General features: G+C 48.3%; 184 protein-coding genes, 6 tRNA genes, 3 rRNA genes, 1 pseudogene and 1 riboswitch (2 of these 195 running past the window's edge). Of the genes and pseudogenes, 81 read left to right on the plus strand and 113 right to left on the minus strand.

Annotation, left to right across the window (positions count from 1 at the left end; translation table 11 throughout):
• Positions 1 to 571, plus strand: partial view of a phosphoglycerate dehydrogenase gene (gene serA, locus NFHSH190041_RS16720; RefSeq protein WP_261922854.1) — the end only. 659 nt of this gene lie to the left of the window's left edge; the window shows 571 of its 1,230 coding nt (coding positions 660-1,230); its start codon lies off the left edge, out of view; its stop codon occupies positions 569 to 571.
• Between the two features lie 47 nt (positions 572 to 618).
• Here the strand turns inward: serA and NFHSH190041_RS16725 are convergent, their stop codons facing one another.
• On the minus strand, positions 619 to 828 hold the full coding sequence (locus NFHSH190041_RS16725) for a hypothetical protein (protein ID WP_261922855.1): 210 nt from the start codon (positions 826 to 828) through the stop codon (positions 619 to 621).
• On the opposite strand from NFHSH190041_RS16725, the gene ygfZ reads away from it, so the two are divergent.
• Positions 815 to 1,777 (plus strand): tRNA-modifying protein YgfZ, encoded by a 963-nt coding sequence (ygfZ, locus tag NFHSH190041_RS16730; protein ID WP_261922856.1) that lies wholly within the window; start codon positions 815 to 817, stop codon positions 1,775 to 1,777. The two genes, NFHSH190041_RS16725 and ygfZ, sit on opposite strands and share 14 nt — an antisense overlap.
• 74 nt (positions 1,778 to 1,851) lie before the next feature.
• Here ygfZ and NFHSH190041_RS16735 read toward each other — a convergent pair whose 3' ends face one another.
• The gene (locus NFHSH190041_RS16735; RefSeq protein WP_261922857.1) at positions 1,852 to 3,201 is read right to left on the minus strand and encodes an alanine/glycine:cation symporter family protein; all 1,350 of its coding nucleotides are present in this window, start codon (positions 3,199 to 3,201) and stop codon (positions 1,852 to 1,854) included.
• A gap of 111 nt (positions 3,202 to 3,312) precedes the next feature.
• A riboswitch (glycine riboswitch) is annotated at positions 3,313 to 3,433 on the minus strand.
• Positions 3,434 to 3,920: 487 nt separating this feature from the next.
• Between NFHSH190041_RS16735 and NFHSH190041_RS16740 the strand changes: the two genes are divergently transcribed.
• From NFHSH190041_RS16740 to NFHSH190041_RS16765, 6 genes are all read left to right on the plus strand, one after another.
• The gene (locus tag NFHSH190041_RS16740) at positions 3,921 to 4,628 is read left to right on the plus strand and encodes an ABC transporter ATP-binding protein (RefSeq protein WP_261922858.1); all 708 of its coding nucleotides are present in this window, start codon (positions 3,921 to 3,923) and stop codon (positions 4,626 to 4,628) included.
• A gap of 11 nt (positions 4,629 to 4,639) precedes the next feature.
• Entirely contained in the window at positions 4,640 to 7,267 is a 2,628-nt protein-coding gene (locus NFHSH190041_RS16745; protein ID WP_261922859.1) for an ABC transporter permease, read from the plus strand.
• Complete coding sequence (locus NFHSH190041_RS16750) at positions 7,267 to 8,376, plus strand: lipocalin-like domain-containing protein (RefSeq protein WP_261922860.1); 1,110 nt, start codon at positions 7,267 to 7,269, stop codon at positions 8,374 to 8,376. The genes NFHSH190041_RS16745 and NFHSH190041_RS16750 overlap by 1 nt, the downstream gene beginning before the upstream one ends.
• 303 nt (positions 8,377 to 8,679) lie before the next feature.
• A complete protein-coding gene (locus tag NFHSH190041_RS16755; RefSeq protein ID WP_261922861.1) occupies positions 8,680 to 9,192 on the plus strand; it encodes a prepilin-type N-terminal cleavage/methylation domain-containing protein in 513 nt (170 codons plus the stop codon).
• A gap of 386 nt (positions 9,193 to 9,578) precedes the next feature.
• Positions 9,579 to 10,091, plus strand: a complete 513-nt coding sequence (locus tag NFHSH190041_RS19700) for a prepilin-type N-terminal cleavage/methylation domain-containing protein (RefSeq protein WP_315972953.1) — start codon at positions 9,579 to 9,581, stop codon at positions 10,089 to 10,091.
• A 589-nt stretch (positions 10,092 to 10,680) separates the two neighbouring features.
• On the plus strand, positions 10,681 to 13,230 hold the full coding sequence (locus tag NFHSH190041_RS16765) for a hypothetical protein (RefSeq protein ID WP_261922862.1): 2,550 nt from the start codon (positions 10,681 to 10,683) through the stop codon (positions 13,228 to 13,230).
• A gap of 85 nt (positions 13,231 to 13,315) precedes the next feature.
• Here NFHSH190041_RS16765 and NFHSH190041_RS19705 read toward each other — a convergent pair whose 3' ends face one another.
• Positions 13,316 to 13,906: a type II secretion system protein gene (locus NFHSH190041_RS19705; RefSeq protein WP_315972954.1), complete on the minus strand. Its 591-nt coding sequence runs from the start codon at positions 13,904 to 13,906 to the stop codon at positions 13,316 to 13,318.
• Positions 13,907 to 14,358: 452 nt separating this feature from the next.
• Between NFHSH190041_RS19705 and NFHSH190041_RS16775 the strand changes: the two genes are divergently transcribed.
• Genes NFHSH190041_RS16775 through NFHSH190041_RS16795 form a run of 5 tightly spaced genes read left to right on the plus strand, consistent with a single transcriptional unit; the run spans position 14,359 to position 19,193 of the window.
• A complete protein-coding gene (locus NFHSH190041_RS16775; RefSeq protein ID WP_261922863.1) occupies positions 14,359 to 14,613 on the plus strand; it encodes a chaperone NapD in 255 nt (84 codons plus the stop codon).
• Between the two features lie 7 nt (positions 14,614 to 14,620).
• The gene (gene napA / locus NFHSH190041_RS16780; RefSeq protein ID WP_261922864.1) at positions 14,621 to 17,116 is read left to right on the plus strand and encodes a nitrate reductase catalytic subunit NapA; all 2,496 of its coding nucleotides are present in this window, start codon (positions 14,621 to 14,623) and stop codon (positions 17,114 to 17,116) included.
• 15 nt (positions 17,117 to 17,131) lie between these two features.
• Positions 17,132 to 17,869, plus strand: a complete 738-nt coding sequence (napG, locus tag NFHSH190041_RS16785) for a ferredoxin-type protein NapG (RefSeq protein WP_261922865.1) — start codon at positions 17,132 to 17,134, stop codon at positions 17,867 to 17,869.
• On the plus strand, positions 17,866 to 18,777 hold the full coding sequence (gene napH / locus NFHSH190041_RS16790; protein WP_261922866.1) for a quinol dehydrogenase ferredoxin subunit NapH: 912 nt from the start codon (positions 17,866 to 17,868) through the stop codon (positions 18,775 to 18,777). The genes napG and napH overlap by 4 nt, the downstream gene beginning before the upstream one ends.
• Complete coding sequence (locus NFHSH190041_RS16795) at positions 18,774 to 19,193, plus strand: nitrate reductase cytochrome c-type subunit (RefSeq protein WP_261922867.1); 420 nt, start codon at positions 18,774 to 18,776, stop codon at positions 19,191 to 19,193. The genes napH and NFHSH190041_RS16795 overlap by 4 nt, the downstream gene beginning before the upstream one ends.
• Before the next feature lie 203 nt (positions 19,194 to 19,396).
• Here NFHSH190041_RS16795 and NFHSH190041_RS16800 read toward each other — a convergent pair whose 3' ends face one another.
• Positions 19,397 to 19,564 (minus strand): hypothetical protein, encoded by a 168-nt coding sequence (locus tag NFHSH190041_RS16800; RefSeq protein WP_261922868.1) that lies wholly within the window; start codon positions 19,562 to 19,564, stop codon positions 19,397 to 19,399.
• 91 nt (positions 19,565 to 19,655) lie between these two features.
• Between NFHSH190041_RS16800 and NFHSH190041_RS16805 the strand changes: the two genes are divergently transcribed.
• Positions 19,656 to 20,558 (plus strand): LysR family transcriptional regulator, encoded by a 903-nt coding sequence (locus NFHSH190041_RS16805; RefSeq protein WP_261922869.1) that lies wholly within the window; start codon positions 19,656 to 19,658, stop codon positions 20,556 to 20,558.
• A gap of 321 nt (positions 20,559 to 20,879) precedes the next feature.
• Here the strand turns inward: NFHSH190041_RS16805 and fusA are convergent, their stop codons facing one another.
• From fusA to NFHSH190041_RS16830, 3 genes are all read right to left on the minus strand, one after another.
• Positions 20,880 to 22,964 carry an elongation factor G gene (gene fusA, locus NFHSH190041_RS16810; protein WP_261922870.1) on the minus strand — a complete coding sequence of 695 codons (2,085 nt, stop codon included), beginning with the start codon at positions 22,962 to 22,964 and terminating at the stop codon, positions 20,880 to 20,882.
• A gap of 379 nt (positions 22,965 to 23,343) precedes the next feature.
• The gene (locus NFHSH190041_RS16815; RefSeq protein WP_261922871.1) at positions 23,344 to 24,219 is read right to left on the minus strand and encodes a universal stress protein; all 876 of its coding nucleotides are present in this window, start codon (positions 24,217 to 24,219) and stop codon (positions 23,344 to 23,346) included.
• Between the two features lie 696 nt (positions 24,220 to 24,915).
• On the minus strand, positions 24,916 to 29,469 hold the full coding sequence (locus NFHSH190041_RS16830; protein ID WP_261922873.1) for a biotin carboxylase N-terminal domain-containing protein: 4,554 nt from the start codon (positions 29,467 to 29,469) through the stop codon (positions 24,916 to 24,918).
• A gap of 121 nt (positions 29,470 to 29,590) precedes the next feature.
• Here NFHSH190041_RS16830 and NFHSH190041_RS16835 point away from each other — a divergent pair, with 121 nt between their 5' ends.
• The 7 genes from NFHSH190041_RS16835 to NFHSH190041_RS16865 all read left to right on the plus strand — a co-directional run bounded on the left by NFHSH190041_RS16835 (position 29,591) and on the right by NFHSH190041_RS16865 (position 36,784).
• Positions 29,591 to 30,502 carry a LysR family transcriptional regulator gene (locus NFHSH190041_RS16835; RefSeq protein WP_261922874.1) on the plus strand — a complete coding sequence of 304 codons (912 nt, stop codon included), beginning with the start codon at positions 29,591 to 29,593 and terminating at the stop codon, positions 30,500 to 30,502.
• Positions 30,503 to 30,965: 463 nt separating this feature from the next.
• A complete protein-coding gene (locus NFHSH190041_RS16840; RefSeq protein WP_261922875.1) occupies positions 30,966 to 32,138 on the plus strand; it encodes a hypothetical protein in 1,173 nt (390 codons plus the stop codon).
• Positions 32,139 to 32,286: 148 nt separating this feature from the next.
• On the plus strand, positions 32,287 to 32,871 hold the full coding sequence (locus NFHSH190041_RS16845; protein WP_261922876.1) for a SprT family zinc-dependent metalloprotease: 585 nt from the start codon (positions 32,287 to 32,289) through the stop codon (positions 32,869 to 32,871).
• Positions 32,872 to 32,967: 96 nt separating this feature from the next.
• On the plus strand, positions 32,968 to 33,699 hold the full coding sequence (locus tag NFHSH190041_RS16850; protein ID WP_315972991.1) for an endonuclease: 732 nt from the start codon (positions 32,968 to 32,970) through the stop codon (positions 33,697 to 33,699).
• Positions 33,700 to 33,710: 11 nt separating this feature from the next.
• Positions 33,711 to 34,442 carry a 16S rRNA (uracil(1498)-N(3))-methyltransferase gene (rsmE, locus tag NFHSH190041_RS16855; protein WP_261922877.1) on the plus strand — a complete coding sequence of 244 codons (732 nt, stop codon included), beginning with the start codon at positions 33,711 to 33,713 and terminating at the stop codon, positions 34,440 to 34,442.
• A 50-nt stretch (positions 34,443 to 34,492) separates the two neighbouring features.
• On the plus strand, positions 34,493 to 35,443 hold the full coding sequence (gene gshB / locus NFHSH190041_RS16860; RefSeq protein ID WP_261922878.1) for a glutathione synthase: 951 nt from the start codon (positions 34,493 to 34,495) through the stop codon (positions 35,441 to 35,443).
• A 27-nt stretch (positions 35,444 to 35,470) separates the two neighbouring features.
• Entirely contained in the window at positions 35,471 to 36,784 is a 1,314-nt protein-coding gene (locus tag NFHSH190041_RS16865; RefSeq protein ID WP_261922879.1) for an alkaline phosphatase, read from the plus strand.
• 89 nt (positions 36,785 to 36,873) lie between these two features.
• Here NFHSH190041_RS16865 and NFHSH190041_RS16870 read toward each other — a convergent pair whose 3' ends face one another.
• From NFHSH190041_RS16870 to NFHSH190041_RS16880, 3 genes are read right to left on the minus strand one after another with little or no spacing between them, the layout of a single operon-like run.
• Positions 36,874 to 39,372, minus strand: a complete 2,499-nt coding sequence (locus NFHSH190041_RS16870; RefSeq protein ID WP_261922880.1) for a putative bifunctional diguanylate cyclase/phosphodiesterase — start codon at positions 39,370 to 39,372, stop codon at positions 36,874 to 36,876.
• A gap of 4 nt (positions 39,373 to 39,376) precedes the next feature.
• On the minus strand, positions 39,377 to 40,549 hold the full coding sequence (locus tag NFHSH190041_RS16875) for a hypothetical protein (protein ID WP_261922881.1): 1,173 nt from the start codon (positions 40,547 to 40,549) through the stop codon (positions 39,377 to 39,379).
• Positions 40,539 to 40,928, minus strand: a complete 390-nt coding sequence (locus NFHSH190041_RS16880) for a hypothetical protein (RefSeq protein ID WP_261922882.1) — start codon at positions 40,926 to 40,928, stop codon at positions 40,539 to 40,541. Before NFHSH190041_RS16880 ends, NFHSH190041_RS16875 begins: the two co-directional genes overlap by 11 nt.
• Before the next feature lie 183 nt (positions 40,929 to 41,111).
• Here NFHSH190041_RS16880 and NFHSH190041_RS16885 point away from each other — a divergent pair, with 183 nt between their 5' ends.
• Positions 41,112 to 42,137 (plus strand): class I SAM-dependent methyltransferase, encoded by a 1,026-nt coding sequence (locus NFHSH190041_RS16885; RefSeq protein WP_261922883.1) that lies wholly within the window; start codon positions 41,112 to 41,114, stop codon positions 42,135 to 42,137.
• Between the two features lie 136 nt (positions 42,138 to 42,273).
• Entirely contained in the window at positions 42,274 to 43,371 is a 1,098-nt protein-coding gene (locus tag NFHSH190041_RS16890) for a site-2 protease family protein (RefSeq protein WP_410010840.1), read from the plus strand.
• 222 nt (positions 43,372 to 43,593) lie between these two features.
• Here the strand turns inward: NFHSH190041_RS16890 and NFHSH190041_RS16895 are convergent, their stop codons facing one another.
• The 22 genes from NFHSH190041_RS16895 to orn all read right to left on the minus strand — a co-directional run bounded on the left by NFHSH190041_RS16895 (position 43,594) and on the right by orn (position 59,609).
• Complete coding sequence (locus NFHSH190041_RS16895) at positions 43,594 to 44,040, minus strand: ClpXP protease specificity-enhancing factor (protein WP_261922884.1); 447 nt, start codon at positions 44,038 to 44,040, stop codon at positions 43,594 to 43,596.
• A complete protein-coding gene (gene sspA, locus NFHSH190041_RS16900; protein ID WP_261922885.1) occupies positions 44,040 to 44,669 on the minus strand; it encodes a stringent starvation protein SspA in 630 nt (209 codons plus the stop codon). Before sspA ends, NFHSH190041_RS16895 begins: the two co-directional genes overlap by 1 nt.
• Before the next feature lie 90 nt (positions 44,670 to 44,759).
• Positions 44,760 to 45,455, minus strand: a complete 696-nt coding sequence (locus NFHSH190041_RS16905; RefSeq protein ID WP_261922886.1) for a cytochrome c1 — start codon at positions 45,453 to 45,455, stop codon at positions 44,760 to 44,762.
• Positions 45,455 to 46,669, minus strand: a complete 1,215-nt coding sequence (locus tag NFHSH190041_RS16910; protein ID WP_261922887.1) for a cytochrome b — start codon at positions 46,667 to 46,669, stop codon at positions 45,455 to 45,457. The genes NFHSH190041_RS16905 and NFHSH190041_RS16910 overlap by 1 nt, the downstream gene beginning before the upstream one ends.
• Positions 46,669 to 47,259 (minus strand): ubiquinol-cytochrome c reductase iron-sulfur subunit, encoded by a 591-nt coding sequence (petA, locus tag NFHSH190041_RS16915; protein WP_261922888.1) that lies wholly within the window; start codon positions 47,257 to 47,259, stop codon positions 46,669 to 46,671. Before petA ends, NFHSH190041_RS16910 begins: the two co-directional genes overlap by 1 nt.
• A 357-nt stretch (positions 47,260 to 47,616) precedes the next feature.
• Entirely contained in the window at positions 47,617 to 48,495 is an 879-nt protein-coding gene (gene hflC, locus NFHSH190041_RS16920; RefSeq protein WP_261922889.1) for a protease modulator HflC, read from the minus strand.
• 2 nt (positions 48,496 to 48,497) lie between these two features.
• Positions 48,498 to 49,658 carry an FtsH protease activity modulator HflK gene (gene hflK, locus NFHSH190041_RS16925; protein WP_261922890.1) on the minus strand — a complete coding sequence of 387 codons (1,161 nt, stop codon included), beginning with the start codon at positions 49,656 to 49,658 and terminating at the stop codon, positions 48,498 to 48,500.
• 61 nt (positions 49,659 to 49,719) lie between these two features.
• Positions 49,720 to 51,003, minus strand: a complete 1,284-nt coding sequence (gene hflX, locus NFHSH190041_RS16930) for a ribosome rescue GTPase HflX (protein WP_261922891.1) — start codon at positions 51,001 to 51,003, stop codon at positions 49,720 to 49,722.
• A 21-nt stretch (positions 51,004 to 51,024) separates the two neighbouring features.
• Complete coding sequence (hfq, locus tag NFHSH190041_RS16935) at positions 51,025 to 51,303, minus strand: RNA chaperone Hfq (RefSeq protein WP_261922892.1); 279 nt, start codon at positions 51,301 to 51,303, stop codon at positions 51,025 to 51,027.
• Between the two features lie 92 nt (positions 51,304 to 51,395).
• Positions 51,396 to 52,286, minus strand: a complete 891-nt coding sequence (gene miaA, locus NFHSH190041_RS16940) for a tRNA (adenosine(37)-N6)-dimethylallyltransferase MiaA (RefSeq protein WP_410010884.1) — start codon at positions 52,284 to 52,286, stop codon at positions 51,396 to 51,398.
• Positions 52,287 to 52,299: 13 nt separating this feature from the next.
• Complete coding sequence (gene mutL / locus NFHSH190041_RS16945) at positions 52,300 to 54,159, minus strand: DNA mismatch repair endonuclease MutL (protein WP_261922894.1); 1,860 nt, start codon at positions 54,157 to 54,159, stop codon at positions 52,300 to 52,302.
• A gap of 12 nt (positions 54,160 to 54,171) precedes the next feature.
• A complete protein-coding gene (locus NFHSH190041_RS16950; RefSeq protein WP_261925167.1) occupies positions 54,172 to 55,506 on the minus strand; it encodes an N-acetylmuramoyl-L-alanine amidase in 1,335 nt (444 codons plus the stop codon).
• A 3-nt stretch (positions 55,507 to 55,509) separates the two neighbouring features.
• Positions 55,510 to 55,968 carry a tRNA (adenosine(37)-N6)-threonylcarbamoyltransferase complex ATPase subunit type 1 TsaE gene (gene tsaE, locus NFHSH190041_RS16955; protein ID WP_261922895.1) on the minus strand — a complete coding sequence of 153 codons (459 nt, stop codon included), beginning with the start codon at positions 55,966 to 55,968 and terminating at the stop codon, positions 55,510 to 55,512.
• A gap of 13 nt (positions 55,969 to 55,981) precedes the next feature.
• A complete protein-coding gene (locus NFHSH190041_RS16960; RefSeq protein WP_261922896.1) occupies positions 55,982 to 57,487 on the minus strand; it encodes an NAD(P)H-hydrate dehydratase in 1,506 nt (501 codons plus the stop codon).
• A 171-nt stretch (positions 57,488 to 57,658) separates the two neighbouring features.
• On the minus strand, positions 57,659 to 58,087 hold the full coding sequence (locus NFHSH190041_RS16965) for a hypothetical protein (RefSeq protein WP_261922897.1): 429 nt from the start codon (positions 58,085 to 58,087) through the stop codon (positions 57,659 to 57,661).
• Between the two features lie 175 nt (positions 58,088 to 58,262).
• Positions 58,263 to 58,338, minus strand: a tRNA-Gly gene (locus NFHSH190041_RS16970).
• A gap of 110 nt (positions 58,339 to 58,448) precedes the next feature.
• Positions 58,449 to 58,524: transfer RNA gene (locus NFHSH190041_RS16975), tRNA-Gly, on the minus strand.
• A gap of 31 nt (positions 58,525 to 58,555) precedes the next feature.
• Positions 58,556 to 58,631 (minus strand) — tRNA-Gly (locus tag NFHSH190041_RS16980).
• A 31-nt stretch (positions 58,632 to 58,662) separates the two neighbouring features.
• A tRNA-Gly gene (locus NFHSH190041_RS16985) sits at positions 58,663 to 58,738 on the minus strand.
• 31 nt (positions 58,739 to 58,769) lie between these two features.
• Positions 58,770 to 58,845 (minus strand) — tRNA-Gly (locus NFHSH190041_RS16990).
• Positions 58,846 to 58,876: 31 nt separating this feature from the next.
• A tRNA-Gly gene (locus NFHSH190041_RS16995) sits at positions 58,877 to 58,952 on the minus strand.
• 111 nt (positions 58,953 to 59,063) lie between these two features.
• Positions 59,064 to 59,609, minus strand: coding sequence for an oligoribonuclease (gene orn, locus NFHSH190041_RS17000; RefSeq protein WP_261922898.1), 546 nt, complete (start codon positions 59,607 to 59,609; stop codon positions 59,064 to 59,066).
• A gap of 115 nt (positions 59,610 to 59,724) precedes the next feature.
• Here orn and rsgA point away from each other — a divergent pair, with 115 nt between their 5' ends.
• From rsgA to NFHSH190041_RS17025, 5 genes are all read left to right on the plus strand, one after another.
• The gene (gene rsgA / locus NFHSH190041_RS17005; protein WP_261922899.1) at positions 59,725 to 60,783 is read left to right on the plus strand and encodes a small ribosomal subunit biogenesis GTPase RsgA; all 1,059 of its coding nucleotides are present in this window, start codon (positions 59,725 to 59,727) and stop codon (positions 60,781 to 60,783) included.
• 38 nt (positions 60,784 to 60,821) lie between these two features.
• Entirely contained in the window at positions 60,822 to 61,691 is an 870-nt protein-coding gene (asd, locus tag NFHSH190041_RS17010) for an archaetidylserine decarboxylase (RefSeq protein ID WP_261922900.1), read from the plus strand.
• Between the two features lie 200 nt (positions 61,692 to 61,891).
• Positions 61,892 to 65,089, plus strand: a complete 3,198-nt coding sequence (locus NFHSH190041_RS17015; RefSeq protein WP_261925168.1) for a mechanosensitive ion channel domain-containing protein — start codon at positions 61,892 to 61,894, stop codon at positions 65,087 to 65,089.
• Positions 65,090 to 65,101: 12 nt separating this feature from the next.
• On the plus strand, positions 65,102 to 65,788 hold the full coding sequence (locus NFHSH190041_RS17020) for a glycerophosphodiester phosphodiesterase (protein WP_261922901.1): 687 nt from the start codon (positions 65,102 to 65,104) through the stop codon (positions 65,786 to 65,788).
• Between the two features lie 143 nt (positions 65,789 to 65,931).
• On the plus strand, positions 65,932 to 66,858 hold the full coding sequence (locus tag NFHSH190041_RS17025) for a D-2-hydroxyacid dehydrogenase (RefSeq protein WP_261922902.1): 927 nt from the start codon (positions 65,932 to 65,934) through the stop codon (positions 66,856 to 66,858).
• Between the two features lie 447 nt (positions 66,859 to 67,305).
• Here the strand turns inward: NFHSH190041_RS17025 and NFHSH190041_RS17035 are convergent, their stop codons facing one another.
• Positions 67,306 to 68,886: a PAS domain-containing methyl-accepting chemotaxis protein gene (locus NFHSH190041_RS17035; protein WP_261922904.1), complete on the minus strand. Its 1,581-nt coding sequence runs from the start codon at positions 68,884 to 68,886 to the stop codon at positions 67,306 to 67,308.
• Between the two features lie 538 nt (positions 68,887 to 69,424).
• Here NFHSH190041_RS17035 and NFHSH190041_RS17045 point away from each other — a divergent pair.
• Positions 69,425 to 69,616, plus strand: a complete 192-nt coding sequence (locus NFHSH190041_RS17045) for a bacterioferritin-associated ferredoxin (RefSeq protein ID WP_261922905.1) — start codon at positions 69,425 to 69,427, stop codon at positions 69,614 to 69,616.
• 233 nt (positions 69,617 to 69,849) lie between these two features.
• On the opposite strand, the gene parC is transcribed toward NFHSH190041_RS17045, so the two are convergent.
• The 7 genes from parC to nudF are packed head-to-tail and all read right to left on the minus strand — an operon-like array spanning position 69,850 to position 77,728.
• Complete coding sequence (gene parC, locus NFHSH190041_RS17050; RefSeq protein WP_261922906.1) at positions 69,850 to 72,120, minus strand: DNA topoisomerase IV subunit A; 2,271 nt, start codon at positions 72,118 to 72,120, stop codon at positions 69,850 to 69,852.
• On the minus strand, positions 72,120 to 73,247 hold the full coding sequence (locus NFHSH190041_RS17055; RefSeq protein ID WP_261922907.1) for a PQQ-dependent sugar dehydrogenase: 1,128 nt from the start codon (positions 73,245 to 73,247) through the stop codon (positions 72,120 to 72,122). Before NFHSH190041_RS17055 ends, parC begins: the two co-directional genes overlap by 1 nt.
• A gap of 33 nt (positions 73,248 to 73,280) precedes the next feature.
• The gene (gene parE / locus NFHSH190041_RS17060; protein WP_261922908.1) at positions 73,281 to 75,167 is read right to left on the minus strand and encodes a DNA topoisomerase IV subunit B; all 1,887 of its coding nucleotides are present in this window, start codon (positions 75,165 to 75,167) and stop codon (positions 73,281 to 73,283) included.
• Between the two features lie 53 nt (positions 75,168 to 75,220).
• Positions 75,221 to 75,799 carry a YqiA/YcfP family alpha/beta fold hydrolase gene (locus tag NFHSH190041_RS17065; RefSeq protein ID WP_261922909.1) on the minus strand — a complete coding sequence of 193 codons (579 nt, stop codon included), beginning with the start codon at positions 75,797 to 75,799 and terminating at the stop codon, positions 75,221 to 75,223.
• 28 nt (positions 75,800 to 75,827) lie between these two features.
• Positions 75,828 to 76,667 (minus strand): 3',5'-cyclic-AMP phosphodiesterase, encoded by an 840-nt coding sequence (gene cpdA / locus NFHSH190041_RS17070; RefSeq protein ID WP_261922910.1) that lies wholly within the window; start codon positions 76,665 to 76,667, stop codon positions 75,828 to 75,830.
• Positions 76,668 to 76,683: 16 nt separating this feature from the next.
• The gene (locus NFHSH190041_RS17075) at positions 76,684 to 77,118 is read right to left on the minus strand and encodes a DUF1249 domain-containing protein (RefSeq protein WP_261922911.1); all 435 of its coding nucleotides are present in this window, start codon (positions 77,116 to 77,118) and stop codon (positions 76,684 to 76,686) included.
• Complete coding sequence (gene nudF, locus NFHSH190041_RS17080; protein WP_261922912.1) at positions 77,102 to 77,728, minus strand: ADP-ribose diphosphatase; 627 nt, start codon at positions 77,726 to 77,728, stop codon at positions 77,102 to 77,104. The genes NFHSH190041_RS17075 and nudF overlap by 17 nt, the downstream gene beginning before the upstream one ends.
• A gap of 244 nt (positions 77,729 to 77,972) precedes the next feature.
• On the opposite strand from nudF, the gene tolC reads away from it, so the two are divergent.
• Complete coding sequence (gene tolC, locus NFHSH190041_RS17085) at positions 77,973 to 79,298, plus strand: outer membrane channel protein TolC (protein WP_261922913.1); 1,326 nt, start codon at positions 77,973 to 77,975, stop codon at positions 79,296 to 79,298.
• A gap of 72 nt (positions 79,299 to 79,370) precedes the next feature.
• Here the strand turns inward: tolC and NFHSH190041_RS17090 are convergent, their stop codons facing one another.
• The 3 genes from NFHSH190041_RS17090 to NFHSH190041_RS17100 are packed head-to-tail and all read right to left on the minus strand — an operon-like array spanning position 79,371 to position 81,558.
• Positions 79,371 to 80,108: a TIGR04219 family outer membrane beta-barrel protein gene (locus NFHSH190041_RS17090; protein WP_261922914.1), complete on the minus strand. Its 738-nt coding sequence runs from the start codon at positions 80,106 to 80,108 to the stop codon at positions 79,371 to 79,373.
• Between the two features lie 2 nt (positions 80,109 to 80,110).
• Positions 80,111 to 81,082, minus strand: a complete 972-nt coding sequence (locus tag NFHSH190041_RS17095; protein WP_261922915.1) for a DUF2333 family protein — start codon at positions 81,080 to 81,082, stop codon at positions 80,111 to 80,113.
• 11 nt (positions 81,083 to 81,093) lie between these two features.
• Positions 81,094 to 81,558, minus strand: a complete 465-nt coding sequence (locus tag NFHSH190041_RS17100) for a copper chaperone PCu(A)C (protein WP_261922916.1) — start codon at positions 81,556 to 81,558, stop codon at positions 81,094 to 81,096.
• A 32-nt stretch (positions 81,559 to 81,590) separates the two neighbouring features.
• Here NFHSH190041_RS17100 and NFHSH190041_RS17105 point away from each other — a divergent pair, with 32 nt between their 5' ends.
• The gene (locus tag NFHSH190041_RS17105) at positions 81,591 to 82,331 is read left to right on the plus strand and encodes an enoyl-CoA hydratase-related protein (RefSeq protein WP_261922917.1); all 741 of its coding nucleotides are present in this window, start codon (positions 81,591 to 81,593) and stop codon (positions 82,329 to 82,331) included.
• Positions 82,332 to 82,356: 25 nt separating this feature from the next.
• Here the strand turns inward: NFHSH190041_RS17105 and NFHSH190041_RS17110 are convergent, their stop codons facing one another.
• From NFHSH190041_RS17110 to dusA, 3 genes are all read right to left on the minus strand, one after another.
• Positions 82,357 to 82,692, minus strand: a complete 336-nt coding sequence (locus NFHSH190041_RS17110; protein WP_261922918.1) for a hypothetical protein — start codon at positions 82,690 to 82,692, stop codon at positions 82,357 to 82,359.
• Positions 82,693 to 82,749: 57 nt separating this feature from the next.
• The gene (locus NFHSH190041_RS17115) at positions 82,750 to 83,019 is read right to left on the minus strand and encodes a hypothetical protein (protein ID WP_261922919.1); all 270 of its coding nucleotides are present in this window, start codon (positions 83,017 to 83,019) and stop codon (positions 82,750 to 82,752) included.
• 260 nt (positions 83,020 to 83,279) lie between these two features.
• A complete protein-coding gene (gene dusA, locus NFHSH190041_RS17120) occupies positions 83,280 to 84,302 on the minus strand; it encodes a tRNA dihydrouridine(20/20a) synthase DusA (protein ID WP_261922920.1) in 1,023 nt (340 codons plus the stop codon).
• Positions 84,303 to 84,527: 225 nt separating this feature from the next.
• Here dusA and NFHSH190041_RS17125 point away from each other — a divergent pair, with 225 nt between their 5' ends.
• Positions 84,528 to 84,992 carry a chemotaxis protein CheX gene (locus NFHSH190041_RS17125; RefSeq protein WP_261922921.1) on the plus strand — a complete coding sequence of 155 codons (465 nt, stop codon included), beginning with the start codon at positions 84,528 to 84,530 and terminating at the stop codon, positions 84,990 to 84,992.
• Between the two features lie 109 nt (positions 84,993 to 85,101).
• On the opposite strand, the gene NFHSH190041_RS17130 is transcribed toward NFHSH190041_RS17125, so the two are convergent.
• The 3 genes from NFHSH190041_RS17130 to dnaB all read right to left on the minus strand — a co-directional run bounded on the left by NFHSH190041_RS17130 (position 85,102) and on the right by dnaB (position 88,934).
• A complete protein-coding gene (locus NFHSH190041_RS17130; protein ID WP_261922922.1) occupies positions 85,102 to 86,307 on the minus strand; it encodes a BamA/TamA family outer membrane protein in 1,206 nt (401 codons plus the stop codon).
• A 92-nt stretch (positions 86,308 to 86,399) separates the two neighbouring features.
• Entirely contained in the window at positions 86,400 to 87,479 is a 1,080-nt protein-coding gene (gene alr, locus NFHSH190041_RS17135) for an alanine racemase (protein ID WP_261922923.1), read from the minus strand.
• Between the two features lie 45 nt (positions 87,480 to 87,524).
• Positions 87,525 to 88,934: a replicative DNA helicase gene (gene dnaB, locus NFHSH190041_RS17140; protein ID WP_261922924.1), complete on the minus strand. Its 1,410-nt coding sequence runs from the start codon at positions 88,932 to 88,934 to the stop codon at positions 87,525 to 87,527.
• Positions 88,935 to 89,059: 125 nt separating this feature from the next.
• On the opposite strand from dnaB, the gene NFHSH190041_RS17145 reads away from it, so the two are divergent.
• Entirely contained in the window at positions 89,060 to 91,255 is a 2,196-nt protein-coding gene (locus NFHSH190041_RS17145) for a S46 family peptidase (protein WP_261922925.1), read from the plus strand.
• Between the two features lie 73 nt (positions 91,256 to 91,328).
• Here NFHSH190041_RS17145 and rplI read toward each other — a convergent pair whose 3' ends face one another.
• From rplI to rpsF, 4 genes are read right to left on the minus strand one after another with little or no spacing between them, the layout of a single operon-like run.
• Positions 91,329 to 91,781 (minus strand): 50S ribosomal protein L9, encoded by a 453-nt coding sequence (gene rplI, locus NFHSH190041_RS17150; protein WP_261922926.1) that lies wholly within the window; start codon positions 91,779 to 91,781, stop codon positions 91,329 to 91,331.
• A gap of 32 nt (positions 91,782 to 91,813) precedes the next feature.
• Entirely contained in the window at positions 91,814 to 92,041 is a 228-nt protein-coding gene (gene rpsR / locus NFHSH190041_RS17155; protein WP_025009344.1) for a 30S ribosomal protein S18, read from the minus strand.
• Between the two features lie 12 nt (positions 92,042 to 92,053).
• Positions 92,054 to 92,359 (minus strand): primosomal replication protein N, encoded by a 306-nt coding sequence (priB, locus tag NFHSH190041_RS17160; protein WP_261922927.1) that lies wholly within the window; start codon positions 92,357 to 92,359, stop codon positions 92,054 to 92,056.
• Positions 92,360 to 92,367: 8 nt separating this feature from the next.
• Complete coding sequence (gene rpsF, locus NFHSH190041_RS17165; RefSeq protein WP_261922928.1) at positions 92,368 to 92,769, minus strand: 30S ribosomal protein S6; 402 nt, start codon at positions 92,767 to 92,769, stop codon at positions 92,368 to 92,370.
• Positions 92,770 to 93,134: 365 nt separating this feature from the next.
• Here rpsF and NFHSH190041_RS17170 point away from each other — a divergent pair, with 365 nt between their 5' ends.
• Entirely contained in the window at positions 93,135 to 93,878 is a 744-nt protein-coding gene (locus NFHSH190041_RS17170; protein ID WP_410010885.1) for a YdiY family protein, read from the plus strand.
• Between the two features lie 69 nt (positions 93,879 to 93,947).
• On the opposite strand, the gene NFHSH190041_RS17175 is transcribed toward NFHSH190041_RS17170, so the two are convergent.
• The 9 genes from NFHSH190041_RS17175 to zapE all read right to left on the minus strand — a co-directional run bounded on the left by NFHSH190041_RS17175 (position 93,948) and on the right by zapE (position 102,632).
• Positions 93,948 to 94,514, minus strand: coding sequence for a hypothetical protein (locus NFHSH190041_RS17175; RefSeq protein ID WP_261922930.1), 567 nt, complete (start codon positions 94,512 to 94,514; stop codon positions 93,948 to 93,950).
• 6 nt (positions 94,515 to 94,520) lie between these two features.
• The gene (gene rlmB, locus NFHSH190041_RS17180) at positions 94,521 to 95,261 is read right to left on the minus strand and encodes a 23S rRNA (guanosine(2251)-2'-O)-methyltransferase RlmB (RefSeq protein ID WP_261922931.1); all 741 of its coding nucleotides are present in this window, start codon (positions 95,259 to 95,261) and stop codon (positions 94,521 to 94,523) included.
• A complete protein-coding gene (rnr, locus tag NFHSH190041_RS17185; protein ID WP_261922932.1) occupies positions 95,262 to 97,715 on the minus strand; it encodes a ribonuclease R in 2,454 nt (817 codons plus the stop codon).
• Between the two features lie 38 nt (positions 97,716 to 97,753).
• Positions 97,754 to 98,374: a tetratricopeptide repeat protein gene (locus NFHSH190041_RS17190; protein WP_261922933.1), complete on the minus strand. Its 621-nt coding sequence runs from the start codon at positions 98,372 to 98,374 to the stop codon at positions 97,754 to 97,756.
• A 119-nt stretch (positions 98,375 to 98,493) separates the two neighbouring features.
• Entirely contained in the window at positions 98,494 to 99,789 is a 1,296-nt protein-coding gene (locus tag NFHSH190041_RS17195; RefSeq protein ID WP_261922934.1) for an adenylosuccinate synthase, read from the minus strand.
• A gap of 66 nt (positions 99,790 to 99,855) precedes the next feature.
• Positions 99,856 to 100,044, minus strand: a complete 189-nt coding sequence (locus NFHSH190041_RS17200; RefSeq protein WP_261922935.1) for a DUF2065 domain-containing protein — start codon at positions 100,042 to 100,044, stop codon at positions 99,856 to 99,858.
• Positions 100,045 to 100,305: 261 nt separating this feature from the next.
• Complete coding sequence (gene rpsI, locus NFHSH190041_RS17205) at positions 100,306 to 100,698, minus strand: 30S ribosomal protein S9 (protein WP_261922936.1); 393 nt, start codon at positions 100,696 to 100,698, stop codon at positions 100,306 to 100,308.
• Between the two features lie 15 nt (positions 100,699 to 100,713).
• Positions 100,714 to 101,145, minus strand: a complete 432-nt coding sequence (gene rplM / locus NFHSH190041_RS17210) for a 50S ribosomal protein L13 (RefSeq protein ID WP_261922937.1) — start codon at positions 101,143 to 101,145, stop codon at positions 100,714 to 100,716.
• 323 nt (positions 101,146 to 101,468) lie between these two features.
• A complete protein-coding gene (gene zapE, locus NFHSH190041_RS17215; protein ID WP_261922938.1) occupies positions 101,469 to 102,632 on the minus strand; it encodes a cell division protein ZapE in 1,164 nt (387 codons plus the stop codon).
• A gap of 96 nt (positions 102,633 to 102,728) precedes the next feature.
• Here zapE and NFHSH190041_RS17220 point away from each other — a divergent pair, with 96 nt between their 5' ends.
• The 4 genes from NFHSH190041_RS17220 to NFHSH190041_RS17235 all read left to right on the plus strand — a co-directional run bounded on the left by NFHSH190041_RS17220 (position 102,729) and on the right by NFHSH190041_RS17235 (position 106,938).
• Positions 102,729 to 103,073, plus strand: a complete 345-nt coding sequence (locus tag NFHSH190041_RS17220) for a YhcB family protein (RefSeq protein WP_261922939.1) — start codon at positions 102,729 to 102,731, stop codon at positions 103,071 to 103,073.
• Positions 103,074 to 103,249: 176 nt separating this feature from the next.
• The gene (locus NFHSH190041_RS17225; RefSeq protein ID WP_261922940.1) at positions 103,250 to 104,605 is read left to right on the plus strand and encodes a Do family serine endopeptidase; all 1,356 of its coding nucleotides are present in this window, start codon (positions 103,250 to 103,252) and stop codon (positions 104,603 to 104,605) included.
• A 107-nt stretch (positions 104,606 to 104,712) separates the two neighbouring features.
• Positions 104,713 to 105,795, plus strand: coding sequence for an outer membrane-stress sensor serine endopeptidase DegS (gene degS / locus NFHSH190041_RS17230; RefSeq protein WP_261922941.1), 1,083 nt, complete (start codon positions 104,713 to 104,715; stop codon positions 105,793 to 105,795).
• A gap of 441 nt (positions 105,796 to 106,236) precedes the next feature.
• Positions 106,237 to 106,938 carry a TorF family putative porin gene (locus NFHSH190041_RS17235; protein WP_261922942.1) on the plus strand — a complete coding sequence of 234 codons (702 nt, stop codon included), beginning with the start codon at positions 106,237 to 106,239 and terminating at the stop codon, positions 106,936 to 106,938.
• 84 nt (positions 106,939 to 107,022) lie between these two features.
• Here the strand turns inward: NFHSH190041_RS17235 and rimK are convergent, their stop codons facing one another.
• Positions 107,023 to 107,928 (minus strand): 30S ribosomal protein S6--L-glutamate ligase, encoded by a 906-nt coding sequence (gene rimK, locus NFHSH190041_RS17240; protein WP_261925170.1) that lies wholly within the window; start codon positions 107,926 to 107,928, stop codon positions 107,023 to 107,025.
• Positions 107,929 to 108,353: 425 nt separating this feature from the next.
• On the opposite strand from rimK, the gene NFHSH190041_RS17245 reads away from it, so the two are divergent.
• The 5 genes from NFHSH190041_RS17245 (at position 108,354) to NFHSH190041_RS17265 (ending at position 113,263) form a co-directional block, all read left to right on the plus strand.
• The gene (locus tag NFHSH190041_RS17245; protein ID WP_261922943.1) at positions 108,354 to 108,524 is read left to right on the plus strand and encodes a PA3496 family putative envelope integrity protein; all 171 of its coding nucleotides are present in this window, start codon (positions 108,354 to 108,356) and stop codon (positions 108,522 to 108,524) included.
• Between the two features lie 150 nt (positions 108,525 to 108,674).
• A complete protein-coding gene (locus NFHSH190041_RS17250) occupies positions 108,675 to 110,030 on the plus strand; it encodes a flavohemoglobin expression-modulating QEGLA motif protein (RefSeq protein ID WP_261922944.1) in 1,356 nt (451 codons plus the stop codon).
• 113 nt (positions 110,031 to 110,143) lie between these two features.
• Positions 110,144 to 111,118: an HlyD family secretion protein gene (locus NFHSH190041_RS17255; RefSeq protein WP_261922945.1), complete on the plus strand. Its 975-nt coding sequence runs from the start codon at positions 110,144 to 110,146 to the stop codon at positions 111,116 to 111,118.
• Positions 111,111 to 112,076 (plus strand): ABC transporter ATP-binding protein, encoded by a 966-nt coding sequence (locus tag NFHSH190041_RS17260; protein ID WP_261922946.1) that lies wholly within the window; start codon positions 111,111 to 111,113, stop codon positions 112,074 to 112,076. The genes NFHSH190041_RS17255 and NFHSH190041_RS17260 overlap by 8 nt, the downstream gene beginning before the upstream one ends.
• A gap of 41 nt (positions 112,077 to 112,117) precedes the next feature.
• Complete coding sequence (locus NFHSH190041_RS17265; RefSeq protein WP_261922947.1) at positions 112,118 to 113,263, plus strand: ABC transporter permease; 1,146 nt, start codon at positions 112,118 to 112,120, stop codon at positions 113,261 to 113,263.
• On the opposite strand, the gene NFHSH190041_RS17270 is transcribed toward NFHSH190041_RS17265, so the two are convergent.
• Positions 113,260 to 114,627 carry an alanine/glycine:cation symporter family protein gene (locus NFHSH190041_RS17270; protein WP_261922948.1) on the minus strand — a complete coding sequence of 456 codons (1,368 nt, stop codon included), beginning with the start codon at positions 114,625 to 114,627 and terminating at the stop codon, positions 113,260 to 113,262. The genes NFHSH190041_RS17265 and NFHSH190041_RS17270 overlap by 4 nt on opposite strands.
• Positions 114,628 to 114,902: 275 nt before the next feature.
• Here NFHSH190041_RS17270 and NFHSH190041_RS17275 point away from each other — a divergent pair, with 275 nt between their 5' ends.
• The 3 genes from NFHSH190041_RS17275 to NFHSH190041_RS17285 all read left to right on the plus strand — a co-directional run bounded on the left by NFHSH190041_RS17275 (position 114,903) and on the right by NFHSH190041_RS17285 (position 117,868).
• On the plus strand, positions 114,903 to 115,238 hold the full coding sequence (locus tag NFHSH190041_RS17275; protein WP_261922949.1) for a TM2 domain-containing protein: 336 nt from the start codon (positions 114,903 to 114,905) through the stop codon (positions 115,236 to 115,238).
• A gap of 126 nt (positions 115,239 to 115,364) precedes the next feature.
• Complete coding sequence (locus NFHSH190041_RS17280; RefSeq protein ID WP_261922950.1) at positions 115,365 to 117,290, plus strand: FUSC family protein; 1,926 nt, start codon at positions 115,365 to 115,367, stop codon at positions 117,288 to 117,290.
• Between the two features lie 326 nt (positions 117,291 to 117,616).
• Entirely contained in the window at positions 117,617 to 117,868 is a 252-nt protein-coding gene (locus NFHSH190041_RS17285) for a hypothetical protein (protein ID WP_261922951.1), read from the plus strand.
• An 85-nt stretch (positions 117,869 to 117,953) separates the two neighbouring features.
• On the opposite strand, the gene NFHSH190041_RS17290 is transcribed toward NFHSH190041_RS17285, so the two are convergent.
• The 3 genes from NFHSH190041_RS17290 to ansB form a co-directional block, all read right to left on the minus strand.
• Positions 117,954 to 119,822, minus strand: a complete 1,869-nt coding sequence (locus tag NFHSH190041_RS17290) for a methyl-accepting chemotaxis protein (RefSeq protein WP_261922952.1) — start codon at positions 119,820 to 119,822, stop codon at positions 117,954 to 117,956.
• A gap of 590 nt (positions 119,823 to 120,412) precedes the next feature.
• Positions 120,413 to 122,284, minus strand: a complete 1,872-nt coding sequence (locus NFHSH190041_RS17300) for a methyl-accepting chemotaxis protein (protein WP_261922954.1) — start codon at positions 122,282 to 122,284, stop codon at positions 120,413 to 120,415.
• Between the two features lie 383 nt (positions 122,285 to 122,667).
• Positions 122,668 to 123,729, minus strand: coding sequence for an L-asparaginase 2 (gene ansB, locus NFHSH190041_RS17305; RefSeq protein WP_261922955.1), 1,062 nt, complete (start codon positions 123,727 to 123,729; stop codon positions 122,668 to 122,670).
• Positions 123,730 to 124,671: 942 nt separating this feature from the next.
• Between ansB and NFHSH190041_RS17310 the strand changes: the two genes are divergently transcribed.
• The 5 genes from NFHSH190041_RS17310 to NFHSH190041_RS17330 all read left to right on the plus strand — a co-directional run bounded on the left by NFHSH190041_RS17310 (position 124,672) and on the right by NFHSH190041_RS17330 (position 130,642).
• Positions 124,672 to 126,096, plus strand: a complete 1,425-nt coding sequence (locus tag NFHSH190041_RS17310; protein ID WP_261922956.1) for an APC family permease — start codon at positions 124,672 to 124,674, stop codon at positions 126,094 to 126,096.
• Between the two features lie 538 nt (positions 126,097 to 126,634).
• Positions 126,635 to 127,051, plus strand: a complete 417-nt coding sequence (locus NFHSH190041_RS17315) for a hypothetical protein (RefSeq protein WP_261922957.1) — start codon at positions 126,635 to 126,637, stop codon at positions 127,049 to 127,051.
• An 882-nt stretch (positions 127,052 to 127,933) separates the two neighbouring features.
• Positions 127,934 to 128,350, plus strand: coding sequence for a hypothetical protein (locus NFHSH190041_RS17320; protein WP_261922958.1), 417 nt, complete (start codon positions 127,934 to 127,936; stop codon positions 128,348 to 128,350).
• 10 nt (positions 128,351 to 128,360) lie between these two features.
• Positions 128,361 to 129,404: a TauD/TfdA family dioxygenase gene (locus tag NFHSH190041_RS17325; RefSeq protein ID WP_261922959.1), complete on the plus strand. Its 1,044-nt coding sequence runs from the start codon at positions 128,361 to 128,363 to the stop codon at positions 129,402 to 129,404.
• Positions 129,401 to 130,642, plus strand: coding sequence for a flavin-containing monooxygenase (locus NFHSH190041_RS17330; protein WP_261922960.1), 1,242 nt, complete (start codon positions 129,401 to 129,403; stop codon positions 130,640 to 130,642). Before NFHSH190041_RS17325 ends, NFHSH190041_RS17330 begins: the two co-directional genes overlap by 4 nt.
• Before the next feature lie 218 nt (positions 130,643 to 130,860).
• On the opposite strand, the gene NFHSH190041_RS17335 is transcribed toward NFHSH190041_RS17330, so the two are convergent.
• The 5 genes from NFHSH190041_RS17335 to NFHSH190041_RS17355 all read right to left on the minus strand — a co-directional run bounded on the left by NFHSH190041_RS17335 (position 130,861) and on the right by NFHSH190041_RS17355 (position 137,773).
• On the minus strand, positions 130,861 to 132,417 hold the full coding sequence (locus tag NFHSH190041_RS17335) for a DUF2235 domain-containing protein (protein WP_261922961.1): 1,557 nt from the start codon (positions 132,415 to 132,417) through the stop codon (positions 130,861 to 130,863).
• Between the two features lie 75 nt (positions 132,418 to 132,492).
• A complete protein-coding gene (locus NFHSH190041_RS17340; RefSeq protein ID WP_261922962.1) occupies positions 132,493 to 133,521 on the minus strand; it encodes an AAA family ATPase in 1,029 nt (342 codons plus the stop codon).
• Complete coding sequence (locus NFHSH190041_RS17345; protein WP_261922963.1) at positions 133,506 to 135,071, minus strand: ATP-dependent nuclease; 1,566 nt, start codon at positions 135,069 to 135,071, stop codon at positions 133,506 to 133,508. Before NFHSH190041_RS17345 ends, NFHSH190041_RS17340 begins: the two co-directional genes overlap by 16 nt.
• A 706-nt stretch (positions 135,072 to 135,777) precedes the next feature.
• A complete protein-coding gene (gene groL, locus NFHSH190041_RS17350; protein WP_261922964.1) occupies positions 135,778 to 137,427 on the minus strand; it encodes a chaperonin GroEL in 1,650 nt (549 codons plus the stop codon).
• A gap of 55 nt (positions 137,428 to 137,482) precedes the next feature.
• Positions 137,483 to 137,773, minus strand: coding sequence for a co-chaperone GroES (locus NFHSH190041_RS17355; protein ID WP_261922965.1), 291 nt, complete (start codon positions 137,771 to 137,773; stop codon positions 137,483 to 137,485).
• Positions 137,774 to 138,001: 228 nt separating this feature from the next.
• On the opposite strand from NFHSH190041_RS17355, the gene NFHSH190041_RS17360 reads away from it, so the two are divergent.
• Positions 138,002 to 139,348 (plus strand): MATE family efflux transporter, encoded by a 1,347-nt coding sequence (locus NFHSH190041_RS17360; RefSeq protein ID WP_261922966.1) that lies wholly within the window; start codon positions 138,002 to 138,004, stop codon positions 139,346 to 139,348.
• 183 nt (positions 139,349 to 139,531) lie between these two features.
• Here NFHSH190041_RS17360 and NFHSH190041_RS17365 read toward each other — a convergent pair whose 3' ends face one another.
• The 6 genes from NFHSH190041_RS17365 to NFHSH190041_RS17390 form a co-directional block, all read right to left on the minus strand.
• Positions 139,532 to 143,263, minus strand: coding sequence for a response regulator (locus NFHSH190041_RS17365; RefSeq protein WP_261922967.1), 3,732 nt, complete (start codon positions 143,261 to 143,263; stop codon positions 139,532 to 139,534).
• A 126-nt stretch (positions 143,264 to 143,389) separates the two neighbouring features.
• Entirely contained in the window at positions 143,390 to 144,274 is an 885-nt protein-coding gene (locus NFHSH190041_RS17370; protein ID WP_261925010.1) for an IS1595 family transposase, read from the minus strand.
• Positions 144,275 to 144,462: 188 nt separating this feature from the next.
• Positions 144,463 to 145,911 carry a tetratricopeptide repeat protein gene (locus NFHSH190041_RS17375; protein WP_261922968.1) on the minus strand — a complete coding sequence of 483 codons (1,449 nt, stop codon included), beginning with the start codon at positions 145,909 to 145,911 and terminating at the stop codon, positions 144,463 to 144,465.
• Positions 145,912 to 146,048: 137 nt separating this feature from the next.
• The gene (locus tag NFHSH190041_RS17380) at positions 146,049 to 146,459 is read right to left on the minus strand and encodes a lysozyme inhibitor LprI family protein (protein WP_261922969.1); all 411 of its coding nucleotides are present in this window, start codon (positions 146,457 to 146,459) and stop codon (positions 146,049 to 146,051) included.
• Between the two features lie 92 nt (positions 146,460 to 146,551).
• A complete protein-coding gene (locus tag NFHSH190041_RS17385) occupies positions 146,552 to 147,823 on the minus strand; it encodes a glutathionylspermidine synthase family protein (RefSeq protein WP_261922970.1) in 1,272 nt (423 codons plus the stop codon).
• A 3-nt stretch (positions 147,824 to 147,826) separates the two neighbouring features.
• Entirely contained in the window at positions 147,827 to 148,297 is a 471-nt protein-coding gene (locus NFHSH190041_RS17390) for a hypothetical protein (RefSeq protein WP_261922971.1), read from the minus strand.
• A 569-nt stretch (positions 148,298 to 148,866) separates the two neighbouring features.
• Here NFHSH190041_RS17390 and NFHSH190041_RS17395 point away from each other — a divergent pair.
• Positions 148,867 to 150,519, plus strand: a complete 1,653-nt coding sequence (locus tag NFHSH190041_RS17395) for a methyl-accepting chemotaxis protein (protein ID WP_261922972.1) — start codon at positions 148,867 to 148,869, stop codon at positions 150,517 to 150,519.
• A gap of 44 nt (positions 150,520 to 150,563) precedes the next feature.
• Here the strand turns inward: NFHSH190041_RS17395 and NFHSH190041_RS17400 are convergent, their stop codons facing one another.
• The 5 genes from NFHSH190041_RS17400 to NFHSH190041_RS17420 form a co-directional block, all read right to left on the minus strand.
• Positions 150,564 to 151,046, minus strand: a complete 483-nt coding sequence (locus NFHSH190041_RS17400; protein WP_261922973.1) for a DUF5991 domain-containing protein — start codon at positions 151,044 to 151,046, stop codon at positions 150,564 to 150,566.
• Between the two features lie 29 nt (positions 151,047 to 151,075).
• Entirely contained in the window at positions 151,076 to 152,107 is a 1,032-nt protein-coding gene (locus NFHSH190041_RS17405; RefSeq protein WP_261922974.1) for an ABC transporter substrate-binding protein, read from the minus strand.
• A 14-nt stretch (positions 152,108 to 152,121) separates the two neighbouring features.
• Positions 152,122 to 152,886 carry an ABC transporter ATP-binding protein gene (locus tag NFHSH190041_RS17410; protein WP_261922975.1) on the minus strand — a complete coding sequence of 255 codons (765 nt, stop codon included), beginning with the start codon at positions 152,884 to 152,886 and terminating at the stop codon, positions 152,122 to 152,124.
• Positions 152,879 to 153,931 carry a FecCD family ABC transporter permease gene (locus NFHSH190041_RS17415; protein ID WP_261922976.1) on the minus strand — a complete coding sequence of 351 codons (1,053 nt, stop codon included), beginning with the start codon at positions 153,929 to 153,931 and terminating at the stop codon, positions 152,879 to 152,881. Before NFHSH190041_RS17415 ends, NFHSH190041_RS17410 begins: the two co-directional genes overlap by 8 nt.
• Before the next feature lie 418 nt (positions 153,932 to 154,349).
• Positions 154,350 to 155,744, minus strand: coding sequence for a PhoH family protein (locus NFHSH190041_RS17420; protein ID WP_261922977.1), 1,395 nt, complete (start codon positions 155,742 to 155,744; stop codon positions 154,350 to 154,352).
• A 400-nt stretch (positions 155,745 to 156,144) separates the two neighbouring features.
• Between NFHSH190041_RS17420 and rapA the strand changes: the two genes are divergently transcribed.
• Complete coding sequence (gene rapA / locus NFHSH190041_RS17425; RefSeq protein ID WP_261922978.1) at positions 156,145 to 159,051, plus strand: RNA polymerase-associated protein RapA; 2,907 nt, start codon at positions 156,145 to 156,147, stop codon at positions 159,049 to 159,051.
• A 272-nt stretch (positions 159,052 to 159,323) separates the two neighbouring features.
• Positions 159,324 to 160,154, plus strand: coding sequence for an alpha/beta hydrolase family protein (locus tag NFHSH190041_RS17430; protein ID WP_261922979.1), 831 nt, complete (start codon positions 159,324 to 159,326; stop codon positions 160,152 to 160,154).
• A 169-nt stretch (positions 160,155 to 160,323) separates the two neighbouring features.
• On the opposite strand, the gene NFHSH190041_RS17435 is transcribed toward NFHSH190041_RS17430, so the two are convergent.
• Positions 160,324 to 161,139: a crotonase/enoyl-CoA hydratase family protein gene (locus NFHSH190041_RS17435; RefSeq protein WP_261922980.1), complete on the minus strand. Its 816-nt coding sequence runs from the start codon at positions 161,137 to 161,139 to the stop codon at positions 160,324 to 160,326.
• A gap of 281 nt (positions 161,140 to 161,420) precedes the next feature.
• Between NFHSH190041_RS17435 and NFHSH190041_RS17440 the strand changes: the two genes are divergently transcribed.
• Together NFHSH190041_RS17440 and NFHSH190041_RS17445 are read left to right on the plus strand one after the other, a co-directional pair.
• Positions 161,421 to 162,425: a response regulator gene (locus NFHSH190041_RS17440; protein WP_261922981.1), complete on the plus strand. Its 1,005-nt coding sequence runs from the start codon at positions 161,421 to 161,423 to the stop codon at positions 162,423 to 162,425.
• Positions 162,426 to 162,444: 19 nt separating this feature from the next.
• Entirely contained in the window at positions 162,445 to 163,413 is a 969-nt protein-coding gene (locus tag NFHSH190041_RS17445; RefSeq protein WP_261922982.1) for a diguanylate cyclase, read from the plus strand.
• Positions 163,414 to 163,861: 448 nt separating this feature from the next.
• On the opposite strand, the gene ssb is transcribed toward NFHSH190041_RS17445, so the two are convergent.
• Both ssb and NFHSH190041_RS17455 read right to left on the minus strand, forming a co-directional pair.
• Complete coding sequence (gene ssb, locus NFHSH190041_RS17450) at positions 163,862 to 164,512, minus strand: single-stranded DNA-binding protein (RefSeq protein WP_261922983.1); 651 nt, start codon at positions 164,510 to 164,512, stop codon at positions 163,862 to 163,864.
• Between the two features lie 35 nt (positions 164,513 to 164,547).
• Complete coding sequence (locus NFHSH190041_RS17455; RefSeq protein ID WP_261922984.1) at positions 164,548 to 165,915, minus strand: MFS transporter; 1,368 nt, start codon at positions 165,913 to 165,915, stop codon at positions 164,548 to 164,550.
• Between the two features lie 272 nt (positions 165,916 to 166,187).
• Between NFHSH190041_RS17455 and uvrA the strand changes: the two genes are divergently transcribed.
• The 3 genes from uvrA (at position 166,188) to NFHSH190041_RS17470 (ending at position 171,343) form a co-directional block, all read left to right on the plus strand.
• The gene (gene uvrA / locus NFHSH190041_RS17460) at positions 166,188 to 169,046 is read left to right on the plus strand and encodes an excinuclease ABC subunit UvrA (protein WP_261922985.1); all 2,859 of its coding nucleotides are present in this window, start codon (positions 166,188 to 166,190) and stop codon (positions 169,044 to 169,046) included.
• A gap of 213 nt (positions 169,047 to 169,259) precedes the next feature.
• Positions 169,260 to 170,864: a S41 family peptidase gene (locus NFHSH190041_RS17465; protein ID WP_261922986.1), complete on the plus strand. Its 1,605-nt coding sequence runs from the start codon at positions 169,260 to 169,262 to the stop codon at positions 170,862 to 170,864.
• Entirely contained in the window at positions 170,861 to 171,343 is a 483-nt protein-coding gene (locus NFHSH190041_RS17470; protein ID WP_261922987.1) for a hypothetical protein, read from the plus strand. The genes NFHSH190041_RS17465 and NFHSH190041_RS17470 overlap by 4 nt, the downstream gene beginning before the upstream one ends.
• 65 nt (positions 171,344 to 171,408) lie before the next feature.
• On the opposite strand, the gene dbpA is transcribed toward NFHSH190041_RS17470, so the two are convergent.
• The 3 genes from dbpA to NFHSH190041_RS17485 form a co-directional block, all read right to left on the minus strand.
• Entirely contained in the window at positions 171,409 to 172,815 is a 1,407-nt protein-coding gene (gene dbpA / locus NFHSH190041_RS17475) for an ATP-dependent RNA helicase DbpA (protein WP_261922988.1), read from the minus strand.
• Between the two features lie 109 nt (positions 172,816 to 172,924).
• Positions 172,925 to 173,857 carry an LpxL/LpxP family Kdo(2)-lipid IV(A) lauroyl/palmitoleoyl acyltransferase gene (gene lpxL, locus NFHSH190041_RS17480; RefSeq protein ID WP_261922989.1) on the minus strand — a complete coding sequence of 311 codons (933 nt, stop codon included), beginning with the start codon at positions 173,855 to 173,857 and terminating at the stop codon, positions 172,925 to 172,927.
• A 114-nt stretch (positions 173,858 to 173,971) separates the two neighbouring features.
• Entirely contained in the window at positions 173,972 to 175,960 is a 1,989-nt protein-coding gene (locus NFHSH190041_RS17485) for a peptidase U32 family protein (protein ID WP_261922990.1), read from the minus strand.
• Between the two features lie 390 nt (positions 175,961 to 176,350).
• Between NFHSH190041_RS17485 and NFHSH190041_RS17490 the strand changes: the two genes are divergently transcribed.
• The 6 genes from NFHSH190041_RS17490 to NFHSH190041_RS17515 all read left to right on the plus strand — a co-directional run bounded on the left by NFHSH190041_RS17490 (position 176,351) and on the right by NFHSH190041_RS17515 (position 182,306).
• Positions 176,351 to 177,988, plus strand: a complete 1,638-nt coding sequence (locus NFHSH190041_RS17490) for a methyl-accepting chemotaxis protein (protein WP_261922991.1) — start codon at positions 176,351 to 176,353, stop codon at positions 177,986 to 177,988.
• 107 nt (positions 177,989 to 178,095) lie between these two features.
• On the plus strand, positions 178,096 to 178,320 hold the full coding sequence (locus NFHSH190041_RS17495; RefSeq protein WP_261922992.1) for a hypothetical protein: 225 nt from the start codon (positions 178,096 to 178,098) through the stop codon (positions 178,318 to 178,320).
• Between the two features lie 252 nt (positions 178,321 to 178,572).
• Entirely contained in the window at positions 178,573 to 179,274 is a 702-nt protein-coding gene (locus NFHSH190041_RS17500; protein WP_261922993.1) for a spondin domain-containing protein, read from the plus strand.
• Positions 179,275 to 179,284: 10 nt separating this feature from the next.
• A complete protein-coding gene (locus NFHSH190041_RS17505; protein WP_261922994.1) occupies positions 179,285 to 180,001 on the plus strand; it encodes a spondin domain-containing protein in 717 nt (238 codons plus the stop codon).
• A gap of 83 nt (positions 180,002 to 180,084) precedes the next feature.
• Positions 180,085 to 180,816, plus strand: coding sequence for a response regulator transcription factor (locus tag NFHSH190041_RS17510; RefSeq protein ID WP_261922995.1), 732 nt, complete (start codon positions 180,085 to 180,087; stop codon positions 180,814 to 180,816).
• Positions 180,817 to 180,821: 5 nt separating this feature from the next.
• A complete protein-coding gene (locus NFHSH190041_RS17515) occupies positions 180,822 to 182,306 on the plus strand; it encodes a sensor histidine kinase (protein WP_261925171.1) in 1,485 nt (494 codons plus the stop codon).
• A gap of 28 nt (positions 182,307 to 182,334) precedes the next feature.
• Here NFHSH190041_RS17515 and hemE read toward each other — a convergent pair whose 3' ends face one another.
• Positions 182,335 to 183,399, minus strand: a complete 1,065-nt coding sequence (gene hemE / locus NFHSH190041_RS17520; protein WP_261922996.1) for a uroporphyrinogen decarboxylase — start codon at positions 183,397 to 183,399, stop codon at positions 182,335 to 182,337.
• Positions 183,400 to 184,004: 605 nt separating this feature from the next.
• Between hemE and rsd the strand changes: the two genes are divergently transcribed.
• On the plus strand, positions 184,005 to 184,493 hold the full coding sequence (rsd, locus tag NFHSH190041_RS17525; protein ID WP_261922997.1) for a sigma D regulator: 489 nt from the start codon (positions 184,005 to 184,007) through the stop codon (positions 184,491 to 184,493).
• 195 nt (positions 184,494 to 184,688) lie between these two features.
• On the opposite strand, the gene acnB is transcribed toward rsd, so the two are convergent.
• Complete coding sequence (acnB, locus tag NFHSH190041_RS17530) at positions 184,689 to 187,286, minus strand: bifunctional aconitate hydratase 2/2-methylisocitrate dehydratase (RefSeq protein WP_261922998.1); 2,598 nt, start codon at positions 187,284 to 187,286, stop codon at positions 184,689 to 184,691.
• 485 nt (positions 187,287 to 187,771) lie between these two features.
• Here acnB and hxpB point away from each other — a divergent pair, with 485 nt between their 5' ends.
• Positions 187,772 to 188,494: a hexitol phosphatase HxpB gene (gene hxpB, locus NFHSH190041_RS17535; protein WP_261922999.1), complete on the plus strand. Its 723-nt coding sequence runs from the start codon at positions 187,772 to 187,774 to the stop codon at positions 188,492 to 188,494.
• A gap of 84 nt (positions 188,495 to 188,578) precedes the next feature.
• On the opposite strand, the gene NFHSH190041_RS17540 is transcribed toward hxpB, so the two are convergent.
• The 9 genes and pseudogenes from NFHSH190041_RS17540 to ampD form a co-directional block, all read right to left on the minus strand.
• Entirely contained in the window at positions 188,579 to 190,645 is a 2,067-nt protein-coding gene (locus tag NFHSH190041_RS17540; protein WP_261923000.1) for a M13 family metallopeptidase, read from the minus strand.
• A 275-nt stretch (positions 190,646 to 190,920) separates the two neighbouring features.
• Positions 190,921 to 193,131: a patatin-like phospholipase family protein gene (locus NFHSH190041_RS17545; protein ID WP_261923001.1), complete on the minus strand. Its 2,211-nt coding sequence runs from the start codon at positions 193,129 to 193,131 to the stop codon at positions 190,921 to 190,923.
• A 151-nt stretch (positions 193,132 to 193,282) separates the two neighbouring features.
• Positions 193,283 to 195,469 (minus strand): annotated as a pseudogene (locus tag NFHSH190041_RS17550) (putative bifunctional diguanylate cyclase/phosphodiesterase); the annotation flags it as partial.
• A 342-nt stretch (positions 195,470 to 195,811) separates the two neighbouring features.
• Complete coding sequence (gene lpdA, locus NFHSH190041_RS17555; RefSeq protein WP_261923002.1) at positions 195,812 to 197,242, minus strand: dihydrolipoyl dehydrogenase; 1,431 nt, start codon at positions 197,240 to 197,242, stop codon at positions 195,812 to 195,814.
• Between the two features lie 173 nt (positions 197,243 to 197,415).
• On the minus strand, positions 197,416 to 199,008 hold the full coding sequence (gene aceF / locus NFHSH190041_RS17560) for a pyruvate dehydrogenase complex dihydrolipoyllysine-residue acetyltransferase (protein ID WP_261923003.1): 1,593 nt from the start codon (positions 199,006 to 199,008) through the stop codon (positions 197,416 to 197,418).
• Positions 199,009 to 199,020: 12 nt separating this feature from the next.
• Positions 199,021 to 201,684, minus strand: a complete 2,664-nt coding sequence (gene aceE, locus NFHSH190041_RS17565; protein WP_261923004.1) for a pyruvate dehydrogenase (acetyl-transferring), homodimeric type — start codon at positions 201,682 to 201,684, stop codon at positions 199,021 to 199,023.
• Positions 201,685 to 201,758: 74 nt separating this feature from the next.
• Entirely contained in the window at positions 201,759 to 202,511 is a 753-nt protein-coding gene (gene pdhR, locus NFHSH190041_RS17570) for a pyruvate dehydrogenase complex transcriptional repressor PdhR (protein WP_261923005.1), read from the minus strand.
• A gap of 521 nt (positions 202,512 to 203,032) precedes the next feature.
• Positions 203,033 to 203,884: a beta-lactamase regulator AmpE gene (gene ampE, locus NFHSH190041_RS17575; protein ID WP_261923006.1), complete on the minus strand. Its 852-nt coding sequence runs from the start codon at positions 203,882 to 203,884 to the stop codon at positions 203,033 to 203,035.
• A gap of 72 nt (positions 203,885 to 203,956) precedes the next feature.
• A complete protein-coding gene (ampD, locus tag NFHSH190041_RS17580) occupies positions 203,957 to 204,523 on the minus strand; it encodes a 1,6-anhydro-N-acetylmuramyl-L-alanine amidase AmpD (protein WP_261923007.1) in 567 nt (188 codons plus the stop codon).
• Between the two features lie 211 nt (positions 204,524 to 204,734).
• Here ampD and nadC point away from each other — a divergent pair, with 211 nt between their 5' ends.
• From nadC to mutT, 11 genes are all read left to right on the plus strand, one after another.
• Positions 204,735 to 205,595 carry a carboxylating nicotinate-nucleotide diphosphorylase gene (gene nadC / locus NFHSH190041_RS17585; RefSeq protein WP_261923008.1) on the plus strand — a complete coding sequence of 287 codons (861 nt, stop codon included), beginning with the start codon at positions 204,735 to 204,737 and terminating at the stop codon, positions 205,593 to 205,595.
• Positions 205,596 to 205,718: 123 nt separating this feature from the next.
• On the plus strand, positions 205,719 to 205,871 hold the full coding sequence (locus NFHSH190041_RS17590; RefSeq protein ID WP_261923009.1) for a hypothetical protein: 153 nt from the start codon (positions 205,719 to 205,721) through the stop codon (positions 205,869 to 205,871).
• A gap of 163 nt (positions 205,872 to 206,034) precedes the next feature.
• Positions 206,035 to 206,220, plus strand: a complete 186-nt coding sequence (locus NFHSH190041_RS17595) for a hypothetical protein (RefSeq protein WP_261923010.1) — start codon at positions 206,035 to 206,037, stop codon at positions 206,218 to 206,220.
• Positions 206,221 to 207,008: 788 nt separating this feature from the next.
• Entirely contained in the window at positions 207,009 to 207,443 is a 435-nt protein-coding gene (locus NFHSH190041_RS17600) for a prepilin-type N-terminal cleavage/methylation domain-containing protein (RefSeq protein ID WP_261923011.1), read from the plus strand.
• On the plus strand, positions 207,443 to 209,152 hold the full coding sequence (pilB, locus tag NFHSH190041_RS17605; RefSeq protein ID WP_261923012.1) for a type IV-A pilus assembly ATPase PilB: 1,710 nt from the start codon (positions 207,443 to 207,445) through the stop codon (positions 209,150 to 209,152). The genes NFHSH190041_RS17600 and pilB overlap by 1 nt, the downstream gene beginning before the upstream one ends.
• Positions 209,153 to 209,198: 46 nt before the next feature.
• Positions 209,199 to 210,461 carry a type II secretion system F family protein gene (locus tag NFHSH190041_RS17610; protein WP_261923013.1) on the plus strand — a complete coding sequence of 421 codons (1,263 nt, stop codon included), beginning with the start codon at positions 209,199 to 209,201 and terminating at the stop codon, positions 210,459 to 210,461.
• 75 nt (positions 210,462 to 210,536) lie between these two features.
• The gene (locus NFHSH190041_RS17615) at positions 210,537 to 211,454 is read left to right on the plus strand and encodes a prepilin peptidase (protein WP_261923014.1); all 918 of its coding nucleotides are present in this window, start codon (positions 210,537 to 210,539) and stop codon (positions 211,452 to 211,454) included.
• A gap of 60 nt (positions 211,455 to 211,514) precedes the next feature.
• Positions 211,515 to 212,135: a dephospho-CoA kinase gene (gene coaE, locus NFHSH190041_RS17620; protein ID WP_261923015.1), complete on the plus strand. Its 621-nt coding sequence runs from the start codon at positions 211,515 to 211,517 to the stop codon at positions 212,133 to 212,135.
• Complete coding sequence (gene zapD, locus NFHSH190041_RS17625; protein WP_261923016.1) at positions 212,132 to 212,863, plus strand: cell division protein ZapD; 732 nt, start codon at positions 212,132 to 212,134, stop codon at positions 212,861 to 212,863. The genes coaE and zapD overlap by 4 nt, the downstream gene beginning before the upstream one ends.
• A 54-nt stretch (positions 212,864 to 212,917) precedes the next feature.
• Positions 212,918 to 213,136, plus strand: coding sequence for a DNA gyrase inhibitor YacG (yacG, locus tag NFHSH190041_RS17630; RefSeq protein WP_261923017.1), 219 nt, complete (start codon positions 212,918 to 212,920; stop codon positions 213,134 to 213,136).
• Positions 213,133 to 213,531, plus strand: coding sequence for an 8-oxo-dGTP diphosphatase MutT (gene mutT / locus NFHSH190041_RS17635; protein WP_261923018.1), 399 nt, complete (start codon positions 213,133 to 213,135; stop codon positions 213,529 to 213,531). The genes yacG and mutT overlap by 4 nt, the downstream gene beginning before the upstream one ends.
• Before the next feature lie 771 nt (positions 213,532 to 214,302).
• Here the strand turns inward: mutT and rrf are convergent.
• The 6 genes from rrf to rpe form a co-directional block, all read right to left on the minus strand.
• Positions 214,303 to 214,418: ribosomal RNA gene (rrf, locus tag NFHSH190041_RS17640) — 5S ribosomal RNA — on the minus strand.
• Between the two features lie 104 nt (positions 214,419 to 214,522).
• Positions 214,523 to 217,415 (minus strand): 23S ribosomal RNA (locus tag NFHSH190041_RS17645).
• Between the two features lie 281 nt (positions 217,416 to 217,696).
• Positions 217,697 to 219,239 (minus strand): 16S ribosomal RNA (locus NFHSH190041_RS17650).
• The 16S, 23S and 5S rRNA genes sit together here, the layout of an rRNA operon.
• A gap of 779 nt (positions 219,240 to 220,018) precedes the next feature.
• The gene (gene trpS, locus NFHSH190041_RS17655) at positions 220,019 to 221,020 is read right to left on the minus strand and encodes a tryptophan--tRNA ligase (protein ID WP_261923019.1); all 1,002 of its coding nucleotides are present in this window, start codon (positions 221,018 to 221,020) and stop codon (positions 220,019 to 220,021) included.
• A 4-nt stretch (positions 221,021 to 221,024) separates the two neighbouring features.
• Positions 221,025 to 221,738, minus strand: a complete 714-nt coding sequence (locus NFHSH190041_RS17660) for a phosphoglycolate phosphatase (RefSeq protein ID WP_261923020.1) — start codon at positions 221,736 to 221,738, stop codon at positions 221,025 to 221,027.
• Entirely contained in the window at positions 221,738 to 222,412 is a 675-nt protein-coding gene (gene rpe, locus NFHSH190041_RS17665) for a ribulose-phosphate 3-epimerase (protein WP_261923021.1), read from the minus strand. Before rpe ends, NFHSH190041_RS17660 begins: the two co-directional genes overlap by 1 nt.
• Before the next feature lie 323 nt (positions 222,413 to 222,735).
• Here rpe and NFHSH190041_RS17670 point away from each other — a divergent pair, with 323 nt between their 5' ends.
• Positions 222,736 to 222,999 carry a hypothetical protein gene (locus NFHSH190041_RS17670; protein ID WP_261923022.1) on the plus strand — a complete coding sequence of 88 codons (264 nt, stop codon included), beginning with the start codon at positions 222,736 to 222,738 and terminating at the stop codon, positions 222,997 to 222,999.
• 1 nt (position 223,000) lies between these two features.
• Positions 223,001 to 223,189 carry a DUF2970 domain-containing protein gene (locus NFHSH190041_RS17675; RefSeq protein WP_261923023.1) on the plus strand — a complete coding sequence of 63 codons (189 nt, stop codon included), beginning with the start codon at positions 223,001 to 223,003 and terminating at the stop codon, positions 223,187 to 223,189.
• A 10-nt stretch (positions 223,190 to 223,199) separates the two neighbouring features.
• Here NFHSH190041_RS17675 and NFHSH190041_RS17680 read toward each other — a convergent pair whose 3' ends face one another.
• The 7 genes from NFHSH190041_RS17680 to NFHSH190041_RS17710 form a co-directional block, all read right to left on the minus strand.
• Entirely contained in the window at positions 223,200 to 224,039 is an 840-nt protein-coding gene (locus NFHSH190041_RS17680; RefSeq protein ID WP_261923024.1) for a Dam family site-specific DNA-(adenine-N6)-methyltransferase, read from the minus strand.
• Positions 224,040 to 224,109: 70 nt separating this feature from the next.
• A complete protein-coding gene (locus tag NFHSH190041_RS17685) occupies positions 224,110 to 225,981 on the minus strand; it encodes an AAA family ATPase (protein WP_261923025.1) in 1,872 nt (623 codons plus the stop codon).
• Positions 225,982 to 225,995: 14 nt separating this feature from the next.
• Positions 225,996 to 227,075: a 3-dehydroquinate synthase gene (gene aroB, locus NFHSH190041_RS17690; protein WP_261923026.1), complete on the minus strand. Its 1,080-nt coding sequence runs from the start codon at positions 227,073 to 227,075 to the stop codon at positions 225,996 to 225,998.
• Between the two features lie 9 nt (positions 227,076 to 227,084).
• Entirely contained in the window at positions 227,085 to 227,600 is a 516-nt protein-coding gene (gene aroK / locus NFHSH190041_RS17695) for a shikimate kinase AroK (RefSeq protein WP_261923027.1), read from the minus strand.
• Positions 227,601 to 227,844: 244 nt separating this feature from the next.
• Positions 227,845 to 229,890, minus strand: coding sequence for a type IV pilus secretin PilQ (locus tag NFHSH190041_RS17700; protein WP_261923028.1), 2,046 nt, complete (start codon positions 229,888 to 229,890; stop codon positions 227,845 to 227,847).
• A gap of 21 nt (positions 229,891 to 229,911) precedes the next feature.
• Positions 229,912 to 230,430 (minus strand): pilus assembly protein PilP, encoded by a 519-nt coding sequence (locus tag NFHSH190041_RS17705; protein ID WP_410010886.1) that lies wholly within the window; start codon positions 230,428 to 230,430, stop codon positions 229,912 to 229,914.
• Positions 230,427 to 230,686, minus strand: partial view of a type 4a pilus biogenesis protein PilO gene (locus tag NFHSH190041_RS17710; RefSeq protein ID WP_261923030.1) — the 3' end only. It continues 352 nt past the right edge of the window; only the last 260 of its 612 coding nucleotides appear in the window; its start codon lies beyond the right edge, outside the window; it ends in the stop codon at positions 230,427 to 230,429. Before NFHSH190041_RS17710 ends, NFHSH190041_RS17705 begins: the two co-directional genes overlap by 4 nt.

Consider the following 230,686-nt stretch of genomic DNA (forward strand, 5'->3'; position numbering starts at 1 on the left):
GATTGCCAGTGCCGAACTGGCCTGTATGAAGGCTGGCAGCATATTGATCAACGCCTCCCGTGGCACAGTAGTCGATATTGATGCATTAAGTGATGCTTTAGGCACAAATCATTTGGCTGGCGCGGCGATTGATGTGTTCCCCACCGAGCCAAAATCCAATGATGATGAATTTATCTCACCGCTGCGGGGACGAGATAACGTACTGCTGACTCCCCATGTCGGTGGCTCGACCCAGGAAGCGCAAGAAAACATCGGCATTGAAGTGGCCGGTAAGCTAGCAAAATATTCAGATAACGGCTCAACGGTTTCTGCGGTCAATTTCCCCGAGGTTTCCCTGCCACAGCATCAGGACACATCCAGACTGCTGCATATCCACCATAACCGGCCTGGGGTGTTAATCCAGATTAACCAAGCATTTTCGGCCAAAGGCATCAACATTGCGGCGCAGTACCTGCAAACGACCGCTCAAATTGGTTATGTGGTGATGGAAGTGGATACTACCCGGGCTGAAGAAGCTCTGGTGGAACTGAATGCCATTGAAGGAACCATTCGCACTCGGTTGCTGTTTTAATCTGCCGGGCAAGTGTCAATCATCACGGTGCTTAAGTACCGTGATGATTACTGATCACAGAGATAAATCCCTCTTTCCGCTACAGGAATATTTCCTCGCAAGAGTACCTGAGATAAACGGAATCCGTTACACTGCCAAGATACTGATCCGGGTGTGGTTGTCTGCATCTTTGTACCGGGAAACGCCCCGGACAGCCCCTCAGCGGCCTCACCTGATTGCCAGCAATTACTGCAGGAATTCATTATGACTGTTTCCATTCAAACTCCGGATTGGGTACCGGGCACCGGCACCCCTGAACTTTTGCTCTCTCCTCTGACCCATCTGGGACTTATCCGCATCAGCGGCGAGCAAACCCGCCAATTTATGCAAGGTCAGGTCACCTCAGATATCAATGGCCAACAGGCTGATGAATGGTGCTGGGGGGCGCATTGCGATCCCAAAGGGAAAATGCTGGCCAGTTTCCGCAGCCTGTTCTGGGGGGATGATCTGCTGCTGATGATGCCGGTATCCAGTGTTGCCCTTGACCTGCCACAATTACAAAAATACGCCGTCTTCAACCGAGTTGAACTCAGTGATGCTACAGAAAACTTAGCCATGGTAGGTATTGCCGGTGAGCAAGCGGCGCAGTTTGTCCGTGAGCATATTGGCACCGTGAGCGCTCAGGTCACCCAGCTGGATGACAAACTGCTGCTGCAAGATGGTGAGCGCTTTATTGTACTGCTGCCACGTGATCAGCGTGATGCCTTGCTGGCACAAGCGCCGCAAGCTGTTTATGACCACAGTGCTTGGCAACAGCTGGAAATTCTTGCCGGTTATGCCAATATCGGCGCGCACCATGCCGGTCAATATGTGCCGCAAATGTGTAACCTGCAGGCACTGGATGGCATCAGTTTTAATAAAGGCTGTTATATGGGGCAGGAAACCGTAGCGCGAATGAAATATCGCGGCGGTAATAAACGCGCGCTGTATATTGTCAAAGGGGAAATCAACGTCTTGGTCAATGATGAGAGCCAAGTGGAAATTCGCCTGGATGATGGCAGTTTCCGACGCGGCGGCAATGTCATCGAAGCGGCTCAAACCGGTAACCATGTGGTACTGACCGCAGTACTGCCCAATGACACAGATGACACGGCTGTGCTTCGCCTGGCAAGGGATGACACGAGTGAATTGTCCCTGCTGCCCCGGCCTTATAATTTAGAAGATTAATGGCACTCAAGCTGTCTTTAACAACAATAAAAAAAGCGGCTTAAAGCCGCTTTTTTTATTGTTATGATGCCAATTTACGCTGGCACACCGGCTAGTCGCAACCGGGCAAAATAACCTTGAGTTTCAGACACGATCACCTGACGCAAACCGATAATCGCAATCAGGTTTGGAATGGCCATTAAGCCATTAACACAGTCTGCCAACATCCAAATCAGGTCCAGCTTAATAAAGGCACCCATAGCGATCAAAGACAGGAAAATCAACTGATAAACCCGGCTACCGCGATCGGCCGTCAGATAAGTCCAGCAGCGCTCACCATAGTAGTTCCAGCCCAAAATAGTGGTAAAGGCAAAGCAAACCAGTGCAATCGTCACCAGATACTGACCAATCAATGCATTACCGCCAGTGGCAAAAGCTGCGCTGGTCATCGCCGCACCCGCCGCATCTCCATTCCAAACACCGGTAATAATCAGCACTAAGCCGGTCATGGTGCAGACAATAATGGTGTCAAAGAAGGTACCAGTCATGCTGACCAATCCCTGCTCTGCTGGTTCATTGGTTTTAGCGGCAGCCGCTGCAATAGGCGCACTGCCCAGACCTGACTCATTGGAAAATACCCCACGGGCAATACCAATTTGCAGCGCCATCGCAACCGTTGCCCCTAAGAAGCCACCCGCAGCTGCGGTAGGGTTAAAGGCGCTGTGCAGTACCAATTCAATTGCAGGCAAAATATTGCTGTGATTCAACCCCAAGATCCACAGGCACGCCAGCAGGTAACCAATGGCCATGGCAGGCACCAGTTTCTGTGCAACCGCCGCAATACGGCTAACGCCACCCAGAACCACAGCTGCCACCAGCACAGTCAGTGCTATCGCAGTTACCCAAGTTGGAATATGAAAGGCAATATGCATGGCATCGGTAATCGCATTTACCTGAGCAAATGTACCAATACCGAAAAAAGCGACCCCCACCCCGAACATAGCAAATAGCTTTGCCAGCCAGCCCAGACCCAACCCTTTTTCAATGTAATACATTGGGCCACCAGCAATGCGGCCATGTTTGTCGGTAGTACGGAATTTTACTGCTAACAGGCATTCGGCATATTTAGTCGCCATACCGAAAAACGCCGCCAGCCACATCCAGAACAGGGCGCCCGGGCCCCCGATTTTGATGGCGGTTGCCACCCCGACAATATTCCCTGTGCCAATGGTGGCGGACAGTGCTGTACACAATGCCGCAAAGGGTGACAGATCACCTTTCCCCTGAGCCGGCTTAAACAGCAGCCCCAGCGCCATCGGCAGGCGCAGCAATTGGATAAGCTGCAGGCGCCAGGTCAAATACACACCAGTGCCCACCAGCAGAACCAAGGTAGCCGGTCCCCAGATGATACTGTTAAGTTCAGCGATAAACTGATGAAGAGTCATGATATTCCTCGAATTTAAAACAACAAAATAAGAGGAGGAAAAGAAATGGCTGAAAGCGCCTAATAGCTGAAAGCGGCAAGAATACCGGGCAGGCAACAGGGCAAAGCAGTCATCCTCTCCTCTGTCCTTTTGCCTGAGCGTTTCACCGGTATTGCCCTCGGGGCGGTATACCGATTTTCGCCTTCGGCGCCGACTTTTCCTTTTGGCTGTCGGTCTCTCCAGAGGCTCGTCCAGTAACAGTCCACGCCTGACACTTTCGTGTTTTGGCACCTGAAAGAGTGCTTTCCCGGCAGCATCGCGGCTGCGCATTGAGGGGAAAGTTGCCTCGTCGGTGTGGGGGCGATTCCCCACTCTCCTGCTACCTTCATCCGAACGGATTATTGTGTCAGTCATAAGTGACACAATGGTGCGTGAATTTTGCATCATAAAATGCAACACAACAAGTGATGCAGATCACAGTTAATTATTTTTTTCCGACTTGCAACAATATATCTCAACAGTATGCCAAGACAGGATTTTTCGATATGCTGTGCCAGGGTCTGTTGACTTTTCATGGTTAAATTTTGTTCGAGACAAAAGCGAGTTAATCGCGGCGAGTGGTTTGCCGCATAGTTATTCTAAGCAAGAACTACTCAACACCCCCTCAGAAATGGTTCAATGACGAACAGATGTGGTGTGTCGGCAGGATGGCCGCTCAGCCACATAGCGGAGCGCATACAATGGCAGTAACAGCTCAGTTTCTTAATGTCAGTAAAGGATTCACCGACGGCAATGATTACCACAGGGTATTGGATGATGTCAGTCTGACCATCGCGGCTGGCGACACTATCGCCCTCACCGGTCCCAGCGGCAGTGGCAAAAGCACATTGCTTAATCTGATGGCGGGTTTTGAACATCCAGCCACTGGCGATATCCTGCTTGGAGGACAGTCCTGTCGTGACTGGCAGGATCGGCAGTGGAGCGCTTTTCGCCGCCGTCACCTTGGCGTTATCTTCCAGCAGTTCAATCTACTCACACCGCTAAATGTCCGCGACAATATCGCCTTTCCCCTGCACCTACTCGGCCAAACTTGGTCCCCTTGGTGTGATCATTTACTGGCAACCTTGGGGCTGACTGAACTTGCCCAGCGCAGTGTTGAGCAACTCTCCGGGGGGCAACAACAGCGGGTGGCTATTGCCCGAGCATTAGCTCACAAACCGGCACTGTTACTGGCGGACGAGCCCACGGGTAATTTGGATCAGCATGCCGGTGAATTGGTGATGGCATTGCTGACCGAACTGACCGCAGAAGCTGGCGCCAGCATTTTAATGGTCACTCATTCGCGAGAATGTGCCGGTTTTATGCAACGGCAATGGCAATTGCGGCAAGGCAAGGTGTTAGATGTCACCTCTGCGACGGCTCACCATCCCCTGTCTGCCCAAGGCTGAGGAGTTGCACCATGACAGATGCCATCCGTGCCACCCGTGCCAGCTTATGGCTATTTGCGGCCCACTATCGTCATAAGCCATTGCAGGCCGGGGCGATTTTACTGGGCATTATTCTGGCGGTAACCCTGCTTACCGGGGTCAAAGCCACCAACGAAAACGCCATTAACAGCTACAGCCAGGCCAGTGAATTGCTCAGCCGTCAGGCCAGTGGCTATATTCTGCCGCCATCGGGTTTTGCCACCATGGATGAACACCAGTATTTTCGACTGCGTCAGGCGGGTATCCCGGCACTGGCGGTACTGGAAGGGGTGGTGATGAACAGCCATAAGCAGCGTCTGGCCGTCACCGGCAGTGATCTGGTCGCCGCCAGCGCATGGGGACGCGACCATCCGGGAGGTGACAGCCCCCTGGTTGATTTGCCACTGGCGGCCCTGCTTGTCGGTGAACCCATAGTGTTAATGAGCCGTACCCAGGCTGCTCAGCTGGCACCAGATGGTCAAATGCAACTGGGGCGCTATCAGGTTCAAGTCGTGACGCTGCCGGACAGTCGCCAACTGGGCAATCAAATTCTCACCGATATCAGTTTTGCCCAACAACTGTTAAATAAACCCGGCCGCATCAGCTATGTTGCACTGATGCGGGAAAGTGATGTGGAGAATCCCCAACTTAGTCAATTGCTCCAAGACAATAACAACCTACGACGGGAAGACGGTGGCAGTAGCCTGACTAAACTGACGGCCAGTTTTCATCTGAATTTACAGGCCATGGCCATGCTGGCCTTTCTAGTGGGGTTATTTATTGCCTATAACGGCATTCGCTATAGCCTGATGAAACGCCAACGACTGATGCTCAAAGTACTGCAACTGGGAGTCAGTCGTAAGGCGCTGATGGCAGCCCTGATTATTGAACTGGTCCTTCTGGTGCATCTGGGGTCGGCTATCGGCTTTGTGCTGGGGTTACAATTAAGCCAGTGGCTGCAGCCTATGGTAGCCATGACGTTAGAGCAACTTTATGGCGCGAGGTTATTACCGGGGCAGTGGCAATTAAGTTGGCTAATGGAGGCGATTGCGCTGACACTGGCTACCGCCCTTGGCGCTTGCATTCCACTGTATCGCTCCCTCACCCGGCAAAGTCTGGCACAAAGCGGGCAATTGCTGACTCAAAATCTACTGCATTACCGCAGCCACCAGCTGCAATTTACCCTAGCGCTCATCCTATTCTTTATCAGTACTCTTGGCTTTAGTCTGTCTCAGGATTATCGCATTAGCCTTGCCCTGTTGGCCCTGCTGACACTGGCGATTCCCCTGTTGCTGCCGCAGTTAATGCGCTGGAGCCTAAACCTACTCACGAAACTTACCCCACCGGGGCTAGGCCGCTATATGGTAGCAGAAACCAAGGAGCTAACAGCGCCATTGGCACTGGCTATGATGGCAATATTACTGGCTTTAAGCGCCACTATCGCCATGAATACCTTGGTTGGCAGTTTTGAACATACCCTAAAAAACTGGCTGGATAACCGCCTGCACGGAGACCTGTATATCCGCCCTCGCCCGGTGGATGTTAGCCATGTGGCAGAGTTACTGGCTGATGACGTCGACATCACCGCCATCCATTATCAGTGGGAAGCATTCAGCGATTTTGCCCCTCCCAGCCAAATGGTAAAAACGCCCACAGCCGACAATCACAGCGGTGATGCCATCGACGAGCAAGCAATCGTTAATACCGATATAAAGCCAGAAACACAGCCCCCAATGACGCAGACCATCGCTACGCCCGCTGTGAATAGCAGCGCTATCACAGAGCAGGTCTTATTGCTGTCCAGGGACACCCAGGCCGTATATGACACGCTCGCGATAAAACAGGCCACCTCTGGCGCTATGACTGATTTTCTTGCTGGCAATAGCGCCTTTATCAGTGAACCGCTGGCAATGCGCCACCAATTGCAGCTGGGCGATCGTATTTGGGTGCGGGCACTGGCATCCGTGTTTCCCCATGGCATCCGTATCCTTGGTATTTATCATGACTATGGTAAACCTATGGGCGAAGTCCTGATTGCCCACAACCTGTGGCTGCAGGCCGGGTTATCCGATGACAGCCGTAATTTTGCGGTAAATTACCGCAAAGATATTGCAGTGCTAGAACAGCGGTTACAACAGGCAGGGCTGTCACCCGCCATCATGTACCGCCAGCAAAAAATCAAGCAGCAAGCATTTATCATGTTTAACCGCACCTTTGCGATTACCGGGGTACTCAGTAGCCTGACGTTAACCGTCGCGGCCATCGGCCTATTCTCGGCCTGCATTATGCTGATGCAAACCCGCCAGGCTCCGCTGGCTCGTCTGTACGCCTTAGGGGTATCCCGGCCACGCCTGATGACCTTGGTCAGCAGCCAAATGCTGTTATTGGTGCTGCTCACAACCTTGCTAGCACTACCCGCTGGCGCACTACTCGGGTGGCTGTTAATACATAAAGTTACCCTACAAGCCTTTGGCTGGAGTCTGCAATTAGTGTGGGACTGGCAGGTATTTTTCCATGCGATGCTGTTGGCATTGACGGCCTGCGCTTTAGCCGTTGCCATTCCACTCTACCGCCAGATCCGGCGGCCGCTGATCAGCAGTCTGCAACAGGAGACACTGTAATGAAACTCGGTTATCTACTGCCATTGCTCTTAGCTCTGCTAATCACAGGTTGTGACAGTCCATCTACAGCAAAACCCAGAGCCATGGGCGACCTGCTCGCTGATAAAACGCAAGATGACAGTTATGCCAAAGTATTACCCGACACTCAACTGAGCTTCCCGGCTGATCACCTTGCTCATCCAGCTTTTCGTCAGGAGTGGTGGTATCTCACTGCTAATCTGCGCACTGCTGACGACACCCCGCTGGGGCTGCAGTGGACGCAATTTCGTGTCGCCCAGCGAGCACAACAAAGCGCAGTGCCAACAACCGCATTGACCAACAATTGGCAGACCCAGCAGTTGTATCTGGCACACAGTGCGGTGACGACAGAAAAAATTCATTATGCCGCTGAACGTTGGTCTCGTAGCCATCCGGCATTAGCTGGCGTAAATGCCAATCCACTCCGGGTCTTTCTCGATCAGTGGCATTGGCAATCACAGGGGGAGGATCTATTTCCTGCCACACTCAGCGCCACAACAGACAAATTCAGTTATCAGCTCACCTTGGATAGCCAAGCGCCTTATCAATTACAGGGACAACAAGGTTATAGCCGTAAAAATGCCGCTGGCACAGTGGCATCCCATTACTACAGTCAGCCTTTTATCCATATTCATGGTGAGGTCACCATTGATGGCAATACACAACAGGTCAGTGGCGAAGGATGGCTGGATCGGGAGTGGAGCTCAAAATTTCTTACCGGTCAGCAGCAGGGATGGGATTGGTTTGCCTTACGACTTGACCAACTACGAACATTGATGATTTTTCAGCTCCGTGGTCGCAGTGAGCAAGCTAAACCTTTTTATACTGCCAGACTGATGTACAGAGATGGCCGGGGTGAGGCCGTCAGTAGCGCAGATATCACTATGACGCCCCTTACCATTAGCACCATCAAGCACAAACAGATCCCCACCCGCTGGCAGATTAATGTCCCTTCGCTAGGGGTAGATGTCACTGTGACTGCATTAAACCCCCAAGCACTGATGCCTCTGTCTATCCAATATTGGGAGGGTCCGGTCACAATTACAGGCTCCCACCAAGGGGATGGCTATATGGAGCTGACGGGGTATTAGCGATATGGTCATCGCAACATGCTAACGAGCAAGATAGAACGTGGCATAACTGTCATACTCTATCTTGGATGAGCATATTTTTAGCTCTACTGATGCAAAATAACACATAGTCAATATCACCAGGAAAACAAACAAAAGCAGTCATATTAACCAGCCGCAATTTACTGTTTATCACTTACTACTATCACGCTATTACATCGCAACGTGCTGATTTAGCATCTGTTCACATCTGCTATACAAGTCAGTACTACAAGCATCTGATTAATATTAATATTGGCTATATATCCCCTACAAATAATAACAATGAAAGATTTAGGATTTACACTGATAGAATTGGTTATCACGCTGATCATCTTAGCCATTATTGCAGTAATCGCTGCGCCACATTTTATCAATCTCAGACACGATGCCATTAAAGCTGATATTGAAAGTGTTGCCGGGCAACTGAAATCTGCAAATGAGATTATCTATGCCAAAGCCGCACTGAACGGCATAGAGCAGCTAGAGTTCAACAATTCCAATAATGACAACAATGCTAGCCTGATTATCGACGGTAAACGAATCGATCTGCATTATGGTCGTATTCGCCCGACCAAGCACAATGCAACCGGCATTATGAACATCAATGAGGCAGACTGGAAAATTTTCGGTACTTCAAACATGTTCGGGCAATTATTAATCACAGTGAAAGATGCACCAGGCTTTAACGCAACCACGCCTGATGAACTGATTAGTTCAGAGTGTTATATGAGCTATTACTTTAGCCCCCAACACTATCAAATGCCGGCTTATGACCTCCATACCAATGGCTGTTAAGACAATTTAGCCACATTGGATCCTGAAAAAAGCGTAACTGTTGATATTGATATTGTTACGCTTATCCCAGTCATGATTAATGCCGAATCAAGGTTTACGAGGCAGTGATTCACGGCTAGTCACCCAAGTTGTAATCTAAAACCCTACCGCTTCCCCAGTGGCACAATAGCAATAGCAATAGCAATAACATTAAAATCAATGAGATAAACTTATTTAATATGCTGTACAACACACTCACTAAATTACCTCACTAGACAAGCGATTTAATCAACACAAAGCAAGTTAACCTGCATGGAAACCCAACCATTTTAATTAACAAAAGATCACGAAAGTATCGACTTAATATCCGCTAAAATCGCGGCATTTTTTAACGTCGGTAACACAAGATGAAGCAACGGGGATTCACCTTATTAGAATTGGTTGTCGTGATTGTTGTGCTTGGTATTTTAGCTGCGGTAGCTATTCCACACTTTATCAATATTAAGCAAGACGCACTGAAAGCCGATCTGTATGCCCTGCAAGGGGAATTAAAATCAGCCAATAAGCTGGTGTATTCAAAGGCAGCCCTAAAGGGAATAGAGTCATTAGAGTACAACAACTACAACACCCCATCAGAGACTAACATCATGATGGAGGGGAAAAGAGTCGATTTACATTATGGTCAAATTCAAGCCAGCAAATGGAATGCAGAAACTATTTTACATCTCAACAAAGATGATTGGCATATGATTAGCACTCCCGGTGTATTCGGGCAAATTTACTTCACGCCGAAAGGAGCCCCCGCTTTTAACAATAACAATATTATTGATATTGAAAAATCCCTATGTTACCTCCAATACGGATTTGACAAGCAACACTATCGACAACCAGTCTATACACTAAAGACGGCCGGATGCTAATAGTGTATTAACAAATGGTGATGATGCAGAATGGCTATAATCAATATTGTTTTTGCCATTCTGCAATCGTAAGAAATTTTATTTGTATTTATATAATCACTGTTATTTTTAATAGCCACACCAATTTCAATCTTTCTATTCTTTATTTATTCCATAAATGACAAATAACAGCTATTACTAATTTAACATTGAAAACATTATTAGAAATATCTTATATTTATAACATCATCCTAAAAATAAACAATTAAGCCTTCCCCTAACACTCTGCATTAAAGTAATCTTTCGGTGATCAATTAACCATATAGTATAAATTTACAGCAATCGATTCTATATCTAAAATAAATATTATTTTTTCTTGCTTCTAATATTTCATTCTTTAAATAAATCATATATTTTCCTCGACTTTATAAATTTTAAATATTAATTCAGCTGAATTACATTCAGTTTAAACACTTATATTTAAATAAAATTAAACCTATAGATAAAAATATTAAGGAAATATATATAAGTTCATATTCTGCAAATTAACCAGTAATTAACCAATTTTAATCTAAAGAGAAGTACAACCCGACCCGATAAAAGAGAATATATGAAGCGGTTCAAAAAAACTTATAACAAATACAGCAGAGCATTGAAAAATACCCTTTTAATCTGCAGCTTAGCCATTACCCTACCTGTAATGGCAACACCTCCACAGCCACTTACGCATCAGCATATTGCTAATCATCAACCTTTCCCGGCTGAAGGTAGCGGTTGTTTAAGCTGTCATAATGGAATTGAGCCTATCCGTGATCCTCAGTCCAAAATGATGCAACAAATTTTCGCGAAAGGTCAGCAAGTCGGAGATCCTAATGGCTGTGTAGTTTGTCATGGCGGTAATCCAATCGAAACAACGGATAAATCAAAAGCGCATAACGGTGCTCCTGAAGGTAATGCTCAGCGCTTTTTTACTCCCGTTCCTGGAGCGTTATCAGTAAATGACAATACCTGTGGTCTGTGTCATGAAGATCATACCTATAACGTACACAGATCAATAATGAATACCGATGCGGGTAAAATCAAAGCCATCACTTGGAGTTGGGGAATTGATACCGATACCCATCAACATAAATACGGTAATCACGAAACGGATGATCCGGATGGCCCTACCCCAAGATTCGGAACCGATATTTACAAAAACTATATGAAAGCATTGGCGGAAAAATTCCCCGATCAGTTCCCAACTCATTTAGATAAAATACCTGAAATTTCAGCTGCACAAGCCAAAGCTCAACCTCAATTAGCAGCATTTAATAAATTGCGTAACTGCAATAAATGTCATCTGGCAAATAAAGGAGCTCAAGACCGAGGTCATTTCAGGGGAGAAGGCTGCGCGGCTTGCCATATGCTCTATAGCAATGAAGGGTTCTATGAAGGTGATGATCAGGCAATAGATAAAAATAAGCCTGGTAAACCTATGGTTCATACCATGCAGGGTACTCGTAAAAGTAAATTAACCGTAAATGGCCAAACAGTATCCGGTATCCAAGTATCCACCTGCGCCTCTTGTCATGCCGCAGGGCGACGAATTGGTTTTGCTTATCAGGGAATGATGGCGTTAGGCCATTCAGATGATCGAGGACCATTTGATGGTGAAGGGAAAGGTCAACAAACGAATGCTGGCTATACCTATAAATATATTCGTGACGACGCCCACCATAGAGTAACGCAGGATGGTAAAGAAATCGGTGGCCTGTTATGCCAAGATTGCCACACGACCAATTCAATGCATGGCAATGGTAATATCGGTGCCACAACTCTAGCCACTATTGAGATTGAGTGCTCAGATTGTCACGGTACTCCCCAACAATATCCTTGGGAGCTCCCATTTGGATTCGGTGATGAATTTGGTCAACAACTGGATATGACCGCTGAAAGAGGATTAGCGGATAAACCAATGAAGGTCACCTCAGATTTTGCCACTGTTTACCCTAAACAGGATGGATATCTGTATTCAACCCGAGGGAATCCATTAGGCAATGTAGTAAAAGCAGGTAACGACGTTATCTTACATTCTGCTACAGGCAAAGATTTTACTGTACCTGTATTGAAACAGTTAGAGTTAGAAAATCGTTGGACCCATCCAGAAAAAGCCCGAGTCGCTATGGTTGGCGTAAGCAAACATATGGAAAGCCTAGAATGTTATGCCTGCCATGCTACTTGGGCAGCACAATATTATGGTGCTAAAGATGTCATTGATTTCCGTAAAAAAGGAATTGATTGGATTAAGTCCGCAGAAATTATCAATGCCGATGGTACAAGCGCAGACCATAACAGCAACCCGCCACAAGTTACTGGCGTAACCAGCAAATTCGATTACAGCCATATTCGTTGGGAACAACCCCCTCTTGGTATTAATGGGGAAGGTAGGGTATCCCCTTTAACCGGAGTCATTCAAACCATAGGCACTGTGATTGGTGCAGATGGTAAGCCACTCATGGTCAACAACCTAGCTAAAACACCATCTGGTACTGATGCTATGGAAATGGCGCCATTAAACCCACATACAGCCACCAAAGAGGCTCGACCCTGCATCGACTGCCATGGCAATACTAATGCTGCGGGTTATGGTATGGAAAAAGGCTTATTTGGCCAACAAGCAGATAAACCAATGTATGCTGATGCTGTGACTGCTGATGGTGCATTATTAAGCCGCCATAGTACGCCACAAATCCAAGCTATTCCGGCGTTGAAACATGATTTTTCACAGATCCTGGATGCTAATGGCAAACAGTTGATGACTGTGGATTCTCACTGGCCAGATTCCCAGCCGTTGACAGCAGCACAACGTGGCAAACTTGATCGTCAAGACACTTGTATAGCTTGCCATAAAGGCATGCCTAATATGCCAGATGGCTCACCTGCAATGACGATGCTGGGACATGTCGCGAAAGTATTGCACCTAAGCTTTGCTAATGGGGATGCACATGCTCACCTATTGGCAGAAAATAATATTATCGTTGCCTGGTTCAAGTTTGTTGGTATTGCTTCGCTATTACTGCTGCCAATTCCAATCATCATTTATCTGATTTGGCGCCGCCGCATTAATACCTATGTGAAAAAGATGCTGTTAGCAATTGCCGCTAAAATCAAATCCTAATCGGTACGTATAAACCAAGCTAAATAAAATAATAAAAAAGGCGATGGATTTTTCCATCGCCTTTTTGTATTCAAAGCAGCATCAATCAGCAACCAGACACTACCGCCCCTCCTTGCAAAGCAGTACTTCTGGTATAACCAGTTACAGGCTGCCCATCACTTCCAGTAGCTTGAAAATAATAAGCAAAACAGTTATCAGCGACTTTTTTCCCTTGTGGCAAATACACCACAAAGTGAGCTGGCGTTGGCGTCACCCCCGCCTGAGTGACACTCCCAATATAGGCCGCACAAAACTCTTGTCCTGCAGGATCACAGACAGAATTGGCATTCATCTGCCCATTAGCAAACCATTTGGCATCAATATCAACTAATTGATATATCCCATCGCCTTGCGCTCTAGGCTTACCAAAAACTAATTGATCAACAACACCATTATCATCTATATCTATATTAAACCCACCTGAAAATAATGATTCAGGTGCTTTCAATTTAGCCTTAGCTAAAGTCATTTGTGTAACGGACTTGATTGATGCTTCAACGCCTCTCAGTGTTGCTGCATAGGCATCAGATTTAATATCAACAAATCTGGGAACTGCAACCACAGCTAAGATCCCCAAAATAATGATAACGACAACTAATTCTATTAATGTAAAACCTTTGCTGGGTGAAGGGCGCATTGTTAATCCTTTTACTGAGGCTGTGGCACTCACCACCGGAAAGCAGCACAAATCACTTTACTAGCCAACCCGGTGACATTTGTAACTTAAGTGTTAATTATTTTTAGCACATAACCTCTGTAGCAACAAGAATCTGATCCGATATCGCCTTCTCGCGAAAATGATTATTCATACATATATGACTAATAACGAGTAGCTCACTAACGAACACCCACCCAAATAAAGAGGCGATTCCCCAATATTTACTGAATACACAATATTCAAAATCGCTAATAAATTGTTGATTTTTTAAAGTTTGATGGTTGTCACGGTGAAAAATATGATCCCTATCAACAAAGCCAATAATTACCACCACTGAGGTATACCCTCACATTCCACTCACCCTTAATACTCGTGGCTAATTTCTTTACCCATGGCAAAACATGGGATCACCGTGCACAACAGGATGCCTTATGCCAGTCGAGTACCACATCACTAGCTTAGTACTGCATATTCGCCCAGCTCATACCATTGCGGTCACGCAGCAACTCAGCCAAATTCCTGGCGCTGAAATTCATCATCAAAGCCAAGATGGAAAACTGATCGTCACCTTAGAAGCCGACAAGCAAAGTGCACTGCTGCAGAGCATAGAACAAATACAGGCGATGCCAGAGGTTCTCAGTAGCAGCCTGGTATTCCATCAAGTTGAAGCAATAACAGAAGAGTGAGAACAGTATGAGCATCAGTCGTCGTGAATTTATCAAGGCCAATGCTGCTGTGGCAGCCGCTACCGCCGCAGGATTAGTGTTACCAGTAAAAATAGTGGCCGCGGCAGAGCAAGGTGAACAGGGGATTCATTGGGATAAAGCGCCATGTCGCTTTTGTGGAGTTGGTTGCTCGGTATTAGTTGGCACGCGAGATGGCAAAGTGGTGGCGACAAAGGGCGATCCTGACAGCCCGGTGAACCGAGGACTGAACTGTATCAAAGGCTATTTTCTGTCCAAGATCATGTACGGCAAAGACAGATTAGATACACCGCTACTGCGAATGAAAAATGGCCAATATGACAAAGAGGGGGAATTCACCCCCATTAGTTGGCATGCCGCCTTTGATATTATGGCTGACAAATGGAAGCAAACACTACGCAGTAAGGGACCAACGGCCATTGGTATGTTCGGCTCAGGCCAATGGACTATTTGGGAAGGTTATGCTGCTGCCAAACTCTTTAAGGCAGGATTTCGCAGCAACAATATCGATCCCAACGCTCGCCACTGCATGGCATCAGCTGTGGTCGGTTTTATGCGGACCTTTGGCATGGATGAGCCGATGGGCTGCTATGACGATATTGAAGCCACTGACAATTTTGTCCTCTGGGGTGCCAATATGGCAGAAATGCATCCTATTCTCTGGGCACGATTAACAGACCGGCGACTAAATCATCCAGGCTGTAAAGTGCATGTTTTATCGACCTTTGAAAACCGCAGTTTTGAACTGGCCGATAATCCGATTATCTTCCGCCCGCAATCCGACTTGGTGATTCTGAATTATATTGCAAACCACATTATTACCAGCGGGGCGATCAACAAAGATTTTGTTAATCAACACACCAAATTTGCCCTCGGGGTCGATGATATCGGCTATGGTCTGCGACCAGAACACCCGTTAGAGCAAAAAGCCAAAAACCCGGGAAATGGTAAATTCAGTGAAATCAGCTTAGCGGAATATGCTGAGTTTCTAAAACCTTACACCTTGGATTACGCCGTCAAAATGAGCGGTGTCCCGGCAGACAAACTGGAAACGCTAGCCAAAATCTATGCCGATCCGCAAGCGAAAGTCATGAGTCTATGGACCATGGGTATCAATCAGCATACCCGTGGAGTGTGGGCCAATAATATGCTGTATAACCTGCATCTGTTAACCGGCAAAATCGCCACGCCAGGTAACAGCCCCTTCTCCCTCACCGGTCAGCCATCCGCTTGTGGCACCGCACGTGAAGTGGGTACGTTTGCCCATCGCCTACCGGCAGATATGGTGGTCGCTAACCCGAAACACCGTGAGTTTGCAGAGCAAGTGTGGCAATTACCATCCGGCACCATTCCAGCTAAACCCGGCTATCACGCGGTACTCCAAAGTCGCATGCTGAAAGATGGCAAACTAAATTGTTACTGGACCATGTGTACCAACAATATGCAGGCCGGCCCCAATATCAATGATGAAATCTACCCAGGATTTCGCCACCCAGATAACTTTATCGTGGTATCCGATCCTTATCCTACGGTTACAGCCGTATCAGCTGATCTAATCTTGCCAACCGCCATGTGGGTTGAAAAAGAAGGCGCCTATGGTAATGCCGAGCGCCGTACCCATATGTGGCACCAACAGGTCAGCGCACCAGGAGGCGCTAAGTCGGATCTCTGGCAGCTAATGGAGTTCTCTAAACGTTTCAAAGTCAATGAAGTTTGGCCCGCAGAGCTTATCGCCAAGCAGCCACAATACGCAGATAAAACTTTATATGATGTGCTATTTGCCAATGGGGTGATAGACCGTTTTCCGGCTTCTGAATGTCAGAGCGCGCTGAATGATGAAGCGCAGCATTTTGGTTACTACGTACAAAAGGGACTATTTGAAGAGTACGCCCGCTTTGGCCGGGGTAAAGGGCATGATTTAGCTGACTTTGATCGTTACCACCTCACCCGGGGACTACGCTGGCCGGTTGTCAATGGAAAAGAAACCCTGCGCCGTTATGCTGAAGGAGCTGATCCCTATGTTAAGCCCGGCCAAGGGTTCCACTTCTACGGTAAACCCGATGGCAAAGCCATTATTTTTGCCCTGCCTTATGAGCCGGCAGCTGAAGAGCCTAATGCTGAATACGATTTATGGATGAGTACCGGTCGCGTACTGGAACACTGGCATACTGGCACCATGACCGCCCGGGTGCCTGAGCTACACAGAGCCTACCCTGATGCCCAAATCTTTATGCATCCTGCGGATGCTGCCAGCCGCGGCTTAAAACGCGGGGATGAAGTCATTGTTGCCTCACCGCGAGGAGAAGTCCGTACCCGGGTAGAAACCCATGGCCGAAATAAGCCCCCTCAAGGGGTGGTATTTATGCCATTTTTTGATGCCAGACAACTGGTCAATAAACTGATATTAGATGCCACTGATCCCTTATCGAAAGAGACCGATTTCAAAAAATGTCCGGTCAAAGTGACAAAAGCGGTCAAGGTGTAATAAAGGCATCGCACAGTGGAAAAACAAGCAACTTCTCCCAAACTCACGCCAAACCAAATCAACCGCCGTCGCTTTCTGGCAACGGCGGCATCGGCTGGCGGGGTGATGACACTGACAGGGCTAGGATTAACGACGCTAGCCCAGACAAATGCCCAAACTGAACCACAAGCACTGCGCCCACCGGGCGCGGTGCCTGAAAGCGAATTTTTATCAGCCTGCGTTCGCTGTGGGTTATGTGTTAATGCCTGTCGCTGGGGCACCTTATCGTTAGCAAGATGGTTTGATGGCGTCGCGACCGGTACCCCTTTTTTTACCGCCCGGCAGATACCCTGCGAAATGTGCGAGGACATTCCTTGTGTTCGCACCTGTCCGTCTGGCGCACTGGATTGTTTAATGTTGGATATTGCCGACGCCCAAATGGGAACGGCGGTATTGGTTGACCCGCAACATTGTCTTAATTTTCGGGGATTGCGGTGCGATGTCTGCTATCGCGTTTGCCCGCTAATTGATGACGCCATTACCTTGGAGCGACAACATAACAGTCGCAGCGGTCATCATGCTGAATTTATCCCCAGAATTAATCCTGACGCCTGTACCGGATGCGGTAAATGTGAACATGCCTGTGTCTTGGAACAACCGGCAATTAAAGTGCTACCGGTCGCTTTAGCCGCCGGCAAAGCAGCCAGCCATGACACCTACCAAGATACAGAGTCAACCACGTTGGAGATGCTTAACGGAAGGTTCAAGCCATGATGTCATCAGCCAATCCACAGCCATCAATATGGCGCAAACACCGTTTTTTACTGCTACGCCGACTCAGTCAACTTTTGGTGCTACTGACCTTTGTTGCCGGTCCAATAACAGGGTATCAGATCCTGAATGGTAATCTCTCCGCCAGCCAACTGTTTGACAGTATACCGCTGTCCGATCCGCTACTGACTCTACAGGTGTTACTTAGCGGTCATCTGCCGGAATTCAGTTTGCTATTGGGGGCGCTCATTATTGGGGGCTTTTATACCCTGTTTGGCGGACGCAGTTTTTGTAGTTGGGTGTGTCCGGTTAGTCTGATTACCGATGCGGCCGCCTGGCTGCGCCGCAAACTACATCTACCTCGGCTACCTGTATTACCTAGATACCTGAAATATGCCCTGCTGGCCCTGGTATTACTGCTCCCCCCATTAACGGGCCTCTTAGTGTGGGAGTGGGTCAATCCCGTGCCACTCGTCTATCGGGAGCTGTTATTCGGTACGGGCAGCAGTTTATGGCTCCTGGTTGCCATTTTTTTATTAGATACTTTTATCAGTGAACGGGCATGGTGTGGGCACCTTTGCCCAACGGGTGCGTTATACCGTTTGTTAGGCAAAGCCAGTCCGCTTCGTCTAGCCGCTAAACAGCCACAAAGCTGCGATTTATGTATGGCTTGTTTTACTGTCTGCCCAGAACCTCAGGTGCTTAAGCCGGTATTAAGAGGTCATGAAATGAAACTCACCGCCACAGATTGCACTCTCTGTGGCCGCTGCATCGATGTTTGCAATCAAAATGTATTCAGTTTCCACAGTCGGCTGCAGTTAAGCCCAGCAACCACCTACAGTATCAACAGCCAACCGCAGACTGATACATCCCCCGACCGCGATCCCTCCCGGATGGAGAAACACCTATGAAAAAAGTCATCACGTTGACGCTTGTAACCCTAGCGTTAACCGCCTGTACAGGGCAATCAAGCCCTAATAACCACCAAGCGGTAAATATTCAGTCTTTAGCAGGTAATCAGCAGATCCCGGAAACCTCGCCGGCAGCCGCTATGGCTGAGTATCCCGCCAAAGGCCAAGCCATTGCGCCGACATTTATTGGCCAACCCCCATTAATTCCCCATCGGGATTACAGTATTACCTTAAAACGTAATAGCTGCCTTAACTGCCATAACCCAACCCGGGCCAAACGCAGGCACACAACTGCCGTGCCATCATCCCATCTACTGGCTGACGGTATCACACTCAAGGGCCAGAAATACTTCTGTAGTCAATGTCATGTGCCGCAGGCAAGCAATAAACAGGCACTGATCCCATTACAAAATTGAGGGTAAATGCTTTGATAGCATTTCTGCTGTGGGACAAATAACACGTTAACTGCAGCAGAGATTGCTCTCGACGAGTTCGAATAAGCTAACAGCGGGGGAAAATGAACAATAACAGCGCGGAGAATAGATAAAAAAAACCCCGGTCAACGAATCCGGGGTAAATGAGGCTATAAAAAGCTTCGCAATGTAACCAAATAGCGTGATTAAGCCTTCTTTGCATCCGGCTCGACAGAACTCATCACCTCTGCCTGACTCAACTCAGTCTCTTTACTGTTTTGTGTCGTGAAATCAATCTTGCTACGGGAACCAACTGCATCAGTTGACAGGGTGTCCCAGAAAGAGCTGACCCACAACCCTGAAAATGCTTTCATACAAATCCCCCGTTTTTCGATGCGGGCAGATTAATCCTTCTCCGTTTATTGGTAAAATGAATTAATTCCATAACGTCGATTCCTGTTTGGCATGAACATACCGATAAAAACCCTACATTGCTTTATTACTTTGGTTGAAACAGGTAATTACACCCGAGCGGCCGAAAAGCTCTATCTGACCCAACCAACCCTGAGCAAAATGATCCAGCGGTTAGAAGAACAGCTCGGACAACAATTACTGTTGCGCAATAACCAGAAAATCACACTGACCCAAGCCGGTACCCTATTTGAAACCAGTGCCAGACAGATGTTGGGACAATGGCACCGACTAGAGCAGGACATGCATGATCTTAGTGGGGTGAAGTCTGGGGTATTGCGTTTAGGCGTCTGCCCCATGATGAGCAGCTTATTTATCGGCTTATTGATGGAATACCGCCGCCGTTATCCGGGTATTACACTGGAAATGCATGAGTATGGTGGATTTGGCTGTGAGCGAGCGCTGATCCATGACACTTTAGACATTGCTTTTACCGCCTTACCAACAGTGCATGATGATGAACTGGCCCATGAGCCATTAAGCCGTTATCCCCTGATGGCTTGCTTACCTAACCAGCATCAGCTAATCAGTAAACCTGAGTTGTGTTGGGCCGATTTTGCCGACCATCCCTTTATCCTTTACAACGAGGATTTCTCGCTCGCCAAAATCATCAGCCGCTTGAGTAATGATGCCGGGGTAAAACTGAATATTGCCTTTCGCAGTGGTCAGTGGGACTTTCTCGCCTCCATGGTGGAAGCAGAAATGGGGCTGGCATTACTGCCAGAGCCCATCTGCCGCAAACTAGATTCCAGTGAATTAACCTTCCGACCAATGAACCCGCCACTGACTTGGGATTTGGGCCTAATTTGGCGCCGAAACCTGCCACTAACGCCTGCAGCTAAAGCGCTATTGGAACTGACCCAAGAGCTTAACGCCAGCCATGAATCCAACACCTAGGGTCTATTGACCTTTCGAGTTTGTTTTTGTAGCGATTTTTGGGGTTATTTATACAAAACGAAGGCTTTGATAGGTTGCTGCGCCACCTGACAAGCCGATAACGTGGTAGAAGGCCCCAAACGCTGCCAGAAGCGTTCGGTTAAACGTATTTTTCGCTTTGTTGAGCGGTTCTTGCTTAGCATGATTAGGCTACAAACCGCTCGCCGAGATTAAAACGCTTTTATCTCGAACGAAAGTTAACCACGAAAGATCAACAGCCCCTTAGTTTAAGACATAAAAAAACCCGCCTGATGGCGGGTTTTTCAGAAAGCAGCTTAAGAATTACTTCTTAGCATTTCTTTCTTTAACGTCAGCGATTACTTTTTCAGCAACACTGTTTGGACATGGTGAGTAGTGTGAGAACTCCATAGAGAACTGACCACGACCAGAGGTCATAGTACGCAGGTGACCAATGTAACCAAACATTTCTGACAGTGGTACATCAGCCTTGATGCGAACACCGGTTACACCAGCAATTTGGTCTTTGATCATACCGCGACGACGGTTCAAATCACCAATCACATCACCAACGTTATCTTCAGGGCTGAATACGTCAACCTTCATGATAGGCTCAAGCAGCTGTGCACCGGCCTTAGGCATAGATTGACGGAAAGCACCTTTAGCAGCGATTTCGAACGCAATAGCAGAGGAGTCAACTGCGTGGAATGCACCATCAGTCAGTTCCAGCTCTACGTCCAGCACTGGGAAGCCTGCTACAGTACCAGTCTTCATCATGCTAGCGAAACCTTTCTCAACTGCTGGCCAGTATTCCTTAGGAACGTTACCACCAACAACTGAAGACTTGAAGGTAAAGCCAGAGTTTTGCTCACCTGGGCGAACAATATAGTCAATCTTACCAAACTGACCTGAACCACCAGATTGTTTCTTGTGGGTGTAACTATCTTCGATTTCACGAGTGATAGTTTCACGGTAAGCTACTTGAGGCTCACCAACAATCAGGTCAACACCGTAAGTACGCTTCAGGATGTCTACCTTGATGTCCAGGTGCAATTCACCCATACCTTTCAGGATGGTTTCGCCTGAGTCTTCATCAGTCTCAACGCGGAAAGATGGATCTTCTGCGATCATCTTACCAATAGCGATACCCATCTTCTCGCTGCCGCCCTTATCTTTAGGAGCAACGGCGATAGAAATTACTGGCTCAGGGAATACCATGGCTTCCAGGGTGCATGGATGCTTAACATCACACAGAGTGTGACCAGTTTGCACGTTCTTCATGCCCACGATAGCGATGATGTCACCAGCTTGTGCGTAGTCCAGCTCGTTACGCTGATCAGCCTGCATTTCACACATACGGCCGATACGCTCAGTCTTACCAGTAGCAGAGTTCAGGATGGTGTCACCCTTGTGCAGCTTACCAGAGTAGATACGTACGAAGGTCAGGGCACCGAAACGGTCATCCATGATCTTGAACGCCAATGCTTTCAGCGGCTCATCAATTGAAACCAGAGCGTGTTCGCCAGTTTCGTTACCTTCTTCATCAGTCAGAGGCTGAGGATCAACTTCAGTTGGCGATGGCAGGTAATCAACAACAGCGTCAAGCAGCAGCTGCATACCTTTGTTCTTGAACGCAGAACCACAGTATGTAGGGAAGAATGACATATCACGGGTACCCTTACGGATACAACGCTTCAGATCTTCCATAGAAGGCTCTTCACCTTCCATGTAAGCTTCCATCAGATCATCATCCTGCTCAACAGCAGTTTCGATCAGCATTTCACGGTATTCTTCAACCATGTCAACCATATCCGCAGGGATATCGGTGATTTCATAGTTTTCAGCTTGGCCAGATTCATCCCACACGTAAGCTTTACGAGTCAGCAGATCAACCACACCGGTGAATTCATCTTCAATACCGATAGGCAGAACCATTACCAGCGGATTTGCAGCCAGTACGTCTTTAGTCTGCTTAACAACGCGCAAGAAGTCTGCACCCATACGGTCCAGCTTGTTTACGAAGATCAGACGAGCAACTTCAGATTCGTTTGCATAGCGCCAGTTGGTTTCTGATTGTGGCTCAACACCACCAGAACCACAGAATACGCCAATACCACCATCCAGAACTTTCAGAGAACGGTAAACTTCAACGGTGAAGTCAACGTGTCCGGGCGTGTCAATCACGTTAAAACGGTGATCTTTCCAAAAACAACTAACAGCCGCAGACTGAATGGTAATACCACGCTCAGCTTCCTGTTCCATGAAGTCGGTTGTAGATTCGCCATCATGAACTTCACCGATTTTATGGATCTTACCGGTAAGCTTGAGGATACGCTCGGTGGTCGTGGTTTTACCCGCGTCAACGTGAGCGAAAATACCAATATTTCTGTATTTTGATAAGTCGGTCATGATTCAACTTTTTTGTTAGTTTAGAAAGTAGACGGAGTATGCCACAAATCAGGGCAAACCACACATCAGATTTTAAGGCGCATATTGTAAATGCGAAACCCAGTTCTGCGCAAACAACTGACGGCATTTTTTCATGCTGGGATTGAGAAATCACCATCATTTCCTACAAAAAAATGCCGTGCTTATACCCGTTAGAATATTTTTCACTATTTACACCAAGCAGATAACGCTGTAATGACTCAGCGCACCGGCGCTATTTTCAATAAAAAAACATCTAACAATGGACAAGAAATAAGAGTAATTGATGTTTTTGAAGCATTTACGCTTTAAATTCCGTTAATGCTTCAGTTTATGTAACCCCGCTGGATTAATTAAGTATTTATGCCTGACGCTCATCAAAAGCCGGCACCACCAGCACATCACAACGCATACGGCTTAAAATAGCCTCCGCGGTATTGCCGATGACATGGCCTAAAATCCCTTTTCGCTGCCGCGCACCAATGACGAAGTAGCGGCTTTTCAAACGGCATGACAATTCATAAAGGCACATTTCCGGATCGCCGGCCAAAACATGAATTTGTTCTGGCGGCAAATCTAACTGCGCTAACTCATCAGCCAATCTTTCTCTGGCATTAGCAGCGACCGTCCGATTATCCACTAAATCCAAATCGTTAAGCACCACATGCATGCGACACACATAAGCTACATGTAAATCTCCGCCACAAGCACCAGCCAATGCCCGCCCCTTTGCTAATGCCGCTTTGTTTAGCTGCTGCTTTATCGGGCTTTTACTGCCTAAATCCAGCGCCACCAGTACGGTTTGCTCAGCTGTGGACTGCGGCTTTAAAAATAGCAGTGGCATCTGGGTATGACGGATCAAATGCCAATCCGTAGGCATAAAGCGATCACTGTCATGTACGGCTTTAATCATCAAGGAAAATTCCTGCTCAGCCGCATGCTCACAGGCATGTTCATAAAGGTGTTTATGCCACAAACTGTGCACAGGTATCTCTTGGCCGTCGACGTCAGCTAAACGTTCAGCCACTGCCTGATGTGCCTGTTTGACGATGGCAGCCTTAGTAACCGGTGTCACCGCAGGCACAAAATGCTCAAAATCCGGCAAATAGGCATAACTATATGCAAAAATTTCAGGGCTCATTGCCAATTGCCGAGCCAGGGTAACCCCTTGCACCACGGCATCGGCCTGTTGTGCCTTATCGTCAAACTTCTGGGCAATAATAAACACCTTTTCCATTTCACTCCTCCTGAGCTGTACTCCGTGACCTTGACCTAGGGTCTGTTGACGTTTCGTGATTAAATTTTGTTCGAGATAAAAGCGTTTTAATCGCGGCGAGTGGTTTGTCGCCTAGTTATGCTAAGCAAGAACCGCTCAACAAAGCGTAAAACGCTTTTAGCCGAACCCTGCGGGCAGCGTTTGAGGCGCCTTTCTACTGCGTTATTGGCTTATCAGGTAGCATAACTACCTATCAAAGCCTCTGCCTTGTATAAAGCATCCTCAAATCGCTGCAAAAACAAACTTGAAAGGTCAACAGACCCTAGGGTCTGTTGACGTTTCGTGATTAAATTTTGTTCGAGATAAAAGCGTTTTAATCGCGGCGAGTGGTTTGTCGCCTAGTTATTCTAAGCAAGAACCGCTCAACAAAGAGTAAAACGCTTTTAGCCGAACCCTGCGGGCAGCGTTTGAGGCTCCTTTCTACTGCGTTATCAGCTTATCAGGTAGCGCAACTACCTATCAAAGCATCTGCCTTGTATAAAGAATCCTCAAATCGCTGCAAAAACAAACTTGAAACGTCAACAGACCCTAGTGTGTAAAACTAAGATTAAAACCCTATTAAATTACGGGTATTTATACGGCATAACATTTGATGCACATCAAAAAAAGCCCCGCTAAATAGCGGGGCTTTTTATCAAATTAACAGGTGGTACGGCATTACGCCTCTACAGGTGACACCACAAATAACAAGTCACCCTGTGAGATCTGTTGGCCGTTAGAGTTCAAAATCCGTTCAATACGGTACTGCTTATCTTCCGGATACAACTCAGCCCCTTTACGGTTGAAGCTGGCCAGATTGACCTGAGAGAACATCTTCATCGCTTCTGTCAGCGCCAGCGTCTGAGCGGCAGAAACAATGTCACCTTCCTTCACAAAATCAGCCTCACCTGGTGCTGGAGAGCTATAGAAGATACCGGCGCCCTGGGCCAAGACTTTCAGCTCATTACTGCCACCAACCCGCAGCGCTTCAGTATCCACAGGCTTGGTTTCTGCTGCTGCTTCCATTTCAGCAATCAGATCTGCCACATCCAACTCTGCCATCAAACGCGGCAGATAGTTGGTGTCATATACCCCTTCATTGAAGGTGGCATCCTTCAGGATACGCTTCAGCAATGGAATGTTAGTAGCAATGCCTTTGATAGACACGGTTTCCAAATACGCCAACATCTTGTTGACCGTATCTTCACGGTCTTCGCCAGTCATAATGATCTGAGCAATCAGGCTGTCATAGTATGGGGAAACCTCTTTGTTATCCGCCGCAATAGAGATAATTTCCACATCTGGGTGCTTAGGCATAATGCATTCGGTGATAAGCCCTGGATTTGGCATCAACTGCAGTACATCATGGGAGTCCATCACTGCTTTTTCTGCAGTAACACGGACTTCCAGTGCATAGCCCTTATTCTGTGGCTCCAGCGCTTCAATTGAGCGGCCGGCAGCAATATCAAACTGGGCTCTAACAATATCAACGCAAGAGGTTGCCTCAGTCACAGGGTGTTCTACCTGCAGACGGGTGTTCATCTCCATAAAGTAGACTTCATTGGCATCCAGGTTGTAGATAAACTCCACAGTACCGGCACCCATGTAATCCACGGCATTACCCAAAGCACGCGTATATTCCAGTACCTGCTGCTTTAACTCAGGGGGCAGCATGGTAGAGCCGGATTCTTCAATCATTTTCTGGTTATTACGCTGCACAGAGCAGTCACGCAGACCCAGCACTTTAGTATTACCAAACTTATCCCGCAGCAACTGCACTTCAATATGACGCAGTGATGTCACATATTTTTCTAAGTACAGATCGCCATTACCGAATGCTGCAGCAGCTTCAGTGGCCGTTTTCATAAACAGTGGGATCATGTCTTCAGCGCGTTCTACCACCTGAATCCCTTTACCGCCACCGCCTTGAACAGCCTTCAGCAAGACTGGATAGCCAATTTCGTTAGCTACATTTACGGCCTGCTCTGCATTGGACAAAATGCCGTGAGAACCTGGTACCACAGGTACATTTTGTGACTGAGAGGTCTTAATCGCGTTGGACTTGTTGCCCATGGTGGTCATTGAATGAACACTTGGTCCAACAAAGTTCACCCCATTATTCACACATAGGGCTGCAAATTGTGGACTTTCAGACAAGAAGCCAATCCCAGGGTGCAGTGCGTCTACCTGTTCATACTCAGCCACTTTCATGACTGAGTAGGCGTTCAAGTAAGACTCATCAGAGGTATTCCCCCCCAGACAAACCAGCTTATCATTGCCTGTGAGCATTTCTGCTGGCACTGAAGTCATATCTGGATCAGATGCCACTAGGACAACATTGATATTGTTATCATGGGCCTTGCGGATCAATTTCACCGCAGTACAGCCACGGGCATGCACTAGCACTTTGTCGATAGGTTTCATCAATGCACGGGGATCATTTTGGATGATCTCATCGCTTTCCAGCTGCATTTCTGGCACCAGCGTCGACAGCGCACTGTCAATCACATCCTGAATATCCTGCCCAGGCATTGGCATCAGCGGATCAATGCTGGCCAGCTGGCTGTTTAGGGTGTCACTAAATGGGTTGTTCACCAAACCATTCATCGCACCCGGTACCTTAGACAGATAGTTAGACAGGGTACAGGTAGATGGCAGATAGGCAGGTACCACCATTTGACCGGCAAACGGCATATTGGTACCAGAGAAATAGTAAGTCTGTACCAATGGGTGGGTAACAAAAGAGGCTTGGGCACCACCGGTACAATCACCAAAACCGAACATCAGCACAGGCAATTCGTTATCACGAATAAAACGGGTAATACGGTCGTTAACCACAGCCATGGAGAACAGTGCCGCGGCCCCTTCTTTCGTTTGCATACCACCAGAGCTGATAAAGCAGATCACTGGCAACTTACGCTTAGCACACTCAATCAGCAGTGAGGAGAATTTCTCCGCACTGGCCATATCAAATGCACCAGCTTGGAAGCTAATATTAGAAATTGCCACACCAACGCGGATTTTCTGCCCTTTACGATCAAAGTCCGCCATACCAGTAATCAAACCGCATGGACGGATACCCTTATCTAACGCATCTTCAATGGATAGACGGAAACCAGGGAAGTTCAGGGAGTTAGCCGACATCTTATCCGCATCAATTTCTTCAAACTGAGTAAAGAATTGATCCACAATATTTTGCCAGGTCATCTTACCGGCCTGCTTTTCATCCCGCAGTACTTTCTGGATCAGCAGATCCTGATAGCCCATGGTCAGGCGGTTCCAGAAGTCCTTACGGCGGCCAATACGTACTGGGTTGATCGCCCCGGTGTAGTGGCTTGAATCCTCTTCACTGTCGAAGTATTCCGGCAGCAAACGCTCGAAGAAATAGGTCAGAATCACAAACAAAGAGTTGTTAAGCTGAGGGAAGCCAACACTCTTCCATTGTTCTACCCGCACCAAAAGCTCGGCACGGTTGGACTGATCCATAAAGTATTTCAGCCACTTGTAGAACTTACTCTTATCATTGGCCACATCTTGAGTCGAGATAGCCTTATCAATAGAGGTATGTAGCAAACTGTCGACTGAACTGCGAGCCAAACTCTTGGTCATCATGGCTTCTTTGGCAATCGAGGCCAAGTTCACCACCACATTGTCATACAGTGCGTTGAAAATCAGAATGTTGTAGCACTGCCAGATAAAGTCTTCGCGCAGCTCTTCATTGACGACAACATCCAGCACAGTCAGATCATTTAAAGCTGGCCAAGGTTTTTGCGTCACTTCTTCAGGCAGGTTTTCCAAATAATGGATCAGCCCTTTAAAGTTATTCGCCGCATTGTTTTTCCAGCGGTGATACAAAGACCAACTGATATTGAACATCAGCGCTTTGCGGGCTTTTTTGTAATTCTCTTTTGGCTCACCCAAAATCAGACGGGTCAGCATATTACGCTCAGTGCTGACATCTTCACGCTTAGCGGTAAAGTTACCCCACAGCTTGTTCAGCTCTTCGTCGTAAACCAACTTATCTGGATTTGACAGCCAAGTGTGGAACACTCTGTCCTGCTCTTGCTGTACCCGGGCTTTCAAATCACCATGGGGCACACTGACTTTAGACAAACGGCCATATTGATCCTGACTGATAGAGTGGATACGGCTACGCAGCGTCAGGTAACGCAAGTAACGATAAGCACTGCCAAACAGGTTAAGGTGCATGGTCGGGCTGTTGGCAACCGCCAGTTCAGAATTATGCTCCAGCGACTGCAGGCTAGATGATGGATTAAGGAAACGGTCCAAAGAGCGCTTGTAGTGTTCGCGCAGATCATCAGACTCTTTCACAAATTCCACTGCGGCACGTTCAACCGCTTCAATACTGGAAATAATCGCGCGGCGCAGGTTGTGCTGACGCTCATCACGGTCTGATGGAGAGAAATCAATAATGCCATCGATACAACCAGAGGCGTACAGCTCTTCCGGTGCCACACCCACGCATTTGGCACATTCCTGCCAAGAAAGATTGTACTTACGGGCGATGCTCTGCAATCCCTGAGGTTGAATGGTATTAAAAATACCATCACGCAGCGACAACAGAATATTGGCAGCAGCCAGTGGAATCGCCCCGCCAGAGTAACCAGCACCAATCACAATACCAACTGTCGGTACATCCACATTGGCACTTTCAGCAATGGCCTTAGAAATAGAGTGGGCCTGATTATGGCTGTTAGCTACTTCACCGGCATCGGCTCCGGGTGTGTCGATCAAGAAAATGATCGGCATGGATAATTCAGCAAACAGACGAACCGCTTTACAGCAAGCAATGTGGTGCTCAGGCATCCAAGCGCCATTGGCAGTGGTCCGCTCCTGGGCGATAAAGCCGATTCGACGACTGCGGGCACCGAAGTTCATTTCCACTTCAGCACTGTAAAAAGGTCCGTTATGGGTTTCACGGATTAACTTGCCTTTCAAGTCAGCAATAATCCGTTTTGCACCTGGACGGGTTTTATCCAGAGTTGGCTGGATGACCTTGGCGACATAGCCGTCTACATCCAAATTTGCCAAATCTTTCAGGTTAGTCTGGATAGCCTCGTCATCCAGTAACCCATGAATTTCATCCGATAAGCTCTGCTTGCTGTGCTCAGGAAACAGAGAAAAATCTTTTGCCAGATGCTCAGCTTCTAAAAAAAGCGGATCGGCTGCTACTGCTTGAGTCTTATTTGCGGGCTGATTATTGCTGGTCATCAAAAGATCCTCTGCTTAGCCTCTGAAAATTTTTAGCCAATAAATATAACTTTGTTAATAAGTCAAATACCATTAAACTGCCTTAGACGCTTTGTTCCATTTTTGAGACAGTGAGATAAACATGCCAGATTTGAACGGTATGATGCTGTTTGCCGCAGTGGTCAGGGCCAAAGGTTTCTCCCGCGCAGCCCGGGAAACCGGCCTGCCAAAATCCACCATAAGTCGTAAAGTTGCCCAACTGGAAGAACAGCTGGGAGTCCGTCTGTTACAACGCAACACCCGCCACTTGAGCCTGACTCAAGTCGGGGCACTGTTTTTTCAGCACTGCGAAACGATCAGCAACGAGGTAGAGGCCGCCAAAGCGACGGTGGAGAACACCCATAATGATGTTTCCGGCTCCCTGCGTATTGCCATTCCCGTTTCATTCAGCCAGGAAACCATCGCCAGCCTGTGTAGTGGCTTTATGCGTTTGTACCCTAACATTCAACTGGATGTTCAATTTACCGACAATGATGTCGGTTTGGTGGGGGAAGGATACGACATTGCGATCAAATATGGACCCCTTCAGTCCTCCGACCTCGTCGCCAGACTGCTATTTGAACGTCAGCCAATTCTGGTAGCAAGCCCGGGATACCTGAAAAGTAAAGGTACTCCGGCAACCCCTAAAGAACTGGCCGGACATCAGGGAATTCTGCTTGGCACCTCCCGCAGTGCGCCAATTTGGCCGCTGGGGAAGGGTAGCCGCAAGAGCATGGTGAACTTTCAGAAAAAGGTCCGGGTCAATAGTGCCGTTATGGTAAAACAGTTGGCGCTGGATGATTTCGGTATCGCCATGCTATCCAATGCCAGCTGTAAAAATGAAATAGCCAGTGGCTCACTGGTACCGATTTTACAGGAATGGCCCATTGAACCCTTTAAAGTGTACGGGGTTTACTCCAGTCGACGTCAACTGGCCACCAATATCAGTGTCTTTCTCGATTTCTTTACCAAACGCTTCAGTACCCAAGAAAGTATGCAATCGCTGATGCTCTAACCCAGCTAGCAATAGCTAATAACTACACTTGAACGCTGACCATTCAGTACCACCCAAGGGATATCACTGTCTCGTTCGCATCGGCGCAGTATACCAAAATAACGCGGCGTATACCGACCTCTGGGTCACATTGCGCCGGGCTAATAATACCCGGCATGGTCGTTACCCTTCTATTGCCAGTCAATATTCAGTCCATAGCAACAGCTGAAGAGACTGATTTCTGCTAAGCGCAGCAGACAAAGCGAGTTCATCAGACGGTTTAGTCGTTCTCCGCGATGATGTTATTTAGAACCATGACATCTGTAAGTTTGATAACGCTATAACACCACGAAAACCACAGACCACAACATTGCTAACTTTTCAACCGCCAACGGCTATTGCATACTTAGCCTTAACTTCTGCTTTTGCACCTTCTACACCAATGGATTGCACCGGCGCTGACCGGTACAGATAAGGACATATCATGCTGCGCAATGTCTCCCGGCTTCTGCTTAGCCTGTCTCTACTGACAACACCTGTTTACGCTAACGCATCAACTGACAATGCCTATATTGATGTTGAACAACAGCGACTACCCAAGGCTCGAGAAACGATGCCTCAGATCACTGATCGCTATCAAAGCCTGACGAATAACTTTATTCCCCAATTTCAACGCACCGATAATGAACTGACATTGACGCAACTGGTTGCCCGTCAAGGGCAGCGACTGTGGCAACAAGCGGTCAGGGATGTCCAATCAGGCTCGCCTGATGACCGACCTCTGTACTGGGGGCGACTGGCGTTAAAACAGATGCTGCAGCATCAAACTCCCGGATTTACACCCGCGCAGTGGCAACGCAATATTTTGCTGAGCGCTGCCGAGAAAAATTCCCGTGGCATTACCGATATCCGTTTTGATGCCGACAGCGACATTAAAATCCTGTTGACCGGGTTTGACCCTTTTCGACTCGATAAGCAAATTGATCAGAGTAATCCATCAGGGCTGATAGCATTAGCCTTGGACGGCTATACCTTTATGTCCGATAAACGCAAAGTGCAAATTGAAACGGTATTGATCCCGGTACGCTTTACCGATTTTGATAACGGGCTGATTGAATCCTTACTGACTCCCTTTTATGTGCAGCAACAGGTAGATGCCATCATTACTGTTAGTATGGGACGGGACCATTTTCAGTTAGAACGTTTTGCGGGCAAAAACCGCAGTGCCAATGCCCCGGATAACAACAAACGCTATTCTGGTGCCACCCCCAGCCACCCGACCGTACCACTCTTAGCCAATACCCCGCTGAGTGGTCCCGAATATTTGGAATTTTCCCTGCCCGCCAAAGCGATACTGTTTGCCCAAGGCCAGTGGCAAATCAGTGATAACCGTCAGGTGACAACTCTGGAGCGGGGCGATTTTTCCGCCCCATCACTGTCGGCATTGCAAAATGTTACGGCCGTAACTGGCAGTGGCGGGGGGTATTTGTCCAACGAAATAACCTATCGGGCACTACGACTGCGCGCACTATTAGATAGCCAAATTGCCACCGGGCACATACATACTCCAGCAATCAGTGGCTATGACCGCAACAAGCAAAACGCGATGTTGGAACAGATGCGGGCAATACTGCAAGCCACAGCCGCCATGCTCTGATCTGTACTCTCTAACAGACTAGCACTCACTGTATATTGGCTGAGTGCATCCGGGTGTTGTCGTTTAAAACAAGGTAAAGCCTGCTATCTCCGCTCAGGGCAAAAACAGGTATGATAGCGGGCTTAATTCAGTCATTAGAGATGGGGATATGGGCGGGGAAACAATAAGCAGTGGCGACGCAAAACCATGTCACGATAGACAAGCCCAGGAACACCCCTGCAGTAATGCAAGCCAGATAGTCCCAGATAATCAACTGCAAGCCCAATTATTATCCCGGGTTGAGCAGTGCTATAACCTGGCAGAGCATAAGCTGGCTCGGGCATTTCCACGGCCTGTTATCAGCTTCAAACTGCGGGGGAAAAGTGCTGGCACAGCCCATCTGCAGTTGAACAAACTCAGATTTAACCCTGTGTTACTTCGGGAAAACCCTTACGCATTTTTGAGCGATGTCGTCCCCCATGAGATCTGCCATTTACTCTGTTTCCAGCTATACGGACACCGGAATATCAAGCCCCATGGGCCACAATGGCAAGCCTTGATGCAACAAATTTATGCTGTCACCCCTAAAGCGACGCATCAATTTAATACAGCATCGGTGCAAGGCCGCACCTTTCCCTATCAATGTGGCTGCGGCCGCGTTGAGCTGAGTGTTAGGCGACACAATAAAATTATCCGCCAACAAGCCAGTTATCATTGCCGGATCTGTCATCAGCCCTTAAAAGCGTACAGTTAGCCAATGGTTGCAAGGCTGAAAAGCAATCCTTAAACTCCTGCGCAACTCCGTTAGAGAGTAACGTCACTCGTTTAGGGAAACATTTTGAAATCATCTATCTCAGGTGCTGCGATCCTGCTCGCTGCACTGCTGTTGAGTCCAATCGTGCAGGCATCACCCTCTCACCCAACCAGTTTTAGTCAAGCCAAACGCATTGCTCGGCAACTGTATACCCATGAACTGCCAGCCGTGAGTTTTTATTGCGGCTGTGATATTGATACCCACAATAAGAAATGGCGCCCGGAGCTAGGCAGCTGTGGTTACCATGTACGTAAACAGGAAAAACGAGCCAACCGGGTCGAATGGGAACATATTGTGCCGGCTTGGGAATTTGGCCACCAGCTGCAATGCTGGCAACACGGCGGGCGCAAAAATTGTGGTAAAAACGATGCCGACTTCAGAAAAATGGAATCGGATTTACACAACTTAGTACCAGCCATCGGCGAAGTGAATGGTGACCGTAATAACTTCCGCTTTAGCCAGTGGAATGCCCGCTCGGGACAATATGGTCAGTGCACCATGGTGGTAGACTTTAAAGACAGAAAAGCCGAGCCGCCAGTGCGAGCCCGAGGTGCGATTGCCCGCACCTATATGTACATGCAAAAAACTTATGGGCTGAAAATTGCGTCCAGCCAGTTAAAATTGTTCCGCGCTTGGGATAAAACCTATCCGGTAACGGCACAGGAATGTCGTCGTGATAACGCTGTGGCAAAAGCCCAGGGGAATCACAATCCTTTTGTACAATCCCAGTGCCAGGCGCATCATATTAAAGGTCAACTGGCAGATTAAGGTGACAAAACATGAGAGTTCCACGTATTTATCAACCCTCACCACTGGCTACACAGCAAACGCTGGCGCTGGATGACGATGGTGCGGCCCATATCGGCCGAGTACTTCGTATGGGGGAAGGTGAACAAATCTGCCTGTTTAATGGCGATGGCAATGACTATCTTGCCGAAATCACCAGTGCCGGTAAAAAATCGGTGACGGTGACGTTACTGTCTTGCCAAGCCAATCCCAGCGAATCACCGCTCAACCTGCACCTAGGTCAAGTGATTAGCCGTGGCGATCGGATGGATTTTACCATCCAAAAATCCGTTGAGCTGGGAGTGAACACCATTACCCCGCTGTTCTCTGAACGCTGTGGCGTCAAACTCAATGGTGAGCGACTGGAGAAAAAAATCCAGCAATGGCAGAAAATTGCTATTAGCGCCTGTGAGCAGTGTGGCCGCAGTGTTGTGCCACAAATCCGCCCAGCAATGGACCTGCAAGACTGGTGCGCTGAGCCCTCCGCTGCGCTGAAATTAAATTTACATCCTAGAGCAGCCTTTGGCATTAACGGACTAGGGCAAGAACATAAGCGAATCCGCCTGTTAATCGGCCCTGAAGGTGGTTTATCTGCCAATGAAATTGCCATGACAGAAAATTATCATTTCACCGATGTACTGTTAGGCCCCCGCGTGTTAAGAACAGAAACAGCCTCCCTGACTGCCATCACGGCGCTACAACTGCACCTTGGCGATCTGGGCTAACCGGACAAACCGGTCGGCATTCCGCCGGCCGGTCAGTAAAGGACAGAAAAATGATCAAACTCGGTATCGTGATGGATCCCATCGCGGACATTAATATCAAAAAAGATTCCAGCTTTGCCATGCTGCTGGCCGCCCAATCCCGTGGTTATCAGCTGTTTTATATGGAAATGAAAGATCTGGCACTGATTGATGGCACCGCCATGGCGAGTATGCGGCCATTAACTGTGCAGCAAGATGCCAGTAACTGGTTCACCTTGGAAGATGCGCAGGATAAGCCTCTGGCCGATCTTGATGTCATCTTAATGCGCAAAGACCCGCCATTTGATACCGAATATATTTATGCCACCTACATGTTAGAGCGGGCTGAAGAGCAAGGCACTCTCATCGTTAATAAGCCCCAGAGCTTACGCGATGCCAACGAAAAACTCTTTACCGCTTGGTTTGCCCAATTTACCCCTAAGACACTAGTGACTCGGGATGCCCAGCGGATCAAAGATTTTCACCAAGCCGAACACGACATAATCTTAAAACCCCTCGATGGTATGGGCGGTAGCTCTATTTTCCGCGTGCAGCAACAGGACCCGAACCTAGGGGTAATTATTGAAACCCTCACGCAACACGGCACCCAATACGCTATGGTGCAGAAATTTATTCCACAGATCACCGATGGCGACAAACGGATTCTGGTGATTGATGGTGAGCCTGTGCCATACTGCCTTGCCCGTATTCCCGCCAAGGGTGAAACCCGGGGCAATTTGGCTGCAGGCGGCAGTGGCGTAGCAAGACCGCTGTCAGAGTCAGACTGGCACATTGCCAATGCCATCGGGCCTGAGTTAAAAAAACGCGGGCTGATCTTTGTTGGCCTGGATGTGATCGGTGACAAGCTCACTGAAATCAATGTGACCAGCCCGACCTGTATCAAAGAAATTGAAGCTGCGTTTGACGTGGATATTACCGGCAGGCTGATGGATGCCATTGAACGCCGAATAACAACAAAATAATAAACACTGCAACACAGGGAAAGTAATATGCTGTACGCTACCACGCTAAAGCTGATGGCCTGCGCCATTGGTTTTAGCGCGTTTACACTCACTGCCCAAGCACAAGGGCTACCAGAGGTTCCTGCCAAACCGAAAAACATCATTATTATGATTGGGGATGGTATGGGACCAGCCTATACCTCTGCATACCGGCTTTATAAAGATGATCCGGATACTGAAGAAGTTGAAGAAACAGTCTTTAACCGCCTGTTAGTCGGCAGTGCCAGTACCTTCCCAGCTCGAGAAAGTGGCTATATTACCGACAGTGCCGCGGCGGCTACGGCACTATCATCGGGTATTAAAACCTATAATGGCGCTATTGGCGTCGATCTTAAACATCAACCCGTTCCGACTTTGTTAGAACGCGCCCATCGCGCCGGATTAGCTACCGGCGTAACCGTGACGTCTCAGGTAAATCATGCTACTCCTGCGGCGTTTCTCAGCCACAATATCAGCCGTAAACATTATGATGAATTAGCCCAAAGTTATCTTGATACCGGAGCCAGTGTCATTCTCGGCGGCGGACAACGTTATTTCCCCCCTGGCTTGCGTGAACAATTTGCCAAGCAGAATTATCAAGTCGTCACCGACATGGCGGCACTTAATAATATCAACCAAGGCAAAGTACTGGGGCTATTTGCTGATGTGCAACTGCCGTGGGCAATTGATGAACCTGAAGAAAACCGACTTAGTCAACTAACCACTAAGGCGCTGACATTACTCTCCCAATCCAAGCAAGGATTTGTACTGTTAGTGGAAGGCAGCTTGATTGATTGGGCCGGTCATAGCAATGATATTGCCGTTGCCATGGGTGAGATGGATGAATTTGCCAATACCATTGAAGTGGCTGAGCAATTTGTCCGCCAACATCCGGATACTCTGATGGTGGTCACCGCTGATCATAATACCGGTGGACTGAGCATTGGTCGGGATGGTCACTATGGCTGGCACCCCAGCGTATTACACCAGATGACCGCATCACCCGATACCATTGCCGCTAAGGCCATTGCTACCGATGACTGGCAAGCCATTGTTGCTAAGGGACTAGGGTTTACCCCGACCGCACCTCAGTATCAACGGCTGACGACAGCCCGGATGCAGGGGCAAGACACGCTAGCTGATGCACTAAAGCATTTGATTGATAAAAAAAGCAATACCGGCTGGACCACCTCCGGGCATACAGGTATTGATGTGCAGGTGTTTGCAGCAGGTCCTGCGGCGGAATTATTTAACGGCCATCAGGATAATACTGATATTGCCAACAAGCTTATCAGCCTGCTGCCAGCAGAAAAAAAGTCATAAGCAATTTAGTCCCATGACATTAGCAAAACAGGCAGCCTTATGACTGCCTGGTTTGCTATCAATATTGCTGCAGCAAGGAAAATCCGCTATCAGCCCAATTTGCCCATCTGTTGATAATTTTCAGCTTTAGGCCAAATTCGGGAAAAATGCGGGCTAGTCAAGGTGCGCATGACCTGCTCTTCACTGATCGGGCGGGAATACAAATATCCCTGCCCTAACTCACAGCCAGCCTCTCGCATAAAGTCCTCCTGAGCATCGGTTTCAATCCCCTCCGCTACCACTTCACGTTCAAGGTTATGGGCTAGCTCAATCACAGTTGTCACAATATGGGTATCGACACCGTTATCCAATACGCCTTGGGTAAAGCAGCGGTCGATTTTCAGTACATCAAAAGGCAACTGTTTTAAATAGCTAAGGGATGAGTAACCGGTACCAAAATCATCAATGGCGATCCGCACGCCCAGTTGCTTCAGCTCTGCCATCACTGTCATCGCCATATCTACCTGCTCAATCACGCTTTCTTCCGTGACCTCCAGCAGTAGGCTTTCTGGTCTAACCGGATATTTATCCAACAACTCAACAATATAGGCTTTCAGCCCCGGCGCCAGATAATGTTTGGCCGACAAATTCACGGCCAGATACAAATCATTGCCACCCGCCTGCTGTAACCGGGTCAGTAACTCCATCCCCTGTTTCAACACATAATTGCCTACGGCAATTATGGCATCAGAATGCTCAATATCCGGGATAAAGTCTCCCGGCATAATCAAGCCTCGCTGAGGGTGAAACCAGCGGATCAGGGCTTCAAAGCCGCGTAGTTCGCCCTTAGTCATATCAATAATCGGCTGCAGATACAGGGATAATTGATTATCCGTGATGGCCTCGCCAATATCTTGCTCAATCATCATCCGGTTATGGGCTTGGTGTAGCATCTCATAGCTGAACACCCGGTAATTACTGCGACCGGCACTCTTGGCTTGATACATGGCTAACTCGGCATGTTTAACCAATTCATCCGCGTCCATCGCTGGGTCACGGCAAAAGGCAATGCCAATACTGGTCGTGATTATGAGTTTGTGGCTTTTGAGCATAATAGGCTGCTGCAACGCGGCAAAAATCTTATGGATCACCCGGGGGATCTCCTGCTCCTGCTCAATCCCCCGTAGTAAAATTAAAAATTCATCCCCACCCTGACGAAATACCGTATCCATAGAACGGACGCTATCGCCCAGTCGCGTGGCTACAATTTTCAGCAGTTCATCCCCTTCATTATGCCCAAGGGTATCGTTAATGCGGCGAAACTCATCCAGATCAAGGAACATCAATGCGACCTGTTCATGTAAGCGGCCAACGCAGGCAATCGCTTTATTTAATTCATGGGTGAGCATGGGCTTATTCGGCAGGCCAGTAAGCATATCCAGCATCGCCAGCCGCTCTAGCTCCTGGGTGTGACTGACGACCTCTTGTTGCAGATGCTCGAGCTTATCGGTCACATCCAGCGTTGCCATATCAACATTATCGACCTCATCAACAATACTGCCTTTAACTCTAGGCGTCGCTCGCTTAACACCGTTGAAGTCTGCCTGAGCGAGTAAGGGTAATATTCTGGCATGGCGCTCCAAACGCATAATCGGGGACCAGGCCAGCAATACTACCGCAGCCCCCACCAACAGCAGGGCGCTGAGCAATATTCCCAGCATATTGCGCTGAAAAGCAGACAGCGCTTGATACCAAAGTGATACGTCACTCATCACCACCAATACTGGCCCTGAGGGATTGGCAATATCCAATGGATAAGCCCATAGCGCCCATGCCTTATCATCGAGATTAAAGACCTGATTACCACTTTGTAATTCAGACCACTGCCACCGCACAGCAGCCAACTGCAACACAGACAATGTCAATTGGCGGTCACTGATACTGAATAACTCACGTCCCCAAAAAAATGGTTGCTGGCTACTCTGCTGTTTTCGCCCCAGTACAACGAATTCCAACTCTTCATTACTGCGCACCCCCGCGAGAATATCGGTCAGGCCCGTTTCCACTAACATCTGATACATCTGTCCGCCAATTAGCGTCGGGATCAATACCTGCAACCGGCATACTTCCCGGCAAACAAATTGCCATTTTGGCCCGCTGTCGCCATCTATCCGGCTCAATGCCGGTACATCACCGCTATCTGGACGAGAGCCAACCGAAACCAAAGGCTCATCCCCCTGCACAACTGGCTGTGCCGTATAAACACCGATAGCAGAGACATCCCAGTAGAGTTGAATATCATGCCAACGGCGCTGGAGCAGAGTTGCCAGCGCAGACAGCTGAAATTGCCCATCATCACCAGTGGGTGCCAACATACCTATCTGATGGGAAACACGTACCGCCTTATCCACGGCGCTGTGAATAGAGTCTTGCAGCGCGCCAGACAGTGCCCGTTGTTGCTGTTGAAGTTGCTGTTGCTGCTGCTGGGTCAACTCCCTATTGGCAAAGGAGCCTAATACACCACCGACACAAATCATCATCAACATCACGCCGATAAGCAGCTTCCATTTGAGACTGAGAAATAAACAGACCTTCCTGTTCTGCGTCATAACATCACCACTGGAACCGGTAAGATAACTGCAAGGCCAACATCGACCAATGGGATGGCTGTAAAGCCGGGTTTCGGGTCAACACCGGCGCCACCCAAGCTGCACCATGCACCCGGTGATACTCCATGGCTAATTGCCAGTTCTCATTAATTTGCCAACGCCCCCCGAAGGTCCAATCTCGAGCAAAGGCAAAGTAATCCGGCTTACCGGTTGTTAGGGCGTAACGTTTACCGTCTGGGTCCCTGTCATTGTCCGCATAATCGTCATAACGCAGGTAGAGTTCTGTTCTGTGCGGCAGTAACCATCGCCCCTCTAGATAATATCCTCGGTTTTTTTCATCACTTTCACCCGCTTCAGGAGCCAGGTAAACCCCCTGAGTATGACGCTCGCCAACCAGGTATTCAGCCGTCAACTCAAACCAACGCCAACGGTATTGAGCAGATAAAACCCAAGCATGAAGAAATATTTCACCATCCACAAACGGGCCGCCGGCATGATAATCCAGCCCGGCATGGTAATAAGTTGCCCCAAGACGCAGCGCATCATCCTGATACTCTATATCTGCAGCATAAAAGTCTTTGGCATCAAAATGCCCCAACTGAAAACCGCCAAAAATATTACGGGTGAGATTATCGGTTTTAGTGGTTGCCCCCCCCATCAAATGCCAAGTAAGCACACCATTGCCAACTTGTGCCACCCCAAATAAATCTGCGCCATCAATATGCAACTGAGCATCACGGAAATAATCGGCATAAATGGACTGTGGCAGCAAAATTCCCGGCCGGGTAAAGCTCATATCTCGGCTACTAGAATAAAAACCCACTTCATTTTTCATCCGACCAGCCCGTAACCCCATATGCCCGACCGGTAATTGCCAATGATATTCCGCAAACAGATAATCGAGCCCTACTGCGGGCTCTGCCAGATTTCCCCACTGACGGAATGTCAAACTCCCCGCCATACGCCAAGAGGCTGAAGGACGCCAAAATGCAGTTGCCGTCGCCTCTGTTAACTCCGAGCTACTACGGTTATTTCCAACGATAAAATGGCTATCATCAACATAGGCCCACCCTTGATTAAGGTATGCATTGAACTGCCAATTAGAATCATCTGCCTGCAGCGGCCCGACCATAAATAAAAAACTCACCAATCCCCAACAAACCCATTTATTGTTCATCGCCAACACCTCCCTGTGTCTGCGCGGTAGAAGACAGATAACCGATTGATCCCGGCGTCATCTGTACCGCCCGACGCATCGCTCGCTCGTCAGCGACTATCCGAGGCCGATCACCAGTACCTGAGTACACCAATCGATCCCAGCGTCGCTGTAGCACGTAAGGCAGAATGTCTAGTTGCTCAATGCAAAACTCCTGATGCAGCTTGGAATCAGGAGAGAGAATAAAAACCGTGATAGCCTGTCCATCAGGCCAATAGAGTTTTTGACGGGAAAAAATTAGTCGTAATTCGGCCAGAGATGGGGCATACCCATCAACCGATTCGTGGGTGATCGTATGCGTAGCCAGACAGGGGCCTGTAAACAGGCAAGCAAGCAGCATCCATATTGCCCTGGGGTACATTCCGTCGCTCCGTCATCCATTACAGCTGCCATTACCGGGCAGAAAAAATAGCAGGGCTTTAATATTAGGCAAAGAAACTGACTCCTGCTGTGTAAATCCACTAAAACCACCCCCAGCCTTACTATATAATATGGCGCTTAGTCTCAGCGCCAGGGGTATTCAGTGCTTACCAACCCATCTCAAGTTATCATCCGCAACAGCCATTTATTGGAAAATCAATCTGTTCTGCTACTCAATCATGAAAGGGATCATCTGGCCCTGGAGCTGTTGCAGAATGGCGCCAAGGTCACTAGTCTGGCATTGGATTATCACCATTACCTTGCTGTTGCCCCGTTGCAAAACCGGGGATTGAATTGTTACTTCGGCCATCAACTGCCTGAAGCGATGACTTTTGATACCGTGGTAATCTATTTCCCTAAGGCCAAGTCTCTCGCCCCTTATCTATTCGATTTAGCCGCTAACAGCCTTAAGCCGGGCGGACAATTGTTGGTTGCTGGGGAGAATAAAGGCGGTATTAAATCTCTACCCAAATTACTGCCGGACTATTTCAGTTACTGTAATAAAGTGGATAACGCCAGACATTGCCTGCTGTATGCCGCGCAATACGAAGGTGGGGCACCAAAGCTGGATATACAGCAATGGCTGAAACAATATACGCTGACCACACCACAAGGAGCATTAACCATTTGCAACTTGGTCGGTGTATTCAGTGAAAAACAGTTGGATCAAGGCACTGCGCTACTGCTCGAACATCTACCACAACTGCAGGGGCGGGTATTGGATTTTGGTTGCGGCGCTGGCGTGATTGCCGCAGCCCTACTTAAAGCCCAGCCGGAGTTAATACTCGATTGTGTGGATATCAATGCCATGGCCTTGGCATCCTGCCAATTAACTTTGGCCGCAAATGGTATGCAAGCTAACGTCTACCCTTCTGATGGGCTGGCTCAAACCAAAGGTGAGTTTCAGGCCATTATCTCCAACCCCCCTTTTCATGATGGGCTGGATGCCACTACAGATATCGCGCTAAGTTTTGTACGCGACAGTGCCATCAAATTAAGCTCAGGAGGCATATGGCAAATCGTTGCTAACCGTCATCTGCCCTATGCCGATACTATTGCAACCCATTTTGGTCAGGTGAATGTCACCGCTGAGAATAATAAATACAAGGTGTATCAACAGCACAAATAGCTCTCTATCTAGGGGAGTTGGTCCCCTAACAGCCTGTAACATAATGACAGCAGTCCTTGGCCTATATCATGCTCTTTTGCGTGATAATATGGCCGCGGCTTACCCTATTTCATTAACCTGTTACAGGCATATTCCCTTGGAACTACTAAACATTAGCTGTCTTGATCAGCCGCTGCGATTGGAAGGCTCTATGGCCGGCTGGCAGCAACTGTACTGGAATAACACTCTGGTTTCCCAACTGTCAGCACACAGTGATGCCCCCTCGCACCAGAGTCATGAATTTACCCTGCAGGCAACCGATGCTCAACAGCAGCAACAGACACTGCTAGTCAACTTATCCACTACGCTCAGCTGGCAACCATTCAAACTCCAATATCAACTGCGCATTAATGAGCAATTGATTAGCAGCGGGGAACGCACTGAACGGGATATTGAAAGGCAAGTCCCAGAAAATCCTGTGCCCACACAGCAAAAATTTAGCCTAATTGGCCTATTGTCTCTGGGCTTTAAGCTACTAAAAAGCGCCAAGGTGATAAAAATGGTTCTGGCCGGAGCAAGCGTAGCGGCTTACTCCTGGCTGTTTTCTTTTCAGTTTGCTTTAGCATTAATCGCCTGTTTAGTATTCCACGAATATGGCCATATCCGTGCCATGCGTTATTTTGGTATGAAAACTAAAGGTATTTATCTCATTCCATTTATGGGTGGGCTAGCGCTATCAGATGAGAAAATTAATACTCGCTGGCAAGATGTGGTGATATCCATCATGGGACCGACTTTCGGTTTATTGATGTCACTGCTTAGCCTGTTGCTTTACAGCCTAACTGGCGAAATTTTCTTTGCCGGACTGGCTTGTTTTAATGCCCTACTCAATCTGTTTAATCTGTTACCTATTTTGCCGCTGGATGGTGGGCATATTCTCAAAAGTATCAGCTTTTCCATGAACAGTATCACCGGGTTATTAGCCTGCGTTGCTGGGGCGGGTATAGGTATTGCTATCAGTTACCATTTTGGACTAGCACTATTGGGATTTTTACTACTGATTGGCAGTCTAGAAATCGTATTTGAATGGAAAAGCCGTCATCAATCACACCTATTGCCACTTGATCGCTACGGACAAATGTTCAGTACTATTTGGTATTTACTGACGGTTGCCGCATTAGTGGCAATTATCTGGTACTTCGCCGGACAGGGTGATGCTCTACTGGGATTACCGCTAAAAATACTGCAGAGTTAATCCACTCATCAGAAAAAAGGAGCCAGCGCTCCTTTTTTTGTATTAACAAAACTGAAAACAATACGATTCAGCTGGGGTCACAGTTTAACAGCGCTCGCTTGCATAGCATCGATGCACCAATTCTCTGTCCCTTTGTTATATAAAAAATTGCCGCTTTAGAGCGGAACATGGCCTGAAAAGACAAAGGCTCAGTTATCCCAAACAGGAAAGCTGAGCCTTTGATTATTTGACCAACGTCAAATGAGCACGGCGCTTCGCTGGTGAAGCTGGCTCTGAGGTTTCCACGGTACTGTCAGCCGGCACAGTTTCCAGTTCAGCGTCCACAGCCGTTTCATCCTGAGGTAGGTAAGCCTCTTCCATCTCAAATACGACACCGGCCCCGTTTTCACGGGCATAGATCGCAATAATGGATGCCAAAGGCAGTACTATCTGTTGCGGTACACCGCCAAACCGGGCACTAAACTCAATAAAGTCATTACCCAACTGCAAGTCCACCACAGCAGATGCGGTGATATTCAGTACAATTTGCCCATCTTGAACATACTGCTGTGGCACCTGGGTTCCGGGAACAAACGCATCAACTACCACGTGGGGAGTCAGTTCGTTATCCATCAACCAGTCGTAGTATGCACGCAACAAATAAGGGCGGTTAGGACCCATAGGTTTCATTACATACCCATGCGCATTTCGCGCTCAGCTTCAGTTAGGGAAGCCTTGAATGATTCACGCTCAAAAATACGTGTCATATAAGCTTTAATGTCTTTTGCTACACGGCTATCCAACTCGATACCCAGCGCCGGCAGACGCCACAACAATGGGCCTAAGTAGCAGTCAGCCAATCCAAACTCTTCGCTCATAAAGTAAGGCATTTCGGCAAAAATAGGCGCTACAGCAGTCAGACTTTCAGCCAACTCTTTACGGGCAGCATCAGCACGGTCACCTTTTTTGATGCGATCGACCAGAGTGTACCAGTCACTGTCAATGCGATGCATCATCAGACGAGTTTTCCCTCGAGATACAGGATAAACCGGCATCAGTGGTGGATGGGGAAAACGCTCATCCAGATATTCCATAATGATGCGAGATTCGTACAACACCAGCTCACGGTCAACCAGTGTCGGTACTGTGTTATATGGATTTACCTCGAGCAGATCCTCGGGCATGTCGTTTGGGTCAACCTGCAATACATCTACAGTAACCCCTTTCTCGGCCAGTACTATGCGTACTTGATGGCTATACAGATCATCGGCACCTGAAAACAGGGTCATGACAGAGCGTTTATTGGCAGCTAGAGCCATTGATACCCTCCAGAATCAGAAACAAAGAAACGAGGAGCCAAGCCCCCCGTTTACACTATGCGGATACTATATTCTACCCGTTAACCCTGCCTAGTGTACATCCTTCCAATACTCTTTCTTGAGGAGGAAGGCCACAATAAAGAAGATTAACAAAAAGCCTAATACCCACATTCCTAAGCGTTCCCGCTCTACCCTTACGGGCTCAGCAGAATACGCCAAATATGCCGTGATATCCCTGACAGCGTCATCGTACTGCTGCGCTGTCATGGTTCCACCACTGGCAACCAAACTGCCATCAGCCTGTTTCACTGCAATTCCCTGCAGCTCTTCCAGTGCATGTGGCATCCCCACCATGGGAAATACGGTATTATTCACGCCAAACGGCCGAGATGAGTCCTGATAAAAGCTTTTCAAATAGGTATATACCCAATCTTCTCCTCGAACTCGAGATACTAGCGTCAGATCCGGTGGTGTCGCACCAAACCATTTTGCCGCATCCTCATCCGGAATAGCGTTTTCCATCAACTCACCAATTTTGGCGTCAGTAAACATGTAATTGGCGCGCATATCATCAACAGAAATGCCTAAGTCATCGGCAACCCGACCATAACGCTGGTACTGGGTACTATGGCAACCCGCACAGTACTGCTGAAAATAACCCAAGCCCCGCTGTAACGATGCTTTATCGTGTAAATCAATATTGGCGCTTTCAAGCGGTATACTCGGGCCGGCGGCAAACGTCAGGCTCGGCAGTAAAGTTACCAATGCAATCAGTATATTTTTCATCAGCTCGTCACCCTCTCTGGTACAGGTTTAGTTTTCTCATTTTTACTGTACAGCCACAGAGCCAGGAAGAACCCGAAGTAGGTAATGGTAAAAATCCGGGCCGCGATGGTTAATACCGGAGTCGCCGGTACCGCACCAAGGTATCCAAGCACAATAAAGGACACGGTGAACTGGGCAATATTGAGCTTATGTAACGCACTGCGATAGCGGATGGATTTCACCTTACAGCGATCCAGCCAAGGCAGTACAAACAGCACCAGAATAGACAGTCCCATCATCAATACCCCACCGAGTTTATCGGGCACGGCACGTAAGATGGCGTAGAAAGGGGTGAAATACCATACCGGCGCAATATGTTCCGGCGTCTTCATGGGATTAGCGGCCTCAAAATTAGGTTTTTCAAGGAAATACCCACCGCCTTCCGGCATAAAGAACAACACATAACAAAACACAATCAGGAAGCCTGCAACACCTACAATATCCTTTACTGTGTAATAAGGATGAAAAGGAATGCCATCAACCGGCCAGCCATTCTCATCTTTGTTCTTTTTAATTTCGATACCATCAGGGTTATTGGAGCCAACTTCATGTAGCGCAATCAAATGCAGGAATACCAATACGACTAATACCAGTGGTAGTGCTATTACATGCAGGGCAAAGAAGCGGTTTAGGGTGGCACCGGAGACCACATAGTCACCCCGGATCCACAAGGTTAAATCATCCCCGATCACAGGAATGGCACCAAACAGGGAAATAATCACCTGAGCCCCCCAGTAGGACATTTGCCCCCAAGGCAACAGGTAGCCCATAAAAGCTTCTGCCATCAGGATCAGGAAGATCAGCATACCAAACAGCCACAATAGTTCCCGTGGCTTTTGGTAAGAGCCATAAATCACCCCGCGGAACATGTGCAAATAAATCACCACAAAAAAGGCCGAGGCGCCGGTGGAGTGCATATAACGCAGCAACCAACCATACTCGACATCCCGCATAATGTATTCAATCGACGCAAATGCCCCTTCATCAGTCGGAACATAATTCATCGTCAGCCAGATCCCGGTCAATAACTGATTAACCAAAACCAACAGCGCCAGTGAGCCAAAGAAATACCAAAAGTTAAAATTCTTCGGTGTCGCATACTGTCCCACATGACGGTTATAGGTCGCTGTCATCGGGATCCTGGCATCAATCCAATCCACTAATTTATTTGCCATTACGCAGCCCCCTCACTCACACCGACCAGTACCGTGGTGTCATCCAAATATTGATGCGGTGGCACCACCAAGTTCAAGGGTGCCGGCACACCTTGAAATACCCGGCCAGCCATATCGAACTTGGAGCCATGACAAGGACAGAAAAAACCAGCCGTAACCCCTTCAACCTGCTCACCAAATGAATCTGGCATATAAGTAGGAGAGCAGCCTAAATGGGTACATAAGCCCACGGCAATAAAGAATTCCGGTTTGATTGCCCGAGTGGGATTCTGGGCATAAACCGGCTGTTGGGGTTCATCAGAATTGGGATCGCGTAACTGACTATCCAAGCCAGGTAGAGCGGAAAGAACTGCTTCGGTACGGCGGACAACCCATACAGGTTTACCCCGCCATTCTACCCGGATCAATTGACCCGGTTCGAGTTTACTAATATTGACTTCAACCGGCGCACCCGCAGCTTTTGCCTTAGCACTTGGATTCCATGACTTAATAAAGGGAACCGCTACAGCGACGGCACCAGTACCGCCAATTACAGCGGTTGCAGCTGTCAGGAACCTGCGACGTCCGGTATCGACTGGCGCATTGCTCATCCACTTATCTCCAAGAGGGGTTGGAACATTTATTTTTAATACTTGTTATCTCACCCCAACGCTCTCACAAAGCCTTCTGCGAAGTTTGAGGCGCTGCCCATTATATCTAAAAATCAGAAGCAGATCATAGTGAAAACGCACAACAATCAAACAAAGATAGCAAGTTTAAGTCAATTTATGATAACTAAAACGCAATATAAAATATAAAAAACCGACATTCTTTTACCAGATTTTGCCCTTACCCAAAGCATTTCTGATAACAATATGTGATTTCCTGCTGAAATACAGAACGGATGTAAATAATTCAAGGCACAAAAAAGCCCGGTATCACAACCGGGCTTTATCTCTGCAATTAGCTTATTTGCCAGTTTCACTCTTCATATAACGGAAGAATTCACTATCCGGCTCAAGCACCATGACATCTGAATTGTTGTTAAAGCTTTCACGATAAGCTTCAAGGCTGCGCAAAAAAGCATAAAACTCAGGATCCTTTGAGTATGCCTTGGCATAAATCTCAGCTGCTTTTGCATCACCAGAGCCACGAACTGTCAGTGCTTTACGTTGAGCTTCAGCAATCTGAACTTCAACATTCGCATCAGTCGTCGCGCGGATAATTTCTGCTTTTTCTTTACCCTGAGCACGATGTTCTTTTGCTACCGCCTGACGCTCAGCACGCATACGCTGATAGATACTGTTACTGACGTTAGCGGGCAGGTTAATTTGTTTAACCCGAACATCCACCACTTCGATACCCAGATCCTTGGCGCTTTCAGCCGCATTTTTCAATGCATCCATCTGCATTTCATCACGGCTACCAGAAACAATTTCCTTAATGGTGCGGCGACCAAATTCAGTACGCAAATCGTTGTTGATTTTACGCTGCAGCAAGGTCTCAGCATTTGCCTTGATACCACCATTGGTGGACAGGTAATACTTGGCAAAATCTTTGATACGCCACTTCACATAAGAATCAACCATCAAATCTTTTTTCTCGGATGTCACAAAACGGTCAGCAGCGCCATCCAGCGTCTGAATCCGAGCATCCAGCATACGGATTTTGTCGATAACAGGGATCTTAAAGTGCAGACCCGGCTCGAACACCTCGGTCTTCCCATCCACTTTCAGAACCTTACCAAAGCGAGATACGATGGCTCGATCCCCTTCATTTACCACGAAGACAGAAGAAAACGCCACGACCACCAAAATGGCAGCAATAATCAATCCAATACGACCCATTATTATTCCCTCCCCAGACGAATACGCTCTTCACGAGACAGGCGACCATTTGCAGGAATATTGCTATGGCTAGCTGCGCTGTTCATGGATGTTGAATCAACATGCTCTTGAGGCATCACAGGCGAGCTGTTATGACTGGTGGCTGCTGGCTTACGATCCATCATCTTATCCAGAGGGAGATACATCATATTGCCGCTGTTTTTAGCGTCAATAATGACTTTATTATTACCTGACATCACTTTCTGCATAGTATCCAGATACAAACGCTGACGAGTCACTTCTGGCGCAGCTTTATATTCTGGCAGCAGCTTTTCAAAGCTTGCCACTTTACCTTGAGCTTCTAGTGTTACACGCTGACCATAAGCATCAGCTTGCTGCGCCATACGCTCAACAATACCACGAGCTTTAGGCTCAACTTCACGGGAGTAAGCTTCTGCTTCACGAATAAAGCGCTGCTCATCTTCCTGTGCGGCTATCGCATCATCAAAGGCATTTTTCACTTCTTCTGGCGGACGGGCCGGTAGGAAGTTCACATCTACGATGGTCAATCCCAGATTGTATGGCTTGATAATACGCTCAAGCTCTTTCCAAGTGTCATTACGGATAGCTTCACGACCGGTCGTCAGGATGTCGTCCATCTTATTGTGACCAATCACGTAACGTAGCGCACTGTCTGTGGCTTCCCGCAAACTGGCATTGGCATCCACCGCACTGAACAGATATTTGTATGGATCGGTTACCCGATACTGGACATCCATCTCAACCTGTACCACGTTTTCATCCGCTGTCAGCATGCTGCCAGACGCAGGAATCGAACGTACGGTTTCCACGTCAACTGGGTAGACATCTTCGATAAATGTTGGTTTCCACTGCAGACCTGGATCAACCAGCCCGACATATTCGCCAAATCTCAACGCCACGCCACGCTGCGCTTCTTTGACGGAATAAAAACCGGACAGAGCCCACACACCGACAGCGATGCCCAATACAATGACCACACCGTAAGTACTGAAACCTGACCCACCATTACCGGAACCTTTCTTACCAAAGCGCTTCGAAAAATTACGGAACACTTCATCTAAATCCGGCGGCCCTTTGTCATTGCTACTTTTGTTGTTTCCCCAAGGGTCCTTCCCCTTGTTTCCGGGCTCATTCCAAGCCATTTAGCACTCCATAAGCGGATAAAATAAAAGAGATTACTATCAAAATTACCTTATTTGTTCCTTAAAGAACAACTAAGGATTCCAATTCACCCTGACTTTGTTTCACTAACCGGTTCCAATCAGCATCGGCCAAACGCACCGACAGAATACAATTTCCTAGTTCGTCATACTCCTGCTGCTGAATCGCTTCAAGGCGATAAAATTGCCCTAAATAATGTCCGGCATCGGCAGGAATCTTTAATGTCAGCTCACAGATACTGTCACCCACTAACTGGGCGATGGCCTGTTGAATTAACTCCAGCCCCAAATTCTGCTGAGCAGAAACCCATACCCGAGATGGTTTACCATCAGCATCCAAATCGATCCGAGGAACAACATCTTCAAGCAAATCAATTTTATTGCATACTACCAATTGCGGAATGTCACCGGCATCAATTTCTTTGAGCACTTCTTGTACCTGCTCAAAGTTATCACCCATATTCTCATCAGCGCAATCAACTACATGCAACAATAAATCCGCTTGGCGAGTTTCCTGGAGCGTGGCTTTAAAAGCAGCAACTAAATCATGGGGAAGATGACGGATAAAGCCCACGGTATCAGCCAGAATGACCGCGCCATCCTGTAACTCTAATTTACGTAAGGTTGGATCCAAGGTAGCAAACAGCTGATCAGCAGCATAAACCTCAGAGCTGGTCAGTGCATTAAACAGCGTAGATTTCCCAGCGTTGGTATACCCCACCAAAGAGACGGTTGGCATATCGCTTCGCTGACGCGCCCGGCGACTTTGTTCACGTTGTTTATCAACTTTATCGAGCCGGCGGTTGATGGTTTTAATTCGTCCCCGAAGCAGACGACGGTCCGTTTCCAGCTGGGTTTCCCCCGGCCCGCGCAGACCAATACCACCTTTTTGTCGCTCCAAGTGAGTCCAGCCCCGCACCAAGCGCGTTGACATGTGGCGCAATTGCGCTAGCTCCACCTGCAACTTACCTTCGTGAGTTCTAGCTCGCTGAGCAAAAATATCTAAAATCAGTGTGGTTCTATCCAACACCCGACACTGGCAGAGCATTTCCAGGTTTCTTTCCTGGGCAGGGCTCAGTGCATGGTTGAATATCACCACATTTGCTTCAGTTGCGGCCACCATAGCAGCCAGCTCTTCAGCTTTGCCCGAGCCGACAAAGAATTTGCGGTCCGGGCTGCGGCGACTTCCTGTTATCACGCCAACAGATCGAGCACCTGCCGATTCTACTAATAGCTGAAGTTCGACAAGATCTTCCCGACTGTTTTCGTCAGAAAAATCGATATGGACAAGTACAGCTGTCTCTCCCGCCTCATAACGATCAAACAAGAAGCAAACCCCTTTTATTAATTATTCACCGTGAACGGTATCATCCTGCTGGTTGTTATAACCACCCTGATTATTTTGTTGATGAGCACCAACATTAAATGGGCGAGATGGTACAACAGTAGAAATTGCGTGCTTATAAACCATTTGGCTTACAGTATTCTTCAGTAAGATCACGAATTGATCAAAAGACTCTACCTGGCCCTGAAGTTTAATGCCGTTTACCAGGTAAATAGATACAGGAACGCGCTCGCGACGCAGTGCGTTCAAGAATGGGTCTTGTAAAGATTGCCCCTTAGCCATTTCGAATTTCCTTTTTAATTTATATTCAAAATTAATTATAAGTGTGACGATTTGTATTCTTAGTTCAGTATTATACAGCGCAGTCCAATAATCTAGCGACTGCGTTCCATAATGGTCATTAAATTTCCGTCATCACTGCTTTCAAGCCACTCCAAGCCCGGCCATCCCCGCAACCAAGTTAATTGACGTTTTGCCAATTGTCGGGTTGCAGCAACAGCTTTTTCAACCATCTCATCATGGCTGAATTCCCCTGCCAGATATTGCCAACATTGCCGGTAACCAACACACCGCATTGAAGGTAAATCCAGATGCAGGTCGCCACGCTGCCGTAGGGTTTGAACTTCATCAATGAAGCCCTGGCGCAACATGATATTAAAGCGCTGTGCAATAAGATCATGTAAAACTTTCCGCTCTTTTGGCGCAATCGCAAATTGACTAATCCGATAAGGCAAAGCTGCAGACTTAGTCTGCGTCAGCTCAGTCATAGATTTGCCACTTATCCGATATACCTCCAACGCTCGGGATAAACGCTGAGGATCATTAGGATGAATGCGAGCAGCTGACACAGGGTCAATTTGAGCTAACTCATCATGTAGCACCTGCCATCCCACCTGATCAGCCTGCGCCATAATTTCCGCCCTAATGCTCTCATCGGCACTGGGCAAAGGCGACAGCCCTTCAAGCAGAGCTTTAAAATACATCATAGTCCCTCCGACCAACAGAGGGGTTTTACCTTTTGAAACGATTTCGTTAATCGCTTTGAGCGCATCCGCGCGAAAATCAGCAGCAGAATAACTTTCTGCCGGATCTCGAATATCCACTAATCGATGTGGCGCCAATAATTGCTCTTGTAGCGAAGGCTTGGCAGTACCAATATCCATCCCCCGATAAATCAGGGCGGAATCAACGGAAATAATCTCGCAGTTATGCTGCTGAGCTAAATCAATCGCCAGCTGGGTTTTTCCCGAGGCCGTAGGCCCCATCAGACAAATAATTTCAGGCAGGTGTTGTTGTATCACTCAGTTGCTCTTCTAACCATGTTTGCCAGGGCAGAATCATGCCACCGGTCATAATTTGTTGTTGGATCTCATCGGGCAGCTGAGACAATTGTTGCCAGCACTGTGCCGGTGCCAAATAACGTTTATTTGCTTTATCTGCAATCCAAGCAGCCAGTGCCATATCAGCTGGCACTTCCGCAGTTAACCACTGCAACAGTTCAGGAATAATTACAGCTAACTGACAATCTCTCAAATATGGGGGCACTTTCTTAATAATCAACTGTTCAAAACGGATTGTCAGCTCAATCCCCAGTTTACGCAGCAATTGCTCCCGCTGCGCAATCACATCCAGCCATTGACTGTCCGCCGCAACAGACACCGGCATCAATAGTGGTTGGCTTACCAAGCCTGTTGCCAATTTTCCCAATAACTCCTGCTTACAACAGGCTGTAGCGGTATGGGTAATACTGATCAGCCGAAGCTCATTATCTTTGGCTATAACCCAATACTCGCCGTCTAATACCGGAGGCATATCTGTAACAAGGGTCATTGCGGCAGGGCTTTCTACCCCTGGAGTCTGCATTAAATCCCGATAAGCTGACACCGCCCGAGCATCAGGCTCTACATTGGTGCCGCGTGGTGAAGATTGGCCGTGATAACTGTCGCGCTGGCCACGAAACAGACCACTATTGCGTTCATAGCTACTATGAGACGTGGCCTCTCGAACACCAGCCATCGAACGGGTATTGCCCGTATATGCTTGCTCCACAGCCTTACTCTCAGGAACAAAGCTATGCGCATTTGACAGCGTTGATACTGGAGGGGCGGCGGCCGTTTTTGCTGTCGGTTGAGACAGAGCAAGCTCTCCAGCTTGGCGGAGTGCTGACTGCAGTGCCTGTAAAATAAAATCATGCACATAGCGGCTTTGATGGAAGCGTACTTCATGTTTAGCTGGATGCACATTGACATCCACCTGATGGGGATCCAGAGTCAACATCAGTACATACCCAGCCTGCTCTGTAGCCCCTTGCTCAGAAAATGCCTGCCTCACGGCATGGTTGACTAATCTGTCCCGTACCAAACGGCCATTAACATAAAAGTAATGCACATCCGTATCGACTGCCGCGCCTGGGTGCTGCAGGTACCCTTGCAATGACATATCGTCATGCTCACACGTCACTTGCAATGCCTGCTCAGCAAAGCCCTTTGAGCTCACCTGAGCCAACCGCTGTAAAAACTGAGCCTCAGTTGCCGCGGGACGGTAATTGCGCACTGTTTTCCCATTATGGGACAAGGTGAAATGCACATCCTGTCGCACTAAAGCTATTCGCTTAAGCCATTCGTCAATGTGACTAAACTCGGTTTTGTCACTTTTCAGAAAACGCCGCCGTGCAGGAGTATTAAAAAACAGATCAACAACATCAATTGTGGTGCCGACAGGGTGAGCAGCCGGAACAACCTTAACCGCCATTTCCGCCCCTTCAGCATAAGCAGCCCAAGCTTCTGACTGCGCTTCGGTACGTGATGTCAGCGTCAGGCGGGAAACGGAACTTATCGATGCCAAAGCTTCGCCTCTAAAGCCAAAGCTGATAATAGCTTCCAAATCATCAAGGCAATGCACCTTAGACGTAGCATGGCGAGACAGCGCAAGAGCGAGTTCATCCCGGCAAATTCCACCACCATTATCCCGGATGCGGATCAGTTTGGCGCCACCTTTTTCAATATCAATATCAATCCGTGTCGCACCAGCATCAATGCTGTTTTCGACCAGCTCCTTAACCACAGAAGCTGGCCGCTCAACCACTTCTCCGGCTGCGATCTGGTTCGCCAATTGGGGCGGTAAAATCTCAATAGCCATGATGCTTCCTGTTTATCTGGGAATGGTCAACTGCTGGCCAACCCGTAAAACATCGCTTTTCAGCTTGTTAGCCTGCTTAATCCGGGCGACACTCACCCCATATCTGTGGGCAATGACAGATAATGACTCACCACTACGCACCTTATGCTTGATATGCGCTCGGGCTGCCAGCAGTGTATTCTCTGGCGGAAATGCCTCAAAATAACGCATCACCCCACGGTAAATTGCTGTGGCCAGTTTATCCTGATGTTGGCTACTTTTCAGTAACCTTTCTTCCGCTGGATTTGAGATAAAGCCAGTTTCGACCAGAATCGAAGGGATATCCGGGGATTTCAGTACCGCAAAACTGGCAGACTCAGGCTTATGTTTATGTAGCCGGGTCACCTTACCTAAATCTGACAGCACATCATCAGCAATGGTATGACTGACGGCCATGGAGCGATCCATAGACATATCCAGCAATGTCATCGCCAAATACTGCTCATTATCGGTATTTTGAATGATCTCCCCAGCTCCGCCGAGTAAATCAGAATGCTGCTCTTTTTTCTCTAACCAACGGCCAATTTCACTGTTGGCGCGTCGACGGGATAATACCCACACAGAAGCGCCACGAGGTCTTGGTGATGTAAAGGCATCAGCATGAATAGAGATCAGCAAATCCGCTTTGGATTTACGGGCAAGTTCTGAACGACGATTCAGGTTAACAAAATAATCGCCACTGCGGGTCATCACCGCTTTCATACCGGACGTTGCATTTATTTTCGCCGCGACACGTTTAGCTATCTGCAAAGTGACCTTTTTTTCAAACATGCCACTGGGGCCGATAGAGCCAGGATCGTCACCACCATGACCCGCATCAATGGCCACGATAATATCTCTCTTAACCTGTTTCGGTGCAGTCACGACCTGATTCTTCGCCTCTGCTTGAGAGTCCTCAAGATCCACCACTAGCCGGTTACCGTAAGGTTCCGTCGGAGCCAGTGCAAACAGATTAGCTTTCGCCGGCCGTTGTAAATCAATCACCAGCCGTAAGGTCCCCTTACGAGGGGGTTTACTAGTACGAACCCGTTTTACCAGCTTACTGTTATTAGTAATTTTTCCCAAGTTAACGCGATTGCCGGTATGGGCTAAATCCACCACCAAACGATTTGGCGACTTTAAGGTGAAATAGCTGTAATCGGGCGATTTTTTCAGGTCAAACACCACCCGTGTTGAGTCTGGTGCGGCCCAGATCCGCACACCGTCCAGATGGTTACTTGCAGCCAAAACCTGGGCACTACACAGTAGTGTGCCCACCAAAGAAAGAAACAGCGCAAAACGTTTCAAAAAAGGATTAATACTCGCCATCATTTATTTTAATTGTTGCAGCAGAGCTTCACCTTTCTCTGACAGGGCCTTGATGTGAAGTGCTCTGGAGTGATCCTGATACTGTAAATGCAGATGAAGATCCGCGGCAGGCAGTAGCCCTTCGCCCCGATCAGGCCATTCAACAATACAGATGCTTCTATCATTAAAGTAATCACGGATCCCCATAAACTCTAACTCTTCCGGATCCGCCAATCGATAAAGATCGAAATGATAAACTTCGACATCATCCAACTCATAGGGTTCCACCAAGGTGTAGGTTGGGCTTTTTACTGCCCCCTGATGCCCCAGATGCTGGATCAAACCACGGCTCATCGTGGTTTTCCCAGCCCCGAGATCACCTGTCAGGTAAATCACCATAGGGGCAGCAACCAAGCCCGCTAATTGCTGACCAAAATTTACTGTATCGTTTTCATCTTGCAGAAAAAAATTTGCTTCGCTCATACTGTCTCTTTCATCAAGTCATATCTGGGTTAACCAAGCGGCGAATAAAAGGAAATAAATCTGACGCTAACATTCCCCGCTCGCCATCCCGGGCAGCTAAATCTGCAGCTTCACCATGGATAACAACCCCGGCAACAGCGGCCTCAGCTGGCGACAGCCCCTGTGCCAGCAAGGCGCCAATGATACCTGAAAGCACATCCCCACAACCACCTCCAGCCAAACCAGGATTGCCAACAGGTGCAAGCCAAGTCTGCTCACCATCACAGATAAGGGTACCCGCCCCCTTTAACACCACAACGCCACCAAAAGTTGCCTGCAGTAATGCCACAGCAGCAAAACGATCCGCTTCAACCTTAGCCACACTCTGCCCTAATAACCGGGCAGCCTCACCTGGATGGGGCGTTAATACACAGTGATCACAGCGTTGTCCATCCGCCGCTAAAATGTTCAGCCCATCGGCATCAATGACCATAGGCACAGCGCGAGAAAGCGCTAAAGCAAACAGCCTTCTTCCCCATTCAGCCGTTCCCAGTCCCGGCCCCAGTACTATGGTCGACGCCCAATTAAGCCGCGCAATTGCAGTAGCCATATCAGCTTCAACACCACAGAACATTAGTTCTGGCCGTTCGGTATTAATCATGGCTTGATGGGAGGGATGACTCAGAACACACACCAATCCTGCGCCACTTCGCAAACACCCCTCTGCAGCGAGCCGGGCAGCCCCAGGCATCCCTTGTTCTCCGCCAATCACAGCCACTTTGCCAAAACTCCCCTTATGGCTATTGCGATGCCGTGGTGATAGTACCTGCGGTAAAAAATGCCTATCTCTTAATCGTGCTGCCGGAGCAGGCAACACAGGTGAAAATCCCAAATCCGCCCATAATACTCGGCCTGCATATTGCCGAGCATCAGAGGTAAACAGCCCTTGTTTCAAGGCACCAAAACATACGGTGACATCTGCCTGCAATCCATGTGGCTCATCGCCATACACCTTGCCGGTATCGGCATTCACCCCAGAAGGAATATCTAAACTCAACACCTTGGTAGCAGATTGATTAATCAACTCAATCCATTGCGCCATATCAGCTCTGACACAACCTTGGATGCCGGTTCCCAATAGCCCATCTATAATCCAATCAGCTTCTTGAAGCGCCTCGCTGAGAGTCGCGGCAGTCAGAATACGGTATTCTCCACCTTGCTGGTCCAGCTTCTCTAAAGCCAATTGACGTTCTTGCGGCCCATGAGCCGTTTCAGTGAGCAGCAACGAAAAAGGTATTCTCTGCTCCAACAACAAACGTGCTAGCACGAGGGCATCGCTACCGTTATTACCACTTCCAGCTAAAACAAGACAATGCTTGATCTCACCCTGTAACATCAATGCGGAATAGGCCGCCGCCCCTGCTCGCTCAACCAATGTGTACAGCCCTTTAGGCAACGTGGTTGCAAGAGCAAGTTCAGCCGTACGGACTTGCTCACAGGTAAAAAGCGCTTCGGGCAGAATATCGTCAAACTGAGCCATCAAAAAAACCTCCACGGACAATCAGTAAACAGACATAGCTATGCTGTATGCTACTGCCATAAGAGGTTTTACCAAACACAGGGCTGCGCCGCCATGAGGCATAAGCATGATCAAGCCCACATTATCGGCCAATACTTATCGCCACTTTTCACGACGGCGTATCAATCTAGTTTAGATATCTGACATTCGTAGGGTGGAATGTACCAGACGCTGCTGCTGATTTTTACCACTTTGCAGCAATCCAGCCAAAGCCTGCCGAATATTATCTGTTGGCGCAGCGCATACCGCAGAATCTAAATAGGCGAGCAGCTGATTATCTAACGCTAGATGCAGCGCCATCAATTGATCCATATCCAGATCTGCACTGGCAATAATCTGCTCACAATGAGCTGGAAAGCTATCCTCAGCAATATTTTCATACCAGGTGTCTAGCACCCGCTCAGGAGCATCATCCAGATAATGATAAATCGCATCAGCGGCGTGTTGCTGATGTTGCTGCAGATAAGCCAATACCAATTGAGTTCTGGTAGAGTCAGCATGATGGTGCAAACGTTTATATAGCCGCTTCATCGCTAAATGATCGTCTGCTAGGTGTGTCAATATTTCCCTTAATTGCTGCATCCGCATAATCATCCCTCTTATTTAGCAAAATCAGCATGATTATTACTGGCATAAGCAATAGATTAATTGCGCCGAATCATAAAGGCAGAAAAACAATATATTCAGAATAAAAAATGATATTGAAGAAGAATAATCTGAGGAAAGGGAAAGGAATTGGAGCGACATATCGGGTTCGAACCGATGACCTATACCTTGGCAAGGTATCGCTCTACCAACTGAGCTAATGTCGCATCGCATTTTTAACGACTTCGATAATCTGCTATCAGAAAGGTATCGTCCTTTCATACCGCCAACTGAATCTAATGTCGCATTCACGTTTTATGACCGTGAAGTCAAAATTTGGAGCGACATATCGGGTTCGAACCGATGACCTATACCTTGGCAAGGTATCGCTCTACCAACTGAGCTAATGTCGCATTCACGTTTTATGACCGTGAAGTCAGAATTTGGAGCGACATATCGGGTTCGAACCGATGACCTATACCTTGGCAAGGTATCGCTCTACCAACTGAGCTAATGTCGCATTCACGTTTTATGACCGTGAAGTCAGAATTTGGAGCGACATATCGGGTTCGAACCGATGACCTATACCTTGGCAAGGTATCGCTCTACCAACTGAGCTAATGTCGCATTCACGTTTTATGACCGTGAAGTCAGAATTTGGAGCGACATATCGGGTTCGAACCGATGACCTATACCTTGGCAAGGTATCGCTCTACCAACTGAGCTAATGTCGCATTCACATTTTATGACTGTGAAGTCAGAATTTGGAGCGACATATCGGGTTCGAACCGATGACCTATACCTTGGCAAGGTATCGCTCTACCAACTGAGCTAATGTCGCATCATCATCCAGCCACACCATGTTTGGTAAAGTGCGCCGAAGAAGTGAGGCCGCATTATATGAAAATTTCTTACGACTGCAACCCCTTCTTACAAATTCGCGTTCAATCGCTCAAATTTTAAATACTTTCTCGCGGTAGTACTGCAATTCGCCGATAGACTCTTTGATATCTTGCAACGCCTGATGGGTATTCAGCTTTTTAAAACCGTCTTTCAGTTCAGGCTGCCAACGGCTAACCAATTCTTTAATGGTGCTAACATCGATATTGCGATAGTGAAAGTGATCTTCCAGCTCGCGCATATAACGGTTTAAGAAGCGACGATCCTGCCCCACACTGTTACCACACATAGGTGACGCGCCCTTCGGAACATACTGGTTCAGAAAGGTCAATGTTTCCGCTACCGCATCAGCTTCGTTGTAATGGCTTGCCCGCACTCTTTCGATTAATCCTGACGCCCCATGATGTTGCTGATTCCAGTCATCCATTGCCGCCAAAACGTCATCAGATTGATGCACAGCAATCACTGGGCCCTGAGCAAGCACATTCAGATTTTCATCCGTTACCACTGTGGCAATTTCCAGAATACGATCAGTGTCAGGTTCCAGCCCGCTCATTTCCAAATCAATCCAGATAAGGTTCTTCACATCTGCAGCCATAGATTCTGCCTATATTTCCCGTTTTGTCCTGAACTCAGGCTTTTTTCTTAAAGACCGTGTATCATACTGCTTTTTTAACCGACAAAAAATCACCTTTGTTAGTGAAGACACCCCTGTGAGTAAAAAGAAACCCCTCAGCCGCGGACAGTTGCGCCGTATGCGCGCTAACCATCAAAAACGGTTGCACCGGAGCAGTCAGGACACGCCAACGCCTGATATACAGGATAGTTCACTTGAACCGGAACAAGCCGGTACTGTGATTTCTCGCTTTGGTCAACACGCCGACGTGGAAACCCTCGACGGGAAAATCACCCGCTGCAATATCCGCCGCACCATTACCAGCTTGGTTTGTGGGGATGATGTCGTCGTACGTCTCAGCAAAGACGCTCAAGCTGCTATTGCTGGCGTGGTTGAAGCTGTTCATCCGCGAAAATCATCACTGAGCCGACCAGACCTTTATGATGGCGTCAAAACCATTGCTGCCAATATCGATCAGATCTTAATTGTCTCTTCCGTATTGCCCTGCTTTACCACCCAGATTATTGATCGCTATCTCGTCGCTGCTGAAGATACAGAAATTCCTCCAGTTATTGTACTGAACAAAATTGATCTGCTGGATGATGAGCAGCGCCCCGCCATTGAAGCGGCGTTAGCTCGCTACCAGGCAATCGGTTATCCGGTTTATCGGGTCAGCTCCAAAACCGGGGAAGGTATTGATGCTCTGACAGCATTATTAAAAGACAAAGTCAGTGTTTTCGCTGGCCAGTCCGGTGTTGGCAAATCTTCGCTGATCAATGCCCTCATGCCAGATGCTGAATTGCTGACGGGTGATGTTTCCGGAGGTTCAGGTTTAGGTCAACACACCACCACCACAGCCCGATTGCTGCACTTTGCCTCTGGCGGCAAGCTGATCGACTCTCCCGGAGTACGTGAATTCGCCCTATGGCATTTGCCGGCAGATCGGGTCAGTTGGTGTTTTGTTGAATTCCGTGATTTTCTTGGCACTTGCAAATTCAGGGACTGTAAACATGGTGATGACCCCGGCTGCGCGTTACAAGAAGCGTTGCAACAACAACACATCACAGCCGATCGTTTTAGCAATTATCACCGCATTATTGCCAGCTTAGATGAGCAGCGACACGCCCGGCAATTTCGCGCTAATACCGATGAATAACAAAGAAATAAAGTTAACCTTTGCTGAGGAAGCCTAACTTGGACAAATTGAAAATTGCCCTGCAGTATTTACTGCCAAAGCACCTTGTATCCCGCTTGGTGGGCAAATTGGCCGCGGCTCAAGCCGGTAAAATCACCACAGCCACCATTAAGTGGTTTATTAAACAATACAATATTGATATGAGCGAGGCCGAACAATCGGCTCCTGAAGCTTACAACACCTTTAATGCCTTTTTTACTCGGGCACTTAAACCGGGAATGCGCCCAATTTTGGCCGATCCAATGATGATCACCCAGCCAGTTGATGGTGCAGTAAGTCAGTGCGGTCCAATTGAGGATGGCCGAATTTTTCAGGCAAAAGGCCACCACTTCACCTCACAAGCACTGCTAGGTGGCAATGCTGATGAGGCACGTCGTTTCCAAGGTGGTGACTTTGCTACCATTTATCTGGCTCCTAAGGATTATCATCGTATCCATATGCCAATAAAGGGCACCTTGTCCAAGATGACTTATATTCCTGGCGATCTGTTTTCAGTCAACCCACTCACAGCCCGTCACGTTCCAGGTCTGTTTGCCCGCAATGAACGTGTTGTGGCAACCTTTGAAACGGAAATTGGTCCTCTGGCCATGGTATTAGTGGGAGCAACCATTGTTGCCAGCATTGAAACCGTCTGGGCAGGGACCGTAACACCACCTTGCGGCAAAAAAGTGGTTAGCTGGGATTACCCAACTGAAGGCCCAGATGCCATTACGCTGGATAAAGGCGAAGAAATGGGCCGCTTCAAACTGGGCAGCACGGTAGTCATGTTATTTGCTCAAGATGCTCTGGCAAACTTTGCCGATGGGGTTGTGCCGGGCGCTGTTACCCGCATGGGACAGGCATTTGCCCACATCGCACCAAACGCATAAATCTGCCATTCGGTGCGTCGGCTATCGGCGCACCACCATCTTCACAATCCCATTCGTCGTTTTTAAGCTACAAGGCCAAGCCTGATCAATCTTTGCTACCGGGTTAAAAAACCGCAATAGTGCCACTCATCAACATATCATTCCGCTAATATCTTGGTTAAGATTCAGCAGGTTCAGTGCTGACTTTTTTACACACCATGATGTTACGACTGTTATTCCTGCTACTGTGCCTAGTAGGCACCAGCATCTCGGCCAATGCTTCTGTTGGGCTAGATAAACGCCTTGGGCTGAGTAATGCCACCAGCCAAAATGAACTCAGTTTTGACCAAAAACTGAGTCAGCTTAATACGGATATCGCGGCGCTGGCTCAATCTCAGGCAGCGTTTAACCAGACCCAACGGGAATTTGAGCTACAACGCCAAAGCCTGAACAATCAGCTGCAGGATGCCATACTTACTCTGCAGCCTCAGAAAAATATTGCACTGGCACAACAAGCCTCAATGGCTTATCTACGCCTGTCGGAGCTAAAAGAAAGTGAAGCGGACATAGGCCGTGCAATTACCACCTTGATGCAACGGCAAAAAAACCTGCCAGATTTAATTCGTGATGCCAGAGCCTCGCTCAATACCCACCTAAAAACTGAATTGCCACCGGCGGAGACGCCAGCAGGGGCCTTGCAGGCAGCTCAACGTAAACTGTATCAACAAAACCTCGCAACCCTAGAAACGGAACTCAGCACCAGTCCAACCCGCATTGAACTGGCACAACTACAACTAGAACTGGTCCGGGCGCAGTTACTGCAACAAGAAAAATTAATTGAACAGCTCAACAGCCAAATCAGTGATCAACGCAGGCAAACTACGGCGGCGACATTAGCGGATAATTTAATCGCACCGCACCATGTCACAGATCCGGTAACAAAACAGATTAGTGATGCAAACCAAGGCTATGGCGACCAGTTACAACAGCTAACCCAAAGCATCAATAAAACACTGCGACAGCAAGAACAGTCTGAAACTCAGTATCAACAACAAGCAAAACAGCTGAGTAATATTCAAGAACAGATTTCTTGGGTAAAACTCAATCCTGCCTTTGGCGACAGATTCTTGCAGATGCTGCAGGCGCTCCCTAAGCCACCCAGTTCGGAGAAACTACAAGGAGAGATCGCCGATGCCAGATTGGCTCGTTACCATGTCGAGCAGCAACAAAGTCTGAACCTACAACGGGAAGCCGAACCGGCATTTAATGAGTTGCAGCATAAGCTAATCGCATCTCAGCAGGTCTTACTGGGCAAACTGCTAGAAGCCTTTGATATGTATCTGAATGAACTGGGTAAACTGAAACTCAGTTATGAGCAATTAACGCAACAGTACAGTACGTTGAGCAATACCCTTAACGAACATCTCTTCTGGGTTCCCAATGCTGCGGCCATTAGTAAACTCTGGCTAACGGATCTACACAGTTCACTGTTGTGGCTCGTTCAACAAGCACCATGGCAACAGGTCTCAGGCGCACTGGAGCAGCAACGGGATCTATGGTTCTGGTGGATTATTCTGTTGGTGTTATCCCTGATGGTGCAAGACTTGGTCGCGCCCAAATTCAACGCCAGAATGACAGATTATGCTGCCCATGTCGGTAACGTTACTTTGGACAACTTCGCTTGTACATTCAAAGCCTTGTTGACGTCCTTGGCCTACGCACTGATCTGGCCGTTGCCAATCATGACCGCGGGATTGATTTTTTACCATTCAGGGCAGAATTTTGTGCAGGCGGTGGGTATGGCAATTATCGCCATGGGAGCATTGCAGTTGCTATATCGCTTCTATTACCTGTTGTCGCTGGAAAATGGGGTACTGACAGCCCACTTTGGCCGGGCACATGATGCCATCAAAGACGTGCAACTACGCCTGCGCCACTTTGTATTACTCGCCACGCCGTTACTGGGCATCATGGGCTTTACTGAAGTATTGGATACATCCCTTATCCGCAACAGCATTGGCCGTGGAGCCTTTATCATTTTCTGTATCCAGCTATTTATGCTGTATAAAGACGGACTTTCCATCGCTAGACGGTTCCGAGACCACCCGGATGATGATGGTAAAAATAAAAAACTGTTGCATAAAATACTCTGGCTAGTGCTGCTGTCAGTTCCCTTGCTCAGCGCAGTATTAGCTATACAAGGTTATTATTTCACTGCCTTCCAGATGTTATTACAGTTACAACTTTCTTTGGTTTTAGGGCTCAGCTTCTTATTAGCTTATCAATTGATCCGCCGCTGGATGCTGATTGAACGACGCCGAATAGCCTTTGACCGAGCCAAGGCCCGCCGGGCTGATATGCTCGCTCTGCGGGAAAAAGGTGAAACCCATGTCAGTGAAACCCTCGACACCTATGAAGAACCCGTAGTGGATCTGGAGACGATTTCCAGTCAATCCCTTGGTTTGGTGCGTTCTTTGCTGCTTCTGGCTTTTTTTGCCAGCTTGATTGGCCTGTGGAGCCAAACCCATACCGCACTGTTTTCTTTTCTTGATAGCATCACTCTGTGGACCAGTTCCACCAGCATCAATGGCCTTGAGCAACAAGTGCCTATCACGCTCAAATCCGTGCTCTTCGGGCTGATTATTGTCGGCTTTTCTCTGATGATTGCCACCAATCTTCCCGGCCTGCTGGAACTGATGCTATTGCAACGATTGGACCTAACCCCAGGCACGGGATTTGCGATTACCACTGTCAGCCGTTATCTGGTGGTGTTTTTCGGCACCCTGATAGGCTTTTCGACTCTGGGGATGGAATGGTCAAAACTGCAATGGTTGATTGCCGCCTTGTCCGTGGGTCTCGGCTTTGGACTGCAGGAAATTTTCGCTAATTTTATTTCTGGTCTGATTATTCTATTTGAAAAACCAGTGCGTATCGGTGATACCGTCACTATCCGGGATCTCACCGGCACAGTGAGTAAAATCCAAATTCGCGCCACCACCATCATTGACTGGGATCGCAAAGAAATTATCGTTCCCAACAAAGCCTTTATTACCGAACAGCTGATCAACTGGTCACTGTCAGACCCTATCACTCGGGTCATTATCAATGTGGCTGTAGCCCGAGACTCAGATCCCGCTAAAGTTGAGGCTGCGCTGTATCAGGCCGTAAAAGAGTGTAATGAAGCACTGGACGTCCCAGAACCGGAGGTCTGGTTTGCCGGATTTGGTCAACACACACAAGATTATGAGGTTAGGGCTTATGCTCGGGATATGAATGCTCGTTGGCCACTGCGTCACGCACTCCACAAGCTGATCAGCAGTAAACTAAGAGAAAACAATTTGGAGCTGGCGTATCCGCAACTGGAAATCCATCTCCCATCACAACAGACTAAAGATAACCCTCACGGATTATTCCGTTAACGGGAGGACACTGTGTTAATTTTCGCACATCGGGGTGCCAGTGGGTACGCACCGGAAAACACCATCAAAGCAATGCAACAAGCTTTGAAACTGGGCGCCACTGCAGTAGAGCTGGATGTTTATCTGGTTGAAGGCGAACTGATGGTATTTCACGATCGAAAGCTCGATGGTATCAGTGACAATGGTCAGGGGTTAATCAGCCACAAAACCCTGTCGCAATTAAGCCAAGTTACCGTAGGTGGCGAACCTATCCCATCTTTATGGCAATTGATGTCAACCCTCAGCCCCAGACCACTGGTCAATATTGAGCTCAAAGGTGAAGGCACGGTTGAAGCCTTGATAACCCTTTACCCCAAGCTGATCAATGAACTGGGATACAGCACTGACACCCTATTAATATCCTCATTCAATCACAGATATCTACAACAGTTTAAACAAGCAATTCCAAGTGCCCGAATCGCCCCATTAATTGAAGGGATCCCGATGGATCTGGCCGCATGTGCCGAGCGTCTGTCAGCCTATTCTCTGCATCTGGATATAGGCTTTATCACCGCAGAAATTATTGCTGATGCTCACCGGCGAGGCATCAAGGTGTACGTCTATACGGTAGATAGTGCTGATGACATTCGCTATCTACAACAAATCGGTGCTGACGGCGTCTTTAGTAACTATCCGGACAAAACTGCCGCCATGCTCTAACTGCAACCACATCTAGCATGGTAGACACAAAGAGGAGTTTTTGTTTATCTCACGGCAAAAAATGGATTTTTTGCCATTATTACTACAATAAATACACCGCTGCCCTACGCGGCGAGATCTCTTAACCCCTTTTGGGAGATGGCATGGACCATAAATTATTACTGCTAACCCGGGATAATGAGCAGTACCGTCACCTGATCCTCAACAGTGCTTTGCCGGGATTAACCCTGCTTGGCGATGAGCCCCACAACATCAAGCAAGCCGATATCTGGTTAGCTGAACCCGGATTAGCTGCACCACTTTTAGGGCATGCTACCGAATTACAATGGCTGCAATCAACCTTTGCTGGCGTTGAAAGCCTGATGCGCCCAAGACTCCGCCAAGATTATTTGTTAACCAATATCAAGGGGATTTTCGGCCCACTGATGAGCGAATATTTATTTGGTTATCTGTTGGCTCACCAACGACAACATGCCAAATACCGACAACAGCAACAGGATAGAGTGTGGCAACCCGGTAACTTTAAAACCCTGCAAGGAAGGCATTTGCTCCTATTAGGCACAGGTTCTATTGCCCGCCATATCGCGATCACTGCCAAGCATTTTGGTATGCAAGTCAGAGGTATCAATCGAACCGGACAAGCTGTTGATGGTTTTGATCGGGTGATGACATTAACGGCATTACCGGAGCTGCTTGCTCAAACCGATGCTATTGCTAATGTGCTCCCGAGTACCCCCCAGACCCGACATATTCTTGATGAAACCCTGCTTAGTTTGATGAAGCCAGATGCCATGCTATTTAATTTAGGCCGGGGGGATGTCCTGGATTTAACTGCGCTCACCACACAGTTACAGCGTCATCCTCAACAGCTGGCAGTGCTGGATGTTTTCAACCAAGAGCCATTACCAACTGACCACGCCATCTGGCAACAGAGTAACGCTATTATTACGCCACATATTGCTGCGCCCAGCTTTCCGGAGCAAGTCATGGAGATTTTCTGCCATAACTACAAACGCTTTTTGGAAGGACAATCACTGGCGCACCAAGTCTGTTTTCAGCAGGGATATTAAACGCTGCAGTTACAACAAGGTTTTGCTACTCGGCAACAATATCAAGGCAGTCAATTTATGACTGCCTTTTTAAAGCCTGCCACAACTATCGCTATGGTTTTATCTTCAACACGACATCCTAACCCTAGGGTCTGTTGACGTTTCATGATTAAATTTTGTTCGAGATAAAAGCGTTTTAATCGCGGCGAGTGGTTTGTCGTCTAGTTATGCTAAGCAAGAACCGCTCAACAAAGCGTAAAACGCTTTTAGCCGAACCCTGCGGGCAGCGTTTGAGGCTCCTTTCTACTGCGTTATCGGCTTATCAGGTAGCGCAACTACCAATCAAAGCCTCTGCCTTGTATAAAGCATCCTCAAATCGCTGCAAAAACAAACTTGAAACGTCAACAGACCCTAGGAATCAAAAAGGAGGCTCAAAGCCTCCTTTACGCAATATTAACCATCTTAATCTCAATGACTTTGCTTGATACTGCGTGCAAGAAACTGTTCCACCAGCACTTTTTGAGAGTTGATTTTATCCTGCACTTCACGGTTTAACACCAGCATTTCTTCACCCAATTGGTTACTGGCGCAGGTGAGCTCAGACACTTTCACCACACTGCGATTCACCTCATTCGATACACTGGATTGCTCTTCCACGGCACTGGCTATATGGTGGGTCATATCAGTAATGTGAGCTACCGAGTCTTTAATATTGCGCAGGGCATCCCCCGCCTGATTGGCTAACTCCACACAAGATCCTGCTGAATCCACGCCCTGATGCATACTGTGTACCGCTTTACTGGTACCCTGTTGCAACAGGTTAATAATACTTTGTATCTCCGTGGTGGACTCATGGGTCCGCTGGGCTAACGCTCTTACCTCATCAGCAACCACAGCAAAACCTCTTCCCTGCTCACCGGCCCGAGCCGCTTCAATCGCTGCATTCAATGCCAATAGATTGGTTTGCTCGGCAATACTTTGGATCACATCCAACACAGTACCAATGCCCTTACTGTGTTCCTCTAATTCAGTTACCACGGCTGACGTTTCACTTAGCTGACTGGACATCCCTTTAATTGCCCCGACTGTCTTAGTGACAATTTGATCGCCACTGACTGATTCCTCTGAGGCTTTCACTGAAGCATTAGCCGCTTCAGCACAATTGGAGGCCATATCTCCCAGCGTTGCCGTCATTTCCTGCATAGCTGTTGCCACTTGATCCATCTCGCCCAGCTGGTGATGACTATTACCTTGTACATCTTCCGATTTAGCAGATGAACTGGCAGCATTGTCACCGGATTGTTCACAGGAATCCAATGCTCGCCCTAGCAATGCTTTCAACTCTGATTGCTGCATCTGCATAGCTAATTCTACTTCAGCGATATCATCTCGGCGGCCGACATACAGATAGGTCATCAAAGGACTGTTATAGATATTGCGCGCTTTTTGTACCAATGCCCGAAATGGACTGGAGGCCCAATAACTGCCTCCCAGCAATAATGCGATACTGACAGCAAACAGCCCCCATCCCAATGGCCCGTTCTGGCTAGCTAACAACAACATTGGTAGTAATCCGAGCACAATGGCAATCAACTGCCGCCCCTGTAGCCCAACCCCGCGTTTTAATGCCTTATGCTGCTGTTTTTTATTCAGGCTGGCATAAACCTTTTCTGCCCGCTCTACCTGCTCCCGCTTTGGCTTGACCCTGACGGATTGATACTCGACCACCTGGCCATTTTCCGCTATCGGAGTGACAAAAGCATCAACCCAATAATGATCCCCGTTGGCACAGCGGTTTTTCACCAATCCTTTCCAAGGCTGTCCTTTCTGGATAGTCTGCCACATATCAGCAAAAGCAGCCGACGGCATATCTGGATGTCGCACCATATTGTGGGGCTGCCCCTGCAGATCTGACAGCTGATATCCAGCTACCTGACAAAAGGACTCATTGGCATACTTAACAATACTTTTGGTATCTGTGGTAGAAAGCAGGATCCAGTCGGAAGGGTAATCATTTTCTTTCTGGGTCACAGGTAGGTTCTTTCTCATAGCAGCTCCGGCCTTCAACTCAATATCCCGAAACCCTGACTATTTGGATCAGGGGCAACACAAAATTATGGTTGGTTTCAGACAGATATTTTCTCCACTGAGCCAACGCCCCATAAAGTGTAGTCAAGAAAGGTGAAATACGCTGACAACGCTAGGGTCTGTTGACTTTTCGAGTTTGTTTTTGCAGCGATTTGAGGATTCTTTATACAAGACAGAGGCTTTGATAAGTAGTTGCGCTACCTGATAAGCCGATAACGCAGTAGAAAGGAACCTCAAACGCTGCCCGATGGGTTCGGCTAAAAGCGTTTTACTCTTTGTTGAGAGGTTCTTGCTTAGAATAACTAGGCAGCAAACCTCTCGCCGTGATTAAAACGCTTTTATCTCGAACAAAATTTAACCATGAAACGTCAACAGACCCTAGTTAAAGACAGATTTCCTACCCGTTCGATAAAAATTCCCAAATGACAAATCCCTTACTGGATTTGTAAATAGTTATCAATTACACTCTTGTTACCATTTATTCCATTCATTAATACTTATGTTTGTCTGCGTTTGCCATGCCATTACTGATAGCCAAATTCGCCAAGCTGTTGCCGCCGGAGCCCACTCTCTGGCAGAGGTAAAACAGCAATTGGGTGTTGCCAGTCAGTGCGGCAAATGTGCCAAACTGGCCGGACAAATCATCAAACAACAGGCCAATACCTCAGCTAATTATTATCAGGTTGCATAAATCGCCCAGCATCATCTGCTGCGAGCTTGTATCAACCTTTGACCATAATTGCCCGCCAGAAAAGACAAAAGCCGGTATCACTACCGGCTTTTTGATTAGGGTCTGTTGACCTTTCAAGTTTGTTTTTGCAGCGAGTTGAGGGGTGCTTTATACAAAGCAGAGGCTTTGATAGGTAGTTGCGCTACCTATCAAAGCCGATAACGCAGTATATTTTCAGCGCCCGATTTGTCGCATTACAGCACTGAACTAGAGGCGTCACCTAACTCGACCGCATCAACCCGCTGCAAGCCTCGCGGCAATTTCGCCCCGCGACGACCACGCTCACCGCGGTAATTTTCCAGATCAGCGGCCTTCAATGTCAGCTTACGTTTACCGGCCCACAGTGTCACCGCGCCACCTTCTGGTACCAATAACAGGTGTGTCAGTAGCTCTTCCCGCGCTTTCGCCCGCTCTGTTGGAATACTGATAATCTTATTACCTTTCCCTTTACTCAGCTGTGGCAAAGCATCAAGCCCAAAGATCAACATGCGCCCTTCATTGGTGATCGCCAAAATCGATGGGGCCCCTGACATATCCAATTTACAAGGTGGCAGGGCTTTGGCGTTAGCCGGTAATGTCAACAATGCCTTACCCGCTTTATTGCGCGATACCATATCGCTAAAACTACAGATAAAGCCGTACCCAGCATCACTGGCCAACAGATAACGCTGCTGTTCATCCGCCAACACCACATGCTCCATCTGTACCCCGGGGGCCAAATTAAAGCGAGTGGTAATCGGTTCACCCTGACTTCGAGCCGATGGCAACGTATGGGTATCAGTCGCAAAAGCTCGGCCAGAAGAATCAATAAAGACACTAGGCTGATTACTGCGTCCTGGCGCGCTGCACAGATACTTATCTCCGGCTTTGTAGGATAAGCTTTCAGCATCAATATCATGCCCCTTGGCACAACGCACCCAGCCTTTATCAGACAGCACCACGGTCACAGATTCTGCCGGGATCAGCTCTTGTTCGGTCAAAGCCTTCGCTTCCAATCGCTCTACCAATGGTGAACGACGCTCATCGCCAAACTGCTCGGCATCTTTGCTTAGCTCTTTTTTGATCAGCGTTTTTAAGCGACGCTCAGAACCTAATAGCTGCTCCAACTTTTCCCGTTCAGCTTCCAGTTCATTCTGCTCAGCCTTAATTTTCATCTCTTCCAGCTTGGCTAGATGACGCAATTTCAGCTCTAAAATAGCCTCGGCCTGTTTTTCTGACAGATTGAACCGAGCGATTAACTCTGCCTTTGGCTCGTCATTAAAACGAATGATCTCAATTACTTCATCAATATTGAGGAAGGCAACCATCAATGCTTCAAGGATATGCAGTCGAGCGAGCACCTTATCCAAACGAAATGCCAAACGGCGTTTCACAGTATTGGTTCTAAACTCTAACCACTCTGTCAGGATCTCTTTCAGTCCTCGCACTTTAGGACGACCGTCCAGCCCCAACAGATTAAGGTTAACCCGATAGCTTTTTTCCAGATCCGTAGTGGCAAACAGGTGCACCATTAACTGTTCGCAATCCACCCGGTTAGAACGGGGAACCACCACCAAACGCACCGGATTTTCATGGTCCGACTCATCCCGCAGATCAGACACCATAGGTAGCTTCTTGGCCTGCATCTGCGCAGCGATTTGCTCAAGGATTTTCCCCGCGCCAGCCTGATGTGGCAACGCAGTGATGACTATCTCGCCGTTATCAACACTGTATACCGCGCGCATTTTGATGCTGCCCCGGCCAGTTTGATAAATTTTGGCAATATCTGCCGCTGGAGTAATAATTTCTGCGGCTGTCGGATAGTCAGGGCCGGGAACCAATTCCATAAGTCTTGGTAAATCTGCCTTGGGGTTATCCAATAGCTCATGACAGGCTGCCACCAGTTCCCGCACATTGTGGGGTGGAATATCCGTTGCCATCCCCACCGCAATGCCGGTAATGCCGTTTAGCAAAATATGCGGTAGCCGGGCCGGCAAAACCAGTGGCTCTTTCATGGTGCCATCAAAGTTAACGCCCCAATCAACCGTGCCTTGTCCTAGCTCACCCAGTAATACATCCGCAAATTTGGAGAGTTTCGCTTCGGTATAACGCATGGCCGCGAAGGATTTAGGATCGTCCGGTGCCCCCCAGTTCCCCTGACCGTCTACCAACGGGTAGCGATAAGAAAACGGCTGCGCCATCAGTACCATCGCTTCATAACAGGCGCTATCACCATGGGGATGGTACTTACCCAGTACATCCCCGACGGTACGGGCTGACTTTTTATATTTAGCCTGGGCATGTAAGCCCAGTTCGCTCATGGCGTACACAATACGACGCTGTACCGGTTTTAAACCATCACCAATATGTGGCAAAGCCCGGTCCATAATGACGTACATGGAATAATTCAGATATGCGTCTTCGGTAAAGCGGCGCAGCGGCATCCGCTCCACCCCATCCAGACTCAGATCTATCGAATCACTCATTATTTTGATTCCTGTTGTTCATTTTCCGCCGCACGGTAAAACAGGCGGTAAATATTGCCTTTCATATCGTCGGAAATATACATGGCGCCATCTGGCGCCGTTATGATGGCGAAGGGTCGTGCGACCGGAAAGCCACCATCGAGAAAACTGACTATAGTGCTGCGTTTAACCACTTGGTTTTGTGCCAGTGTCAGCATCACTAGCTGATAACCCACCTTACTAGAGCGGTTATCCGAACCATGCTCGGCCACAAACAGCTGTTGCTGATAGGCTGGCGGAAATGCCTGCCCCCGATAAAAATGCACTCCGGCTGGCGACACATGGGCTGGTAACTCATACACAGGAGCACTGACATTCAATGCCGCCGGGCGGTTAAACATCGGCTCCAACGTGCTGCGACCATGGATAAACGGAAAACCAAAATGACTTCCAGCAATGTCCAAACGGTTAATTTCATCGGCGGGCAAATTGTCCCCCATCCACTCTCGGCTATCATCGGCAAACCAGAGTAGATTATCTTGTGGAGACCAATCCATCCCCAGCACTTGGCGTACCCCGGTGGCAACCTGACGGATCTCACTCTGCTGTAAATCCAGCGCCAGAATACTGCCTAGCGGGGCCTGCGGCAGACAGACATTGCAACCAGCGCCCACAGCCAGATACAACTGGCCATCGGGAGAAAATGCCATCGACATCGCCACTTGGGCAGATGATAACGGCAAATCACGAAACACCACCTGAGGGCGGGGCGGACGACGCAGACGTTGTTCAATCTTGCGATACGCCAGAATATTGCGCCCCTGGGCCACATAAAGATTGCCGTCGGCAAATGCCATCGCCTGAGGCCAGTCCAGATTACGATCAATCACATAACGGCGATCTACTCGACCATCATGATTATCATCACTGAGGGCAATAATGCGGCCTGAGCTGCCAGAACTGACAAATAGCGTACCTTCGGGTCCCAGCGCCAACTGTTTGGCATCGTCCAATCCGCTAGCATACAGACTGACGCCAAATCCTTTGGCGACAGTCAAAATTACCGGTCTAGCCTGTGACGAAACAGTGAAAAACAGCGGTAACAGCATCACAGCTATGATGCAGAAAATCCTTTTCCATCCTCGCATGGGTCACATCCAGTGGTTATTTGCACCCGCAGTTTAGATAACGGCCAAATCCCCTTTGGTTTCCAGCCAAGTTTTACGATCGCCAGAGCGTTTTTTTGCTAGTAGCATATCCATCAACGCCAATGTTTCTTCCGCATCATCAATGGTCAGCTGGACCAAGCGACGGGTATTCGGGTCCATGGTGGTTTCCCGCAGCTGCAGTGGATTCATCTCACCCAGACCTTTAAAGCGCGTTACCTGCACCTTCCCCCGCTTACCCTCTGCGGCTAGACGGTCAATGATGCCGGTTTTTTCCTGTTCATCCAGGGCATAATGCACTTCTTTACCAATATCAATACGAAACAGTGGCGGCATGGCAATATAGATGTGCCCCTGCTCCACCAATATCCGGAAATGGCGTAAAAACAGGGCGCACAACAGTGTGGCGATGTGCAATCCATCAGAGTCCGCATCCGCCAACACACAAATTTTGTGATATCTGAGTTCAGAAATATCATCACTGTCAGGATCGCAGCCAATCGCCACGGAAATATCGTGCACTTCCTGGGAGGCTAACACTTGGGAGCCATCGACTTCCCAGGTGTTTAAGATCTTACCCCGCAGCGGCATAATGGCTTGAAACTCCCGGTCACGGGCTTGTTTAGCACTGCCCCCTGCCGAGTCACCTTCCACTAGAAATAGCTCTGAACGGGCTGGATCCTGCCCGGTACAGTCCGTGAGTTTCCCGGGCAGCGCAGGGCCGGATGTCACCTTTTTCCGCGCTACTTTTTTTGCTGCCCGCAAACGTTTCTGCGCATTATTGATGCACATTTCCGCTAAGGCTTCTGCTTGCTCAGTATTGGAGTTCAACCACAGAGAAAATGCATCACGCAAAATCCCGGAAACAAACGTGGCGCACTGGCGGCTGGAGAGCTTTTCTTTGGTTTGGCCAGCAAACTGTGGATCTTGCATTTTCACTGACAAAATAAAACTGGCCCGGTCCCAGATATCTTCACCGGCTAACTTGATCCCCCGAGGGATCAGATTGCGAAAATCACAAAACTCCCGCATGGATTCCAACAAGCCTTGGCGAAAGCCGTTTACATGGGTACCGCCCAGCGGCGTCGGGATCAGGTTGACATAACTTTCATTAATATAATCCCCCCCTTCAGGCAACCAAGTAATGGCCCAGTCCACTGCTTCAATAGAACCGGCAAAATTACCAATAAATGGCTCAGCTGGGAGACATAGCGCATCTTTAAGCGAACTTTTCAGATAGTCGGTCAGACCATCTTCAAAATACCACTCCTGGTTTTCACCGTTTTGCTTATTGAAAAAACGGATCCGCAGTCCAGGGCACAGTACGGCTTTGGCTTTAAGCAAATACACCAACTTACTGATGGAGAAGTTGGCAGAGTCAAAATAACTGGCTTCTGGCCAAAACCTGACTCGAGTGCCAGTATTACGCCGGCCACAAGTACCGGTTTCATGCAATGCTTCAACTCGGTCACCATGCTCAAAGGCAATGTCGTACACTTTGCCATCTCGGCGGACGCTAATCTCCACCCGACTGGATAGAGCATTAACAACAGAAATACCCACCCCGTGCAAACCACCGGAGAACTGGTAGTTTTTATTGGAAAACTTACCACCGGCATGGAGTTTGGTTAGGATAAGCTCCACCCCTGGAATGCCTTCTTCCGGATGGATATCCACCGGCATACCACGGCCATCATCAATCACTTCTAATGAATTATCGGTGTGAAGAATGACATCAATTTTACTGGCATGTCCCGCCAGTGCTTCATCGACACTGTTGTCGATGACTTCTTGCCCCAAATGGTTGGGGCGGGTGGTATCCGTGTACATGCCTGGCCGGCGTTTTACCGGCTCCAGGCCATTTAACACTTCAATCGCGTCAGAGGTGTATTGGTTAGTCATAGCGCACACAATCAATAGGTAACCTAACAGTCACAACTGTCGGCACCTTGAGTTTAATTTGATAACTGTAAAAAACGGCTGATATCATCCAGATGAGATGCATAACCGATAAAACTGTGGTCCCCGCCCGTTTCCAAGCGCAGTTCACAGCAATGGTATTTTGCCAAAGCTTGGCGATAATCCAGTACTTCATCCCCACTTTGCAGCATGACCATAAATCGATCCGGGTGACGAATGACCTCGGTATCGAAGCTTTTCAGAATATGCTGATGGGCCGGCATCACCTGATATGTCTCCCCAGTGTAGGGATTATGCTGAGTGCCGAGAAACTGGGCAAACAGCTCATAAGGTTTTACGGCAGGATTCACCAGCACCGCCCGGCCGCCATATTTTTCAGCTAAATACGTTGCATAATAACCACCGAGGGATGAGCCGATAAATGCCAGAGGTTGCTTCTGCTCGAGCGCATCGCAAACCAATTGTTCCAACAGTGCCATGGCTTCAGCAGGCGCCGCAGGTAACTGTGGCGCCACAAACTCTAATTCAGGAAAGTTTTCGCCAATAAACGCTGCACTCTGGCGACCTTTATCAGACTGGGGGGAACTATTGAACCCGTGAATATAAAGCAGCATAAATCCTCACGCTGCGGTCACGGAGTCCTCAATAACCGCTGGCGTCCTTATCCGGCGAAAATCGGTCGCCTGGTACCCGGTAGACATTGGTAAGCATGCTACCATCTGGCCTGAGCTCCAGCAAACGATAGCCGGGCTGCTGAATGTCCAGAGCGAAATAATGGGACTGGGGTTTAAACTGAATACAGGTAGATGGTGTCGCCATTAAATGCAAAGGCGCACCAGCCCGTGGATAGTCAATATCCAACTGTTGATGAATATGCCCCCATAACACCCCTCTCACTTGAGCATATTGGCTGATATGCGCTAAAAAGGCTTCACCATTGGCCAAACAATGCTGATCAAGCCAGGTGCAATTGGCCAACACTGGGTTATGGTGCATCACCAACAGGGTGTAGTGTTCAGGGAAAGCGGCGACAGCTTCATCAATTAAAGCCAATTCTGCTGGCGCAAGAAAACCGCCGGGCTTACCTCGCACAGTTGAATCCAGCATGATGATTTGCCATTTTCCCGCCAAAATCCGCTTATGGCCATGTACCTTAGGCCCCTGCATATGCAGATGCATAATACGAGGATCATCATGATTACCGGGCAGAAAATGACAAGGAAGATTCAATGGCGAGATTGCACGGACAAAACTGCGGTATGACTCAGGAGAATAATCTTGACTGATATCGCCGGTAGCCAACATAAAGTCAGCCGGGTACTGCACCGCGCGAAATGTATCAAGCACAGCATTCAGGCTTTTGGCAGTATTCACCCCTAAGAGTTGGCCTTCAACATCGGCAAACAGATGGGGATCAGTTATCTGAACCAGACGAACACAGTTATTGCATGGAATGGAATAAGAGACTGCCTCTTGCAGCATTAATGCACCCAAAATGTCAGGACAGACAAACCCGTGTTGCCCGTCGGCCTATTTTTAACAGCTCCTCCAGGAATGCATTGACCTGGTACTTCTCATCGCGCTGATACATACGTAAATTGGGATAATCATACACTGCCTGAAGTTGCGAAATCTGTTGTCCAGTTAACACTTCTGCCAATTTAGCGTCGTGGTACACCCTTACCAACACGTTGGGCACAGGGATTAAGCCACTTTTACCCGTTGGCCGGGCAATACGCACCAGCTGGGTATAAGGGGTATTTTCCAGCAAAGCGATGTCCAATACGCCAAAACCGCCCTCTATTCGCCACTGCAGTCCTTGTTGCGCATCTGACGGCAACCAATGAAGAATATGGGCATAATTGCGGCCGCATAAAGATAAAAATGCCGACACATTCGGCTGATAACGATAGGATTTAACTGTGTTCTTCACCTTGTTTGACCAAAATTTGCTGATAATTCAACTGCAACCACTGCAGCCCCATAACAGCGGCAGCATTATCAATCCGCCCCTGCTGCAGTAAATGATAGGCCTCCTCGCGATTGACCACCACGACACGGATATCTTCATGTTCTTGTTCCAATCCGTGGATCCCTTTTGCCTGGCTAGCATCGACTTCAGCCCAGAAAAAATGAAACCGCTCAGTACTGCCTCCCGGACTGGCTAAATAACTGCTTACCGGATGTAATGACAGCGCTTTCAGGCCGCTTTCTTCTTCCAACTCACGCTCAGCGACTTGTGCCAGTGACTCTCCAGGCTCGATCATACCGGCCACCAGCTCTAAAAGCCATGGATGCGCCGTGGTATCACAGGCGGGGAAGCGAAACTGCTCGATCAATACCACTTGATCCCGCACCGGATCATAAGGCAACACTACCACGGCATGACCCCGATCAAATACTTCCCGAGTCATTTCTGCGCTCCATTGGCCGCTATAAAGTCGATGGCGCAGGCGATATTGCCGCAGAGAAAAAAAGCCGTGATAAAGATCTTTTTCTGCAATGATTTCAACATCATCCATATTAAAATCGGTTTGTTTCATCAGCTGTTCCTGAAATAATTTTTATCAATGATATCAACATACTTAACAAATTCCGGAAAATAAAATCTGTTACACTTAGCATTTGACTTAAATTTGGTTGATTTTTTAGTATTTAGGTTTGACCAATATTGGGCAGCGTCGGGAAGCGCAAATCGCCTTTGGCCCTACTCGCCGGGCACCACCTCATGCACAAGTTAATCAACTCCCAACTATCGCGGGAGTATTGTCTCAAAAAGGACAGCCAATGAAATTCAGAATCCGTTCTCTCTGCGCTGCGATCTCCCTTGCTGCAGCCAGCACTGCAGTGCACGCCGAAGATTTACTCCAAATTTACCAGCAGGCACTGACCAATGATCCGGTCGTACTGCAGGCACAAGCTCAGCGTAACGCTCTATATGAAAAAATTGAAGAGTCTCGAGCCCCTTTACTGCCAACGCTGAGTGCTAGTGTTGGGTACGGTAAATCTTGGGTCGATAAAAACGACGACCACACAGGCGTTAATAGCGCCAATGGCTTTAACGGTAATTTAACCCTCAATCAAGTGATCTATAACCACAGTGCTTGGGTTGGACTGAGCCTAGCCGAAAAAGTTGCCGCGCAGGCTGATGCCAGTTATGCCACCGCGCTGCAAGGATTAATCCTGCGCGTTACCAATGCCTATTTCAATGTTCTCAGCGCCAGAGATGCACTGGAATTCCAAAAAGCCGAAGTGGCCGCCATCGGCCGTCAGCTGGAGCAAACCAAGCAACGCTTTGCCGTCGGACTGACGGCGATTACCGATGTGCATGAAGCTCAGGCTCAATTCGATTTGGCGCGCGCGCAGGAAATCTTGGCGGAAAATACACTGCAAAATAGTTATCAGGCGCTGCAGGAGATCACCGGCATCCATTATGCCCATATTGATGTGTTGGATACCCAGCGCTTCTCGGCCAGCTTGCCGATGCCAGACAGTGCAACCCAGTGGTTGAAACAAGCAGAAGACAGTTCAATCGAGCTGTTAGTTCAGCGCATTGCCAAAGATATTGCTGGAGAGCAAATCGCCCTGGCTAAAGCCGGACATATGCCATCAGTCAATCTGACGGCGGGTTATAACGGCACGTTTGAGCAAAACACCCCAGCAGCAGATCGGGGTAACGCCAGTATCGGCGTCAATGTCAGTGTCCCCATTTTTGAAGGCTTTAAAGTCAGCTCTCAGGTAAACCAGGCACAATATAGTTTTGTCGCTGCCAGTGAAAAACTGGAGCAGGTACACAGAGCGGTTGTTAAGGATATCCGTAACAACTTCAATAATGTGGTTGCTGCAATTAGCTCTATCAAAGCCTATGAGCAAACCGTTATCTCCTCTGAGAGCGCGCTGAAAGCCACTCAGGCAGGCTTTGAAGTCGGCACCCGTACCATTGTGGATGTGTTGAACAGCACCCGTAACCTGTACAGCTCCAAGCGCCAGTTATCTGATGCCAGATACTCTTATATCAAGTCTATTCTGGCGCTGAAACAAGCCGCGGGGACGTTAACTGAAAGTGATGTTGCCGCCATTAACAATGGGCTGACTGCTGCAGCAACTAAATAGCCTTAATTGCTAATACAGACATAAAAAAACCGCCGTACAGGCGGTTTTTTATTAATTACCTAAGTGACTCACTTAGAAGTGCAACTCAACCCCGGCGAAGAAACCTTTAAACTTCATATTGGAGTTCAGGCCAGAGAATTTGTCGGCATCAAAGTTAAACTCACGGTAACCGGCACGCAGGCTGGTATCGAGGATCATGCCATCAAACTGCCATCCTAATCCCACGGTATAATCATGCACCTGGGTTTCAGTTAGACCGGCCATCACATCAGCAAAACCAAACAATCCTAAACCTGGCACACCAACCTTAGCGCTGGCATAGCCCATCACCACACCATCATCCAACTTTTGTTTTGCGCTATGGCTAGCATCTGTCACGGTATAGCTGCCGTGCATCTGCTTGTAAGCCCCCCCCAAGTCCAATGACACTAGGTCATTGTCCAGAATTTCGTAGTAGAGGATAAAGTCAGTATTGCTCAAATCTGCTTTGGCGTTGGTATCACCAGTAAATGGCTGACCACCGAAATTGAAATTAGCGCCGGTTAAACTGCCATTTTCCTTGATGCGGTTTTCCCGCAGCGCCACATTTGGCACTAGCGGGATAGGGTGCTCTAATGATGCCCAGACACTACCCTGACCGGAAGAGTCAAAGTTAAAATCCTGCTGAGGGGCGCCGCGCTCGGCAAAAGATCCATCAGCATCGGCCTGCCAGTAATCAGCTCCAGCCTTTATTCCCAGCAACATGTCGGCCTGAGCCGCAGTTGATACCAGCGCAGTTAATACGGCACCTGCCAGCATTGTTTTTTTCATAATTACCCTTGAGAAAGCAAGTTAGTTAAATCAATAACCGCGGCATTCGCCCGCGAAATATAGTTGGCCATCACCAGTGAATGGTTCGCGACCAATCCAAAACCACTGCCGTTGAGGATCACCGGACTCCAAACGGGCTGTTGAGTTGCTTCCAGCTCCCGAATGATCTGCCGCAGACTAACCTCAGCATTTTTCTTTTTCAGTACGTCGGCGAAATCCAATTCAACGGCTTTCATAAAATTCAACAGCGCCCAAGATGAGCCTCTGGCCTCATAAAACACATTATCAATCTGCCACCAACTGGTTTTCAGCTGATATGAGCTCCCCGATGGTGTAGATTGTCTGGCGGCACTGTCTCCAGCTAAATCGGTATTAATGCGCTCTTGCCCGACACTGGCAGATAACTGCTGAGACATACTGCCAAGACGCTTTTGCACCTCTTTAAGCCACTCATTGAGATTATCGGCTCGGGCATAAAACTGGGCATCACTATTATCACTGTCCGCTATCCGAGAGCGGTACATCTCCAGCAATTTAATTGCATCGTTGTATTCACTTTCGGCTTTGGGCACTAACCAAGAGGTGTGATCAATATTGAGCTTAGAGTGAGCCTCAAGCAGATCTTTATCCGCTGTACTTTGGGATTGAGAGCGACTGAACTCTTTGCGCATAATCAGCGCCAAATCCCGGGATTGTTCCAGCGCACCAAATTCAAACGCCTTCATATTGTCCATCAATACCGTCGGCGGTAATACATCATTGGACTGCCAGCCACCGCTCTTATTGAGCAATGTTTTCATGGTATCGATGAGGGCCGATGTGGTGGCATAACCAATCACGGGTTGGCCCGCTGGCGTTTTCAGTGTTTCCGGTGCCAATGGCTCAGGCTCAACACTCCACCAAACCCCGATCGCATAAAATATTAGCAATATCGCTAATGCCGCCCCTGTCAGCTTTTTCCAGCTCAATCCCATGATTTCGTTCCTCAGTGATGGTGGTGATGACCACCGGCAGATTTCTGTACCGGCAGGGTTACCAGTAAAGATTGTCCATTATCAAAATGCAGCGTCAACGTTACCTGCTGGCCGGGGTGAAGCGTCTGCTTCAACCCGAGTAACATAATATGATCGCCGCCGGGAGTAAGCTCCAGCGTACCATTTGCGGGTAGCGAAAATGCCTTAACCTGTCGCATGCTCATCATGCCTTGCTTTTCAATCAGCGTGTGTAATTGAGCTTCCCGGGCCACATCTGTATTGACCCCAGTTAATGCGGCCGCGACGCCAGTATTGCGTAATGTCAGATACGCTGCGGTATTGGGCACCCCTTCAGGCAAGGCTCTCACCATACCGGAATTCAGCAATATTTCAGCTTGAGCAACAGGTAACACCAATAAAAACAAGCAGGTTAAAAGCAGCTGTTTGAATAATAACTTCAATGTCATACACTCCATGTAGTCTTAGCCAGTCGATAAGGAATCAACGAATGAGCAATATCGAGGTGTTGGATGACGCTGGGGTGCGCATAATCTGTTTTAACCGTCCTGAAAAACGCAACGCCCTGTCACTCGACATGTATCAGCAGTTGACAGAATACCTTATCGAAGGTGAAGCCAACAATGATATCAAAGTCTTCATGTTATGTGGTGAAAACCAGTGTTTTACCTCAGGCAATGATATCCGTGATTTTATTTCCAATGGTGATCTAGGTCCCTCGCATCCGGCAGTTCGCTTTCTGTTTTGTTTGCTGGAACTCAAAAAACCTATGGTCGCAGCCGTCAGTGGCTCAGCGGTCGGTATTGGCACCACTTTGCTACTGCATTGTGATTTGATTTATGCCGATCCCACCGCGCAATTCCAGCTACCTTTTGTCAATTTAGCCCTTGTACCAGAAGCTGGCGCCAGTATGTTGCTGCCACAATTGGTCGGCTATCCCAAAGCGGCAGAGCTATTACTGCTTGGGGAACCATTTGATGCCCATACCGCCCATCAATTGAAATTGATTAATGAAATTATCACGCCTGATGCCCTGCACAGCCACACATTATCTGTGGCACACAAACTCGCCCGTCAACCAGCAGGAGCGGTGCAACTCACCCGTCAGTTGATGCGTAGCAATCGCAACCGACTACAGCATCAGATGTATCTGGAGTTGGAGCATTTTGGCAGTCAGTTAAAAAGTGAAGAAGCCCGAGCAAGGTTCAGTGCATTTTTAAATAAGACCTGACAAGTTAATTGCCGCTCTAAGTGCCCTATTCAGTAACAGAGCGGCTATTGGCGTGCCAACGCAGCAATAACACCGCAACCACTGCAGCTAACAATATCGGCCATAACAGTGTCACACCGGCATAAAGCAATGCCGCCAACGCCATTAACACCATAAACGGCAGTAACAAAGTAGAACAAACGACAGCCAAGACACACAGCATTAATAATGACAATATCAGCCCCAGTAACCCTGTTAACCAACCGCTAGTGCTGAAAGCTTCCAACTGTAAAATGCCGATACCGGTCCATCCCCCAGTGACATCTAATAATGTCAGAACAATCAATGCCAACACGGCGCAAAGCATGCTCAGTAATGTCATGTTCACTCCTCCTACATCCTGTCTTATCCAAGAGGTGATTTCGTCTTTGCAGGTAATTTATTGTTTCTGAGTGAGTAAGGCTGGCGGCATCTGCGGGGCATCGTTCACATGCGTTGTTATTTGCTGTTCTAACTCCAATTGCTGCAGGCCTAGAGTGAAATGCAACTCATGGGTTATCTGCTCAGTGAGTTCTTGTTGCTGCTGTTGCAGTGAATGTTCAATATGCTGTTTGAGATCCGATTGCAGCATTGCGTCATCCATCGCTGCCTGCGCACTCCATCCCGTCATTAGCATCAAAGCAACAGCACAAACCTTTAGGCAAGTCATGTTAAATCCTTTTATACCGGCTTAAGTTATGCGGGATAAATCAACAGTCATGCCAAGTTGCTCAAACACCAGATAAGACACTGATTAATAAAAGCTAGGAAGGTTAGTTATGAGTTATTTAATGCGAAAAAGCATGAAGGGGAAAAGTATTACAGTGGCGAAAACAACCAAAACTGTTGTTATTTTCGCCACTTTTTTTAATCTCTGACTATGGGAGAGTAACAGCTGGCTGCTCCCAGCTGATAACGCGTTGTTGTCGCTCAGTCTTGCAACAAGTTGGCCTGTTGCTGCATTTTTTCCAGCGCTTGCAGGATCACTTCGGTACCCGCACCCGGCTTATGGGCATTTTCACTCAAATGACGACGCCAAGCTCGAGAACCCGGTAGCCCCTGATACAGCCCAATAATATGCCGGCTGATATGGTTTAAACGCCCACCGTTAGCAAGGTGCGCCTCAATATAAGGCAGCAACTTCTCAATCACCTGCTCCCGGCTTAATACCGGCGTACCCAAGCCACACAGCGCTGTATCAACCTGAGACAAAATATAAGGATTCTGATACGCCTCGCGTCCCACCATCACGCCATCAAGCTGTTCCAGTTGCGCCTTGGCCTGCTCGATACTGGTAATACCGCCATTAATCGAAATGTGTAACTCGGGATAATCCCGTTTCAGTTGATACACCCGCTCATAATCCAGCGGTGGGATCTCGCGGTTTTCTTTCGGGCTCAATCCCTGCAGCCAAGCTTTGCGGGCATGGACAATAAAAGTGTCGCAACCAGCGGCTTTAACGGTATCAATAAAGCTGGTCAGAAACTCATAACTGTCCTGAACATCGATACCAATGCGGGTTTTCACTGTCACCGGAATGTCTACCACCTGACGCATCACATCGACACACTGGGCCACCAACGCCGCTTCCCCCATCAAGCAGGCACCGAAACGACCGTTCTGCACCCGATCCGATGGGCAGCCCACATTGAGGTTTACTTCATCATAACCATACTGCTGCGCCTTTAAGGCGCAAGCGGCCAAATCAACCGGGTTAGAGCCGCCCAATTGCAGAGCCAATGGATGTTCCTGCTGGTTATAGGCCAGATAATCCCCTTTGCCATGCAAAATTGCCCCAGTGGTCACCATCTCGGTGTACAGCAGCGTCTGAGCAGACATCAAACGGGCAAAGTAGCGGTAATGCCGATCAGTCCAATCCAACATTGGCGCCACAGAAAAGCGACGGTTTAGCGGGGTAATGGTGTCATGGTTAGCAATGGGGGTCTGTGACATGTAAAAAGTGCCTTGCAGTTGAAAGTCGCACAGGACAGCAATGCTGCCGTTCAAAGGCCGGATTATACACAGATAGCGGCCGGGGAGCATAACAAAGCCACGGCGCGAACGATGATATCAGTCCACCATAAGATTCCCTGTCACCGCCACTAAAACCGCCTAAGCTTACATTTGCAGCAGCAACACAACTACAACTTTTGGACGATAAAGGAACCTTACTCCACTATGAATGTGCAATTTATCAATCCATTTTTAGAATCCTTTCTCAATGTCATCAATACCATGGCAACTTTGCAGCTCACCCCTAGCCGGCCGCAAATAAAACTGGATGAAGTTGCCCGCGGTGATGTGTCCGGGTTAATCGGTATGGTTGGGCCACAAGTAAAAGGGTCATTATCCATCACCTTTGAGGAGCAACTGGCCTGTAAAGTGATGCAAAATATGCTGGGGGAAGCGCCGGAAGAATTGAATGAAGAGGTCACAGACATGGTGGGGGAAATCACCAATATGGTGGCCGGTGGTGCGAAAAAGATATTAGGGGAACAAGGGTTTGAATTTGATATGGCCACCCCCGTAGTCGTGGCCGGAAAAGATCACCATATTGCGCATATTTGTACTGGCAAAAAATTGATCATGCCGTTTAACAGTATCTTCGGGAAAGCCTATATCGAAATCTGTTTTGAAAAGTAATTAACGCATCCCCGACAGCAGCAGTTGTCGGGGATTGCACTTTGCAGCTCAGCGATTTTCAGCCCATCTTCATGGGCAACATCATGGCACCGCAATCACGACTATCTATTTAGAACGGCTGACTCACCATCACCCAGAATTGTTTACTGTCAGCACTGACGCCCATCTCAGCCCGCACAACAACGCTTTCCACTTCAAACCTTACCCCGCCACCTAGACTCCAATGCATATCATCATGCAGCGCTGAGGCGGAAAAATTATCACTGACTTGACCGGCCTCGGCAAACAAGACCCATTGCCACCAAGGCACATCGTAAAAATTAAATACTGGCCACTGCTGCAGTGGTTGCCAATGGGGCTGCACCCGATACTCCAAGGTGTACAACAAAGCGCTGCGACCGGTAAAACGCCGAGCGGAATAGCCTCGCAGTCGTTCAAATCCCCCCAGACTGATACCCGCATAAGCCGGTGGTCGGTGCCATTGCCCGTCACTTTGCTCATCCCAACTCGGGGTATCGGCCAGATACAGATTGGCTGCTAACACCTGTTGACGAAATAGCTGATTTTGTCCCAACGGCACAAACAGACTCTGCTCGAGCTCCCACGTTTGCCAATTTTCGTTGCCATCACTAGCTGTGCCATATTTCAGCGTTAGGCTGCTCTGACCGCCCCGGGTGCTATTACGACCGTTATCACGGTTATCCCAATTAAACTGCAGCGCCACGCCACGGGCATGCTCAGGAACAGCTTGCTCAACCGCTAAGGAATGGGATTGATTAAACGCCGTCAGCCTGATACTGCTCACCCCGGAAACCCGAGGATCCCAGCTGATATCGCGACTCGGCCCCATAGCGGCCACAGCCCCTTGCCGCCCGCGACCAATGGGCAACACATAATCAATATGCAGCTTGGCAAATTGCTCCTCTCCCCGGGTTATGACTCGGGTTGCCGCCTCAGTTTCGCCGGGCAGATAATAAATCCCTTCCTGAAACAGCCCTTGATAATACTCAGCACTAAATAACCACTGGGACAATCCGGGCAGTTGATAATGATTGGCCGCCAAATAACCGACCCAGCTGTCATTAGTGGTATACAGGCCGATACCCAGCACGCTAGCCTGTGGCTGCCCAGCATGCTTAATGACCCCGGCTGCGCCAAACGCCGTACTGAGATTTTCACTGGCGAAGACAAACGGCACCACAGCAGACTCGGGAGATATGGCTGGCATATCCGTGGTTGGCTGCTGGGCAAATGCGGCAGATGACAACAATCCTGTCACGGCCAGAGATATGATTACATCCTTGATTTTTTTCACTATTAAAAATTCCAGCCACAAAAAAACGGCAACTCATTTTGCCGTTTTTATATTCTATCCAGGCTTGCTTGCCCGGAGCTGAACAGCGGGAATTATTCCACACATACCGCCACACGAGGCGTGAGCTTAGTCATCAATTCGTAAGAAATGGTGCCAATATGCTCGGCGACCTCTTCAATATGCAGCGCTTGGCCCCATAGCAGGACATCGTCACCAGCTTTATCTGTGGCTCCAGGCCCCAAATCCACCGTTAACATATCCATAGACACGCGACCAACTACCGGTACCCGGCGACCATTAACCCACACAGGTGTCCCTTCCGGCGCATTGCGAGGATAACCATCACCATAACCTATTGCCACCACACCCAGACGGGTATCCCGCCCGGCATGCCAATAACCACCGTAGCCCACAGGCTCTCCGGTTTTATGATCTCGAACTGCAATCAGCTGAGATTTCAGCTCCATTGCCGGGATCAAGGCATGATTAATGCCCAAATCACCGGTCACTGGTGATACCCCATAGATAGCAATACCCGGACGGATCCAGTCTCGCTGGCTCTGCGGCCAAAATAGTGCCCCCGCAGAGGCGGCCAGTGAGCGTTCGCCGGGCAGGTCGCTGGTCAACGCATCAAAGATAGCTAACTGTACCGAGGTATAATCTTCATCCGGTTCATCGGCGCGGGAAAAATGGGTAATTAAATTAATCGGCTTAGCCACATTCGGGCAACGCCCCAGCCGCTCATATACCGCGGAAAACTGCTCCGGCGTAAAGCCCAGACGGTGCATACCGGAATCAATTTTCAGCCAAACATTCACCGGCTCATCTAATGTTACCTGCTCTAGCATTTCCAGCTGAGATTCATGGTGGACAACGGTATCAATATGGTGAGCGACTAATTTGTGCAAATCATCCGGGCGGAAGAAGCCTTCTAACAGCATTAACTTACCCTGAATGCCGCCATGTCGTAATTCCAGCGCTTCCTCTAGCCTAGCTAGGCCAAATCCATCAGCCGCCCCATCCAAATGGCGGGCGACATGCAACAGACCGTGACCATAGGCATTGGCCTTAACCACTGCCATCACTTTACTGCCAGGAGCGAGCTGTTTTAATTGCTGCAGATTATGTGTCAGTGCACTGAGACTGATCTCTGCACGGGGAAAAGGTTTCAAAGAAATGCCCTGTCTAACTGAAAAAAAACACACAAAACCAGCGCATCAGTCTTCATCAAACTGAAGTGCGCCAGCATAGCTATCGAACCGGGAGAAGTGCCCCTGGAAGGTCAGGCGTACCCGCCCGATAGGGCCATTACGCTGTTTACCGATAATGATCTCGGCGGTACCTTTGTCCGCAGAGTCATCGTTATACACTTCATCCCGGTAAATGAACATAATAAGGTCGGCATCCTGCTCGATAGAGCCTGATTCACGCAGATCTGAGTTCACCGGGCGTTTATCGGCCCGTTGTTCCAGCGAGCGGTTAAGCTGGGACAGTGCAATAACCGGGATCTCTAACTCCTTAGCAAGGGCTTTGAGAGAGCGAGAAATTTCGGCAATCTCTAAGGTTCGGTTATCGGCCAATGCTGGTACCTGCATCAATTGCAAGTAGTCGACCATGATCATGGATAGCCCGCCGTGATCCCGGGCAATTCGCCGGGCCCGGCTACGTACTTCTGTCGGCGTCAGACCTGAGCTATCATCGATATACATCTTACCCTGTTCTAGCATAATACCCATGGTGGACGACACGCGAGCCCAGTCCTCATCATCCAGCTGACCGGTACGGATTTTGGTCTGATCAACCCGCCCCAGCGAGGCCAACATACGCATCATGATCTGTTCTGAAGGCATCTCCAGACTGAAAATCAGCACTGGCTTATCTTCATTCATGGCCGCGTATTCACACAGGTTCATGGCAAAAGTAGTTTTCCCCATAGAGGGACGAGCCGCCACAATCACCAAATCGCCGGACTGGAAACCAGCCGTCATGCCATCAAGATCGGCAAAGCCGCTGGATACCCCGGTAACACCGTTATGGGGGTTGTTATAGAGTTGCTCAATCCGATCAACGGTTTTTTCCAGAATGGTTTTAATCCCTTCTGGGCCCTCATTGGCATTCGCCCGTTGCTCGGCAATTTTAAATACTTTGGTTTCGGCCAGATCCAGCAATGCACTGGAATCACGCCCTTCCGGGTTATAACCGGCATCGGCAATTTCATGGGCGACCCGGATCATCTCTCGCACCACGGCCCGCTCACGGACAATCTCGGCATAAGAAACGATATTACCGGCACTAGGGGTGTTTTTCGCAATTTCCCCTAGGTAGGCAAACCCACCGGCATCCTCTAGCTCGCTGGATAATTCCAGCTGTTCAGAAACCGTCACCAAATCGATTGGCTGGCCTGCTTCAACCAGCTTTTGCATCGATGCAAAAATCATCCGATGGGAACGGGAGTAGAAATCTTCTTTAACGACGGCTTCAGATACCTTATCCCAGGCTTCGGCATCCAACATCAGGCCACCGAGTACCGACTGTTCCGCTTCCAATGAATGGGGCGGTAACTTTAGGGCATCCATCTGGGCATCTTTGGCTTTGCCTTTAGGCTTAAAAGCACCTTGCTGAGACATTCACGCTCCCGATTACAACAGCTTTACAAATATGATATAAATCAGCTGGGTAAAACAATTAACCCAACAATAACAACCTGTTTATCCAACAAAACGGACATAATTACAAACAATAAGGAATGAACATGCGCAATGCATTGGTTGCAGCCCTGCTGCTGTCATCCGGTGTTGCCTTGGCCGATGAAGGTCAATGGCAACCCTACCAAATGCCCATGATTGCTGACAAACTCAAGCAGCGGGGCATTGATATCCCGGCCAAACAACTGGCTGATCTTACCCGCTATCCAATGAATGCTGTGGTTGGACTGGGCTATTGTACCGCCAGTTTCGTTTCCCCTAAAGGTTTAGTTGTCACCAACCACCACTGTGCTTATCGGGCAATTCAATACAATACCAAGCCTGCTCACAACTATCTGGCCAATGGATTTCTGGCGCAAACGCTCGCAGAAGAGGTTTCAGCAGGCCCTAATGAGCGCCTCTATGTCACTGAAGCGGTAACAGACGTTACCAAACACATTACAGCCAAGCTCCCTCAGCAGCCGCTGGCGCGTTATCAAGCTATTGAGGCGCAAAAAAAGGCGTTAGTGAAGCAGTGTGAAAGCGATGAAAATTATCGCTGCTCAGTGCGCAGCTTTCACAGTGGACTGGAATACTACCTAATTAAACAGCTGATTATTCGGGATGTGCGCCTAGTCTACGCTCCCCCTGAAAGTGTGGGCGGCTATGGCGGCGATATCGATAACTTTGAGTTCCCTCGCCACAGTGGTGATTTTACCTTTTTGCGCGCCTATGTCGGCAAAAATGGCAAACCGGCAGCTTACCATCAGGATAATGTGCCCTATCAACCCGCCAGCCACCTGAAAGTCAACGCGGATGGGGTAAAAGCCGGGGATGGCGTCTTTGTCGCTGGCTATCCCGGCTCAACCAGCCGCTATCGACTCACCTCTGAGCTAAAATTTGCCAGCGACTGGCTCTATCCGGTACTGGCTGACAGATATCAGCGTCAGATAGACACGCTAGAAGCCATGGGGGCCAACAGCAGTGATATCAAAATTAAATACGCCGGTATGCTGGCAGGTAACGCCAATCGGATGAAAAAGCTCAATGGCTTACTGGATGGTTTTCGCAGTACTGATATCGCCGGGATCAAACAGCAACGCGAAGATGATTTTACCCGCCATATTGATCGCCAAGGCGCTAACAGCAAGGCGATGATGCAGACCCTTGAGCGCTTGATCACGGAGCGTCAAGCGCAATATCAGACTCGGTTTTATTTCAATAATGCCCAATCAGGTGCACTGCTTGATGCCGCAAAGCAACTTTACCGGTTAGCTAAAGAGCAGCAAAAACCGGATGCCGAGCGCGAAGCCGGTTATCAACAGCGGGATCTGCGCATGTTTGCCGCAAAACTGACGCGGCTAAACCGCAGTTTTGATGCCGAGGTGGACCGGACGCTGTGGCAGCAGGATATTGAAGCATACCGAGATCAATCCCACAGGGTTGAGGTGCTGGATAAATTATTGCTTGAGAACGGGACACAGCCATTGGCTGAGCGGCTTCGAGGCATGTACTCCCTCACCGGGTTGATGGATACCGATACTCGTCTGGCTTGGATGCAGAAAACCCCCGGCGAATTTGAGCGCAGTGCCGATCCTTTTATCCGCTTAGCGGTTGCACTGTACCCGGAAAATATTGCTCAGGAGCAAGAGGATAAAACCCTCAGCGGAGAGTTGTCCCTCGCCCGGCCTGAATATATGGCTGCGGTGATTGACTATTACAAAGCCAATAATTGGCCTGTATATCCTGACGCCAATGGCACATTAAGGATCACCTACGGTATGGTTGATGGTTACCAGTCCCGTGATGCCTTGTATAAACAGCCGTTTACTAAACTGGAAGGGATTGCAGCCAAGCACACAGGTCAAGCGCCATTTAATGCCCCGCAAAAAGTGCTCAGTGCCATTGCCAGCAATGATACCCAAGGGCACAAGGTTGAGGATCTGTATGGCGATCACCGCGGCTGGCTATGTAGGCTATTCTCCTGCCAGGATAAGCCTGACGCCTTTAATTCAGTCCCGGTCAATTTCCTTTCCAGTGTAGATACCACAGGGGGAAATTCTGGCTCACCGGTATTCAATGGTCAGGGGGAATTGGTCGGACTCAACTTTGACTCCACCTATGAGGCCATCACCAAAGACTGGTTCTTTAATCCGGAGATCACCCGGGCGGTACATGTGGATATCCGTTATATCCTCTGGATGATGGATAAAGTCGATAATGCCCACAATTTATTGGCCGAGTTGGAAGTCGTGCGTCACTGATCGGCTGTGATAGCTAAAATCCAGACATAAAAAAACACCGCCCTAAGGCGGTGTTTTTCACGGTAAAGGTTAATTAAGCTTCTGCAACAACAGAAACTTTAACCATACCTTTCACTTCGGTGTGCAGGATAACTTCAACTTCGAACTCACCAGTGGTACGCAGAGCGCCCAGTGGCAGACGAACTTCAGCTTTAGCCAGCTCAACACCAGCAGCAGTTACTGCATCAGCGATATCGCGGGTACCTACAGAACCGAACAGCTTGCCTTCGTCACCAGCTTTAGAAGCAATAACAACAGCTTCCAGAGCAGTGATTTTCTCAGCGCGCTCGTGGGCAGCAGCCAGCTCAGAGGCCAGTTTAGCTTCAAGTTCAGCACGGCGAGTTTCGAAAACTTCAGTGTTAGCAGCGTTAGCTACAACAGCTTTGCCTTGAGGCAGCAGGTAGTTACGTGCATAACCAGCTTTTACAGAAACTTGGTCACCCAGGTTGCCCAGGTTTGCGATTTTATCAAGCAGAATAATGTTCATTATCAATTCCTCTAGCTAAGAACCAGTGCCAATTACTGATGCAGATCAGTGTAAGGCAGCAGTGACAGATAGCGAGCACGCTTGATAGCGCGAGCCAGCTGACGCTGATACTTGGCAGAAGTACCGGTGATACGGCTAGGAACGATTTTGCCACTCTCAGTGATGTAGTTCTTCAGAGTAGCAATATCTTTGTAATCGATCTCAGTCACACCTTCAGCGGTGAAACGGCAGAACTTGCGACGACGGAAATAACGTGCCATGTTGACAGTCTCCTAAGTTTTCAATTCGACATTTTCAGCGTGGAGCACCAAACGGTTTTGCCCGTTGCGGCTCTGCTGCAGTGCAATAAAGCCTGCAACTTCAATCTCCACGCCAGCTTTCAGCTTGTCTGTGATGCTATTAAAGCGATCTCCGCTTAATACCACCTGGATTTGACAGTACACATTCCGCAGCATTTCAACTTCAAAGCGCTGGGATTTATGCTCCAGTGTCAGTATGCAATGTGCAATACCGGCTGGGCTGTCAAATTGTCTGGAACGCAGTATCTGGCCAGACAACACCAGATGATTGGCGGTCACAGAGAAACTTACTCAGCTTTTTCTTCAGCGTTTTCTTTAACTTCTTCAGCAACTTTTTCTACGGCTGCAGCACGGCGAGTTTCACGCTCGTCTTTAGCCTTAGCCATTGGAGATGCTTCAGTGATGGCAGCTTTAGTACGCATAACCATGCTACGCAGAACAGCGTCGTTGAAACGGAAAGCTGTCTCCAGCTCTTCAACAGACTCAGCAGTAGCTTCTACGTTCATCAGAACATAGTGAGCCTTGTGCAGGTCTTGAATTGGGTAAGCCAGTTGACGACGGCCCCAGTCTTCTAGGCGGTGGATCGTGCCGTTAGCTTCAGTGATAACACCAGTATAACGCTCGATCATACCTGGTACTTGTTCACTCTGGTCAGGGTGAACCATAAATACGATTTCGTAATGACGCATTTATTGCTCCTTACGGGTTTGTAGCCTCGTGATTGGCTCAGTCAAACCAAATAGAGGCAAGGAACGAGATAAAGTGACTGATAAGGTGCGCGATAGTACATAAACCCGGCACAAAACTCAAGCAGTAAAAACACTGCTTGAGTGGGAAAATGCCGTATCTTATCTTCATTGCTGCGGCGTCATTAATGCCGGATTCTCGCCGCTCAAATCACAATACTGAGCGCTGAGTTTAGCCCGCGGCCAAGGCTTGCGCTAAACCCCATTCATTGTATGATGTGAAGCGACAACCGGCGCTGATGCGCCCATCTGCCAGACTCTTGAATCACAGAATAATTATTACAATGCTCAGAGCCTTTTTATCACCCCTGTTACGGCGTGCAGCCCAACTTAGCTTGTTGTTTTTTCCAGGTGTTGCCTGTGCGTTAGTGCCGCCAGATTATCAAGAACCCCCTAGCGATTTCACCGCTGAAGTGGAGGCGGGATTTCAGCTCAATACAGGTAATACTGAATCCAGCAGCTTTAACGGCCGCACTAAATTGGTGTATGACACCCATAATTTTAAACAAGAAGGTACAGTCAAAGCCTTCTTTGCTTCCGACTCAGAAAAAACCACTGCTGAAAAATACAATCTGCAACTACAGTCCAACTATAAAATCAACAGTGGCTATATTTTTGCCCAAGGGGATTTCACCTGGGATAAATTCGGCTCGTATACCCGTATTGCCACAATTTCATCCGGCTATGGTTTCAAACCGATTAATACCACCAATACCAGCATGAGCCTGGAAGTCGCACCGGGTTATCGTTACAACCTGCCTTATGGTAATGATCCAGCGGTAGACCCCATCGCGGAGCAGGATGTGATTTTGCGTACCACGGCCAAGTTTGAACAAAAAATCCATGAGTACACTAACTTCACCGCCGATTTGGTCACGGAAGTGGGAGAGAACAACAATACGGTGGCACTGGATTTAGCCTATAAAAATACCGTATTCCAGGACTGGGCATTTAAGGTGGGATTTAACGTCAAATATACCCAAGTAGTACCGGAAGGTACGCAACAGACCGATACCATATCGACGTTTAATCTGCTGTATACCTTTCAATAAGCTAAGCCCGCCTTAAAACATAACCCGGCCAAAGCCGGGTTATGTGCAAATTTACTCACACAGCAAAGCTCAACAAGCTACATGATGGCGAGCGATAAAATCAGACAGGATCTGAGTGGCATTGGCTTCATTACGCTGTTGCGCCAGCAAGTAGCAATAGATTGCCGTTTCATGTTCATCCACCAAATGGAATAACTCCGTCATTGGCGAATGATGTTGTTCAGCCTTCACCCGCTGCTGACGATACACTTCCTGATACGGAGCCACCCAATCGACCATGGTATCGATCAGACTCTCCCAAGACAGATTCAGCCAACGGCTGGCATCAGCATCACCTTTCGCGGCCATCTCTTCATCATGGGGCTGACAGACGCAGCCAAAGCTCGGCAATTGCCGCTCTAGCTGGGCCGCCGTTACTCGCTCAACCTGCAGCAAAAGTTCAAATGCGTGACGGTGCCGTCCCATAGCATCCCAATCACGAAACCCAGCCAGCATAGTACTGAAAAAAGCAATACCATAAAGTTCACCGCGGTAAGCCTGCTGCAGTTGCTCCCGCTGTTGTTTATCAATTTGCATAAAGAAAGAAGGAAATAGTGGAGACAGGCAACTGCTACAGTACACCGCAGCAGTTGCCAAAAAAGATTAACCGAGTCGCTGACGCACGGCTTCGAACAAACAAATACCGGTCGCAACGGATACGTTCAAACTGGATACCGCTCCGGCCATCGGAATGGAAACCAGCGTATCACAGCACTCACGACTTAAGCGGCGTAAGCCTTTACCTTCAGCGCCCATAGCAATCGCCAGAGGGCCTTTTAGATCAGCCTGGTACAGGTTGCAATCGGCTTCACCGGCAGTACCGATAATCCACACGCCTTTTTCCTGCAAATGGCGCATAGTACGGGCCAAATTTGTCACCTGGAATAAAGGCACTGTTTCTGCTGCGCCACAGGCAACCTTACTCACGGTTGCAGTCAGGCTCACCGCATTATCCTTTGGCACCACAATACCATGCACTCCGGCAGCATCGGCATTACGCAGACAAGCGCCCAAGTTATGTGGATCAGTCACGCCATCCAGGATTAATAGAAATGGGGTATCTGTTTTTGCCAGCAGAGTATCTAAATCATGCTCAGTCAGCGCCTTGGCAGGTTTAACCCGTGCCACAACGCCCTGATGCTGACTGCTGCCCGCCTTCTCATCCAGCACTTTACGGGATGTTTGTGGCATAGAAATGCCATACTCGGCAGCCAGTTTAATCAAAGGAGCAACCCGCTCATCCAGGCGGCCCTGCATCAAAAACAGCTCCAGTACCCGCTCTGGACTGTTTTTCAAAACAGACTCCACAGCGTGGATGCCAAAAATCATATCTTGCTTTTTCATTTACTTCTTTCTCTTGCTGCGTGCTTTACTTTTGGCTGGCTTGGCAGCACTGGCTTTCGCGCCCGCCTTAGCCGGACGTTTTTTCGCTGAACTTTTTTTGCCTTTGGGTTTGGTGCTTCCGCGTAATTCTTCACGCACGCTGCCTGACTTACTGCCACCCCGTTTACCGGCATCACTGTCAGCCCGGCCTTTGCCCTGCTTAGCGCCTTCCATATTGACCCGCTCACGGGCGGTCAGTGGCCGGCGGCCCCGGTTTTTACGGCGGCCATTGTCATCGCCCACCATCAAAAGATCAATCTGACGATCATCCAGATTCACTGCCGCGACTTTCACCGTTACAGGATCGCCCACCTGATATACCTGACCAGAGGCTTCACCAATCAGGCGCTGACGCATAGGATCGTACTGGTAATAATCACTGCCCAAACTGGAGATATGCACCAAGCCATCAATAAACAGTTCGTTAAGGCGGACAAATAGGCCAAAACTGGTCACTGAAGCAATCACGGCATCAAAGGTATCGCCGACATGATCCTGCATAAACTCACACTTGAGCCAATCGCTGACATCCCGGGTCGCTTCATCAGCGCGGCGCTCGGTGTTAGAACATTCCTCACCCAGCTTATCCAGCTCATCCAGCTGATAGTGATAACCGCCATCTTTGGTCCATTTCTCATCGGCGCTGCCCTGCTCTTTGGTCAGCAGATAGCGGATCACCCGATGCAGTACCAGATCCGGATAACGACGGATAGGCGACGTAAAGTGAGAGTAACCATCCAGCGCCAGACCGAAGTGACCATCGTTATCCGGTGAGTAAATTGCTTGACGCATAGAACGCAACAACATCACCTGGATAAGCTCAGCATCAGGCCGGTCAGCAATGGCTTCCATCAAGAGTTGAAAATCGATTGGCTGTGGTTCCAGCCCACCGCCCAGCGACAGGCCACGCTCAGACAAAAACTCTTTAAACTGGGTCAGCTTCTGCTCAGATGGCGCTTCATGCACCCGATACAGCACCTCACCTTTATGTTTTTTGACAAACTTAGCCGCGGCTACGTTCGCCAAAATCATACATTCTTCAATGATCTTATGCGCCTGATTGCGTACCCGAGGCACGATGCGGTCAATCTTGCGTTGTTCATTGAAAATAAATTGGGTTTCCACAGTTTCAAAGGCAATAGCACCCCGCTCAGCCCGCTGCTCATCCAATGCCAGATACAGCTGCTGCAATACCTGTAAATGGGGCAAGAGTGCTGCATGCTCAGGAGCCGCTTCACCGCCTTCCAACATGGCGGCCACCTGGGTATAGGTGAAGCGGGCATGGGAATGCATTACCGCTGGATAGAACTTATAACCAGACAGTTTACCTTTGGCCGATACCGTCATCTCCGCCACCATACAGAGGCGATCAACTCCGGGGTTTAGCGAACACAGGCCATTAGACAGTTTTTCCGGCAACATGGGGATCACTTGGGATGGGAAATACACTGAGTTCCCCCGCGCCCGAGCTTCCACATCCAGCGCAGAGCCGGTGCGGACATAGTGACTGACATCCGCAATCGCCACCCACAGCCGCCAGCCGCCGCTTTTCTTGCGCTCAGCATACACGGCATCATCAAAGTCACGGGCATCTTCACCGTCAATGGTCACCAGAGGTAACTGGCGCAAATCAACCCGATCTTTTTTATCGGCTTCTGTCACTTCATCGGGGATCCGACGCAGCTTTTTCTCTATCACCGGCGACCATTCATGGGGCAGATCATAGTTACGCAGCGCAATTTCAATCTCCATTCCCGGCGCCATCTGTTGCCCGAGCACCTCAGTGACTTTACCGGCAGCTTTCACATAGCGGCCTGGACGACGGGTCAGCTCAATCACCACCACATCACCATGACGAGCACCGTGGCGATCCGCGGCATCAATCAGAATTTCCTGAGTAATGCGCTTATCATCGGCCACGACAAAGCTCATGCCAAAGTCCACATAGTACCTTCCGACCAACGGCGCGCTACGCGGCTGGATGAGTCGGACAATACGGGCGTCACGTCGCCCTTTGCGATCACTGCCCGCTTTCTGCGCCAGCACCTTGTCGCCATGGAAATACATCTGCATATCCCGGCTGGAAATATACAGATCATCTCCGCCTTCGTCCGGGCGGAAAAAGCCAAAGCCATCACGGTGGCCCAGTACGGTTCCGGCAATCAAATCCATCCGCTCTGGCAGGCCATAACACTGACCACGGGTGAACACCAGCTGGCCGTCACGCTCCATGGCACGCAACCGGCGGCGCAGGGCCTCCACTTGCTCTTCATCGGTGATCTTTAGGGCGTTAGCAATACGCTCGCGGTTCAGGGGTGAAGTCTGGGAACGTAGGTACTCTAGAATGTACTCACGGCTGGGGATGGGATTGTCGTATTTGTTTTGTTCACGCTCAAAATGAGGGTCTTTTATCATTCATTTTCCATATCGCTTTCCCTCTTACGAGGGTGGGATCACCGGCTTGTCAAGGATGCGTTGCGGGCTCTCTCCACCACACTGGCAGGCATCTTCACCTCTAATCCCTGTAATAATTTCATGGCTTCCAGTTTGACCGCATCATCGCTGAATACTTCATTAAACAGCCAATGATACGCCTGTTCATAGTCTCTGGGACTGCCGTAACCTGCAGCCATCAGCCTGACCAGCATCATTCTGGCCGGCTGGCTGCCATTGGCGGCGGCCGGAAGCACATACTGTACGGCCCGATCTTTGTTTTGCACCACAAAGCGGCCGTGTTGATAATATTTGGCCAATTGCACCATGGCCTCGGGACTACCTTGTTCAGCGGCAGCCCGTAATAGCACCATCCCTCGGGATGGATTGACCGGGACACAAATACCGAAATTCAGCATTTCGCCCCAGAGAAACTGATAAAGCGGCTGTTGCAGGATGTCAGCTCTGGCTTCAATATCCTGTACCAGCTGGCAATCATCTGCTTGGACTTGTTGCAGATACTTGTCCTGCTGGATCAGCGTTAACAGCTCAGCTTGGCTGTAGATGTCCAGCCTATAATCATCGCCGTATAAGGGCAAACTTAATTGCCACAGTAACAGCGTTACCGCCCAACGCAGCATAACAGCATCCAAAGTTTTGCAGTGGTATACCTGCTATCGGCCGACGGCAATCTAACTGAAGAGCTTTTCTATGATTTTGAATAAGCCATTAAAAAAGGCCGCTTAGCGGCCTTTTCTCATCAGTTGAACGGATTCACCAAAATCATGGTTTCATTCCGATCAGGACCGGTAGAGATAATATCAACTGGTGTTTCAAGCAGCTCTTCAATGCGCTTGATATAGTTGATTGCCGCCTGAGGCAGTTGCTCCAGCGAAGTTGCACCAAAGGTGTTTTCACTCCAGCCTGGCATAGTTTCATACACAGGGGTTACCTGCTCATAGCCTTCTGCTGCCAGAGGGGTGGTCTTGGCTACAGTACCATCTGGATACTGGTAACCGACGCAGATTTTCACCTCTTCTAGACCATCCAATACATCCAACTTGGTCAGACAGAAACCACTGACACTGTTGATTTGTACTGCGCGGCGCATAGCCACAGCGTCCAACCAACCTGGACGACGCTTACGACCTGTGGTGGCACCAAACTCGTGACCTTTAGTTCCCAGGTAATCACCGATTTCATTATCCAACTCAGTTGGGAATGGACCAGCACCTACACGGGTGGTGTACGCCTTAATAATGCCGCAAACATAATCTAAGTGGCGTGGACCAAAACCGCTACCGGTAGCAACGCCACCTGCGGTGGTATTGGATGAAGTCACAAATGGGTAAGTACCGTGGTCAATGTCCAACAATGTACCCTGTGCGCCTTCGAACAGAATATTATCACCGGCTTTGCGTGCTTGATCCAGCATTTCAGCCACATCGACACACATACTTTTCAGATAATCCGCTATTGCCAGTGCATCATCCAGTGTTTTCTGGTAATCAACCGCTTCAGCACCATAAAACTCTGTCAGCATAAAGTTGTGATACTTCATCACTTCTTTCAGCTTTTCGGCAAACAGCTCAGCATTGAACAGATCGCCAACACGCAGACCACGACGGGAAATCTTATCCTCATAAGCAGGACCAATGCCGCGACCGGTAGTACCGATAGCATTGTTGCCACGCGCTTTTTCGCGGGCCATATCCAGTGCACAGTGGAATGGCAGGATCAAAGGACACGCTTCAGAAATCAGCAAACGTTCTTCAACAGGAACGCCACGCTCTTTAAGCATGTTGATTTCAGTCATCAGTGCATCTGGTGCCAATACAACACCATTGCCGATAACGCATTTTACGTTATCACGCAGGATACCTGACGGAATAAGGTGGAGGACGGTTTTTTCACCATCGATAACCAGAGTGTGACCAGCATTGTGGCCGCCCTGATAACGAACTACGTATTTTGCCTGTTCGGTGAGAAGGTCGACAATCTTACCTTTTCCCTCGTCACCCCATTGAGTGCCGAGAACAACTACGTTTTTACCCATTGTTTGCTGCAAGGTTGCGGTTAAAGCAGAATCTTAACAGATTACCAGCACAATAAAACAGAGTAATCAGGAAAAAATCACCAGCAAAACGACTCCGGCAGTGACCAAGGCCCCGCCGATCCGGCGCAGCATATTAGGTTGGGCTCGACTGAGCTCCTGCAAGTAGGCTTGCCATTTTTCAGGGAAAATCAATGGACCACATCCTTCAAGCAATAAAACAATCCCCAGAGCCAACATCCAGACTTCGAATGACATCGTCATACACTCCTATTCAAGGCACTACACTAAACGACATTTTCAACCGTCAAACAGACTGCTTTTCTATCGAAACCAACAAGCCTTTACAGCTACATTTTCGCAACAATTCGCATTACCCATAATGTCGAAATGCCGTCACAATCAAACTATCACTGCGTAGAGATAAACTCATGGGCAAATTAAAAATCTTGCGCCAAATTTCAGCCAATAAAAAACCCAGCATAAGCTGGGTTTTTTGAAATACTCGACAGCGTAAAATTAACGCTTAGAGAATTGTGGCTTACGACGTGCTTTGCGCAGACCCACTTTCTTACGCTCAACCTGACGAGCATCACGGGTAACGAAACCAGCAGCACGCAGAGAAGGACGCATAGCTTCATCCAGTTGCATCAGAGCACGGGTGATACCGTGACGGATTGCACCTGCTTGACCGGTGATACCACCGCCCTTAACAGTTACATAGATGTCCAGCTTTTCAGTCATTTCAACCAGCTCCAGTGGCTGACGAACAACCATGCGAGCGGTTTCACGACCAAAATACTGATCCAGTGGACGCTTGTTAACTACGATGTTACCACTACCTGCTTTAGCGAAAACGCGAGCAGTTGAGGTTTTGCGACGGCCAGTGCCGTAGTACTGAGTTGCAGCCATTTGCTTTATCCCGTATTAGATATCAAGAACTTGAGGTTGTTGTGCGGCGTGGTTATGCTCGGTGCCAGCGTAAACTTTCAGCTTACGGAACATGGCACGGCCCAGAGGACCTTTTGGCAGCATACCCTTAACTGCTTTCTCGATGATCATTTCTGGCTTGTGAGCTTGCAGCTTTTCAAAGCTGATTTGCTTGATGCCACCTGGGAAGCCTGAGTGCGAGTAGTAAGTCTTGCCCTTGGCCTTGTTGCCAGTAACAGTTACTTTCTCAGCATTAATAACGATGATGTAATCACCGGTATCTACGTGTGGAGTGTACTCAGCCTTGTGCTTGCCACGCAGACGCAGAGCGATTTCAGTGGCGATACGACCCAGGGTCTTGCCCTCAGCGTCAACAACATACCAGTCACGAGATACAGATTCTGGCTTAGCAGTAAAAGTAGTTTTCATTTAGAAAAACCCAAAGTTAAATTCTGTCTCACCTGTTATCTGCAAATGCAAATAACACGAAAATGCCGTTCCATGCCCCTTCGAGCAAAGAAGCAAGCTATACAATGTCCGTCTTATCGACGGCAGTAACGTGGGCAGGTGGCGGATTATAGCCAAGACTGAGCTAAAAATCACCTGTTTTTTTAGGGCGAGTTAACCCTCAGCCCATGTAATGCATACGCTGTCTTTACTTGGAACAAAGCCGAAGAAAAATAAGACATTGAAGCATTTTTCTTCGCCCCGGATCGGTACGGCAGGGATCCGGGAGGGCGCAGTCTAGCGATTTATGGCAAATGTTCAAGTGCCAAATAGTCATGGGATTGCATCTCGGTAAGCCGAGAGCGGCAACGGCGGAACTCAAATGACAGTTGTCCTGTGGTGTAAATCTGCGCCAACGGCACTTGAGCAGACATAATTAGCTTCACATGCCGCTCATAAAATTCGTCCACCAATGCCAGAAAACGCCGGGCAATATCATCGCCGGTTGATTGCGCCCCCATCTGCTCCACCCCGCTGAGTAAAACCGTATGGTACTGCCGCGCCAATGCCATGTAATCCCGCTGGCTGCGAGGCCCATCACACAGCGCACGAAACGTTACCAGCAACACGCCATTTGCCTGCCTGCGTACCGGTAAGCGCCGGCCATCAATAGTGAGCGCTGATGCGCTTACGCCCTGTATCGCCTCGGTAGATTCGGCTTGTTCAGTCGCATCAGGGAAAGACTGGGTGTCCGGCACCAGACAAGTGAAATAATGCAACAGATTCGCGTCAGCCTGCTTATCGAGGGGATAGTGATAAATTTCAGCCTGTTGCAATGTTCGCAGCCGATAATCCACCCCAGAGTCGACATTTAATACCCGACAATGTTGCTTAATCAACGCTATCGCGGGCAGAAATCTGGCCCGCTGCAACCCATTACGATACAGCTCATCTGGCACAATATTGGAGGTAGCCACCAGCACTACGCCATGCTCAAACAACGCCTCGAATAACGTGCCCAGCAACATGGCATCGGTAATATCCGCGACAAAAAACTCATCAAAACAGATAATCTGATATTGTTCGGCCATCTGTTTTGCTATTACCTCTAATGGATCTTGCTGACCTTTGAGCCGGTCCAACTCACGATGCACACGAAGCATAAAATGATGGAAGTGCTCGCGTAATTTCCCCGCCAACGGCAACGCCTCATAAAATGCATCCATTAAGTAAGTCTTGCCCCGGCCAACCCCGCCCCAGAGATACAACCCCTGCATAGGTGGAAGTTTCACAAGCCCTAGCTGTTGCTTCAATTTGAACCAATGTCCCCCTGAGGCGGATTGTGCAGTCAGTAGATCATCATAAACCTGCTGCAACGCCAAAACGGCCTGCTCTTGCGCGGGATCATAGCTAAAGTCATCCCGCTGTAAATCTGTTTGATACTGCTGCCAGGGAGTTAATCGATCCACTTGAATTCCTGTAATATTGTCCATATATGAGTCAATAAAATACTATCATGCCAATACCGCTGAAAAACAGCGAACAGGATAGCAACAGGAGTATGTATGGATTGGACACTGACACTGGCCGCTTTTATTATCGGTCTCGTACTGGGTTATGTGCTGCACAGTCTGATTTCCCGCAATAGTGGCGAAAAAGTCAACGCGAAAGTGATCGAGCAGGCACAGATGGAAATGAGCCAGTACAGGCAGGAGGTGACAGATCAGTACGCCGGCCATCTGCAGCAACTGAGCCAATTAACCGAGCAGCTAAACCGGGTAAACCAGAGTTGGAATGATACTGCTAATACGCTACAACTCGACGGTAAACTGCCGCCACTGGCACAATTACAACGCAGCAATGCCACCCCCAATAACGCGGATAACAGCGGAGACAAAATCGAAAAATAACCTCAATCTACTGATTGACACACAAAGTTACGATTTTCAGCGGTTAACAGGGAAACTCCCACCGCAGCCGCCAGTCAAAAGAGCCAAAGGATCCGTTCAGTACCGGCAAACGCAACTGCCGGTCACACTGACAGCTTCAACTGCATATTGACCCCTATTGAAGGAGCCATATATCGATGAAAATGAAAATCTCTGTACTCTCAGCCGCCATTCTCAGCGCGGGGCTGACCTTAATGCCGATGACCGCCAGTGCCGCCCTACCGATGGCGGCTAACAGCCAGCAACTACCAAGCTTAGCGCCCATGCTTGAGCGCACGACCCCCGCTGTCGTCTCAGTCGCAGTTTCTGGCACCCATGTTTCCAAACAGCGGGTGCCGGATATGTTCCGCTACTTCTTCGGCCCGAATGCGCCGCGGGAACAAGTGCGTGAACGACCATTTAGAGGGCTGGGCTCAGGCGTGATTATTGATGCTGATAAAGGCTATATCGTTACCAATAATCATGTAATTGATAATGCAGATGAAATCCTAATTGGGCTACATGACGGCCGTGAATTCACCGCCAAACTGGTGGGACGGGATGCTGACTCAGATATCGCACTGCTGCAAATCAAAGCCGATAATTTAACGGAAATAAAACCTGCTGACTCAGATCAATTACGGGTTGGTGATTTTGCCGTCGCCATCGGTAACCCCTTCGGCTTGGGACAAACAGTCACCTCAGGGATTGTCTCCGCACTGGGTCGCAGTGGACTGGGTATTGAGATGCTAGAAAACTTTATTCAGACCGATGCGGCCATTAACTCGGGTAATTCTGGCGGCGCTTTGGTAAACCTCAATGGGGAACTTATCGGTATCAACACTGCGATCGTGGCTCCCGGCGGCGGTAATGTCGGCATTGGCTTTGCCATTCCCGCCAATATGATGCACAACTTGGTTGAACAGATATTAGAGCACGGGGAAGTGCGCCGCGGCGTACTGGGGATTGCCGGGCGAGATCTGGATAGCAAACTGGCCAAAGCTTTTGGGCTGGATACCCAACATGGCACCTTTGTGGTAGAGGTCATGCCGGACAGTGCAGCAGATAAAGCCGGGATCAAAGCCGGAGATATTTTGACCAGCATCAATGGCAAAAAACTGAAAACCTTTGCCGAGTTGCGGGCTAAAATCGCCACCTTAGGCGCGGGAGCCAAAGTGAAATTAGGCCTAATCCGCGATGGTGATAAAGAAACGGTTAAAGTCACCTTGGGCGAAGCGGCCAATACCAAGACGGCAGCGGCTGGCGAAGTGCACCCTATGCTGCAAGGCGCAACTCTGGAGAACAGCCCCAAAGGAGTGGCGATCACCGCAGTCACCCAAGGCTCACCAGCAGCCATGAGTGGTTTTGAAAAAGGCGATATTATTATTGGCGTCAACCGTACCAAGGTTTCAGATCTTAAGTCTCTGAGACAATTACTGAAAGACAATGACAATGCCACCGCACTAAAAGTGCTGCGTGACAACATCGTGCTGTATCAAATCTTGCAGGGCTAAGTCCATCATCTCGCACTGAAAAGAGTCAATCGGGGGCCCATGCCCCCGATGTTTCTTCAGGGCAAACATGTTAATCTAGCCGCACTTTTTTCCATCAAGTCCATTACATGACCCTCAAAGACACGCTCATCTATCTGGGCAAGGCGACCTTTTTCGGCCTTTTTATGGCTACCGTCTTTCTGCTGGCCAGCCATATGCTCAATGGCGGTAATGCCATCAATAGTCTGTTGCAGGTGCGTGGACCGGAACATGTTGAACTATCTTTTGCCAGTGCGGTGCGCCGCGCAGCTCCTGCTGTGGTCAATATTTACAGCATCAATATCGACCGCCAACAGCCACTGAGCGCAGGCTCTCTGCAAGGGCTGGGCTCCGGGGTGTTGATGAGTAAAGAGGGTTATATCCTCACCAACTACCATGTAATTAAAAAAGCCGACGAGATTATTGTTGCGCTGCAAGATGGCCGCCAGTTTGTTTCCGAGGTTGTTGGCTCTGATCCAGAAACCGATCTGGCAGTGATCAAAATTGAAGGGGACAACCTGCCCGTCGTGCCACTCAACCTGAATATCCCCCCTCAAGTTGGCGATGTGGTGTTGGCTATCGGGAACCCCTATAACCTAGGGCAAACCATCACCCAAGGTATTATCAGTGCCACCGGCCGCAATGGTCTTTCCAGTGGCTTTCAGGATTTTTTGCAAACCGATGCCGCCATTAATGCCGGAAACTCCGGCGGCGCCTTGATTGATACCAGTGGCTCCCTTATCGGCATCAATACCGCTGCATTTCAAATCAGCGGTGAAGGTGGCAACCACGGTATCAACTTTGCCATTCCCATCAAGTTGGCTTATAGCATTATGGGCAAACTGATTAAAGATGGCCGGGTGATCCGTGGGGCATTGGGTATGACAGGGCAACCATTAGATCCTGCCCGGGCGCAAATCCTGAATATGCCGGATCGCAGCGGAGTATTGGTGATGAAAGTCGACAAAGGCAGCCCCGCTGCTCAGGCCGATTTACACCCTAACGACATCATCGTCTCCTTTAATGGCGAGAAAGTGGTTAGCGCCGAAATGCTGATGGACCGCATTGCAGAAACCAAACCCGGCACCCGTATCGACCTGACCGTATTCCGGGGCGGGAATTTAGTGACCTTGCCTGTGACCATAGGTGAAAAACGGGTGAACTATAACTGATAGCTCACCGCCGCTATCACAGTACGAAAAAACAGGGTGCCTATGGCTCCCTGTTTTATTGTTAGCGCCTAATCTTGCTGGCAATAGACCGCCAGCGACAAGGCCATCCCAACTGCACAACCTCGGTGCAGCCGCATCACAATGCAGCATATCCTGCTACCAAAGCGATAACCACGCCCATAAAACAGCACACTTAAGTGGTAGATCGCCACAGAGCAGCATTATCAGTCTAGCGTCTGACGCCCTCCTAATAACTTCATACACAACACGCAGTTACTCAAACAGCAACCGACAACCGCCCCCTCTTTTGGGGCTTATCACCCACAGCCCACCCGCGCTGGCATATAACTGGCAAAACAACCAATACTGCCTGGATTGTCCGGGACGGCTTCTGTCTTCGGCAGGGATAAGAATCAGGAAAGATCATTATCAGGGGGATATATGAACCATCTTACACGTCACACCATTTTGGCCAGCCTGAGCGCGGCGATGCTATCAGTCAGCCAACCCAGCCAAGCCGATGTCTCTGGCAATCTTGGCATTACATCCAATTATCTCTGGCGCGGAGTCAGCCAAACCCAAGATAAGGCCGCAGTTCAAGGCGGGCTTGATTACAGCCACCAAAGCGGCTTTTATGTCGGCAGTTGGGCTTCTAATGTCGACTTTAATGATGGCACCAGTTATGAACTGGATCTGTATGCCGGTTTCAGCACTGACTTAGGGCAGGGTATCAGTATTGATGCCGGCTACCTCTATTACGGCTATCCCGATGCCGATGGCAGTATCAGTTTTGGGGAGCTTTACGGCGTGATCACCTGGCGCTGGCTAACACTGGGTTATGCCGGATTTATTCATGCTGGAGACGATGTTGCTGCAACAGGACTGGATGATAAAGACTACCGCTACCTGACCGCAGATATTGATATACCTTTATCGGATACCCTGTCATTGGCACTGCATTACGGCCATAACAGTGGCGATGTAATTCAATCTTGGTTCGGGGAGCAAAATTACAGTGACTATCATCTGGCACTGACCGCTGCCACCAAGATGGGCGATGTCAGCTTTATGCTGGCAGACACCAACCTTAGTGGCGATGACACCAAAGTGGTGTTGGGATACAGCTTCAGCTTTGATCTTTAAGCTCGGCCTTTACCACGGTGAATTTGATGCTTAGTTCACACGCCCCCGACACGCCTTATAAGACAAGTCGGGGGAAGTGCCAAGTTAAGCAATCACATGGCGTTTGCCTTTGCGGGCGGCCACGGCTTTTTCCACATGTTCAACAATGCGATCCGCCACATCAATATCTGTGGTTTTCTCTATGCCTTCCAGTCCTGGCGTTGAGTTAACCTCCAGTACCAAAGGTCCGCGGGAAGAACGCAGAATATCCACCCCTGCAATCCCTAACCCCATCGCTTTTACCGCCGCCACTGCTGTGCGGCGCTCTTCTGGGGTGATCTTGATTTTCTGAGCCGTGCCCCCCAGGTGCAGATTAGAACGAAAGTCCCCTTCTGGCCCCTGACGACACATGGCGGCAATCACCTTATCACCCACCACAAAACAACGAATATCACTGCCATTCGCTTCTTTAATGTATTCCTGCACCATGATGTTGGCCTTTAAGCCGAAAAAGGCCTCAATAACACTTTCCGCTGCAGTTTTGGTCTCCGCCAGTACCACACCAATCCCCTGGGTGCCTTCCAGTAACTTAATCACCAGCGGGGCACCGCCCACCATATTAATCAGATCAGGAATATCATTGGGTTTACTGGCAAATCCGGTGATCGGCATCCCGACCCCCTGACGGGACAGTAATTGTAATGCCCGTAATTTGTCCCGGGAGCGGGAAATCGCAATGGACTCGTTGGCAGCATAAACCCCCATCATTTCAAACTGGCGCACCAAAGCGCAGCCATAGAAGGTGATTTTGGCGTGAATGCGGGGAATGATGGCATCAATATGGCCGATATCAGCCCCTTCAAAGTGAATGGATGGCTTTACCGAGTTGATGTTCATATAGCAGTTAAGGGCGTTAATCACGACCGCCTCATGCCCCCGACGCTCACAAGCCTCCACCAAACGGCGAGTAGAATAGAGTTCAGGGTACTGCGACAGGATACCAATTTTCATGGCAATAATGCTCAATAAGAAATGATCAAACCACGGCAGTGCATCCGGCACGCCGTGCCCCGTCCACCCCGGTTCCTCCTCGCCATACCGGCCAGACTGGCGCGGACACACCGAGTAGAAAATCGAGGTAAACAATTGTCGTTTATGATGATTTTCTCAACAGCTTGGGTGAAATAGCTCATCCTGAAAATCTCACACAACCTAACTACCTTGGCGCAATCGAGTACGTATCTCAAGGGGAAAAAGCAGGTCACTAGTGCATTATTGTGAACAATCTCAAGGATTGTAAAAGAAAGCCCGGCCGGAAAAATTTTTTGCTTTTCTCCATTCGGGTTTTTCGTTAGAAATTTGCCATGTACAGGGGCGGCGGGGTACAACAGTATTGCCCTGCGCCGGAGATAATATTGGTTTCAGGAGCCATCCACATGACTCGGATTGTTGAAGCACTTCCAGATGAGCATGAAATTGATGAACTGACTAACCCTAAGGGCAGTCAGGCAGCCACTAACCTGCAGCAAAAACGCGCCGTCAAGCGCCGACTTGATGACTACTTTGAGCAGATGCAGCTGCGAAAAGCACTGGGGTTAGACGACTAAGCTCGCCCCGCCCCACCCTCAGCCAAGGCCGGATTATCCGGCCTGAATTGTTCCTCAATCTGTTGATATACAGCGCAATAAAACCAGTATGCTCGGCCTAAAAAGCGTGCTATAACCAAGCCGGTTACCACTTTCGTTGCAGGATGCACCATGTCACAGGTTGAACAGGCTTACCTTGAGCAGCTCCGGGAGTTATCCAATGAGCTGTTTCGCTTACAGTCCCGGCTGCAAATTCTCGATGCCATCAAATGGCCCAGGGAAGAAGAGGAGCGTTTTCTGGCCAATAAGGGCAATGTGATGCCCGCTATCGATCAGGATTACTACCACCAACGCCCGCTGGGGTTTGATGCTGATGACACCAAAGCCAAACTTGCCGCGCTGAAAAAAACCATTCGTAAACGCCTAGGTGTGCGAGATCCGCTGGGCAAAATTTTATGCCGCAATGTTGAGCAGTTTTATCTGGTCGTTGACTTACTGCAATCCCGCGGTACGGTGGAATTTGGCCAAGTCAGTCAACGACTGTATGGCTCTGCCAGCCATAAACTCCATGGCGATCGCCATACGCTGAAACAGCTGGGTGACCGGCTTAGCTATCTGTTCTCCCTGCCCGCTGCCAGACGTATTAACCGCCAGCACCCTAAAACCGTAACAGCAGCCGACGCCGTGGATGAATTGCGCCACAGGCTAAACCGGTATTTTCATAATGATGAAATTCTGGTGCGGCTCAGCGATGGTATTGTTTCCGATGCCGCAGTGGGGGGCGACACAATTAAGCTCAATAGTGATGCCATGTTTAGCGAGGCAGACCTAAATGTTTATGAAGTCCATGAAGGCTGGGTACATTTAGGTACCACCCTTAATGGCCGCGCCCAGCCTTGGGCAACCTGGCTAAGAGGCGGCTCACCTCGGGTGACAGCCACCCAAGAAGGGCTGGCGGTATTATTGGAGATGCTGACATTAAGCTCCACACCGGGACGGGCTCGGCGCATCAGCGACCGTGTGACAGCTGTACATATGGCCGAAAATGGGGCTGATTTTATTGAGGTGTACCGTCACTTCCGAGAGCAAAACCTCAGCGAAAAAGACAGCTATCGCGTGACCCAACGGGTCTTTCGCGGCGGTATGGTCACAGGTGGAGCCTGCTTTACCAAAGATATCGCCTATGTACGCGGCTATGTGGAAAACATCAATTTTATCCGCGCCGCCATCACCGCCGGGATGCCAGAATTAATCCCCATGCTGTTTGTCGGTAAGCTGGCTATTGAAGACATTCCTGTGCTGTATCAGGCGCACCGGCAAGGCATCGTACAGGCTCCCCAATATCTGCCACCCATGTTTGATGATTACAGCGGCCTGTATGCCTGGTTCGGATTTGCCACCGGTCTGGCGGGTATCGATTTGAAAGGGGTACAGCGTCACTTCCAGCATCTGTTTCGCGATCTGCCCACAGTCGATCCTATTGCCGAATTTGTCGACGATACCGAGTTCGACGAAAACTTCAGTTAATCCCTGCTCAGGCGGCTGCCCGGCAGCCGCCGTAAAATCCAGTCTAGCTCACAGTCTCCTTGCGCACAAACTGTACAATATTTGTGCGTATCTTCAGGTATTCAGGATGAATCATGTACGCACTGTTATGGATGATACCGCTACTCATCTTGCCCAGCTGCACCCCTGCCACGGCGCCAGAAGCCTTGGGAACATTGGAGCGGGAACGAGTACTGCTGCGAGCCACCGCGACGGAAGTGATCACCCAGCTGCCGGTGGCCGAGGGCAATCAAGTAAGCCGTGGCCAGTTACTGGTGCAGTTTGATCAGCGTAAACAGCGCAGCCGAGTGGATTTGGCCAAAGCCGAGGTGGCTGGGGCAAAAGCTTATCTGGCGCGCTTGCACCATGGGGAGCGCCCGGAAGATATTGCCACGGCAAAGGCCAATGTCAGTCAAGCACTGGCTGAGCAGTACCAAGCCGAACGTCACTACCACCGCACCGAACAACTGACCGCCGCCAAACTGATCAGTGCAGCAGAGCAAGACAGTGCCCGCACGCAATATGACAGTGCCACAGCGGCGTTAGCAGCTGCGCAACAACAACTGGATAAACTTCACCATGGTAGCCGAGCAGAAGATATCCGCCGCGCGGCCGCCACCTTAACAGCAGCCAACGCCAAGCTGGCACTGGAGCAGCAACTCCTTGATGAACTCAGTGTCACTGCCAGTCGCAGTGGCCGCTTAGATAGTCTGCCCTATCATGTCGGCGACCACGTGCCGGTGCAGGCTGTGGTGGCAGCTATTGAAACGGGCCAACGCCCCTTCGCCCGGGTCTATATTCCTGCACTTTATATGACCCGCCTTCAACTAGGCATGCAATTACCCGTCAAGATAGATGGGCTGGTATCGCCCCTGACTGGCACCCTGCGTTGGCTCAGCCACGAACCGGCATTCACCCCCTATTTTGCGCTAAATAAGCAGGACAGATCCCGTTTGGTCTATCTGGCGGAGCTGGATTTAGATGCTGCTGCCGATGCGCTGCCCAGCGGGCTTGTGGTGCAAGCCGAGTTGCCATCCCTTTCAACCAAAGAGGCACACAAGCATGAGTGATAGTGCCATTGAGGCTGTGGGACTGAGCCGAGCCTTTGGTCAATTGATGGCGGTTGATGGGTTGAATTTGTCAGTACCTAAAGGGCAAATTTATGGCTTTCTTGGCCCTAATGGCTGCGGCAAATCCACCGCTATCCGCATGCTGACCGGATTATTGACGCCCAGCGCGGGAACCGCCCGCGTGCTAGGACTGGCAATACCACAACAGGCAGAGGCACTGCGGCGGCGCATCGGTTATATGACGCAAAAATTTGCTCTGTATGGCGATCTGACTGTACGGGAAAACCTGATGTTTATGGCGCAGATTTTTTCCCTTTCCACAACCCAGGCGAGTAATCGGATTGCAGCACTGAGTCAAACCTACCAGCTACAACCTTTGGCCGGGCAACTGGCCGGGACACTCAGCGGTGGGCAAAAACAACGCTTGGCACTGGCTTGTGCCTGTCTCAATCAGCCTGAGGTGCTGTTTCTTGATGAGCCCACCTCGGCGGTGGATCCTCAAAGCCGTCGCGACTTTTGGGAGCAACTGTTTGATCTGTCAGCCGCCGGCACCACCATCTTGGTGACCACCCACTATATGGATGAAGCGGAGCGCTGCCACGGGCTGGCCATTATGAATAAAGGTGCCATTTGCGCCAGCGGGAGTCCGCAGCAACTCATGTCCCAGCTTGTTATGCATATCATCGAGCTGACGGGATCGGATCTGCGCCAGCTAAAACAGCATTTAACGCCCCTCCCGCAGATCCGCTCAGTGGCGCAACTGGGCAATCGACTGCGACTCATGATAGAGGGCGAAATCACGGCGCCGGAGCTCTGGCTAAAAGCTTACCTGCCTGACGGGAATATCCGTTTACAGTCGGTCAGGCCAAATCTGGAAGATGTATTTGTGGCTTGTACCGGCCAACACGCTCGACAGTCTCAACCACCATCCGGTAAGAGCAACCGCGAACGCCGTTAAAGCCACAATGTAACAGCAACGAAGGCAGGAGAATCATAATAGTGCGAGGAGGAAATGAGGTTTGCCAATCTTACCGCCGTATCCGTGCCATTGTGATAAAAGAGCTACGGCAACTGCGCCGCGACCGACTGACCTTCGGCATGGTCGTGATGATCCCACTCATTCAGTTATTGCTATTTGGCTATGCCATCAATACTGACGTGCGTAATATTCCAATCGCCGTGGTCGATCAGAGCCAGTCCGCTATCGGCCGGCACATTATTGAGGCCATCCGTAATACTCAGGTGGTTGAAATCCGCCAACGCAACCATAATGTGCACCAGGCCGAAGATGCTATCACCCGGGGTGATATCCGCGCCGCTTTAATACTGCCGCCTGATTTATCCCGCCGCCTGGCCTTGGGGAAACCTGCCGGTCAATGGCTTATAGATGGCTCAGATACCTTGATTGCCGCGGCCATTATTCGCTTGGCTGAACTGCCGTTAAATTCTCCCTTAGCGCCACACGGCCAACCACCAGCATTAGGGCTAAGTCCCCAAGCGATGTCGGCAAACTTTACCATGACGCTGTATTACAATCCGGAGCAGCGCGCAGCCGTTAATACGGTGCCCGGCCTTATTGCTGTGATCCTGACCATGACGATGATCTTGTTCACCTCAGCCGCTATCGTCCGAGAGCGGGAAAGAGGCAATCTTGAGCTGTTGTTCACCACGCCCATCCGGCCATTGGAACTGATGCTGGGTAAAATTCTGCCCTATATTTTGGTCGGTCTGATCCAGACCGGGATTATTCTAGGACTAGGACACGGCATTTTTGATGTGCCGAACCATGGTCAACCGGCCCAACTGCTGATAGCAACACTCCTTTTTATTGCCGCCAGTTTGACCTTGGGGCTACTGATTTCAACCCTTGCGCGAACTCAGTTACAAGCGATGCAGATGACCATTTTCGTGCTGCTGCCGACCATACTCTTATCCGGATTTATGTTTCCTTTTGAAGCCATGCCCCCGCCAGCACAATGGTTGGCCGAGCTACTGCCCGGCACCCACTTTATGCGCCTTGTCAGGGGGATAGTACTGCGGGGGGCGAGTTTAGGTGATCTGGCCGGTGATGCCCTATGGCTACTGGGCTTTACCCTAGCAGGCGTCGTATTAGCCGCGGCCAGATTTCGTAAACGCCTGGATTAACCCGCAGATGAACCGCCTTTACCTGCCGTGCGACGAAAATATTCCCGGGTCAGCCCAAATACCACAGGGCTCAGCAGCACCAGTGCGATCAGATTAGGAATCGCCATCATGGCATTAAGGGTATCGGCTAGCAGCCAGATAAAATCCAGTGACGCCACCGCCCCTAAAGGCACCGCCAACGTCCAGATCACCCGAAAAGGCTTAACGGCATTCAGGCCAAACAGGTACTGCACGCACTTCTCACTGTAAAAACTCCAGCCCAGAATGGTGGTAAAGGCAAAAATGGCCAAAGCGACGGCCACAATATAATTCCCTATCGGCAGCGCATGGGAGAAAGCAAACGCTGTCAGTGCCGCGCCATTTTCCCCTGACGTCCAGGCACCCGAGACCACAATCGCCAGCCCGGTAATGGAGCAGACAATAATGGTATCGATAAAGGTACCGAGCATGGCGACCAATCCCTGCGCCACCGGATCTTTCGTCTTTGCCGCCGCATGGGCAATGGGCGCACTACCCAGCCCCGCCTCATTGGAGAAAACCCCGCGGGCAACCCCGAAACGAATGGCTGCCCATACAGCTGCGCCAGCAAAGCTGCCCTGCGCCGCCACGGGGTTAAAGGCACTTTCCACCACCAGCGCCAATGCCGCAGGCACGGCTTCGGCATAGACCAGCAATACCGCTAACCCAGCCACAATATAGAAAATCGTCATCAGGGGAACCAATCGGCCAGCGACCTGAGCAATCCGTTGAATGCCGCCCATCAGCACCGCGCCTACCAGCAGCATTAATATCAATCCCGTTGCCCATGTCGGCAAGGAGAAATTGCTCTGCAGCGCATCCGCTACCGAGTTAGCCTGCACCGTATTGCCGATACCGAATCCGGCACAGGCACCAAACAGCGCAAAGGCGCCACCAAGCCAAGCCCATTTCGCAGACAAGCCATTTTTGATGTAATACATGGGGCCACCAACATGGTTGCCCTTATCATCCACTTCTCTGAAACGCACTGCCAGCACAGCTTCAGCATACTTAGTCGCCATTCCGACCAGTGCGGTGCACCACATCCAAAACAGGGCACCCGGGCCGCCCATAAAAATGGCAGTTGCCACCCCGGCGATATTTCCCGTCCCTATGGTGGCCGACAATGAGGTCATCAGAGCATTAAAAGGGCTGATTTGCCCATGATGGTCATCATTGGCTTCTCGACCACGCCACAGTAATTTAAACCCCGCGCCCAGTTTCAGCACCGGCATCAACTTAAGGCCGATAGATAAGAACAGGCCAACGCCCAGAATTGCCACCAGCATGGGTACGCCCCACACGATCCCATTAATAGTGCTGAGCCACAGTGTCACTGTCTCCATAACTACCTCGTTATCTTGTTATTCTCATTCGGGTGCTTATCGAGCTTGAGGAAACCAGACTACAACATATTTACAACATTTTAAAAACCTATCTGGAGGAGATACAGCAAAATCCCTGCCACGACTCTGGCCTGAAATGACCCGCCGTTAACATGGATAATAAAAAGTTACTGCGATAGCGTATTTATTTGCATAGTGTGATCTAGATATCTGGATTTAAGCGAACACGTGTACACATAATGCTATTACCCTATGTCGTTACAGGAATAACAATAATGCTCAATACCTGTCCCCAGTGCGGTAAAATTCTGCCGCTTACCTCAGTACTGTGTGATGAATGCCTGTGCGCCCAGGGGCTGGAAGCACTGGCAGGCGTCGACCCTGCGTTCCGGGTAAAAAATCAGCGTCTCGCTACCTGGTTTGGGATCTTACTTGGCGGGTTCGGCCTGCATCGTTTCTATCTGGGACAATACCCATCCGGCTTTCTGTACCTGTTGTTCAGCTGGACATTAGTGCCCACACTGCTGGGTTGGCGTGACGCTTTTCTGACGGGGCGAATGACGCCATCCGCGTTTGAATTTAAATATTGCCGCCGATCACTATTGGGATAAGCAAACCGCGATCAAACGCATATTTTCATTAATTTTGTTACATTCTGCTGAACATTTGTTCCACAGGAGCGTTAGAATAACGCTCCGTTAAATCCCCCCAACCCCCCTTATCCATTTTGTAACCAAATGAAAACTTCTGCTTTGCAGTGGCTGCGCTATTGGCTGCCCGACAGTGCCGATATTCCCGACGGCCTGCGTATCGGTCTGCCCATGGTGGCTGGCCTATTGCTGTTTACTTTTCTGGGTGATACCACCAGTGGCGTTAACGCCCTGATTGCCGCCTGGCTGGTCGGTGTTCAGGGCCGTAATCTGGCCTATCCTAAACGGGCAGATTTACTGTCCAAATCCGCATTACTGTGCTGTTTCAGCAGTGCTCTTGCCCTGCTCAGTCTCTGGCACCACTTTTTGGGCATTGTCATTCTGGGTCTACTCAGCCTAATCTATGGCCTGACGTCCAATCAGCGCAAATATATTCAGTTACTGGCCTATAACGCCGGTTTCTGCGTGATCTGCTCTCTGCATCTGCTGGAGACAGGTTCCGATTGGAAAATGGTGCTGCTATCTACCCTGTTTGGCTCGGCCGCAGCCGTTGTCAGTGCGGTGATTGCCGGCCCCTGGCTAGCCATCCGTCAAGGTGAGCAACTGCAAGGTGTGTGTCGACAGAAGCTGACTGCTTGGTGCCAGCAATTGGCCGAATCTGCGCTAGACAATGTTGGCCTGCGTCTGGCATTGCGTGAACAGCTGGATGACTCCATTGCGGTGCTGTCACACTGGTTGCTGGAAATGCCGAATAAGCCCCAGGTAGAAGAGATTGCCCGTCGCCTGCAGGCTAAGCTGACCATTATCGACAAGCTGGAAACCATCAGCCGTATCCAGCAGCAAAACAATCATGATGGCATGAATTTCCAGCCCTATTTCAGTGCAGTAGCCAGTCAACTGACCAAAGGCTGTGAACCACTGGAGCTGACTGTCCCCACCGGTACCAGCTGCCAAAATCTGCTTCAGGAGGCTGATGCTTGTTTAAAGCAGGCCATGGCCGGCGAAATTGAGCTGCGAGCCGACTGGCGTGACCAACTCAGTCAGGTATGGCCATCGGATGCCAAAAGTGTTCGCACCCAATGGCGCAAAGCGATCCGCTCTCACTCACGGGAATGGCACCACGGCCTGCGGATTGTCTTCACCCTGTTATGCTGCCAGGCAGTGGTCATGCTGTTGCACCTACCTCAAGGGTATTGGGTTACCCTGACCGCCTATATTGTGTTGATGGTGGCACCACTGGGTCAGCTGCAGGCGCGGATCTGGAGCCGGATGTACGGCACCGTATTTGGCAGTATTCTGGCGCTGAGTCTGATCTGGTTTATGGGTCAGGGCCAGTGGCTGTATTACGCCACCTGTATTACCGTGTTTCTGGCATTTACCACCTTCTATAAGGCCAGATATGAAATCCACGTGTTTTGGCTGACCATGATGATGATCTTTGCCATCACCTTGCTGCTGCCCAGTGATCCCTATATCGCCTTTTACCGGGCCGTCGATACCTTTACCGGTGCGTTGATCGCCTTTTTAGCGATGCATTTGTTTATTCCCAGTTGGACCCGTCGCTGGCTAGACAGCTATGTGGATACCTGGTGGCAACTGGAAAAGGCGTATCTAGATGATATCAATCAAGGCGTCAGTCAAAGCCCGCTGCGGTGGCAAGCCCACGAAGCGCTGCGACAACTGAACCAGGAAATCAGCTTTATGCGGCTGGAGCCGAATACTACCCAGCGTGAGCTGCGTGATTGGCAGTCTCTGCTCTGGCATGGCCTGACCCTGCACGCCAGTTTGATCATTATGGAGCACCAGCAGCACACCCCGGCTGACTGGACCATGGGCATGATGGATAACTGGCAGCAGCTGTATCAGGAACGCATGAGTGCCCAGTGGTCATTGCTAGAGAACCACCACACCGTAGGGCCTGAACAGTGGACACCGCAGCAATGGCTTAGTGAAGATATCAACCGACTCTATGGTTGGCTTAACTGGCAACGGCCATTCGATCTACAGCCATAAGCCTCGCTAACAGCAATATAAAAGACCTGCTTCTGGCAGGTCTTTTTGTCTGTAGCCGCAGCGCAATCCTACGGGCAATATTGCTGAACTGTTTTGTATTTGGAACAATGCTAATGCGCGAAAAATCCCGGCCAATACCCCGGATTTTCTCCTTAACTGACTCAAGTTGCCTCTCGGTGTTACCGGGGTGCAATCGCAGGCCTGAGCGAACGCTCAAACTTGCATCATTCCGGCAAAGATAAGTACAAAAGTTTGAACTACGCCAAACATTTTAAATATTTCCCGGCCTATATTGCCGCCAGATTCCCGCACTGGGCTACGGATAAATGGACACAGCTAAAACTTTACGATTCGCTTGGGTGATACTCTTCTCACTTTTCATCATTTGGGGCTATTTGCCAACAGATGCCGGTATCTCAAATTTTCAGGAAGTCGCCCGGCATTATGCCCGTCTAAAAACTGATATTGAGTTCACTATTCTGGCCGGTTTTATTGTGCCAGGTTTTCTGATCAGCTTTGCCTGGTACTCCCGCGAATTGTTTGCTGACAAGTGCTGCCATATGCTGGGTAAAGCCTAACCGGCCACCCGCACGGTCTTTTGCGGTTTTCCTCAAATAAAAAATGGAGCGTAATGCTCCATTTTTCGATAAGTTACCCCATGATTTAGAGCGTAAAGGCTCCCACTTGTGCGGATAACTCAGCAGCTTTGCATTGCAGGCTATCTGCTTGAGTTACACCATTTTTAGCGTTAGCAGAAATTTCATCGGTCACATCCTTAATCGCCACAGTATTTTCAGTGATATCAGCCGTCACCTGAGTTTGCTGCTCCGCGGCAGTCGCAATCTGGCTCGCCATATCAGAAATAATAGCAATGGTAGAGGTGATATCGGCTAGTGCACCTGATGCAGTATTAGCATCTTTAACACTTCTATCGGCTAGCGTTTGACTTGCCTGCATCCGTTCAACTGCATTTGCCATCGTCCGCTGTAGTGTTTCAATGGTGGTGTTGATTTCTTTGGTCGATTCTTGAGTGCGATAAGACAGCACCCGAACTTCATCTGCCACCACAGCAAAACCGCGGCCTTGTTCACCAGCTCGGGCCGCTTCAATGGCAGCATTTAATGCCAGCAAATTGGTTTGCTCTGCAATTCCCTGAATAGTTGACAACACTCCGGTTATCGCCTGAGCGTGACGACTGAGCTCTGTGATCACATCAGTTGCCTGCACCACTTCATCGGCCAAATCGTGAATAGACTGACGCGTTTTTTCCACCAAGCATTTCCCTTGCTCACTGCTAACGGCAGACTGTTCTGCGGCTTTGGCTGTCTGCTCCGCATTATGGGCAATTTCTTGGGTAGCCGAAGCAAGTTCGGTAATTGCGGTAGCGACCATGCTGACATCTTGTTGCTGGCGCTGCAGCTCATTGGCAGAAGCATGATTTAAAGCCAATGTACCCTCAGCAATACCGCCCAACTCACTAGAAAGAAGCCGTATATGACGAATGAGTTGATGTTGGCTTGCTGCAAATGAATTAAAGCTATCTGCCAACTCACCGATTTCATCCGCTGTTTCAACTTCAATCCGCCGAGTCAAATCACCGCCACCACTAGCAATAGCGGCTAATGCTTGAGACACATGGTTCAAGGGCAAAAATAACCGATTAATTTGTATGGAAATAGCCACTGCACCAAGGATTAAGGCTATCAATGCCAGACTCAATTGTATCCAGAGCATCTTGCCTAGTGGCGCTTCTAGTGTTGCTTTATCCAATACCAGCAATAACACCCAATCTGTTCCCGCTACTTTTTGTGCCCAAACTAACTTTTGTCGATTATCACCATCAAAATTGATTTCTTGGAATCCCTCTTGGCTATCAGTGAACTGCCCTAGGTGTTTATATAACCCATCATCAATTTTTGATAATGGCTGCATAATTTTACTTGGGTCATGGTAGCCAATCACATTACCGTTATTTTGCACTAAAATAGCGAAGCCATTATCAGGTAGGGATAATTCTGTCACTCCATCAATGATACTTTGAATAGGTACACTGGCACCAACGACACCAGCTTGTATTGGTTCAGAAATAGTAATGACTACGGTGTGATCAGTCTTGGTACGGTATGGCGGGGTAACTATCTGCTGACCCGCACTTTTGGCTAACTGATACCAAGGTCGTTTTCGCGAGTCATAACCCGATCTGTTTTTAAGGTGAGCGTCATACATGTTTCCCTGTTCATCCCCAACAAAAGCATAGAGGAAATGCCCAGATATCTTTCCCTGCTGTAAGGCATTATCGCGATCAACTGGGACATTTTTCGCCATCGCAGTAACGATTTGACGGCGTATGTTAAGCCAATCGGCTATTTCTATGGCCTGCTCATGGGCAACACTTTTAATCTGATAAGTCGCTGCCTGAATTAACTGATTTTTCTGTTCAGTATAACTATACCAAGACAACGAAATAATAATAGCCAACATAACTAAAATAACGGATAGCAATATCTTTTGCTTTAAAGAGAAGGATTTCATAACAGCATATATGCCTTGCATCAACGTACTAAAAAGGTCTGAAAACGTCAGACCAAAATAAAATCTAATTTTTACACATTAGATTAATCTGATGGAAGTCAATGCATTAGATTATTCAAATATATTTTAAATATTCACATAACATCACAATATTTGTTTTATTTAATAAGCTATTTTTGAATAAATGTTATTTATAGATTGGTGATTCTCTATAAATAATAAATCATATGAGCAAATAAATTGTTGACAGTTTCGTTTCCTTTTTTAAACAAAACTGCCAACAATCAAGAATTAGCTGCTAACTAGGTCTGTTGACGTTTCGTGATTAAATTTTGTTCGAGATAAAAGCGTTTTAATCGCGGCGAGTGGTTTGTCGCCTAGTTATTCTAAGCAAGAACCGCTCAACAAAGAGTAAAACGCTTTTAGCCGAACCCTGCGGGCAGCGTTTGAGGCTCCTTTCTACTGCGTTATCAGCTTATCAGGTAGCGCAACTACCTATCAAAGCCTCTGCCTTGTATAAAGAATCCTCAAATCGCTGCAAAAACAAACTTGAAACGTCAACAGACCCTAGCAAGCTTGGAGACATAGAATTAAAGTTTAAACGTGGCAACCTGATCTGCTAAATCTTTTGATTTCTGTTTTAGCCGTAGAGCATGATCCACACCGTTTTTAGCCCCTTCAGACATTTCATCAGTACCATCTTTAATCGCAATCGTATTTTGAGAAATATCAGCGGTTACTTGAGTTTGCTGTTCTGCGGCCGTGGCAATTTGCGTTGCCATATCAGAAATAACGTCAATAGCAGTGGTAATTTCTGTTAATGCATTGGCTGCGGTATCTGCATCCTTCACACTGTGAGTGGCTAACAATTGGCTGGCTTGCATTAACTCAACCGCATCGGCGGTCGTGCGCTGAAGCATCTCTATGGTTTCATGGATCTCTTTAGTGGACTCCTGAGTACGATGTGATAATACCCGAACTTCATCCGCCACGACCGCAAAGCCTCGGCCCTGCTCTCCCGCTCGAGCGGCTTCAATCGCCGCATTTAACGCCAAGAGGTTGGTTTGCTCAGCAATACCCTGAATAGTCGATAAAACGCTAGTGATAGCTTGAGCGTGACGGCTTAATTCACCAATTACATCCGTTGCTTGACCAACTTCTTTCGCCAATGAATTAATCGATTTACGAGTTTGCTCTACCAGCCCTTTTCCCTGCTCGCCACTAACAGATGATTGGTTCGCTGCCGTCGCGGTTTGTTCCGCATTTTCAGCAATAGCTTGGGTTGCCGAGGCCAACTCTGTGACCGCTGTTGCGACCATATTGACATCCTGCTGCTGGCGATGAAGTTCGTCTGCAGAGGCATGATTGCGTGTTACGGCTAAGTCAGCAATTTCCCCCACCTCGTGGGACAATGCCCTTACCTGACCAATTAATTGGCGCTGGCTTTCCACAAATCGGTTAAAGCTACCAGCCAGTTCTCCTATCTCATCATTTGCCGTAATATCAATATGTTGAGTTAAATCGCCTCGACCATTGGCAATGGTTCTTAATGCTTTAGACACTTTTGCTAACGGACTAAACAAACGGCCAATCTGTACATAAATTGCCAAGACACTAAGCAACAACACAATCAAGGATATAACAATTTGTGAGATCAGCATTTGGTGCATAGGCGCTTCAAGGGTTTCTTTATCCAACACCAATATCAAATCCCAAGGAGCATCTTGAATATCTTCTGCCCAAACTAATTTATCTTTATCGTCTTCTGAAAAATGGATAGGCATTAAATGATCATGATGATGATGTTGCGCTACCAATTTAGTTGCTAAATCCTCATCAATATCCTGCAATGGTCCCATAATTTTATTATGGTTTTTATACGCGATAACAGTGCCATCTTTATCCACTAAAATAGCAAAACCATTAGCTGGTAATTTCATATTAACGATATTGTCAATAATTTTATCGATGGCTAAATTTCCGGCAACCACACCAGTCTTAATGGCTTTTGCAACAGTAATAATGGGTTTGTGAAATGCTGCGCTAATAAAGGGTTTAGTGACCACCACATCTGAATTCGCTAAGGCTTTTTTATACCAAAGTCGGGTTCTGGGATCATATCCTTGCCGATTAATGCTGGGATCTGAATCCTGCATCCTTCCGTCTGTATACCCCATATAAGTATTTAGAAAACTGCCTGACTGTTGGGCCTGCTGTAGCGAATCTTCAGGCCCAATCTCCATATGTTCAGATAAAGCAAGGATGACTTTTTTATTAAAGTGCAGCCATTCACTGATTTCCTCAGCCTGTAATTTACTGAGATTCTGTAAGCGTTCTACACTGCTTTGCTGTAACTGTTCAATTTGACTTCGGTAGTTATGCCAAGACAAAACACAAGTCACCACTAATAACGAAATAATGACAGAAAATAATATTTTTTGTTTTAACGAAAAAGACTTCATAGGTACGTAAGACGCCTGCAACATTGAGATATGACAGAGAAAGACGTTAACAAATGAATAATTATTCAAGTTAACGCTAAAAGAAATTACTCAAGTAACTTAGTATTGATATAACGGCAGAGATTGGCATAAATAAAGTCGAAGACTAAATTTAATATTCAGGCGAAAATACAAAAACATATTCAGATAAAAACTTGCAATAAATACCCACTATTAGGTATTTACGAATTCAAATATTGCATTAGGCGTTACTCTAGTAATAAATAATTATTATTTAAAAATAACTGAAAAGATATAATGATTAAATATTCACAGGGACAAAATGTATTTAATCTTATCCACCTTGCTATCGTATTGAGAATCAACAAGGTGGATATGGACAGTTATTGGTTATTGAACATCTTTTTAATTGCCTGCAGATCATTGGTTTCTGACAATGCCAGACTGAGCAGAATACGAGCTTTTTGCGGATTTAAATGCTCTGATGCAATAAAACCATATTTCACATCATCTACTTCCCCATGCTGGGTAGTGGCACCGGTTGGTACCCGTGAGCTACGCACCACTTTAATGCCCTGTTTGCTCGCATCAGCCAAAGAGTCAAATATGGTGTGGTACATATTGCCATTACCGACCCCGGCACTAACGATACCTTTAAAATCATGATCAACAAATGCTTTCACCGGCAAATCAGAAGCATTGGCATAGTTATAAACTATGCCAACTTTAGGCAGTTGGGTCAGTTTTGAGACATCAAAAAATTGCTTAGGACCGTCTTTCACTTCGGCATAACGGTAAGTGGTATCACCATCATGCACATAACCAATGGTGCCAAAGTCTGGTGCTTTAAAGGTGTCAGTATTAGTGGTGTTGGTTTTTGTCACGCTATCAGCATCAAATACCTGTTCATTCATCACCACGGTAACACCACGGTTTTTTGAGTCTTTATCTGCAGCTGTCACTACTGCGTCATACAGATTTTTAGGACCATCGGCACTGATGGCAGTTGATGGCCGCATGGCACCAACCAGCACAACTGGTTTGTCACTGTGGGTAGTCAAATTAAGGAAATACGCAGTCTCTTCCATGGTATCTGTACCATGGGTAATCACAATACCATCCACATCATCCCGTTTAAGTAATTCATTTACCCGTTTTGCCAATTTCAGCCAAGTGGCATCATCCATATCTTGAGAGCCGATTTTCGCGACCTGCTCACCGGTAATATTAGCAATTTTAGTTAATTCTGGCACGGCATTAATAAGGCTGTTAACCCCCACCTCTCCAGCAGTATAAGCCGATCCCGTTGCAGATTGACCTGCACCGGCAATTGTGCCCCCAGTTGCTAGAATTTTAATATTAGGCAGGTTATCCGCCGCAAAGACTAGACTGCTAGTCAGCATAGCTGCACAGACCATACTAACTTTAAAAAATGCGTTTCTCATCAGACTTTCCCTTATGGGTTATTATTAAGCCAAACGAGGTTAAAAATTATTCTTTTATAAAACTGTGACAGGAACGAAATAACCGTAAAGAACAGTGCCACAATATAGAAAACTGAATTTAGCTATTATTAAGTAATTATCTAAATACTTAAGTAACTTTCCATCATTTAAAAATTATTAACACGACCATTGTTAATAAAATTAATTATCCTATTTTTAGCTACTGGATTATTGATTAATAAATAAAACTGAATTACATATACAATATTCTCTATTCAATGGCGAATATAATTTCTGAGACTTGGTTCAATATTTTATTATAGGAATAGGCATATTTATCCTTAGCATATACTGGATAAATAGGATGAGAAGTCCCCATACCAGTCTCTTGTTCGTGTCGCCCGACTATTCATATGACGTTCACACCTAATAAGTCACGCTGGATAAATGCTGCATGCCATAACACCTGATTTGCTCGGATTTGATTGGGTAGTATGTAGGCAAGTTATGCTGATAATGACGGTATTAAAAGATGGCTGCCAGGGTTAGCGTACCTTGGCACAGAGGAAGTTAGAGCTGTGGTCAGGTTTAAGCCTTACGTCCGGCAAGTGGCTATCATACTGGGCTGCAAACGAGCACAACGATAAAAATCCCCCACTATAATAGATAGCCTCATCGACACCGCCTCCCCGCAAGATTAATGTCAAGTTGTCAGTGCTTAACTAGCCCAATTATTAAGCTCAATTTATTAACACAAAATTTTAAGATCAGATAGTTACACTGTTTTTTAGAATAATTACATCACAAAGATGGCGTAAAAATGAATAAAAACTCATGTTGGCGATTACTAATTCATATTTTCTGCATTCTATGAGATAAAAATCCCCTTAAATTTTCCGTCATCTTTGGGGTCCCCTCTCCATACCGCCTAAGAGAGTTTTCATGAGCCAACTTCTAAAGAGTGCCGCTAAACTCAGTGTGTTCTCGGTGATAATGATCACTATCACCTCAGTCGACAGTATACGTAATTTACCTGGCACGGCTCTTATGGGAAGCCATGTGATCAGTTTTTTTCTGTTTGCCGGTCTGTGCTTTTTTATTCCCACTGCATTAGTATGCGCTGAACTCAGTACAACCTATGCGAGTCAAGGCGGTGTTTATCTCTGGGGTAAACAAACGCTTGGACCTAAATTTGGTTTTTTAACCGTGTGGTTTCAATACGCTGAAAATATTGTGTATTACCCGCCATTAATATCTTTTATTATCGCCACGGGCACTTATCCATTTTCCCCAGATTTAGCCAATAATAATTTATTTATGTTGGTGATGATTAATATAGTGTTCTGGGCACTGACACTGATTAATATTAAAGGGCTTAAATTATCCTCCGTCATTACCAATGTTTTTGGTACCTTCGGTTTGATCCTGCCTATTTTTCTGATTATCGGTTTAGGTTGTTACTGGAGCTTAAATGATCTGGGTCATTCCCATATCTCACTGTCACATGTCAGTGATTGGTTGCCAGATTTTTCCGCCACCGGCATGGGTGCCAGCTTTACTGCAGTTGTGCTCTCTTTGACAGGTATTGAGATTACCACTTCATATGCCAACGAAATCAAAGACCCGCAAAAAACTTATCCTAAAGCACTCTTTATCTCCACCGCCGTCATTTTGCTGTCACTCACAGCGTGTTCTCTGTCGATTGCAGCCGTTGTCTCATCAGATAACTCCAGCCTAAGTGAAGGGGTCGTGCTGGCATTTAAGTCCTTTGTTGATGATATGCACTTAAGCTTCTTGCTACCGATTATTGCCCTGGCGATTGTATTTGGCAGCTTAGCCAGTCTGAATAACTGGATTATCGCCCCGACTAAAAGCCTGCATGTGGCGGCTATTGATAAGTTCCTGCCTAAACGCCTGACGAAGGAAAATGCCAATAAAGCACCTGTCTCCCTGCTGTTATTACAAGGGGCGATTGTTAGCCTGCTATCGCTGATCTTTATCTTTGTCCCGAATGTGAATTCAGGCATGTGGCTACTGAACATTCTGATGACTCAGCTGTATATGATTATGTATATCTGCGTCTTCATTTGTTTTATTGCCTCACGTATCAAACACCCTAATATCCAACGACCATTTAGAGTACCCGGTGGTAAGTTTGGTATCGGTTTGGTCAGTGTTTTAGGTATCCTCAGCTGCATCTGTACTATCGCTATCAGCTATGACGTACCACAGAATATCGGTAGCGGAAATGCAATGGGCATGCTGATTGGTGGCTTTATTGTCTTCTGTTTACCCGCAGTGGCTGCCTTTATCTATAAAAACCGCCAGGATCAAATTGATCGCGCGAATGCCAACATGATGATTTGAACACCATTGTGTAACTGACAAGGCAGATTCTCCATCATGGAAATCTGCCTTTTTTCAGTTAAAATCTTACAGATTATTTTGTTATACCCCTTCTTTATGTAGGGTTATGATATTCAAGAAATCCCCCAAATAAGAGTATCTCCTTAATAATACTTATCTTTATATTTTTGGCCGTCCATTTTATATTTCTTAAAATAATAGAGCATGATTATTTAACATAAGAGATTTTCGCTAACGTCACGGCTTAAAAAATTTTTCTATAGATTAAACAGAAAGTTAAACAAAACACCCCACCTTAAACAAACGCTTGTATGAATCAGGTGTTTATATTAGCTTTGTAATGACAAAGGGATAATTTACCGCAGAGTAATATTCCTTTAGTTAGACTTTCGAAAACAATGAACATCTATAAAATATAATTATGAGCTATAAATTTGAGATAGGCGTTGTGTCCTTATCAGATGAGTAACACTATTTCACTTATTTAATACACACAGAGCAATATTATCCTGATTAACTTACCATTCAGGAAAATATTATGTACCAAGAATATATGTCGGAGTATCTGATTGACGGATACAAAAAATCTCAATTTGATTTAGCAAACATTCAATTTATCGATGGAGGACTGACAGCCGAACTGCAATACAATGTTTGTGAGGATAATGGCGGGTTTGAATTTCATATATCAGCAATTGATATCTTTGTTGCGATACAACAAATGGTCGTGATTTACAGTGCAAAGATAAATAATATGAAAGAGAACCGCAAAGAGGTCCTACTGAAAACCATTACCATGAATTTTGACACTATGCTGACGCAAAAAAGTGTCAAGGTCACCATTTTTAATATTGCAGAAGTCAAACAAACTGACCGGTTTATCGTCTACACCGGCGAATACGATGTTGCAGATGGCGCCTCATCAGGCAGTTCGGTATATATGCAATTAATCTGATACTCACTCTCTATCTGTATCGTCATTTATTGCAATAAATGTCAGTCGTCATCGCTTCTGTCTTCGGCAAAATAGATATAAGTGCGCATCACACTGAATAAAAGACTGGCAAGGGGTGGCCACAACGACAGCTATTGCCACCTTGCCATTCAAGCGGCCAAAAGACTTAAACATTAAGACTGGAGCATTAAGAGTAGAGCATTAAGACTTGAACAACGAAAGCTTTGCCATAAAGGGCGCGTAGACCCCATAAAACACAAATAAGCAGGCTCATTGAGTACGCCATAACTACATACCCAATAGTAATGGCTAGTCACAGCGGCCGCGCACCTTGATGTGATCCATCGGTATGCGGATTGGCGTATAACACAGATTATTGCAGGAGGACTTTTGCGGCCCTGAAGGACTTTAATTTTTGAAATCTTTCAGATTATTTTGTTATACCCCTAATATAATGAGCAGAAAATGATTTGATTATCACTTAAAATCTACTATCTCATTAATAATACATAATTTTATTTTTTGATTTATCTATTTAATATTTCTTAAAGTCATAGCGGATGATTTTTTATCATAAGAGCATTTAAGTCAATTCAGCGCATACTTACTTTTTATCCATACAATATAAATACTTACCAAAATACCACCATTTCAAACAAACGCTTGTATGAATCAAGTGTTTATATTAGCTTTGTAGAAGCGGCTAGATGATTTATCTGAGAGAGATACCCCTCATATTTTATCCGGCCGATTATAAAACATAATAATGATATATAAATTTGAGATAGGAGATGGAAACTGGCCCGTCTGAATATCCTATTTCACTTATAAAACATACACACAGCAATATTATCCTGATTAACCCGTACTCAGGAAAATATTATGTACCGAGAATATATGTCGGAGTATCTGATTGACGGATACAAAAAATCTCAATTTGATTTAGAAAACGTTCAGTTTCACGAAGGAGGTGTCACCGCCGACCTGCAATACAATATGTATGAAGACACCAGCAACTTTGCCTTTCATGTATCTGCAATAGATATTTTTGTTGCTATTCAACAGCTTGGTGTTATGTATAGCGCGAAAGTTAACAATATGAAGGAGAACAGAAAAGAGGTTCTGCTAAAAACAGCCAATATGACCTTTGAAAAGATGCTGACGCAAAAAAATGTCAAAGTCATCCTCTCCAATATTATCGAGAGAAAACGCACAGATAAATACGTTGTTTATTACGGGCAATTTGATATCGCCGATGGCGCTTCCAGCGGCAATTGCATTTATATGCAGTTGATATAGGAGAATGATAATGACAGCACAAGCACAAATTCAAGACGGGCGTTGGTTGGCAAAAGATGTCTCACTCAATGACTATCAATGGACCTTATCTGATGATGAGCGCCAATGGTTAAATAATATCGCAGCCAAACCCTTGATTAACAGCCAACTGGACGACACCAGCCCAGATCCGGTACAAGCCAAAATTTATCAGGTGCGTAATGAAGTGGATAATGGCGTCGGCTTTTATCTAATTAAAAACTTCCCTGTCGATGATGACAATGAAACCTATCAAACCTATCTAAAGTTTTTATCTCAATTTGGTTATTTGGTGAATCAAAATAATCTTGGGGACCTGATTTCTGTTATTCAGGACAAAGGATTTACCAAAGAAGATATTCTTGAACAGGGCGTGAAAAAGGGCGATGTGAAAGGACAGACAAAAAATCGCCCGTACCAGACCAATCTGGAACTGGATTTTCACAGCGATTTAGCCGATATCGCCTCGTTATTATGCCTGCGGGAAGCAAAATCCGGCGGGGATAATTATATTGTCAGCTCCCATGCGATTGCCGAGGAAGTAAGGCAAACTGAGCCGGCACTGTATGAAGTACTGCATCAACCGTTTTATTACTACCACCAAAACGGGCAAATCCCAGATGGTAAAAGCCACCCGATTGATATCCCGGTGTTCTCCAGTCAGGGGGGCAAATTCGCCAGTTTCTTTATTCATCAATATATTCTCGCCTCCCATCAGGGGCTGGGGATCCCCTTATCGGATCAGCAAAAAGAAGCCTTAGATCTTGTCACCCAACTCACCCGAGATAACCGTTTTATGGTCAAGGTGCATCTCAATCCCGGGGAGATCCTGCTGCTCAACAGCCACACCACTTATCACGCCAGAGATGCCTTTGAAGATCACCCCGATGAGGCCCAAAAGCGCAAGCTATACCGCAGTTGGATTTCAATTCCCAACAGTCGGCCACTGGCTGAGCACTACAAGATGCTGTATGGCAATAATCAAGCCGGAGAGATCCGCGGCGGATTCCATTTGGTCAGGCCGGAGGGCGTATGAAAGTAGGGATTATCGGAGCCGGAGTATCCGGTCTTTACTGCATGAAAACCATGCTGGAGCGGGGCATTGAGGTTGAGTGCCTTGAAGCGCGCGATGATATCGGTGGGATTTGGAATTACTCCGATAATCCCCAGGTTAAAACCGTGTATAAGAGTTGTCGGCAAAACCACTATCGGGAAATTATGGCGTACCCGGGTTTTCCCATCAGTAAGGAGATGCCGATTTACCTCAGCCACGGCCAATACCTGCAATACCTGCGTACCTTTACCCAACAACATAATTTAAAACAACATATTCATTTTAATCAGACCATTGCCCATATCCGCCGCCATCAAGGTGGTTGGCAGGTTAGCAATGCCGATGGCCAGTGTCGCCAATACAGCCACTTGATCATGTGCAATGGTAATTACCAAAAACCCAATATGATCTCTTTTCCCGGTGAGTTTGCCGGTAGCCTTATTCACTCATCCAGCTATAAAACCAATCAGGATTATAAAGATCGTAAGGTGCTAATTATTGGCATGGGTAACTCGGCCATTCAGATCGCCAGCGATCTGGTAGGTTGTGCAGAAAAAGTTTATACCGCCTGTAATGCGACCTCACACATTGTGCCCAGATTTGTATTTGGCAAACCGGCCATGAGTTATTACAGCAATTTTATCTCCATGCTGCCACGCTTTATGCAATCTTGGTACTTTGAAACCCTGCTGTATCTGTGTCGTGGCCCGATCAAACATTTCAGCCGTTATCCCAAACCCAGCCAGAGCTTTCTGCAGGGGCGATTGCCGATTTCATCGGAATTTATGGAGCAGGTGGAATTGGGTGAAATTGATGTGGTGCCCATGGTCAAACAGCTTGATGGCAAGCAAGTTATCTTGAAAGATAACCAACATATTGCTGTCGACGATATCATCCTCTGCACCGGCTTTAGCGCCAACACAGATCTATTCAGTGAGTCGATAGACATGACCCAAAACTATAAATTTGTGGTCAGTACCCAATTTAAAGATCTGTTTTTTATTGGCCATGTGCAGCCGGTTGGCCCAGTGCCGCCCGTGGTCGCACTCCAGAGCAACTATATCGCCGATATTTTAACTCGCCGCATTTCCCTGCCACCGCTGCAGGATCAGCTGCAACATATCCATGATCTGCAGCAGGAACTCAGTCGGCGCTACAGTAACCAAGCCAGATATAATGACCGCATTGGCTTTCGCGAATACCTCAGAATGCTGCAATAGCCCGACCATGAAAATCAGCATATGGCGCAGTGCTCACTGCGCCATGTAGCGCACTTAATCAGTAATGACAGGAGTGGATGCTATAAACGGGGAGGCCATAAGCGGGGATACCATAAACAAGAAGATAGCTGCGGGAAAACAGCAGGCTAATCCCTGCTAACAGAACCTATCGACTTTAGCTACAGGCTTTGAGGGCTTAGGCTAATTAGCTTGAGGATTTAAGCTAAACGGGTTACCCGCAGGGTAATCGCCCCGTGGTTATTGTCATACATACTCCAAGCATCATTGGCATAGGCGAAGAGATAACCACCGTGCTGCAATTCCAGCGGGTTATCTGCATCATGCAGCGTTAAATCCACATACTGATGGGGCCGTGGGCTGCCGTCATTACCAACCACAGGGCCACTTTGCAGCCCCATATCATTGGTGATCACCCCCACCATACGAAACCACGGAATATCACCATGCCGCCGGGTACCATATAAATCGGCTTTATCATTTCCGGTAATACGCCGCAGCAGAGATTCAAACTTCCCCCAGAATGCCCCCGTTAACCGGGCAATATCCCCCAGCGTCCGCTTACCGTCCTCGGTTCCCCGCCAATCACAACTGTCCCGGCCATCCTGCCATTGCCCCTTGGCAGCAAAGCAGTAGCGTCCGGCTGGCAGATACAGTCGCGTGTCATTCCAGCGGGTATCGGCAAATACCTCGGTCTCGCAACGTGCATTCACCGCCAATGGTTGATGTGGATAATAAGGTGGCAGCGCCAGTGGCGAGCGTTGCTGACGCTGAAAAACGCTGTAATCGATCGCTTCCCATGCGGGTAACTCACTGTCAGCATCAATTAAAGGAATATTCCGTGGCCGAGTGCGCAGCCGGGCAAACAGCCCTTTACAGGAATTGTGCATCACCCCGCCAGCATCGGCGGGCAGCAACTCACGCCAGTCAGGGCGCAACCCTAAATAAGGCTCCGCCTGCTCCAGCATCCATGCCAGCGCGCGGTTAGATAAATCACACTCACCATAACCACCGCCCACATCGGCATGTACCCCGGGAAACCAGCACTCTTGGACATTACCGCCCCGCGCCGCCAGATTATCCCAACGGCAAACGGTAAAACTACTGCGTCTTTCATCCAGCGCCATCCCATGTCGCGCCACCGACACATTACTGCCCAGTGACTGATCATGAAATCCCCAATGCTCACTGCTATCAAACAGATCCAGCAGCGCCATATCATCCGGTATCCCCAGTGCGCCAACCGTATCCCACACCCCAAGAAAGGCCACCGGCGCAGGCCCGCCGTCATGGTGCCAAGCAAGGTGTTTTCCCTGTGCCCAATGAGCATTAGCAGCGCGATATCCTTGCTGATATAACTGCTCAACCAACGCCCAACTCCGGCTGTCATCGTCAGGCAGCTTCAACAAGCCATAGGCCAACATGCCAGCCAATGAACGTACCGTGAATGCCCCACGGCTAAAGCCAAATAACAAGATGTGATCCCCCGGCTGATACTGCTGCGCCAACCAGTGATAAGCACTGCAAATATGGCGGCATATGCCCACCCCCAGCGCCCCACCTAAAATCGCATCCTTGATCCCAGAATCTTCCCCACCCAGCCCCGGATGGTAATAACGCAACTGCGCAACGCCCTGATGCTCGGCACTCAACGCATGATACAAGCGCACCACATTCGTCGCCGCCGGCACCCCGTTATCCTCCTGCTGCGGGTTATTCCAAGTGCCGTCACAACATACCACCAAATTTCTGCCCATCGCCCATCACTCCCTTGAACGCTATCCAATCCCAGCCACGCTCTGAGCCGATTTATGATTATGTTTGAAAACCGACTAGCCGATTACTTTATACTTGCCTAACAAACATTGTGAGACAAAATACACATTACCTTTTGCTCTGGTACAAGCTACGTATAGTTTATTTAATGTTGATGGTGCCAAAGTAGCTAATCGTCCTGTTGTATAGGCTGTGAATGTGGTCGGGTTTAGAACTATGCAGATATCAGTGAAATCATCCAAGCCTTTTGTATTTCCCCAATTGTCAGTCCTTCCAACGTACTTGTAGCTTTCTTTAAAAAACAATTTAACGATGGAATCGTCGGAGAATAACCTCTCAATATGTTCAGTATCGTCAATTAGGGCAATACTGACTTTATCTGGTCGATGAGAGCTTATTGCGATGCCAATTTGCTCGGTAACAAATCTGCAAACTGTAGGGCTACATCTATAACTGTGGGAGAGTGTATCTACGTCGATTGTGTATCCCACACCTTTGAACTTGGCAAGATATGTCTCATAGTTGTTATGTAGGTTTTTTTGAATATTACCATCTCGACTAGTATCAAAAGTATGTTGGAAAAAGTCACCAACGAATAGTACCTCCACATCCATTTTCGATAACTGACAAAGCAAATTGAAGTCATTGGCTGCGAAATCTTGAACCTCATCTACGCAGAAAAAATCAAAATACTTTTCAATACGTTTAGTGATGTCAGACACACCAACACAATCCATCATCATCTTTGCAATACGGTTATGGTAAAGTCGGTCTTCTTGACTGACGTAATGCTCATGAGTGTTGCGTCTCGCAAATCTAGGCGGATCACTATAGCTAATCCCCTTTATCTTCATGTCGTTACCAACTACTGGCCGCACGCAGAACGATATTAAGAACGAGAAATAGGTGTAAACACGTACACCTTTAGGCATGACCCCAAATTTGTTTAAAATTCGTTTCTTTAGATTAGTAGTATTATTTACGGTGTAAGTAACAATCAGCGCACGACTATTTATGTCCAATTTATCAATTATATGCTGGGTTTTACCCGATCCTGCGACTGCTAGCACTACTCGCTTATCCATTCAATAGCCTCTCTAATGTATGGAGGCACAGTGATTTCATTCGCCTTCTCGTCAAGTAACCTAAATGCAGCGGTAGTTTTGTTATTCAGCATATATTGTTGCGGTATTAATTGAATCCCTCCACCTGAAAATAAGTCATCGCAGATTTCATTATTATCTTGATACATGCATATTTCAAAAGTGGTTCTTGTGTTATCTGTGTCAGCGAACACAGCTATACAATCTGCCTGATAATCATGATAATTATCTACACAGTTTTTCTGATAGTCACTGTCATTATCACGGATCACCACAGTCTTAATGCTCAGCAGCTTTGAAACTTCCATATATCGTTTAAAGCTAGTACCACCAACTGAGATAATATGAATTCCATCCTCGCTTGGTGGATGACCTTTAGTGCGCTCGTATAAGCACTCCATTAGAATATATTCCGCATCACCCTCAACAAGGATGACTTTTTCAGAAAGGACATGCTCTAGGATGTTATGATTTGGAGCCTTAGCAAAAAACTTAGCAGTGTCCCTCGTGAGGTCTTTCAGGGTAGCTGGTCTGGTTGCTGCACTATTCAGTAAGATCGACTTTCTTAAGTCTAACCTTGAGCTAATTAGGCTGCTATGGGTAGCAATTATGACCTGATTATCATGAGCCTTCTCGACCTGACCGATTAGCTTATACATGCTGGTGTGGCTAAGGTGGTTCTCAGGTTCTTCTAGTAATAAGACATCTATTGTCTTGCCTTCATCACGCTCTCTCAGGGCAAATGCGGTCTTAATAAAGCATTGTTTTCCCTTGCCACGATTTTCAATGGGTATCCCTTCTTCTGTGAGGATGAGGTCTGTTTCCAGATTGAACTTAGAGCCAGAACGAATAGCAAAATCGTAATCTTCTATACTATTATTAATTACATTCAGTTGAGTATCCCTGAAGGAATTTTTTTGCTTTCTATATTCATTCATTAGGCGATAGCGGACTGGTTGATCCACGGTCGTTTCATACATAGCTTTTACATACTGACTGTTTGCGTACTCGTTGTTAATTTGAGTGCTATCAATAGACAAAAAGCGCAAAAACTTCCGATAACTTGAGTATGCCTCCCCACTGAACGTAATAAACTTGGCAACGTAAAATTCGAATGGAAAGTTATCACCTTCAGTATCCAAAACTTGCCGTATCTCCGGGCTTAACTCTTCGTTCGGCTCACAGATTAATTGAAGCCCATCAGCGTAAGTTCTATCACTGTTGTTTCTACCGTTAAGGTCTGGGTTATCTGCATCACTTAGAAATAATTCAATATGAAGACTAGGAAGGCGGTCTATATTTTTCTCACCCGCTAGAAATTCTGAAACAGCACTGACATTAAGCAAAGCTTCGATACCTAAGCTCTCTACTTTGCTTCTACTGCCACTCAATACAAGTTCAATAGCCGTCAATATAGTGCTCTTTCCGGCTTCATTATCCCCAACCAGAATGTTTCTTTTTGGATCAAAATAGATCTCATACTCTCTGTATTTTTTAAAGTTTTTGATTTTCGCCTTTAAAATATGCGCCATTATAATACTTACCTTTCCATGGATGGTTTTTAACAAGGCTACTATATGGCATTAACCGTTATAAAAATGCTTTTGAAATCACGAGTTAAAAGAATGAGGACAGCCACAACACTTCACTCGCAGGTGACTCCAAATGACCCAGTGTACTCGGATTTGAGGCCCTCTCTGGCATGGATGCCAGAGCGGAGTCTACAGGGAGGTACTTGCGACGTGCCGAGAAGTCGAGTGCACATAAGGCCGTTCTCGAACTTCCATGTCCTTCACGGCATTCAGGCTTCCTGCCTATCCCTGCGGCAGGCAATGGATAACACCCAAAGCCTGAAGCCATTCCAAACCCACTTCCCAACACCAATCAAAACAGCACACACCAATGGAAAAGGCCCACGTTCAATACGTGGGCCTTTTCCTGTACGCCAGAAAACATCCCCTCTATTGCCATCCATGGCCGCCGGGGATAATCACATCTGACCTCCATGGAAGGAGGAAATGCCTGCTAATGTCCGGAACATTTAAGGCCCTGTAAAGAAAAACCCCGACACTGTTACCAGTCTCGGGGTTTCTTTTGGCTTTAAGCTTTAGGGCTTAGGCCGGGTATGCATTTTGCGCAGAATAAATCGGGTTAGAACAAGGCGCTTTACATCGACGTTTAGCTCTCTTAAACGAGGTGGAAAGCAACGCAGTTATCACCGATTTAGGCCAGCAAAAATTACATCATACCGCCCATGCCACCCATACCGCCCATGCCACCCATGCCGCCCATATCAGCAGCAGCTTCTTCTTTAGGCAGCTCAGCAACCATGGCTTCAGTGGTGATCATCAGACCGGCAACAGATGCAGCGAACTGCAGTGCGCTACGGGTTACCTTGGTTGGGTCCAGAATACCCATTTCCAGCATGTCGCCGTAGGTATCGTTACCCGCGTTGTAACCGTAGTTACCGCTACCGTTCTTCACAGTGTTGGCCACAACAGAGGCTTCTTCACCTGCGTTAGTCGCGATTTGACGCAGTGGCGCTTCCATCGCACGCAGGGCAATAACCACACCGTGTTGCTGATCTTCGTTTGCCACATCAACGTCAGCAATCTTAGAAGCAGCACGTACCAAAGCCACACCGCCACCAGCAACCACGCCTTCTTCAACGGCAGCACGGGTTGCGTGCAGCGCGTCTTCAACGCGGGCTTTCTTCTCTTTCATTTCAACTTCAGTGGCAGCACCGACTTTGATTACTGCTACACCGCCGGCCAGTTTCGCCATACGCTCTTGCAGTTTTTCTTTGTCGTAGTCAGAAGTAGCTTCTTCGATCTGCTGCTTGATTTGACCTACGCGGGCTTCAATCTGTGCTTGCTCACCGGTGCCATCGATGATGGTAGTGTTGTCTTTGGTGATCACAACGCGCTTAGCGGTACCCAGATCTTCCAGAGTGGCTTTTTCCAGCTCCAGACCGATTTCTTCAGCGATAACAGTACCGCCAGTCAGAATCGCTACGTCTTGCAGCATGGCTTTACGACGGTCACCGAAACCTGGTGCCTTAACAGCAGCCACTTTCACGATACCGCGCATATTGTTTACAACCAGAGTGGCCAACGCTTCGCCTTCAACATCTTCAGCGATGATCAGCAGAGGCTTACCGGTTTTAGCCAGACCTTCCAGAATTGGCAGCAGTTCACGGATGTTGGAGATTTTTTTGTCTACCAGCAGGATGAATGGGCTGTCCAGTTCAACAGAGCCGGTTTCTGGCTTGTTGATGAAGTATGGAGACAGGTAGCCGCGGTCAAACTGCATACCTTCAACCACGTCCAGTTCATTTTCCAGTGCCTGACCTTCTTCAACAGTGATCACGCCTTCTTTGCCCACTTTTTCCATTGCAGTCGCAATGATTTCACCGATTGATTCATCGGAGTTAGCAGAGATAGTACCTACTTGGGCAATCGCTTTAGAGTCAGCACAGTCTTGAGACAGGGCTTTCAGCTCAGCAACCGCAGCGATAACGGCTTTGTCGATACCGCGCTTCAGATCCATTGGGTTCATACCGGCGGCAACCGCTTTCAAGCCTTCTGTCACGATGGCCTGTGCCAGTACAGTGGCGGTAGTAGTACCGTCACCAGCAGCATCATTGGCTTTGGAAGCAACTTCCTTCACCATTTGCGCGCCCATGTTTTCGAACTTGTCTTCCAGTTCAATTTCCTTAGCAACAGAGACACCGTCTTTGGTGATCAGTGGTGCGCCGAAACTCTTGTCCAGCACCACGTTACGGCCTTTAGGTCCCAGAGTCACCTTAACGGCGTTTGCCAGGATGTTTACCCCCGCCAGCATTTTTACGCGGGCGTCATTTCCAAATTTGACTTCTTTAGCTGCCATGTTGATTTTCCTTAAGTTTTAATATTCGGTGGAATGTCTAAACGGTCAAAGTGGATTATTCCACTACAGCCATTACATCGGCTTCAGACAGGATCAGTACTTCTTCGCCATCGATTTTTTCTTTCTTCATGCCGTAACCTTCGTTGAAGATCACCACATCACCCACTTTCACGTCCAGCGGACGTACGGTGCCGTTCTCCAGGATGCGGCCATTGCCAACAGCCAGAACTTCACCACGGGTTGATTTTTCGGCAGCGCTGCCAGTCAGCACGATACCACCCGCAGACGTTGACTCAACTTCCAGGCGTTTAACAATAACGCGGTCATGTAATGGACGAATATTCATTGCTGGATTCTCCTAATGATTCCTTTTTGCCCAACATTTGTGGCGGTTCTAGGGTTGGGCGGAAAGCTAAGTTACTAAATTTCCGCCGGATGAAGTCAATATGGGGACGGAAGGAGCAGATCCAAGTCCCGCAATGAAAAAAAAGTGATTTTTTTTCGGTGACGTTTTTTCAACACTTTGCATAATGCTGATACACTCCGGCCTCTCCGGGCAATCGAAGACTATCCTATGAAAGACAGACACGGGCTGCTCAGTGCGCCAATCGGTCGTGTTTTGCTTAACATGAGCCTGCCCAACCTGATCGGGTTACTCACAGTACTGGGGTTTAACCTGGTCGACACCTTCTTTATCAGTAAGCTGGGCACAGATGCCCTGTCCGCAGTCAGCTTTACCTTTCCGGTTTCTCTGGTGGTCTCCAGTATCGCCATCGGTATTGGCGCCGGGGTTTCCACCAACCTTGGCCGTTTAATCGGTGGCGGACATGCCCCCCAAGCCAAGGTGTTTCTCCATGATGCCCTGCTGCTGACCCTGTTAGTGATTTGGTCACTGGTGCTGGTTGGCATTAGCTGTATTGATGGCCTGTTTGGCCTGATGGGCGCAACACCCACCACCTTACCGCTGATCCATGAATATATGCTGGTGTGGTATCTGGGCTGCCCCATGTTGGTGATCATGATGGTGGGCAATCAGGGCCTGCGTGCCACCGGGGATACCCGCTCACCGGCCAAGATTATGGCATTGGCGTCGGTGATAAACTTGGTGCTCGACCCACTGCTGATTTTCGGGCTGGGGCCGGTTCCCGCCATGGGGATACAAGGGGCTGCCATTGCTTCTGTGATTGCTTGGCTGGTTGCCATGCTACTGTCAGCGTATCTGCTAATTCATAAACGCCATATGCTGGTACTGGCATCCTTAAGCCCTGCCCGGCTGAAACAGAACTGGAAAAAACTGGCTCATATTGCCCAGCCTGCCGCGCTGATGAATCTGATTAACCCGGTGGCCAATGCGGTCCTAATGGCCATGCTGGCGCGTATTGATTATCAGGCGGTGGCGGCTTTTGGCGCGGGCACCCGGCTAGAGTCGATTCTGCTGCTGGGGGTATTGGCGCTATCTTCTTCTTTAGTGCCCTTTATCGCCCAAAACCTCGGCGCAGGACAGCGACAACGGGCGCGCCAAGCGCTGATGATGTCACTGCGTTTTGTGCTGATATTCCAAACACTGCTGTATATTCCGGTCGCTTTGCTGGCACCCCAGTTGGCGGGGCTGTTTAGCTCAGATCCCACGGTGCTGAAATACCTCACCTTTTATATTCTGGCGCTGCCGCTGGCCTATGGGCCACTGGGAGTGGTGATCTTAGTAGCGACTTCGCTCAATGCCTACCACAGGCCAATGGCATCACTGCTGCTGAATCTGTGTCGGCTGTTTATGATGATGCTGCCGCTGGCCTTTCTTGGCTCAGTTGTCGCGGGGGTGGACGGTTTACTCTTGGCGCTGCCCGTCACCAATGCCTTGATGGGACTGTTTTGTTATCTGCATGCAGGTCGCATCACCGAACATCCGAAAATGCGTTTTTAGTTTTTAGCTTTTAATCGTGGCAACAGCAAAAGATGTCGCCACGAAGCACTCTCTTCGTTCGTGACACCAATCCTTGTCTTTCGCTGATAAGTGGCTATGTCATATTCGCTGTGGTTGATGCTTTAAAGCAGGCGGGTAACACGCAAAATAGTTGCGTGTTACCCGTGGTTTTTCCTGTTAGCTTCAGGCGGTTTTGTGCTTAATCCAGTGGCTTAGGGTCTCAAACAACTCATTAAGCTCGATGGGTTTGGTGATATGGGCATTCATGCCAGCGGCCAGACTCTTTTCCCGATCGCCGGACATGGCATGGGCTGTCATGGCGATCACCGGCAACTGCTCAGCGCTATAGCGTTTACGCAGCTCACGGGTGGCGGTTAGGCCATCCATCACCGGCATCTGAATATCCATCAACACCGCATCAAATGGCTGGGAATCAATCATATCCAGCGCGGCCTGACCGTTATCGGCGACCACGACATCATACCCGCCACTTTTCAGCAGCTCAGATGCCACCTGCTGGTTAATAAAGTTATCTTCCACCAGCAATACCAAACCTTTGTGCTCAGCCTCTGCTGGCGGCTGCGGCTCGGTCGCCGCTGGCGGCGTGTCACTTAACTGTGGCGCACTCTCAACAGGCAAGGCATGAAACGCGGTGATGATTTCATCGAACAGAGCCGATGCCTTAAATGGTTTTTGCAGCAACGCCGCAACCTGACCACTATATTCATCATTCAATGCTTGTTGCAGTGGCGTGGCGCTGTATGCCGTCATCATAATAATGACCGGCCGTTTCTCCAGCTTGCCTTCGGCCACCAGGGTATCTATCTGCCGCACTACATCGATGCCATCCATTTCCGGCATCATCCAATCCAGCAGCACCAAATCCACCGGCGCCTGTTGCAGCTTATACAGAGCCTCGCCACCACTGGCGGCGGTGGCCACATCAAAACGCAGATCCCGCATCAAGGTGGCATAAATTTGCAGCGCACTGGGGTTATCATCCACCACTAAAGTGCGCAGCCGTGACAGCGAATCCGGCACAATCAATGGCTCGGGCTTAATCTCTTCAGCCAGCTCAAAGCTGACGGTAAAACTGAAAGTGGAGCCAACCCCGGGTTCACTGTGCACCTGCATGGTGCCACCCATCATGGTGACCAGATGTTTACTGATGGATAGCCCCAGCCCTGTGCCGCCATATTTGCGCGTGGTGGAGCCATCAGCCTGAGCAAAGGCATCGAACAGTTTTTCCTGCTGCGCCTGACTGATGCCGATACCAGTATCCCGCACCCAGAACTTCAGCGTAATGCGGTGATCCCGCTCGCCCACATCCTCACACCCCAGCTCAACTTCCCCGGACTGGGTAAATTTCACCGCATTGGATAGCAGGTTAATCAGTACCTGCCCTAACCGCAGCGGATCGCCTTTTAACATCATTCCGGCAGTGACTGGCGCATACAGCAGTAGCTCCACCCCTTTTTCCTGTGCCCGGATGGTGTTGAGATCCAGTGCGTGATCCAGCACCTTATCCAACGGGAAGTCGACCTTTTCCAGCTCCAGCTTGCCAGCTTCGATTTTGGAAAAATCGAGAATATCGTTAATAATGCGCAGCAATGACTGGGCGGAGAAACTGGCTTTTTCCAGATAATCTTTTTGCTGCTCTGTCAGCACAGTGCGACCAGCCAGTTGCAGCATACCTATGATGGCATTCATCGGCGTGCGGATCTCATGGCTCATATTGGCCAGAAACTCGCTCTTATACAGGTTGGCCAGCTCAGCATCCTGTTTAGCTTCCAGCATGGCCACTTCATTACTTTTCTGTTTGGTGATGTCCTTGTGGGTTCCCACCATCCGCTTAGGCTGATTATCCGGGGTAAATTCCACCACCCGGCCCCGGGCTAAAATCCAGTGGTACTGACCGTTTTTCGCCTTCATACGAAATTCAATTTCATAGGCCCCTTGAGGGTTTGCCAGATATTGCTCGCGGTATTCTTCCGCCCGGATGCGGTCATCTGGATGGATCAAACTTTCAATGGTGGACAGTAGCGCCGGGAACTCATTGGGCTGATAGCCCAGCATGGAATAATATGCCGGGTTACAGATGATTTGCTCTGAGTCCAGATACCAGTCCCACAAGCCATCTTCCACCGCATCCATCGCCAGATGGTAACGCTCTTCTGATAATCGCAACTGCTCAGCAGATTCATATTCCCGGGTGACATCCCGCCACACGGCAATTAAACCCAGCAGCTCTCCGCGGCGGTTATAAAACGGCATTTTCAAGGTATCGAGCAGCACAGACTTTCCGCCCAGCTCAACTTTTTCCTGATAACGCAGCGGCACCCTGTCATTGATCACTTGCTCATCTTCCGCGCGAATACGGGCACTTTGCTCCGGTACAGCTAATTCGGTGGACGACAGGCCAATCATTTCGCTTTCGGTATAGCCCAGCATGCGTTCAGCGGATTTATTGCAACCGAGGTAATGGCCTTCCTTATCTTTAAAGACAATGGCCTCCGGAATTGAGTCCAGCAAGGAGCGCAACAGGGCATATTCCCGTTCACGTCGCTCGGTGGCCTCTTTCAGCCGTTCAGTGCGGCGGGCCACCAGCTTATCCAGCCGTTTATTCTGTTCCGCCAAATGAGCGGTGTACTGCTGATTCTCCTCAAAAATCCGGCTCACCAGCTGGAACCAAGGCTCCCAGCCCGGCGTGATCTGCTCCGGTGGTCGACGCGGCGCATTGGAGCAACCTTCCAGGTGTGCCAGCAATTTTGATGCGGGGGTCACAAAGGCGCGACGGGTTTGCCAGTGCACTATGGTCACCAAGACCGACAGGGCAATGACCACCAGCAGGAAGGTCATTTCCAGCTTGTTCCAGGAGTCCTTATACAGATCATCAATATTCTGTATGTATAACAGTCGCCAAGGGGCATTTTGCAATGCCACAGAGTGAATGTAATAGCCGTTACGGACAATGCCACTGCCGGCAGAAAACAGCTCAGATTCCGGCATGGCATGCAGTGCGGGCGGCAAACGTTGACTCAGATGGAACACCCGTTTCATATCCGAGTCATCCACATCGCTTTGGGAGAGGATATTATTGTTTTGATCCAGCAGGATCACTGTGCCGGGCATTTTAAAATACATGCGGATCTGTCGGGCCAAGGAGGCCAGCGTCATATCCAGATTGATGGAGCCAATAAACTCGTCTTTAAGGTAAATCGGTAGCCCCAATGTGGTCACCAAACCTTTGCTGCGATCCACATAGGCTTCACTCCAGAACACACTGCGCTGAGGGTTCATCGCTGGTGTGGCCAGCTGGAACTGTTCGCGGTTGAGCAGTTCTTCCCGAAAGCGCTGCTCATCGGTGGGCCAAGGATAATAGGACATCATGCGGCGTTTGGAGATGTAATAGATAGCAGATGCCTTTGGCGCGGCTTCCATCGCCACCGGGAAAGACAGTGACAGCTCAAACAGCATTTCCAGTTCCTGATAGAACTTTTCACTGCGGCCATCTAATGAACCGGCACCGGTTATCCGCCCCATATTGGTAAAGGGGCGGCCACTTTGGGCAAAGCTCGGCTCCAACGTGAAATACTGGCCGTTTTCATGGAATTTTTCATATTTAGGCAGACTATTGATGCGCACCATTTCGCCCAGGCGCAAATGATCCACCGCCACATTGCGCAAACTGGTCACGGCCCGAATGGAAGATTCCAGCAACAGATCAATCTGCATCACATGCCGGTCAACTTCCTCCTGCCGCTGGTGCAGGTTTTGATCTTTTTCCCGGTCAAAGGCCAGCCAAGCGGCCAGCAGGGCCATCACGATCACACCGATATAGGTGTAAAACACCGCCCGGTTATAGTTTTTAAGAATGGGGGACTTTAGCTGAAAATCCGGCTCGCGGGATTTCATGGAAAACCTTGTCATCGTATCAAGGACATAGCCGCCATAATATCAAGCCCTGTAGCTGATTAATATCCCGGCGACCAAGCGGTAACACCGGGATAAATCATAAGATTACATGCCTATGCACTTTGCTCAGCATGAGTTCATAGGTGAATGAAAAATAGCTATATTTAACAGCCGCATAGGAATTTGTTTTTCTATTCTTCTGCGATTAAAACGATAAATGAACTCATTGAGGTATTCCTGTACATATTTTTTGGATATTCCGTGGAATGTGCCCTGAATAAATGTTTTCAGGTTGCTAATGGCGATATGTACCCACGGGAGCCACTCATCAACCAATTCTTTCGGCGTCACTCTGGCTTCGTGATGCTGGGTTTTATCAATGATAGTCAATGCACGTAGCCCATCTGAGCGAACATATTGATTGGGGAGAATATGCGCTTGCACAAATTGCTCGACACTTTGGTGGCTGATACGGTTAACAGCCTGCATGGCAATATAGCCGGCTCGTTCACCTTGGGTTTCAACGGCCACAATTATCGGTGTTTTCCCTGCCGCGCCTCGACCACGTTTACCTTTTTGTTTGCCGCCAACCAAGCAATCATCCAATTCTATGTTGCCAGATAACCAATACAGTCTGTCTCTGTGCCCCATTGCGATACGCAATTTTTTCAGTATCAACCTTGCCGTTCGCCAGTTAACTTCAATGAGCTTTTTGAGCCGTAATGCTGATATTCCGCCTTTGTCTGACCCTATAAAATAAATGGCCGTAAACCATTTAGACAGCGGGATATGCGTGCCGTGAAACAGCGTGTCAGATGTCACGGATGTTTGCTTATGGCACTGACAGCATTCATAAAGCTCACGGGTATGGATTTGATAGGCTTGACGATGACCACATTTAGGGCAGATAAATCCATCCGGCCATCGCTGCATTTTCAGGTAATCAAGACAGGCATTTTCTGAATGAAATTGACGTTGCCAATCTATAAAGCTCATTTCTGACATGTTCATCATAAAACCCTCCACAAGAAGCGATTTATGGTTCTATATTACGCCCAAACTGACCGAGGTGCATAGGCATGTAAGATTATGTAAAACAAGGTTTGAAGATGATCGTCATCGGTTATATGTCAAAACCGCGGCCTGACATAAAGTCCCTACAAACAGCCGTAAACATCCGCTTAAACGCGCAACAGCCGCTATATGGTGCAGTCGCGCAAGGCATCTTTTGCCATACAACGTTTGGCCGCCAACTTAGCGGTAGTCACGTCTCTTTCGGGCATTTGGCTTTCAAGCTGTTTTAGGTAGGGGGCGGCGGCATCATTGTGGAAATAACTTTGGGTGATCTCAAACCACATATAGGCCATTTCTAAGTTCTGCGCGACTAAGGTGCCGTTGAGATAATGGCGCGCAAGGGGAATTGCACCTTTACCCGACTCCCCCTGATACTCTACCGCTTTGGTATACCATTTCATCGCATTATAGCGACTGGCGCGTAGCACCAAACCGTGCTCATACATCACGCCGGTATATTCTGCCGCCGATGCGCACCCTTCCGCCGCGAGTTGACGAAATAGGCTAACCGCCTCACGGTGATATTGATCGCCCAAGGCTAAGGCCGCATTGATATCCCCTTTCGCCATCAATATCTCATTCTGTTTCGCCAACTGCGGCGTGTCAGCTTTTATCCCCAGCCAAGCGTTCATCGCCTGCCACAGTCGATAACGCCAAAACGGCATATACCAAAAGGATCGCGGTTTATTGTTGAGCTGTTGCTGCCATTTAGCAGCAACAACTGAATCGGCATCGACGCCGAAGCCATGCTCATACATCACCGCCAATACCCGCATAGCATTTTGATTGCCATGTTCTGCCGCTAATTGATACCCCTTGATCAGTTGCACACTGTCATATCGGGCCACCCGCTGCCGGGCGCAATAATTTCCCAGCGCCGCGGCTTGGCGAAACAATGTCATGGCCTGTTCAGGATCAGCGCTAACCCCCAATCCTCGCTGATACATCAGGCCAAGGTGATACAGACCATTATCATCATTGTCCGCTGCCGCCTGCTTAAACCAGATCAATGCCTGACTATTATCCTCTTTATAATCCAGATACCAGCTACCAATGGCATCCGCGGCGGCCTTATCCTTTGCCGCGACCCCTTTTTCAAACCACGACAGCGCTTCGTCATCTGGTACCATTTTCCCCATCAAGGTAAAGGCCTTGGCATATCCTTTGGCAATCGCAGGTGCTAGCCACTGTTGTGACTCTTTCCAGTCACCAATCTCAAAGTAAAGTTTGCCAAGCAGATAACGGGCTTCAATCTTGCCGTTATCTGCAGCCAAAGTCAGATAATCGATCGCCGCAACGGCGTAATCAATGCAGGCATCATCACACTGCCATTGGACAGCCTCAAATTGTGCTAAATACTCCCGCCCCTGTGCCAACACAGCATCAGGGCTAAAGGGATCTTGTTTATTGATGGCAAGATGGGATTCTGATTCAGAAGGTGCAGGCAAAGTGCTGGCCGGTGCCGCAACAGGTGAAGCCGAGGCGGTATTGTCAGGTGCTGACATGGGTGGGGCAGCAGTGACGACTGCACTGCTTAGGCTACATAACAGCCCAAATACGAGACGTTTTTTCATGGGGAAAGATAAAAACGCCAATTATATACAAGGTTAAGGATATATGGTTGATAATGCTGAGACTTGAATGATTTATGCTGCTTTTACCACAGCACTAAAGCTAACCTCCCTGTTAGCCCTTAATCATTACTCGCATATCATCCTAATGGCAGCGCACGCAGATAGGCGATTTCCTGTCGAAAAAAGGTGATACGTTGTTTGATGGTTTTTATCATGCATTTATCAATTTCAATATCACCAGAACTATTGTCATTGGTGGAAAAATACCCTTGCGCTAAACACTGATTATCTCGCATTTTCAGCCAACTGCGCTGGGCCTGAGCCATGGTCGTCCAGTATTCATTCTTTATTTCAGCATCATAACGCATAGTGCTGACATGACTTTTTAGCGCTTCATAAGCTTGATTAAGCTGCTGGTCATAACGGTTGACCAAATTGTCATAACAACTGGCGATATATTCTAGTGACTGATCACTACTACAGTTTTTTTCTTCCGCCATTGCGCCAGAACAACACAGTGCCAAGCACAGGGTCAGCCATTTATTCATTCTTTCTCCATCTATAACCAAGTCATCTACCCAACTGAAATAGGTCATCCACTACTGTTCGATAAACAAGACAACAGTATTAAAGTCCCTCCTCAGTCCGTGATGATGTGAGGTAAAAAACGTTCATTGCCGATATCGGTCACTTCATTGTCATGGGCCCGCACACACACAGTTGCGGCTTCCATCGTCAGTGGATCTGTTCCCCAAGGGGCCATCCAAACGCCAACAATGCCGTAGGCCGTACCAATTTTACCCGTGGGGCGGTATTCTTGGTAAAGTAAATCTGTTGCTTCATATGGCCCAGCTGTAGCTTTAACCTTTTGCCCATGCTGGAAAATACTGATATTGGCACTCAATCTTCCCATCAAAGGTTTGCTGACATAATCTGTCATGCCAATGGGGCTCATTTGGCTGCGGGGCAAATATTGCAGCACTTGAGCATACTGCTGTTGAAATGCCTGCTCACCAGAATGAGATAACAGCCAATATAACCAAGCCAAACCCCCTTTATTGGCGATAAACCAACGCCAAGCTGGCTCCAAAAAACGCACATTGTCCTTCCATTGCCGCCAATTGGCGATCACCTCAGGTGAGGCTTCAACCATCTCTTCCCAGGGCATCAAAATAAAGACATGATCAAACTCAATATCATGTGCACTGAAGCGCTGCCGGGCAGAATCAAACTCAAATGCTGAGATATCAACTAGGTGCACATTAAAATCGGCCAGCGTTGTTTGCAGGGTTTCCAGCGTTAACGCATCTTCGATAGCACTGCGAGCACCGATAATGCCGATTGAACTACCGGAAGGAAACAGCTTATCTTTATGCTGCTGTACCGCTTCAAACCAAGTATTACACTGCTGGCTTTCCCGCCCCAAGGACTGCAGCAACCAATGTTGTAGCTGTACGCTTTCAAACAGCATCACGGGTGTATCACCATTAAACTCGTAGGCACAGAGCAATTTGCCAGCATCAAAGTCATACGCCATATCAAACCGGCCATAAATCGCCTCATGATTCTGCCGGTAAGTGTACTCAGCGTACTTGATAAACTCTGGATAATGCCGGACAAACTCTGCCCCATAAAAGCGAGAGATTAAATGCTGATAACGGTCAAACAACAGCACAAGAGAATCGACTAAGGCGGCATATACTAACTCAGCACCGGCAGTAATCTGGCGTATTTCAGTTTCATCAAATGCCACAAAAGGGAGCGATGAAGACTGACGACAGGGAAAATCAAACTGCCCCAGCAAATCTGGATGTAACTGTGCATCCTGAGCAAAAAACTCAACCGTTTCTGGCGCTAATTGAGCAACGGCCGTCATCGAAAAATCAGTGTTATACCGCTGTAATTGCGCCATTTATCAGCCCCCGAAACCACGGCCAAAGCTGTAAGATGATGAACGTGTATTGGAATGGGACTGAAATACCGGTTGGCGAACACGGGAACCACTGACAGCACCACCTGAACTGGTGGTGGTATTTTGCTTATCATCACGTCGTTGATTGATAGGTTGGGTTGCTACCGTGGGCCGTTTATTCGCAAGCATATGCGCGGCGGCAGCACCTACCGCAGCGCCAGCTACGGCGCCACCGACTAATGCAGCTGTACTGTGACCATTTGATGTGTCATCACGATGCGCGCTACTCTCTGCTGGCGGAGTATCAGCAGTCGTCTCTGATGTCGCAGGAGTCGCGGTATTATCAATATCTGCATGGCTATTATTTGATTGTGTCGCTGGCGTATGTACAGCAGCATCCTGCTGACCAATATTGACCATGCTCGCACCAACTAAACCACCGATCACAATCCCTAGTACAGTCTGTTTTTTCATTCTATTTCCTCGTCAATAACAACTGTATAGGCGACTGAAAAATTATCCTTAGTAAACCTATAATTGATAAACATGGATTTAAACTATTTTTTTAGGCTAAAAATGGCAGATAATACGCATAACCTAACAAAACAACAAAGAGGCTATTAACATCTACTTACTAGATTTATCACTGAAAATAATATGAATTTATATTTACAAATAGTACAACACTCGTAGTCGAATTTTGTTCACATTACAACAACTGACGAAAATATATCTATTTTTCCGTCAAACGCTTAATTTTTCGGGTAAAATAGGTTTATATAGAAGTAGTGAATGCTATATTTTATAAGCATTCATTAAAACTAATTTACATATAGAATAAAATTCCTATTCTGACTTGAATATAAAAAGAATCTAGATAATATAATTATTCAACATTATAATAATTCTCTCTTCTTCTACACCCCATCTGACATTCATCACCAACAATTATGGATATAACTACTTACTTAATTGTTAATTGAATTGGTTAGTTCCATTAATTGAATGTCAATTGTTATATTATGCACTAGTGGATATTTCCGATGCACCTTAGACATCTCGCTATTGGCAAAAAGTTAGCCATGGCTTTTGCTTCCCTTGGAATTATTTTATTTCTCACCGGAATATTTTCATTATCGCTCTTGAGAATGACCAATACTGAGGCGTTCAAGATCAGCAGTATCAATATTCCCAGCTTAACCATTACTAATGGTATCCGCAGTAGTATTGCTGACTACCATCTACATGAACAACGCTATTTCTTACAAAATGGACTGCCGCAACAACAGGCGCAAACCTATACCACATTGCAGCAGTTACCCACGAAGATTGAAGGCCTGTTCAATGATTATGAACGTATGCTGGAGCACAAAGAAGAAATTCAAGTGTTCCATAATATGGAGAGACACTGGCAACAATATTATCAATGGCATCAAGAGATATTTAATCTGATACAGCAAAAACGCTTTGATGAAGCGGAGCAGACATTTCTAAAACAAAGTAGTGGCAAGTTCAATATTTTGATTAGTGATGTCGATAAACTGGTCACCCTTAATGGGGATTACTCTAAAAACAAAGCTGAAGTGATTAAAGAAAACTATAGCTTTGCCCAAGAAAGTGTCGTTGCAATTACCCTTTTCTCTATTGCCCTAGTGTTATTTTTTGCCGTCACCCTGACGCGACAAATCCGTAACCCCCTTACGCTACTCGTCGAACAAGCTCGTATGATCGCCCAAGGTAAATTGGGTGAAGGCGAACTATGCCGCCAATTGGCCTCAGGTAATCTCAATAATGATGAAACCGGACAGTTGGCCGTTAATATTCGAGATATGAAAAATGATCTACGGGAATTGATCACAGGGATCACGGCTTCAGCCAATCAGCTCAATGAGGCGGTTGAAGAGATGACAGCCATTTCCGATAGCTCAGCCAAAGGCATGACACTGCAGCAAAATGAAATTATTCAGGTGGTAACCGCCATGAATGAAATGCAGTTGACGCTGCAGGAAGTCTCACGCAATACCACGGAAGCGGCCAACGCAGCCAACCATGCCATGGCATCGGCCAGCAAAGGAACCGACATTGTCCGCCAAGCGGTCAACAGTATTGGTGATGTCTCGGATAAATTGGATCAGGCATCCACCGTCGTGCAGCAATTAGAGCAAGATAGTCAAAGTATCAGCATGGTACTGGATGTTATTCGCGGTATTGCTGATCAAACTAACCTGCTGGCACTCAATGCCGCCATTGAAGCCGCCCGGGCAGGGGAGCAAGGCCGGGGCTTTGCCGTTGTTTCTGATGAAGTGCGCATGCTGGCGCAGCGAACCCAGGACTCAACCGCGGAGATCAGTAAAACCATTGAACAGTTGCAGGCCCGTACTGCAGAAGCAAACTGTGCGATGCAAACCAGCCGCAGTCAGATGCAGGATTCCCTCTCACTGGCCAGCCAAGCTGGCGAAAGCATTACCAGCATCAATCAAGCCGTTAGCCAAATTACCGATATGAATACCCAGATTGCCAGTGCCACAGAGGAACAAACGTCAGTGGCAGAAGAACTGAATCACAATCTCACCAATATTCAAACGGTATCTGAGGAAAATAATCAGGGAATCCAACATACCGCAGCGACCTGTCAGGACTTAAGCCGCTTGGCAACAGGTTTGCTGACCACCACAGGTGCATTTGATATTGGCTAAACCAATAAAAAACAGGACATCAATGATGTCCTGTTTTTTTTTGCCTAAAAATCGGCAAACCGATTCACATACCAGTGTGTATCCCGCCCCCGGTAACGGGAAAAATAGTGCTCATCATAGGCACCACTTCTAGGACTCGGCAGCGCTAACGGTACCAATGACTGCCAATGGGTCAACAAGCCATGTCGGGTGCGCTCTAAAGAAAAGAGTAAGTCACCGGGCGCATCATGCCGGTCATTAAACTGACCATGCCCCAGATAAATAAAGCGAGCAAGATTGCCGCTCACCTCAACCCGGCACAATAAATGGCTGAATGTCATATGCCCATCGATCATCACCTTGGCCAGCAGCTCATCACCACCAGGGTAAATGTGCAGACTGTATTCCCATTGCTGCAACCCATCATCACTGGACTGGAAATAATCATAATAACCAGCCCAGTGATAAGTGTCAGCGGAGGCAGCCAAAACCGGGAAACAACCACACCCGGCCAGCAGCCAGATCAATAACAGTTTATATGCCGGCATGCTGATGCCTTCCCGCTGCACACCACGCATTACATGGTCTCTGGTGGCAGGCCTTTAAGAATACGCTCGGCCTGTACCTGGGTCAGAGGATACTGGAAAAACTCGCGATAGAAATCACGGGTAATCGGTACCATTTTATCTTGGCTGAACAGTTCAGGATGCAGGGCTTTGGCGGCCCACTGGATCTGCAAAGCGCTCTCTGTACCGTAGCGATCCCATGGGAACACACCACTTGGGTTATACAGTACATGACCCTGTTTTACCGCTTTGAGCTGAGACAGTAATGCCGCGTCTGGACTATTTTGCAACTTGCCCGCGGTGGCACCGATAATCACGACATCCGGCTGCCAGCTCAACAACTGCTCAGCAGACACCTGTTGCATAGTGCCTTTCACTGTCGCGGCATTCTTGCCGCCGGCGATATGGATCCAGTTGTCGATTAAGGTGTCTTGGCCATCAACTTTCAATGGGTTGAAAGAGAAGATATGCACCACAGATGGCCGCTTGCTATCCGGCAATTTATCAGTTTTGGCGGTGATACGACTTAATTGATGCTGCAAATACTGGTTATAGCTTGCTGCACGCTTAACGGCGTTATCTTCCCCCATGGCTTTGGCCGTCAGGGTCAGCGCTTTTTGCAATCCAGGCAGGGTAGTAAAGTGAACCTGCACTACAGGGATCCCCAGTCGCTCAAGACCTGCAGCCTGTGGGTCGCCGGTCATCAAGAAAGCCAGTTGCACACCACGGTTCACCAGCTCTTCACCGTTAAACAGCTTACCCTGCGCCAGCAGTGCATTGTCCAGGGAAGGTTGCAGTTTGAACATCCAAGGACGGCTGCGCGGATGATTTACTGTTGCGACAAGGGTATCGCCCAGCCCTAGTGTCATCATCAGGGAAGAGTGGGCAAACCAGCCATCGGCCACCCGAGTAATTTTACTGTCAGGCAGTTGCACTTGCTGACCGCTACCATCAGTGATTTCCCGTGCTGAAACATTCAAACTGACCGCCATGGCCAGCCCCAGCAATAAATGCGTGGAAAACCGTTTGATATGTGGATTCATTATTCAACCTTTCATTATTGATTTTCAGGAATAAAAAAACGACAGTCCGCCACTTCCACCTGTTTTACCTGGATCTGATATAGCTGATCCAGCAGCTGGGGAGTCACAGTCTGTGCGGGTGTCCCCTGAGCGATAATGCGCCCCTGATGCAGCGCAATTACCTTGTGGGAAAACTGTAGGGCATGGTCTGGATGGTGGGTAATGGTCAGCACGCAGCGACCCGCTTCAGCAATTTGCTTGAGCAACATCAGCAGCCGGATCTGGCTGCCGTAATCCAGCCCATTGGTGGGTTCATCCAGCAGGATCACCGGCGTATCTTGTACTAACGCCCGCGCCAGTAGGGTACGCTGACGCTCACCTCCGGATAATTGGGTGTAATCCCGCTCCGCTAGATGGGCAATATCCATCTGCATCATCACTTTTTCTATCTGAGCGTTTTGCTCACGGGACAGGCCACCAAGCAACCCCTGCTGCGGCAAACACCCTTGGGCAACAATCTGCGCAACGGTATAAGGGAAATGGGGCACATGTTGCTGGGGGACATAGGCAATTTTACGCGCCACTTCTTTACGGGACCATTGCTGCAGCGGACGACCATCGAGGATAATCTCACCACTGGAGGGCTTTAGTAGCCCCAGCAAAATACGCAGTAAAGTACTTTTACCTGCGCCATTGGTACCCAATAGCGCCACACTTTGCCCCAGCTCTAGCGCCAAAGACACGCCATCTAGCGGCTTTTTGTGTCCGACACTAAAGGTTAATGATTTGGCCTCAAGCATAGCGGCTCCCCTTTCTCCAATTCACCAATAACAACAGGAAGAAACAGCCGGCGCCCAGCAGTTCGGTCACCACCCCAAGCGGGATTTCATTGGTGGTCAGCAAACGGGCTAAATCATCACACATCAGCAAAAATCCAGCGCCTAATACGGCACTTAGTGGCATCACCACCTTATTACCCGCGCCCCAGATCAGACGGGTCAGATGGGGGATCAACAGACCAATCCAGCCAACCACACCCGCTAAACACACGGTCAGTGCGGAAATTAAGGTCGCGAGGAAAATAACGCCATAACGCATCGGCACCACAGGCACCCCCAGACTCTGAGCCTCATCATCACCTAAGGACAGGGCATCGAGCATATTGCCCAGCGCCATCAGGATCAGCATGGCAATAATCATCACGGGAGCGGCCAATTTCAGCAGGGGGAGGGAAACTGTGCTTAAACTGCCCAACAGCCAAAACACGATGCCGGGTAATTGCTCCTGAGGGTCAGCCATATACTTCACCAGTGACAACAGACCGGCAAACAAAGCGTTACTGATAATACCGCCGAGCAGTAGCAACATAATGGAATGGCCACCAATACAGCGGGCAATCAAGATACCGATAAATACCGCGCACAAGCCGGCAATACAGGCAAAAGCCGCCACCGTGTATAAGCCACTATTCAGCACCATGCCCAACGCTGCGCCGAAGGCACAGCCATTAAGCACGCCGAGCAATCCTGGGGAAACCAATGGGTTACGAAATACCGCCTGAAATGCCGAGCCCCCAACGGCCAGTGCGGCACCAACTAAAATGGCACTCAGCACCCGAGGCAAACGAGAATCAAATACGATAGTGCTCAGTAACTGATATTTACTATCAGGTAATGCCGGGTGCCCCAATGCCGTTTTTATCATGGCGGTAAAATCTGGCAGGGAAATGGCATAACGCCCTAATAATAGGGAGGCAATGACAAGAGAGAACAATAAAAGAAAGCTGAAAATAAAAGAAAGCCGTAACCTCTCTCGCTTACGAGAGGCAAAAGACTGCTGGAACATAACGTTCAACTAAATAAGAAAAATATAATGTCGATTTTAACGTAAAAGACAGACCATAAAAATAATAAAGCGTATATCAGTGTAATTGCATCATTTATGCAACAAATTACCCTGATAAATGTAAAGTCACAGGATTAATTTAATTGCTAATCCGTATTTAAATTCATCAATTCAGTCGTATTAGCTGCAATGATTAATTTATTTTTACCGCATGATTAACTTTAATAAATAATAAATACTGCTTCGAAAGATACCGGATAAAAATACCATATCGGTACGACGTTGCCCAAGGTATAACCCGTTACTGAATAATGCATCATGCCAAGTTCAGAATGCATAATGCTCAATTCAATATAGCCACGCTAAAATAATAAAGCCGGGAGCCCCCGGCTTTATTCCTCGGTATTGCCCAAGCCGGTTATAAATGTGCCTCGGCATATTCCGCCAACCGGGAACGCACCACACCATTGAGATAAATATTGGCGCTACCTTCAAAATCTTTAAATCGCTCAACAATATAGGTTAACCCTGAGGTGACTGCAGTCAGATAATTGGAGTCAATCTGCGACAAGTTACCACAGCAGATAAGTTTGGTGCCCTGTCCCATACGGGTGATCATCGTTTTAATCTGAGAGGCGGTTAGATTCTGGCACTCATCCAAAAATACCACTGAGTTTTGGATTGAGCGGCCACGCATAAAATTAATCGACTTAAACTGAATATTGGCCTTCTCCATAATGTAATTCATGCTGCCTCCGGGATTAACATCATTTTTATGCAGCACTTCCAGCGTATCGGTCACCGATGCTAACCAAGGCATCATTTTTTCCTCTTCGGTGCCGGGTAAAAAGCCAATGGACTCAGCTAAGTCCGGGGTACTTCGGGTCACGATAATGCGCTCATACAGCTTTTGCTCCACTACCAGTTCCAAAGCCGCCGCCATGGCTAAAATGGTTTTTCCGCACCCGGCAGGCCCGGTCAGGATCACCAGATCAATATCGGTATCCAACAGTGCCTGCAGAGCCATGCCCTGGTAAATATTTTTCGGTGTGACGCCCCAAGCATGCTGATGCAACAGATGCTGCCGGCCTAAATCAAGGATGCTGACACTGTCCTCACTCCAAGCCTGCACTCGGCCACAAAAGTCTGAGGTCTCATCAATCAAATATTGGTTGATGGACAAGGGCGCGTCCCCCAATTCATGGCGGGGAACCTGATGTAAGGTATGCTGGCCATGGCCTGTGGTGGCAAGTAAATCCCGCTGCTGCCAAAAATTCCCCGGATAACAGTGAAACCCTTTGGTCAGGAAACGGATATCGTCCACCAGCTGATCGGTGCGGTAATCCTCCACTTTTGCCATTCCCGCCCCTTTGGCTTTGAGGCGCATATTGATATCTTTGGTGACCAGAACCACGCTGCGGGGCTGATGTTGCTGCTGTAAATGCAGTGCGGTGTTGATAATGCGGTTGTCGTTGCAGTCGCCGGGCAGTGCGCCGGTTGTGAAGTCAATTTGATGGTCGGGGAAAATAGCCAAATGGCCACTGGCAGCGTGCTGACCTGCGCCGCCCGACAGCGGTACCCCTTGCACTATCTGCTCCGGCGTCGTCGAACCCCCGATAGCATCTTCCAGTGCCCGGATAGCAACCCGCGCCTCGCGGCTAATATCCCGCTTTCTGTCTTTGATCTGATCCAGCTCCTCCAGCACCGTCATAGGAACCACAACATCGTGTTCCTCAAATGAGTAAATCGCCAAAGGTTCGTGTAAGAGTACGTTGGTGTCCAATACAAACAACTTTCTGTCGCCCTGTTCCATAGCGTCTCCCCTGCTGTTAGCCAGTCCTGTGTCTGTTGCGAACTGTGATTGTCCGCCCGGTTTTCCCCCTCAGGTTGTATTGGTTAATCAGAAAAAATATTTACTCTTTAATACTGGCAGTAAGCTACTGAAACCACAACATCAAAGTGGATTTTCACCCCATAATGCAGCATAAATCCTGGTCAATTTTGCAGTGATCAATTTGTAATCTTTTCGGTGACGTTTTAGGCTGAATTCCACTTGAGAAATAACAATACTGCAGCCTTCTCGCCGCCCTGTTTACAGCCGGGTAAGGATTGCAGCGCAAAGGTCGGATCTTCTTCGTATTCGGGTACTAAAGTGGCCGGGATTGGTATAACATACGCGCCCTTTGTGATTTGTGCCGGAGATAAGAGTTAATATGCCGTTCGCCTTAGGTCAACGCTGGATAAGTGATACAGAATCTGAATTGGGTTTAGGTACCGTGGTGCAGGTAGAGGGACGCATGGTCACTGTGCTGTTTCCGGCTACAGGTGAAAACCGTATGTTCTCCCGTACCGAAGCCCCACTGACTCGGGTAATTTACAACCCGGGAGATCAGGTAGAAAGCCATGAAGGCTGGACCCTGGCAGTGGAATCCATCGAAGAAAAGGACGGGCTGATTTTCTACTTCGGCACCCGTAGCGACAATGGTGAAGAAACCATGCTGCGCGAAACCCTGCTGAATCATAATATCCGTTTCAACAAGCCGCAGGATCGTCTGTATGCCGGTCAAATTGACCGCCTGGACCGTTTTACCATGCGTTACAGAAGTCAGCAGCTGCGCCACCGTCTGGCCTGCTCTGATGTACTGGGCCTGCAAGGTCCTCGAGTGGGCCTGATCCCACACCAGATGTGGATTGCCCAAGAAGTAGGTCGCCGCTATGCTCCCCGGGTACTGTTAGCCGATGAAGTGGGTCTGGGTAAAACCATTGAAGCTGGCCTGATTATCCATCAGCAAATTATGACCGGCCGCGCCGAGCGGGTACTGGTGATTGTGCCTGATACTCTGCGCCATCAGTGGCTGGTTGAAATGCTGCGCCGCTTTAACCTGCGCTTCTCCGTATTTGATGAAGACCGTTGTGTTGAGGCCTATGCCGAACACGACAATCCTTTCTACACCGAACAATTGGTGATCTGTTCTTTGGATCTGCTGCGGAAAAAACGCCGTTTAGACCAGGCGCTGGAAGCAGACTGGGATCTGATGGTAGTGGATGAAGCCCACCATCTGGAATGGTCAGAAGATGAGCCAAGCCGCGCTTATAAAGTTGTGGAAGCCTTGGCAGAAACCATCCCCGGCGTGCTGCTGCTGACTGCAACGCCAGATCAGCTGGGGCACCAAAGTCACTTTGCCCGTTTGCGCCTGCTCGATCCTAACCGTTTCTATGACTATGACGCCTTTATCAAGGAAGAAGCCGGTTATAAAGATGTGGCCGAAGCGGCAGATGCACTGGCCAGCGATAAAAAATTAACAGATGCGGCCATCAACAGCCTCACTGAAATGCTGGGTGAAAAAGATATTGCTCCGGCAATTCGACTGATCCAAGCCGACGATGTGGATGCTGAATTGCAAGAAGCTGCCCGCAGCGAGCTGCTGCAGGATCTGCTGGACCGCCACGGTACCGGCCGCGTGTTGTACCGTAACAGCCGCGCTTCAGTAAAAGGCTTCCCACAGCGTATTTTCCACGCTTATCCCCATGCCATGCCGCAGGAATACATCACTGCAGCCCGAGTCAATGCCATGATGGGTGGCCATCGAACCCGCGAAGCTCAGGTCGCCATGGTGCTAGCACCGGAAAAAATGTATCAAGCCTTTGATGATAACAATGCCGGATGGTGGAAGTTTGATCCCCGGGTAGACTGGCTGATTGATTTTCTGAAAAACAACCGCAGCCAGAAAGTGCTGATTATTGCCAGCCAGGCTGAAACCGCCCTGGCTTTGGAAGAAGCGCTGCGGACGCGAGAAGGTATTCAGGCGACCGTCTTCCATGAAGGCATGTCCATTATTGAGCGGGATAAGGCCGGAGCCTATTTTGCCCAAGAAGAGGGCGGAGCTCAGGCATTGATCTGCTCTGAAATTGGCTCAGAAGGTCGTAACTTCCAGTTTGCCAGCCATCTGGTACTGTTCGATCTGCCGCTAAACCCGGATCTGCTGGAGCAACGTATCGGCCGTTTGGACCGTATCGGCCAGCAAAATGATGTGCAAATTCACCTGCCTTACCTGAGTGATACTGCCCAGCAGCGTTTGCTGACTTGGTACCATGAAGGGCTGAATGCCTTTGAACTGACCTGCCCCAGCGGCCATGTATTGTTCAATGAATTCGCCGAGGAACTGCTCAATGTACTGATCAGTGGTGATGAAGATGCCATGACCACACTGTTGAACCAGACTCGTAGCCGCTATCAGGAATTGAAACAAGCAATGGAGCAGGGCCGCGACAAACTGCTGGAGATTAACTCTAACGGCGGTAAACGCGCGCAGCAGATCGTTGAACGTCTGGCTAAACAGGATAACTGTACAGATTTGATCGGCGCGGTGATCCGTCTGTGGGATATTATCGGCGTCGACCAAGAAGACAGTGGCGAAAACACCATTGTGCTGCGTCCCAGCGAACATATGATGTTCCCAACCTACCCTGGCCTGCCAGAAGATGGGGTAACGGTAACCTTTGATCGTGATACGGCGCTGTCCCGAGATGATATTGCCCTGATCACCCAGGAACATCCTTTGGTGCAAACAGCGCTGGATCTGATCACCGGCTCTGAAACCGGTACCACCAGTGTGGCCGTATTAAAGAATAAGGCACTGCCAGCCGGCACCCTGTTCCTTGAGCTCATCTATTTAGCAGAGGCCTCTGCGCCGAAATCCAGCCAGGTACACAGATACCTGCCACCGACCCCAATTCGGGTATTGCTGGATAAGAGCGGTAACAATCTGTCAGCCAATGTCACTTATGACAGCTTCGACCGTCAGCTCAGTGCCGTGAACCGCCATATCGGGAGTAAATTGGTTAATGCGTCGCAGACACTGATGCACCCACTGCTGAGTAAGGGTGAAGAGGTCGCGAAAGAAGCGATGGATAGCCTGCTACTTGATGCCCGCAAGGCGATGACAGAGCAACTCAGTGGTGAACTGGACCGCTTGGTCGCACTGAAGGCCGTCAACCCGAACATCCGTGATGAAGAGGTAGACTACCTGAAAGATCAGATGACTGAGCTGGGACAATATCTTGATGGCTGCGCCCTGAAACTGGATGCGATCCGTCTGGTACTGGTCAGCCACGCTTAAGCTGGCTTAGCCATACCCGCAACAGGCACTGTTACCCTAGGTAGCAGTGCCTGTTTTGTTATTCCCTTCTGCAATATACCCAATCCCTCGCCTACCACAAGCTAAGCTGACAACCGGGTATATACTTATCAGCATCATCTTATCAGCCGGTCAGGTCTATGCCCTGCGCAACCCTGTTTTGCCTTAGCCAAACTCAGCACCACTGTGACAATAAAAGGGCTGATCAAAACGATCGTCACAGCCGATACCTATGGCTAAGGGGTTTACTGTCTATGCTGCTTTGGTTTTTGCTGGTTTTTTGGCTTAGACCAGTATTGGCGGCTGAGCCCTCAACAGATGACGCTATAACAAGCCAAGAACAACGTCATGCTCTGCAGGTAACCGAACGTCAGGTACAGGTACTGAGCAGCCCTTGGCAGGGCCGACAACGCCACGGGGTGATATTTCTGCTGGCGCATCCCGGTATAGCACTAGATAACCCGGGATTTATCCATTATCTGCGCCGAGCGATGAATCCATTGGGCTGGGCCAGTTTCAATCTCACCCCGCCACGCCCCTTACCTCGCCCCGGGTTTGTCACCGATGCCAGTAGCGTCAATCGCGCAGGTAAACAGCAACTCGGCCAGCCAGCAAATCAGTCCATGCCCAAATTTAGCCCTCAGGCACTACAGCAGTATCAGGCAAGGCAGCAACAGACATTATCTGAAACCCTAAACCAACTGACCCCCTTGGCGGCGCAATATCCTGGTAAACGTATTTGGCTGGCCAGCGGCCAAAGTGCTGCTTTGCTCGCAGAATTATTGGCGGAGCAGAAGCTCACCGCACCAGATCTTTTGGTTGTCTTTAATCCCTATCCGGCGGTCAGCAGTCAACAGCAGCGCCTGACACAAAATCTGCATAAATTGCGCTTTCCCGTACTGGATTTTCAATCTCCGGATGGTCATCCGGCCTCAACCCATACATTGACCGCCCGACAACAACTGGCCGGAAAGAAAGGACCCCGTCGCTATCGGCAATATCAGCTGGCACTGGATTTAACTCGGCCAGATAGCTGGCAGCACAGCTCCCGGGTGATCCACGGCTTTGCCCGGTCACTAAGATGACATTTCGTAACATTCAATCAGGCCAAGGTTATTTAACGCTAAGCTCACTGAAAGCTAATACCACGAAAACCTAGTGCTACTGAAACCTAAGCGCATTTGGCTCAATCTAACACTGTGCAATCAACGTCTCGCATTAGCTCAGCAAGCCGTTTTGTGTTAGCTAGCTAAGTCATGACCACTTTCCACGCGATTGGTAAGCAAAAGGCTTATGCGCTTTGTCCTGCAATTGCCGCTGCACGGCAATCCGCCGATTTTTACCTAGCAATAATTTCAATTGGTACCAGGTTTCTCGCGCCAGTAGGGTGCGTTCAGAGGCAAGCCAATTACGGCGGGTGCCCATTTTAATGGCGCACAGGGCATCTGGTGAGCGCGCAGCCAACTGCTGAGCCAATGACAATGCATCGGTTAGTGGCGTTGCGCTGATGCGGGTCACCAGCCCCAATGATTTTGCCTGCTCGGCGGTCACCACATCGGCAGTCATTGTCAGTGCCAATACCTGATCTCTGGGCATAATCGTGCGCAACATCGCCAACCCACCCATATCTGGCATCAACCCCCATTTGGCTTCCATTATCGATAAACGAGCATCAGGTGCAGCAAAGCGCATATCCGCCCCCAACGCGATCTGCATCCCACCACCGAAACAACAGCCTTCGATTACAGCAATAACTGGGATGGGGATCTGCTGCCAGCCCATGACCACCCGCTGCGCCAGATTGGTATTGCCCGGCAGCCATTTAAATAACAACCCTAAAGCCTGCCACCGGCTGCGCATCACACTGCGGATATCTAACCCAGCACTGAAGTTTCCCCCTTGCCCCGAAATCATTACGACACGCAGCGATTTATCCCGCAAAATAATCTTCTGCACCTGTTCAAGCTCTTTAAACAAGATATAATTCAGCGCATTCAACTTCTCCGGCCGGTTCAACGTCACCAGTGCGATGCCGTTTTGGATTTCATACTGCAGATATTGCCATTTCATGAGTCACATCCTTTTTTCGGTAATACCGCTATCCGTCCATATAAATTGGTTAGAACTCTCCACTTTCAGCGCTAGGTTAATACGCACAGCAGCATCGAGCTGCTACAGAACACTGTTCAATAACTCTCCATCAAACACAAGCGAATGGATAAAAAACGTTCAGCAATCACTGCTATCCAGAGGATACAAAAACAATTCTCCTCTCAGGCACAACACATATTTCAATTCACAAACCTCAGCCTGTTACTCACAGCTGATGATATGGGAACCGCCAAATAAAAATGGACACAGTCACAACTCAAGTACTTATTTGTGATGACTCAGCTCTCGCCAGAAAACAGATGGCGCGGGCATTACCGAAAGAGTGGAAAACCAATGTCACCTTTGCCACCAATGGTGCTGAAGGATTGGAGGCCATACGCCAAGGCAAGGGAGAGGTCGTCTTTCTCGATTTGAATATGCCGGTAATGGATGGCTATGAAGTGCTGGAACAAATACAACAGCATGATCTGCCTGCTATGGTGATTGTGGTCTCCAGTGATATCCAGCTCAAAGCACACCAAAAAGTCAAAGCCCTCGGTGCCATTGATTTTATTCAAAAGCCATTTAGCCCAGATACAGTGCGGATGCTGCTATTGGAATACGGCCTAATGACGCCATCAGCGTCTGCCCAGCCGGTAGCAGAGACACCTATGCTCAAGGTCAATCTGCGTGATGCCTGTCAGGAAATTGCCAATATCGCCATGGGGCGGGCGGCCGAACTACTGGCCAAGCTATTGGATGTTTTTGTGCTATTGCCAGTACCGAATGTCAATGTACTGGAAACCAGTGAACTGATCATGATGCTCAAATCTGTCGAGCAACATCAGTCATCGGCCCTGTGCCAAGGGTTTATCAGTGCCGGCGTGGCTGGAGAAGCGCTGTTGATGTTCCATGACGGCAGTTATGACGATATGGCCAAATTAATGGGGCTATCCAATCCCAAGGATCCGGATACTGAAATTGAAGTGCTGATGGATACCGGTAATGTGCTGATCAGCGCCTTTCTGAATGGGGTATTTGAACAACTGGATATGGATTTCAGTCAGGCACACCCTGTCGTGCTGGGCAGCCAGTGCAATATTGCTGATCTGTTGCAAGATAAAAGTGATAGCTGGCAGCGCACCCTGGCGATGGAAATCAATTACCGTATTGAGGATTACCATATCCAGTGCGATCTCCTACTGCTGTTTACTGAAGATTCGATTCCCACTTTAACCGATAAGCTCAGCTATCTGCTGGACTGATCCGCACGGATTTATCTCTATGTCACATGATGCAAGTGCAATGAACGAACTCCACTGGCTTATCGATATGGTGCAGACCATTGAAGTGGGCTTGGTGGTGCTAGACCGTAATTATGATATCCAACTGTGGAACAGCTTTATGGAAAGCCACAGTGGTATTTCCCCTAATCAGCTACGTGGCCAAAACCTGTTTGAGTTTTTCCCCGATCTGCCAAAAGACTGGCTAACTAAAAAAATGGAGATGGTGTTTACCTTAAAAAACCGGGCCTTTATCAGCTGGGAACAGCGGCCATACGTTTTTAAGTTTAAAAACTACCGTCCGATTACTGGCCGGGCCGATGTGATGTACCAAAATATCACGCTGCAACCACTCACCTCACTGACCGGTGAAGTCACCCATATCAGCATGTTGATTTATGATGTCAGTGATGTGGCAGTCAATAAACTGCATCTGAAAGGTGCCAATGAGCAGCTAGAACAGCTAAGTCAAACCGACAGCATGACCCAACTGTATAACCGCCGCTATTGGCAAGATGCCCTAAGCCGGGAATTTGAGCGTTATAGCCGTTACCAAGAGACCGCGAGTCTGGTGATGATCGATATCGACTTTTTAAAAAACATCAATGATATCCACGGTCATCAGGCCGGAGATAAAGTTATCCTGCACATTTCCCAGCTACTTCGTACCTCTTTGCGGAAAACCGATTTTGCCGGTCGTTATGGCGGAGAAGAGTTTGGCATAGTGCTACCCAACACCAGCGCTGAAAATGCCACGGTGTTTGCAGAGCGACTACAACAGGCTATTGCTGCTAACCCGGTCTCATTTCAGGATACTCAACTTAACATCACAGTTAGCCTCGGGATTTGCGCCCTGGATGACAGCATTGCGCACAGCTCAGATTGGATTCGGCGGGCGGTTCTGGCGCTATATCAAGCCAAAGATGCTGGGCGCAACTGCTATAAGATATATCAGTCAGCTCAGTTCTAAGCCTCTCTACGCCACACAATATATGCTCTGCCAGGCAATCTATTTACGCTCAGGTTGCCAAGGCAGTGTGCCCACAGCCTAAAATAAACAGCGACGCAGCTGATGTCGCGTTTATAAAGCCGTAAAATTTCGCCAAATGGCATGGTATTGATGAGCCAAACTTCAACTTGTAATGAGTGCGGCAGCACTTATCTCCAGCATTCATCATCGATGACAAATCTGTGTCCAGAGTGTGCACATGTTCTTTATGGATATGAAAACTGCCTACACCAATTTTCAATGGGGAGATGTATTCAGTGTCAATGGGACGGCTCAACGACAGCCTATATCGAGAGTATAAAAAACAACACAGCCCCCCAATTTAAATAGCTGCCTATAAAAAAACCCAGTGAAAACACTGGGCTTTTATTCAAACTATCTCAATTGATACTTTAGGATTTACCGTTCGTTAGAATGGGATATCGTCATCCCAACCATCGTCCAAATCCGGGGTATAGTTTTGTTGTGCAGGCTGTTGTTGCTGCTGAGGCTGAGGCGCTGGACGCTGAGCTGGTGCTTGCGCTGCCGGTGCAGACTGCTGCTGATAACCAGAAGATTGCTGCGCAGGTGCTTGTTGCTGCTGACGCGGCGCATACCCGGCCTGCTGCTGACCATAACCACCTTGAGCTGGCTGATACTGCTGTTGCTGATTGCCACTATGCTGGTTCTGTTGCTGACCGTAACCACCTTGGCTTTGACCGCCCTGAGTCTGGCTACGACCACCCAGCATTTGCATGCTGCCGCCCTGATCTACCACGATTTCAGTGGTGTATCTGTCTTGACCGCTCTGATCTTTCCACTTACGGGTCTGAAGGCGGCCTTCAAAGTACACCTGAGAGCCTTTACGCAGATACTCACCGACGATTTCAGCCAGCTTGCCAAATACCACCACACGGTGCCATTCAGTACGCTCTTGCTGTTGACCCTGCTGATCTTTCCAGGTTTCACTGGTAGCCACGGTGACGTTCGCCACAGCATTGCCGTTCGGCATATAGCGAACCTCGGGATCCTGTCCCAAATTACCTACCAGAATCACTTTGTTCACACCACGACTGGCCATTAACATCTCCTGCGAATCATCACGAAAAAATCGGTTTAATTGACAGAGCCTAACACAGCTCGGGCCTGTCTCAAATCGAAATGCTCATCGACTTTCAAGTATGCAACTTTTTCCTCAAGCACCACAATAGCTTCAGCAACACCCTCCAGTTGAGACAACTGGGCAGCCATCTCTCCGGCTTCGGCTTTTCCGGCCACATTGGCGCTCAGGGTATAGCTTTTGAGCATCACAGGATTCTGCATACCAAAGCTGAGCAACAGCCATAACAGTACTAATCCCATACCTACGGTAAATACTCCGCTGGCCCCGAGCAACTCATAGGCGCCACCACCGAGCAAACCGCCACAAAAAGCCCCTAAGAACTGGCTGGTTGAATAAACCCCCATCGCAGTGCCTTTCTCTCCGACCGGGCAGAATTTGGCGATCAGGCTTGGCAAAGAAGCCTCAAGATAGTTAAAGCCAGTAAAAAACAGCACAACCGCAATACTCAGCCCCACCAAAGATTGACTGAATAATGCCATTAATCCCAACGCGAGTAACAAAATCAGCAAAGCCAGCTGGAACATGCCTTTGGCATTTTTCCGTTTCACCCCAATGATGATCAAAGGCACCATCAAAATAAACGCCGCAACAAAAGCGGGAAAATACAGTAACCAATGCTGCTCTTTAGCCAATCCGGCAGAAACCAAATCCAGTGGCAGCGCCACAAACACGGCCGTCAAAACCAAATGTAAAATAAAAATACCGGCATCCAAACGGATAAGCTGGGGATGCTTAAGCATTTGCATAATTCTGGCCGGCGCTGCCAGCGTATCCCCCTTAGGCGCATGCCCAACGGGACTGGGAACCACAAACTGAATAATGGCCATACCGCATAATGCTAAAACCGCCGTCAACGCAAACAAGCCTGACAGCCCCAGGTGTTGTGCCACAATCGGCCCGACCAGCAGTGATAGCGCAAAGGACAGCCCGATACACATACCGATAATGGCCATCACTTTAGTGCGCTGTTCATCCCGGCTTAAATCTGCGGCCATGGCTAGTACTGCGGCAGCAATAGCCCCCATGCCCTGCAGCGCCCTGCCCAGCACGACGCCATAAATGCTGTCGGCCATCGCTGCCACCACAGAGCCGATAGCAAATAGCAGTAAGCCGCCCAAAATCACCGGCTTGCGGCCGATACGGTCGGACAATATGCCCATGGGAATTTGTAACATTGCCTGGGTCAGGCCATATGCGCCAATGGCAATACCAACCCAGAGGGGGGAAAACCCTTGAAGATGCTGACCATACAGGGCAAACACCGGCATGATCATAAACAGGCCCATCATGCGCAGGCCAAACACACCAGCCAGGGAAAAAGCGACTTTTTTCTCTGTACTGGACAGACCGCTTGCAGCCATTCAGTTCGTCTCGCTGTTAAATTTCAGGGGGCGGATATTAACATATCGCCGAAGTTATACCCAAAGTGACGTCCGGATTACACCGGGTTCATCAGTGGAAGCAGGGGGTGACAGGGAAGATTATCGATATACACCACAGACAGGCAACAGCGGAAAAAGTTCCTTAAAACAGAATGAGGCAATCTGTGTTTTCCCCGGATAGCCCCCTAAACTCCATCCCGGAACTGTGCGATACTTATGCTCTTTTTCTGTAGCAGGACCTTGAGCGATAGATGGATAAGATTGAAGTCAGGGGTGCCCGCACCCACAATCTCAAAAATATCAACCTGACAATTCCCCGGGACAAGTTGATTGTAATCACCGGACTGTCCGGCTCAGGCAAGTCATCGCTGGCCTTTGACACCTTGTATGCAGAAGGCCAGCGGCGCTATGTTGAATCTCTGTCTGCCTACGCCCGCCAATTTCTCAGCCTGATGGAAAAGCCAGACGTAGACCATATCGAAGGGCTAAGTCCCGCTATCTCTATCGAGCAAAAATCCACGTCTCACAATCCGCGTTCCACCGTCGGTACCATCACAGAAATTTATGACTATCTGCGACTGCTGTTTGCCCGAGTTGGGGAGCCACGCTGTCCGGTACATGGTCAAGCATTAGCGGCTCAGACCGTCAGCCAGATGGTGGATAAAGTCTTGGAGATGGAACCTGGCAGCCGCCAGATGCTGTTAGCCCCTGTGGTTAAAGGCCGCAAAGGTGAACATGTCAAACTGTTAGAAAGTCTGGCTGCACAAGGCTATATCCGTGCCCGGATTGATGGCGAAGTTTGCGATCTGACTGATCCGCCAGCGCTGGATCTGCATGTGAAACACACCATTGACGTGGTGGTTGACCGTTTTAAAGTCAAAGACGATATGCAGCAACGGCTGGCAGAATCATTTGAAACTGCTCTGGAACTGTCCGGCGGTCTGGCTATCATTGCGCCGATGGACAGCGCGCCCAAAGACGACGCCTCGAATAAAGGCAATGGCGAAGAACTGATCTTTTCCGCTAACTTTGCCTGCCCCCATTGTGGCTACTCCATGGCCGAGCTGGAGCCGCGAATTTTCTCTTTCAACAATCCAGCGGGTGCCTGTCCCACCTGTGATGGGTTAGGGATGCAAACCTTTTTCGACCCAGAGCGAGTGATCACCAGTGATGAACTATCACTGGCCGGTGGCGCCATTCGCGGCTGGGACAGACGCAACTTTTATTATTTTCAGATGCTGACCTCATTGGGTGAGCATTTCGGTTTTGATGTAGAAACGCCATTCCAAGCACTGCCAGCACGTATCCAAAAAATCGTGCTGTACGGCTCAGGCAAAGAAAGCATCGCCTTTAAATATATGAATGACCGAGGCGATGTGGTGGTGCGTAACCACCCTTTTGAAGGCATTTTGAATAATATGGATCGCCGCTACCGGGAAACGGAATCTAATTCGGTACGGGATGAACTGGCTAAATATATTTCCACCCAGCCGTGTCAAAGCTGTGGTGGTTCCCGGCTAAAGGAAGAAGCCCGTAACGTTTTTATTGCCGATCTCAATCTGCCAACCCTGACCCAGTGGTCCATTGGTGAAGCACTGGATTATTTTGACCAGCTGAATTTCAGCGGCCAAAAAGCGCAAATTGCGGAAAAAATTCTGAAAGAAGTTCGCGACCGGCTCGGCTTTTTAGTCAATGTTGGTCTCAATTACCTCAGTCTATCCCGCAGTGCTGAAACCCTGTCCGGTGGTGAAGCCCAGCGGATCCGATTGGCCAGTCAAATAGGCGCGGGCTTAGTCGGGGTAATGTATGTACTGGATGAACCCTCTATCGGTCTGCATCAACGGGATAATGAGCGGCTGCTCAACACCCTGAAGCACTTAAGGGATCTGGGCAATACCGTGATTGTGGTAGAGCATGATGAAGATGCTATCCGCATGGCGGATCATATTATTGATATCGGCCCCGGCGCTGGAGTGCATGGTGGCGAAGTGATCTGTGATGGGACGCTGGCGCAGATCATCGACTGCCCTGAGTCTGTGACCGGCCAGTATCTCAGCGGCGAAAAACGCATTACCATTGCCGGTGAGCGCACCCCTTATGATCCCAATCAAGTTATTGAGCTAATTGGCGCGAAAGGTAATAACTTAAAAAATGTCGATCTCACCATTCCTGTGGGACTATTAACCTGTGTGACCGGGGTCTCCGGCTCAGGGAAATCCACACTGATTAATGACACCTTCTTTAAGATTGCCCATCGCATGCTCAATAAAGCCACTGTGGATGAACCGGCACCTTACGACAAGATTATCGGGATGGAACAGTGCGATAAAGTGGTGGATATCGACCAGAGCCCCATTGGCCGTACCCCACGTTCTAACCCGGCCACCTATACCGGCATTTTTACCCCCATCCGCGAGCTGTTTTCTGCCACCCAAGAATCCCGCAGCCGGGGTTATAAACCGGGACGTTTCTCCTTTAATGTCAAAGGCGGTCGCTGTGAGGCCTGCCAAGGTGATGGACTTATCAAAGTAGAAATGCACTTTCTGCCGGATGTGTATGTGCCTTGTGATGCCTGTAAAGGCAAACGCTATAACCGGGAGACCCTAGAAGTAAAATACAAGGGCAAAAATATCCACGAAGTGCTGCAAATGACCGTCGAAGAAGCGCGCAGCTTTTTTGATGCGGTACCGGCCATTGCCCGTAAACTGCAAACTCTGATGGATGTCGGCCTGTCTTATATCCGACTGGGGCAAAGTGCCACCACGTTATCAGGGGGTGAGGCGCAACGGGTAAAACTGGCCAAGGAGTTGTCCAAGCGGGATACCGGCAAGACCCTGTATATTCTGGATGAACCCACCACAGGGCTGCATTTTGCTGATATTCAGATGCTGCTGGATGTACTGCATCGCCTGAAAGGTCAGGGAAATACCCTTGTAGTGATTGAGCATAATCTGGATGTGATAAAAACTGCAGACTGGATTGTGGATCTGGGGCCTGAAGGCGGCGCTGGCGGCGGCACGATATTAGTCACTGGCACCCCGGAGCAGGTGGCTCAGTCCCCCAACTCACATACCGCCCGCTTCCTCAAGCCATTGCTGGAAAACATGTAACCCCGCATCAACTTAGTTTATGTATCAGCACACTGCACTCCCAGCTGCAGTGTGCTGACTGCAGGCTCCCCCAACACTCCTCTCTCCCACTTTCAGTTAAATGCTTTTTTACAAATTCAACCCAACATATGTTCTATTCGTGTAATGCATATGTTTTAATTTTTTTAATAAAGCACCAAGATCCGATTAATGCGACAGGGAGAGGACATTAAGATGTTGGCCAAAAACAAAACCATGCAATGGACTGGCGTATTGTTTAGTTTGGGATTATTAACGGCCTGTGGCGGCAGTGATGGCGATAGTCCAGCGGTTAGTGCTGGACCAAACTGGACGGCGGGGCAATATCAGCCTGCTGAAGACTTAATAAACTTCTGCGCTGCGCCGCGCAGTGGGACTGATCCATACACGAATCAGCCTTACCCGGATAAAAGCGGCTCCAGCCTATATGAAAAACTGTATCTGCGCTCATTCAGCCATGAAACCTATCTTTGGTATAACGAATTGCCGGATCCCAACCCGAATAGTTCACCCTCGGTCCAGGCCTATTTTGATCTGCTGACAACGTCAGCGACGACAGACAGTGGTGCCCGCAAAGACAGATTTCACTTTACCGTCAGTTACGATGACTATATGCAGGAATCCCAGTCTGGCACCATAGGTGGCTACGGTTTTAACTGGGCCTTTATCCAAACAACTCCGCCACGTAACCTTACCGTCAGCTACACAGAATCCAATTCTCCAGCCGCCTTACAGCAGGTACAGCGGGGCGACCGACTACTTAAGGTCAATGGCATTGATGTCATCAGCAGTAATGATCAAACCGATATCGATCAGCTTAATACAGCGCTATTCTCTCCCGCGCTTGGCAGTAACCACAGATTTACCCTGCAACGCAGTGATGGCAGTGACTATGAGGTGACGCTAACTGCTGAACAGATCACTTTGTCCCCGGTACAACTGGCAAAAGTGATCCAACATGACAATAAAAAAGTCGGCTATGTGCAATTTAACCAATTTATCAGTATCGCCCAGGATGGACTGATTGAGGCTTTCAATCTATTTGCCAATAACGGCATTGATGAACTGGTGTTGGACATGCGTTATAACGGCGGCGGACTGATTTATCAATCCGCCCAATTAGGCTTTATGGTGGCGGGCGCCAATAGCCGTAACCGGATATTTGAAACACTAAAACACAATGATAAACAGGAAAATCTCGACAGTAGCATCCAGTTTGAACCGCGAGTGATTGATTGGAGTCAGCCTGGCTTTACCGACACACAATTACCCAGTGCCCAATTAAACCGGGTCTATATTCTCACCACAGCCGGAACCGCTTCCGCCAGTGAATCCTTGATCAACGGACTGCGGGGTATTGATGTGGAGGTGATCCAAATTGGCAGTGCTACTCAAGGAAAGCCTTATGGCTTTATTCCTCAACCCAACTGCGGCAATGTTTATTTCACTATCCAGTTTAAAGGCGACAATGAAAAAGGCTTCGGTGATTTTGCCGATGGCTTTATTCCTACGCCGGCGGCAGACATAGTGGTGGATACCGGTCTCAACGCCCAAGTCCCGGGCTGCACTGTGGCAGATGACTTCAGCCAAGCATTGGGTCATCCCCAAGAAAGGCTATTGGCAGCCGCACTACAGTATATGACTGACGGCACTTGCCCGGCGCCGCGCAGTCAAATGCAGCACAGCAGAAGCATCCCAACCTCAACTGGCCCGGCACTGATGATGCCTTTTCATCCGCTGCGTCACGGCAGTATTTATAGCGAGCTAAACCACGCTGATACAAGCGGGAGTAGCCGATGATCAGGCCGTGGCCGGCACTGCTGCTGACACTGACCGGCCTGTCAGCCCTAACGGGGCTCAGCGGCTGTCATGCCGCTCATTCCCCAATGGCTCTTGCAGCAAACAGCAGTAACGGAACGGCAGTGTCAAAGGCTGAAAACCAAGCGCCTGTGGCCGCATTGAGTAGGCACACCAGCAGTGCAGCGCGACAACAGATCCGTCAGGCTATCGTCAGCCTGAAAGGTGGCAAGCCGCCACAATTGGCAGACACAGTGTTTGAATACAGTGATGTACTGTTACTGGAACGTGTCCGATTACGCGATTCGCAGGGCTTGCCGATCATGGGACGGGATTTCCAGCGACCAACACAATTCCAACTGCAACTGAGGGGGGATAACTGCGGATTGTATGACCACACAACTAACGGCTTCGTACCTTTACCGCTACTGGACTGCATCGCTAAGCCGGTAGATGCTCTGGATAATGAAAGTCGCAATTAACATGGCAATTAAGATGACAAAAAAGGGGAACTTAACCGTTCCCCTTTGCTTATTATATTGATGGCTTAATACACGGAAAAGGCGCGGAATTGACGGCCTTTGAGCTTACCTTTGTTCAAAATGGTCAGAGCTTTTTTACCGAACTGACGCTTCACGGCGACAAAGGAACGGATATCCGTGATTTTAATCTTACCGATATCATCCCCAGTCAGGGATTTATCCGCAGTCAACGCCCCCAGGATATCCCCCGGACGTAATTTTTGTTTTTTACCACCATCAATCAAAATTGTGGTCATCTTTGGTCGATATGGCGGCGTATCCAGATATTGCTCACTTGGCAGTTCGCTGTCCTGGATCTCAGCACCCAAAATATCTTCCAGCGCGGCCACTTTCAGGCTGTCTTTGCCTGTATAGAAACTAAATGCTTGGCCCTGGCTACCTGCACGCCCGGTCCGGCCAATACGGTGAATATGCACTTCACTGTCATAAGCCATTTCAAAGTTCACCACGGCATCAAGATTGTCGATATCCAAGCCGCGGGCAGCCACATCGGTTGCGACCAGAATATTGATGCTCTTATTGGCAAATTGCACCAAAGTGCGATCACGTTCGCGCTGCTCCTGATCGCCATGCAGAGCCAGAGCACTGAATCCCAGTGCAGCCAGCTCATCAGCGACCGCTTGCGTTTCGCGCTTGGTATTACAAAACACCACGGCAGATTCCGGCTGATATTTGCACAATAAAATCTGCAGTGCCTTCATACGTTCAGCTTTGCTTTCCAGATGGAAAAACTGCTGGCTGATGCTCTGACTGTCATGGGTTGCGGCAACCTTCACCATTTCAGGCTGGTGCATGATCCGCTCCGCCATACCCTGAATTTGCGCCGGGAAAGTCGCACTGAACAGCAGGGTCTGACGGTTGGCTGGGGTCATGGCAATAATACTATCCATCGCCTGGGTAAAACCCATTTCCAGCATGCGATCGGCTTCATCCAACACCAAGGTGGTTAGCTCAGAAAAATCCAGCCGGCCCTGTTGCAAATGGTCCAGCACACGGCCTGGCGTACCCACAATAATATGGGCGCCATGCTCCAGTGAACCAATCTGCGGGCCGACCGGTACCCCGCCACACAGGGTCAGTACTTTAATATTGTGAATACCCCGGGCCAAAGTGCGGATCTCTTTGGCCACCTGATCGGCTAATTCCCGAGTTGGACACAACACCAGTGACTGAATACGGAAACGTTTTACATTCAGTTTGTTCAGCAGCCCCAAAGCAAATGCAGCCGTCTTACCACTACCGGTTTTCCCTTGGGCGATCACATCCCGTTCTGCCAGTACCAGCGGCAGACTCTGGGCCTGTATCGCCGTCATGCCGGTATAACCGATGCTGTCCAGCGTCGCCAGCAACTGGGGCTTTAATGCCAGAGAAGAAAATGCCGGCGCCTGGCCGTTTATTTGGGAATCACTCAAGGGAAATATCCTGTAAAAAAGTTATTAAGCCGCCCATCTGACCTCAGTTAGGCGGTAATCGCGGCGCAGTGTAGCAAATTTAGACAACTACCGCACTCACGCCGACCACTCAGTAAAGTGATGGCTGACCTTCCGGCCGAGTTTTAAATCTGCGATGTAGCCACATATATTGCCCGGGTGCGGCCAAAATAGAGGCTTCTACCACATGGTTAATAAAGCGGGCCCCAGCTTCTGGGTCGTTCTTGGGAAACACATCGACCAAGGGTTCACGCAGGGTAAGGGTATAGTGGCCAGTATTATCATCCCGCACCATGGTAAATGGCACTATCGCGCAGTCCGTTGCATCCACCAGCAAACTGGTACCTGTGGTGGTACAGGCCTGAGACACGGCAAACAAAGGCGCAAAAGCATGACGCCTTGGGCCATAATCCTGATCCGGCGCATACCAAACACACTCGCCCCGACGCAAACTAGTCAACATGGATTTCACATCCCTACGGTGAATCATTTCATGGCCACCTCGAGTACGACCGCGATACTGGAAATAATCAAAACAGGGGTTATTGTTGGGGCGATACACACCAAGCCCTGAAACATGCAGACCAAACGCTCGACCTCCCAATTCAAGATTAAGAGAGTGCACCGCAACCAAAAGCACTCCTCGGCCTTGTGTCTTTAGTGTATCTAAATGCGCCAGCCCCTCACAACGGATATGGCGGCGTACTCGTGCATCAGACCAGAACCAAGCCATCGCGGTTTCAAACAACGCAAGCCCGGTATTGTCGATATTTTCCCGCTCTAATTGTTGTCGCTGCTTAAGGGGCATATCCGGGAAACACAGCGCCAAATTGCTGGCAATCGTACGGCGGCGTTTAGGCATCAGTTTCATGCTGAGCCGCCCCAATAGCTTGCCCAACCAAAATTGCAGCTTCCACGGCAGCATGCTGCACAACTTAGCTACGGCTACCAACAACAGCACGCCCCAGTAACGGGGCAATAAAAATCGTGGAGAAAACTCCGGCGCGGTGTATTTACTACTCATGGTTCTCATCGCTTAGTTCAGGCAAGAACAAAAAATGCGGGGCAAATTTTATGCTTTTACCCCTTTTTATCAAGGATATAGCTCACCAGTCTGTGAAGAGTGGGGGCAAAATGGTTACAGTCCACGTTGATACTGCTGACAGTTGGTATGCAGCAGGCTATCACTTAACTGCGCCAGCATCTGTGCATCGCCCTGTAATGCCGCTGCGAAACGGGTCACTAATTCTGCCGCAGAAAATTTACTGACAGTAGCGGAAGGCACCGGCCGCAGATCAATCAACAAGTGACTAAAGCGCCCAGCGAAGGCCTGCAAGGGAGCCGGATTAAAGTAATGCTCCTCAGCGTACAGTCGGTTATAACTGCCGGGACTTTTATAAATAATATGTGCTTCCCCAGTCTGACTGCGCAGCACACCATCCTGCTCACAGCGCGTCAGACACCCACGGTTCATACGCTGTTTACGGCAGCCATTGGCCTGGGCCAATAAACATTGGCGGCTGGTCATCAAATGCTGAGGATTAAAAATGCTGTAATACAGATCAAAGCCTACCGGAACACGTAAACGGGTCAGCTGAGACTCATTGAGCTCCGCAGAGGCAAAGCCGCCGCATGCGCCCAATTCTTGTTGCAGACACTGTAATGCCATGGAATTAGCTAAATTCAGCTGAGGGCCTGCTACCCAGTCAAGCTGGAGTTCCCGGGCCAATTGTGCCACCCCGAGATTATCCGTGATTAACCGGGTGGGTCGCGTAGCCCGCAATAACTCAGCGGCTGCGGCAAAATGACTTTCCGTCATCACCGCTGGAAACCAAGGGATAAGATCCGGGTGAGTTTGAAACAGAGCAATATGCTCATCCAAGCGCCAAGCGAGCGCATCCGGGATCTGGCAGCAGTAATCCACATTGGCTTGCTGAGGCAACATTTCCACCTGACGACGATCCAGCAGCACAATTAAACGTGGCGAGGTTACCAATGACTCCACACAAGCCACTTTTGCGATCTGCGGTAACGCGGCGCCGCCTTTCAGTGAGCGACGGCGCCCTGCGGATATCGGCATCGCGGCGGTCAACGCCTCTACCCGACGAATAATCGCTGTTTTACAATCAAATAGCTGACGTTTGACCTCAGCTACATCTTGCGGGGCTTGGCAATGTGCCAAGCGACTGAAATGGTAGACGGCATTGTCTCTTGGGTTATCAATAAACATATTGCGGTGAATATCACCCAATAGATAACCATTAGAAAAATCCCGGTTGAATACGGTATATAGCTCAGAAGTATCCGTCAGCAGCGGCTTATCATCGCAGAAATGATCGATTTGCCGCCGCCAGTTATCCACCGTAGTGTAAACATAGTGAGACTTTTTGATCCGCCCTTCAATTTTCAGCGAATAGACCCCTGCTTCAGCCAGCGCAGGCAGATCGGCAAAAGCAGAATTATCTTTCAGGTTAAGGGGGAAGTCCCGCCCAGCCGCAGTGCGCTGAAACTGCTCACGGCAGGGCTGGCTACAACGGCCTCGGTTACCGGATGCACCGTGACGCACCGAGCTAAAATAACACACCCCGGAAAAACCGATACAGTAGGAGCCATGTACAAAGACTTCTGTCAGCATATTATGCTGATGACCAAACTGGGCTAACTCAGTAATTTCATCAATATTGAGCTCCCGGGATAGATTCACCCGACTCATCCCCAAGCCAGCTAACAGCTTCATTTGTCCGGTATTATGGGTATTCATCTGGGTCGAGGCATGACGATCTAAAGCAGGGAAGTAGTGCTTGATAAGATAAGCCAGCCCCAGATCCTGCACTATGATGCCATCCACCGCCATTGTGGATAGCTGCTGCAAGAGACTGAGCATGGTTTTCAGCTCGGTTTCCAGCAGCATGATATTCAGGGTCAGAAAAACCTTACACTTGTGGGCATGAGCCAGTGCTAACACACCTTCCAGCAACTCCAGGCTGATATTGGCCGCTCGATTACGGGCGTTAAACCGATCCAGACCACAGTACACGGCATCAGCACCAGCGGCGATGGCGGCCTTGATCGAGTCGATATCCCCGCCCGGAGCCAATAGTTCAAACTGTGTTTTCTGATATCCCATACGTCACTCATCACTGCCAGCAAAGCCGGGCATTGTAAAGATCTGTATCATGAATTTCGAGCCAGAAAACGGATAAAGCCGGTAAAAGTCGCCACCGTAAAGATGACCTATTTATGTAGCAGGTTGATTATTAGGCTATTCACCCATAGTGAATAATGGTGAAGAAATAAACTTGATTTAGCTAATGCTTGTTCATCTTATCGCCGTGACATCCCAACACTATCAGACAAGGTACTAGCGCATGATTCAGTAATGACGAAATAAATGAGTTTATGAACTACTTATTAAGAGGTAACAACATAAGTTCTCACCACTTCACAGTTTCAGTCACAAACGTTGCTAGAATGACCCACTTTTAATCCATACAGTTAAAAGCCCGGCGGTACCCCTGTGCAATCAGCCAAATACTCTATAAAACAACTGTTAACCACGCTATTTATTAGCCTAGTCATTATCTTTTCTGTGTGTTTCACCTTTATTCATTCTCACGGCCAAGAGGTCAGCGATCAGGTACACACTTTAGAAGTGGAATATCGTACCAACGAAATGGCAGCCAAACTGCTGCAGCTGGTCTCTGGCCTGCGCCGGGAGCAATTAGGCTACAGCCTGCGCCGCGTACAAAATCTGCCGGTCAGTAAAAGTTCGGCTGACTGGCTGAATCAGCAAATTGTTGCTATCGATGCAACCACAGCAAAATTCCGTGAAATTGCAGACCCATCCGCCATTACCCAACTGGATAACCTGAGTCAGCCACTGGAAAAATTCAGTGACTTGCATCGGGAGTTTATGCGTCAAGACAGCCTTATCGACCCCCAAGCGGCAGCGGCAATGCTGACCTCTATGGAGGCTTGGCATATTTACAATAATGTCGAGCAAGGCGTGACTAAGTTAATGGCGGAAGAAAACAAGAAAGTACAAACCGCCAAGGCTGCGGCCAAACAGGCTATCAGCCAGTTAGAAACCACTATGCTAGCGGTTTCTGTACTGTTTATTCTGGTATTAATACTCTCTGCCCTGTTGCTGCTACGCCGTATTTTGACCCCTTTACAAGCAACAGAAAAAACCCTATCAGCCATTGCTGATGGCGATCTGACCATTGATATTGAGCATGAGAAATTCAATAGTAAAGAATTTGCCCAAATGGCCAATGTGATGGTGAAAATGCGCAATGGTCTACACGATATTATCGCCCAGATTAGCGCTGCATCGACCCAATTGACTGCCGCAGTAGAGGAGGTCAGCCATGTGACGAATGAAGTCTCAGATAGCATGCTCAATCAGCATAATGAAGTAGAACAAGTTGCTACCGCGATGACGGAGCTACAAAGTTCCATCAGTGAAATCGCCCGCAATACTAATCACACGGCAGAGCAAGCTCACCAAGGTGTCGATGGGGTGGAAAACGGCCGCAAAATTGTTGATGCCGCAGTTGAAGCCATCAATCAATCGGAAAGTGAGGTACTGGCTGCCAGTGAGGTGATCCAGCAACTACAGCAGGACACTGCGGCCATTTCTGTGATTGTGGAAGTGATTGCCAATATTACCGACCAAACCAACCTACTGGCTTTAAATGCGGCCATTGAAGCTGCCCGAGCGGGGGAGCAAGGTCGCGGTTTTGCCGTTGTTGCTGATGAGGTCCGCACCTTAGCTCGTCGAACCCAGGATTCGGCTCAAGAGATCAAAACCACCATAGATAAACTGCAACAGCGCGCGGTAAAAGCAGGTGCCGTGATGGAATCCAGCCGGGGGAAAATGTTGCACAGTGTTGAACAAGCGCGTTGTGCCAGTGATGCCATTGCGGCAATCGATCAATCAATTACTCAGATTAACGATATGGCAATTCAAGTCGCCAACGCCACTGAGCAACAAACGTCTGTGACAGAAGAATTAAACCATAACATTACCAATATCAATGACGCGACCAACCGAGTAACTGAAGACACCCAGCATGTTTCCCAGTCAGCGCATGATATCAGCCAGTTGGCCAGTAACTTGTCGGATATGATCCGCAAATTCCGTACCCATTAACCCCGGATGGCGCCCACATTGAAGATAGGTAATGTCGTATAAAGCGTGACCGGAATCACGTATAGTGTTCGTATCTTAGGCATTACCTTTCATCACAGGAGTTGGCTATGACCTATAACATTCAAAATCTGGTTTACAATGGCGAACGCGATGGAGTGCATAACTGGGAAAGTATGTCCGGTATGCATTATTACTGGCATCCCAATTGGCTGCATATTGCCGAGGATATGACTGGGCATAAAGCTGCCGCAACTATCTCTACTGACGGTGAAAAACCAACACCAGAAGAAGCCGTTGCGACACTGAAACAACATGTAAATCAGCAAAAATAACACATTTGGCCGGGATCATGACCCGGCCATTTCATGCTTCACACTTTATCTCCTCCCAAGCCTAAATGCCCACTGTAAGCTGATCATTACACCACTTAGCAACATTCCCCAAAATCTCAGTAGCCGCCCAAGGCTGTGAGGAAATTGTGATAATTTAGCGATAAACAGGTGATTCCCAGCTGGCAGATTACACTGAGTAATCGAACTGTTTCCTAACCGGAGGCAGGCCCTACACAGCCAAGGAGAATGACCATGAAACTCAATGTGCTTAAATACACTGCCCTGATGGCCGCCCTGACAGCCTTGCCATCCCAAGCGGCTCAACTGGAGATCAGTCTAAGTAACCTGAGCCACGGCAATTACTTCACCCCTATTTTGGTCGCGGCCCACCAAAGTGACATCATGCTGTACCGCTCGGGCACCACGGCCAGTGCTGCATTGGTCAAAATGGCTGAAGGGGGAGATATCGCGGATCTTGCGGCAAATGTAACAGGCGCAAATGGGGTCACACTGGAAAATCCCGCCGGTGGTTTGTTAGCACCGGGAGCCAGCACTGACGCTATGATGCTGGATACTGGCGATAATAATCTGCTGTCCGTCACCGCAATGATCCTGCCAACCAATGATGGCTTTATTGGTCTGGACTCTTGGAAAATCCCATCAAAAGCTGGCACCTATACCCTGTACCTCAATGGCTATGATGCTGGCTCCGAAGCAAATAATGAAATCGTGAATGGCGGTGGAGCACCTGGGGTGCCCGGTATTCCCGCCGCGCCAGGTGGACAGGGAGGCACAGGAGCGACCGGTATCGATGACACCTCAGGCAATAACAAAGTACATATTCACCCCGGAGTCTTGGGAGATATGGATCCTAATGGTGGTAAAAGCGATCTCAACAGCGCTGTGCACCGCTGGCTTAACCCTGTGGCCAAACTGACTGTAACGGTTAAGTAGGAGGCCCACCATGAAACGACCAAATTATCAGGCCCATCGGGGCATACTCTTGGCGGCAGGTGCAGCTTTGTTGCTTAGCGCCTGTCCCGACTCAGATCTGGTGAAAAAGGCCACACCACCAGCCAGTGTCACGCAAGCCTACACAGTGACTGTCACCAACTTAACCGCTAATCAGCCATTTTCCCCGGTTGCACTGCTGCAACACAGTGATGCTTTTACCGCTTGGCAGGCGGGAAGTAGTGCCAGCGTCGCACTGGAAAAACTGGCCGAGGGTGGTAATGCCGCCGATTTTGATAGTGAAACCGGTGTCAATGCCCGCGTCAGTGACACGGCACCATTAGGACCTGGCGAGCAGACCAAATTAAGTTTTGAACTGGATGCCAAGGATGCGGCTTATCTCACTGTGGCGACCATGCTGGTCAATACCAATGATGCCTTTACTGGTGTCAGTCGGGTCGATTTAACGAAACTGCCTGTCTATGTGCCCAAAACCTACCGCACTAAGGCTTATGATGCGGGCACTGAAGGCAATTCAGAAGCCAGAGGCACTATGCCTGGCCCGGCTGATGGGGGGGAAGGCTTTAATGCTGAACGCAATGATGTCAACCGGGTTTATGTCCATGCAGGTGTCATCAGCGCTGATGATGGTTTTACCACTTCAGTATTGAGTGCATCCCATCGATTTGATAACCCGGTGGCACTAATTACAGTGACTCGTACCAAATAACCACACCACCACAGGCAATTCGCCCTGTAATAAAACCCTCCCCTGACAGGTCAACATTGAAACTGATTTTCAGGGGAGGCGTTATGAATAGCCACAGTATCCGTGCTTTCGGCACTACACAGCTTAGTATTCTGCTGATTGAGGACGAACAGGATTTAGCCCAACTGATCAGCCTTAATCTACAGGCACTCGATTATCAGGTTCACCATGCCACTACATTGCAGCAAGCCAATCTTATGCTGCAACAGTGTCAGCCCGATCTGATTCTCACCGACCGGCTGCTACCCGATGGTGACGGCTTGATGTTATGTCAGCAACTGCGACAAGCCGGAGCCGATATACCCATTATTATTCTGACGGCTAAGGACTCTGAAGCTGATGTGGTATTGGGGCTTGAGTCCGGCGCGGATGACTATATCACCAAGCCTTTCAGCGTGCTGGAGCTCAGAGCGAGAGTAAAAGCCCGCTTACGTCACTGTACTCGCCCCACCCATCAGGCACTAGAATTCAATGGCTTTACCATCAACTGCGATACCCGGGAAGTTATTGATGACAACACTCAACTTAACCTTACCGCCCGAGAGTTTGATCTGCTGACCTTTATGGCCCGCCATCCTCAACAGGTGTTCAGTCGAATGCAGTTGCTTGAAGCAGTATGGGGGCTAAATTACGAAGGCTATGAACATACGGTCAATAGCCATATCAATCGGCTGCGCAATAAACTGGCTAACCGCCCGAGACTGGCCGATACCGTGAAAACTGTATGGGGAGTTGGTTACAAATTCGCACCACCTGAAACAGAGGCGGTGCTGTGAACAGTATGTTTAGCAGGCTGATGCTATCGGCCTGCATACTCGTTTTTCTACTATTACTGCTGCTGTGGCAATGGCTGGACTATAGCCACAGCGCACAATTAGCCAGGGTGCAGCAGTCTTTGCACCGTGAATTAGCTGGGCATATGGCCCATATCAACCCTCTGCTAGCCAGTGGCAATATCTCCGATGCCGCCCTGAAAGAAGCCTTCCATGATTTTATGCTGCTTGGTCCCAGCTTTGAGATTTATACTCTTACGCCCGGCGGGGATGTGGTTGCCTATTCTGCACCAGAGACCAAAATTGTAACCCGCCAAGTAGCATTGCCTCCCATTAAAGCCTTTTTAAGCCAGCAGCCTTTGCCCATCACTGGCACCGATCCCAGAGCATTACAACGGGATAAAATCTTTTCAGCCACTGAGCTGCACTATCCTGATGGGCAACTCAGTGGCTACTTGTACGTTATTATCGGTGGCGAAGCTTTTGATGGCTGGCAGCAGATTGCCTATGACACCCATCAGCGACAAACCTGGTTGGTCAGTTTACTGATCTGTGCCCTATTTGCGCTGCTGTTATTTGCGCTGATGTTGAAGTTTTTTACCTCACCGCTTAGCAGACTGTCCCGGGATGTTATCCGGCTTAATCCCTCCGTCTCAGGCAAAACGGCCGCCATGTTGCCTGGCGTTTACCAAGGTAGCAGTGAAATCTCAGCCTTGGGCACACAAATTAATGCGCTATTGCAGAAAATCCATCAGCAACAGCAACAAATGCAAGCGCAGCAACAGGCTAAACAGCGTTTTATGCTGCATCTATCCCATGATCTAAAAACGCCGCTGACCGCCTTACTCGGCTATCTGGAAACCTGGCAACTTAGCCCTATGCAACAGCGCTCAGATGATCTTATCCAAATGGCCACCAATACCGGCCAGAATCTGCAACAATTGCTGGCGCAACTATTGGAGTTAATCGCACTGGAAAATCAAACGATTACACCAAAGTTTGCCACCTTTGCCCTGCAGCCATTTTTACAGGAGTTAACTCAGACATTCACCCCAAAAGCCGCCAGACGACAAATCCAACTGCACTTTGATGCTGGGGAAAACATGACCGCATTCAGCGACCGACAACTGCTACAACGCATGCTGCATAATCTGGTCGACAATGCCCTACGCTATACCCCAACAGCAGGAAAAATCAGCATCCGACCAATACTGCATCACAGTCGCTGGCAATTGCTGGTTGAAGATAACGGCTCTGGCATGCACCAAGATGCCAGTCGGGCCCTCAATCAGCCCATAGCCAAAGCGCCACAATTTAGTGAGGATGATCCACTACCACAGTTAGGGGTCGGGCTAGCCATAGTGCGCCACTTAGCCACTATGCTAGATTGCCCGCTTGAAATTGACAGTGAACCGGGTCGAGGATGTCGTATCTATCTGGCACTCAAGCTTCAGCGTAGTAATGACAATACGGATATAAAAAAGGCGCCCTAAAGGCGCCTGAATAACCAATCATCACAGGTTATTTATGATATTGACCGGACAGCTCGTGCACAGCTTTGATAAAGGCACCGGCATGGTCAGGGTCCACATGCTGGTGAATCCCATGGCCAAGGTTAAATACATGGCCAGTACCATTGCCATAACCCGCCAAGATAGTGGCCACTTCCTCACGGATCCGCTCTGGAGATGCATACAGCAAAGATGGGTCCATATTGCCTTGAAGGGCCACTTTATCACCCACCCGACGACGGGCATCGGCGATATCCACAGTCCAGTCCAGACCCAGCGCATCACAACCGGTTTCGGCCATAGCTTCCAGCCACAGACCGCCACCCTTGGTGAACAGTGTTACTGGCACCTGACGGCCTTCATTATGACGGGTCAGACCGTCTACGATTTTCTGCATATAACGCAGCGAGAATTCACGGTAAGCGGCGTGAGATAATGCGCCACCCCAGGAGTCAAAGATCATCACAGCTTGAGCACCGGCGGCGATCTGAGCATTCAGATACAAGGTGACAGAATCAGCCAGCTTATCCAGCAGCAGGTGCAGAGCAGCAGGCTCGGCATACATCATACGCTTGATCTTTTCGAATGCTTTGCTGGAACCGCCTTCAACCATATAAGTGGCTAGCGTCCAAGGTGAACCAGAGAAGCCGATTAATGGCACCTCACCGTTCAGCTCACGACGAATTGTACGCACAGCATTCATCACATAACCCAGTTCATCTTCTGGATCTGGAATCGCCAGTTTCTGGATAGCTTCAATGGTATCGGTTGGGCGCTGGAAACGAGGACCTTCTCCCGCTTCAAAATAAAGCCCCAGCCCCATGGCATCAGGTACGGTCAAAATGTCAGAAAACAGAATAGCTGCATCCAGTTCAAAACGGCACAGTGGCTGCAAAGTGACTTCACAGGCCAGATCAGCATTACGGCACAGCGACATAAAATCACCGGCCTGAGCACGGGTGGCGCGGTACTCCGGCAAATAACGACCTGCCTGACGCATCATCCACACTGGAGTCACATCTACAGGTTGTTTTAATAACGCACGTAAATAACGATCATTCTTTAATTCTGCCATTTGGCTTGATTCCTAAACAGGTTGATTTGCGACACCCAAAAAGGCTTGTGAGCAACGTCTCGTTTTCTTCAGAGACCGGCTATTTTAGCATTTACGCGACTAAAATAATGGATGCAAACCAATTTATGTGAACTTATCCCTACCACAGAAATAACAGGATAAAAAACTGGTTACAGGTCAAAAAAAAGCATGGAAGCGAGAGCTGGCTTGAACACTAAATATTTCAAAGACAAAAAAAAGTTGCGGGACTTTCACCCCTTTGGTATAAAAACTTTGCGCTAGCAAGAACAATCAAGAAGCTCGTTAGATCGAGCCCCGGAAATAACTTACTTGCCCGGCTGCAGATTTCTGCCGCCGGGTTTTTTATTGCCTGTTTTTCACCTTAAAATAGCAATTCCAGCCTGATGAATAGCGTGTGGGCTCAATGCCATGCACCTATGTCTAGTCCCTTTTCAAGCTCGAACTGGTAGCAGGAATTTGCCATCACAATAGGTAAATTCATATAAATCATACAAATCGGTGAGTTAAGCAAAAAGAGTTGATCAAAAGTTAACGGGTGGCCTACATTAGTGGTCAGGGATGCAAGCAAGAATGAGGCAAACATCATGCTGACCAAACTGGAAAGAACAGAACAAAAATGGGGCGGCGCCAATAGGTTAATTGACCAATGGTTGGATCATCGTCGTAAGTTATTGGTTCAATATTGCAAAATTGCCGGTTTACCCCCCTATGATCAGGACAAGGGTACACTGCCAGAAGTTATTCAGGTAAAACAGTTTTGTGACTTATTGGTAGATTACGTTTCTGAAGGGCACTTCGAAGTTTATGATCAAGTGGTCAGCGCCTGTGAAGTCCATTCACAATCCAGTAAAGAGCTGGCGCAAAAATTAGTGCCTCATATCAGTCAGACCACAGATGGTGCATTGGATTTCAACGATAAATACGCTGAAAACCAAGCAGAAGAATTACTGTACGATTTAGATCGTGATCTTGGTGTACTTATGCACGGCATGGAGACCCGATTCCAACTCGAAGATGAAATGCTGGAAGTACTCTTCGTCAATTACGCCGACTCAATCACAGAGCCTAGCTAAACTTTATCGCATCCCTTTTGCATTAAACGGACACACTTGGTGTCCGTTTTTGCATTTAATTGTTTCATAATTAAAACAATAGAACATCATCCACAAACCGCTTAAACCGACAGGAAACAACATAAAAAAACCGGCCAATGGCCGGTTTTCTGCAAAATAGGTTCACACACCTATCTTTTACTTATTTCACCATCATTACACTGCACTTTGAAAAATCACTTCACCGGCTTTTTTGGTGTATGACTCAATTTTATCAAAATTCAGATAACGATAAGTGTCTGCCGCAGTGGCATCAATTTCTTTGGCATACTGCTGATATTCCTGTGGAGATGGTAAGCGGCCCAGTAGCGCTGCCACTGCCGCTAACTCAGCTGACGCTAAAAATACATTCGCGCCGGTCCCTAAACGATTAGGGAAGTTACGGGTTGAAGTTGATACCACAGACGCCCCTTCCGCCACTCTGGCCTGATTACCCATACACAAAGAGCAGCCAGGAATTTCGATGCGGGCACCTGCCCGACCAAAAATACCGTAATACCCCTCTTCGGTTAGTTGATCCTTATCCATCTTGGTGGGTGGCGCAATCCACAACCGGGTTGGCAGTGGCTGGGAGAATTTATCCAATACCTTACCCAATGCCCGGAAATGACCGATATTGGTCATACAGGAGCCCACAAACACTTCGTCAATCTTAGTCTCGGCGACCTGAGACAGTAATACAGCATCATCGGGATCGTTTGGCGCACACAAGATGGGTTCTTTGATCTCATTCAGATCAATCTCAATCACAGCAGCGTATTCGGCGTCAGCATCGGCTTGCATTAGTTCAGGGTTAGCCAACCACTCTTCCATACCCGAGATACGCCGTTCGATGGTGCGACGGTCGCCATAACCTTCAGCAATCATCCACTTCAACATCACGATGTTGGAGTTCAAGTACTCGATGATCGGCGCTTTATCCAGCTTGATGGTACAACCGGCCGCGGAGCGCTCGGCAGAAGCATCCGACAACTCAAACGCCTGCTCAACTTTCAGGTGCTCCAGCCCTTCAATTTCCAACACGCGCCCGGAGAAGATGTTCTTCTTGCCCTTTTTCTCTACGGTCAGTAGCCCCATTTCAATGGCTTTGTGGGGGATGGCATGTACCAAATCACGCAACGTGATCCCCGGCTGCATCGTGCCGTTAAAACGCACCAATACAGACTCTGGCATATCCAGTGGCATCACTCCGGTTGCTGCGGCAAATGCCACCAAACCGGAACCTGCCGGGAAGGAAATTCCGATAGGGAAACGGGTGTGGGAGTCACCACCTGTCCCCACGGTATCAGGTAGCAGCATGCGGTTTAGCCAGGAATGGATCACGCCGTCACCTGGGCGCAGAGAAACCCCGCCACGGTTCATAATAAAATCAGGTAATGTGTGGTGGGTATTCACATCCACAGGCTTTGGATAGGCGGCAGTGTGACAGAATGACTGCATGGTTAAATCGGCACTGAAGCCCAAACAAGCTAAATCTTTCAACTCATCCCGAGTCATGGGGCCGGTGGTATCTTGAGAGCCCACAGACGTCATCTTCGGCTCACAGTATTGCCCCGGCCGCACGCCCGCAACGCCACACGCTTTACCGACCATCTTCTGTGCCAAGGTATAGCCTTTACCCGTATCAGCCACATCGCCTGGGCGAACAAACACCTCAGAAGGTGACAATCCCAGCACCTCACGGGCTCTATCTGTCAGGCCGCGGCCAATGATCAACGGAATACGACCACCAGCTCGCACTTCATCTAGCAATACCTTGGTCTTCAATGCAAACTCAGAGATAACCTCATCGCTATCATGACGCTTAACCAGGCCTTGGTAAGGGAAGATATCAATCACATCGCCCATTTCCATGGCACTAACATCCAGCTCAATAGGCAATGCACCAGCATCTTCCATGGTATTAAAGAAGATAGGCGCTATCTTGCCACCAAGACAAAAACCACCAGCACGTTTATTCGGTACATACGGGATATCATCGCCCATAAACCACAGCACAGAATTGGTGGCGGACTTGCGCGAAGAACCAGTACCAACCACATCACCAACATACACCAACGGATGACCTTGGGTTTTCAGCGCGGCAATCTTCTTAATCGGGCCAACCACACCGGGCTCATCAGGCTCAATACCATCGCGGGCATTTTTCAGCATAGCCAAAGCGTGCAGGGGAATATCAGGGCGGGACCAAGCATCTGGCGCAGGAGACAAATCATCCGTGTTTGTTTCACCGGTTACCTTAAATACCGTCAGCGTAATTTTCTCATCCAGCTTAGGTTTTTGCAGGAACCAATCAGCATTAGCCCAAGACTCAACGACTTGTTTGGCTGATACATTACCGGCATTCATCTTCTCAACCACATCGTGGAAAGCATCGAACATCAATAGCGTATGGGACAGAGCCTTAACAGCCAATGGCGCCAAAGCAGGGTTATCGAGTTGACGAATAAGGGGCTCAATATTGTAGCCGCCTTGCATTGTCCCGAGCAGTTCGACAGCGCGCTCCGCAGTCAAAATAGGTGAGCTCGCTTCCCCTTTGGCAATGGCATCGAGCAGGCCGGCTTTGACATAGGCGGCTTCATCAACACCGGGGGGAATACGGTTTTCCAGCAGATCGAGGATAAACGCCTCTTCGCCAGCAGGCGGGTTCTTGACCAACTCAACCAATTCGGCAACCTGATGCGCATCCAGTGGTTTAGGGACTACGCCCTCGGCAGCACGCTCTTCGACGTGTTTACGATATGCTTCTAGCACGGCAACATTCCTCTTTGTTTTGGCGCGCTGCGCCAATCCTGTTTTTACCGGGACCATCAGCAGGGGGGTTGAACACTTTCGGTATGCAGTCAGGCTCCAACTGCCAACCATCCATGGCACTCAAGTTATGAATGCACCAGGGCACTTATCTGTGGTAAGTAAAAAGTGTTTTCGGACCCGTCCTACCCAGAGCCTATCCACCATTCCTGCCGACTATCCCCTTCCTAGGGTTACCGGCCGGTGTTACCGACTCTGTCAGGCCTCACAACTCACACTTTGATTGCTTTCTCACCATCTGCCCCGCATCATCCGCAGGCAGCGGCTCGACCCTATTGCGGCAGGGATTATACAATAAATAACCAAAAACATGAATCAGATCACAGTGTTGAGTCAGATTCTCTCTGTTATTCCCCCTGCCACTCATTTGTGGCGAGCGCAAAAATCATACAACACTCGCCCACAGAATGCTTGCCGAGATTTTATCCATGTTTTGGTGGCGATTTAGTGGCATTATCAATGCCAACCCTACTTTATTTATCAGGAACAATACTTTGTCAGCCAATCTCAGTGCCGTTATCTTTGATATGGACGGTGTACTTATTGATTCAGAACCTTATTGGCGGGAAGCAGAGCTGGAGGTGTTCGGCCAGTTGGGGCTCCCCATTACACTGGAGCAAACCTATCAAACCACAGGGTTGAGAATCGATCAGGTCGTTGCTTTCTGGTATGCCCAAATACCCTGGCCTAACTATGATAACCACGCCACCAGTCAGGCGATTATTGCCGGGGTGATTGAGCGGATCCACCGCCATGGTCATGCTATGGCACATGTGACTGAGGCGCTGGCCGCTTGCCGCCGGGCAAAACTAAAAATCGGTCTGGCTACTGCATCTTCCAGCGATATCATTGCGACTGTTATGGCTAAACTGAATATTGGCGATTACTTTGACGCTATCAGCAGTGCCGAATCCCTGTCGCGAGGAAAACCCCACCCTGAGGTGTATCTTAACTGCGCAGCCATGCTGGATATTGTCCCGGAGCGGTGTCTGGCGGTAGAAGATTCATTTAATGGTTTAATTGCGGCGCGAGCTGCCAGTATGCACACCTTAGTGATCCCAGCACCTGCCGAGCGCCATCAATCTAAATGGGCCGCCGCTCACCACCAAGGTGAATCCCTCGCCGCGCTAGCCGCGCTGTTACCCGGTTAACTCCAAAACAGTGGGAATAAAAAGCAAAAGCCGAACTCACGTTCGGCTTTTTCACAATATGGCAGAGAGTAAATAAGACTCAAATTACCAAATTTTGACGCGCTGCTCCGGCGGCAGATACATCTTATCGCCCTCTTTCACCTGGAAGACCTCATAAAACTCGGGAATATTACGAGGCGTCCCCATGGCGCGGAAATGGCTAGGCGAATGCACGTCGGTCAGCAGACGACGACCCATCTCTTCATCCCGGTAATTTCGGCGCCATATCTGCGACCAGCCCATAAATAGGCGCTGCTCACCAGTCAATCCATCAATGACCGGGCTAGGCTTACCATTAAGGCTCATTTCATAAGCCCGCAACGCAACCGTTAAGCCACCTAAATCACCGATATTTTCCCCTAGGGTCATTTCGCCATTAACAAACTTCCCGGGTAAGGCTTCATACTGACTGTACTGGGCTGCTAATTGGTTGGCTCGCTTTTGGAACTCCTGTTTATCCTGTGCGGACCACCAATTACGCAAATTGCCATCACCATCATATTTCGCCCCTTGATCGTCAAACCCATGACTGATCTCATGGCCAATCACAGCGCCGATCCCCCCGTAGTTCACCGCATCATCAGCCTCCATATTGAAAAATGGCGGTTGTAGAATGGCGGCAGGGAACACAATCTCATTATTCACCGGATTAAAGTAGGCATTGACTGTCTGAGGCGTCATATGCCATTCACTGCGATCAATTGGCTTACCCAGCTTGTTGATCATGTCCCGATATTCAAACTTGGCATACCGCTCATAGTTACCCACCAGCTGATCGGCTCGGATCTCCAGCCCACTGTAATCTTTCCATTTATCCGGATAGCCAATTTTATAGGTAAATTTAGCCAGTTTTTCTTGAGCGGCTTGCTTAGTTGCCGGAGTCATCCACTCAAGCTCATTGATACTGACTTCAAACCCTTTGATCAGATTTTTGATCATCTGCTCCATGCGTGCCTTGGCTTCCGGTTTGAAGTACTCGGCGACATAAATCTCGCCGACCAGCTCACCTATCACGCCATCAGCAGCATCCACGGCTTGCTTCCAGCGAGGCTTTTGCTGCTCAATCCCCATAAGCGTTTTACCATGGAAGGCAAAATGCAGATCCACAAAGTTTTGACTCAGCAGTTCAGCGTAACTGTCCACCAGATGGAATGCTAAATAATCCTGCCACATACGTACCGGGAAATTACCAAACTTCTTACCGATAGCTTCCACATAAGATGGTTGACGGACAATGAGGTCTTCAGTTTTACCAGCAAGACCCACAGCTTTGGCAAATGCCGGATAATCAAACTTACCCGCTAACCGATCAAAAGCCGCAATGCTCATCTTGTTGTAGCTCTTGTTGGCATCTCGGGACTCAGTCCGGCTCCACTGATGATGCGCTATGGTGGTTTCAATCACTTCAACACTGCGGGCGGCACGACTGGCACCATCATAACCCGCAGCTGTCATCAGCTCAGTCACGTACCGACTCAGTGCCGCGCGGCTCTGCTCAAATTTTGGTTCATTTTTAATGTAATAATCCCGATCTGGCAAGGTTAAACCAGACTGGACAAAGTAAACGGCATACTGGCTGGAGTTTTTCGCGTCATTGTTGACATAAAAACCAAACGGAATGCTACTGCCGTTAATCAGCAGCTTGCCCATAACCGCTGCAATATCCTGATGGGTTTTCGCATTAGCGATATCCGCCAGCAATGGTTTAAGTGGTGTAATGCCCAACTTATTGACCAGATCGGTATCCATATAGCTTTGATAAAAATCACCAATCTTCTGCTCAGTACTGCCCTCCGCTTTATTTGCTTGAGCGGCAGCCTGTTCAATAATTTTTTTCAGTGCCTGCTGGCTTTGATCATAGAGCGCGGTAAAGGTGCCATAGTTGGAGCGATCAGCCGGGATCGGCGTATTGGCCAGCCATTTACCATTTACGCTGTAATAGAAATCATCCTGATGCCGCACGGCAGGATCAAAATATTGGCTTTCAATACCAGAAATAGCCTTAGACTGACTGACTGCACTGGTTTCACGATTACCTGATTCGGAGGTTGAGCAACCTGCTAGCCCCAAACCTAGGGCGATGCCCAATGCGATATGACTTACTTTCTTCATGACGATCCCCAATGTAGGAATTTATTATTATCTAAGCTTTATTTTCCGCCGCTGGCGGCTGGCTACTGCGTTATCAACTTTTCCGGCAACGAGCGATCTATCAAAGCCTCAGCCTTGTATCAAACATCCTTAAATCGCTGCAAAAACAAACTTAAACGGTCAACAGACCCTAAGACACTATCAGGCTGTTATTTAACCTTCCAGCAGCATTTTGTAAACGGGTATTGAGCTAATCAACCCTGCAGGTGTGCCAGCCGTGAAGCCGGTCACGCCCATCAGAAGTTTTTACCAATAAACAGATAAAATGCTCTATCCCCTTTATCTGTTATCCCAAAACCAAGGGCGGCAGGGCCTAACGCGGTATCTGTACCCACATAAACACTGCTGGAGTAGATCAAATCGGCCAACGACATCTGTTCTTGTAGCTCCCAGACATTACCAGCTTCAAAGCTGGTACCGAGGTAAAGTGGAAACTCTGTCATCCCTAGCGCGTCACGGCCCAAATCATATTGATACATGACCGCCCCAAAGACCTTATGGGGACCGACCAAGGCGTTTTTATGTAAACCAGACATATTAAGAAAGCCGCCCAACTCAGATAAGTGCACTGAAAACTGGCCGTCTTTATTCACTGTCGAGAACGCCGCTTTACCAACAAATGCATGATTACCAAAACTCAGTGCCCCTTTCCAATCCGCCTCAATCTGAAACGAGCTCATAGAAGGTGGGTTTTCCCAAGCCATGGAGAAGTCTTCTCGACGCAAATACAGATTCAAATTAAATCGGTTACCACTGGTGGGAAAACTGATGCTATTAAGGGTGTCATAGCCCAATTTCATATAACCACCGTAAGAGTTATAACTGAAATCAGTCGGCAAATAGGTCTTATTGGAGACATTGCCCCATTCACCGGTAAACCCCACTTCGATACGGCCTGGATTATCAAAGTTATAACCCAGTCCAGTATCCAGCCTGTGAGTGGATTTATTCAGCTCAGCAACTCGGTTATTGTTGTGGTACACATCCCAGTCTTTAATTTCATACTGATATTCAACTTTGGTATAAAACAATTGATCAGGATCCAAGGGTTGATAAAACTCAGTGCCAAACTTCTTCTCAAACCCAAGCCGTACCTCATTACGCCACTGACCGCCATTGGGTGTCAAATCTGTCATGGTGTACGCCAAATCCAATGTCACCGCAGAATCAAGGGTAAAATCATCCTCCCAATTCAGCCCTAACTGAAAATAATTTGGCCCCCAAGACTTCGCTCGGGTAGTGACCACCATTTCACGGCCAGTTGGTGTTTCAATAAATTTAGTGCCAACCCGCTCAAACAGATTAAGGGCATAGACCCGATCAATTGCGGCATCTAATTGGGTTTTATCAACTACCTGCCCAGATTTCAGCCCCAGCGTATCTAAAATTAATTGATTACTGATATGGGAGTCATTTTCCAATACAATTTTGCTGATCGGTTGCAGTAATTCATGTTGCCAGATAGCCCGGCGTTGGCGTTTCTTGGTCATATAAGCGGCATATTCACTGTCACTGACGGCAAGCTTTTGCAACTTTTTGATTTGCGCCATGGCCGCAGTTACCCCTAAGGGCAGTGCTTTGGGCATAATAGAAAAGTCTGTCGTACTCATGTCGCCGACATCGGGCCGGATCAAAACATCTTTATCCGTCAGTAATGTTTTTTGCCGCTCAGTACTGGCATTGGTCAACATGGTCGACAACTGGTTTAGCACCGCAACTGTGCTATCTAGCTGTTTCTTATCCATGAGGGAGGAACCAATATCCACGGCGATGACAATATCGGCGCCCATGGCTTTAGCGACATCCACAGGCATATTATTAGCAATCCCACCATCCACCAGCAGTTTGCCATCAATTTGCATAGGCTGTAATGCACCGGGGACAGATGCTGAGGCCTGCATCGCTTGGATGAGACTGCCAGACGACAGTACTACAGCGTCACTGGTGACCAAATTGGTGGCCACGGCACGGTAGGGAATAGCCATATCACTGAAGCTGGTATATTCGGGGATCAAGTTAGTGGCGTTACGCAAAAGTATCGACATGGTTTGCCCTTGCAGCACACCACTGGGCAGTTTCATTTGCCCATCGCTATAGCCCATATTGATGGGAATATTATATTTATCCCGCTGCTGTTTATCCCGGTAACTCAGCGCCTCTCTGGGGATGGTATCTGAATAACCTTGCGCCCAATCCGTGCCCAGCATAATCCGTTCAATTTCATCGGCACTGTAGCCAAGGGAGTAAAGCCCGCCAACAAAGGCGCCGATACTGGTGCCAGCGACATAATCCACCGGGATATGATGTGCTTCCAATACCTTTAGCACGCCCACATGTGCAGTTCCCTTCGCACCACCACCACTGAGCACTAAGCCAATGCTGGGACGCTCAGCCGCCCACAGCGAGCATGACAGCAAACCGATAAGCAGACATGCCAACCGCTTCATACAAATTTCCGGATTATTCAATACCCCAAAGATAGCAACATCTTAACGACAGGCAGTTAAATGGCCAACATCAGGTTTTGATAATTTTTTAAAATTTAATCACATATTAGGGCAGTGATTGGGGAAGGGGATTACTCACACTTAGACTGGATTAGGAGCCGCTTTTATCCCAAGCACCCGGGATAGCGATATTGTGCCGTAAATATTCATCCATTAATTCCTGCGGCATCGGCTTAGCAAAATAATATCCCTGAATAACATAGCAACCCCGGACAAAGGTTTGCTCTAACTGCTCTTGGGTTTCAACCCCTTCTGCAATCACCTGCAATTTCAGGTTACGCGCCAACTCCACAATACTGGAGACAATCGCTTGATCCGAACTGTTAGTGGCAATATCAATCAAAAAGGTCCTGTCTATTTTCAAACTATGTACATTGAAATGCCGCAGATATGCTAGGGATGAATAACCGGTGCCAAAGTCATCAATAGCCACACTGATGCCAAGCTCGGCGAGCATTTTTAGGTGTTTTTGAGCAACTTTCAGCTCTTTCATCAACACCCCTTCGGTAATTTCCAGCTCAAGGTTTTCCGCCTTCATACCAGTTTTCGCTAAGATACGCTCAACGCCTTCGACAAACTCCGGCTGACGAAAATGCACCGCAGAAATATTAACGGACATTTTCACCGGCATTTCCAAAGCTGCGCACCAACGTGCGCCTTGGGTACAAGCCTCTTCCAGCACCCAGAGATCGATTTCAATCACCAAGCCACAGGCTTCTGCTACCCGGACAAAAATATCGGGCCGAATATAGCCATCCTGAGGATGTTGCCAGCGGATCAGGGCCTCCATCCCCACCATACGATCTTCCCGCAACACATCAATTTGGGGCTGATAATGCAATTCAAATTCATCCCGCTCCAGCGCCTTGCGAATATCGGCTTCTAACCTTAAGTGGTAGAGGGCCTCGGCATTCCGCTCCGAAGAATAGTACTGGTAATGTCCCCGACCTTCTTCTTTAGCGTGATACATGGCCAAATCAGCATTTTTAATCAAGGTTTCCGGCTGCGTCGCATCATCCGGCCAAATGCTAATGCCTATACTGGTGGTGATAAAAAACTCCCGACCATAGAGCTTAAACGGGGTAGCCATCTGCTGCAGAATACAATTAGCCAGCTCATTAACCTGACGACGATCACCGGCATCTTGCAACAACACCACAAATTCATCGCCACCAAAACGGCACAGACTGTATTCGGAGGTCACACACCCCTGAAGCCGGGCGGCAGCCTCCACCAGCAGGGCATCTCCCATGCCATGGCCAAAGGAATCATTCACATGTTTAAAACGATCCAGATCCATAAACATCAGCGCTAATTTCTGTCCCTGCTGCTCGGCCAGTTGGATCGTTTTCAATAGGTGGGAAGAAAACAGCGAGCGGTTGGGCAATCCAGTTAACACATCATAATTTGCTAACCGACGAAGATCCGCTTCTTGCCGCTTACGCTCACGGATATCAGAAAACACGGCCACATAGTGCTGTATTCTCTGATGATCATCCCGCATCACGGATAAATTCAACCAGACCGGGCAACTGCCTCCGCCACTCAATAGTTCTAACTCACCATTCCAATTCTGCTCCAAGGTTGCCAAGCCAATCTGCCCCTCACCCGCCATCAGCGTGGCAAACTCACGACCAATTAAATCAGCCGGTAATAGGGTGCGAGCAGCACTGTTGGCCACTTTTATTTTTTGCTCTGCATCCAAAATAAGCACGCCTTCAGTAGTATTTTCAAAGGCCTGAGCAAGAAGATGTGCCTCATCTTGCAAGGTACGACGTAGGGTAATATCACTGTATATCCCTACTACTTTTTCAACCTGCTGCTCATCACCGAGCAAGGCTCGCCCTCGCACCCTTAGCCACCCCCAGCTACTATCTGGCCGGCGGTAACGGTATTCAGTTTCAAATTTTTGCTGGGTACCACTGAAAATATTCTGCCACAGGGCATTAACTCTGGGCTTATCATCAGGATGGATCAGCACGGCATCTAGGGATAAAGCCACCTCATCGCCATCAGAGGCCTTGGCATTATGCCGGTTACTCAGATGCACTTTGCGCGTATCCCGCCGCCATTCCCACAATTCAGAATCACTGCCATGAAGTGCTTGTAGCAACCTATCCTCGCTTTCCTGCAGCGCAGTATTCATCCGCCGCATACGGCGAATTTGCCGCTGACGCACGAATGCCAACGCCAACACACCAGCCACCAGCAACGCCAGTAATAACAGACCCATAAAATCCGTCTGCCACCAGGCATCGCCCAGCTGCAATGCATAGCTGTCATCATGATTAATGCCAGCGGACTGAGCGACTTGATGATAGCTATCATCAACAGACGCTATGGGCGCAGCCACAAGCGGAGAAGTCAATAGAAAGGAAAGTGAGGAGATTGCCAGCAACTCAGCATGGGGCAGTACCGACCTGGCGGACAGCATAGATTGGTTAAACAGCGATACCACAATAACCAGAAGCCAGCTTCTGATGATCATAAAATGCCGATACTCTCGTGAATAGGTTAAATCTGCAGCAACAGAAAAGTAACATTAACCATATACCAACATTTGAGGTTGTTCACGAAAAAGGCGCTCAATGAGCGCCTTTGTTTATTCTGTCAGAACTGATTATTTTTTCTTTTTCGCCTTTGGATTCGGCAAATCAGTAATCGAACCTTCATAGACTTCTGCTGCCAGCCCCACGGACTCATGCAGCGTTGGGTGGGCATGAATGGTCAACGCGATATCTTCTGCATCACAACCCATTTCAATCGCCAAGCCAATTTCACCCAGCAACTCGCCACCGTTAGTACCGACAATGGCTCCGCCAATGATTCTGTGGCTGTCTTTATCAAAAATCAGCTTAGTCATACCATCAGCGGCATCAGAGGCAATAGCCCGGCCACTGGCAGCCCAAGGGAAGATAGCGGTTTCATAAGCAATGTTTTGCTCTTTGGCTTCTTTCTCAGTCAAGCCGACCCAAGCCACTTCTGGCTCAGTGTAGGCGATTGATGGGATAACCTTAGGATCAAAGTAATGCTTCTTACCTGCGATCACTTCGGCAGCCACATGACCTTCATGTACCCCTTTGTGTGCCAGCATTGGCTGACCAACGATATCACCGATGGCAAAAATATGCGGAACATTGGTGCGCATCTGCTTATCAACATTGATAAAACCACGCTCATCAACATTAACACCAGCCTTATCGGCACTAATTAATTTACCATTTGGTACCCGGCCAATGGCAACCAGAACAGCATCATAACGCACCGCCTCTGCTGGGGCTTTTTTGCCTTCCATCGAGACATAAATGCCATCTTCTTTGGCCTCAACTGCTGTTACCTTGGTTTCCAGCATCAGATTAAATTTGTTCTTAATCTGTTTGGTAAAGGTGCGAATAACATCTTTATCAGCCGCGGGGATAACTTGGTCAAACATCTCAACCACATCAATCTGGCTACCCAAGGCATGGTAAACCGTGCCCATTTCTAAACCGATAATTCCGCCGCCCATTACCAGTAATTTTTCTGGGATTTCTTTCAGTTCCAAGGCATCGGTTGAGTCCCAAATACGCGGATCTTCATGGGGAATAAATGGCAGCTGAATAGGACGAGAACCCGCAGCAATAATAGCGTTATCAAAGGTCACAGTGGTCACAGTACCATCGGCAGCAGTAACATCCATGCTATTGGCACCGGTAAAGGCCGCAACACCATTAACCACATTAACTTTACGCATTTTGGACATGCCGCCCAAACCACCGGTCAGTTGACCGATAACCTGGTTTTTATAATCACGCAGCTTATCAAGATCAATCTGAGGCGCACCGAAAGTGATACCGTGATTGCCAACCATTTTGGCTTCTTCAATCACCTTGGCAACGTGCAGCAGAGCTTTGGACGGAATACAGCCAACGTTCAGACAGACACCACCCAAGGTGCTGTAACGCTCAACAATCACGGTCTCTAGACCCAGATCGGCTGCGCGGAATGCAGCAGAATAGCCGGCTGGGCCAGCGCCTAAAACAACTACCTGAGTTTTAATTTGATTACTCATGTTTTCCTCTAATCGTTCTTCATTCCGTTGGGCGGGACCACCTGTCCAACTGTTTGATTCTACAGTGTGCAAGCCGGTCGCATTTTAACCCGTGTTTGATACTGATCACAATATTGACACCCGCAGCTTATGGCGGGACAAACAAAAGGCCGCCACATTGGCGGCCTTACCCATTACAGAATGAGTTTGCGAATATCTGACAATACGCCGTTGAGATAAGTAATAAACTTGGCCCCTTCCGCGCCATCAATCACCCGGTGATCATAAGACAGGGACAATGGCAGCATCAGCCGAGGTTCAAACTCTTTACCGTTCCATTTTGGCTTCATCTCTGACTTAGAGACACCCAAAATACCCACTTCAGGTGCATTCACAATCGGGGTAAATGCAGTACCGCCCAAGCCACCTAAGCTAGAGATTGTAAAACAGCCACCCTGCATATCTGATGCAGTCAGTTTGCCGGCACGGGCTTTTTTGGAGATTTCCATCAACTCACGGGACAGCTCATGAATACCTTTCAGATTTACATCGCGAACCACAGGGACAACCAAACCATTTGGTGTATCGACCGCGATACCAATATTGATGTATTTCTTCAGGATCAGATTTTCACCGTCCTCAGACAAAGAGGCGTTGAAAGACGGGAAGGCCTGCAATGACTTGGCAACCGCTTTCATGATAAAGACCAGCGGAGTGATCTTCATACCAGAGTCTTTCTTCGCTTCAGCGGCATTTTCCGCTTTACGGAATGCTTCCAGCTCAGTGATATCTGCTTCATCAAACTGAGTGATATGTGGGATCATCACCCAGTTACGGTGCAGGTTAGCACCCGAAATTTTCTTGATGCGAGACAGCGGCTGAACTTCGGTTTCACCGAACTTGCTAAAGTCCACTTTCGGCCAAGGCAACAGCCCCAGACCTGCACCATCAGCCGCCCCAGCAGTACCGGATTCTAAACGTTTGAGCGCATCTTTAATGTAGCTCTGCACGTCTTCCCGCACGACACGTCCCTTACGGCCAGAGCCCTTAACTTTGGCGAGATTAACGCCAAATTCCCGTGCTAAACGGCGGATAACCGGTGAGGCATGAGCATATTCATGGTTTTCCACAAATCCATCAGCAACTGATGATGCCGGCGCTGTGCTTGGTGCGCTGACCTGGGCAGGCGCTTGAGCCGGCGCAGCGACAGGCGTTTCCACCTTGGCAACCGGAGCCGGTGCAGGCGCTGCGCCAGCAACTTCGAACACCATAATCAGCGAGCCAGTTGCTACCTTATCACCAATAGCCACTTTCAACTCTTTCACAGTACCCGCAAATGGCGCAGGCACTTCCATAGAGGCTTTGTCGCCCTCAACGGTGATCAGTGACTGCTCAGCCTCAACCTGATCGCCAACGGCAACCATGATCTCGGTAACATCCACTTCGTCACCGCCGATATCCGGCACAAAAACTTCTTGCAGTGCTGCCGCACTTGGCTCAGCAACCGGTGCAGCTTCTGCTACTGGCTGCGCTGCTGGAGCGGCGGGCTCTGCCGCCTCAGATGCAAACTCCATAATCAGTGAGCCGGTCACCACCTTATCGCCCACATTGATTTTAATCGCAGTGACGACACCTGCCTGAGGTGCTGGCACTTCCATAGAAGCTTTATCACCTTCAACAGTGATCAGTGACTGTTCTTCTTCCACCCGGTCACCGACGCTAACCATGATTTCAGTGACTTCAACCTCATCAGCACCGATGTCAGGAACATTGATTTCAATTGCCATGTTTTGTGCCTCTTACGCGTACAGTGGGTTTACTTTCTGAGTGTTGATATTGAATTTCTCGATAGCTTGAGCCACCACAGATTTCTCAATATCTCCGCGCTTGGCCAGTTCAGTCAACGCAGCAACCACAACATAACTGGCGTTCACTTCGAAGTGGCGGCGCAGGTTGTCACGACTGTCACTGCGGCCGAAACCATCAGTACCCAGCACACGGTAAGACTCAGCAGGAATATAACCACGAACCTGCTCAGCGTAATTTTTAATATAATCAGTTGCCACGATGGCAGGCTCTGTGCCCATCACGCTAGCAATATAAGGAGTCTGCTCGTCAGCCAGAGGATTGAGCATATTGTGACGCTCACAGGCTTGGCCATCACGGGCCAACTCATTGAAGGAGGTTACGCTGTAAACATCAGATGCCACACCATACTCTTCACTGAGGATTTGAGCTGCTTTGCGCACTTCATTCAAAATAGTGCCTGAGCCCATCAGCTGAACTTTACCCTGACTACCAGACAGAGACTCCAGCTTGTAAATACCCTTACGGATACCCTCTTCTGCGCCCTGCGGCATCGCTGGCTGAGCATAGTTTTCATTCATCAGGGTAATGTAGTAGTACACATTCTCCTGTTCGCCATACATGCGGCGCAGACCATCTTGCATAATCACTGCGACTTCATAAACATAAGTCGGATCATAAGAGATGCAGTTAGGAACCGTGCTCGCCAGTACATGGCTGTGGCCATCTTCGTGCTGTAGACCTTCACCATTGAGCGTGGTACGACCGGCAGTACCGCCGAGTAAGAAGCCGCGTGCCTGTTGATCACCCGCCATCCAAGCCATATCGCCAACCCGCTGGAAGCCGAACATGGAGTAGTAGACGTAGAAAGGAATCATCGGCAGATCATTGGTGCTGTATGAGGTTGCCGCAGCCACCCAAGAAGACATCGCGCCCAGCTCGTTAATCCCTTCCTGCAGCACCTGACCAGAAGTGGCTTCTTTATAGTAAGAAACAATATCCCGATCCTGTGGTGTGTACTGCTGGCCGTGAGGGTTATAGATACCAATCTGACGGAATAGCCCTTCCATACCGAACGTACGGGCCTCATCAGCAATAATTGGCACGATATTTTTACCAATGGCTTTATCTTTCAACAGCACGTTCAGTGCGCGGACAAAGCCCATAGTGGTGGAAATATCACGCTTTTGCTCTTCCAGCAGAGGCTGGAAGTGATCCAGTGCTGGGATTTCCAACTGCTGGGTAAATTTAGGCAAACGCTGTGGGGTATAACCATGCAATGCATTACGGCGCGCATGCAGATAGTTATATTCTGGGCTGCCCTCTTCCAAGGTCAGGTAAGGCAGAGATTTCACTTCTTCATCAGAAATCAGGCTCTGCAATCCCAGGCGGTCACGCATTTTCATCACGTGACTCATATCCATCTTTTTCACTTGGTGCGCAATATTTTTGCCTTCTGCCGCATCACCCATACCATAACCTTTTACGGTTTTGGCCAGGATCACAGTAGGACGCCCTTTGTTCTCTTGGGCAGCCTTGAAGGCGGCATACAACTTAGATGGTTCATGACCACCACGCTTCAGCGCAAAGATCTCTTCATCTGTCATATCGGCAACCAGTGCCGCAGTTTCTGGATACTTACCGAAGAAATGCTCACGCACATAGGCGCCATTTTTCGCTTTATAAGTTTGGTAATCGCCATCCACAGTTTCATTCATCAACTGCAGCAGTTTACCTGTCGTGTCTTTGGCCAGCAGTTTATCCCAACCGCTACCCCAAACCACTTTGATCACATTCCAACCGGCGCCTTTGAACAAGCCTTCCAGTTCCTGAATGATTTTGCCGTTCCCCATTACAGGGCCATCAAGGCGCTGCAGGTTACAGTTAATCAGGAAGCACAGGTTATCCAACTTTTCCCGGGCCGCAAATGAGATAGCACCACGGCTTTCCGGCTCATCCATTTCGCCGTCACCCAAGAAAGCATAAACCCGTTGCTCACTGGTGTCTTTCAACCCACGGCCATCAAGGTATTTCAGGAAACGGGCCTGATAAATGGCGCTGATAGGGCCAAGGCCCATGGATACGGTTGGGAACTGCCAGAATTCAGGCATTAATTTAGGGTGAGGGTAAGAAGGAATGCCTTTGCCATCAACTTCCTGACGGAAGTTATCCAGCTGCTCTGCGGTCAAACGGCCTTCAACAAAAGCGCGGGCATAAATGCCGGGAGAAATATGACCCTGATAATAGACTAAGTCACCGCCATCTTTGGCGTTAGGGGCACGGAAGAAATGGTTAAAACAGGTCTCATAGAAAGCTGCTGAAGACTGGTAAGATGCCATATGGCCACCCAATTCCAAGTCTTTTTTGGATGCCCGCAACACAATCATAATGGCATTCCAGCGGATGATGGAGCGGATACGACGCTCTAGATTAACATCCCCAGGGTAAGCAGGCTCCTGATTGGCTGGAATGGTATTAACATAATTGGTTGTGATACCGGTTGGCATATCCACACCACCCAAACGGGCTTGTTCCATTACCTGCTCAAGCAGATATTGGGCACGCTCAACGCCTTCTTCGCGGACAACGGACTCCAGCGCTGCGAGCCATTCTTGGGTTTCGGTTGGATCTAGGTCTTGTAGCATATTTTCAGACATGAGACTGTCCTTAATTGACATACAGTTGTGAAATTTAACGGTTGCCAGTCACAGGTATCAGGCCGAACCGGCCATTAAATTCCGCCTTTCAAGCGACGCAAACTGCGCTGCAGCCGACTATCTTCTTCCCGAACAGCTAACATCACCTCTTCGATATAACTTAAGTGTTCGTTAGAGGCTTCTCTTGCTGCTTCAGGGTCACGGCGAACAATGGCGGCCAATAGGGCGCGTCTATGTTCATTCGCCATGGTGGAGGCTTCTTCACGACGGCTCAGAAGTTCCAGATTCTGTGCCACATTCTTGTGCAGCACAGGCGATAAACTTAATACCAGATGCAACATAGCAACATTGTGGGACGCTTCAGCTATCGCACGGTAAAAATGAACAATGGCCTGCGCCTGATCATCTATTTCCTTGGCGGCTTCGACTTCGAGGATCATGCGTTTGATATTCTGCATATCCGCATCAGTGCCTCGCAATGCGGCAAAATATGCCATCATGCCTTCAGTGGCATGACGGAACTCCAGTAAGTCATACTGACTTTCTGGATCGTTTTGCATCAGTTCTACAACGGGATCGGCAAGACTTTGCCAGAGCTGTTCCTTGACATAGGTACCACCACCCTGGCGACGAGTTAACAAACCTTTGGCTTCTAATTTCTGAATGGCTTCACGCAGGGAAGGACGGGATACTTCAAATTGGGTGGCCAATTCACGCTCGGGCAGAAGTTTCTGTCCTGGCTGCAAGCTACCTTCAAGAATCATCCTTTCCAACTGCTGCATAATCACATCGGAAAGCTTTGGCTGGTTAATTTTGCTATAAGCCATACGGCCCTCAGCTCTTTGTCAATTGGTCTTACCAATTTATAGGAGTGATTGGACTTTATCAAATCACACTTTTACTGTCCATAAGGTGACAGAGGTCAAACCAGAGCGTGTTGTGTGACAAGTTCACCAAAACCACGTATTGGTGACAATTTATTAAAACAAACATGATCTAAATCAATATCAACACAAAACACGTGCGATAGGGACGCAGCCCAATCAAATCGGGGCTATTACATCGAATTTGCACTTGCGAGTGCTTAGTGCAAGCTAACTGAATTCAGTCTTTGATAACAGATTATTTGCAAATCCATAAATATTTACCCGCGATAAAAAAAATTATTTTTATCGCGTCAACTGCGCACTTTTCATACCATTTCACCCGTTCTAATCGTATTTTTCATTTTGAATAATAAGATTTATTCCACCTCACAGATTAGTGAGCACGATAAACCCAAATCGCTGATAGAAAAAAGCCACTGACAGCTAAGCTTATCAGTGGCTGAATAGGAACCTGTTAAATACTAGTTCACAACACCAAAAATGGTCAGCAAAGATAATAAAGTGACCAATAGGATGAAGTTACGCTTGCTCAAAGCAAGCATTGCTATGGTTGGTTGCAAACTCAATTCAGAACTCTGCTCACAAGCCATAGGCTCTGCCGCCATTGCAGTATTAACAATGATATCCCGGGCGGGTGTTTTCACACTAAAGCTCTGCTTACGCCACATTTCAATCGCCCGGCGAAATTCGCCACATAATGCATAGCCAAATGCGAACAACCGGGCAGGTAGCCAATCGAGCACCAATAACAGGGTATCGACTAAAGGCAGCTTGATCTGATTGCGGCAATTGGACTCACCATAAAAACGCACCGTGCAATACAACACGGCACCGACTGGTCCGGCAAAAATGAAATACAGTGCAATGGCCCCATAATAACGGTAGTTAATCCAAGCAACACTCTGCCCAACCCGACACGCCAACTCCTGATGACAATCAGGTTGCTCATCCTCCGTTGGGTCCATCTGGGCCGCATAATGAAAACAAGCTTGTAAATCGCCACGGCAAGCGGCCTGAACGTAACGTTTAAATGCCTGCCGCTGCTGATGATGACTAAAACACAACACAGCAATAATGACCCAGAGCGCAAGTGATAAAACACCCCAGAACAATCCAGCCACTAACCAGCCCAATATATAAACAATCACAGCGGGCAATACGAGAGCCACTGCCATTTTTGCACTGCTGACCCGGCTGTCGTCCCGAAATAGCAGGTTATGATAACGCTGCAGCAGATGATCAAACTGCAGCGAAGCCGGCAGTACTTTCAGTCGCTCAACTAAAATGGCGACCAACAGAGAAAACAAAGCCATAGGTGTTATCCTTTATTGCCTGATGCTTTTATTGATATATCCAACCTAATCCATACCCACGCGAGCTAACGATTAATCCAACGCAGCGCGATATCGTTGCCAATCAAATCCCGAACCGGGATCGGTTTTACGGCCCGGGGCAATATCACTGTGTCCCACAATACGACTGCTTACTATCTTCGGATAATCCCGCTGCAATTGCCGTGTCAAAGTAATCAATCTGGCATATTGAGCCGAGGTAAAGCCACTGAGATCCGTCCCTTCCAGCTCAATACCGATAGCAAAATCATTACAGTTGCAACGACCGTGAAATTTCGACACCCCGGCATGCCAAGCACGGTCATTACAACTAACGAACTGAATTAATTCACCATCTCGACGGATAAGAAAATGTGCTGAGACTTCCAACCCAGCCAACTCTGCAAAACTGTCATCCACGCTGCAATCTAAACAGCCAAGAAACAGTGCTTCAATATAAGGCAAACCGAATTGCCCGGCAGGCAAGCTGATATTGTGGATCACCAACAGGCTGATTTCACCGGCGTCCCCTGCCGGACGAGCATTAAAATAAGGGGAAGGAGTGTGCCTGGCACAGGAATACCACCCTAAAGGTGCAGGGTGAAGATCTGGCTGGGTCATCGCGGCTCCATACATTTTTTGCAGCAGATTGATTACTTTAGCAGGTTTAGGGCAGCAGACATAGCGCATCACGCAGCAAGTCAGACCTGTCAAGTCCGTCTTTATCAAGGGATAATTAACTCTTGACCATACCGTTAAAAGGGTCTTTCGGGGTCAAACTTTTATGCTACCCTAAGCGGCGCCAGATATAAGTTTATGCAAGGATTTCCCCATGTTCGAAAATGATATCCGTCTCAGCGTAAAAGCCGCGCTGGATGAAGACCTGGGTCAACAGGATGCCAACAATGGCGACATTACCGCGCAGTTGATCCCGGCGGACAAATATGCCGAAGCGGCGCTGATCACCCGTGAAGATGGGGTCTTCTGCGGTAAGGCTTGGGCCGAGCAGGTATTTAACCAACTCGGTGGTAAAGTAGCGTTGCACTGGCATGTGGATGATGGCGATTTAGTGGTTGCCAATCAGGTGCTGTGTGAACTGTCCGGTCCTGCCCGTGCAATTCTGACCGGTGAGCGCACAGCAATGAACTTTATCCAAACACTATCCGGTGTCGCCACACTGACCAAGCATTATGTCGACAAGTTGGCAGGTACTCGCACCATGTTGCTTGATACCCGCAAAACCATTCCCGGGTTACGTACTGCGCAAAAATATGCCGTTACCTGTGGTGGCGGGAAGAATCATCGTATCGGCTTGTTTGATGCGTTTCTGATCAAAGAAAACCACATTATGGCTTGCGGCAGTATCCAAGCCGCGGTCACTGCGGCAAGAGCAATTCACAGCAGCAAGCCTGTCGAAGTGGAAGTAGAATCTATCACTGAGCTAAAGCAGGCATTAGATGCCGGGGCCGATATCATCATGTTAGATAATTTTGATATCACCATGATGCTGGATGCGGTCAAAATCAATGCTGATTACCAAGCTAATGGTGCCGGTGCCAAACTGGAAGTATCTGGTAATGTCACCATAGATACCATTGCCAAATTTGCCCAAACTGGGGTGGATTATATTTCTGTCGGCGCCCTGACCAAGCATGTGCGAGCGCTAGATTTATCTCTGCGTCTGAAAGCATAAGCTGACGATACTGATTCGCCGGGGACGTCCTAACACCATTTAAGACTTAGGTAGGACGTTTCCAGCGGCAGTCGCATGCCAGTGATGACGGGCAATGCGATTGAAATTTTATCGTCTTAATTGATGTTTCAATACACCATCAGCCATCAGCCATCAGCCATCAGCCATCAGCCATCAGCCATCAGCCATCAGCCATCAGCCATCAGCCATCAGCCATCAAGACAAACACATCACAGCAAATACGCAAGTCTGTATCTTGCCAACGTCATTCAGTGACCATCTTTGCGCCACAAGATAACTCAATAACTCAATTAATACAGGAACAATCAGCACAAAGCCGCGATGACTAACTGGCTAACTCGCCCGACAGCTCCTCGCGTGCTGACTGTTATGTATAACTCATACCGCTATGTCGCTATTCCTACGACAAGCATTCCTAGTGCTTCACACATTAACATTAGCGGTTAATAAAATAATAAGAGGAGATATTAGTCGCGCTCACGACTTGCTCAATACCAATAGCGTGGATGCTTTTGCAGCCATGTTGGCTGCCGCCATTCTGCGTATCATTCAATATTGGCTAATAGATACCCACAATATTACTGGGCTAACTTTATTTATCTAACATCTTTAACTGCAATTGATGATAACAACAGCAAAATATCATTTTGTGACAGTGTCAAAATCCAGCCGATTAAACATAAGGCAATAATTAATATGGTTTTTTCTATTTAAGGCCTTGGCTTATCTTTCTAGCTGCGATATCTAGTTTAATTTTTGACCAGTTATTGTTAATGCCAAAAAACCAACAGTGTCATTATTTTGTTAGAGCACAGCCTTACTATTAACTGTTTTGTTATACATATTTATTTATTTTTAAAACTTTCGCCTTAACACTATTCCATTTGAATTAACTTTATACTAACGTTTACCCCGAACAAGTTAACGAAGGTGATTTGTTTTTGTTCAGTGGTTATATGCTTATGTGCAAGGCAATACCGACTGTTTCACTACCACTTATTTTCTGCTGCGTTTTCACCTATAGCAGCTTAAAAAAGTGCAGTCATTTAGCAGCCAATCTTGCCCTGTCATACTCACATAAGCATATATACCGACTTTAAGGCTATCGACATGCTTTCAGCGCGCTTAAGGCGCAATAGGATTACTGCGGTTTTGCGCTGCAGGATACCTTGGCTAACAGCATGCAATAGCCTATACGATCGGTAATTTTCCGCTCAAACCGAGAAGCACTGCTGACGAGGATCATTATCAGTCCAGCATAATGTTTAAGGTTGATAGTTCGCGGTGAAGAAGCCGGCAAATTTACCCATTTAGCCAGCTCTGACGGCAGGCACAGGCAATAACACAGTCACCGCAGACGCGCGGGCAACTGTTAATTCTATGGAGAGAGTTATGAAAGGTATCAACACACTGAACAAAAACAACCAGGGTTTCACCCTGATCGAACTGATGATCGTAGTGGCCATTATCGGTATTTTGGCCGCCATCGCATTGCCTGCCTATCAAAATTATACTGACAAGGCCAAATATACTGAAATCGTTCAGGCAGCATCTGCGTATAAAACTGCTTTAGAAGTTTGTGGCCAAGTTGAAGGAGCTTTTAATGCTGAGAATTGTGGGCCAGGGAAGGGGGGGGTTCCCGCTGATGTAGGTGAATCAGGGCTCGTTAAGAGCGTAGCGGTTACATTCGACACAAATAAAGCTCTTATAACTGTGACACCAACGGCATTTGGTGGAGTAGCAACTACTGATACTTATGTACTAACCGGCACCTTGGCAGCTAGCAAACAAATCACTTGGGCTGATAACTGCACAAAATTCTGCTAATGCCAACTACCGGCTTACACCTTGGGCTATCTACCCTCTTTGTCCGCAAGGCACTGCTTTCTCAGGAGCAGCTGAGCGGTGCGATAGCCAAAGCCCGCCAGCGCCGTCAGGCGCTGGTGTCCACCTTAGTGCAGGAAAAACTGATACCGGCTCGCACTATCGCCCAGCTCTGTTACGAAGAATATGGCACGCCACTGCTGGATCTGGATGAATTTGATTTAAAAGCCCTACCGGAAGATTTTCTCAATAAAAAGCTAATTGAAAAGCACCGTTGTTTGCCTCTATATAAGCGTGGTAACCGTTTGTATGTTGGCACATCCGATCCCACCAATATTTCTGCCTTAGAAGATTTCCAATTCAGTGCCGGCCTGCATGCTGAAGCTATTTTGGTGGAAGAAGATAAGCTAGCCCGAGCATTAGATAAAATCCAAGAAGACGACGTTAGCGCGCTCGATTTAGATGCCCTCGATGAATCAGCGCTAGCGGCAATTGATATTGAAGAAACCAGCCGCCAGGAAGAAGAAAAAAGCGAAGATGCTGAAGCTCCTGTGGTGTTGTATATCAATAAAATCCTCACCGATGCGATACGCAAAGGTGCATCTGACTTGCACTTTGAACCTTACGAAAAACGTTATCGCATTCGTTTTCGGATCGACGGCATATTACATGAAATATCCTCACCACCTATCGCTTTAGCCGCCCGCTTAGCGGCGCGACTCAAAGTTATGGCCAAATTAGATATTGCTGAGCGGCGCGTGCCACAAGATGGCCGCATCAAAATGAAGCTCTCCCGCAATAAGAGTATCGACTTTCGCGTCAGTACCCTGCCGACCATCTGGGGCGAAAAAATTGTAATGCGGATCTTGGACTCTTCATCAGCCCAGTTAGGTATTGAAAAACTAGGCTATGAACCGGAGCAGCAAGCAGCGTATCTCGAAATGCTTGGCAAGCCCCAAGGCATGATTCTTGTTACCGGCCCCACGGGTTCAGGCAAAACTGTTTCCCTTTATACCGGACTCAATATCCTCAACACCCCGGAGCGCAATATCAGCACCGCCGAAGACCCAGTTGAAATTAACCTGGAAGGCATTAATCAGGTGCATATCAACCAAAAAGCTGGGCTGACATTTGCCTCGGCATTACGCTCTTTTCTACGTCAGGATCCCGACGTGGTCATGGTCGGGGAAATACGGGATCTGGAAACTGCTGAAATTGCCATTAAAGCCGCGCAAACAGGCCACTTGGTTCTTTCTACGCTGCACACCAACTCAGCAGCAGAAACCTTAACCCGCTTAGTCAATATGGGGGTGCCCGGCTATAACATCGCCAGTTCAGTGAATTTAATTATCGCCCAGCGTTTGGCGCGGCGTTTATGTCGTGAGTGTAAAGTCCCAGAGCAAGTCCCCGAGGATGAACTCAGAAAACTTGGATTTGATGACGCACAAATCCAAAGCAACTTTACCCTATATGCTCCCCATACGGCAGGTTGCGAACACTGCTCCGGCGGTTATAAGGGACGGGTAGGTATCTACGAAGTGATGCGCATGAGTGATGAAATTGCTCGTATTATTATGGCTGGGGGTAATTCATTGGAAATGGCCAATATGGCAAGGCAACAGGGCATGTCAGATCTACGTCGCTCCGGCCTACTAAAAGTTATTCAAGGGATCACCAGTTTGGCCGAAGTTAACCGCGTCACCAGCGTTTAATACCGAGCAACGCCGACTGTAACATGTACGCAAAGGACACTGAGATATGAATACTGCCGTTGCCGGTAAGAGTAAGTCCCGTAAAAAATCGCCGAAGAACCAACCTAAAATTTATACCTACGAGTGGAAAGGGCTAAACCGGGATGGGCGCAAATCTGCTGGCGAGTTTCGCGGTTCATCGGTAATGGAAGTCCGCAGTCAGCTAAAATTGCAGGGAATTAGCCCCAAAAGCGTGCGAAAAAAAAGTGCCCCGCTGTTTAAAAGTGAGAAAAAAATTAATGCCATGGATATCGCCATGGTTACCCGACAAATTGCCACCATGCTGGCGGCAGGGGTACCGCTCGTCACGACGCTTGAGTTGCTGGGCCGCGGCCATGAAAAACCCAAAATGCGGGCACTACTGACCAACATAGTAGCAGAGGTACAGTCCGGTGTTCCGTTATCCGATGCCCTGCGCCCTCAGCGACAATATTTTGATGATTTGTATGTCGATCTTGTTGCTGCCGGGGAGCATTCCGGCGCGTTAGATCAGGTATTCGACCGCATTGCCACTTATAAAGAAAAAGCCGAGGCGCTGAAATCTAAAATCAAAAAAGCCATGTTCTATCCTGCTGCAGTAGTGGTTGTCGCCATAGGCGTTACAGCACTGCTATTACTTATGGTCGTGCCACAATTTGAGGAAATTTTTAAAGGATTTGGCGCTGAACTGCCAGCATTTACTCAGCTCATTATCAATATTTCCAAAGCATTGCAGGCAACTTGGTATTTCTTTGCGGCTGGCATTATCGCTGCCGTATGGACATTTCGCCGCGCGCACCGCAATGCTCAAGCCGTGCGCGATCGAACTGATGAGCTAATTTTAAAAACTCCGGCTATCGGCGATATTCTGCATAAAGCGGCAATGGCTCGTTTTGCCCGTACACTAGCGACCACTTTTGCCGCAGGTGTACCACTTATTGACGGCTTAGAAAGTGCCGCGGGCGCATCAGGTAATGCGGTATACCGCAACGCGCTGCTAAAAATCCGGCAAGATGTCATGGCAGGTATGCAGATGAATGTTGCAATGCGCACGACCAAGCTCTTTCCCGATATGCTCATCCAAATGGTGATGATCGGTGAGGAGTCCGGCTCGCTGGATAATATGCTCAACAAAATTGCCAATATTTATGAGATGCAGGTCGATGATGCCGTCGATGGTCTATCCAGCCTGATAGAGCCGATAATGATGGTTGTTATCGGAACCCTAGTCGGAGGATTAATTGTTGGTATGTATTTGCCTATCTTCCAGATGGGAAATGTCGTTGGCTGATCTAAATTAATGCATTATCGCCTGCACTGATTAATACTCACCACTTCTGTAATAACAGGATCGACCTGACTGATTATGTCTGATTTTATTTATCTGCTCGACATTTACCCTTGGCTGTTTATGTTACTCAGCTTTATTTTTGCTGCAGCAATCGGTAGCTTTCTCAACGTGGTTATCCATCGGCTTCCCATCATGCTGAAGCGGGAATGGCAGCAAGAATGCCAAGGTTATCTGGAACAGTACCATGCAGACACATTATCCCCAGCGCAATTATCTACATTGGGTAAGGTAAATGATGGTTATCCCGAAAAGTACAACCTGGTAATACCCGGCTCAGCCTGCCCTCAATGCGGACATAAAATAACAGCGTGGCAAAATATGCCTATTCTTAGTTGGCTATTCCTGCGGGGAAAGTGCGCTTCCTGCCAAAAGGCAATCCCAGCACGTTACCCGCTCGTTGAGTTATTCACGGGTATCGCTGTGGCAGTATTAGCTTGGCATTTTGGTCCTAGTATGCAGTTTGTATTTGCCACCATACTGACCTTTGCTTTAATCGCCCTGACCTTTATCGATTTAGATGAAATGTTATTACCGGATCAAATCACCTTACCTCTGTTATGGCTGGGATTATTGATTAATTATCAAGGTGTTTTCAGCGACCTCTCGGATGCAGTTATTGGCGCAACAGCAGGTTATCTTAGTCTCTGGTCTATTTTCTGGTTATTTAAATTACTGACCGGCAAAGAAGGGATGGGCTACGGAGACTTTAAATTACTCGCCGTGTTTGGTGCTTGGCTGGGCTGGCAGCTATTACCATTAACGATATTACTATCATCTTTAGTGGGCGCTATCGTTGGTATTACTCTGATAATCTCCAAGCGTATTAATGTCGGTAATCCAATACCTTTTGGACCTTATATTGCGCTGGCAGGTTGGATAGCCATGATATGGGGTACTGATATTATTTCTTGGTATCTTAATTATTTACTCTAATGATTGACCCTCAGCCCTTTGCCCCGGATACTTTGAACGATCTGGGAGGAGTAACGTACTATGAGTCAATTTACTATCGGGCTAACCGGCGGTATCGGCAGTGGCAAAACCACTGTCGCAAACCTATTTGCGGAACAGGGCATCGAGCTTATTGATGCAGACATTATTGCCAGAGAAGTAGTTCGCCCCGGACAACCTGCCTTGGCAAAAATCAGTGATTTTTTTACCACTGAAGTATTAACACCAACCGGAGAGTTAGATCGAAAACAACTACGTAATATTGTTTTTCAATCACCAGAGAAAAGAGTTTGGCTGAATAAGTTACTTCACCCAATAATTAGTACAGAAATGCAATCTCAAGCTAAGCAAGCAAAATCGCTCTATGTAATAATGGTAGTACCCTTGCTATTTGAGAATGGGTTGGATAGCTTAGTCAATCGGACTTTACTTGTTGATATATCCCCTGATGCACAAATGACTCGGGCCGCTAATCGGGACCACGTTTCTGCAGAACAGATAAAAAATATCATCAACAGCCAGATGAGCCGAAAAGATAAATTACAGAAGGCTGATGATATTATTGATAATCAGGGAGAGATATCTCAGTTACGATCCCAAGTACTTAAGCTCCACCACAAATATATGGCACTTGCTCAAAAGAATACTGAGTCTATATCATGATTGAATTGATTTACGAACAGCCCCTAAATGAAAAAATACGCAGCTATTTACGGCTGGAGTATTTAAGGGAGCAATTGCTCGACAACCTCAATCATGACCATCAACACCGCTGTTTTTACCCTCTATTTTCTCTTTGTGAATTAACAGAGCGCTGTGATTACCGCAGTGATGTGATTAAAGACATTGACAGGCAGCTGCAACAGCTACGTATAGAACCATCGGCCTCAAATAACAATATACTGATCAAGCAGCAAATTAACTCGCTCACAATCGCCAGAGACATCCTTAACCAACCTGGGCGACTTGGTAACCATATAAAACAAGATAGGTTTTTATCCGCATTAAAGCAGCGCTTTGGGATGCCGGGAGCCTGTTGTAATTTCGATTTACCCCAACTGCATTTTTGGCTAGCAAAACCATTTGAAGAACGGCAACAAGCCTACCAAGAATGGATGAAGCCATTTACGCCGTTATTGGATACCGTCAGCCAACTACTCCAGATTACTCGCTCTACCGCAGACTTCCATCCTCAAGTGGCTCCAGCAGGCTTCTATCAAGGTAACAGCGAACATGCACTTACCTTGATCAGGGTACAACTTACCGCCGAACAAGGATGCTATCCAACCATTAGTGGCCATAAAAATCGATATGCGATCCATTTTGTCGATTTTGAACAGCAAAAACACACTGACAAAGATATCACTTTCCAACTCTCGGCCTGCCGCTGAAAAAATAGCAAAAATCAGATACACTGAGCGGCCGCAGAGTCTTTGGAGTAATCGATGCCTTTAACTGTAAAATGCCCAACGTGTGATAGCAAGGTTGAGTGGAAGCCAGAAAATAAGTTCCGTCCGTTTTGTAGCGAACGCTGTAAATTAATAGACTTGGGAGAGTGGGCAAGTGAAAGCTACGCTATTCCAGTCAAGAGTGAATTTGACCTAGATAAACTCGACAGTATTGGCTTTGATGATCCGCAATTTTTTAAAGAGCGTGATGAATGAGTAAACGTATCCATGTCGCTGTTGGGGTTATTCTTGGTGTTAACAACACCATTTTACTGGCCAAACGCCCTCAACATTTACACCAAGGGGGGAAATGGGAATTTCCTGGCGGGAAAGTAGAGCCGGGAGAATCTGTTGAGCAGGCATTATCCCGAGAATTAAAAGAGGAAGTTGCGATTACAGTTAATACAACCGAACCTTTTATGACAATTAGTTTTGATTATCCAGATAAGCAAGTCTTGTTGGATATCCATAAAGTGACAAAATTCAGCGGTAGCCCTTTAGGAGTTGAAGGACAGGAACTACAGTGGGTGTCTAAAACTGAGCTACAACATTATGAATTTCCAGAAGCAAATCAGCCAATCATACACAAGCTTCAACAAGAAACAGCTTAATTACTCTCACCATATATCGTGCTATATCAAAGCCCGCTATCATCATTATCTCTAGCGGGCTATCTTGATAAACCGTATTTAAAGCAGATTTCATCACGAATATCAGCTCCGCCTCATCACACATTCACCTAACTTCTGATTCATCATAAGAAAAAGTATCAGTTATTCAACAATATAACTATAACGTCATATAGATTATCTTCTTGTCGTATCATCAAAATGGGGCTGCATTTGAAAAGAAAGAAGACAGGTAGCTTGGTAATTTGGACACAGGAATGTTAAAGCGTTTTAGATTCAAGGTAGTTTGAACTATTTTCAACCAGCTATAGTACTATCGGAAGTAGCAGCTGTCCGTTTCAGCATGAGCAAAACAGTCAACTGAGTAAAAATACTCTAGGCTCAAGAGAGTGTTAACAATGTTCAAAACCCCAAACGCAAAAAAGCCACCTTATTCAGGTGGCCTCTTCACTTATGAGACACTTGCCTGATGGCCAGCTACGCCTAAAGCTTCGCGCTGAACTGCATGGATGTAGTGAATGCAGAAAATGTCTGGAACCAGTTTCTGCCATAAACACATCGCTACGCGATATTCGCCCTACGACCGCCATGAATGGCGGAAGTGCCGATTATGAATGGAACAATCATCGACCTATCACATGAGTGGTTGCCTCGCTGCATTCGGACTCTTTATTTCCACATGTTCGTTCTGTCATGGGCGCATAAACGAAAAAAGCCCGTTGCTAATGCAACGGGCTTTTTCGTTTATTAGGCGCTTGGCGATGACCTACTCTCACATGGGGAAGCCCCACACTACCATCGGCGCGACTGCGTTTCACTTCTGAGTTCGGAATGGGATCAGGTGGGACCACAGTGCTATTGTCACCAAGCAAATTCTGTACAATCTAGAAAGCTGCTTTTTTTTCTCGTTCTCTAACTTCAATCAAGTCTTGATTATTCTATCAAGGTTTCCAACAAAACCCTTTTGGGTTGTATGGTTAAGCCTCTCGGGTCATTAGTACAGGTTAGCTCAACGCCTCACAACGCTTACACACCCTGCCTATCAACGTCCTAGTCTCGGACGGCCCTTCAGTAGACTCTAGGTCTAAGGGATGACTCATCTTGGGGCTCGCTTCCCGCTTAGATGCTTTCAGCGGTTATCGATTCCGAACGTAGCTACCGGGCAATGCCATTGGCATGACAACCCGAACACCAGCGGTTCGTCCACTCCGGTCCTCTCGTACTAGGAGCAGCTCCCCTCAATCATCCAACGCCCACGGCAGATAGGGACCGAACTGTCTCACGACGTTCTGAACCCAGCTCGCGTACCACTTTAAATGGCGAACAGCCATACCCTTGGGACCGACTTCAGCCCCAGGATGTGATGAGCCGACATCGAGGTGCCAAACACCGCCGTCGATATGAACTCTTGGGCGGTATCAGCCTGTTATCCCCGGAGTACCTTTTATCCGTTGAGCGATGGCCCTTCCATTCAGAACCACCGGATCACTATGACCTACTTTCGTACCTGCTCGACGTGTCTGTCTCGCAGTTAAGCTGGCTTATGCCATTGCACTAACCGTACGATGTCCGACCGTACTTAGCCAACCTTCGTGCTCCTCCGTTACTCTTTGGGAGGAGACCGCCCCAGTCAAACTACCCACCAGGCACTGTCCTCAACCCCGATTCAGGGGCCAGAGTTAGAACATCAACACTACAAGGGTGGTATTTCAAGGTTGACTCCACGATGACTGGCGTCACCGCTTCAAAGTCTCCCACCTATCCTACACATGTAGGGTCAATGTTCAGTGCCAAGCTATAGTAAAGGTTCACGGGGTCTTTCCGTCTAGCCGCGGGTATACGGCATCTTCACCGCAATTTCAACTTCACTGAGTCTCGGCTGGAGACAGCGTGGCCATCATTACGCCATTCGTGCAGGTCGGAACTTACCCGACAAGGAATTTCGCTACCTTAGGACCGTTATAGTTACGGCCGCCGTTTACCGGGGCTTCGATCATGAGCTTCTCCGAAGATAACCCAATCAATTAACCTTCCGGCACCGGGCAGGCGTCACACCGTATACTTCCTCTTGCGAGTTCGCACAGTGCTGTGTTTTTGATAAACAGTTGCAGCCACCTGGTATCTGCGACTCCCGTCAGCTTAGAGAGCAAGTCTCATCACCAACAGGAGCGTACCTTCTCCCGAAGTTACGGTACCATTTTGCCTAGTTCCTTCAGCCGAGTTCTCTCAAGCGCCTTGGTATTCTCTACCCGACCACCTGTGTCGGTTTGGGGTACGATTCCTACTAACCTGAAGCTTAGAAGATTTTCCTGGAAGCATGGCATCAACCACTTCAGTGCCGTAGCACCTCGTCATCAATTCTCAGCATTATGTGTCCGGATTTGCCTAAACACACTGCCTACCATCTTAAACACGGACAACCAACGCCGTGCTGGCCTAGCCTTCTCCGTCTCTCCATCGCAGTTAGCAGAAGTACGGGAATATTAACCCGTTTCCCATCGACTACGCCTTTCGGCCTCGCCTTAGGGGTCGACTCACCCTGCCCCGATTAACGTTGGACAGGAACCCTTGGTCTTTCGGCGAGGGAGTTTTTCACTCCCTTTATCGTTACTCATGTCAGCATTCGCACTTCTGATACGTCCACGGTGCCTTACGGCTTCCGCTTCAACCGCTTACAGAACGCTCCTCTACCGCACTAGCACAAGTGCTAGTACCCATAGCTTCGGTGTATTGCTTAGCCCCGTTACATCTTCCGCGCAGGCCGACTCGACTAGTGAGCTATTACGCTTTCTTTAAATGATGGCTGCTTCTAAGCCAACATCCTAGCTGTCTAAGCCTTCCCACATCGTTTCCCACTTAGCAATAACTTTGGGACCTTAGCTGATGGTCTGGGTTGTTTCCCTTTTGACAACGGACGTTAGCACCCGCTGTCTGTCTCCCGCATAGTACTCATTGGTATTCGGAGTTTGCAAAGGGTTGGTAAGTCGGGATGACCCCCTAGCCTTAACAGTGCTCTACCCCCAATGGTATTCGTGCGAGGCGCTACCTAAATAGCTTTCGAGGAGAACCAGATATCTCCCGGTTTGATTGGCCTTTCACCCCCAGCCACAAGTCATCCGCTAATTTTTCAACATTAGTCGGTTCGGTCCTCCAGTTGATGTTACTCAACCTTCAACCTGCCCATGGCTAGATCACCGGGTTTCGGGTCTACACCTAGCAACTAAACGCGCAGTTAACACTCGGTTTCCCTACGGCTCCGCTATTCGCTTAACCTCGCTACTAAATGTAAGTCGCTGACCCATTATACAAAAGGTACGCAGTCACGGTCTCAAGAACCGCTCCCACTGCTTGTACGTATACGGTTTCAGGTTCTATTTCACTCCCCTCACAGGGGTTCTTTTCGCCTTTCCCTCACGGTACTGGTTCACTATCGGTCAGTCAGGAGTATTTAGCCTTGGAGGATGGTCCCCCCATGTTCAGACAACATATCACGTGTGCCGCCTTACTCGATTTCATCTTCAGTTAGTTTTCGTGTACGGGACTATCACCCTGTACCGTTAAGCTTTCCAACTTATTCCACTAACACCCTGAAGACTTAAGGGCTGGTCCCCGTTCGCTCGCCGCTACTTGGGGAATCTCGGTTGATTTCTTTTCCTAAGGGTACTTAGATGTTTCAGTTCCCCTCGTTCGCCTCATATACCTATGTATTCAGTATATGATGACACCTTATGGTGCCGGGTTTCCCCATTCGGACATCTGTGCCTCAAGTGCCTTTTATCGGCTAAGCACAGCTTTTCGCAGATTAACACGTCCTTCATCGCCTCTGACTGCCAAGGCATCCACCGTATACGCTTAGTCGCTTAACCATACAACCCAAATGAGTTTCATTCAGGTTGCATTGCAACTTGCTGGTTTGATAATTGTAATTCTTTCGAATCACAACGCCTTGATTAGAATACTCAATTTACTTGATTAAAGTGTTTGAGAACTCAATTTTGTATTAACAAAGCCTTTCTTAAAAAGAGAGGTTTGTTTCTACTATCAGCTTTCCAAATTGTTAAAGAACGTCATCAACTCAACTAAGGAGTCAATGTTGCCAGACAAGGCAATCTGTGTGAACACTCAACAGCGTAATGTGTCGCTTAGGTAAGGAGGTGATCCAGCCCCAGGTTCCCCTAGGGCTACCTTGTTACGACTTCACCCCAGTCATGAACCACACCGTGGTAAACGCCCTCCCGAAGGTTAAGCTATCTACTTCTGGTGCAGCCCACTCCCATGGTGTGACGGGCGGTGTGTACAAGGCCCGGGAACGTATTCACCGTGGCATTCTGATCCACGATTACTAGCGATTCCGACTTCACGGAGTCGAGTTGCAGACTCCGATCCGGACTACGACCGGCTTTCTGGGATTAGCTCCACCTCGCGGCTTGGCAACCCTCTGTACCGACCATTGTAGCACGTGTGTAGCCCTACTCGTAAGGGCCATGATGACTTGACGTCGTCCCCACCTTCCTCCGGTTTATCACCGGCAGTCTCCCTAAAGTTCCCGGCATGACCCGCTGGCAAGTAAGGATAAGGGTTGCGCTCGTTGCGGGACTTAACCCAACATTTCACAACACGAGCTGACGACAGCCATGCAGCACCTGTCTCAGAGTTCCCGAAGGCACTAAGCTATCTCTAGCGAATTCTCTGGATGTCAAGAGTAGGTAAGGTTCTTCGCGTTGCATCGAATTAAACCACATGCTCCACCGCTTGTGCGGGCCCCCGTCAATTCATTTGAGTTTTAACCTTGCGGCCGTACTCCCCAGGCGGTCTACTTAATGCGTTAGCTTGAGAGCCCAGTGCTCAAGGCACCAAACTCCGAGTAGACATCGTTTACGGCGTGGACTACCAGGGTATCTAATCCTGTTTGCTCCCCACGCTTTCGTGCATGAGCGTCAGTCTTTGTCCAGGGGGCCGCCTTCGCCACTGGTATTCCTCCAGATCTCTACGCATTTCACCGCTACACCTGGAATTCTACCCCCCTCTACAAGACTCTAGTTCGCCAGTTCGAAATGCGGTTCCCAGGTTGAGCCCGGGGCTTTCACATCTCGCTTAACAAACCGCCTGCGCACGCTTTACGCCCAGTAATTCCGATTAACGCTCGGACCCTCCGTATTACCGCGGCTGCTGGCACGGAGTTAGCCGGTCCTTCTTCTGCGAGTAACGTCACAGCTACTGGATATTAGCCAGTAACCTTTCCTCCTCGCTGAAAGTGCTTTACAACCCGAAGGCCTTCTTCACACACGCGGCATGGCTGCATCAGGGTTTCCCCCATTGTGCAATATTCCCCACTGCTGCCTCCCGTAGGAGTCTGGGCCGTGTCTCAGTCCCAGTGTGGCTGATCATCCTCTCAGAACAGCTAGGGATCGTCGCCTAGGTGAGCCTTTACCTCACCTACTAGCTAATCCCACCTGGGCTAATCAAGATGCGCAAGGCCCGAAAGTCCCCTGCTTTGACCCGTAGGTATTATGCGGTATTAGCAGTCGTTTCCAACTGTTATCCCCCTCATCTCGGCATATTCCCAGGCATTACTCACCCGTCCGCCGCTCGTCAGCAAAGTAGCAAGCTACTTCCTGTTACCGCTCGACTTGCATGTGTTAGGCCTGCCGCCAGCGTTCAATCTGAGCCATGATCAAACTCTTCAATTAAAAGTTTTGGTTGAACCCGAAGGTTCTGCTCAATGAATTCTGTCTTTGCATCATTACCCATTAAGGCAATGACTGCATTTGCATGCTGCGCGAACTTCGTTCATTGATAAAAGTCTTTGTCGACCTCATCAACATCTGCGAATGTCCACACAGATTTGCTTGTCTGTTTATATTGTTAAAGAGCAACCGATGCTGTTTCTCACCGGGTCAGGGCTGCGTATTCTACGCTTTCCTGTTGTCGCGTCAAGCATTTTTTCAAATGTTTTTCGCGTCACTCATTGCCTTAGCAAGTGAGTGAATCTTCACTTCAACAACCGCTGGAAGCGCGTTGTGCCGTGTCGATGGAGGCGCATTATAGGTAGCTTATTTTTTTTGCGCAAGGGCTTTTTTAAAGAAAAATGCAGTTTTAAGTGAATAAAAACTTACCCCCTAAAAAGGCACATCAACGCCACACATTACTCACAGATTTATCCACAAAACAGCATTTAACTGACTCACTATAAATATACTCCAAACGACAAAAGCTCTAATTGAGCCAGTCAAAATCAAGCAAAGTGGCTCAGTGAGGAAACAAGCATAGACCAAATTCGGATAATGCAACGCAAAATCCTTAAGAGAATACTCCCTGTATCTTTATTTCTGCTCCTTTCTCACTATTCAGACAACTTATGCCGCTCTCGATAAATTTTCTGAGGACACAAAAGATAAGGCCCCGATAGAAAACTATCGGGGCCTTGCTGAGTAGTATCCTACTCACTAATCCAGAAGCTGAAACAGGATTAGACTAATAAGCCAATTTTCTGATAAACATCTTTCAGAGTCTTTTCTGCACGAGCCTGTGCTTTTGCGGCACCATCACGCATCACCTGCTCCAAGAAGGCCTGATCTGCACGGAACTGATGGAAGCGTTCTTGTAAAGGTTCCAGCATGGCAACAACAGCTTCACCTGTTGCCACTTTCAGTGGACCATACATTGCCTGATCAGCATACTCGGCTTCGATATCCGCAATAGTACGCCCAGTCACCCCGGACAAAATGCTCATCAAGTTTGCAATACCCGGTTTATTTTCGATGTCGTAACGCACTACGGGTGGATTATCACCGTCAGTCATGGCTTTTTTGAACTTTTTCAGTACCGCTTTAGGATCTTCCAATAATCCCACCACGTTATTACGATTATCATCAGACTTAGACATCTTTTTGGTCGGATCCTGTAAAGACATCACTCGAGCACCTTCCTGAGGAATAAAAGGCTCAGGAACAGTAAAGGTATCGCCATAGATATTATTGAATCGAGTCGCGATATCCCGGGTCAATTCCAAGTGTTGCTTTTGATCCTGACCAACCGGAATTTCATTCGCCTGATACAGCAGAATATCTGCAGCCATCAATACAGGATAACCAAATAACCCCACATTAATGTTATTGGCGTGCTTTTGGGATTTATCCTTAAACTGAGTCATACGGCTCAGCTCACCCATTTGGGTATAACAATTCAGCGCCCATGCCAACTGCGCATGCTGGGGCACATGGGATTGCACAAATACAGTGCTCTTTTGTGGATCAATACCACAAGCAAGATAAAGAGCCAGGGTATCTAAACAGGCTTCACGCAGTTTAGCCGGATCCTGTCTAACAGTAATCGCATGCTGGTCAACAACGCAATAAAGGCAGTCGTGGCTGTCCTGCATATTAACCCACTGACGCATAGCACCCAGGTAGTTACCTATGGTCAATTCACCTGAAGGCTGTGCGCCACTAAACACGATGGGCTTACTCATTGCTTTATTGCTCCGTTACGGTTGGGCTGATATTCAAAATAGTCAGAATATCGGAAAAATATTCACATACGGCCTCTGGGCCGGACAATGCGATATCTTCACCGTAGTTATAGCCATAGGTCAAGCCAATCGATACTACACCAGCAGCTTTTGCCGCCAGAATATCGTTGCGAGAATCCCCCACCATTAATAGTGCACTGGCCGGCAGATTAAAGTGGGATAACAAATGCTGCAGTGGTAATGGATCAGGCTTCATCTTGGGTAAGGCATCCCCACCCAAAATCAGCTCAAAACAATCAGCGATATCAAACTCAGCCAATAGGGGCTCTGCGAAACGGTGCGGCTTGTTGGTGATAACAGCCAAATGCATCCCCTGCTGACGTAGCGTAGTCAGTACCTGTTTTACGTTTGGATACAATCGGCTGTACTGATGTAAATAGTGCTGATAATGCTGCATAAAAATAGGCATTGTATCTGCTAACATCTCATCAGTGACAGGTTGAGCAGAAGCAAAAGTCATTGCCCGGCGGATCAACATCGGTGCACCATTGCCAATCCAACCGCGAACCTGTTGCTCGCTACAGTCCGGCAAACCCAATTGTGCCAATGTCGCTCGGGTAGCAGCGGTTAAATCTGGAACGCTGTCGACCAGCGTACCATCTAGATCAAATGCAACACACTTTATATCCCGAGCAGAAATATTCTGTTGATGTTCCATTAAGCATCAACCTTAGCTAATTCAGCCCGCATGTTATCAATTTCAACGCGGTAATCTGGCTTATTAAAGATTGCACTACCAGCAACAAACATATCGGCTCCAGCAGCAGCAATCTCAGCAATATTATCGGTCTTTACACCGCCATCAACTTCCAGACGAATATCAAAGCCACTGGCATCAATCCGCTCCCGAACCTGACGCAGTTTATCCAATGTCCCCGGAATAAAAGATTGCCCGCCAAAGCCCGGATTGACTGACATCAACAAAATGACATCCAGCTTATCCATCACATAATCCAGATAATGCAGCGGCGTAGCTGGGTTGAATACCAAACCGGCCTTACAGCCATGAGATTTAATCAAATGCAGAGTTCGATCAATGTGTTCCGAAGCTTCTGGGTGGAAGGTAATAATAGAAGCACCAGCCTTGGCAAAATCGGGAATAATGCGATCGACCGGTTTTACCATCAAATGCACATCGATATCAGCAGTAATGCCATAATCTCGCAAAGCTTTGCAGACCATAGGGCCAATCGTTAGATTGGGGACATAATGGTTATCCATTACATCGAAGTGAACGACGTCAGCACCGGCATCCAGTACCGCCTTAACATCATCACCCAAACGGGCAAAATCAGCAGATAGAATAGATGGAGCTATCAGAAAAGGACGCATATCAATCTCGCAGCTAAATCAGGGAATAAGAAGACTTCATTCTACCTAGCTACAATCTGATGTCTCTAAAGTAAGACACATTTTTACATATTCAATCAATCGCGTTTAGAGTAATCGCCTTGCATCACAAGTGTTCAAAAATCACACTAACACTGGTAACATAACCAACGCTTGCAGTAATCATTTAACGATTTATGTAGCTAGGAAATATGTCAGCCATACAACATCTATCTATTGAGCTGCCGCCTAAGAATCATGCACAGGACAAATGGATGCCAACCTCAAGTAAGATTCATTACCCTCTCGTTGCGACAGCAATAATAATGCTTGCGGGATTATTGCTAACAGAAAGATATAGCAACGCAGAAAAACCTGTGTCTTGCCCACGGGATTACAACAATGCCTTGCCAGCAAGTCATCCCCATAATATCTGTCACAGCCAAACAGCTGATATCAGCTGGCTCGCTTGGTTAAGTGGGCGCAGCCAATCTTCCCAGCTGCACTTTGTTGATTTATTTGAACTGCTATATCGCCAGCAAGAGAAGTCATCCCCGTTAACACAGCCTCAACCATCGCAGGAATTGTAATTTGCAACGCTTGTGGCAAATCATTACCAGCACACTCTCAGCTTTTTTCGGGGTGCAAAGTAAAAACCGGCAACAACAAGATTTTCAGCAGTCGTCGGTTTTACCTTTTATCATCAGTGGCGTAATACTGGCGTTACTCTTGGTATTAGCATTATTGGGGCTAGTTGATTGGGTATTAGCGCAATATTAATGGTGAACGTTTATTCCTGCTCTTCATGGTAAGTATCATCATAAAGTGCCATCAGCTCATCCACTTTTGTACGCGCACTCCCTTTTTGGCTGATATTACGCTGCACCTGAATGCTCTCTAGCCTCGCCCCATGATACAGCTCTCGTGTCAACGGAATATCATGGTTGCTGATCAGCACAGGAATACCCCGTTCCAATGCCGTATGACGGGAATACCGAGCCAATAACGCCTGATCATCAAGAGAAAAACCGGCACCAACATAAGTGGTAAAACTGGCCGTTGTGGATAGCGGCGCATATGGTGGGTCACAATAAATCACATCGCCATCAGTGACTAATTCAAATGCCTGCTCGTAACTGATGCAGCGAAATTCAGCTCGCTGAGCTTTCTCAGCAAAAATTCTGATCTCTTTTTCTGGGAAATAAGGTTTTTTATATGAGCCAAATGGCACATTAAATTCACCTTTTTGGTTATAACGACAAAGTCCGTTAAAACCATGCCTGTTCAGATAAAGAAAATAAATCGCCCGTAAAAAAGGATCACAGCTGGAATTAAAATGTTTACGAGCGTCATAATAAGCTTCTTTGTTATTCATCCGATCAACAAATAATGCTTTTGCGGCTTGAATATATGTTTCAGGTTGACGCTTCACAATATTATACAAGTCAATAAGATCTTGATTTATATCGCAAAGAAGGTACTCGTCGTACTCAGTATTCAAAAATACCGAGCCAGCACCAACAAAGGGTTCCACCAAACGTTGCCCAGCCGGCAAGTGGCGATTCAGGGCATCAACCAATTTAAATTTACCACCCGCCCATTTCAGGAAGGCTCTGTTTTTTCTGCTCATTTAATTTGATTAACGCCGAGGAAAAAAGAAGATGACGATTGTACTCTGTTTGTCACAAAAATTCACGGCTTCAACGTTGATAGAGCGGGTATTGCTGCATCTTTACCCACTGTCGTACCACAGGTGCGGAAATTTTGTATTTATTCCCTAATAATTGCGCCGCATTTTCAGCCTCCCTCTTGGTAACATACTCACCTTGCAAGATCAGCCACCATTGGCGGTAACGCAGCACTCTGATATCCGTTTCAGCAGCTAACTTGTGTAATATGGCCGCAATAGAGCTTTCTCGGCTAACACTGGCCAACTGTACCGCGAACCCAACAGTCGGCTTACTGATATTTTGCGGGGCACTTTCGACTGCCACCGTGACCACTTCAGGCTCCGCAGGGTTATTCTCGCCATATTGATCATTCATCGTCTGCCCATCATTCAGCACTATCGTTGATGAGATATCCGGCATAATAGCCTTTGTCGTTAGTTTCATTGCGGAACCAATAACTTGCTTATTTACAGCATCCATTGCATTTTCAATAATTGAGTTCACTGACGACGTGGTCGCAGTTGTCAATGATGCCGCTTGCTGGCTATTTAATGCAGTTGATGACTCGGTTTCACCCAATTTATCCTCATATTCAGCACTGTGCACCAAACTCCCATGCGCGGTGATCGATGTCATCGCAGCGGTATTGATACCAAGCTTCTTACCTTCATCACTTTCTGACGCTATTACAGCAAAATCTTGCTGAACCGTGGCCGTGGAAATTGCAACTTTCGTCACCCACACATCAGCAACTGACTTTGGTGCCACAAACGGTAAGAATGCCTGCTTGGTGGGGGATGTTTCTTGCCGGTCTATTAGCGACTTGTCACCTTGTTTAGCGATATAAAATGGGGGGATCTTATCATCGACAGCGTCAATTTTAGGCTCAGCAGCGTCAGACTTATCAAATGGACTATATCGTGTATATGACCCTAAAGACTCAACATACCAAGGTGGTAATAACTGCTTCTCGTCGCTAACGACCAACACAGTGTTACCTATGCTTGAACCAGTAAAGGCAACATCCTTCGCCGCGTGATTAATATTTGTAACCGCTAACGACGCCGCTGGAATTGGCCCCCTACCCTCACTATGCAGCTTCATCTCATTATTAGTCTGATGAGGGTAGCTGACCAAATTATGTTTTATACCTAACCAAAGTATTCCAGCCAACGATATAGCTACGCCTAAAGCCCAGTGACGAAAAGATCGCCCATGAAAGCCTGCCGTAGCATCGTTATGATTAGCTGGTTCCAGTAGCGCTATAACATCAGCTGGCGTCATGGCTTTATCAAGGCCTGATGGTTGGCCAGTGCTGCTAGATGCCTCAGCTGAAGCAGCATCAATATTCGTCGCATAACGCTGATAAAGTAGTGTCCGCTCAGCAGGTAATAATGGCGGGATAGTAACTGTCAATAGCAAACGCCGCTGAGCCACATTCAATTTAGCTAATAGTTGGGACAGGAACTGAGGTTCTAGAGTAAAAGTCAGCGCTATGTGGCGCCCCGCACATTGTAACTGCGACAGAACTAGGCATTCCGCCCATATTGCTATCGGCAATCGGTGGGCATCATCAATCACAATATGAACAGGCTGAGCTTGCTGATCCTGCAACAGCACTAACGTCTCAGATAATGGCTGTTCATCATCAAATAAAGGGCTAGCAGATAATTGCAGCAGAATTTTACGGCGAATCTCTGCAGCATCGGCATAGGGAGGGCAGGCTACCAGTGCAGCGTTATACTCACTCAAACTGGAAATCAGTTCAGTTACTAACGTGGTTTTACCTGCACCGGCTGGGGCAGATAACACCTGCAACTGCTCACTGTAGCTGACGAGAAGTTGTAGTCGCTGTAATAATGCTTGCTGACTGGGCAGCAAGGTAAACTGGGCAGATCGCAAACACCGTACCTATCTCAGTGGCGGTGGATAACCTGCTCCAAAACAGCGTCATCAATCTGGCTGTATACACCAGCCTGACCAATCCGCTGTGGCAGAACCAGACGGATTTGACCGGCTAGCACTTTTTTATCACGCCGCATATGTTTGATAAAACTATGAAAGTCCATAGTCTCCGGCGCCTTAGTGGGTAAATCAAATGCAGCCAGCAATGCTTGAATACGACGGACATTTGACTCAGACATCAACCCCATGGCGACTGATGTCTGTGCAGCAAGCAGCATGCCAATGGCAACCGCCTCGCCATGCAACCAATTACCGTAGCCCATCTCAGCCTCAATGGCGTGCCCAAATGTATGCCCAAGATTTAGCAGGGCTCTTACCCCTTGTTCAGTTTCATCCTGAGAAACCACTTGGGCTTTAATCTCACAACAGCGGCGAATAGTTTCTGCCAATATTGTGGTGTCATGCTGTTTCAGTGCATCACTATGCTGCTCAAGATAGCGGAAAAACTCTGCATCCCAGATAATGCCATATTTGATCACTTCAGCCATCCCAGCCGCAAACTCCCTTGATGGCAAAGTCTTAAGGCACTGAGTATCAATGATTACCAACTTGGGCTGATAAAACGCCCCAATCATGTTTTTACCCAATGGATGGTTTACTGCGGTTTTTCCACCAACAGAAGAGTCCACCTGAGATAACAAGGTGGTTGGCACCTGAATAAAATCAACTCCCCGTTGATAACATGCAGCTGCGAATCCGGTCATGTCACCAATAACACCGCCACCCAGCGCTACCATCACACAGTCCCGAGCAAAATTATGCTCTAGCGCCACGCTAAAAATGGTATCCAAGGTAGACAAGGTTTTAAATTGCTCACCATCAGGCAGAATAACGCGCTGCACTTGATTACCAAGTCGCGATAACGATTGGAAAACAGAGGCTAAATAAAGCGGGGCAACAGTGGTATTGGTGACAAGCAGAATATGCTTATTTTGCAGGTAGCGGGACCAGGTCCCGCTATCCGACAACAAATCCCGGCCGATGAAAATAGGGTAACTGCGCGCTCCTAACTCAACCTGAATTTGCTGCATGGTCCTGCCTTAAAAGCCGAGTTGCTCGATAATTTGATTAGCGACCACTTTGGCACTTTGATCGTCAGTTTTAACGATCACGTCTGCAATTTCCTCATACAGAGGGTTACGGACTTCAGCTAGGTTTTCCAACACTTCACGTGGGTCGTCAACCTGTAACAGTGGACGGCGTTTATCACGCTGGGTACGGGCAACCTGCTTATCAATAGTGGTTTCCAGATATACCACAATACCACGTGCAGATAGGTAATTACGGATATCTTTGCTCTGAACAGAACCGCCTCCGGTAGCCAGAACAATACCTTGTTTCTCAGTCAAATCAGCGATGACCTGAGCCTCACGACGGCGAAAGCCTTCTTCACCTTCGACATCAAAAACCCAAGCAATGTCAGCGCCTGTACGGTTCTCGATCTCTTGATCTGAATCGTGGAATTCTAAATGAAGCATCTGCGCCAGATGGCGACCTATGGTGCTTTTACCTGCGCCCATCGGGCCTACCAGAAAAATATTACGTTTTTCAGCCATTTCTTATACGTCTGAATCTGTGAAAAATATGCCAATGCCGGTTTAAAAAACAAACCAGCCAATTGATTGTTACCTTGCTCTATTGAGACTTGACCGGGGATTATCTCAGTTTAAGCGTGGAAAAGGCAATAGACCAACCGGATTTATCCACAGAATGACCAGGTAATCCCGGCATTCCACCCAGTTGGTAAATTGACGTTAACCAGTGAAATCAAATCGATTTTTTACTTCAATTTCAGCAACATCAAATCTCTTCTGTGACAATTTTCGGTGTCACAAAAATCAGTAATTCCTGCCGCTCATTTTTATCTGTCGAATTTCTGAACATAAAGCCAAGAAATGGAATATCTCCCAATACCGGCACTTTGCTAACCCGACTAATCAGATTCTGTTGATAAATGCCACCTAAGACGATGGTTTCACCATTATCCACCAGAACCTGAGTACCAATCCGCTGAGTATCAATTGCCACCGCCGGCCCGGTCGCCGTATCCACGGTTTTACCCTGTGAATCCTGGGTAATTTCCAGATCCAAAATCACCCGGTTATCCGGGGTGATCTGCGGTGTAACCCGCAGAGATAATACCGCTTTTTTAAAGGTCACTGAAGTCGCGCCACTGGACGAGGACTCCACATAGGGGATCTCAACCCCTTGCTCAATGTAGGCGGCTTTTTGGTTGGAGGTGGTAATTCGTGGACTAGCAATAATCTCGCCCTTATTTTCCTGCTCCAGCGCACTTAATTCCAGATCCAGTACTGTACCATCTGATAATTTTGCGACATGAAAGGCAATACTGGCCGGATTACTCACCGCTGCAGGTAAATTAACATTCAATCTGTCATCAATAGAGGGAATGGTGCCCCCGGCAATATCACCCGCACCTTCCAATGATCCCGAGGTGCCTTTTGAGCCTTGCTGATCTGTGATGCCCCAGCGAATCCCGATATCCTCAGCCACATCATCCTTTACCGTCACCATTCTGGATTCGATTAGAACCTGCCGAATCGGGATATCCAACACTTCCACCAGCCGGGCAATATTTTTCAGACTCTCTGCTGAGTCTTTTACCAATAGGGTATTAGTCCGCTCATCCACAGCAACACTGCCTCGACTCGACAGCAAACTGGAATCAGCGCCGCTGAGCAGTTCGGCAATATCCGTAGCCTTGGCGTAATTGATTTGCAAATATTCGGAATATAATGGTGCGAGTTCTTTTACTTCCTGCTGATTTTTAAGGTTCTGGCTTTCACGAATAGCAAGTTCTTCCGCTGGTGCAACCATCAAGATATTGCCTTCAATTCGCTTATCCAGCCCCTTGGTTTGCAGAATAAGATCCAGTGCTTGATCCCAAGGCACATCATCCAATCTCAGGGTAATATCCCCGTCAACTGTATCACTAGTGACTAAATTGAAACGATTATAGTCGGCAATAATCTGCAACACAGTCCGTACAGGAATACTCTGAAAATTCAACGATAACCGCTTACCGTCATAACTCTTTTCCGGCTTGGCTCCTACGGGGTTATCAGCAATCGGAGTAATATCCAAAACAAACTGATCACCCTGCTGTTGGTGGCGGAAATCATAGCCACCAGTTACATCGATCAACAATCGGGTGGTTAAATCATCCTGAAATGTCTCAAAGCTTTTTACTGGAGTAGCAAAATCCTGCACATCCATAACATATAACAATGGATCGGGAATAGCCGTATTAAAAAACTTCACTTCCAGCTTGGCACCAATTTGTTCCACATCCGCCGCCACAGATTCATTATCTAGTTGAACGATCAGTCTGCCACCACCTGCGGCATTACGACGAAAATCAATTTCAGTGACATTATTAATAAAGGACTTTTTCGCTACATCTCCAGCCAGCACAGCATCATTCAGCACCAGCCGGTAAATGTTTCCCTGCACACTGACTTGATAAGGCCGAATTTGTTCCATATTAACAGCTACCTGGAGCCGTGATGCTAACTGCTCTATCGCCAAAGATGACACCCCAAACTGTTCAACGGGTAACAGACTTTTATCCAATGCTGATTGGGTATCAGCAAAACTAAGCCGTAGTCGCGCGGGCGTGGTATCGATAGTCAGTTTAGGTTCAGAAATTGGCTCACTAAACACCAACTCCATCGTTAATTGCTGATCAATAATGGCATGATATTTTATATCAACCAGTTGATTGGCGAAGGATACGCCAGGCAGCAGCATGCTGCATAAGAGCCATCCCAACCAGTGGCGGGAGGATTTCCTTGGGGAAAGATTGTTCAAGACAGGAAATTCCATTCTACCTTCTTCCTTCACAGCTTATTCTGTGGTTAATTCCATGCTGCTGGCTCGTTCACTCCAGCATCCAGCACCGTCTGGGATAAGTTCTGTAATCGCAATTCTGCGGGGGCTGATTTGAATAATCTGGCCATGATAAAGCCCAAGATAATCGCCGATTCCAAGCCGGTAGACATTACCATCACCACTTTGTACCAATGCCCAGATATCTTCTCCCTGCTGCAATGTGCCGCGCATGGTTAAATTATCCAAAGCATAACTTTCTAACTGACCTTTACGACGTTGCACATCTGGTCGCAGGCAATCCCGCTCAGTTGCTACAACTTCTTCTGTTAACTCCCGTGATGGCGGTACAAACGGACTGCGTAGCAAACCAGCCTGATAACTAAAGTGCTGAAATTCAGGAGGCGGCTGCAAAGAAGGGATCCCGGCCACATGTTTTGTTTTAGTATCAGCAACAAACTGCTCTAGATCACTGCGGTCAGCAAAACAGCCAGTCAGCAGGAATAATGCACCGCCAAGCAAAAACTGCCGCACTATTTCGCCTCCTTGTCATGATCCCATTCAGCATCATCTTTAAAACGATAAGTTTTCGCTTGAATGTCCATCACCAGTTGGCCATTTGCCTGTTTACCTATACTAAAGTCGTGCAAGCTGACTATACGCGGCAACTTAGCTACCCCATCAACCAACTTCCCCAATTGATGATAACTACCGGTAACCGACATATTGATAGGAAACTCTAAATAAAAATCCCGCTCCACTTCAGCTTCCCAATTTAAACTACTGATACCTA

This window comes from Shewanella sp. NFH-SH190041 (assembly GCF_024363255.1).
Classification (GTDB): domain Bacteria; phylum Pseudomonadota; class Gammaproteobacteria; order Enterobacterales; family Shewanellaceae; genus Shewanella.

Bases quoted from the DNA above. Each gene is read 5' to 3' on its own strand.
- ygfZ (WP_261922856.1), top strand. From the start codon at position 815: ATGACTGTTTCCATTCAAACTCCGGATTGGGTACCGGGCACCGGCACC.
- NFHSH190041_RS16725 (WP_261922855.1), bottom strand. From the start codon at position 828: ATGGAAACAGTCATAATGAATTCCTGCAGTAATTGCTGGCAATCAGGT.
- NFHSH190041_RS16735 (WP_261922857.1), bottom strand. From the start codon at position 3,201: ATGACTCTTCATCAGTTTATCGCTGAACTTAACAGTATCATCTGGGGA.
- NFHSH190041_RS16740 (WP_261922858.1), top strand. From the start codon at position 3,921: ATGGCAGTAACAGCTCAGTTTCTTAATGTCAGTAAAGGATTCACCGAC.
- NFHSH190041_RS16745 (WP_261922859.1), top strand. From the start codon at position 4,640: ATGACAGATGCCATCCGTGCCACCCGTGCCAGCTTATGGCTATTTGCG.
- NFHSH190041_RS16750 (WP_261922860.1), top strand. From the start codon at position 7,267: ATGAAACTCGGTTATCTACTGCCATTGCTCTTAGCTCTGCTAATCACA.
- NFHSH190041_RS16755 (WP_261922861.1), top strand. From the start codon at position 8,680: ATGAAAGATTTAGGATTTACACTGATAGAATTGGTTATCACGCTGATC.
- NFHSH190041_RS19700 (WP_315972953.1), top strand. From the start codon at position 9,579: ATGAAGCAACGGGGATTCACCTTATTAGAATTGGTTGTCGTGATTGTT.
- NFHSH190041_RS16765 (WP_261922862.1), top strand. From the start codon at position 10,681: ATGAAGCGGTTCAAAAAAACTTATAACAAATACAGCAGAGCATTGAAA.
- NFHSH190041_RS19705 (WP_315972954.1), bottom strand. From the start codon at position 13,906: ATGCGCCCTTCACCCAGCAAAGGTTTTACATTAATAGAATTAGTTGTC.
- NFHSH190041_RS16775 (WP_261922863.1), top strand. From the start codon at position 14,359: ATGCCAGTCGAGTACCACATCACTAGCTTAGTACTGCATATTCGCCCA.
- napA (WP_261922864.1), top strand. From the start codon at position 14,621: ATGAGCATCAGTCGTCGTGAATTTATCAAGGCCAATGCTGCTGTGGCA.
- napH (WP_261922866.1), top strand. From the start codon at position 17,866: ATGATGTCATCAGCCAATCCACAGCCATCAATATGGCGCAAACACCGT.
- NFHSH190041_RS16795 (WP_261922867.1), top strand. From the start codon at position 18,774: ATGAAAAAAGTCATCACGTTGACGCTTGTAACCCTAGCGTTAACCGCC.
- NFHSH190041_RS16800 (WP_261922868.1), bottom strand. From the start codon at position 19,564: ATGAAAGCATTTTCAGGGTTGTGGGTCAGCTCTTTCTGGGACACCCTG.
- NFHSH190041_RS16805 (WP_261922869.1), top strand. From the start codon at position 19,656: ATGAACATACCGATAAAAACCCTACATTGCTTTATTACTTTGGTTGAA.
- fusA (WP_261922870.1), bottom strand. From the start codon at position 22,964: ATGACCGACTTATCAAAATACAGAAATATTGGTATTTTCGCTCACGTT.
- NFHSH190041_RS16815 (WP_261922871.1), bottom strand. From the start codon at position 24,219: ATGGAAAAGGTGTTTATTATTGCCCAGAAGTTTGACGATAAGGCACAA.
- NFHSH190041_RS16830 (WP_261922873.1), bottom strand. From the start codon at position 29,469: ATGACCAGCAATAATCAGCCCGCAAATAAGACTCAAGCAGTAGCAGCC.
- NFHSH190041_RS16835 (WP_261922874.1), top strand. From the start codon at position 29,591: ATGCCAGATTTGAACGGTATGATGCTGTTTGCCGCAGTGGTCAGGGCC.
- NFHSH190041_RS16840 (WP_261922875.1), top strand. From the start codon at position 30,966: ATGCTGCGCAATGTCTCCCGGCTTCTGCTTAGCCTGTCTCTACTGACA.
- NFHSH190041_RS16845 (WP_261922876.1), top strand. From the start codon at position 32,287: ATGGGCGGGGAAACAATAAGCAGTGGCGACGCAAAACCATGTCACGAT.
- rsmE (WP_261922877.1), top strand. From the start codon at position 33,711: ATGAGAGTTCCACGTATTTATCAACCCTCACCACTGGCTACACAGCAA.
- gshB (WP_261922878.1), top strand. From the start codon at position 34,493: ATGATCAAACTCGGTATCGTGATGGATCCCATCGCGGACATTAATATC.
- NFHSH190041_RS16865 (WP_261922879.1), top strand. From the start codon at position 35,471: ATGCTGTACGCTACCACGCTAAAGCTGATGGCCTGCGCCATTGGTTTT.
- NFHSH190041_RS16870 (WP_261922880.1), bottom strand. From the start codon at position 39,372: ATGACGCAGAACAGGAAGGTCTGTTTATTTCTCAGTCTCAAATGGAAG.
- NFHSH190041_RS16875 (WP_261922881.1), bottom strand. From the start codon at position 40,549: ATGAACAATAAATGGGTTTGTTGGGGATTGGTGAGTTTTTTATTTATG.
- NFHSH190041_RS16880 (WP_261922882.1), bottom strand. From the start codon at position 40,928: ATGCTGCTTGCTTGCCTGTTTACAGGCCCCTGTCTGGCTACGCATACG.
- NFHSH190041_RS16895 (WP_261922884.1), bottom strand. From the start codon at position 44,040: ATGAAACCTATGGGTCCTAACCGCCCTTATTTGTTGCGTGCATACTAC.
- sspA (WP_261922885.1), bottom strand. From the start codon at position 44,669: ATGGCTCTAGCTGCCAATAAACGCTCTGTCATGACCCTGTTTTCAGGT.
- NFHSH190041_RS16905 (WP_261922886.1), bottom strand. From the start codon at position 45,455: ATGAAAAATATACTGATTGCATTGGTAACTTTACTGCCGAGCCTGACG.
- NFHSH190041_RS16910 (WP_261922887.1), bottom strand. From the start codon at position 46,669: ATGGCAAATAAATTAGTGGATTGGATTGATGCCAGGATCCCGATGACA.
- petA (WP_261922888.1), bottom strand. From the start codon at position 47,259: ATGAGCAATGCGCCAGTCGATACCGGACGTCGCAGGTTCCTGACAGCT.
- hflC (WP_261922889.1), bottom strand. From the start codon at position 48,495: ATGGGTCGTATTGGATTGATTATTGCTGCCATTTTGGTGGTCGTGGCG.
- hflK (WP_261922890.1), bottom strand. From the start codon at position 49,658: ATGGCTTGGAATGAGCCCGGAAACAAGGGGAAGGACCCTTGGGGAAAC.
- hfq (WP_261922892.1), bottom strand. From the start codon at position 51,303: ATGGCTAAGGGGCAATCTTTACAAGACCCATTCTTGAACGCACTGCGT.
- miaA (WP_410010884.1), bottom strand. From the start codon at position 52,286: ATGGGGCCTACGGCCTCGGGAAAAACCCAGCTGGCGATTGATTTAGCT.
- mutL (WP_261922894.1), bottom strand. From the start codon at position 54,159: ATGGCTATTGAGATTTTACCGCCCCAATTGGCGAACCAGATCGCAGCC.
- NFHSH190041_RS16950 (WP_261925167.1), bottom strand. From the start codon at position 55,506: ATGGCGAGTATTAATCCTTTTTTGAAACGTTTTGCGCTGTTTCTTTCT.
- tsaE (WP_261922895.1), bottom strand. From the start codon at position 55,968: ATGAGCGAAGCAAATTTTTTTCTGCAAGATGAAAACGATACAGTAAAT.
- NFHSH190041_RS16960 (WP_261922896.1), bottom strand. From the start codon at position 57,487: ATGGCTCAGTTTGACGATATTCTGCCCGAAGCGCTTTTTACCTGTGAG.
- orn (WP_261922898.1), bottom strand. From the start codon at position 59,609: ATGGCTGCAGATGTGAAGAACCTTATCTGGATTGATTTGGAAATGAGC.
- NFHSH190041_RS17015 (WP_261925168.1), top strand. From the start codon at position 61,892: ATGTTACGACTGTTATTCCTGCTACTGTGCCTAGTAGGCACCAGCATC.
- NFHSH190041_RS17025 (WP_261922902.1), top strand. From the start codon at position 65,932: ATGGACCATAAATTATTACTGCTAACCCGGGATAATGAGCAGTACCGT.
- NFHSH190041_RS17035 (WP_261922904.1), bottom strand. From the start codon at position 68,886: ATGAGAAAGAACCTACCTGTGACCCAGAAAGAAAATGATTACCCTTCC.
- NFHSH190041_RS17045 (WP_261922905.1), top strand. From the start codon at position 69,425: ATGTTTGTCTGCGTTTGCCATGCCATTACTGATAGCCAAATTCGCCAA.
- parC (WP_261922906.1), bottom strand. From the start codon at position 72,120: ATGAGTGATTCGATAGATCTGAGTCTGGATGGGGTGGAGCGGATGCCG.
- NFHSH190041_RS17055 (WP_261922907.1), bottom strand. From the start codon at position 73,247: ATGCGAGGATGGAAAAGGATTTTCTGCATCATAGCTGTGATGCTGTTA.
- parE (WP_261922908.1), bottom strand. From the start codon at position 75,167: ATGACTAACCAATACACCTCTGACGCGATTGAAGTGTTAAATGGCCTG.
- NFHSH190041_RS17065 (WP_261922909.1), bottom strand. From the start codon at position 75,799: ATGCTGCTTTATATTCACGGGTTCAATAGTTCCCCCCAGTCTGATAAA.
- cpdA (WP_261922910.1), bottom strand. From the start codon at position 76,667: ATGCTGCAAGAGGCAGTCTCTTATTCCATTCCATGCAATAACTGTGTT.
- nudF (WP_261922912.1), bottom strand. From the start codon at position 77,728: ATGAAACAAACCGATTTTAATATGGATGATGTTGAAATCATTGCAGAA.
- tolC (WP_261922913.1), top strand. From the start codon at position 77,973: ATGAAATTCAGAATCCGTTCTCTCTGCGCTGCGATCTCCCTTGCTGCA.
- NFHSH190041_RS17090 (WP_261922914.1), bottom strand. From the start codon at position 80,108: ATGAAAAAAACAATGCTGGCAGGTGCCGTATTAACTGCGCTGGTATCA.
- NFHSH190041_RS17095 (WP_261922915.1), bottom strand. From the start codon at position 81,082: ATGGGATTGAGCTGGAAAAAGCTGACAGGGGCGGCATTAGCGATATTG.
- NFHSH190041_RS17100 (WP_261922916.1), bottom strand. From the start codon at position 81,558: ATGGAGTGTATGACATTGAAGTTATTATTCAAACAGCTGCTTTTAACC.
- NFHSH190041_RS17105 (WP_261922917.1), top strand. From the start codon at position 81,591: ATGAGCAATATCGAGGTGTTGGATGACGCTGGGGTGCGCATAATCTGT.
- NFHSH190041_RS17110 (WP_261922918.1), bottom strand. From the start codon at position 82,692: ATGACATTACTGAGCATGCTTTGCGCCGTGTTGGCATTGATTGTTCTG.
- NFHSH190041_RS17115 (WP_261922919.1), bottom strand. From the start codon at position 83,019: ATGACTTGCCTAAAGGTTTGTGCTGTTGCTTTGATGCTAATGACGGGA.
- dusA (WP_261922920.1), bottom strand. From the start codon at position 84,302: ATGTCACAGACCCCCATTGCTAACCATGACACCATTACCCCGCTAAAC.
- NFHSH190041_RS17125 (WP_261922921.1), top strand. From the start codon at position 84,528: ATGAATGTGCAATTTATCAATCCATTTTTAGAATCCTTTCTCAATGTC.
- dnaB (WP_261922924.1), bottom strand. From the start codon at position 88,934: ATGTCTCAGCAAGGTGCTTTTAAGCCTAAAGGCAAAGCCAAAGATGCC.
- NFHSH190041_RS17145 (WP_261922925.1), top strand. From the start codon at position 89,060: ATGCGCAATGCATTGGTTGCAGCCCTGCTGCTGTCATCCGGTGTTGCC.
- rplI (WP_261922926.1), bottom strand. From the start codon at position 91,781: ATGAACATTATTCTGCTTGATAAAATCGCAAACCTGGGCAACCTGGGT.
- rpsR (WP_025009344.1), bottom strand. From the start codon at position 92,041: ATGGCACGTTATTTCCGTCGTCGCAAGTTCTGCCGTTTCACCGCTGAA.
- rpsF (WP_261922928.1), bottom strand. From the start codon at position 92,769: ATGCGTCATTACGAAATCGTATTTATGGTTCACCCTGACCAGAGTGAA.
- rlmB (WP_261922931.1), bottom strand. From the start codon at position 95,261: ATGAAAAAGCAAGATATGATTTTTGGCATCCACGCTGTGGAGTCTGTT.
- rnr (WP_261922932.1), bottom strand. From the start codon at position 97,715: ATGATAAAAGACCCTCATTTTGAGCGTGAACAAAACAAATACGACAAT.
- NFHSH190041_RS17190 (WP_261922933.1), bottom strand. From the start codon at position 98,374: ATGCTGCGTTGGGCGGTAACGCTGTTACTGTGGCAATTAAGTTTGCCC.
- NFHSH190041_RS17195 (WP_261922934.1), bottom strand. From the start codon at position 99,789: ATGGGTAAAAACGTAGTTGTTCTCGGCACTCAATGGGGTGACGAGGGA.
- NFHSH190041_RS17200 (WP_261922935.1), bottom strand. From the start codon at position 100,044: ATGTCATTCGAAGTCTGGATGTTGGCTCTGGGGATTGTTTTATTGCTT.
- rpsI (WP_261922936.1), bottom strand. From the start codon at position 100,698: ATGGCTGCAACTCAGTACTACGGCACTGGCCGTCGCAAAACCTCAACT.
- rplM (WP_261922937.1), bottom strand. From the start codon at position 101,145: ATGAAAACTACTTTTACTGCTAAGCCAGAATCTGTATCTCGTGACTGG.
- NFHSH190041_RS17220 (WP_261922939.1), top strand. From the start codon at position 102,729: ATGGATTGGACACTGACACTGGCCGCTTTTATTATCGGTCTCGTACTG.
- NFHSH190041_RS17225 (WP_261922940.1), top strand. From the start codon at position 103,250: ATGAAAATGAAAATCTCTGTACTCTCAGCCGCCATTCTCAGCGCGGGG.
- degS (WP_261922941.1), top strand. From the start codon at position 104,713: ATGACCCTCAAAGACACGCTCATCTATCTGGGCAAGGCGACCTTTTTC.
- NFHSH190041_RS17235 (WP_261922942.1), top strand. From the start codon at position 106,237: ATGAACCATCTTACACGTCACACCATTTTGGCCAGCCTGAGCGCGGCG.
- rimK (WP_261925170.1), bottom strand. From the start codon at position 107,928: ATGAAAATTGGTATCCTGTCGCAGTACCCTGAACTCTATTCTACTCGC.
- NFHSH190041_RS17245 (WP_261922943.1), top strand. From the start codon at position 108,354: ATGACTCGGATTGTTGAAGCACTTCCAGATGAGCATGAAATTGATGAA.
- NFHSH190041_RS17250 (WP_261922944.1), top strand. From the start codon at position 108,675: ATGTCACAGGTTGAACAGGCTTACCTTGAGCAGCTCCGGGAGTTATCC.
- NFHSH190041_RS17255 (WP_261922945.1), top strand. From the start codon at position 110,144: ATGTACGCACTGTTATGGATGATACCGCTACTCATCTTGCCCAGCTGC.
- NFHSH190041_RS17260 (WP_261922946.1), top strand. From the start codon at position 111,111: ATGAGTGATAGTGCCATTGAGGCTGTGGGACTGAGCCGAGCCTTTGGT.
- NFHSH190041_RS17270 (WP_261922948.1), bottom strand. From the start codon at position 114,627: ATGGAGACAGTGACACTGTGGCTCAGCACTATTAATGGGATCGTGTGG.
- NFHSH190041_RS17275 (WP_261922949.1), top strand. From the start codon at position 114,903: ATGCTCAATACCTGTCCCCAGTGCGGTAAAATTCTGCCGCTTACCTCA.
- NFHSH190041_RS17280 (WP_261922950.1), top strand. From the start codon at position 115,365: ATGAAAACTTCTGCTTTGCAGTGGCTGCGCTATTGGCTGCCCGACAGT.
- NFHSH190041_RS17285 (WP_261922951.1), top strand. From the start codon at position 117,617: ATGGACACAGCTAAAACTTTACGATTCGCTTGGGTGATACTCTTCTCA.
- NFHSH190041_RS17290 (WP_261922952.1), bottom strand. From the start codon at position 119,822: ATGAAATCCTTCTCTTTAAAGCAAAAGATATTGCTATCCGTTATTTTA.
- NFHSH190041_RS17300 (WP_261922954.1), bottom strand. From the start codon at position 122,284: ATGAAGTCTTTTTCGTTAAAACAAAAAATATTATTTTCTGTCATTATT.
- ansB (WP_261922955.1), bottom strand. From the start codon at position 123,729: ATGAGAAACGCATTTTTTAAAGTTAGTATGGTCTGTGCAGCTATGCTG.
- NFHSH190041_RS17310 (WP_261922956.1), top strand. From the start codon at position 124,672: ATGAGCCAACTTCTAAAGAGTGCCGCTAAACTCAGTGTGTTCTCGGTG.
- NFHSH190041_RS17315 (WP_261922957.1), top strand. From the start codon at position 126,635: ATGTACCAAGAATATATGTCGGAGTATCTGATTGACGGATACAAAAAA.
- NFHSH190041_RS17320 (WP_261922958.1), top strand. From the start codon at position 127,934: ATGTACCGAGAATATATGTCGGAGTATCTGATTGACGGATACAAAAAA.
- NFHSH190041_RS17325 (WP_261922959.1), top strand. From the start codon at position 128,361: ATGACAGCACAAGCACAAATTCAAGACGGGCGTTGGTTGGCAAAAGAT.
- NFHSH190041_RS17330 (WP_261922960.1), top strand. From the start codon at position 129,401: ATGAAAGTAGGGATTATCGGAGCCGGAGTATCCGGTCTTTACTGCATG.
- NFHSH190041_RS17335 (WP_261922961.1), bottom strand. From the start codon at position 132,417: ATGGGCAGAAATTTGGTGGTATGTTGTGACGGCACTTGGAATAACCCG.
- NFHSH190041_RS17340 (WP_261922962.1), bottom strand. From the start codon at position 133,521: ATGGATAAGCGAGTAGTGCTAGCAGTCGCAGGATCGGGTAAAACCCAG.
- NFHSH190041_RS17345 (WP_261922963.1), bottom strand. From the start codon at position 135,071: ATGGCGCATATTTTAAAGGCGAAAATCAAAAACTTTAAAAAATACAGA.
- groL (WP_261922964.1), bottom strand. From the start codon at position 137,427: ATGGCAGCTAAAGAAGTCAAATTTGGAAATGACGCCCGCGTAAAAATG.
- NFHSH190041_RS17355 (WP_261922965.1), bottom strand. From the start codon at position 137,773: ATGAATATTCGTCCATTACATGACCGCGTTATTGTTAAACGCCTGGAA.
- NFHSH190041_RS17360 (WP_261922966.1), top strand. From the start codon at position 138,002: ATGAAAGACAGACACGGGCTGCTCAGTGCGCCAATCGGTCGTGTTTTG.
- NFHSH190041_RS17365 (WP_261922967.1), bottom strand. From the start codon at position 143,263: ATGAAATCCCGCGAGCCGGATTTTCAGCTAAAGTCCCCCATTCTTAAA.
- NFHSH190041_RS17370 (WP_261925010.1), bottom strand. From the start codon at position 144,274: ATGAACATGTCAGAAATGAGCTTTATAGATTGGCAACGTCAATTTCAT.
- NFHSH190041_RS17375 (WP_261922968.1), bottom strand. From the start codon at position 145,911: ATGAAAAAACGTCTCGTATTTGGGCTGTTATGTAGCCTAAGCAGTGCA.
- NFHSH190041_RS17380 (WP_261922969.1), bottom strand. From the start codon at position 146,459: ATGAATAAATGGCTGACCCTGTGCTTGGCACTGTGTTGTTCTGGCGCA.
- NFHSH190041_RS17385 (WP_261922970.1), bottom strand. From the start codon at position 147,823: ATGGCGCAATTACAGCGGTATAACACTGATTTTTCGATGACGGCCGTT.
- NFHSH190041_RS17390 (WP_261922971.1), bottom strand. From the start codon at position 148,297: ATGAAAAAACAGACTGTACTAGGGATTGTGATCGGTGGTTTAGTTGGT.
- NFHSH190041_RS17395 (WP_261922972.1), top strand. From the start codon at position 148,867: ATGCACCTTAGACATCTCGCTATTGGCAAAAAGTTAGCCATGGCTTTT.
- NFHSH190041_RS17400 (WP_261922973.1), bottom strand. From the start codon at position 151,046: ATGCCGGCATATAAACTGTTATTGATCTGGCTGCTGGCCGGGTGTGGT.
- NFHSH190041_RS17405 (WP_261922974.1), bottom strand. From the start codon at position 152,107: ATGAATCCACATATCAAACGGTTTTCCACGCATTTATTGCTGGGGCTG.
- NFHSH190041_RS17410 (WP_261922975.1), bottom strand. From the start codon at position 152,886: ATGCTTGAGGCCAAATCATTAACCTTTAGTGTCGGACACAAAAAGCCG.
- NFHSH190041_RS17415 (WP_261922976.1), bottom strand. From the start codon at position 153,931: ATGTTCCAGCAGTCTTTTGCCTCTCGTAAGCGAGAGAGGTTACGGCTT.
- NFHSH190041_RS17420 (WP_261922977.1), bottom strand. From the start codon at position 155,744: ATGGAACAGGGCGACAGAAAGTTGTTTGTATTGGACACCAACGTACTC.
- rapA (WP_261922978.1), top strand. From the start codon at position 156,145: ATGCCGTTCGCCTTAGGTCAACGCTGGATAAGTGATACAGAATCTGAA.
- NFHSH190041_RS17430 (WP_261922979.1), top strand. From the start codon at position 159,324: ATGCTGCTTTGGTTTTTGCTGGTTTTTTGGCTTAGACCAGTATTGGCG.
- NFHSH190041_RS17435 (WP_261922980.1), bottom strand. From the start codon at position 161,139: ATGAAATGGCAATATCTGCAGTATGAAATCCAAAACGGCATCGCACTG.
- NFHSH190041_RS17440 (WP_261922981.1), top strand. From the start codon at position 161,421: ATGGACACAGTCACAACTCAAGTACTTATTTGTGATGACTCAGCTCTC.
- NFHSH190041_RS17445 (WP_261922982.1), top strand. From the start codon at position 162,445: ATGTCACATGATGCAAGTGCAATGAACGAACTCCACTGGCTTATCGAT.
- ssb (WP_261922983.1), bottom strand. From the start codon at position 164,512: ATGGCCAGTCGTGGTGTGAACAAAGTGATTCTGGTAGGTAATTTGGGA.
- NFHSH190041_RS17455 (WP_261922984.1), bottom strand. From the start codon at position 165,915: ATGGCTGCAAGCGGTCTGTCCAGTACAGAGAAAAAAGTCGCTTTTTCC.
- uvrA (WP_261922985.1), top strand. From the start codon at position 166,188: ATGGATAAGATTGAAGTCAGGGGTGCCCGCACCCACAATCTCAAAAAT.
- NFHSH190041_RS17465 (WP_261922986.1), top strand. From the start codon at position 169,260: ATGTTGGCCAAAAACAAAACCATGCAATGGACTGGCGTATTGTTTAGT.
- NFHSH190041_RS17470 (WP_261922987.1), top strand. From the start codon at position 170,861: ATGATCAGGCCGTGGCCGGCACTGCTGCTGACACTGACCGGCCTGTCA.
- lpxL (WP_261922989.1), bottom strand. From the start codon at position 173,857: ATGAGTAGTAAATACACCGCGCCGGAGTTTTCTCCACGATTTTTATTG.
- NFHSH190041_RS17485 (WP_261922990.1), bottom strand. From the start codon at position 175,960: ATGGGATATCAGAAAACACAGTTTGAACTATTGGCTCCGGGCGGGGAT.
- NFHSH190041_RS17495 (WP_261922992.1), top strand. From the start codon at position 178,096: ATGACCTATAACATTCAAAATCTGGTTTACAATGGCGAACGCGATGGA.
- NFHSH190041_RS17500 (WP_261922993.1), top strand. From the start codon at position 178,573: ATGAAACTCAATGTGCTTAAATACACTGCCCTGATGGCCGCCCTGACA.
- NFHSH190041_RS17505 (WP_261922994.1), top strand. From the start codon at position 179,285: ATGAAACGACCAAATTATCAGGCCCATCGGGGCATACTCTTGGCGGCA.
- NFHSH190041_RS17510 (WP_261922995.1), top strand. From the start codon at position 180,085: ATGAATAGCCACAGTATCCGTGCTTTCGGCACTACACAGCTTAGTATT.
- NFHSH190041_RS17515 (WP_261925171.1), top strand. From the start codon at position 180,822: ATGTTTAGCAGGCTGATGCTATCGGCCTGCATACTCGTTTTTCTACTA.
- hemE (WP_261922996.1), bottom strand. From the start codon at position 183,399: ATGGCAGAATTAAAGAATGATCGTTATTTACGTGCGTTATTAAAACAA.
- rsd (WP_261922997.1), top strand. From the start codon at position 184,005: ATGCTGACCAAACTGGAAAGAACAGAACAAAAATGGGGCGGCGCCAAT.
- hxpB (WP_261922999.1), top strand. From the start codon at position 187,772: ATGTTTTGGTGGCGATTTAGTGGCATTATCAATGCCAACCCTACTTTA.
- NFHSH190041_RS17540 (WP_261923000.1), bottom strand. From the start codon at position 190,645: ATGAAGAAAGTAAGTCATATCGCATTGGGCATCGCCCTAGGTTTGGGG.
- NFHSH190041_RS17545 (WP_261923001.1), bottom strand. From the start codon at position 193,131: ATGAAGCGGTTGGCATGTCTGCTTATCGGTTTGCTGTCATGCTCGCTG.
- lpdA (WP_261923002.1), bottom strand. From the start codon at position 197,242: ATGAGTAATCAAATTAAAACTCAGGTAGTTGTTTTAGGCGCTGGCCCA.
- aceF (WP_261923003.1), bottom strand. From the start codon at position 199,008: ATGGCAATTGAAATCAATGTTCCTGACATCGGTGCTGATGAGGTTGAA.
- aceE (WP_261923004.1), bottom strand. From the start codon at position 201,684: ATGTCTGAAAATATGCTACAAGACCTAGATCCAACCGAAACCCAAGAA.
- pdhR (WP_261923005.1), bottom strand. From the start codon at position 202,511: ATGGCTTATAGCAAAATTAACCAGCCAAAGCTTTCCGATGTGATTATG.
- ampE (WP_261923006.1), bottom strand. From the start codon at position 203,884: ATGGCTTTGTTTTCTCTGTTGGTCGCCATTTTAGTTGAGCGACTGAAA.
- ampD (WP_261923007.1), bottom strand. From the start codon at position 204,523: ATGACCCAGCCAGATCTTCACCCTGCACCTTTAGGGTGGTATTCCTGT.
- nadC (WP_261923008.1), top strand. From the start codon at position 204,735: ATGTTCGAAAATGATATCCGTCTCAGCGTAAAAGCCGCGCTGGATGAA.
- NFHSH190041_RS17590 (WP_261923009.1), top strand. From the start codon at position 205,719: ATGTTTCAATACACCATCAGCCATCAGCCATCAGCCATCAGCCATCAG.
- NFHSH190041_RS17600 (WP_261923011.1), top strand. From the start codon at position 207,009: ATGAAAGGTATCAACACACTGAACAAAAACAACCAGGGTTTCACCCTG.
- pilB (WP_261923012.1), top strand. From the start codon at position 207,443: ATGCCAACTACCGGCTTACACCTTGGGCTATCTACCCTCTTTGTCCGC.
- NFHSH190041_RS17610 (WP_261923013.1), top strand. From the start codon at position 209,199: ATGAATACTGCCGTTGCCGGTAAGAGTAAGTCCCGTAAAAAATCGCCG.
- NFHSH190041_RS17615 (WP_261923014.1), top strand. From the start codon at position 210,537: ATGTCTGATTTTATTTATCTGCTCGACATTTACCCTTGGCTGTTTATG.
- coaE (WP_261923015.1), top strand. From the start codon at position 211,515: ATGAGTCAATTTACTATCGGGCTAACCGGCGGTATCGGCAGTGGCAAA.
- zapD (WP_261923016.1), top strand. From the start codon at position 212,132: ATGATTGAATTGATTTACGAACAGCCCCTAAATGAAAAAATACGCAGC.
- yacG (WP_261923017.1), top strand. From the start codon at position 212,918: ATGCCTTTAACTGTAAAATGCCCAACGTGTGATAGCAAGGTTGAGTGG.
- mutT (WP_261923018.1), top strand. From the start codon at position 213,133: ATGAGTAAACGTATCCATGTCGCTGTTGGGGTTATTCTTGGTGTTAAC.
- trpS (WP_261923019.1), bottom strand. From the start codon at position 221,020: ATGAGTAAGCCCATCGTGTTTAGTGGCGCACAGCCTTCAGGTGAATTG.
- NFHSH190041_RS17660 (WP_261923020.1), bottom strand. From the start codon at position 221,738: ATGGAACATCAACAGAATATTTCTGCTCGGGATATAAAGTGTGTTGCA.
- rpe (WP_261923021.1), bottom strand. From the start codon at position 222,412: ATGCGTCCTTTTCTGATAGCTCCATCTATTCTATCTGCTGATTTTGCC.
- NFHSH190041_RS17670 (WP_261923022.1), top strand. From the start codon at position 222,736: ATGCTTGCGGGATTATTGCTAACAGAAAGATATAGCAACGCAGAAAAA.
- NFHSH190041_RS17680 (WP_261923024.1), bottom strand. From the start codon at position 224,039: ATGAGCAGAAAAAACAGAGCCTTCCTGAAATGGGCGGGTGGTAAATTT.
- aroB (WP_261923026.1), bottom strand. From the start codon at position 227,075: ATGCAGCAAATTCAGGTTGAGTTAGGAGCGCGCAGTTACCCTATTTTC.
- aroK (WP_261923027.1), bottom strand. From the start codon at position 227,600: ATGGCTGAAAAACGTAATATTTTTCTGGTAGGCCCGATGGGCGCAGGT.
- NFHSH190041_RS17700 (WP_261923028.1), bottom strand. From the start codon at position 229,890: ATGGAATTTCCTGTCTTGAACAATCTTTCCCCAAGGAAATCCTCCCGC.